The following is a 225,088-nucleotide window of genomic DNA, read 5'->3' on the forward strand; positions in this document are numbered from 1 at the left end:
GACCGGCGGCGACCAGGAGCGGCTGCGCGACAGCCGTGTCCCGGATCTCGTCCGCGTCTGCCTGGGTGCCGTAGCGGGCAAGGTCGAGCCCGATGGCGTCCGACCACGCGGCGAGGCGGTCGGCGGCACCGGGGAGATCGAGCCAAGGGGTCAGGAAGCCAGGCGTCTGAGCGCCCTGGCCGGGAGCGACGAGTACGAGCACTCTCACACTCTCTCTTGTGGACGGCCACGGCCGCCCGTGGGGACAGGGACGAAGAACACGAAGGGGAATTGTAGAGCCCCGACAAACGCCTAGGCTTGAGGATCCCCATCGGCCAGACGCCCCAGGATCAGCGCGATCCGCAGTGTGAACGCGGATCGTACATCCGATGGCGACCAACCGGTGACGTCAGTCACACGTCGGAGCCGGTAGCGCACGGTGTTGGGGTGAACGAAGAGCATCCGGGCCGCGCCTTCGAGACTGCTCGCCTGTTCCAGATAGACACTGAGCGTTTCCAGCAGCGCGGAGCCGGCTTCTTCAAGCGGTCTGTAGATCTCCTCCACCAGTTGCTCGCGCGCCGAGGGGTCCGAGGCGATCGCGCGCTCCGGCAGCAGATCGTCCGCCAGAACCGGGCGCGGGGCGTCCTGCCAGGCGAAACACGCCTTCAGTCCGGCGGCGGCGGCCTGCGCGGAGCGGGTCGCGGCGAGCAGATCGGGCACGATCGGCCCCGCGACGACGGGCCCGGCGGCGTACGGCCCGATCAACGACTTCGCGACCCCGAGCGGATTGTTGTTACCCCCCGCGATGACCACGAGCCGGTCCCCGAGCACACCGGTGAGCACCTGCAGCTTGGCGTGCCGGGCCGCCCGCCGGATCGCCTCGACCGTCAGCTCGCTGTCACCGTCGGGCGCCGTACCCAGCACCACGCAGACATGTTCGGGCGAGTTCCAGCCGAGGGCGGCGGCCCGGCTGACGGCACCCTCGTCGGCCTCGCCGGAGAGCACGGCGTTCACGACGAGCGATTCGAGGCGGGCGTCCCAGGCGCCCCGGGCCTCGGCGGCCTGCGCGTACACCTGGGCGGTGGCGAAGGCGATCTCCCGGGCGTACACGAGCAGCGCCTCGCGCAGTACGGACTCGTCGCCCGGGGCGGCGACCTCGTCGATCGCGCTCTCCATGACCTCGATGGTCGTCCGCACCATCTCCACGGTCTGCCGCAGGGTGATCGCCCTGGTCAGCTCGCGTGGCGCGGTCCCGAACACATCGGTGGAGATGGCCTGCGGGGCGTTCGGGCGCCGGAACCACTCGGTGAAGGCCGCGATACCGGCCTGCGCGACGAGCCCGATCCAGGAACGGTTCTCCGGTGGCATGGCCCGGTACCACGGCAGCGTCTCGTCCATCCGCGCGATGGCCTGGGCGGCGAGACTGCCGGAGGACTTCTCCAGCCGCTTCAGGGTCGCGGAGTGCGCGTGGATGTCGTGCGCGGGGCGCTCGGTGTTGCTGGATTCGGGTTCGGGCACGGGACAAGACTGCCTTATCAGGACGGAGGCGTGCGGCGGCGGGTCGTAAGTAGGCGGGGGGAGGGCCTGGGGCGGGGCTACCGTGTCCGTTGTGACGGACGTACGGCGACGACGGCGGAACGAGCGGATCTGATGGACGTACGGCGCGCGGACGAGCGCTACCACGGAGGTGACCCGGAGGCCGGGATCACCTCCTTCCACGCCTTCTCCTTCGGACCGCATTACGACCCCGACAACCTCCGCTTCGGTGCGGTGATCGCCTGCAACGAGGAGTGGCTCGCGCCCGGCGCCGGCTTCGACGAGCACCCGCACAGTCACACCGAGATCGTCACGTGGGTGGTGGAGGGGGAGCTGACCCACCACGACTCGGCGGGGCACGAGTCGGTGGTCCGCCCCGGGGACGTCCAGCGCCTCAGCTCCGCGGGCGGCGTCCGCCACGTGGAACGCAACGACGGCTCGGTGCCCCTCGTCTTCGTCCAGATGTGGCTGGCTCCGCTGTCACCCGGCGGTGAACCGTCCTACGAGGTCGTCCACGGCATCGCCGACTCCACGCCGTACGCCGTTCCCGAGGCCGGGGCGATGCTTCATGTGCGCAGGCTGGCGGCGGGGGAGCGGACGGCGGTGCCGGACGCCGGGTTCGTGTACGTCCATGTCGTCCACGGCGAAGTGCTCCTGAACGGCGAGGAGTTGGGCCCCGGCGACGCGGCCCGCATCACCGACTCCAAGGACCTGGAAGCGGTAGCGGGAGCCCCCGCGGAACTACTCCTGTGGGAAATGACCCCCACGATCTGACTCCCGGACAGTCCTTGAGCTGCGGGCGGGTGGGGGCTGGTCGCGCAGTTCCCCGCGCCCCTAAGGCGGGGCTTCGCCCCGTATCCCCGCCCGCCCGGTTCGTTTGGCTGCGGGCGGGTGGGGGCTGGTCGCGCAGTTCCTCGCGCCCCTGGGGCGGGGGCTTCGCCCCGCGTTCCAGGGCGAGGCCGGAGGCCGGTCACCCACCCACCCCGGTCCGCATCCTCAGCCTGTCCGGCGTTTGAGGACGAGGCCGTTGAGGCCGATGCGGGGGTCTGGGGGCGGAGCCCCCAGGGATGATGGGGGTCCCCCCTGCTCGAGCGAAGTCGAGAGCTTGGGGGAGGGTAGGGGCGGCGGGGGCGAGGGAAACGGTGGGGTCAGGGGCGTAGGGCCGTCAGTACGGTGTCCGTGAACGGAGTCCACGTTTCCGCTGCCCAGGGGCCGAACGCACGGTCCGTGAGAATGACGCACGCCGCACCCGCCACCGGGTCGATCCACAGGAACGTACCGGACTGCCCGAAGTGACCGAAGGTCCGGGGCGAGGAGGAAACCCCCGTCCAGTGGGGGGACTTGGAGTCGCGGATCTCGAAGCCGAGCCCCCAGTCGTTGGGGTTCTGGTGGCCGTACCCCGGCAGCACCCCCTTCGTACCGGGGTACTGGACGGTCATGGCCTCCAGGACCGTACGCGGATCGAGCAGCCGCGGCGCCTGCACCTCGGCCGCGAAACGCACCAGGTCCGCCACCGTCGACACCCCGTCCCTCGCGGGCGAGCCGTCCAGCGACGTCCTCGTCATCCCCAGCGGCTCCAGCACCGCCTGGCGCAGATACTCTCCGAAGGGGATGTCGGTCGCCTTGGCGACATGGTCCCCGAGCACCTCGAACCCGGCGTTGGAGTACAACCGCCGCTCCCCGGGCGCGGCCGTCACCCGGTGCTCGTCGAACGCGAGCCCGGAGGTGTGCGCGAGGAGATGACGAACCGTCGACCCGGCCGGCCCGGCAGGCTCGTCGAGCTCGATCGCCCCCTCCTCGTACGCGACGAGCGCGGCGTACGCGGCCAGCGGCTTGGTGACCGAGGCGAGGGCGAAACGGTGATCGGCGGGACCGTGCGACCCGAGCACCACCCCGTCCGCGCGGACGACGGCCGCGGCCGCCGTGGGAACGGGCCAGTTCTCGATCGACGCCAGGCTGCTCTGCAAAGACATGCCTACGAGCCTAAGCGGCTCACAGCTGCAGCCGCATCGACGGGTCGGGCTTGCGGACGAATCCGAGCGAGGCGTACAGCGGCTCGGCCTCGGCGGACGCGTTGAGATCGACCTGGAGCACGTTCCGTTCGCGGAACCAGTCGAGGAGCGTCTCCATGCACGCCCGCGCGTACCCCCGCCGCCGCGCGTCCGGATCGGTCGCGACGCTGAAGACGTGCCCGACCGCGCCGTGCGGATTGCCCGCGCGCCCGATCCGGTACTCGATCGTCCCCGCGACGAGCGCCGCGAGAGCGCCGGGCCGGTCGGGGCGGTCCGGGTGGTCCACGACGAAGGCCACGAAATCCCCGTCGGGGTCGGCGAGCCTGCCGCGTACGGTGGGGAGGGACTGGGCGTGCCACTCGGTGGACGAGGGGCCGGCGGAGGCGAAGACCGAGTCGATCATCACCTGGCGCAGGCGCAGCACTTCCTCGGCGTCCTCGGGCACGGCGCGGCGTACAAGACTCATGATCCGCACGGTAGTCAGGGCGCCCCGCGCACGTCTCCGTATTTTCGGCGGGCGTCCGTCGGACGGCGCCGGACGGGTTCTCTTCCGAATCCGCTTGCTTCGAGTGCACTCGAAGGTTTTAGCGTGGAGGTCATGACGGTGATGGAGACCACGGCCGAGGCCGCCGAGACCGGCACCAGTACGCGCACCGGGGACTGCGCCGCCCCGCCCCACCGGCCCCGGCGCCCGGACGGCCAGGACAACTACACGATCAGCGAGGTCGTCGCCTTCACCGGCCTCACCGCGCACACCCTGCGCTGGTACGAGCGGATCGGGCTGATGCCGCACATCGACCGCTCGCACACCGGTCAGCGCCGCTACAGCAACCGCGACCTGAACTGGCTCGACCTCGTCGGCAAGCTCCGGCTGACCGGGATGCCGGTCGCCGACATGGTCCGGTACGCGGAGCTGGTGCGCGAGGGGGACGACACCTACATCGCGCGCTTCGAGCTCCTGGAGGCGACCCGCCGCGACGTCAAGGCGCGGATCGCCGAGCTCCAGGGCACCCTGGCGGTTCTCGACCACAAGATCAGTTTCTACGCGGACGCCGGGCGTGCCCTGGCGTCGGAGAGGTCCCGATGACGGACAGCAGGATCGCGAACGTGGAACTGGGCACCGGCGGCCCCGAGGTCGGCGTACAGGGCCTCGGCTGCATGGGCATGAGCGCCGCGTACGGGCCCACGGACGCCGACGAGGCCCGGGCCACCCTGGAACGGGCGCTGGAACTCGGCGTCACGCTCTTCGACACGGCCGACGTGTACGGCCTGGGGGAGAACGAGAAGTTCATCTCGCCCTTCGTCAAGGCGCACCGCGACGAGGTGGTCCTCGCCACGAAGTTCGGCATCTTCCGTGATCCCGCCGAGCCGACGAAGCGGACCATCCGCAACGACACGCCGTACATCCGCCAGGCCGTCGAGGGGAGCCTGCGGCGGCTGGACGTCGAGGTGATCGACCTCTACTACATGCACCGCCGTGACGTGAACATTCCCATCGAGGAGACCGTCGCCACGATGGCCGAGCTGGTGCGCGAGGGCAAGGTCAAGCACCTCGGGCTGAGCGAGGTCACCGGCGGGGAGCTGCGCGCCGCCCACGCGGTGCACCCGATTACGGCCGTGCAGTCGGAGTGGTCGCTGTTCAGCCGGGACATCGAGGCGGGCGTGGTGCCGGCGGTCCGTGAGCTGGGCATCGCTCTGGTGCCGTACTCGCCGCTCGGGCGCGGTTTCCTCACCGGTTCGTTCGTCAACGCCGAGCAGGATCTGACCTCGGACGACTTCCGCCGTACGATGCCGCGTTTCACCGGCGACAACGCGGCCGCCAACGCCGCGCTGCTGGAGCCGGTGCGTGCGGTCGCCGAGGCGCACGGGGCGTCGCCGGGACAGATCGCGCTGGCCTGGGTGCAGCAGCAGGCGTCGTTGCTCGGGTTGCCGGTGGTGCCGATTCCGGGCACGCGCAAGCGCACGCGTGTCGAGGAGAACACGGCGGCCACGCGGATCGTCCTGACGGAGGACGAGTTGGCGGTACTGGAGCCGATCGCCTCGAAGGTGGCGGGGGAGCGGTACGCGGACATGTCGTTCTCGTCGGCGGGGCGGGAGTAGAGCCGCGCCCTACAGCTCGGCCAGCAGCTCGGCCTTCTTCGTCGTGAACTCCTCGTCCGTGACCAGGCCCGCCTGGTGGAGTTCGCCGAGGTGGCGGATGCGGTCGGCGATGTCGGCCGGGTCGCGGCGGGGAGCCGCGGTCACCGGGGTGGGACCCGAGGCCCGTACGGCCGCGAGGACCGAGGCGGCGAACGGCAGGGACTCGTGGACGGGGCCGTAACCGAGGCCGAAGACGACCGCCGCCGGGTCCTGGTCCGCCTGGGCGGGCTGTGCGGTGGCGGGCTCGCGCCGCAGGAGCCGCAGATGGCCCTCGAAGACCTCGGGGGAGCGCCACTCGACCCCGCTGAGGCCGGTGACCGGGAAGCTCTGGTCGCCGGCCTTCCACTTGGCGGAGGACGCGCCCGTCCAGAACCAGCGGAAGGACACCGCCTTGCCGTCGAAGGAGGCCTTCCCGTCGTACGCCTTGAAGTGGAGCGGCGCCTCGGGCGGCGCGACGAGGTAGCGCTCGGGCGGTTCGGCGTCCTCGGTGAGCGCGGCACGCAGCTCGTCCGCGTAGTACTCGGCGAGGGTCTCCCGGTCGGCGGGCAGCACCAGCCGGTAGGGGTCGCCCCCTTCCTTCAGCTGTCCCGCGGCCGCCTCCATCAGCGGATCGGCGCCCGCTCGCGGCACGGCGTGCAGGACGACCGTTCCGCGCTTGCCCGGCGTCAGTGTGACCCCCGCTATCGCCTCCAGGGGGATACGCCGTTCGCCGAGCGCCTGGAACAGCTTCGGCGTACGGATCCCCCGTTCGAAGCGGATGAGCACGGAGGCGGACTCGAACTCCCAGGCGGCATGAAATCCGGCCAGTACGTCACCCATGCGGGCCATCGTAAGCGGCTCGCACGTCTGCGTCGCCTCCCTGGGCGAACCGCAGTTTTTCGTCCTCTACGCGCGTCCCGCCGCCGGGGTGTCGGACAAACCCTGTCGGCACGCGCCATCCTGGTGTGCGCACTGCACCGACTCGTACGCGCCAATGCCGATCTCGGCGAAGTTGCGCAGGCTCTCGGTGCCCGGCTCGAAATAGCCTCCGTGGCCGTTCGCGCCCCGCGCGGACAGCACCCGGGCCCCGAACGCCTTCGACACCGGGTCGGCGCCGTGTCCGAGCCCACCGAATTCGAGGTAGGGCACGTCCTGGATCCAGTCGCCGGAGTCCCGCATCGCCCAGACCCGGGCGGTGGTGTGCAGCGAGGAGGCCTTCCGGGCCCGCATGCCGGGGCTGCCGGCGACCGCTATGTCGGAGACCCGGGAGGGCAGGGTGCGGGCGGCGAGGCCGCACAGCACGGAGCCGTAGCTGTGGCAGTAGAGCGCGACGGGCGCACGGCCGGGCAGGGCGCGCAGCAGCGCGTTCAGCCGGATCGCGCCCTCCTCGGCGCGGCTGCCGGTGGCGGCGTCCATGCCGAGTCCGCTGGGCGTGGTGTAGTCGGCCCAGGCGATCACGGCCGTACGGGCCTGGGGGGCGGCGGCGTGCTCGGCCCCGTACAGGGCCTGCGCCATGCCGACCGGCGCCGAGTACTTCTTGTTGGTGCGCTGGAACGTGAGCAGATCGGTGTCGACGCCCGGCACCACGATGGAGATCCGCTCGGCCCGGTCGAGGTTTCCGAAGACCTCGGCGACCCGGCCCGAACCCATGGGGTCGAAGGCGAGGAAGTCGCGCCCCTTCTGCAGCATCGCCTCGTAGCGGTGCATACGGCGCCCGGCCTGCTGCTGTCCCAGGGACGAGAGCCGGTTGTCGTTCATGCGCTTCTTCTCGACCTTGCGCTGCTGGTCGATGGCGACGCGGTTGGCCTCGTAGCGCAGGGTCAGGGGCGCGCCGTTCATGTTGCCGACCGCAAGCGGATAGCGGTGGGCGAGACGGGTGCGCTCGTGGACGTCGAGGGACGCGAAGAAGCGGGCGAGGCGGCTCGGCGTGGTGTCCGGGTCAGGCAGTCGCTGTCCGGCGACGCTGCCGTGCTCCCACGCGGAGCGGGACGCCTGGAGGGGGGTTGCCCCTCGATGGCCCTGGAGTGCGGTCCAGCCACTGGTGGCCAGCATCACGAACACCACGGCCAGCGCGAGCAGTGCGCGCCAGACGTTCAGTTGGGGGGATGAGTCGAAGGAAGTCACTGAGAGGACACCCTAGGAGAAGGTTGGCGCCTCCCGTTAAACGAGTGACTGGTATCACGTTTCTCGCAGGGTAATTGGGGCAAACCGGGTTCAGTTTCAGATAAATAGTGACGCTGTGTGCCCGGAGTTGATCGTTCCGTTCGTCACTCGGTGCGCCACTTCTCCGCCAACGCGGGCCCCACCTGGTCGAGGTAAGCGGTGGTCAACTCGCGGATCGCCGGGATGCTGTGGTCGGCCCCCTCGCTCCACAGACGGCCCGTGATGCGCATCACTCCGCCGAACACGGCCACCGCGACGCGCGGTCGCGGGTCCGCGTCCACGTCGAGTCCCTCGCGCTCGGCGATGACCCGCGCGATCTCCTCCTCCAGTTCCGCGGAGCGCCGCAGATAGGCGGCGAGGAGGGCGGGTGTCGACTCGATCAACTGGTAGGCGCGCATGTGCAGTTCGAGCGGCACGACGGACTCGATCGACTCGCCGATGGTGTCCCAGCCCTCCAGGACGGCGCGGCGCAGCGCCTCCAACGGGGCTTCCTGGGGCGGGCGTTCGCGCACGGCGGCGAGGAAGCGCGCCTCCGCGACCCCCTGGGTGAACAGGGCGACCTCCTCCTTGCCCGCGAAGTACCGGAAGAAGGTGCGCTGTGAGACGTCGACGGCCTCCGCGATCTCGTCGACGGTCGTGCGCTCGTAACCCTGGGTGGTGAACAGTTCGAGGGCGGCCCGCAGCAGTGCCTCCCGGGTGCGCTGCTTCTTGCGCTCGCGCAGGCTCGCCCGGGGTGACGTCTGGGCGGCTGTCGTCTCCATGAGGTCCTCTTCTGTTCTTTCAGCCCAGCTCAGCGTACTGGCGGGTGACGTGACAGTTACCGACTTGTGAATTGGTTTGTCAACTGTCAGTGGCTGTCACTAGCCTCGAAGGTATGACTAGTCAGACCACCATCGACACGACGGGTTCGGGGGACAAGGCTCCGGTCAGTCCGTCGGACAAGGCGCCGTCCGACGGACTGCGCGGCCATCCGTGGTTCACCCTGTTCACCGTTGCCGTCGGCGTCATGATGGTCGCCCTGGACGGCACCATCGTGGCCATCGCCAACCCGGCCATCCAGAAGGACCTGGACGCGAGCTTCGCCGACGTCCAGTGGATCACCAACGGCTACTTCCTCGCGCTCGCGGTCACTCTGATCACCGCGGGCAAGCTCGGTGACCGCTTCGGCCACCGCCAGACCTTCCTCATAGGCGTGGTCGGTTTCGCCGCGGCCTCCGGCGCGATCGGCTTCTCCAGCAGCATCGCCCTGGTCGTCACCTTCCGCGTCTTCCAGGGCCTGTTCGGCGCGCTGCTGATGCCGGCCGCGCTCGGCCTGCTGCGGGCCACCTTCCCGGCCGAGAAGCTGAACATGGCGATCGGCATCTGGGGCATGGTCATCGGCGCCTCCACCGCGGGCGGCCCGATCCTCGGAGGTCTGCTGGTCCAGCACGTCAGCTGGCAGTCGGTGTTCTTCATCAACGTGCCGGTGGGCGTCATCGCGCTGGTCCTCGGCCTGGTGATCCTCCTCGACCACCGCGCCGAGAACGCCCCCCGCTCCTTCGACGTCCTGGGTATCGCGCTGCTCTCCGGCGCCATGTTCTGCCTGGTCTGGGCGCTCATCAAGGCCCCGACCTGGGGCTGGGGCGACGGCCTGACCTGGACGTTCCTGGGTGCCTCGGTGCTGGGCTTCGTGCTCTTCGCCCTGTGGGAGAAGCGGGTCGAGGAGCCGCTGATCCCGCTGGGGCTCTTCCGCTCCGTACCGCTGTCGGCCGGTGTGGTCCTCATGGTGCTGATGGCCATCGCCTTCCTGGGCGGCCTGTTCTTCGTCACGTTCTACTTGCAGAACGTGCACGGTATGAGCCCGGTCGACGCCGGTCTGCATCTCCTCCCGCTCACCGGAATGATGATCGTGGGCTCACCGCTGGCCGGTGCCCTGATCACCAAGACGGGCCCGCGCATCCCGCTGGCGGGCGGCATGGCCCTCACCGCGATCTCCATGTACGGCATGTCCACGCTCGGCACGGGCACCAGCGGCGCCGTCATGTCGCTCTGGTTCGCCGGTCTCGGTCTCGGCCTCGCGCCGGTCATGGTCGGCGCGACCGAGGTCATCGTGGGCAACGCGCCGATGGAGCTCTCCGGTGTGGCCGGCGGCCTCCAGCAGGCCGCGATGCAGATCGGCGGCAGCCTCGGTACGGCCGTGCTGGGCGCCGTGATGGCCTCCAAGGTCGACGGGGACCTCGCGGGCAACTGGGCCGACGCCAAGCTGCCGCCGCTCACCCCGGCCCAGCTCGACCAGGCCTCCGAGGCCGTCCAGGTCGGCGCCGCACCGGTCGCCCCGGGCACCCCGGCCGCACTCGCCGAGAAGATCACGACCGTCGGCCACGACACGTTCATCTCCGGCATGAGCCTGGCCTGCCTGGTCGCCGCCGGGGTCGCCGTCGTGGCGGTCTTCGTCGCGCTCCTCACCAAGCGGGGCGACAACGCCGAGGCGGCGGGGGCGGGCGCCGGCCATATCTGAGTCCGCAGGTCTGACCAGCCCTGTTTCGCGCGGGTTTCACCTATCCGGGTGACACCGCTGAAGATCCCTCCCACCCGGCAGCCGTCGCACCTCACAGTGGGTCAAGTCCTCCGCACGACAGGGGAGGACCACCGGAACTGCGGCGCGCTGCCGGAGGGGGGCGGCGCGCCCGCAGTCCGAAGAGGGGTGGAGCCGCCCCGTCAGGGGCGCCCTTCAGGGGCGCGGGGAACTGCGCGACCAGCCACAACGGACCCGCACCCGACAGCGAGCCCCCGCGCGCTAGCGCGAACGCTCCTCCGCACCTTCCGGCACCGGGTGCCGAACCCCACCACCCAGCGCAGCCACCTCCGCGCGGAGCGCCCGCACCTCCTCCGTGAGCGACTCGATCGCCGCCGTCTGCCGCCGCTCCTCCACGTCGTCCTTCTCGAACCGCGAGATGAACCACGCGGCGATGTTCGCGGTCACGACACCGAGCAGCGCGATCCCGGAGAGCATCAGCCCGACCGCGATCATCCGCCCGAGACCGGTGGTCGGCGCGTGATCCCCGTACCCCACCGTCGTCATCGTGGTGAACGACCACCACACGGCGTCACCCAGCGTCTTGATGTTCCCGTTCGGCGACTCCCGCTCCACCGACAGCACCGCGAGCGAGCCGAACATCAGCAGTCCGACGACCGCGCCCCCGACGTAGGTCGTCAGCCGGATCTGCTGATCCATCCGGGCCCGCCGCCCCACCAACGTGAGCGTCGCGACGAGCCGCAGCAGTCGCAGCGGCTGGAGAATCGGCAGGATCACCGCGCACAGGTCCATCCAGTGCGTACGGACGAAGTCCTTGCGGTCCCGGACGAGTGTGAGGCGCACGAGGTAGTCGGCGGCGAACACGCCCCAGACCGTCCACTCCACGGCCGTGCACGCGCCCGTCAGGCCACGGCTCGCGTCGCTGTCCACGATCGGCACGGCATAGGCGACGGCGAAGGCCACCGCGAGCCCCAGCAGGGGCCGCTGCGTGCGCTGCTCCCAACGGACCTGCGCCGATTGCTCGTTCATGTCCGCATCGTAGGTGCACACAGCACACGCAAGAGGCACGGGAACCCGGCTGACCAGCTCCCCGCGCCTCTAGGCCCTGTCGTTTGTTCTCCAGGCGCTCGCGCGGAGCGCCTACGCGTCGCCGCCCGCGGCTCCCGGGTCGGCCGATGCCACGTCGAGCAGCTGGTAGCGGTCGATCGCCTGCTTCAGCACCGATCGGTCGACCTTGCCCTCACGGGCCAGCTCGGTCAGCACCGCGACCACGATCGACTGCGCGTCGATGTGGAAGAAGCGCCGAGCCGCGCCGCGCGTGTCCGCGAAGCCGAAGCCGTCCGCGCCCAGCGACTGGTACGTGCCGGGCACCCACCGCGAGATCTGGTCCGGAACCGATCGCATCCAGTCGGAGACGGCCACGAACGGACCCTCGGCGCCGCTCAGTTTCTGCGTCACGTACGGGACGCGCTGCTCCTCCTCGGGGTGCAGCAGATTGTGCCGCTCCACGTCGACGGCCTCGCGCCGCAGCTCGTTCCAGGAGGTCGCCGACCAGACGTCGGCGCGCACGTTCCACTCCTCGGCGAGGATCCGCTGCGCCTCGACCGCCCACGGCACGGCGACACCGGACGCCAGGATCTGCGCCGGGACGGAACCCGAAGTTCCCTCCGCGTAGCGGTGGATGCCCTTGAGGATGCCGTCCACGTCGACGTCCGCGGGCTCGGCCGGGTGCTGGATCGGCTCGTTGTAGACGGTGAGGTAGTAGAAGACGTCCTCGCCGTGCGGGTGTTCGTCGGACGAGCCGTACATCCGGCGCAGACCGTCCTTGACGATGTGCGCGATCTCGAACCCGAACGCAGGGTCGTACGCGACACAGCCCGGGTTGGTCGAGGCGAGCAGCTGCGAGTGGCCGTCCGCGTGCTGAAGACCCTCACCGGTCAGAGTCGTACGCCCGGCGGTCGCGCCCAGGACGAAACCGCGCGCCAACTGGTCGGCCATCTGCCAGAACTGGTCACCGGTGCGCTGGAAACCGAACATCGAGTAGAAGACGTAGACCGGGATCAGCGGCTCGCCGTGCGTGGCGTACGCCGAACCCGCGGCGATCAGCGAGGCCGTGCAGCCCGCCTCCGAGATGCCGTCGTGCAGCATCTGACCGGTCGGCGACTCCTTGTACGCGAGGAGCAGATCGCGGTCCACGGACTCGTACTGCTGACCGAGCGGGTTGTAGATCTTCGCGCTCGGGAAGAACGAGTCCATGCCGAACGTGCGGTACTCGTCCGGCGCGATCAGCACGAACCGCTTGCCGATCTCCTTGTCCCGCATGAGGTCCTTCAGCAGTCGCACGAACGCCATGGTCGTGGCGATCGACTGCTGACCGGAGCCCTTCTTCACACTCGCGTACGCCGTGTCGTCCGGCAGGGCCAGCGGCTGCGACCGTACGACGCGCGTGGGGACGTATCCGCCGAGTCCCTTGCGGCGGTCGTGCATGTACTGGATCTCTTCCGAGTTCCGGCCCGGGTGGTAGTACGGCGGGGCGCCGGACTCCAGCTCCTTGTCGGAGATCGGCAGGTGCAGACGGTCCCGGAAGCCCTTGAGGTCGGCGACCGTCAGCTTCTTCATCTGGTGCGTGGCGTTGCGGCCCTCGAAGTTCGGGCCCAGCGTCCAGCCCTTGACCGTCTGCGCCAGGATCACCGTCGGCTGGCCCTTGTGCGCCTTGGCCGCCGAGAACGCCGCGAAGATCTTCTTGTGGTCGTGACCGCCGCGCCCCAGGTGCAGGATCTGGTCGTCGGTCATGTTCTCGACCATCGCCCGCAGCCGGTGGTCGTCCCCGAAGAAGTGCCGGCGGATGTAGTCGCCCGTCTCGGTGGCGTACGTCTGGAACTGGCCGTCCGGGGTGGTGTTCAGCTTGTTGACCAGCACGCCGTCGCGGTCCTGCGCGAGCAGCGGGTCCCAGGTGCGGTCCCAGACCAGCTTGATGACGTTCCAGCCGGCGCCCCGGAACTGGGACTCCAGCTCCTGGATGATCTTTCCGTTGCCGCGTACCGGGCCGTCGAGGCGCTGGAGGTTGCAGTTGACGACGAAGGTCAAGTTGTCCAGGGCCTCTCGAGCGGCGATGGACAGCTGTCCGAGCGATTCCGGCTCGTCCATCTCGCCGTCCCCGAGGAACGCCCAGACGTGTGACTTGGAGGTGTCCGCGATGCCGCGCGCCTCCATGTAGCGGTTCATCCGCGCCTGGAAGATCGCGCCGAGCGGACCGAGGCCCATGGAGACGGTCGGGAACTCCCAGAAGCCCGGCATCAGGCGGGGGTGCGGGTACGAGGACAGACCGTACGGAGCCTTCGACTTCTCCTGCCGGAACGCGTCGAGCTGCTGCTCGGAGAGCCGGTCGAGGAGGAACGCGCGGGCGTAGATACCGGGGGAGGCGTGCCCCTGGAAGAAGATCTGGTCGCCGCCGTCGCCCTCGTCCTTGCCACGGAAGAAGTGGTTGAAGCCGACGTCGTAGAGCGATGCGGAGGAGGCGAAGGTGGCGATGTGACCGCCGACGCCGATACCGGGACGCTGGGCGCGCGAGACCATCACGGCGGCGTTCCAGCGGGTGGCGTTGAGGACCTTGCGCTCGATCTCCTCGTTGCCGGGGAAGAAGGGCTCGTCCTTGGTGGCGATCGTGTTGACGTAGTCCGTGCTGCGCATCTCGGGCACGGCCACGCGCTTCTCGCGGGCCCTTTCGATCAGCCGCAGCATCAGATAGCGGGCGCGCTCACGGCCGCGCTCGTCGACGGCGGCGTCGAGGGAGTCGAGCCACTCCTGGGTCTCTTCGGGGTCGAAGTCCGGGACCTGACTGGGAAGGCCGCCAATGATGATCGGATTGCGATCGGATCCGGAAACCACGCTGTTCCTTCACTGTCAGAGGGGCGTGTGAGGGCTGCCCGAGGGGTTGTCTGGGACGCTGTCTGGGGCGGTTTTTCGGTCTGTCTGCACCGTTCCCCATCGTGTACCTCGGGAACGGAATCGTCATCTCTACCGAGAGGTAACCAACACATTCCTGCAGTTCGTTGGGACGTGCCCGACCAAAACGCAACGATACGCTCACTCCGTGACGCGTTCCGCAAAGTCGTTCGGGTCTCGTACGCTCCAAGGGTTCCGAAATTCATAAATGGGGCAGAAGGGTGTGGTGTGCGTCACTTGTGGCCTTGAACCCACGCCTGGGGTTGCGCCGACACCGCCGGGATCGTCACCGTTTCGGCGGTCTTGACGGCCGGGTACTTGCGCGATCCGTCCCGCCCGTGTGGACTACGGCCAATGCTTCGCGTACGCGCGTGGCTGAGACATCTACCGAAACATGATCAGGAGGCAAGCCGTGAGCGCGACCGCGGACCACGCGGAGGAGCGGACCAACCCGGCCGGCAGGCTGGGGTTCGAGCCCGGACAGGTGGTCCAGGAGATCGGCTTCGACGACGACGTTGACCACGAGCTCCGTGAAGGTATCGAATCGTTGATCGGCCAGGACCTGGTCGACGAGGACTACGACGACGTCGCTGACGTCGTATTGCTGTGGTTCCGCGACGAGGACGGCGACCTTACGGACGCTCTGGTGGACGCCATCGGTCTCCTTGAGGACGGCGGCATGATCTGGCTGCTGACCCCGAAGACCGGCCGGGACGGCTACGTCGAGCCCAGCGACATCAGTGACGCCGCCCAGACTGCCGGCCTCTCCCAGACGAAGAGCATCTCGGTCGGGAAGGAGTGGTCGGGCACGCGTCTGGCCACGCCCAAGTCGAAGCGCTGAGCTTTCGCTCCGTCTGCCGCACCAAACCACCCAAGAGGCCCCCGTCGGCGTTCCCGCCGTCGGGGGCCTCCCCCATGCCCCGGCGTTCCCACGCGGCCGCCGGGGGCCCGCGCCCGGGCCTGTGGGCCCCACCCACACCGGACCCCCTCAGCGCCGGGGGCCACCCGGACCCCGAGCCGAAACGGCAGTCTCCGACGCGAGTCCCCACCCGGATGGCGGCAACACCCGCGAGACGTTGTGCCGCAGCCGGGCGCCGCGACGGAATACGGAATGACGAGGTCCCGCGGTTGGCCCCGCGCCGGGGCGCCGGGGGTGCCCGGGTCGGGCGGTGCCCGCATGGCGGGGTGACCCGGGGCGAGCGTCGGGGCGGTGGCGCTCGGGGGCGGCCGGGCGGGAGCGTCGGGGTGAGGGCCCCTCGGCGCTGCCGGGCGGCGCGTGCCGCGGGCGTGGCGCGTGGGGTGTGTGGGCGGGGTGAGGCCGGTGGGGTTGGGGGGTGCTGCGTAGGGTGGGGTTCACCCGAACAGGCCCTTGGAAGGGGAGCGAGTGACTATGGCGATCGAGGTCGGCACCGAGGCACCGGACTTCGAGCTCAAGGACAACCACGGCGCCACCGTGAAGCTGTCCGACTTCCGCGGTGAGAAGAACGTGGTGCTGCTCTTCTACCCGTTCGCCTTCACCGGCGTGTGCACCGGCGAGCTGTGTGCCCTGCGCGACGAACTGCCGAAGTTCGTCAACGACGACGTCCAGCTGCTGGCCGTCTCCAACGACTCCATCCACACCCTGCGCGTCTTCGGCGAGCAGGAGGGCCTGGAGTACCCGCTGCTCGCCGATTTCTGGCCGCACGGCAACACTTCGCGCGCCTACGGCGTCTTCGACGAGGACAAGGGTTGTGCCGTGCGCGGCACCTTCATCATCGACAGGGCGGGCGTCGTCCGCTGGACCGTCGTCAACGGTCTGCCGGACGCGCGTGACCTGAACGAGTACGTGAAGGCGCTCGACACCCTGTGAGCCCGACACCCTGTGATTGTTCGGTCGCAGGGCCTGCAGGGTGCGGGAACCCGTCACTAGGATCGACACGTTGATCCGATACCAACGCAGGACGGGGCTCCCCGCCCCTGGACACCATTGGGAGGACTCGTGGGAGTCAGCCTCAGCAAGGGCGGCAACGTATCGCTGACCAAGGAGGCCCCGGGACTGACCGCGGTCATCGTCGGTCTGGGATGGGACGCCCGAACCACCACCGGCGTCGACTTCGACCTCGACGCCAGCGCCATCCTCACGAACGCGGACGGCAAGGTGAGCACCGACCAGAACTTCGTGTTCTTCAACAACCTGAAGAGCCCGGACGGTTCGGTCGAGCACACCGGGGACAACATCACCGGTGAGGGCGAGGGCGACGACGAGCAGATCAAGGTCAACCTCGCCGCCGTGCCCGCCGACGTCCAGAAGATCGTGTTCCCGGTCTCCATCTACGACGCCGAGAACCGCCAGCAGTCCTTCGGCCAGGTCCGCAACGCGTTCATCCGCGTGGTGAACCAGGCCGGCGAGGCGGAGATCGCGCGCTACGACCTCTCCGAGGACGCCTCGACGGAGACCGCCATGGTCTTCGGCGAGCTGTACCGCAACGGCCCGGAGTGGAAGTTCCGCGCCATCGGCCAGGGCTACGCCTCGGGCCTGCGCGGCATCGCGCAGGACTTCGGCGTCAACGTCTGACACGACTGTCCGACACGACCGTCGGACGGGCCCGCGTCGGACGCGAACGTCTGATCTGAACGTTTGACGCGACCGTCCGACGTGAACGTCTGAGCCGTACGGCCTTCGGCTCCAGGCCCGGCGCCGCACGCTTCATGTGCGGCGCCGGACCCGCTGGACCACCGCGCGCAGGTCGCGCGGTACAACTGAAAGTTTGACCTCGGGGAGGACCAGCATCATGGGCGTCACGCTCGCCAAGGGAGGCAATGTCTCCCTCTCCAAGGCCGCACCCAACCTCACGCACGTGATGATCGGGCTCGGCTGGGACGCGCGCTCCACCACCGGAGCCGATTTCGACCTCGACGCCAGCGCCCTGCTGTGCAATTCCGGCCGGGTGCTCGGCGACGAGTGGTTCATCTTCTACAACCAGCTCAAGAGCCCGGACGGCTCCGTGGAGCACACCGGTGACAACCTCACGGGTGAGGGCGAGGGCGACGACGAGTCGATCCTGATCGACCTCTCCAAGGTGCCGGCCAACGTCGACAAGATCGTGTTCCCGGTCTCCATCCACGACGCCGACAACCGCGGTCAGACCTTCGGCCAGGTCAGCAACGCGTTCATCCGCGTGGTGAACCAGGCCGACGGCCAGGAGCTCGCACGCTACGACCTCTCCGAGGACGCCTCGACGGAAACAGCGATGATCTTCGGCGAGGTCTACCGCTACAACCAGGAGTGGAAGTTCCGAGCGGTCGGACAGGGGTACGCGTCCGGTCTGCGCGGCATCGCGCTCGACTTCGGAGTCAATGTTTCCTAGGGCCCGCCCGAGTCAGCCGAAGGGGCGGCCCTCTAGACTTCGTGGTCAACAGTAGGTAAAGCCGAGTACGGCGCGGGGGAGACCCGTACATACACGATGATTGGGTAGCCAGTGCTTCTGAAAACCTTCGGCTGGTCGTTTGCGGTCACCGCGCTCGGCTTGGTCGCAGCGGTGATCTACGGGGGGTGGACCGCCTTTGGCATCGTGGCGATCTTGGCCGTCCTGGAGATCTCGCTGTCCTTCGACAACGCGGTGGTCAACGCCGGGATCCTGAAGAAGATGAATGCCTTCTGGCAGAAGATCTTCCTCACGGTGGGTGTGCTGATCGCCGTCTTCGGCATGCGACTGGTCTTCCCCGTCGTGATCGTGGCGGTCACGGCCAAGAAGGGTCCGATCGAGGCGGTCAACCTCGCGCTGACCGACAAGGACCAGTACCAGCAGCTGGTCACGGACGCCCACCCGGCGATCGCCGCCTTCGGTGGCATGTTCCTTCTGATGATCTTCCTCGACTTCATCTTCGAGGACCGGGACATCCAGTGGCTGCGCTGGATCGAGCGCCCGCTCGCCAAGCTCGGCAAGGTCGACATGCTGTCGGTCTGCATCGCCCTGGCCGTGCTGCTGGTCTCCTCCATGACCTTCGCGGTCCACGCTCACCAGCACGGCGGCGCGCACATCGACAAGGCGCAGACGGTACTGATCGCCGGCATCGCGGGCCTGATCACGTACATGGTCGTGGGCGGACTCTCCGGCTACTTCGAGGACAAGCTCGAGGAAGAGGAGGAGCGCGAGCACGAGGAAGAGGAGGAGGCCGCACGGACCGGCAAGAAGAAGCCGGCCGTCGTCCTCGCCGGTCAGGCCGCGTTCTTCATGTTCCTCTACCTCGAGGTCCTGGACGCGTCCTTCTCCTTCGACGGTGTGATCGGCGCCTTCGCCATCACCAACGACATCGTGCTGATGGCGCTCGGCCTCGGCATCGGCGCCATGTACGTCCGCTCGCTCACGGTCTACCTGGTCCGCCAGGGCACCCTCGACGACTACGTCTACCTGGAGCACGGCGCGCACTACGCCATCGGCGCCCTCGCCGTGATCCTCCTGGTCACCATCCAGTACCAGATCCATGAGGTCATCACCGGTCTCGTCGGTGTCGTCCTGATCGCCTGGTCCTTCTGGTCCTCGGTGCGTCGCAACAGGGCGCTCGCGGCGGCCGAGGGAAAAGCGACGGCCTCGGACGACAAGGCTGAGGTCTCGTCCGGGGTGTGAGTCCGGGAGCGTGATTCCGGGAACGCTCTGAGCGGGGCGGCCGTCGAGGACGAGTCCTCGTGGCCGCCCCGTCGCATATCCAGGCAACGTGGGGGCGGGACAAGGCAATGGGCTTCTGGGACGACCTGTGGCGCGGACGCTCGACGGACTTCGACTCCGGCAGTGCCGCCACCAACTCCATAGAACTGACCAAGCGGAACCACACGGTCTCGCTCACCAAACAGGGCGCGGCCACCGGCAACCTGCGCATCAACCTGTCCTGGCGCATGCGCACGTCGGACATCGGGGGCGGCCAGCAGCGGGGCAGCCTGCTGCGGCACCCCTTCAAGACCTTCAAGCCGGACGTGGTCCAGGCGCACACCCAGAGCATGGTGAACGTCGACCTCGACCTGGGCGTCATGTACGAGCTCGCGGACGGCTCCAAGGGCGTGGTGCAGCCCCTGGGCAACTTCCTCGGCGACATCAACGACCCGCCGTACGTGAAGCTCAGCGGTGACGACCGGTTCGGTTCGGCGTCCGGCGAGACGGCCTACGTCAACCTCGACCACCGCGACGACATCAAGCGGCTCCTGGTCTTCGTGTACATCTACGACCAGACGCCCGCCTTCGACCGTACGCACGCCATCATCACGCTCTACCCGAGCAACGGGCCCCGGATCGAGATCGGCCTCGACGAGCGGCATCCGCAGGCCCGCTCCTGCGCGGTGGTGATGATCGAGAACAACAAGGGCGAGATCACCGTGCGGCGTGAGGTGAAGTTCGTGTACGGGTTCCAGGCGGAGCTGGACCGGTTGTACGGGTGGGGGTTGCAGTGGGGGCGGGGGTACAAGTCCAAGGCCGACCGTTGACGTTGCCTCAGCGTCCGATGAACTGCGGCCCCTGTGGCGGCAGCCTGAAGTCCGGGTCGGGGAGGGAGCCGACCGCCTGCGGGAAGCCGTAGGCCGGCTGGACGGCCGGGGCCGTCTGAGGCTGGGGGTAGCCGTAGGCGGGCTGGCTGGTCGGCTGGGGGTAGCCGTACGCGGGCTGGGCGGGGGCCGTCTGCGCGGGCCCCGGATAGCCGTACGCGGGCTGCTGGGGCACCGGGACGGCCTGCTCGGGCGGGAGGGGCACCGAGGTCTCCGGGGAGGCCGCGGGGTCCGCCCAGGCAGTGGTGTCGGGTACGGGCGCGACGGCCTCGGGCTCGGACTCGTCCACCGTGATCCCGAAGTCGGAGGCGAGCCCCTCCAGACCGTTCGGATAGCCCTCGCCGAGCGCCCGGAACTTCCAGCCCTGACCGCGCCGGTACAGCTCGCCGCAGATCAGCGCGGTCTCCGTACCGGTCTCCGGCTTGATGTCGAAGTAGGCCAGCGGCTCACCGTCCGTGCCGGTCGTGCCGGTCGTTCCTGCCGTGGCGGACGCGTCGTACAGCAGGATGCGTAGGGCGCGTACCTGGTCGAAGGTGACGCCGTCCGCCGATGCGACCAGCAGAATCTGTCCGACGCCGGACTCGACACCCGCCAGATCCGTCTGGATGGTGTCGGTGAGGCCCTCGGCGACGCGTTTCTTGCCAAGTCGCCACACCTTGCCCGAGGGATGGCGTGGCTGGTTGTAGAAGACGAAGTCCTCGTCGGATCGCACACGACCGTCGGGACCGAGGAGCAGCGCCGAGACATCGACATCGGGGACACCCTGCCCGGGCGTCCAGCGCAGCACGGCACGTACCGCTGTGGCGTCCAGCGGGACGTTAGACCCCTTCAGCATCGCGTGCGTCATGCGGTCATCCTGCCCTCTCGGTCCTGGTCACGACAACGCGGGGGTAAGGATTCCCGGTCGGAATGTGCGGGCAACCGACATGGCCGAGTTACCTGAACTTCACGCCTGGTGGGAACGACTGACATGGATTTGTACGTACTATTACCGGCCACCTCACATAGGTCCATCTAGCCGCCACGGGGGAGCTCCATGCGCCATTTCGGACATATCGCCCCTGAGGGGCGACGGCGTCTCTTCTACCAGGAGCCGTGCGTCTTCACCGCCGACTCGCCTGCCCGCGTGCTCGCGGCGGCCCTCGGCGCCACCCTCTACAGCCCCGCGACCAGACCCCACCTCGCCGACGACGTCGTCAAGCAGGCCGGACGCGGCGTGGTCTCCATGGTCCTGTGCCTGGAGGACTCGATCGACGACGCCGAGGTCGTGGGCGCCGAGGAGAACCTGGTCCGGCAGTTCGCCGACCTCGCCGGACGGCCGCAGAGCGACGGGCTCCCGCTGCTGTTCGTACGGGTCCGTGAGCCCCAGCAGATCCCGGACCTCGTCGGGCGGCTCGGCGCGTCCGTGCGCCTGCTGTCCGGGTTCGTCCTGCCGAAGTTCACCGAGGAGCGGGGCGTCCCGTTCATGGAGGCGCTCGCCGCGGCCGAGTCCGCGAGCGGCCGGCGGCTGTTCGCGATGCCTGTCCTGGAATCGCCGGGGCTGCTGTACCTGGAGAGCCGCCGGGAGACCCTGGAGGGCATCTCCCGGGTCGTCGACAAGTACCGCGACCGCGTCCTCGCGCTGCGCCTGGGCGTCACCGACTTCTGCTCGGCGTACGGGCTGCGCAGGGCGCCCGACATGACCGCCTACGACGTCCAGATCGTCGCCTCCGTGATCGCGGACGTGGTGAACATGCTGGGGCGCTCGGACGGCACCGGGTTCACGGTCACCGGGCCCGTGTGGGAGTACTTCCGGGTCCAGGAGCGCATGTTCAAGCCGCAGCTGCGCCGCAGCCCCTTCCAGGAGGGTGAGGTCGAGGAGCTGCGCCAGGCGCTGATCGAACACGACCTGGACGGGCTGCTGCGCGAGATCGCCCTCGACCGGGCCAACGGCCTGCTCGGCAAGACCTGCATCCACCCCTCGCACGTCCCGGCGGTGCACGCGCTGTCCGTGGTCAGCCACGAGGAGTACAGCGACGCGCAGGACATCCTCAGGCCCGAGCGGGGCGGCGGGGGTGTGCTGCGGTCGGCGTATACGAACAAAATGAATGAAGTGAAGCCGCACCGCGCCTGGGCCGAGCGCACCCTCCAGCGCGCCCAGGTGTTCGGTGTGGCGAACGAGGACATCGGCTTCGTGGAACTGCTCGCGGCCGCTCTGCCGGCGTGAACCGCGCCGACCGACCGACCAACCGACCAACAAGGAATCGATGAAGAACGTGGTGTGGACGGGGACCTGGGTCGCCGAGCGACTGGGTGTCGAGCTCGTCGGCGACGAGGAGCTGAGCGACCTGCTGGGGCTCGCGCTGCGGCGCAACCCCCGCCGGGCGCATCTGCTCGTGTCGAACGTGCTCGGCAAGCACGTCCCGCAGTCGCCGTCCGTGGTGTACGGACACGGGTTCGCGCTCGGCCGGCGGGTACGGGAACTGCTCGGCGCCGAGGGCGCCCGCGCGGCCGTCGTCCTCGGGTACGCGGAGACCGCCACCGGCCTCGGCCACTGCGTCGCCGACGGTGTGGGCCTGGCGCCCTACCTCCACTCGACCCGCCGCCCCGTCCCCGGCGTCGACACGGCGGGCGGCTTCGAGGAGTCCCACTCCCACGCCACCTCCCACCTCCTGCTGCCGGAGAACCCCGCTCTGCTGGCGGGCGCGGGCCCCCTGGTCCTCGTCGACGACGAGTTCTCCACCGGCAACACGGTCCTCAACACCATCCGCGACCTCCACGCCCGCTATCCGCGTGACCACTATGTGGTCGTGGCCCTGGTCGACATGCGCTCGGCCGCGGACCTGGGCCGTCTGGCGGAGTTCGCGACGGAGATCGGCGCACGGGTGGACCTGGTCGCCGCGGCGAGGGGCACCGTGAACCTCCCGGAGGGCGTCCTGGAGAAGGGCCAGGCGCTGGTGGCGGCACACGAGAGCACCCAGACCATCGAGCACGCCGAGAGCACCGAGCCCGCCGACAGCCGTCCCGGGCACCCCGGTGCCGCCCGTGTCGAGCTCGGCTGGCCCCGGGGTCTGCCCGACGGGGGGCGGCACGGCTTCACGCCCGGGCATCGAATACGACTGGACGCGGCGCTGCCCGCGATGGCCGCGCGGGTCGCCGAAGCGCTGCCGGACGGGGCGCGGCGCGTCCTCGTACTCGGCTTCGAGGAGCTGATGTACGCGCCGCTCAGGCTGGCCAGGGAGCTGGAGCAGGTGGTGTCCGCCGAGGTGCGGTACTCCACGACCACCCGCTCCCCGGTGCTCGCCCTCGACGACCCCGGTTACGCCATACGGACGCGCCTCGCCTTCCCGGCCCACGACGACCCCGACGACGGACCCGGTGAGCGGTACGCGTACAACGTCGCGGGTGCCGGTTTCGACGCGGTCGTGGCCGTGGTCGACTCCGCCGCCGACACGTCCGCCCTGCACGCCCCCGACGGCCTGCTGGCCCAGCTCGCGGAGCACACGCCGAGCGTCCTGCTCGCCGTCGTTCCGTCGTACGTCCCCGCACGGCCGTCCACCGAAAGGTCCTCCATGCTCCCCGAGCCCCTCCGAGGCCCCGCCTTCTCCTCGTACGCGCCCGACGAGGTCGGCTGGCTGCTGCAGGACCTCTCGGACGTGACGCTGGAGGCGCCGACCGAGGAGCGCGAGGAGGCGATCCAGAGCGGCGGCGCCCACTACGCGGAGTCGCTGCCGGTCGAGTACCAGCCGAGCCCCCAGTACCAGGAGCTGTTCCACACGGCCCTCGGCACCTCGGCCGCCCGGATAGCCCAGGCCGTCGGCGCCGTCACCGAGCTGGTGCTCGCCGAACGCTCTCCGCACCCCGTACTCGTCTCGCTGGCCCGCGCGGGCACCCCCGTCGGCGTCCTCATGCGCCGCTGGGCCAAGCACCGGCACGGCCTCGACCTGCCGCACTACGCCGTCTCCATCGTCCGTGGCCGCGGCATCGACGCCAACGCGCTGCGCTGGCTGGCCGCCCACCACGACCCGGCCGACGTCGTGTTCGTCGACGGCTGGACCGGCAAGGGCGCCATCACCCGCGAACTCACCGAGGCCATCAGGGAGTTCGAGTCCGCCGAGGGCATCACCGGCTTCGACCCGGAGATCGCGGTCCTCGCCGACCCGGGCTCGTGCGTACGGACGTACGGCACCCGCGAGGACTTCCTCATCCCCTCCGCCTGCCTCAACTCGACGGTCTCAGGGCTGATTTCGCGCACGGTGCTGCGCTCGGACCTGGTCGGCGAGTACGACTTCCACGGCGCGAAGTTCTACCGCGAGCTGGCCGGCTCCGACGTCTCCGTCGACTTCCTGGACGCCGTCGCCGCCCACTTCCCCGACGTCGCCGACGCGGCCGTCGCCCAGGCCAAGGAGCTCCTCGCCACCGACCGCACCCCCACCTGGGAGGGCTGGGCGGCCGTCGAGCGGATCAGCGAGGAGTACGAGATCCACGACGTGAACCTCGTCAAGCCGGGCGTCGGCGAGACCACCCGCGTGCTGCTGCGCCGCGTCCCCTGGAAGATCCTGGCGCGCGCCGGAGCAGGCACCGACCTCGACCACGTACGCCTGCTCGCCCAGCAGCGCGGGGTGCCCGTCGAGGAGGTCGACGAACTCCCGTACACCTGCGTGGGGTTGATCCACCCGAAGTACACGCGCGGCGCGACCGGCGCCGACGGCAAGGCGGTGACGGTCTGATGTCCGCGCCCAAGGTGCTCGTCGCCAGCGATCTCGACCGTACGCTGATCTACTCCTCCGCCGCCCTCGCGCTGACCATGCCCGACGCGCGGGCGCCGCGGCTGCTCTGCGTCGAGGTGCACGAGGCCAGGCCGCTGTCGTACATGACCGAGACGGCCGCCGCGCTGCTCACCGAGCTCGGCGACACGGCCCACTTCGTGCCCACCACGACCCGCACCCGCAAGCAGTACCAGCGCATCAACCTGCCGGGCCCCGCGCCCGAGTACGCGATCTGCGCCAACGGCGGACATCTGCTCGTCGACGGCGTCTCCGACCCCGACTGGCACGCGGCCGTGACCGCGCGGCTCGCCGACGAGTGCGCGCCGCTGGCCGAGGTGCGGGACCACCTCGAGGCCACCGCCGATCCGGTCTGGGTCCGCAAGCACCGGGTCGCCGAGGACCTGTTCGCCTATCTGGTGGTGGAGCGTGAGCTGCTGCCCGAGGAGTGGGTGAAGGAGCTCGCCGTCTGGGCGGAGAGCCGCGGCTGGACGGTGTCGCTGCAGGGCCGCAAGATCTACGCCGTGCCGAAGCCGCTCACCAAGAGCGCGGCCGTGCGCGAGGTGGCCCGCCGCACCGGCGCCCTCCTCACGCTCGCCGCCGGTGACTCCCTTCTCGACGCCGACCTGCTGCTCGCCGCCGACCGCGGCTGGCGGCCCGGCCACGGGGAACTGGCCGAGGCCGACTGGACGGCGCCGGCGATCACCGCCCTCCCGGAGCGGGGGGTCGCGGCGGGGGAGCGGATCCTGCGGGAGTTCACACACGCCTGTGGCCGACCGGGCGCGGCCTGAGCGGGGGCCGGGCGCGATCTGAGGGGGAGCCGGGCGCGGCCTGAGGGCGAGCCGGGCGCGGTCTCAGCGGGAGCCGGGCCCGGCCTGTGCGGGGGCCACGTACGGCCTGAGAGCGCGACACGCCCGGGCCGCACGGAGGATTCGGGCGAAGAAAAGCTGAAGACTTCCTGAAAAATCCCGGTCGGTCAGCCGCAGCAACCGCCGCCGCAGCACCCGCCTCCGCCCCCTCCGGACGGGCCCGGGGCGGTCGCGGACGACGATCCGCCGGTGGCGACCGCGACGGTCGACAGGAGTTTCACCGTGTCGTCGTGCCCGGCGGGGCAGTCCGCCGGAGCGGCGGATTCCGCCATCGGGCGGCTCAGTTCGAAGGTGTCGCCGCAGGTCCGGCAGCGGTACTCGTAGCGAGGCATACGCACAGGTTAGCGGCAGGGAGCCGACGATCGAAGCCTTCCGCGGCCCGGTCGCGCACCGGGTGGCGCCGTGATCCGGAACCCGGACCTCCTCGATTCCTCCCCGATTCCCGCCCGGTGCCTTCAGAGGGCCGACTTGACCTGCTGAACATTTCTGTCTGGTTCCTGGGCGAGGAGATCGTATTAGTCGCTGATAATTTAAGAGGGCCGCGACGAGCCGCAAGGTCGGGGAGGGGGGCTCGCAGCCGCATGTGCGGCAGCTGCATCTACCCGCGCGCGCAATTCCGAAGTGCGGAGGGAGACGCAGTCGTGACCGAGGCCTGGCATCGAACAGATGCCCCGCATCCCCTGGGCCGTCCACGCGCCGGAGCCCGCCGTGGCTAGCGGGGAGGGCGACGACCGCCAAAATCGCCGCGGGCCCGGTCCGCAACGGCCCGCGAGCCGCCGCACGGAAGACCCTGCGAGCCGTCGTGCGGATGACTCCGCGAGCCGTCGTGCGGATGACTCGGAGAACGAGACTCCCGCCGAGCGAACCACTCAGCTTCGCCTCCCGCCCGGCATGGATGAGACCACTCAGCTTCGCCTCCCGCCCCGCGCCGAGGAGACCACTCAGCTCCGCCTCCCGCCCGGGGCCGAACGTCCCGCCGAGAAGACCACTCAGCTTCGCGTACCGACTCCTGCCGAGATCGAGGCGCACTCAGGTGCGGAGGACCCCTCACAAAGCGCCGATCGAGGGACGACTTCCGGCCATCGCGGCACCCGCCGCAAACCGGCCAAGCCCTCCGCGCTCGCCGGGCGCTGGGCGCGCGTCGCCCGCCGTCTGAAACCGGCGTACCCGCGCCCCGGCCGCACCGGCTGGCGACGCTGGATGCCCTCCTGGCGCCAGTGGCTGGCAGCCTGGGGCCTGGCCATCGGGCTGAGCGGAACGTTTCTGGTGATCGCTTATGCCGCGACAGACATACCCCAGAACCTCAACACGTACGCCACCCAGCAGGACAACGTCTACTTCTGGTCCGACGGGACGCCCATGGCCCGGACCGGGTGGGTGCGGCGGCAGGCGATGCCGCTGAAGGACATACCCCAGGACGTGCGCTGGGCGGTGCTGGCCGCGGAGAACCAGAGCTTCTACTCCGACCCGGGCATCTCCTTCAAGGGCATCAGCCGGGCCCTGGTGCGCACGATCGGCGAGGGCAACACCGAGGGTGGCTCGACGATCACCCAGCAGTACGTCAAGAACGTCTACCTGAACCAGAACCGCTCGGTGAGCCGCAAGTTCACCGAGGCGATGATCTCCCTCAAGCTCGACCAGAAGATGAGCAAGGACAAGATCCTCGAGGGCTACCTCAACACCAGCTGGTTCGGCCGCGGCACGTACGGCATCCAGCGCGCCGCCCAGGCGTACTACGGCAAGGACGTCGGCGAACTCAACGCCAGCGAGGCCGCGATGCTCGCGTCCCTGCTGAAGGGCGCGGGCCTGTACGACCCCACCCTGAGCCAGGCGAACCACAAGCGCGCCGTGGAGCGCTGGTCCTGGATCCTCGACCGCATGGTCAAGATCGGCAAGCTGTCGCCGGCCGAGCGGGCCAAGTACACGAAGTTCCCCGAGCCGACCACGCAGTCCCAGACCTTCGACACCGGCAAGCAGAGCGACTACCTGGTGGAGCTCGCGACCCAGTACGCCAAGAAGGCCGGGCACATCTCGGACCAGCAGTTCGACCTGGGCGGCTACCAGATCTACACGACCTTCGACCGGAAGCGGGAGACGGCGCTCGCCGACGCCGTGACCAAGGCCCGCAACAAGGCCCTGAAGGACGACCCCAAGACGGCGAAGGCCGCCCACTACGGGGCCTCCTCGGTGGCCGCCGACGGCAAGATCCTCGCCGTCTACGGCGGCCCCGACCACCGTACGCAGGGCTTCAACGAGTCCAACGCGACCACGGTCCCGGCCGGTTCGTCGTTCCTGCCGTTCGTCTACGCGGCCGGTCTTGAACACGGCGTCCACAAGACCCGCGACAGTGCGGCGACACCGGTCACGCCGGAGACGCTCTACAACGGTGACGACAACATCCCCGTCACCACACCCGAAGGGCCCTACTGGGACCGCGCCAACAAGAAGGTCGCCGCCCACAACGACGGCAACAAGTCCTGGGGGCAGATCAGCCTGCGCAAGGCGCTCGCCGAGTCCGTGAACGTGCCCTTCATGCAGCTCGGCATGGACACGGGCCTGGACAAGGTGCGGCAGACCGCCGAAGCGGCCGGGCTGCTCTCGTCGACCATGGGTCCCCAGGTGCCCGCGCTGTCCCTGGGCAACGCCACGCCCAGCGCGATCCGGATGGCCAACGCCTACGCCACCTTCGCCGCGGGCGGGTCGCACACCGAGCCGTACTCCGTGCGACGCATCACCCGCAACGGCTCCCAGGTCGCCCTGGACACCCCCCGCCCCAAGCGCGCGGTGAGCGCCGAGGTGGCCCGCGAGGTCACCGAGGGGCTCACGGACGCCTTCGGTACGGCGCACCCCACCGCGGCCCTGAGCGCACCGGAGACGGCCGGGAAGGCCGGCACCACGGCGGACGACACCGCAGCCTGGTACGTCGGTACGAACCGTTCCGTGTCGACCGCGGTCGTCCTCTACCGCATCGACCTGACCAAGAGCCTCGAACCGCTGCCGCTCAAAGGGCTCGCCGGCACGTCCACCGACGACGTCCCGTACGGCATCTGGGCCGGCGCCATGAGTCCGCTCGGCTGACCGCGACGGCCACGAGGCCGCCCACCCCGACGGCCGAGAGGCCACCGCGCATCCCGACGGCCGAAAGGCCCCCGCCCGCTCCTTCCACCCCCCTCGCAGAATGTGCCCCGTATGAACTCGAAGCACAGCGGTCACCGCCGCCGCGAACCCGCACCCGCTCCCGGTTCCGCCCGCCAGGGTTTCGTGGCCATGGCGGCCTTCCTCGTCGTGACGTCGACGACCGCCACGTTCCTGGCCCTGAACGGCTCGGACAACACCACACCGGCCGCCTCGGCCGGTGGGTCCCGCTCCGAGACCACCACCAAGACGACCAAGGAACCCCCGTGGGACGGCAAGACGAAGGTGCTCGGGGACGGCTCCACGTCCTACACCGGGCCGCAGAAGGGCCAGTTGAAGCCCGTCCCCCTCAAGCCGGGTGAGAAGCCGCCCCAGTTCGTCGTCTTCTCCTGGGACGGCGCCCTCCAGGGCGACGACAAACTCTTCACGCACTACCAGGAGTTGGCGGAGCAGTACAACGCCCACATGACGTTCTTCCTGACCGGCATCTATCTGCTGCCCAAGGACAAGAAGACGCTCTACAAACCGCCGATGCACGCGCCGGGCGCCGCGGCGATCAGCTACGCCACCGACGAGCACATCCGCGACACGCTGGAGGAGCTCGGCAAGGCCTACAAGGCGGGCAACGAGATCGGCACCCACTTCAACGGTCACTTCTGCGAGGACAAGGGCGGCGGGGACTGGAGCGTGGCGGAGTGGGAGAGCGAGATCAACCAGTTCTTCTCGTTCGTCGAGAAGTGGAAGACCAACACCGGCTACACCGACCTGCCGGCCCTGCCGTTCGACCCCGCGAAGGAGGTCAACGGAGGGCGCGCGCCCTGCCTGGAGGGCCAGAAGAACCTGCTCAAGGCCATGAAGGCGACCGCCAAGGACTACGACTGGCGCTACGACGCGAGCTCCTCGGGCAACCTCCAGATATGGCCCAACAAGAAGGAGGGCGTCTGGGACTTCCCGCTGCAGCTGCTCCCCTACGAGGGCGGCAAGTACCAAGGCCTGTCCATGGACTTCAACTTCCTCGCCAACCAGTCCGGCGACTCGACCGAGGGCGACCCGGCCAAGTACCCCGAGTGGGAGCAGGAGACCGTCGCGTCGTACATGGACGGTTTCAACCGCGTGTACTACGGCAGTCGCGCACCGCTGTTCATCGGCAACCACTTCGAGAACTGGAACGGTGGCATCTACATGAAGTCCATCGACCAGGTCGTCAAGAACGTGTGCACGAAGAAGGGCGTTCGCTGTGTGTCCTTCCGTGAACTGGCCGACTGGCTCGACGTGCAGAAGCCCGAGACCCTGGAGCGCCTGCGCAGTCTGGATCCCGCGCAGTCCCCGGACTGGTCGACGGTGGTGAAGTAGCCGTGAACGGCGTCCTGACTTTCGGTGCGTCAACTTACTCTTTTCTCAAGGGAGTTGACCTAGGTGTGCATGAAATCCCCCCGGGTTCACCACAGTTGAGGAGGACGTGTAAAGATTCCCTCCCCGGCATCTGATCGGGTGTAAGGAGAGTCCTCAGTGAGATCGAAGACGTTGAGCCGATGCTCGACCCTGACGGCGATCGCCGTCTCCGCAGTGCTGCTGCCCCTTTCCTCCGCCCACGCGGCGACCGCGTCCGTCACCGTGAACCGGGCGACGACCGACGCGTTCGGCCGGATGGCGGACGCCGTGCTCACCGACCGCACGGCGGCCCTCCTCGACAAGAGCGGGCCGGCACCCCGCACGGCCCTCGCGTCGAAGTCGACGGGAGGCATCAAGCTGACCGCCGCGCTGACGAAGACGGAGGACACCGCCGTGACCTCCCTGCGCGGCACCCGCTCCCGCCTCGCGGCGCTGGGTGAGGCCTACACCGCCGCCGACACCAAGGTCACCGTCGACAGGACGCGCAGGTGGGGCAAGGTGGCCACCGCCTGGGTCACCGAGACCACCGTCCTCACGTACAAGAAGATCCGCGGCGACGAACCCGACACCACGGGCTTCGACGCGCACCACGTCCTGACCTTCGCCGCCCAGCCGGACGGCACCTGGAAGCTCTCGGGCCTGCGTACGACCGACACGGGCGCCCACCAGGTCAACGAACCCGTCACCGCCGCCCCCGCGCGCAGGACCCCGATGGCCGTTGTCGACGCCCCCCCGGCAGCGACCACGTATCCCGCGCCCGCCAACCCCAAGAAGCTCACCGGAGGCGCGTACGACTACGCGGCGATGGCGACCTACGCCGAGAAGTACTGGAAGAACTACAACGCGGCCTACCGGAAGTTCAACGGGGTCGGCGGCGACTGCACCAACTTCGTGAGCCAGAGTCTGCTGGCGGGCGGCTGGCAGCCGATCAGCACCGTGACTCCGGAGGAGTACGACACCTGGTACTACGTCGCCAACGGCCAGTCCGACTCCTGGGCGGGCGTGAACGAGTGGTCCTGGTTCACCCAGACCGCCAAGCGCACCGCGCCGCTGGCGAACGTCTACCAGATGGACGTCGGTGACGTCCTGCAGGTGGACTTCGACAAGGACGGGTCCAAGGACCACACCATGATCACGTCCTACCGCAGCTCCAGCGGCATGCCGTACCTGACGTACCACGACGCCGACACCTACCGCCGGTCGCTGTCGAGCATCCTCGCGTCGTACCCGACCTCGGCGTACTACGCGTATCGCACCTGATCACCTGATCACCTGAGGTGACCTAGGGGTCCGTGGTCCTGGGCGGCTCGGCGGCCTTGGTCTCCGGTGCCTTGGATTCCGATGCTTTGGATTCCGACGCTTCGGTGGTTTCCGATGCCTTGGTTTCCGTGCCGCCCACGGCCTTGGGCGTCGGCGCGGCCCTGTGCGACTGCTGCAGGGCCGTTGCCGAGGCCGACTCCCGCAGCTCCCGGATCCGCTCCGTCCGCTCGGCCTCCTCGGGGTGACGGGCTTTGTAGTACGGGTTGTCGTGCGGCAGGGCCGAGCCGACCCTCCCGTACATCCCGAAGAACATCAGCAGGACGCCGACCACAAAGCTGAACAGCACGTTCTGGATGCGGAAGGCGAGGAAGTTGTAGCGGCCGTCCAGCAGCGCCAGGTTCAGGAAGCCGTTGAGGATGAACAGGACGCCGAAGACCATGTTGAGCGTCGAGGCGAAGTTCCCGCCGATCACCATGCCCACGAACAGCAGCAGCCCCACGCAGATGGACAGCACGCTGAGCGAGCCGTTGGTGTTCAGCCCTATGACCGTGTCCCCGTGGGTGGTGAAGAAGCCGACCTTGTTGGTCAGGCCGAGGATGCCGAAGGCGAGCAGGAAGAGGCCCATCAGGCCCGCGCCGATCCGGTAGAACGTGTTCAGCCGGTGATCGACCGGCAGATGGTCGTCGAAGGCGATGCGTCGTCGGGTTCCGGGACGAAGTACGTGCGTGGCCATGTCCGCCTCCCTCTTCAGCTAGCGGAGGCCGTACGTACATCCCAGCATCCGCCCGGAGGCCGGGGATCGCCACCACAGGGGACCGGGATCGGCGGTGCCGGAGAAGCTCAGACCGGGCCGCCGCGCTCCTCGCGGATCTGGGAGACCACCCGGGCGGCCGTCGCCCGTACCGCCTCCGTCTCGGTGAGGAAGTGCCAGTAGTCGGGGTGGCGCCCCTCCAGCGCGGCGACGGCACGATCCAGCCGGGCGACGGAGTCGTCGAGCGGGCGGGCGTGCCGCGGATCCGGGGTGTTGCGGCCCGCCATGGCCAGGCGCTGGGCGTCCCGGATGGCGAAACGGGTGCGGTCGATCTCCTGCTGGGGGTCCTTGGACACGGCGTTCAGCCGTCGCAGCCGGTCGCCGGCCGCCGACACGGCCTCGTCGGTACCGTTCAGCAGCGCGCGCACCGTGGACAGCAGCGAGGTGGCGTCCGGCCAGCGCTGCGCGTCGCGCGCGGCCTGCGCCTCCTTCAGCTTGAGCTCGGCCTGCCGTACGTTCTCGGTGGCTTGCTCCGGTACGTGCTGCAGGTCCTGCCAGCACGCGGCGGAGAACCGGCGCCGCAGCTCGCTCAGCACCGGCTCCACCTGCCCGGCACGGGTGGTCAGCGCCTGGGCGCGGGTGCGCAGCGACACCAGCCGGTGGTCGATCTCCGCGGCCCGCTCCGGCAGCCGCTCGGCCTCCGCGCGCACCGCCCCGGCCTCCCGGGAGACCCGCTCGGCGCGCTCCAGCGTCTCCGGTACGCCGTGCGCTCCGGCCCCCTGGTTGAGCTTGGTCAGCTCGGGCCCGAGCGCGGCGAGCCGGCCGGCCAGATCATCGGCTCTGAGGCCTGTCTTGCGGACGTCATCGAGGGCGTTCGAGGCGGCGAGCAGGGCCTGGCGGGCGCGCTCGACGGCGGGCGCGAGCCGGGCGAGCTGCGTCTCGGCCTTCCCGAGCAGCGGCGCGAGTCCCTGGCCGAACCGGTCCAGGTCCTGTTTGACCCGCCCCAGCTGGTCCTTGGCGGCGGTGAGTTCGGCGCGGGCGCGGGTGGCGACCGACGCCTCCAGCTCGTCCCGGTCGAGGTCGTGGGCGTCGACGGCCTCGATGTACTTCCCACTGGCCTCGTCGATGCGCCGGCCCAACGCCTCGAAGTCGGAGACGGCGCGGCGGGCCGCGGGGGAGTCGTCGACGGCGATGATGGTCTCGATCGAGATCCGCAGATCGCGCTGGGCGGTGTCCAGCTCGTAGAACGCCGCCGCGGCGGCGTCCTTCGCGGCCTGCGCCTCGGCCCGCTGACCCTCGGAGCGCCCGCCGAACCAGCGCCGGGTGCCGCCCCCGGCGAAGGCCGCGGGCAGGACGAGGGCGGCGAGGAGCGGGAGGGTGACGAGAGTCAGCACGTCACGGCATCGACGGGGCTGACGGCGTACCGACTGCGCGCGTGGCGCAAACGGCGTGTACGGCTCTGAAGGTGTCGCCGTCACATCCCTCTCCCGTGCTGTCATCCGCCTTGCCCGGTGTCATTCTCCCACCGGTTAAGGACGAACACACGGGCCGGTTAGTTCGCGGTTCGTACTGTGATGCTTCCGTCGTTCGCGCGGGCGGACACCACGTGCGAACTGGCCGCGTCCCGGGGCACGGACACCCGCACGGATCCGTCCCCGCTCTCGGCCGTCACCCGGTAGGTGTCGTGGGGCAGCCCGATGGTGAGCGAACCGTCCTGGCTGCGGGCCTCGACCAGGTCGGGTACGACGCCGAGTTCGAGCCGTACGGACCCGTCGGAGGTCTGGGCGCGCACGTGGCGCGAGTCGATGCCGAGGGCGCGGATCGAGCCGTCGGCGGTACGCAGGTCCAGCGCGCCGGAGGAGTTCGTCACGCGGACACTCCCGTCCGACGTACGGATCCCGAGCGCCTCCTTGAACCCTTCCGCCCGTACGCTCCCGTCCCCGTCCACGACCTTCACCGCGACACCGCGCGGCACGACGATCCGGTGCTTGGCGCTGCAGTCGGCGACGACACCCGAGCACTTCATCCGCAGCGTCAGCCGGTCGTCCTTCATCGCCCAGGTCACGCGCGGATCCCCACCGACGACGATGTGGCCCTGGAACCACCGGGTGACCTCGACCTTGTCCGCCTCGGCCGATTCGGCGACCACGAGCTCCAGCGCGGAGTCGTCCGAGTCCACGGTGAGCGTACGACCGTGCAGCGCGAACGCCCGATGCTCCGGATGCCTGTCGTCCCCGGCATTCGCCCCGCAGCCCGCGGCGGTCGCGACGAGAGCGACGACGGCACCGGCGACGGCCGTGGTCCGCGCAGCTGTCCGTGTCCGAGTCCGAGCCATGAAGATCTCCCCCTGGAATGAAACGCCGACGCGCTCCGATGCCCTTCGACGCCTTTCGACCGTACGGTTCCGGGGTCCGCCGCGGGATCCGGGCCGCTCCCGGACCGGAGGTGGGGTTAACCCCCGGATACGGGTTTGCGGGGCATCCCCCCGGGCAATGTAGGCTGTCGACTCGTCCTGGGCGCGTAGCTCAGCGGTAGAGCGCCGCCCTTACAAGGCGGATGTCGGCGGTTCGAAACCGTCCGCGCCCACCGGTCTCAGGACACGAGAAAGGCCCAGATCAGCGGGTGGGTACCCGGGGATCTGGGCCTTGATCTTTGGTGGCGAGCCGGGGCCGCCGTGGCATTTACGTGCCAGAGAGGTCATGTCGGGGCCACTCTGGCCTCTTGAGCCGGCCGTCGGTGTAGTCGGTGATTCGGTGGTCGCGGCCGTTGACGGGGCGCTGATGGATCAGCTCCGCGCGGGTCGTGCGCGATCACTCATGCGATCGCGAGAGACTCGTCAGTTCGGCGATGCGCCGATACGGGACGCCGCCACTGCTTCGAGGACGAGAGGCCGCGGCAGGGCGTCCAAGCGCTCCAACTCGGCGGCGACGCGTGCGCGTTCCACGCCGGGTTCCAGAAGGAGCCGCCGGCGCGGTAGAACTTTCCCTACTTCATCAAGGCCCGCGCAAGCGCGGGCTGGCCCTTGGGCTTTGGCCCCTCTGCGCCTGCGGCGCCGGGGCCAAGCCCCGGGCCGCAGCGGGTGCGGGCCCGAGTCGAGAACGGTGGGTGCGCCGATGGGCCGGTTGGCTCCGAGACTTTAGCCACCATGGGGCGAGCCTCGAAGATCATGGCCCCAACGTCGTGCTTTAACGGGCAGGTCCACAGACTGCCCGACTCGCCGGAAGCTTACGGGGCCGTGATCACTCGCCCCATGGCAGCTCCAGCCCAAAGTCTCGGAGCCAACCTCTCGCCGCCGTCGCCCTCGGATCGCGGATGTCGACTCCAGAGACGGAACTCGATTGCAGTTCCTCCCATGTCTCCGGCGATACTCGGCCATGAGCAGATTCGCCGAGGTCATCGTGTTGGCCAGCAGCGCAGAAGAGATCATGGAACCGTTGACACAGCCGGACCCCAACCGAAAGTGGCGTGGCCAATTCACAGATATCGGGCATGGCATGTTCGGTGGCTGGGCCATTGAGTTCATACGACGGAGCAGCTGGGTCGGACTCCTGGAACACCTGGAGTCTCAGCCTTGGCCATCCCCGCACTCTGTGCAGGTGCTGATCCATGACGAGGAAGATGACTGCTTTGGCTTGTGGATGATGCACGACGGCCGACTTGTGGAGGTGCCGCTGCCGCGCACCAGCCGCTACTTCTGGCGAAACCACTACACGGGCGAAGTCGATCCAGACTGCCCCGGAATTCTCATGCGCACGGACAAGTCCGATGGCTCGCCCGAAGGGGACTGAGTGCCGGCTGTCAAACTGTCCTGTCCAGCCAGGCTGCCCCGGGCTGCGGTACAGCAGTGAAGTACAGCAACCTCCGCACCCACGACCGCCACCAGACCCAAGCACTCGGCTGGCGTGCCTGGCAGACCTCAGCGACCGCCCCGCCCATAGTTCACATCGAGGGGGCCAGGGGTTCAAATCCCCTCAGGTCCACGCAGCTCAAAGCCCCCGGCGGGGATACTGACGGGGGCTTTGGCATGCCGTACAGCAGCGAAGTACAGCAACTACTTTCGATCTTGCTTCCCAAGGTGCTTGCCCAGCTTGCGAAGTGCCCGCCGGGTCGACTCTGACGGAACGTGCGTGTAGATCTCCATCGTCACCGCGATCTTGCTGTGCCGGAGGATCTGCATCGCAACCCGGGGGTGCACGTCGAGGGCGGCGAGGAGCGAGCCGCAGGTGTGCCGAGTGTCGTGCAGCCGGATCCGGCGGACGCCCGCCCTGGCCGACCGGTCGCCGAACCGGCGGTTGAAGTTGCGCGGTTCGAATGGTGTGCCGCGGCGCGTGGTGAACACGAAATCGGAGTCCATCCACAGCTCACCGGCGGCTTGCTTGGCCAGCTCCTGTTCCTTCCTGCGAAGTTGAAGAGCGGTGACGCAGATTTGCGGCAGCGGGAGCGTGGCCGTTGACGCCTCGGTCTTGGTCTCGTCGTGGACCAAGCGTCGATTGATGCGCTGCAGCTGCATCTGCACCGTGATCTCCCCGGCGTCCAGGTTCACGTTCTCCCAGGTGAGGCCCAGGACTTCGCCGCGTCGGAACCCCAGAACCAGGATGAGCACGTACGCCGCGTACAGCGGATCACGGGCGGACGCGCCGGCGTTCGAGCGGCCCCCTGATCCTGCACAGGTGCCACGGATCAGCGCGGCATAGATGGACGGGTCAGGGATCGCTGCGCGTACGTCCGCGAGTGACGTCTTTTGACTTGCTTACTGAGAAAACGAGTAAAGACTTCGTCACGATCGAGCGACCTACTATCGGACATCCCGTTCGGATGCCGACGAGCCAAGGCGCGGGAGGGAAACCCCGTCGTGGCTGGGGCGGTCGGCTCCGCGACTTTAGCCAGCCACTTTGGCGCGAGCCTCGAAGATCACGGCCCCAACGTCGTGCTTTAACGGGCAGGTCAACAGACTGCCCGACGCGCCGGCAGCTTACGGGGCCATGATCACTCGCGCCAAAGCAGCTCCCGGCCAAAGTCGCTACGCTGACCTCGTCGCACACACCCCCTCGATTATCGGACCATCCGTTCGTTTATCGACCTTCATCGACGAACGGGCGCGCTTCCCTGTCCACCCGGCGGACCGCATGACTGCGTGCGCCCCCTGTGCACCGTCCCCGTGGGTTAGGTCACGCCTACCAGCCGTTACTTCGGCGCACACTGGGGGAGACCCACATCACAGAGGTCCACGCAAAAGCCCACCGACCGCTGCACAGGCTTCCCGGCGAGGGCAGCAATCGGTGGGCGCGCACCTAGGAGGTACTGCTATGAGTGTGACCCCAACCAGGCCACTTTCAATCCCCCGCCCGCGAGACTGGGCCACCGTTCTCGTCGTCATCGTGGTCATCTACGTCCCAGGCGCACAGATCCAAGGCGTTCTGACCAACTTGATCGCACTGTCAGCAGTCCTCGTTTCTGGCACCGCAGTGAGTGCGGCATCAGCGAGGCAGCCCCACACGGCCGCGTAACCGCCGACAAGACCAGCTGGACCCCCACTTCGGCGTTCCCAGCCTGACAAGGCGGGAGAAGGCCAAGCGTGCCCCCTACGTGCCCGATCGAGCAGCAACGAGCGGAGACCGACAGGGAACGTCGGCTAACGCCCCGGGAACGCCGAGGTCAGCGTCTCGCCAGGTCAACCCAGATCCAGATACGCGATCTTCCAAACTAGCGACGACCCCGGGCATGGAGTCCCGGGGCCGTCTCTGGGCCGTGAAAGGACGCTCAACGGTGACCAGCGTTGACAACCGTCGACAGCTCAACAGCAAGTCAGAGCGTTCACCGAATGAGGGACCGCAGGTTAGGAAGCGGCCCCTTCACTTCTTCGGCTACTGAGCACACCCAGCGGCGCTTGACTCGCCCATTAAGTCTCCGCCGACCTTGCGAATCCGGCCGTACACCCTCGTCCATCAGGCTGGCTAAAGGGCTGTCCCGTAACTGACCTCTGGCACGAGAGTGGTTGGCCGGGATTGGATCCTGGGTCCCACCCTTTGGAAGGCATCCACCTCGGTTCACCCCTGCGACCGCACAGCACAGCAACGGATGGCACGGGCCGTCCGCCCAACAACGTGCGGACCCACGAGGGGAGATGAGCAGAGCCCCTGTTATCGTGCGCCGATGTCAACGATCAAGCAGTTCCAAGTGACCTTCGACTGCGCGAAACCTGCGCGTCTCGCCGGCTTCTGGTGCGAGGTGCTGGGGTACGTCGTACCTCCGATCCCGACGGGGTTCGCCACTTGGGAGGACTACCATCGCTCACTGCCGCCTGAGGATCAGGTGATCTACTTCGCGTGCAGTGATCCCGCGGGTGTGGGACCGCGCCTGCTCTTCCAGCGCGTTCCCGAAGGAAAGGCCGTCAAGAACCGGCTGCATCTTGACGTGCGGGCCGGTATCGGGCTCGTGGGTGAGGAGCGCCTGGCCACGCTTGAAGCTGAATGCGCACGGCTGGTCGCGCTTGGCGCGGTACATGTGCGAACGATGCGTGCCGACGGCGAGAACGAGTCCTGCATTGTGATGCAGGACATTGAGGGCAACGAGTTCTGTCTCGACTGAGGATCCTCCGAGTCGGCGAGGTGGGGGAGCCGTTTCCCTTGGACCTCTCGGGTCTCGTATGGGTCGTGTCCCGCGACGTGGTGTAGGGGATCAAGCGCTACGCGTTCCGGTTCGAGACCCGTGGCGATCTCTGCGGAGACTGCAGCCCACGAAGCCTCCCGGTAAGACGAGTTGGACATCCCATCGGGCATGGTCGGCGCCCCTGGCCTGCGGATTCCGGTGTCTTGATCGCTTGCACCACGTGGCGGGACGCCATCCTCGTATGCGGCGGGTTATCCCGTGAGAGCGAGGTTGTGCAGTCGGGCGATGCCGAGCATGGCGTGGCGGACGCCGTCGCCCTTGAGGCGGCAGTCCCGGAGGATCTTCCAGGTCTTCATCCGGGCAAAGACGTGCTCCACTCGGGCACGGACATGCTTGTGTGAGCGGTTGTGCTCTTGCTTCCAGTCGGGCAGCTCTTCGCCGGGAGTGCGGCGGTGCGGCATGATCAGCCCGGTCCCTGGATAGCCGCCATCAGCTATCACGGTCGTCCGGCCGACTGCGGCCTTGGCTCCCGATTCTTCCCACGCCTTGCAGTCGTTGCGGTTGCCCGGCAGCGGCCGTCCGACCACGACAACCAGGCGGGTATCGGCGTCGATGACGACCTGGTGATTGGTGGAATACCGATAGTTCTTCGACTGCTCGGCCACCGCGTGATCCCGGGTTGGCACCAGGGTCCCGTCCACGATGAGCACCGTGCCCCTCGCGAACCGACGTCGGGACGGCGATGCCAGCAGAGGACCGAGGTGGTCGATGATCCGGTCGGCCGACGACTTCGAAATCCCGAACAGTAGGGCTAGCTGGCGCATCGTCAAGTTCGTGCGCCAGTAGGCCGTGACCAGCAAGATGCGGTCCTCAAGCGGCAGACCCCACGGACGCCCCAGCTGTGGTTTGGCTCCGCTCTCGCGCTTCACCGCGGTGACCAACTTGCCGAAGCAGCGCGCGCTCAGCCCAGTGAACGGACCTATCCAAGACGGCTCCGACGCCGTAATCACACCAGCCACATCAAGATCATCTCACCGGTGACCAGCAGTTGCGGGACAAGCCTTAGCCGCGCCCTATCGCAAGATCCGCTCGCGCCGCCGCATGAAGAGCGTTCAGGGCCGTGACCAGTGGAACCTCCTCGAGAGCGGCCTCCCCGTTGGCGGGATTGCGTGTCACTCGTAGTAGATCCCAGGCTCGCTGATTGACGACGTGGGCAGCAGTGGCAGCAGCTTCGTCGCTCAGCAGGATGAAGCTCTCGAAAAGGATCGATCGTTTGGCCTCGATCGCCTCCATCTCCGCCAGCGCACCGGTTGCGTCCTCCTCCCGGTCACGAGCCCGCAAAGCTTCCCTGGCGGCTCTCGTGATCTCTTTGACGCATGAGATGTACTCGATGTAGGTATCGAGCTTCCTCTCATCCCAACGGGTAGTCATCGTGCGTCGGAACTTCGCCCGCTCGGCTATCGCCGTCGCTAGGTAGGACGTCAGGGCGCCGATGAGGACGCCGACCAAGGTGACTATCTGGGTGGCCATGCCGATCAAGCTACTGGCCGCCGAAGTCGCGTGTGCCACAGCCGTGCCACATGGTGCGGTCAGTCACGGTCAACGATGGTTCACCGCAGTCGAGATACCCGCTGGACGACGGACCCTCGGTGCGTGGCGTGACCTGCCTGCCTTCGCTACCCCGCACCACCAGGCTTACAAAGCCGCGGTGTTCGGTCTGCCCCTGGGGCCAGTGTGGTCGGCCAGTAGCCTGCGGCAATCAGCCCACCGACCTTGGAGGCTCCGTGGTCCATGCTGCTCTCACCGAACCGGATCGGCTGTGGTCGGCGCAGGAGGTCTTGGTGCGTCCCAGCCCGGTGCCGGCGGCGGCCGGGGTCTACGGATGGCACTTCGAGAAGGCTCCCTGCCCGGACCTCGATGCCGGGCGCCTGCTCTACGTCGGTATAGCCCCGCGACACATGGCGAACCGGACCAGCACGCAGAACCTGCGCAAGCGCGTGCGGTATCACTACCGGGGCAATGCGGCCGGATCGACGCTTCGCCTCACGCTTGGTTGCCTGCTCGGGCTCGAGTTGCGCCGCGTCGGCAGCGGGAAGCGCATGACCTTCGGCAAGGCCGGGGAAGCCACCCTCAGTCAGTGGATGGCAGAGAACGCCCGAGTGTGCTGGATCGAGCGTGACGAACCGTGGACCATGGAGTCGGAGCTCATCTCTCAAATCGACCTGCCTCTGAACCTCGACCAGAACCGCCACAACCTGTTCCACGGTCGACTCACGGAAGTGAGATCCCAAGCCCGTCAGCGGGCACGGGAGTTGGCTGTCAGCGCGTAGCCCGTCGGGTTGACATCACCAGCTGACATCAATGGCGGCGAACGATGGTGTACCGGGGCGGCCGCAGACGGATCGGCGAGCGACCAGCGGGCCCCGTTCTGGCACACGGCACCGTGCTGCGAGCGAACTTACAAGGCGGATGTCGGCGGTTCGAAACCGTCCGCGCCCACCGGTCTCAGGACACGAGAAAGGCCCAGATCAGCGGGTGGGTACCCGGGGATCTGGGCCTTGATCTTTGGTGGCGAGCCGGGGCCGCCGTGGCATTTACGTGCCAGAGAGGTCATGCCGGGGCCACTCTGGCCTCTTGAGCCGGCCGTCGGTGTAGTCGGTGATTCGGTGGTCGCGGCCGTTGACGGGGCGCTGATGGATCAGCTCCGCGCGGGTCGTGCGCGATCACTCATGCGATCGCGAGAGACTCGTCAGTTCGGCGATGCGCCGATGCGGGACGCCGCCACTGCTTCGAGGACAAGAGGCCGCGGGAGGGCGTCCAAGCGCTCCAACTCGGCGGCGACGCGTGCGCGTTCCACGCCGGGTTCCAGAAGGAGCCGCCGGCGCGGTAGAACTTTCCCTACTTCATCACCGGCCCGCGCGAGGCGCGGGCTGGCCCCTTGGGCTCGGCCCCTCTGCGCCTTCGGCGCCGGGGCCGGCCCCTGGGGCCGCAGCGAGCTACGGCTCTGAGTCGAGACCTGGACGGACAATGCCACGGTCAGGACGATGCCTCGGCGGGGGATCGGCCGGCACCGGGATGGAGGGGGCGCCATTTCCGGCTCCGGGTCCGTAGTGGCGTGCGCGGGGTGCTCCCATCCCGTCCGCCATCGACCCAGGCAGAGCCGAGCAGACGCGGCCCATGGCGTCCAGGTCGTTCGTACAGTGGCGCGCTCCACCTGGACGCCATGAACCACGCCCGCTCCACAGACGTGTGGGTCGACGGCGGACGGGATGGGAGCTGGGGAGACTGGTGGGTTAAGGCTCAAAGCCGCTCCGCCGGCCTCGGGATAGTCTGTGCGGCTCATGGGGCCCACGTGATCACGCCAAGCGGCCTCTGGGGAGGGGACAACGTGCACCCGTTGAGGGAGCTCTACAAGAAGTTCACGAAGACGCATCACACACCTGGCGACGAGGACTTCGCGAGGGCCGGGCCGTGTGAGTGCTCGCCCGCGTGGCCAGCACTTGAAACGACCGCCAACGGCTACGTGATGCGCGCGCTGCCTTCGTCGCACTACAGCGTCCTGACGAACCCCGAGGTCGGGACATTCGTCGCTCGATGCGCAGGATGTCACGCTCGGTACCCTGAACCCTGGGTTGTGGACACCACGGAACCCATGCCCTTCGCGTGGGCGCGGGAGTCTGACGAGCCGCCCAGTCAAGACCGCCCGGATTCCTGACACCAACAGCTGACACCAACAGGCGCGAACGGTGCCGATCGACGCTGAACCTCAGCGGCAGGCAGATCGAGGCATGGGGGAGGCTCGCGGAGGTCCCGCAGCCCTGTTGATCGACCTGATAAGGATGAGGTCCGCAGGTTGCGGTACAGCAGCGAAGTACAGCAACCCCAGCAACCGGTAGTGCCCCACACCAGCCCTCATGGGCTTCCCGACAGCCTGTATGACCTTCAATGACCGATCTCTGTAGAGCTACGGATCAGAAGGTGAAGCGTCACAACTGTTGCCTCGTCGACTGCCGAAGCGGCAATCGTCGTCGGCACTCCGCTCTGACGCTGCCCGTCGCTTCCCTTCGCCGCAGCCAGGACCGATCATGAGGTCATGGTGTCAAGCATCGTCGTTCAGTGCACCGATCTCCTACGCACCAGCGAGTACGACCTCTGGGAGAGGTTGCGGGAGGTTCTGAGGGGCCAGGGGCTCGATCCGGACCGGACGGTTGTCGTCGACCTCCTGCCAGAGGGCCCCGACCACGAAGATGGCCAAGTCATCTCCGACGACGGCCGGGTCTTCAAGTTCAGCCTCTTCTACGACCGCGTATCAGAGGACGGCGCCCGGAGCGCCTCCCTTCACGGCTGGACCGACATCACTGACAGGTGGCGGACCGGATCACGGGCCACTCTCACTGCGGGAGCCTTCGCGTGGAAGGCCCAACTCGAAGAGCGGGATTGATCGACCTACAGGCCGAGGTGGGAGGCCTTACCTTTGGTGCGCCCTTCAGCCGTGGCCTCGGGGCGAAGAAGCCCGTGCCGGACCTGTGCCAGATCGTGCAGGGAACCACGGGGAACACGGGGGAACCAGTCGACCACCCACCCGGCGCCGACGGCGCTCCGCCACAGGTCAGTCCCCCTCGCCAGAACGCTCACGCTCGGTCCCGTAGCGTGCGTCTTCCCGGTGGCCTCGGTGAGGAACGGGCGTTCGGCAATCTCGGCGTTGGTCGAGCCGGCGGCGGTGGGGTGGGAGACGTCCTTCTCGCGGGCCGTCAGTTGCTCTCCAAGTGATTTCCTACCTCACGCCCAACGACACGTAGTCATAGCGCCCATAATAGGAGTCGGCCGTGTATGTGTTGAGCAATCGAGGACCGCGCCACATCATGATCTTCTCGTAAGTAATGGGCAGGTACACCGCATTCTCGGAGACTTTGCGGTTGATCTGTTGGTAGATCGTTCCCGCCTTGACCGGATCCCGCTCGGCAATTGCACCGTCGAACAATGCATTGATCTCCGGATCGTTGAGCTCGCTGTAGTTGTTGTTGCCCGTCTGCAGGATGAATCGCCCGTCGACCAATGACCGCAAGAAACCCTGACCGGTTGGAAAATCTGCGGCGAAACCCATGAGGATGATGCCATACCCTCTATCCTTCACCGCCTGTGGTGACTTGAATAATCCAAAGAGCGCGGCGCCGTCGATCCGGTCAATCTTGGTGGTGATATTGACTTTCCTCAGTTCCTTCTGCAGGGCTGCAGCGGTTTTCAGTTCTACTGGTGTGTTTTTGCGCACACCAATGGTCGTGGAAAAACCGTTCGGCTTGCCGCACGCCTGGAGTTCCTTCTTGGCTTTTTCGAGGTTTGACTTTCCGTTGTTGTCGAGCACGCCATAAGGATCATATGTCGGGTCGGATCCCGCAATGGACGGAGGGAGCATATTCGGAGCGATATCGCCGCCCACGATTGGTCCACCTCGGGCCGTTTGAAGCGCCTTATGGTCGGCGGCGAAGATAATGGCTTTGCGGCAGTGAATGTTATCCATCGGCTTCACTGATTTCGGAAAGACTGCATATCTGGTGTATCCAGTCCTGGGATTGTCCAGGTGTCCCTTCAGGTCGGCGTTTCCCAGCACATTGGTGATGGCAGCCTGACTGAGTCCTGTCCCGTTCAGATCGAGATCGAATTCACCGTTGAGGAGGCGGTTGTCCATATCGTTCGCATCGGTGACGAAGGTGACCTCGATGCGGTCGGGTAGCGCCGGACGGATCGGATCGGATTCCTTGTTCCACTGTCCGTTGCGGACCAGGATCAGCTTGCGGTTCGGGTCGTACGAGTCGAACTTGTACGGACCCGACGAAAAAGGCCTCAGTTCGTACAGGCCTCCAGTGTCACGCTCACGTTTGACCGGGGACGCCGTCGGCAGAGCAAGCATCTGCTCGAAGTCGCTGTTCGGCTCGGCCAGATGGAAGACGATCGTCTTCTCGTCAGGGGTCTCGATGGCCCGCAGGCCCAGCTTCTGTGGATCCTTGTCGTTATACGGCCCCTTGTAGGTCTTCTTCGGATCGAGGGCCTTCTGGAGGTAGGCAGGGCCGCCGGAGATGACATCATCCGCCCAGCTCCGCTCAATGCCGTACTTGATGTCCTGGGATGTGATCGGCGAACCGTCCTCCCAGGTGCTGCCGTCACGTAGTGCGTAGGTGTACGTCGTGCCACTGTCCGAGACCTTGGCCAAGCCGGCGGCAAGATCAGGCACCAGGGTGGTGCTCTTGCGCCCTGGCTGGGGGGCGAAGGTGACCAACTGGCGGGTGTAGTAGCGGGCGAAGTCCCACACGAACCCGTAGTAAGTGCGCTGCGGGTCCCAGGAGTCGGCCTCCTGGGTGGAGACGAACCGCAGCGTGCCTCCCTTGGTATCCGATGCGTTGGCGATTCCTTTGGTGGCGGCGTTGTACCCGACGCCGGAGTCGGTTGTCCGCTGCGATGAATCGTGCAGCCAGTTCAGCGCGACTGGAATCCCAACGGTCAGCAGGCTGACGGCTGCGAGTCCAGACGTGAGGGCACGTATGAAACCGCGTTTGCTGCGACGCCCGTACCGCGTGCCGGCCGCACCCTGGTCCGTCAGGTCCTGCGCAGTAATGGTGGCGCGGCGAGAGTGCACCACGGTAAGCAATTCATCCGGGGTGGGTCGACGGGTTGGGTCCTTGTCCAGGCACTTTTCGATGATAGGCCGCAGCGGATCGGGCAGGCCGCTCAGGTCGGGGTCGTGATGGACAATCCGGTAGGCGGTCACATAAGGATAATCCGAATCGAAGGGTGCACGGCCGGTGGCCGCGTAGACGATGAGCGAGCCGAGCGCAAAGACATCGGTGGCCGGGCTGATTGCCGGCGGAACGTGCCATTGCTCAGGGGCCATGAACGGCGGCGTTCCGACTACTTGGCCAGTTTTGGTGTGCACTTCGCCGGCACTGCGGTCGATGGCTTTGGCGATACCGAAATCGATGACCCGTGGTCCGTCATCGGTAATGAGCACGTTGCTGGGTTTCAGGTCCCGATGGATCACCCGTGCACGGTGGATGTCGCGCAGGGCTTCGGCTAATCCGGCAAAGAGTTGCCACAGCTCTTCCACGGGTATGGGGCCATTGTCCTGGATGTGCCTCGAGAGAGTCGAGGCAGGTACGTAAACCGTGGCCATCCAGGGGTGTCGGGCGTCCGGGTCAGCGTCTACCACTGGGGCGGTAAAGGCACCGCTGACTCGCCGGGCAGCCGCCACCTCTTGACGAAACCGAGCCCGGAACAGGGGATCTTCCACCAGGTGTGAGTGCACCACCTTGACGGCCACACGACGACCCGACGGGGACTGGGCCAGGTAGACCTCACCCATGCCGCCCGCGCCGAGTCGGGAAACCAGTCGGTAGATTCCGATTGTTCGATTATCAATGCCGTCGGCACCTTTATCCGGAATTGGCATGTCCTCCCCTGCCCCACGCTTGCCGTCGGACAGATTAGGGCGCCCTCACACCCCTAGGAGCCCGATCGCCCAGGGGCGGACAGTACCGTTACAGAAAAGCGGAACCGTGCTGCACGTTGTTGTCGCTGAGCAACCCCGACACCGCGTCGTAACCCTTGCTCTTCGTCCCGGCCTGGCAGAAGGCCGGCCCGGTCTACTTGTTCTCCTGCGGTGACCGCGGACTCGGCTGGGCCAGACACCCACCCGCAAACCCTGGGCAGCCACAACGACCTCGCCCACTCCGCAATGCTGCCGAGAACCACAGGGAACAGGGGGACTGGCCAGACATGTGCCCTGGGCTTCGACGCCGCTCAGTCGCAGGTCAGCGCCACAACTGTCGCCAAGAGACCCGAGCTTCCCAAGGTCAGATTTTCAGTCGGATGTCTAGTGATCCATCGCTTCACTGCCGTTCAAAGCGTTACTGATCACTCGAAGGCGACCCTCGGGCAGAGCGAATGCGTTGCCGGGGTTTCGGTACGGATAACCGCCGTCGTTGATGCAGACGCCGTCTGCCAGCCTCCAGTGGGCAGGAGCCCATAGGGGGCGCCGTTCGCGACTGCAGGTCCGCGGTGGCGTGCGCGGGGAGCTCCCATCCCGCCCACCATCGACCCAGGCAGAACCGAGCAGACGGCGTACGGGATGGGAGCTGGGGAGAGTGGTGGGTTGTTGTGGAGTGCCGGGTTCACCGGCCGCCTCTGGTCTCGATATGGACCCTCGTCAGCGCAAACAGGATCAGGAGGTCGAGTGTCATCGCAGGGATGGCCCACAACGGGTAGTACGGAACGAACATGAACTGGGTGATCAGGCTGACCCCTGCCACCGCTACACCGGCCCCGCGCCCCCAGCTCTTGTCTGTCAGGACTCCCAGGCCGGTAATGACAAGTGCCACTCCGATCACAAGGTGAATCCAGCCCCAAGCGGTCAGGTCGAACCGGTAGGCGTACCGGGACGCGGCGAACAGGGTGTCCTGTGCGATGCCGGACGCGCCCATAAGAATGCTGAGGGGCCCGCTGAGCAGCAGCATGATCCCGGCGAACGAGGAGGCGTCATTGATCGTTTCGCCGCTGCCGGGCTTTCCGGGGCCTCTCCGTGTCCTGTCCGGCACCGTCGTCATGGCAGCACCCTTCCTCTACAGCGCGGTCACCGACGCACACTGCCCGTGCGAGGTCGGCCACGCTCCCGCTGACAGCATCACCGCAATCCTTCGGCACCGCGACTGCAACCCTCTTCGCCATCACGGCATTGCCGGAGGTGCCGCGAAGGGTGCCGCTGGCTCCGCCTGGCCCAGCACTGGCCCTGGACCCAGCTGATCACCACCGCGTTCGCGCGACTCCAGGCACTGCCGAATTCCCGGCTGACCAGCAATAACGCCCAGCCCCAACGAGCCGTTCCACGACCGGAGCAGTGGAACCCGGCGCCAACCCGACGCGACAGCCGGGCCGCGACCGGGCCCGCCACGCGCCTGAGCAGCCGAAACGGCCCGCGGGACGAACCAACGGGCCGTCACGAAACATCGAGGCCAGTGGCCCGTGATTCCCCGGTGCCGAAGAGAAGTAGTTGATACAGCCATCGATCTGCTGCATACCAACTGTTCAGTTTGGCCAGAGTCTGGCGCAGGTCCATACCTGCTGGGTAGCGTGCGCGCACCCCCCCGCTTCCCTTCGGTCCCGTATGGGGCCATGAGTCGCATGAGGAGAAACGGGATGCCAGATCCGTTCCCTTATCCCGAATACCAGCCGCACCGGTCAGGCGCGCCGTACCGCCCCGCGCCTCATTTCTCCTCTTCCGATGTCATCTACGCGTGGCAGCAGCATCAGGAGTTCGACAGTGGGACGACGTCGCCTCACACGGGACTCGGTCACCACAGCGACCTACGTATGTTGCGCCGCGCCTACCGCACCCAGCGGCGCGTGGCGACGTTGACGGCGCTCGGATACTTCACGCTCTTTCTTGTGCTGTCCGCGTTCGCACCGTCGTTGATGACGGGCACTGTCTCAGGCGGCCTGTCCACGGGGCTGCTTCTCGGGCTGCTCCAGGTACCCGTCACCTGTCTGGCGGTCGGGCTGTACGAGCACGCCGCGCGTCGCAGGGTCGACCCGATTGCGGACCGCATTCGCAAGCAGGCCGAGCTGGACGTGAAGCGGGGAGTGGCATAGTGAGCGGTTTCAGCAGTTCCACGCAAGCGATGTCGTTGGTGGCATTCACGACGGTCGCTACGATCATCCTGCTGCTGTGCGTGATGACAGGACCCGATGGTGACGACCTCGACGAGTTCTACACCGGGTACGGATCGCTGTCGCCGATGCGCAACGGCCTTGCCATCGCCGGGGATTACATTTCCGCGGCGACGGTCCTGTCCACAGGCGGGGTGATCGCGCTCGACGGGTACGACGGCGTCGTCCTGGCGTTGAGCATAGCCCTCTCTCTCATGCTGCTGATGTTCCTGCTGGCCGAACCGTTGCGCAACGCGGGCCGGTTCACCATGGGCGACGTGCTTGCGCGGCGGATGCCCGGCCGCAAGGTACGCATCGCCGCGTGTGTGGCGACGATCGCGGCCCTGCTGCCGATGATGCTCATCCAGCTCGCCGGCACCGGTGATCTGCTGGCGTTCATCCTTGGCTTTTCCAGTGACTCGCTGAAGACTGGATGCATCGTCGGGATCGGCGCACTGATGATCAGTTACGCGGCGATCGGCGGGATGAAGGGCACAGCCCTCATCCAGGTCTTGAAGATTGTGATGCTGTTCGGCTCCGGCGCGGTCGTGGCCGCGCTGATTCTGCGGCAGTTCGACTGGGACCTGGGCAAGCTGTTCTCCGCCGCGGCAGCGCACAGCGGCGTGGGGTCGGCCTTCCTGCACTCCGGTCTCCAGTTCGCCGGTGGCCCCAGCCCCCGGCTCGACATGATCAGCTCGGAGCTCACCGTGATCCTCGGCGGCGCCTGCCTGCCGCACGTCACCATGCGCATGTACACCGCGACCAGTGCCCGTCAGGTGCGCCGGTCGATGTCCTGGGCTGTGTCGTGCGTCGCACTCTTCATGTTGATCTGCACGGTCGTCAGCATCGGGGCAACGGCGCTGATCGGGCGCACGACGATCGCCGGCGCCGACCCGACGGGCAGGACCGCGTATCTGCTGGGCTCACGGGCCGCGTTCGGAACGGACGTTTCGACGTCCGAAACGTTCCTGTTCACCATGGTCACAACGGCGCTTTTCCTCACCCTGCTCGCATCGGTCGCCAGCATGATCCTGGCCTGTGCCAACACCCTCGCGCACGACCTGCTCGCACGCCGTGAGACGACCCCCGGCCGTGAGATGACCATCGCCCGGGTCTCCGCCCTGGCGGTGGGCGCCCCCACCATCCTGCTGGCCGCCCTCGTCCAGCACCACAATCTGCAGCCGCTGGCTCTGCTGTCGGCCTCCATCGGTGCATCCGCACTCGCACCGGCACTGGTCTACAGCCTCTTCTGGCGCCGCTACACCCGCACGGGTCTGCTGTGGACCTTGATCGGCGGCACACTCGCCACCCTCGTCCTCATGACCGGCACCAACCTCGTCTCCGGTTCCCCCTTCTCCGCCTTCCCGCACTCCGACTTCAACTGGTTCCCGTTCACCACCACCGGCCTTGTCTCCATACCCCTGGGCTTCGCTCTCGGCTGGACAGGGACAAAGATCTCCGGGCGGCAAAAGGCGGAGGAACAGCGCCAGCAGTACGAGGCGGTCGAAGCATGGATTCTGGCGGGGGCGGCGAGACGAGGAAGCTGAATTCCGCCGAAAGCACCGCCCAGGCGGCCTGGGCACCGGCCAGGCCGGACTGCTGCGGTACCGGCTCCAGCAGTACCTGTGAACCCGCGGACGGACAGCCGACCCCGTGCGGTCGTGCCAGATCGTACGGGAAACCACGGGGAACACGGGGGAACACGGGGGAACAGGCCGACCTCGCACCGGGCGCCGATACGACTCAGCCGCACGTCAGCCTCGGAGCAAGCCCCAGATGCCCTCAGTTTCCCAAGCTGAGGTCATTGGGCTTCGACGTGACCGTTCAGATCGAACATCAGCCACTCCAGCCACGCCGCCGTCACGCCCAAGGAGCCGGCCCACTCGTGCATGGCCCCTACATAGGCGGCGTACCGAGCTGGCCAACGACGGGTGCTCGCTGCTTCCTTGCTGGACCAGCCGACGCGGTAGAACTTTCACGGTCAAGGACATGCCTCCGGTGGGGGATCGGCCGGCACCGGGATGGAGGGAGCGGCCTTCCCGGCCGCGGGCACATCGTGGCGAGCGTTGGGGGCTCCCATCCCGTCCACCATCGGCCCAGGCAGAGCCGAGCAGACGCGGCCCGCTCCACGGTGTGTGGGTCGACGGCGGACGGGATGGGAGCTGGGGAGAGTGGTGGGTAACTGATGGTGGTGAAGGTGCGGCTCGAAGGACGGGCACACGAGCCAGCCCTCAAAGACTTCGCCGGACTAAGACCATCGCTTAGTGATCGTCGCTGGAGACTCCGGGGCCGCCCACACCTGGATACGGATCTTCTCGGTGGTCTCGGGGCTCTTGTCGGAGTCGACGTCGGCCTGAGCTGCCCGAGCCAGGTTGCTCCGGGACGCGCGGATGCGGTTCCAGCCTGACGCGACCTCGAACGTAGCCGCATCGGGGGCGTAATCCGTGCAGCCCAGGACCATCAGGCGACCCGACGGCACATCGAGGCTGGCCTCAACAACGTGATCGAATTCCGAGCTGTCATCACTCGGCTCCTGAGGCAGGACGACCACAGTGACGGATACGTTGACGTTGACCACCGTGCCGATACCCAGCGCATCCTGTGCAACCGCGAGGTGATCGGCAACGGCCTGGTCCGTCCACGCGTCGCTTAGATCACCGTCTGAGTCCGCATCGGATATGTGTATCTGGAAGTAGTCGGCGAAGAGGGTGAGCTCCGTCGTTGTCGTCATGGCGGCAGAGTGCCATGCAGCACTGACAGCCGTAGATGCGATAGCCGCCCACGCTACGGATCAACGGCGCCTGTGCCCCCGGTGTGCCCGAGCGAGCGGGGAACACCGGGGAACGACGGTCCCTCACGGTCAGCGTCCATGACGCAGGCCCCCGACCGATGTTCCTGGTCAGAGGCCTTCAACCTGCGCGGTGGGTGGGGGATTTGAACCCACGGTGACTCGCGCCACGACGGTTTTCAAGCCTTCTCCCGGCGCTTGAGCTGTGCTTCGGTCTCTTCCTGCACGATCTCGCTACAGGCAGTATGGCTATGTGAGCCAGGACGAGAGGGCGGACCGATTGACGGCAGCGCTTTGTGACTCGGAATCGGAATCGTGGTCTCGAAGAGCCGCGGCCGGCCGACAGCTTGCGGCGTGGGCTGAGCGGGAAGAGGTCGGCCCAGTCCTTGAGCGGCTCCTACTGGACGCCCACGACACCGGAGTTACGCAGGAGACGGCGCAGGCCTTGCTCGAACGGAGGGACCAGGTCGGTCTGCGCGCGGTGCTGGCGGCGCTGTCGCGGGCCGAGGGGTGGACCGCCGACCAGCTCGACGGCGAGGTGTTCGGCTACCAGAGTTGGATGATCGCCGACGACCGGACGGACGAGTTCGTGGACCAGCTTGTGAGACTCGCCGCCGACCAGGACAAGGGAGTCCGTGACGAAGCCCTGCGGCTGTCACGGCCTGGGGAGCAGCCATGAGTAAGCGTCGGTACGTAGCCAGAGGCGTGCCGGGCGGTTACCGGATCTGGGACAACCGAGGGGACAAGCGCGCAGGCACAGGTTCCCCTGACTGGGCCTACAACTGGGCAGACGGTACAGGTCTGCTCGGGATGGACCAGCCGGAGGAAATCGACGCGGCATTTGACCGCGGCGAGCCGCACGTCGGAGTGGCCGTGATCGGCCTTGCCCTCAATTACTCCGATCCCGTGGCCATCCTTCCCCGGATCGCCCGCGCTCTCCGCTCGGACTCGGAAGAACTGCGCCGACAGGGCACGGTCGCGCTAGCGCACGTTGCACGTCTTCACCACTCGGTCGATACCGAGTGCCTGGCCCTGTTGCGAACCCGCCCCAGGGGCAACGAAGCCGACGACGATCTCTGGACGTTTGTCCCGCACCGGCGCTTGCCTCTCTGGCTCTGGCGTCATCACCTGCCCCAGCACACAAAATGGCTACTTTGGGGCCGCTGGCGCGCTTGAGACCGCGCACCCCCGGCCATCCACCGTCGGAGGCGAGTGCTAGCCGTGCTCGTTGCGTGCCCGATCCGGCGGGATCTCCCGGGGTCTCACGGGGAACCGTGGGGCCAGTCGCGCTCCAGCCCAGGTCAGGGACTTCCCAGGTCAGGGACTTCCCAGGTCAGCCGCCATCCACATACGCCGTCTTCCGAACTGGGACTCTGCCCCACTTCTGGGCCATCTCCTCTCGATCAGCCGGCTGGCCATCTACCAATGAGGCCGCATGCCCGACAACAACGGCACGCTGTTCGCGTTGATCGGCATCGCCATGGTCGTCATCGTGCTGGCCCGGGCGTTGTACTCCGCGGTGGAGGAGCCCGCGGAGAAGTGGTGGCGGCGGCACACGCCGCAGCGGTGGCTGCGGCAGGGCCCGCCCGGCGGGCGAACAGTGGCAGTTCCGCCGCATCGCCGGCCAGAGACCGAACCGCGCGAGCCGGTCGCCACCACGTCGTGAAGCCGGCCTCATGACCGACCGCCAGCTCTTGACGTGTCCGTGTCTTCAGCGGCGCGCGGATGATGCCGAAGGCACGGCTGGGGCGGTGGGCCCGTGCGAGCTAGGCGGCTGTGGCCGCCTCCACGACGGCATCGAAGTACCGCCATCCGTCTACTTCGATCACCTGCTCGGACGCAAAGAGGTCCAAGGTCGGGGCAGCCGCGTCCAGAAGGCGGCGGACCGTTCCGGGCTCGTACAGGTTGAGACAGTTGTGGTCCGGGAGACGCAGCACGGTTCCGGACAGGAAATAGCAGTTCGAGATGATCCGGTCCGAATCCGGGCGAAAGGTCAGGGCCAGTCGGCGCCGATCGCCCTCGGGGTAGCCCTCGGGGTAGAGGGAGAGCGTCAGGCGGCAGTCCTCGTAGGCGGGCTTCACCCGCTGCCGGACCGTCCAGTACCAAGTGGTGTCGTCCACGACGAGGCGGCGGAGGCGTCGGTCGTTCTTCACCGAGACACCGTAAGCGGCCGACCCGGTGTGAGCACGGGGATTTACGCCGGACCATGCGATCTCCCGGCGGCGACCAGGCGAGGGCGCCGTCATGCGCGGCGGATGACCAGCACGGCCACGTCGTCGAGGTGGCCCACCGCGACCGCGGCGCCGAGGACGCGGTCGGCGGTCTCCTCGGCGTTCAGTCCGTCACGGAGGGCCGCGCCGGCCAGTGTTCCGGCTCGCTCCAGTCCGGCGTCCAACGTGAGGCCCGGTCCTTCGACCAAGCCGTCGGTGACCATGACCAGCGCACTGTCCTTTTCGAGGGTGAAGGTCGCCTCGCGGTACTCGGTGTCGGGCACGACTCCCAGGACCGGGCCGCCCGGCAGCTCGTGGATGCTGTGGCTGCCGTCCTTGCGCGCGCACAGCAACGGCACGTGGCCGGCGCTGGTGCCGATGACCTGTCCGTCGCGTGGATCGAGATGCAGCATGGTGCAGCTGGCGAATCGTGGGGGAACCATCGTGGTCAGCAGCTCGTTGGTGCGCATCAGCACGGTCCCCGGATTCCGTTCCTGGGCGGCGATCGCGCGCATGGACAGGCGCACCTGTCCCATGAGGGCGGCGGCGTCCACGTCATGCCCTTGAACATCGCCGATCTCCAGGGCGACCGCGCCGTCGGGCATCTCGAAGGCGTCGTACCAGTCTCCGCCGATGTCCAGCCCGTCCCGGCTCGGCCGGTAGCGGGCGGCGACCTCCAGGCCCGCGAGATGCTCGGGCAGCCTGGGGAGCATGGTCTTCTGCAGTGCCGTGGCCAGCTCGACCTGTGCCTGCTGCAGCCTGATGCGCCTCAGCGCCTGGCCCGCCAGGTCGGCCAGCGTACCCACGAGGGTCCGCTCGTCCAAGGACGGCCGGTATCCGCTGCTGTAGGTCACCAGCCATCCCCCGAGCGGTTGGTTGCCGGCCTCGGTGAGGGGCATGATCGAGACGGCGTAGTCGGAGCCGAGTCGGCCGAGCCGCGGAAATTCGGCCCCCTGTGGCCAACGGCGGATGTAATCCTCCCGGTCGGCGATGAACTGCGGCTTGCCGGTGCGGATCGCCTCGGGCAGGGCGCTCGGATGGTCCAGCGGCAGGCCGTGCAGGACGCCGGCCTCCCACATGGCTATCCCGGCATCGGTGGAGACGCGCAGGCGGCCTTCGTCGACGAGTGCGAGCAGGGCGCCGCTGGCGCCGAAGGTCGCGGCGAGCCGGGTCAGGACGACCTGCTCCAGCTCCTGCTCCGTGGCTGCGGTGATCAAGGCGGAAGAGAAGTCGGCGATGTCCTTGGCGCGCTGTCGCTCGGCGGTCAGTGCGGCCTGTGCCTCCTCCTTGCGCTTCTCCTGCTTGGTGTCGTCGCGGATCAGCCCGAAGATCCGCTCGGGGCCGTCATATCCCAACTGGATCCGACGGGTCTGGGCGGCCAGTTGGTGCCAGCCCTCGTGCTGGGGGAGGTACCGCAGTCTCACCCAGGGGGACTGCTGGGTGGGGGCCGAGCGCAGGAGCTGCCGCAAGGCCTCCTGGTCGTCAGGGTCCACTGCCGACATCACTCTGGAAAGCGGCATGGTGGGATCCGGGAAGAGCGCGGCCACGGTCGGTGCGCCACCGAGCCACTCCAACTGGTGGTCATGGGGTGAATACATCCACAGGCCGAGGTGGGCGGCCGTGGTGGCCATCCGGAACGGGATCAACAGGCTGGTCAGGTCGTTCCGCGCGTCCAGTGCGTGCACCCAGACCAGCTGCTCGTCACTGGCGGGATCCTTCACCGGCCGCGCCTCGATCAAGCTGGCGACGGGTGCTCCGCCTCGCGCGGGGAAGTCCAGCACCCGCATCGCGACCGCCTTCGTCTTGGCGGCGTGGTTCACGAGACTCTCGGCCGACATCCGCTGGCCTGCGGGCCACAGATCGCCGAAGGCACCTCCCAGGCACTCCTCCGCCGGCTTGCCCAGCGCCGTGGCCATCGCGGCGTTGAGGCTGCGGATGACACCGTCCAGCGTCAAGAGAGCCGCCGGGCCGGTCGTGTCGAGGAGTTCGTCCGAGGTGTCCATCTGCGGCTCCCTGGCCCGTTTCAAAACAGCCCCTTCACGGCCCCTTCATCCATAATTACGCATTTTGTCGCGCCAGTGGGTCCACCAGGTTCAGGACGTGAGTGCCTGGTGCTCCGCCGCTGGATCAGGACCGTGCCGGGCATGCCGTGGCGTCCGGCCTCGTCATTCCTCGGCGAAGACCAGGTCCTCGATCGGGTGGGTCAGGCGTACCGTCCCGCCGTTGACCTCGACCACGTGGTGCAGGCCGGTGAGGGTCTTGGCGGTGGGGCCCTGGGAGAGGACGCGGAATCGGTCGGCGCCGCCGAAGAGGTAGCTGGGGAAGCAGTCCAGCGAGGAGTCGGGTGCGAAGCGCAGGTGGTCCGCGAGGCGGCGGAAGAGCTTCGGGAGCAGCACCAGGTCGTCCGTGAGGGAGGACAGGCCGGTGATCGCCGCCCCGGTGGTCGTCATGTCCTTGGCCCATACGCCCAGGCCCGCCGACCTCGCCTGCTGGGACACCGCGGTCAGCTCGGTGCGCAGGTCGGGGAAGAGGTTCGCGTAGAAGGTCGGGAAGACCAGGCCGAGCGCGAGCAGGTGGTGGTTGGCGGTGGTGCGGAGCAGCGGTACGTCCACGGTGATCCAGTCGCCGCTCTTCTTGCCCGCGGGGGGTGCGCCGCGACCGGCCAGCGCGACGCAGCGGCTGTGTACGTCGATCGCGCTCGCCAGGATGAAACCGGGCACGCTCTCCGGAGTGCTGGCGATGACCTTCTCACCCGCGTGCTGGACGGTGGTGAAACCGAGCCAGCTCAGCAGCTCGTCCCGGGCGGCGTGGGCGCCGAGGTCCAGTGGCTGGTGCACCTCGTGCGGGCCCGTGCCCAGATAGTGGGTCTCCAGCGCGTCGATCGCGTCGAGCCGCAGGTTGGCGCCGCCACGGCTGTTCCGGTGGGTCTTGTCGATCTTGTGCGTGCCGGGGATGTCGTACCAGAAGGCCGCGTCGTGCGGGTCGAAGCGGACGGTGTCGCCGTCCGGTTTCGCGTTCAGGATCCGGTAGTCGCCTTCGATGAGGAGCATGGGCATGAGTACCTCCGCGTCAACGCCGGTGACTCATTGTTGCCGCGCGGAGGCTCCCTCGTACCCGGAGCGACACGGATTTACGACGTTTGTGGCGGGCCCTCGTGGGCGTGCTTCAGCTTCGCGCGGGCGTCCACCGTGTCCGGCGGGGCGACCTCCGACCAGAAGCGGTGGCAGGTGACGAAGACGGCGAGTTCTCGTTCACGTTGGCGGAGCTTCTCGACCTCGGCCTGTTCGTCGGGTGTCCAGCCGGGGGAGGCGGGGCGTTCCACCTTGCGCCAGCCCTTGTCGTCGCTGAAGCCGTCCAGGGGCTCCACCGACCAGGGGAGCCGCTTGAGCAGGGCCAGGAGCTCCGCCCGGACCTGATGCAGCTCCTCCTGGCCTGCCAGGAGGTCACTCGGGAAGTCATAGGTCGCAGCCACGCGGCAATGGTACGCCTGTTCGAATTTGAGGTGCGAGTTCCTTCGGGGACTTCACGCGAACGGGTGGGGCGTCCACGGCGGACGGCTTCCTGCCGCGGCGGCCCGAACGGTCAGGCGTCGTCGGCGAGTTCGCGGCTGCGCGCGTTGGCCCGGTCCACCTCGGCCATGTGTTCCTCGGCCCAGGCCCTGACCACGGCCAGCGGAACCTCCAGTGACAGGCCGAGCGGAGTGAGCCGGTAGTACACGCGCGGCGGCACCGACGGCTCCACCCTGCGGTCGACCAGGCCGTCGCGGGTCATGCCCTGGAGGGTGACCGACAGCATCTTCTGTGAGACCCCGGGCATCCTGCGCTGCAGTTCCGCGAAGCGCACCTCCTCCGGGGACGCCTCCGCCAGCACTTTGACGGCCATCGACATCCACTTCGTACCGATCCGGTCGAGCAGGCGACGGGTCGGGCACAACGGATCGAACAGATCGCCGCGAGTCCCGTCGCTGGGCTGTGGCGGAGAAGGGGTCATGAGGGGGTCACCTGGGGCTCACTACCTGTCGTGGAAGTGCGGTCTTGGCGTCTCCAGGTTAGTTACCTAGCGTTTGGTTGTCACCATTGGTAACCGCCCACCGCACCTGGAGGTCTCATGTCCGTCGCGCTCCGGCAGGTCAAAGCCAACGGCGTCGAACTCAACGTGGCCCTGGCCGGCGAGGGCCCGGCCGTTCTGCTGCTCCACGGCTTCCCGCACACCTGGCAGCTGTGGACCCACGTCCTGGACGGGCTCGCCGGGCGGTACCGGGTCATCGCACCGGACCTGCGCGGATGCGGCGCGAGCGCGCGCACGGCGGGCGGCTACGACGCCGGTACGCTCGCGGCCGACGCCGAAGCCCTCCTCGACGCCCTCGGGGAGACCTCGGCCGCCGTGGTCGGCATCGACGCGGGCACCCCGCCGGCCTTCCTGCTCGCCATGCGCCGCCCCGATCTCGTCCGGCGACTCGTCGTCATGGAGTCGCTGGTGGGCAGGCTGCCGGGCGCCGAGGAGTTCCTCGCCCACGGCGCGCCGTGGTGGTTCGGCTTTCACGCGGCACCCGGCCTCGCGGAATCCGGCCACTCGGAACTTGGCCTCGCGGAATCCGTCCTGACCGGGCACGAGGACCGGTACATCGACTGGTTCCTCGACGCGGGCACCCTCGGGCAGGGCGTGGATCCCGCCGTCCGCGACGCCTTCGTCCACGCGTACACCGGGACCGAGGCCCTGCGCTGCGCCTTCTCGTACTACCGGGCGCTGCCCGAAAGTTCCCGGCAGATCCAGGAAGCCGTCCGTACGGCCCGGCTGACCGTGCCCACCATGGCCATCGGCGCCCACCCCGTGGGCAGCGCGCTCGAACAACAACTGCGGCCGGTGACCGACCACTTGATCGGCCACGTCATCGAGGACTGCGGACACATCATCCCGCTGCACCGCCCGGACCGGCTCCTCGCCCTGCTGGGGCCGTTCCTCGCCCCGGCGGGATCAACGGGATCAACGGGATGAAGGGGTCAGCTTCAGCATCACGGCCGACGGCAGTGACGGGTTGGCCGCGGCCGCCTCCGCCACGCGCCTCTCGACGTCGCTGAGCAGTTCGACGATGACTGGTACGGGCAGGGACGGGTGGGCGGCGGCCAGCGGTCGCGCCTGTCGGTCGGTCAGGCAGGCGAGCAGGGACGGTGCCGTCGCGTTGCGGTGGCGGGCCACCTCGCGGAACGCCTTCTGGACCGGTGGGTCGTGTCTCGTCACGTGCTCCAGGAGGGACGGCGACGCGTCCGGGTTCGTCGCCACCTTGGCCAGCACCCGGACTCCGTGACGGTCGATCATGTCGCGCAGTCGGGCCTCGGAGAGGCCGGGGTGCGGGGCGATGGACTTGAGCACCTTCGCGTCGGTGTCGGCGGCCAGCGCGTCGCGTATTCCGGGCGGCAGATCACGTCGTGCGGCCAGGAGCATCCGTACGGCCGGATCGGGAGACGTGGCCAGGCTCTCGACCTCGGCAGGGGTGGCGGCGGCGATCCGTGGCAGCAGGGTCGCGCCGATCTTGGTGGTGCCCGCCAAGGAGGTGAGCAGGTCCAGCGGCACCCGGGGATGGTGGGCCAGGCTGCGCCGTACGTCGGGGCTCACGTCGGTGGCCAGCGCGCGCAGGTGGGTGGCGTCGACCGCGGGGTTCTCGGCGAGGTCGGCCCGTGTGCCGGGCAGCGGGTCGTCGGCCAGCCGCCCCCATACGTCCGGGGGCAGATCGGGTCGGGCGGCGAGCGACCAGCGCAGCAGCGCCGAGGAATGGCCGGCGAAGCCGGCGGCGGCCCGGGCGGGAGTGGCCGGGTTGCTCAGTGCCTGCCGCCACATGTCGTGCACCGTGGACTCGTGGGAACCGGTACAGAACGCGCCCGGCGGCAGGTCGTCGGCCGGGTGCGGGTGCGGGTGCGGGTGCGGGTGCGGGTGCGTGTACGCGTGAGCGGCTGGAGTCCGCTCTCGGTCGCAGACCAGGCAGCGCAGCGCCGGAGGCAGCCCGTCCCCGGTCAGCAGCATCTCCAGTACGGCCGGTGGTGTCGCCTCGTTGGCCGCCACCGCGCGGCGGACCTCCGCATGCGGGTGTCGCGCGAGCCGGGCGGCCATGTCCGGGGTGGTCCACAGCGCGAGCTCGGCCACGACCGCGATCTCGGAGTCGGCGGCGAGCGTGTCCGTCACATCGGGGGGAAGGTCCGGGCAGGCGGCCAGCTTCTCGCGGCGCTCGATGACCGGATCCGTCGCGAAGCGGCGCGCCCACTCCGGGAGGCCGGCCCCCGTGTCGAGCAGGGCGAGCGCGGCTTGCGGCTGGGCCACGGGATCGATGTCGGCGGACGTCAGCCGTCCCTCGTACGCGAGGTGTACGGCGGTGCCCTCGTCGCGGGCGGCCAGGGCGAGTGCCTGGGCGTGGCTCAGGTCCGGGCGGGCGGCGAGTTCCGTGGCGATCTCGTCGTCCGCGACCGTGATCAGCCGGTCGACCAGCTCGGAGGGGAGGGCCGGGTTGGCGGCGAGCCCGCGCAGGATGTGGTTCACGGGGGCACATCCTGCCCGGGGCGGGCGCGAAGCGCCCGTGGATTTCCCTTCGGCTCCGTCGGCTCCCCGTATCAACTCAACAGGATTGCTCAGCTCGGACTGCACAGTTTTAACTGGACAGCTTGAGCTGGACAGTCTGAGCTGAAGATTCTAGCGTGGGGGTATGGACGACAGCAGGGACGGCGCCGAAGGCGCGGACGGTGTCGACGGGATCTCCGGGTCCGCCGCCCGTGCCGCGCGGGATCTGCGGGTCGCGTTCAACCGGCTGCGGCGGCGGATCCGGGAGGTCGCCGAGACGGAGGGGGAGACGCAGGACCTCACGCCCTCCCAGGTGTCCGCGCTCACGCTGGTGAGCAAGAGCGGCGCCGCGACGGCCAGTGGACTCGCGGCCGCCGAGGGGGTGCGCCCGCAGTCGATGGCCGCCACGCTCGCCGCGCTCGACCAGTACGGGCTGATCGAGCGCAACCCCGACCCCGGGGACGGCCGGCGGCAGCTCGTCACGCTCACCGAAGCGGGGCGCGAGCGCATCGAGGGCACCCGGCAGGCCCGTGCGGAGTGGCTGGCCCGGGCCTTCGAGGACCGCTGCACGGAGGCCGAGCGGCAGACCGTCATCGAGGCCATGGCCGTACTGGACCGGCTCACCCGGCCGTGATGCCCAAGATATCCGGACTCGCTCGCTCCGACCGGCCCTCGCGCCCCCGCCCCGCGGACTCCTTCGACCGGCGGCTGATCGCCCCGATGGTCCTCGGATCCGTACTGAACCCCATCAACTCCGCCATGATCGCGGTGGCGTTGGTGCCGATCGGGGCCGCGCTCGGGGCACCGCCCGCGCAGACGGCCTGGCTGGTCACGGGGCTCTACCTGGCCACCGCCGTGGGGCAGCCCGTCATCGGACGGCTCGTCGATACGTACGGACCTCGCCGTCTCTATCTCATCGGGACGGCGCTCGTCGGGATCGCCGGGCTGCTCGGCGCCCTCGCTCCGAGCCTCGGCGCGCTGGTCGCCGCCCGGGTGCTGCTCGGAGTGGGCACCTCCGCCGCGTACCCCGCCTCGATGAGCCTCACCCGCGGTGAGGCCGAGCGCACCGGGCGGGACAGCCCGGCCGGAGTACTGACCGCGCTCGCCGTCTCCGCCCAGACCGTCTCCGTCGTCGGCCCCACCCTGGGCGGACTGCTGATCGGCGTGGGCGGGTGGCGCACCATCTTCCTCGTCAACGTGCCGCTGTCGGGGGCCTGTCTGGTCCTCGGTGTGCTGCGGCTGCCGAAGAGCCCGGGCGGGCGGCGGGAGAGGCGGAGCGTCGATCCGCTCGGCATGGCGCTGTTCGCCGGCCTGCTCGCCGCCCTCATGTTCTTCCTGATGAAACCGCGGGCCGACCACTGGTGGCTGCTCGTCCTCGCCGTCGGCTCGGCAACGGCCTTCGCCCTGCGGGAGGTTCGCGTCGCGGAGCCGTTCATCGATCTGCGGGTGCTCGGCGGCAACGTCCCCATGCTGGCGACCTTCCTGCGTCAATTCCTCAGCTTCACGACGGCGTACGCGTTCCTGTACGGCTTCACGCAGTGGCTGGAGGAGGGGCGGGAGCTGTCCGCCGCCACCGCCGGTCTCGTACTGCTGCCCCTGTCGCTCACCGCACTGGCCGTCTCCGCCGTCACCGGGCGCCGCGAGGCGATCCGGGGCAAGCTCGTCGTGGGCAGTCTGGTGCAGATCGCCGGGTGTGCCGCGCTGTTGGGCGCGAACGCGGGCAGCGCGATCTGGTTGCTCGGCGCCGTCGGGATCGTCATGGGCATCCCGCAGGGCCTCAACGGCCTCGCCAACCAGAACGCCCTCTACCGGCAGGCCGACCCCGCCCGCATGGGCTCCGCGGCCGGACTCCTGCGCACCTTCATGTACCTCGGCGCGATGGTCGCCTCCGCCGCCGACGCGGCCGTCTTCCCCCATGGCGCCGACACCGGGGGCCTGCACGACCTGGCCCTCTTCATGCTCGCCGGAGCCACGCTGCTCCTGGCGGTGACCCTGCTCGACCGATCCCTGCGCACCCCCGCGCCCTGCACCCCCCGAAAGGCCTGACCATGGCTGTCACCACGCTCGACCCGAAGACCGCGCTCGTCGTCATCGACCTGCAGAACGGCATCGCCGGAAACCCGGGCCTCGCCCCGCACCCGGCCGCCGAGGTCGTGGAGCGGTCGGCCCGGCTCGCGGACGCGTTCCGCGAGCAGAGCCTCCCCGTCGTCCTCGTCCGGGTCACCGCCGCCGCCGACGGCGCGGACGGCGTCCCCGGGCGCATCGACGGCCCCGCCCGCGCCCCCCGTGTCTGGCCGGAGGGCTGGGACGTCCTCGTCGACGAGCTCGCCGGTCACCCGGAGGACATCGTCGTCACCAAGCGGAACTGGGGCGCTTTCTACGGCACCGACCTCGACCTGCAGCTGCGTCGCCGCGGGATCACCCAGATCGTGCTGGTCGGCATCGCCACCAGCATCGGCGTCGAGTCCAGCGCCCGCGCCGCCCACGAGCACGGCTACCACGTCACCCTGGCCACCGACGCGATGTCCGACATCGACGCCGAGACCCACCGCAACAGCGTCGAGCGGATCTTCCCGCGTCTCGGTGAGACGGGCACGACGGACGAGATCCTGGAACTGCTGGCCAAGACCCACGCCTGAGCCGCGCGTCGGGTGAACCGTAGTCGGGGTGAGCCGTAGTCGGAGTGACCCGTAGCCGGGGTCAGTGGCGGCGGTCGCCCTCCAGTTCCTCCCGCCCCTCCAACTCCCTCACCAGTCCCCGCGCCACCGGCACGGCCACCCCGTGCCGGTCCGCGGCCCGCAGCAACGCGCCGCCGATCGCGTCCAGTTCGAGCGGACGGCCCGCCTCGGCGTCGCGCTGCATGGAGGACTTGGTGTCCGGCGGGAAGGCGTCGTAGCGGGAGAGGGCCACGGCCGGGTCCGCCGGGCCGCCGCACGCCCGGCTGACGGCGGCCGTCTCCGTCACCAGGGCCGTCAACTCCTCGCGGTGGCGCGTACGGACCTCGCCCAGCGGCACCCCGTAACGGGTCGTCAGCAGCGCGAACGGCGCGAGGAACGACATCTTCGCCCACAGCGTCGCCGTCTCGTCGTCCGCCACGTGGACGGTGGGGCCGGTGGGGCCGGTGGGGCTGGTAGGGCCGGTGGGGCCGGCCGCCGCCAACACCCCGGCGAGCGCGTCCAGTCGGCCGCGCGGCACGCTCGCGCCGGTGAGGTCGATCTCGGCGAAGGGGCTGCCGTGTTCGATGACCCCGGGTGCGGTCCGGGTCGACTCGACGCGGATGACGGCCGGGGCGACACGGGCGGCGCCGTAGCGGGCGCGCAGTGTCGCGGGGTGTTCGACACCGTTCAGGAACGGGACCAGCAGGCCGTCGCCGAGCACCTCCGGCCGTACCCGCTCCAGGGCCGCGTCCAGCGCCGTGTGCTTGACGGTGATCAGGCAGGCGTCGACCGGTTCGCGCAGTTCGGTGTCGGCCTCCACAACCGCCGTGAAGTCCCCGAACCGGCCGCTGCGGACGAGGATGCCGTCCGTGCGCAGCGCCCGCGCCGTCTCGTCCCCGGCCAGGCAGATCACCCGGTGTCCGGCCCGCGCCACCAGCGCCGCCAGCAGTCCGCCGACGCCGCCAGGGCCCAGTACCGCCACGGTCGACCGTTCCTGAGACCGTTCGTCGGCCCGTTCCTTCGACTGGTCCTTGGTCATTGGCTGTTCGATCCTCTCGTCGGTCGGCCCCGGAAGGTGGCCGCCTCGATGTAGATCATCCCGCTACGGCAGCCGGACCGGCACCCCGGGCTCCCACAGGTGTGCGCGAGACTGGACGCATGTGCCGCAGCATCAAGACACTCCGCCCGCCCGTGCTCCCCGAAGAGGCCACCGAGGAGGAGATCCGGGCCGCCGCCCTCCAGTACGTCCGCAAGGTGTCCGGATTCCGCGCCCCGGCCGCCCACAACCGTGAGGTGTTCGACCGCGCGGTCGAGGCGATCGCCGCCGCCACGGCCGAACTGCTGGACGGCCTGGAGGTACGCGGGGCCGCTCAGCCCCAGCGCGCCGCCGGATAGCACCCCGCGCGTCCGCAGGTCCACGGGCCCGCAGGTCCACGGGCCCGCAGGTCCACGGGCCCGTGGACCTGCGGGCCCGCAGGTTCGTGGGTCAGGCGCCGGGGCCCGACTCCTGGGGTTCGGGACGGCGCATCAGGTACGCCGCGCCCGCCCCCGCGCCGAACAGCGCCAGGAACGACACGCCGGTCGCGAACCAGCTCGCGCCCAGCCACTGGCCGCCGAAGTAGCCGAGGGCGACGCTGTAGGCGGCCCAGGCCAGGCCCGCCACGATCGACCACGGCAGGAACTCGCGGACCCGGCGGTGGGCCGCGCCCGCGCCGAGTGAGACGACCGAGCGTCCGGCGGGCGCGAAGCGGGCGAGGACGACCAGCGCGCCCCGGGCGCCGCCGCCGCGCGCGAGAACCGCGCCGAGACGTTCCTGCGCGCTGGACAGCCGGCGCGAGCGGGCTATGGCCCGGTCCAGACGTTCGCCGCCGCGCCAGGCCAGCCGGTAGGCCACCAGGTCGCCGAGGACCGAGGCGGTGGCCGCGGAGAGGATGAGCGCCATGGTGTTGGGCACCGCCTGCCCGACGGCGGCCCCCGCGGAGCCCGCCGCCGCTGCCGTGGCCGCCGTGATGACGAGGACGCCGCTCGGCAGGACCGGCAGGAAGACGTCCAGCAGGACCGAGACGGCCACCGCCGCGTAGATCCATGGGCTGCCCGTCAGCGGCCCCACACTCTCCAACACCGAAACTCCCCTGTACTCCCCCGTTGGCACGACCTCGCCGCTACGTCGCGGGGGAGCGGCAGGCGGCCTGTGACAGCCATACAGCGTACGCGGCGGGTGTGACAGGAGGGTCACTGGGGGTTGATGTGCTCCGCACGGCGGGAGCGAGTAGGGGAGGGGCGAAGTCAGGGCGGGGACGAGTGTCGGAGGAGTGGGACAACGATGGTGGCAGGGATGATCGCCGGCGCCCTGGCGTCGGCCGTACTGACGGTGGGCGGCGGCGCGGGAGCGGACGGCTACTGGATGACGACGGACGCGCGGTTCGCGCCGCCCGGCGCCTTCGTTCCGTCGGCGGCGCTGACGTACGACATGCAGGTCGTGCCGGCCGCCGGCGGGATCGAGGTGAGTCAGCTGATGGACGAGCGGGGCGCCACGACCGTACGGCTGCGGGTGACCGGAGTGAAGGCGGGCCATGTCTTCGGGGCGCGGGTGCACCAGAAGTCCTGCGCCGCCGATCCGGCCGCGGCGGGCGGGGTCTACCAGCACCGCGAGGACCCGGCTCACACCGATCCCGACAACGAGGTGTGGCTGGACTTCACCGCCGACGAGAACGGGACGGGTGAGGCGAGGACCCGGCACGACTGGGGCTTCAGGCAGGGCGGGGCCGCTTCGGTCGTGCTCTACGACGGGCCGGGCGCGAGAGGCGCGCGGCTGGCGTGCTTCACCGTCCCGTTCGGCTGGGTCGCCGGGACCGCCTGAGCGAGGGCGGGTCGCCGGGAAGGCCCCAGGGCGGTACGGGACGGCGCCCACCTCCGGGTGAGGGAGGTGGGCGCCGTCCCGGGTGGCGGCCGGATGGCGGCCGGATGGCGGCCGGGTCAGGCCGCGACGGGCTCCGAGGCCCGCTCGTCCGCACGGGACGCGGCCGTGCGCCCGGCGAAGAGCCGGTCGAGGCCGAGCGCGCCGGAGCCGGTGAAGACCAGCAGCAGCATGGTCCAGCAGAACAGCACGGAGAGCTCGCCGCCGTTCTGGATCGGCCACAGGGCCGCCGACTGGTGCACGTCGAAGTACGCGTACGCCATCGAGCCCGAGGCGATGAACGCCGCGCCGCGGGTGCCGAGGCCCAGCAGTACCAGGGCGCCGCCGACTAGCTGGATCACGGCCGCGTACCAGCCCGGCCAGGTGCCGGACGGGATGGAGCCGCCGTCGGTGCCGGCCGCGCCGCCGAGGACACCGAAGAGCGAGGCGGCGCCGTGCACGGCGAAGAGCAGGCCGATGACGATGCGGAACAGGCCGATGGCGTACGGCTGAGCGCTGTTGAGGCGGTCGGTCATGTGGGGGACTCCTTCGGTCTGGTCCGGTTCGTGGGGGAACCGGATCCTGGGGGCGGAACCGAGTGAGTCACCAACGTTAGGTGAACCTAATCAATGCTTGCAAGTTCAACATTTAGCCATGCTCTGGGTTCCGCTTGGGCTTCCGTTTCCGCTGTCGCCGCACGTAGCGCGGCCCGCGCCACCGCGTCGGCGTCCGAAAGCGTGACCGAATCCACACCGGGCCGGGCCCCGGCCGCGGTCACCCAGTGCACGCCCTCCGTGGGCACCCCGAAGGCGAACCGCCTTGCGTGCGCGCGACCTTGACGGTCAATCAGACGGTAGGGGCGCGGTGTTACGTCCAGCCCTCCGGTTTCGTAACCGTCACTCGTGTGCGGACGGCACCCGCCCGACCTCAGCAGCCGGGCGAGCAGCTCGTCGCCCGTCCGCCTGAGGTCCGGTTCCGGCAGCCGCGCCTCTATCAGCGTCGTCGCGCGCACGGTCGAGCCCGGCACGTCGGGGGAGTGCGCGACCCACGCCCCGTCCTCGGCCCGCACCTCCAGCCGGGGGCCCAGGACGTCCAGGACACCCGCCTCGATCAGCGCGGCCATCTCCTCGACGCGGCGGCGGGGCGGCCCGATGGAGAGGAAGGCGTTGAGCGGTGTGTACCAGCGGTCCAGGTGCTCACGCCGCGAGCCGCCCGGCAGGCCCCCGTGGTCCACGATCCGCCGCACCTCGTTGCGCAGGTCGCGCAGTACGTCCAGGGCGGCCTTCAGGGGGCCGTCGACGTTCCCGAGCGCGGCCTGCTCGGCATCCTCACGCAGATGCGCCAGCAGCCAGGAGCGCCAGGCGCCGGGCGTGGTGAAGTCACGGCCGGCGTACGGGCGCGAGACGCGGTCCCAGCACCAGCGCTCGCCCTCCGGGACGCCGAACTCGTCGAGGACGCGGGCCTCTTGAGGGCTCCGGTGCGGGGCGGCGAGGAAACGGTCCCTGAACTCCAGCAGCCTCGGACGCTCCCACCGCCCGGCGCACAGCCCCTCGTAGTAGACCGTCTCCACCTCCTTCGCGATCAACGGCCATATCTCGCCCAGGAAGTCCGGCGCCTCACCGGAGTCGGCGCGCTTGCGGAAGCCGGCGATGACCTCGTCGGTGAGGACGAGGGGGAGGTGGCGGCCGTAGGGGCCCTTCGCGTTGTCGCCGCGGGCCTGGTACGGGACACCGCGGCGCGAGCCCGCGTACAGGCGGGGCTCGCGGCCGGAGGGGAGGTAGCGCAGGCCCTCGGCGGTGCGGGTGAAGCGGCCGCCGCGGCCCGTCGTGAGCAGGGCCATGTGGTCGAAGAAGTTGAGACCGAGGCCGCGCAGCAGGACCGGTTCGCCGGGAGCGGGAGCGGGAGCGGGAGCGGGGGCGGTTGCGGAGAGGTCGACGTCCGCCGGGTTGGCGGGCGGGATGTGGCGCAGGCCGTGCCGTTCGGCGTACGCCGTGAGGTCGCGTCGGGCGCGGTCCGGGGCCGTCGGCAGATGGCCCTGGGCGAGGACGACCGCGGACAGCTCCGGCAGGGCGCGCCCGTTGTCGAGGGTGAGGGTCTGGCGGCCGCCGGGGTCGTCGTCGAGCCGTACCGCGCGCGCCGGGTGCACCTCGACGCGCACTCCGGGCGGCGCCGCGCGCACCACCTCGGCGAACACCCACTCCAGGTAGCGGCCGTAGTGCGCGCGGGTCGGGTAGTCGTCCGGGCCCAGCTCGCCGCCCGCCCAGGTGTGCAGGCTCGGCCCGGGGCGGACCGGGCCCGAGCAGTCCACGCTGTCGTCGGTGAAGAGGGTCACCTGCGAGGCCACGGTGTTCATCAGCAGATGCGGCGACTGCGCGGTGCGCCAGACGCGGCCGGGGCCGGGCGGCGACGGGTCGACCATGTGGACCGTCAGCCGTGTTCCGGGCGGGAGCAGCTCCGGCGCGGAGGCGCACAGGCGTTCAAGGACGCTGGTGCCCCGTGGTCCCGCGCCGACGACGGCGAGGGACACCTCGACGGCAGGGGTGGTCCCGGAGGGCGCGGCGCTCACTGCAGACAAAGGTGTGACTCCCGGGCATGGAGGGCGCATGACGGCGAACCGCCTGCTGGGAGCTCCACGGGAAGGCCCCCTGGAAGCGGACGGTCCGCCTCATCATGCCGTCGGCGCGAACCCGAACCGAGCCCCGGGCGGGGGGATCGCCGCCCGCGGTGGGATGCGTCACGGGTACCTCACGCGGCCCTCACGCACCTCTCGCACGGCTATCACGCTTGCTTCACAAGCGTGTTGAGAACGACAGCGCACGACCGTGGACGACCGTGGACGTTCACGAAGCGATCTCGGATTCCACGACCGTCCGCAGTCGGGCGGCGCCCCCGCCCTTCCTCGCGCGGGCCTGCTCCAGTCGGAGCCGGGCCGAACGTCCGTGCAGGGTCAGGGTCATGAGCTGGTTGCCGAACCAAGGGCCGCCCGTCTTGCGCCAGTCGACGGGCGGCCGGTCGCACTTGCCGTGCCGGGTGAACCGGCGCCCGATCGCCCGGCCGACCGCGCTCCACCCGAAGCGGAAGCCGAGCCGTATGGACAGGGGGATGGAGTTGTGGACGGGGGAGCAGGTCAGCTGGAGGACGCGGGCGTCGGGGGAGCGGGGGGCGTCGGGCGTCCCCGGGGTCCCGGAAGGCCACTGGGGCTCGGCGATGTAGGCGTGGTGGACGTCTCCGGACAGCACGGACACCGTCGCCGGGGCGTCCGGTCCCGAACCTGCCTCGGCGATCAGCTCCGCGAGCGCGGCGAAGGACGCGGGGAAGGCCGCCCAGTGCTCGAGGTCGGCCCGGCGGCGCAGCTTCTCCCCGAACCGGGCCCACCGCGCGCCCCGTTCACCCCGGCACAGGGCGGCGTCCCATACCTCGGCGTCGTGCACGAGGTGGGGGAGCAGCCAGGGCAGTGAGGTGCCGATCAGGAGGTGGTCGCAGGAGCCCGGCGCGTCCAGCGCCTGCTCGCGCAGCCACCGCTCCTCGCCCGCGTCCAGCATCGCCCGCCGGTCCTCGGCCAGCACGCGGGCCGCCCGGGTGTCCACCATCAGCAGCCGTACGCGGCCGAAGTCGCGGCGGTAGCTCCAGCGGACGGAGGCCGGGTCGGCGTCGGACTGGGCGGCGAAGGCGCTCAGCACGTCGGTGCCGTCGGGGGTCTCGCGGACGGCGGCGTACAGGGCGTCCTCGGCGAGTTCGCGCGGTGAGAGGTTGCCGAGATGCTGGTGGACCCAGTACGACATCAGGCCGCTCAGCAGCCGCTCGCGCCACCACGCCGTGGCCCGCATGTCGGCGAGCCAGGAGGCGCTGGTGTTCCAGTCGTCGATGACGTCGTGATCGTCGAAGATCATGCAGCTCGGCACGGTCGACAGCAGCCAGCGGACTTCCGGGTCGAGCCAGGATTCGTAGTAGAGGCGGGTGTACTCCTCGTAGTCCGCGACCTGGTCGCCCGGGGGGTCCGCGAGGTTGCGGCGGGCGGCGAGCCAGCGCTGGGTGGCCTTCGAGGTCTCGTCGGCGTACACTTGGTCGCCCAACAGGAGCAGGACGTCCGGCCGTTCGCTCTCGGGCTCGCCCGCGATACGGGCCGCCAGCGTGTCCAGCGCGTCGGGTCCGACCGGGTCCTTCTCGTCCGCGGGCGGCGAGGCCCAGCGGCAGGAGCCGAAGGTGACGCGGACGGCGTCCTCCTCGCCCCGGGTGCGGACGACGGAGGGCGGGAAGGGGGAGCCGGGCAGCGGCCAGACACCGGCGCCGTCCAGCAGCACCTCGTAGGCGGTGTCCGTGCCCGGGGTCAGACCGCTCACCGGCACCAACGCGTAGTGGTGACCCGCGACTTGGAAGGTGCGGGCCGAGCCGCGGGCGCCGTCGGCGCAGCGCACCTCGACGGTGCACGGACGGCTCGCCTCGACCCAGAAGGTCGCGGACGAGCCGTCGACGTACCTCAACAGCGGTCCCAGGCGCAGCTCCGCCAAGGTGATCACCCCTCTCCGTCGCCCCGTACGGTACGGAACGACGGAGAGGAGCGGGGAGGTTCCGGGAACTGCGCCGGTTTCCGTGGGGGGAGGGGACCGGCGGGGAGCCGTGGGGGGAGGGGTGCGGGGGGTCAGCAGCCGCTGAGGACCGAGCTGAGCTTGCTCTTCTCCGCCGAGTCGACCTTGAGGTTGTAGTAGTACTTCACCTGGACCCAGGCGCGGACGTAGGTGCAGGCGTAGGAGCTGAGCGGGGGCATCCACTCGGCCGGGTCCTGGTCGCTCTTCTGCTGGTTCACGTTGTCCGTGACGGCGATGAGCTGCGGACGGGTCACGTCGTTGGCGAAGGCCTGGCGCTGGGCGGTGGTCCAGGCGCTGGCGCCGGAGTCCCAGGCCTCGGCGAGCGGGACGAGGTGGTCGATGTCGAGGTCGGAGGCGGCGGTCCAGGTGGCGCCGTCGTAGACCGAGTACCAGCTGCCGCTGGTGGCGGTGCAGGCGGAGTTGGTGACGACGTTCGAACCGTCGCGCTTGAGGACGTACTCACGGGTGTTGCAGGTGCCGCTGATGGTGATCCAGGTGGGGAAGAGATCACGGTCGTAGCCGGTGCGGTTCTCCGTCGCCACGGTGAGCGAGGCGAGGTAGGTGCGCGCGGTGGCGGCGCTGACCGGCGTGGGGAGCGCGGCGGAGGCGGTCGGGCCGTTGAAAATCCCGACCATGGCTATCAGGCCGGTGAAGGCTGCGAGTATGCTCAGCCGTCGACGCGCGTAGACCTTTGGCATGCGAACTCCCTTGAGGTGGGGGGACGTTGGGGCGAGCGGGCCCATGCTCGCGGTGCCGCATTTCCGGAAGGTGTGAGGCAGGTAAGAAGCTAGTGACGTGCGCATGACATGCCAAGGGGTTCGGGGCAACCGGTTTCTGTGAATCGGGGGGCGGGCTCCGAGGGTGCGCCGGTGTGGCCGGTCCGAGGGGCCCGGGACCTTCGGCCCTGTCCGGCCCGTTTCGTCATCCCGTAGGATGGATGGCGCAGAAGGGGAGTAGCTCTTCGCCGGACCGTCGACATACTGCTCAGCTCGTCTGAGCCGGCGCCCGGAGGCAGACCGTCACGGTCGGCCAGCGAGACCTTCGGCAGAGCAGTGCACTGTCCGTGCGTACGTCCTCGTGCGGACGCCGATGTGTGCTGCCGTGCCGAGGTGTCGCGCAGCAGTCACAGCACTCTCGGTGGGGCAGCCCCGACCGATTGAGGGATTTTGATCAGCATCACCGTGATGGCGCTCGTCTTCGGCGTCGTCTTCCTCGCCGAGCTGCCGGACAAGACCGCGCTCGCCGGGCTCGTCCTCGGCACCCGCTATCGCGCCTCGTACGTCTTCGTGGGCGTCGCGGCCGCCTTCGCCGTGCACGTCGCGCTCGCCGTCGCCGCGGGCAGTGTGCTGACCCTGCTGCCGCAGCAGATCGTGCACGCGATCACGGGTGTGCTGTTCCTCGCCGGTGCCGCCGTGCTGCTCCTGAAGAAGGGTGAGGACGAGGAGGAGATCCGCGATCCCGCGAACCAGAGCTTCTGGAAGGTCTCGGGGGCGGGCTTCATGCTCATCCTGGTCGCCGAGTTCGGTGACCTCACGCAGATCATGACGGCGAACCTCGCGGCCCGGTACGACGACCCGCTCTCGGTCGGCCTCGGTGCGGTGCTCGCGCTGTGGGCGGTGGCCGGACTCGGCATCGTCGGCGGCAAGGCCCTGATGAAGCGGGTTCCGCTGGAGCTCATCACCAAGGTCGCGGCCATGCTGATGCTGGCGCTGGGCGTCTGGAGTCTGTACGAGGCGGTGGCGGTCTGAGTCACCGGTGCCCCGCTCGTCGGAGTGCCGTCGAGGGGCGCGACGCTCGTCCGTCGAGGTGCCGTCGAAGGGCCTGGCGCTCATCCGTCGGGGTGTCGTCGAAGGGGCCGACGTTCGTCCTGGTCGGAGGTGGTGGCGCCGGCCCCTCTCGTTTTGTATCGTAGAGAAACAAAGTGGCTCCCGTCCGCACTCCCTGACCGGCGGGCGGGGCCGCCTTGTCCCCGGGGGACCCGGTGCTGATCCAATGGACGCCCCCGGCCCCTTCCCCCATGCTCTGGAGCCTGCCGATGACGGCCACCACCGTTCTGACCGCCCGCGCCCTCCTGCTCGACATGGACGGCACCCTCGTCAACTCGGACGCCGTGGTCGAGCGCTGCTGGCGTCGCTGGGCCGAGCGGCACGGGCTGGACGGGGACGAGGTCATGAAGGTCGTCCACGGGCGGCAGGGGTACGCGTCGATGGCGGTGCTGCTGCCGAACCGGCCCATGGAGCAGAACTACGCCGACAACGCGCGCATGCTCGCCGAGGAGACCGCGGACATGGACGGGGTCGTCGCGATTCCGGGTGCCGCGGAGTTTCTTGCCTCGCTGGGCGGGGTGCCGCATGCCCTGGTCACCTCCGCGGATGTGGGGTTGTCCACGGCGCGGATGGCTGCCGCCGGGCTGGGGTTGCCGGATGTGCGGGTCACCGCGGAGTCCGTCGGTGCGAGCAAGCCTGATCCCGAGGGTTTTCTGAAGGGGGCTGCCGAGTTGGGTGTGGCGCCTGAGGAGTGTGTGGTCTTCGAGGATTCGGGGGCCGGGATTTCTGCTGGGCGGGGGGCCGGGATGCGGGTGGTCGGGGTGGGGCCCCGGGCCGGCTTTCATCGGCCGGATGTCGTTGTGCGGGATCTGACGCAGGTGCGGGTGGAGGTTGTCGGGGACGGGACGATACGCCTGCACATCGCCTGACCCCGCTTTCCTCGCCCCCGCCGCCCCTACCCGTCCCATCCACACCTGGGGGCTCCGCCCCCAGACCCCCGGGTGGGTTCGTCGGCTGCGGGCCGGTGGGGGCCGATCGCGCAGTTCCCCGCGCCCCTGGGGCACGGGGCTGCGCCCCGGTGCCCCATCGGCCTGACGGCCTCGTCCTCAAACGCCGGACGGGTTAAGGCTTTTAGGGGCGCGGGGAACTGCGCGCCCAGCCCCCACTCAAGGGGCGCGGGGAACTGCGCGAGCAACCCCCACCGGCCCGCAGCCGAGCAGATCCGGGCGGGCGGGGGACGCGGGGCGGAGCCCCCGCCTCAGGGGCGCGGGGAACGGCGCGAACGGCCCCCACCGGGCCGCAGTCGAAGAACCCGCCGAAACCCCTACGGCGTCCGCGTCTCGCCCTCGAGGCTCGTCCGCGTCGCCGCCCCGTACACCCCGGACTTGTCGCCCGTGATGCCACGGGCCCACTGGTAGCGGCGTACCGCGTCCTCGACCTGGCCGGAGAACGTGCCGTCGGCCTTGCCCGTGTAGAGGGACAACTGGCGCAGGCGCAGTTGGAGTTCGGTGACCTCGGAGCCCCGGTCGCCGCGACGCAGGGTCTGGGCGGGCTGATCGCCCGTGGAGCCCTGGCCCGGCGCCAACGAGGCAGCCGCGGTGGGCGTGGGTGTGGATGAAGGTGAGGACGTGGGCGGCTGCGATCGCGTCGCCGACGCCGACGCCGAGGGGGACGGACTGCCGCTGGGTGATGGGGATGGCGCCGTCGTTGTCTTTGTCGTGGTCGTGCTCGTGGGGGATGCGGCGCTTCCCGACCCCGACCCCGACCCCGACCCCGAGCCCGGTCGTGGCGACGTCGGCGTCGACGTCGGCGTCGGTGACGGGTCCGGGACGCTCGCCCGTACGTCGTCCGGCAGCGCCCTGTCCCGCGCGGGGGCGTCGTACGAGAACAGCCCGCTCGCGAACCCCGCCGCCGCCACGACCGCCACCGCGGCCCCGGTCACGGCCAGCAGGGCCGTACGCCGTCGGCGCCGGGGAGGTTCCTCGGGAAAGGAGGCCGCCGGTGGGTACGGGGGCTCGTTGGCGGAGTCGACGTGTTGTACGGCGTGTTGTACGGCGGTGAGCGCCTCCGACGGCACCGTACGCAGGCGCATGGTCGCGGGGGCGGACTCGTTCGCCGTCAGGTCCACGTACGGGCGGATGCGCAGCGGATCGAAGTCCTCCGCCGCTGCCGCCTCCGCCGTGCGCGTGTCGCGCAGGGCGTCGGACGCGCGCCGGGTGCAGGCGCAGGACGGGGTGCCGTCCGGCGTCCGGGGCGCGGCGCACTCGGGGCAGACATGCCCGTTCGGTTCAGTCACGCGTTGGGTCCCTCCCCCTGAGACTCGCCCCCTCGGAACTCCCGAGGTTAGTCACATCCACCACACCTTCTCCCAGGAGCCCCCGGAATCCCGCCTTCCGCACCCGTTACAAGCTTCAACAGGCCATAACCCGCCATACCGACCACCATGGAGGGTGACCGAGACCCCAGGGGCTCATGGGAGGTCCGCATGACGGGCGACACACCCGGTGATGTGCACGACCCGGACGCGCCGCCGCACGACCCCCCGTACGGCGTGAACGAGTCGGCCGAGCGGAGGCGCTCGGCGGCCGCCGTCGACGCCAAGGAGGCGCCGGTGCACGGCAGCGTCGTCGTCTCGATCGGCGCGCTGCTGCTCGGCATGCTGCTGGCGGCCCTCGACCAGACGATCGTGTCGACCGCGCTGCCCACCATCGTCAGCGACCTGGGCGGGCTCGAACACCTGTCGTGGGTGGTCACCGCGTATCTGCTCGCGTCGACCGCGGCCACTCCGCTGTGGGGCAAACTCGGCGACCAGTATGGCCGGAAGAAGCTGTTCCAGGCCGCGATCGTGATCTTCCTCGTCGGGTCCGCATTGTGCGGAATGGCGCAGAACATGGGCGAGTTGATCGGCTTCCGGGCCCTTCAGGGCCTCGGCGGCGGTGGGCTCATCGTGCTGTCCATGGCGATCGTCGGCGACATCGTCGCGCCGCGCGAACGGGGCAAGTACCAGGGGCTGTTCGGGGCCGTCTTCGGTGCGACGAGCGTGCTCGGGCCGCTGATCGGCGGGCTGTTCACCGAGCACCTCAGCTGGCGCTGGGTCTTCTACGTCAACCTGCCGGTCGGCGTGGTCGCGCTCATCGTGATCGCGGCGGTCCTGCACATCCCGAAGAAGTCCGCCAAGCACGTCATCGACTACCTCGGCACGTTCCTCATCGCCGCGGTCGCCACCTGTCTCGTTCTCGTGGCTTCGCTCGGCGGCACCACCTGGGGGTGGAGCTCGCCGCAGATCATCGGTCTCGCGGTGCTCGGTGTCCTGCTCGCCGTGGCCTTCGTGGCGGTGGAGCAGCGGGCGGCCGAACCCGTCCTGCCCCTGAGGCTCTTCCGCATCCGCACCTTCTCCCTCTGCGCCGTCATCAGCTTCATCGTCGGTTTCGCGATGTTCGGCGCGATGACCTATCTGCCGACCTTCCTCCAGGTCGTCCGGGGCGTGAGCCCCACCCTGTCCGGCGTGTACATGCTGCCCATGGTGTTCGGGCTGCTGCTGTCCTCGACCGTCTCCGGGCAGATCGTCAGCCGTACCGGACGCTGGAAGGTCTTCCCCATCGTGGGCACCGGTGTCACGGCCATCGGTCTGCTCCTGCTCCACAAGCTCGACGAGCACAGCGGCACCGGCGAGATGAGCGTGTACTTCCTCGTCTTCGGCCTGGGCCTCGGCCTGGTCATGCAGGTCCTGGTCCTGATCGTGCAGAACGCGGTCTCGTACGAGGATCTGGGCGTCGCCACCTCCGGCGCCACCTTCTTCCGCTCCATCGGCGCCTCGTTCGGCGTGGCCATCTTCGGCACGGTCTTCGCGAGCCGCCTCGGCGACAACCTGGTGGCCCTGCTGAGCGGAAGGCAACTGCCCGTCGGCATCACGCCGAACAGCCTCAAGGCCGACCCGAAGGGCATCGCCGACCTGCCGTCCGTGCTCCGCCAGCCCGTCCTGCACGCGTACGCCTCGTCGATCACCGACGTCTTCCTGTACGCCGCCCCGGTCGCCGTGCTCGGCTTCGTCCTGGCCTGGTTCCTGCGCGAGGACAAGCTGCGGGGTTCGGTCACGGCACCTGACATCACCGAGACGCTCGCCACCAATCCGGTGGAGCGGTCGTCGTACGACGAGGTGTGCCGCGCGCTGTCCGTGCTGGGCACCAGGGAGGGGCAGCGGGAGATCTACGAGAAGATCACCGAGCGGGCCGGGTACGACCTGCTGCCCGCCGCGAGCTGGCTGCTGCTGCGGATCAAGAAGTACGGCTGGGCGGAGCCCGCGCTGCTGGCCGAGCGCAGCACCGTACCGCTGCCCGTCGTACTGGCCGCGGCCCGGCAGTTGGAGGAGCGCCGCCTCGCCGCCCGCGGAGGGCTCGACCTCGTCCTCACGGACGAAGGCCGCGAGGTCGCCGGGAAGCTGGCCAAGGCCCGTGAGGAGTCCCTGGCGGAGCTGCTCGGCGACTGGTGGGGCCCGGACCGCCCGACCGATCTGACCAAGCTGGTCAAGGAGCTGAACGGCGAGCTGTGCGGGTCCGACGCGGAGCGGCCGCACGACGGGACGGCGCCGCGTACGCACCCGCGCGGGACACCGGCGTGAGTCCGGACACCGGCGTGAGTCCTGCGTCGGACCTCAGGGCGTCGGCTTCTTCAGCTCTTTCGTGAACCAGTGGTCGGCGTAGGCCTCGTCGTTGTGCGGCTCGGTCTCCTCGTAGCCGTGCCGCGCGTACAGGGCGCGTGCCTCCACCAGGTCGCCCCGGGTGTCGAGGATCAGCCGCTCGGCGCCGAGGGCGCGCGCCGCCTCCTCGGCCGCCGTGAGCAGCAGCGCCGCGCCGCCTCTGCCGCGCAGCTGCTCGCGCACGAACACGCGCTTCAGCTCGCCCGTCGTGGCGTCGAGCATCCGGACCCCGGCCATCCCGCCGGGGTCGCCGCCGTACCGCGCGACCAGCAGCACCCCGCCGGGTGCCTGGAACTCGGCACCCGGGGTCGCCGCGATCTCCCGCTCCAGTTCCTCGGGGTCAGTCGGGTGCCCCTCGTGCAGCAGGTACCAGCGGTCGCTGACCTCCGTGTAGTACGCGCGCCACAGTGCGGCGGCGACGGACGAGTCGAAGGGCTCGGGGGCGATGATCCAGGTCATGGCCGTCATTGTCGGGAGGCGCGGCCCCCTTGCCGCAAGCGGATTTCGGCGGGGCGCCGGCGCGGGGTTCGTTTGAGTGCGGGGTTCCGGGCAACCCGGTCCTCGAACCGGCCCGTCGGGTCGAGAACCCCGGAAGGCACCCATGTCCACAGGCCTCATCATCGCTTTGATCGTGATCGTGGCGGTCGCCGTCGTCGCGGCCGCGCTGATCCTCCTGGCCCGCAGGCCGCAGGGCGGGCGCACACTGCGGCGGCGCTTCGGGCCCGAGTACGACCGGGCCGTCGCCCAGCACGACGGCGACGCCAGGGCCGCCGAGCGTGACCTCGCCGAGCGGGTGAAGCGACACGGCTCGCTGCGTGAACGGCCGCTGGAGCCAGCGGCCCGCGACGAGTACGCGGCCCGCTGGGGAGCCGTTCAGGAGCGCTTCGTCGACTCGCCCCAGGAGGCGGTGGCCGAGGCGGACCGGCTGGTCGCCGAGCTGGCAGGCGCACGTGGCTTCCCCGACGGCGAGCGCTACGAGGAGCAGCTCGACGCGCTCTCCGTCCACCACGGACACCATCTGCAGGGCTACCGACGCGTCCACCAGGCCACGTACGCCCCCACCGGGGGCGCCGACGGCAGCACGGAGGAACTCCGCGCGTCCATGGTGGAGGCCCGCGCCCTCTATGAGGAGCTGCTGGCCCCGGTTCGCGAGGACGCCCGCCAGGACACCGCCGACACCGCCCCTGCCGCGGCATCCGTCCCGGACGGGCGTTCCCACCGAGCCCATGTTCCGTCGGTACTGACCAGGCGTCATGCGAAGGGGAGTTGAGGAGTGAAGAAGATGACTTCGGACCACGGCAATGAGAACACTCCGCGTCGTGAGGCGATGACGGATCGCGGCGACGTCGACCCCCTCGTCCACCGGCACGCCCAGGACGCCCAGGTCGCTCCGCAGACCGGACCGGGCACCCCCGCCGACCCGGCCGTCCGCGACCCCGGCGAGGCCCCCGGCGGTATGGGGTCCCGCGAGACGGCGGACCCGTCCCGTTCGGCGGCCGTCGGCACGCGGAGCATGCCCGCCGACGACCGCGACACCCGCGCCGGACAGGGCGCCGACCCGCGGGCCGGGCAGCGGGAAGGCATGCGCGCCGCGCCGCCGGATTCCGGCCGCGCCGGGCAGGGCGGTGACCCCACCCGGGCCGGGCAGCCGGAATCCATGCGAGCCGAGGAAGCGGAGTTCGCCCGCGGTGATGTGCGGGGTGAACCCACTCGTGCCGGCCGGCAGGAATCGGCCCGTGCCGGGCAGAGCGGTCCCACCCCCGCGGGGCAGCGCGGTACCGGTCCGCAGGGGGACGGCGACGGGGCGTTGCTGTCGCACGACGAGTGCGACAAGTACTCGTTGCGGATGCAGCACGCCGTCGGTGGGTTCGTGGACGGCCCGCGGGCGTCCGTCGAGGAGGCGGACCACGTCCTGGAGGAGCTGACCACCGAGTTCACGGACGCCATGACCCGGCGCCGGCGCAACCTGCGGACGACCTGGCAGGCGGCCGGTGAGAGCGACACGGCCGACACCGAGAAGCTGCGGCTCGCCCTGCGCGACTACCGCGAGGTGACCGAGCGACTCCTGCACCTGTAGGAGACCGAGCGCCTCCCGCACCGGTCAGGAGGCCGAACCGTCGAGTACAACCCTGAGGCCGCGCCCCGGACCATGTTCCGGGGCGCGGCCTCACCCGTCGACGGGGTCATCCGGCCCGGCGCTCGCGCCACTCCCGGACGATCTCGTCCACGTCGTACGGCTTGAGGCCGAGGGGAGGTCCCGGCGGCGGCTTGAACATGACCTCGCGGATCTTGACGTTGATGTCCTCGACGATCCGGCGCACGACGCGCTCCGAGGGCGCCACCGAGGCCGCCGCGAGCGCGTCCTCGGCCTCCTTGCGCAGGGCCAGCGTCGGCGGCAGCACCGACAGCCCCTCGCGGGCCATCTTCCGCTTGATCCACCACAGTTCGTCGTACGGCGTGTCGGTCACGCCGGGCATGGGCTTGCCCGCGCCGGGCAGGTCCGCGAACTCGCCGCGGGCCTCCGCCGCACGGATCTGTCGGTCCACCCAGGTCTCGAAGCTGACCCCGGGTGGCTTCCGTTCGGTCATGCGTCCATTGTGCCGTGTGACACACGATCGGACGATCGGGCGAATTATCATGCGGCGGCGGCGCGTCAACCACACTCGGTACCAGGGGGGTTGAAGCGCCGCGGACCGGATGAACGCTGGAACTCGAAGGAGCGCACGTGCTCGAACTCACCATGGCCTCGGTCACCGGGGCGGACGCTGGTGCGACGGCCGGAATGCTGATGGCCGACGCGCCGAGCGACCCCGGAGCCGTGCTGCGGGTGGGCCGGGACCGGGCCGTGTGCCGGCTCGCGACCCCCGACGACTGGCTGTTCGTCTCCCGGGTCCACCTGGAGTTCCTGTGCGGCCCGGACGGCACCTGGCAGGTCACGTGGCTGCACGGGTCACGCCCGGAGCCCTCCGCCGAGGTACGGCTGACGCTGGCCGGACTGCCGACCCGGGCCGTCCCGTACGGCGGGACGGCGAAGCTCCCCGCGGGCGGCTCGGGGGAGATCGTCATCCTCGACCGGACAGGACCGCACAGCGTGAACGTGGGTTTCTACCACGAGGCCTGAGCCCCCCGGAGCGCGAGCCCGAGCCCCCGGAGGGGGAAGCGGGCGTCAGGCCAGCACGCGCGCCAGCGCGAACCCGTCGTAGCCCTTGCTGCCCACCGTCTGGATCGCCGTACCGCTCAACTTCGGGTGGGCGGCGATCAGTTCGAGGGCGGCCCGGGTGCCCCGCACGCTCGGTTCGGCGCTGCCCGCCTCGGTGACCCGCCCGCTGCGCACGACGTTGTCGACGACGATCAGGCTGCCGGGGCGGGTGAGCTTGAGGGCCCACTCGACGTAGTGCGGGTTGTTCACCTTGTCGGCGTCGATGAACACGAAGTCGAACGGCTCCGGGTTCTCCTCGGCCAGCTTCGGCAGCGACTCCAGCGCGGGTCCGACCCGCACCTCGGCGATCTTGTCGAGGCCCGCGCGGGCGAGGTTGCGGCGGGCGACCTCGGCGTGCGTGGCGTCGTACTCGAAGGTGATCAGCCGACCGTCGGCCGGGAGGGCGCGGCCCAGCCAGATGGTGCTGTAGCCGCCGAGGGTGCCGATCTCCAGGATGCGGCGGGCGCCCTGGATCTCGGCGAGCAGCTGGAGCAGCTTGCCCTGGTTCGGTGCGACGGCGATCTGCGGCAGCCCCGCGGCGTCGCTGTCGCGCAGGGCCGCCGTCAGTGTCTCGTCGGCGGGGGCGAGGAGGGCGGTGAAGTAGTCGTCGACGTCGTTCCAGAGCTGCGACTCGCTCATGAACCATGCCTTTCGTATGCCTAGTTAGATGTCCTAACTAGTCCCACGGCCCAACCTACACGGCGGGCGCGGAGCCCGGCAGCGGGCGACCCGCGGACTCGGTCATGAACCACACCGCCACGCCACCGACGACGGCCGCGGCCATCATGTAGTAGGCGGGCATCATCATGTTCCCGGTCGCCCCGATGAGCGCCGTGGTGACCAGCGGGGTCGTACCGCCGAAGAGCGAGACGGAGACGTTGAAGCCGATGGACAGCGAGCCGTAGCGGACCTTCGTCGGGAAGAGCGCCGGGAGCGCGGCGGGCATCGCGGAGGTGAAGCAGACCAGCAGCAGGCCCAGTGCGCCCATGCCGAGAGCGACCGCGAGCAGACTGCCCTGGCGGATCAGCAGGAGCGCCGGTACGGACAGGGCGAGGAAGCCGACGCAGCCCGCGGCGATCACCGGGCGGCGGCCGATGCGGTCGGTCAGCGCGCCCGCGAAGGGCTGGACGATCATCATCAGCGCCATCACGCCGAGGACGACCAGCAGGCCGTGCGTCTCGTCGTACTTCAGCTCGCTCGTCAGATAGCTCGGCATGTACGACAGCAGCATGTAGTCGGTGACGTTGAAGACCAGCACCAGGCCGACGCAGAGCAGCAGCGCGCGCCACTGGCCCGCGACCATCTCGCGCAGCCGCACCTTGGGGCGGTCCGCCTCCTGCTTCGAGGCCTTGGCCAGTTCCGCCGCGAACGCCGGGGTCTCCTCGAGGCGCATCCGCAGATACAGGCCGATGATCCCCATCGGGCCCGCGATCAGGAACGGCACGCGCCAACCCCAGGACAGCAGGTCCTCGGTGGACAGGAAGGCGGTCATGAGGGTGACCAGGCCCGCGCCGCCGATGTATCCGGCGAGGGTGCCGAATTCCAGCCAGCTCCCGAAGAAGCCGCGCTTCTTGTCGGGCGCGTACTCGGCGATGAAGGTGGAGGCGCCCGCGTACTCACCGCCGGTGGAGAAGCCCTGGACGAGGCGGGCCGCGAGCAGCAGTAGGGGAGCGCCGACGCCGAACGTGGCGTACGAGGGGATCAGGCCGATCGCGAAGGTGCCCGCCGCCATCATGATCATGGTGAGGGCGAGGACCTTCTGGCGGCCGACGCGGTCGCCGAGCGGGCCGAAGACCATGCCGCCGAGTGGGCGGACGAGGAAAGCCGCGGCGAAGGCGCCGAAGGTGGACAGCAGCTGCGCTGTGGGGTTTCCGGAGGGGAAGAAGACCTTGCCCAGCGTCACCGCGATGTAGCTGTAGACACCGAAGTCGAACCACTCCATCGCGTTGCCGAGGGCCGCCGCCTTGACGGCCCGCTTGACCAGGGCCGGATCGGTGACGTAGGCCTCGGGCGGCGCGGGGGTCCGGGGTCGGGGTACGGCGGGGGTGACTGCTGTGGCGGACGGCAAGGGCATGCCCTTCGTAGGGGACGGGGACGCGGCTCACCCGGAAGTGGGCCGAAAAGCGACCATAGGGGCACTCGTCCGCATCACGTGCCGTAGGCAACTCGATGCATAGTGCAAGTAAATGTGCCGTACGCAGGGGTGTCGGCCTGTTCCCGGGCCGCTTTTCCGGGGCCCCTTTGTGAGCTAAGTCGCGAACGAAGGGGGGAACCGGAACCATGCGCGCACTATCGTCATCCGGACAAAAGGCGGGAGGCCGTCAGGTGAAGAGGGGGTTGCCCGCGTCTCTCAATCTGGGCGTGCGAGCCTCGTAAGGTCCGGATCGGGTCCGGACGCACGGGGCACGCGGGACGAACGGGATGAACAGGGCAGACGGGGTGGGAGGGTCGGCGGGGCGTGGCGAACGTTGAGCACGGCGGGACAGCGGGCAATGCCTTCGGGGTGGGGGCGGCGGAATCGGCGAGAGCGAGACTGCGCGCGATCCGGATCGGGCTGTGGTTGATCGCCGCGGTCCTCGCGATACGTCAGGTCACCGTCGTGCTGAGCACCCCGAAAGGGGAACGGCTGACGGACCTGGAGACCTGGGTCGGACCCAACGGCGTCCTGCATGTGAAGGGATCGCTGTACGACTCGACGCAGTTCACCGGCACCCCCTTCGGAGGATTCGTCCTCAAACCCCTCACCCGCGCCGCCGAACAGGCGCTCGGCTGGGGCTGGACCTTCGGCAGTCTCTCGCTGGTCGTCGTGCTCGGCCTGGTCGTCGCACGCGCCCTGCCCCAGCCGGTGAGCCGGCGCACCGCCCTGCTCGCCGCGCCCGTCGCGATCAGCCTGCTGATGCTGTCGCTGCCGGTGCGCAACGCCCTCTACCTCGGCCAGACCAGCATCATCCCGGTCCTGCTCGTCCTGCTCGGCTGCTTCGCCGTCCGGGGCGAGCGTGCCAGTGGCCTGCTGATCGGTGTCGCCGCCGCCCTGCAGCCCACCATGCTGATCTTCGCGCCGCTGCTCTGGTTCACCGGGCGCCGCCGCGCCGTCGAGTCCACCGCGATCACCTTCGCCGGCCTCGGCGCGCTCGCCTGGGCCGTGATGCCGCACGACTCCACCACCTACTGGGTGCACCACCTGGCGGGCGTCGGCCTCGGCGGGGACGCCGACGACCTCTCCAACCAGTCGCTGCACGGCGCGCTGCTGCGCCTCGGCCTGGGCGGCCCGCTGGAGATCACCCTGTTCCTGCTGCTGGGCGCCGCGGTCGCCGCCGTCGGCCTGCGCCGCGCCATCCGCTACGCACGGGACGGGCAGCTGCTGCTGGCCGTGGCGATCACCGGCTGTGTCGCCGTCGTCGTTTCGCCCACGTCCTGGCAGCACCAGCTGCTGTGGGTGCTGCTCGCGCTGGTCGGCAGGGTCGGCAAGAAGACCTCGGACCGCCCCATGTGGCCCGTCGCCGTCATCCTCGTCATGACGCTGCCCGCGAAGATGATGCTGCCGAACAAGGCGGTGCTCTTCCCGCTGCGCGACAACGTGGTGCTGCTCGCCGCGCTCGCCGCCGCCACGATCGTGCCGTTCCTCTCCCGCACCTCGGAGTACTACCGCGCGCCGATCCCCACCGACTACGCCCGGTCCGTCCCCACCCGCTGGAAGCGGGTGCCGCTGCTCCCCTTCCTGGGCCGCGTGTTCACCCGCCCGAACCTGCTGCTCGAACTGCTCCTGATCCGCGTCGGCTACTCCGCCTACCAGCAGGTCAGGCTCGCCGCGACGGGCGGCACCAACGCGGGCGGCCGGACCACCGCCGAACACCACGGCGACCAGATCCTCTCCATCGAGCGGTTCCTGCACATCGACATCGAGCACTGGGTCAACCACGCCGTGTTCAAGGTCGAGTGGCTGCGGGACTTCTTCGCCTTCTATTACGAGTCGTTCCACTTCGTCGTCCCGCTCACCGTCCTCGCCGTGCTCTACGCCCGCCGCCCCGGCGACTACCGCTGGGCGCGTTCGGCGCTCGGCTTCGCCACCCTGATGGCGCTCCTCGGCTTCTGGCTCTTCCCGCTCGCCCCGCCGCGCCTGATGCCGGGCCTCGGCGTCATCGACACCGTGCACGGCGTGCAGGACTTCTCCAAGCCGGACTACGGCACGCTGACCGCGCTGACCAACCAGTACGCGGCGATGCCCTCGCTGCACTTCGGCTGGTCCCTGTGGTGCGGAGTCGTCATCGCGGTCCTGGCGCCCAAGTGGTGGATGAAGGCGCTCGGCCTGCTGCACCCGCTGCTCACGGTCTCCGCGATCGTGGCGACCGGCAACCACTGGGTGCTGGACGCGGTGGGCGGCGCGGCCGTCGTCGGCGCGGGCTTCGGCCTGACCCACCTCCTCCAGGGGCCGCGCTCGAGGCCGCTGATGAAGCCCGTGGAGGTCAGCAGGAAGGATCCGGTCCCGGCGACGGGCCGTACCCCGAGCTGATCCGGTACTCACCCGGCTCGGTCACCGTCAGCCGCGTGAACTCGCCGTCCCGTGTCAGGCAGCCGCCCGGCGCGCGCAGCCACGGTGAGTACGCGACCCGCACGGTCACCGGGCCGGCCACGGGCACCCGTACGTCCACCTCGGCGCTCGTCGAGCGCAGCACGGAACCGGGCGCCGACACCAGGGGCACGGCGTCGCGCACCCGCAGCACCTGCCAGTTGGCGTCGCTCCACACCGGCTCCAGCCACGCGGGCCGGCTCCTCACCAGTTGCGCCTCCGCCTCGGCGTACCCGTCCGGCTTCGCCGCGGGCAGCACGACGAATCCCACCGCCCAGCGGTCCAGCCAGGCCCGGTAGGTCGCCTCCGAGAAGGTGCCGTCGTAGAAGAGCCGCCCCCGCTCCATGTCCAGCTGGCGGTTCCAGCCGCGCGCCAGGTTCACATGCGGGGCGAGCGTGGAGGCCTCGCGGTGGTTGCGGGCCGGGACCACCTCGACACGGCCGCGGCCGGCGCCGAGCCGCTCCAGCGTCCGTACGACGCCGTGCGTGTCGGCGGCCCAGGCGGGCACGGACGTGGACACCACCAGGTCGGCCACGGTCTTGTGCCCGACCCAGGCGACGGAGAGCACGAGTGTCACCACCAGCGCGACGCGCCGCACCAGGTGCATCCCCGCGGGCGCGGTGAGCAGCGCCGCAAGGAGCGCGGCGGGCGCGAACAGCTCCGCGAACCGCTCGACGTTCGTTCCCACCGGGGAGGCGATCAGATACGTCAGCACGGTCCCGACCGCGTACACGACCCCGCACCAGCGGGCCACCCGCCAGCCGCGCGGGGCCAGCGTGGCGACGGTCAGCCCGAACAGCACGGGCGGCCAGATCCGGTCCAAGGACATCAACTGCTGTCCGTTGAAGGGGAACAGCAGCGTGGTCGCCCCGACGACGACCACCGGCGGCACCAGCAGCGCCCCGGCCCGCACCCGGTCCCGTACGGCGAGATGTCCGGCGCCCACGACCACCAGGAACAGTCCGGCCACCGGGCTCGCCATGGTCGCCAGTGCCGCGTACGCCGCCGCCGACAGAGTCCGCCGCTCGCCCGTCAGCAGCACACAGGCGGCGAGACCGAGGGCGACGCCCAGCGCGAAGGTGGTGCGCCCCGAGGCGACGTTGCACCAGAGCGCGAGCGAGGCCAGCAGCGCGGGGCCCACCGGCCGCGGTATCCCCGTGCGGGCGATCAGCACGGCGGCCAGCCAGGTGGCGGCGAGCCCGGAGACCACCGTCACCGGGCGCACGCCCAGCCCGGCCATCAGATACGGCGAGATCAGGCTGTAGTTGGCGGTGTGCATCCCGCCGTACCAGAAGAGGTTGTACGCCGATCCGCCGTGCCGCGCCACGAACTCCGCCCACGCCACCTGGGCCGCGAGATCACCACCGCCGGTCGCGAGGAAGGCCCACCACACCGCGTACAGCGGCAGCACGGGGAGGGTGACGAGGAGGGGGAGACGGTGGCGGAGCCAGAACGTGTGAAGCGGGCGTCTTCGGCGTACGGCCGGGTGGTCGGGCCGGACGGGAGTCAGCTCGGCAGAGACCACAGTGCACCGGTTCCGTTCGAAGTGTCGGTTGTCTTCGGAGTGGGGGAGGGCTGAGCCACCGGTGAAGACGTGAAACGGAACGGAGACGTTCATCGGAAGTTCGGATGATCGGAGGTTCGTCTCGGGGGAGGCAGGGGCGGGGCGTAGGGGGGATGCCCCTGCCTCCCGCGGGACGGGCCGACGGACACCGGGAGTCCGTCGGCCCGAGCGTGCGGTGCGGTCAGCCGGCGTCGACCTGGAGTTCCTTGACGCCGTTGATCCAGGCGGAGCGCAGTCGGCGCGGGTCGCCGACCAGGGTCAGGTTCGGCATCGCGTCGGCGATCGCGTTGAAGATGAGGTCGATTTCGAGGACGGCCAGGGACTTGCCGAGGCAGTAGTGGGGGCCACCGCCGCCGAAGCCCAGGTGGGGGTTGGGGTCGCGGGTGATGTCGAAGGTGTCCGGGTTCTCGAAGACCTCGGGGTCGTGGTTGGCGGAGGCGTAGAAGATGCCGACGCGGTCGCCCTTCTTGATCTGCTTGCCGCCGAGTTCGGTGTCCTGGGTGGCGGTGCGCTGGAAGGAGACCACCGGGGTCGCCCACCGCACGATCTCCTCGGCCGTGGTCGCCGGGCGGGTGCTCTTGTACAGCTCCCACTGCTCGGGGTGGGTGAGGAAGGCGTGCATGCCGTGGGTGATGGCGTTACGGGTGGTCTCGTTGCCGGCGACCGACAGCATCAGCACGAAGAAGCCGAACTCGTCGGAACCGAGGTTGCCCTCGTCCTCGGCCGCCACCAGCGTGCTGACGATGTCCTTCGCCGGGCACTGCTTGCGGTCGGCGGCCATGTTCATGGCGTACGAGATGAGCTCGGCGGCCGACTGAGCGCCGACCTCCTCGGTGATGGCGTACTCCGGGTCGTCGTACGCGATCATCCTGTTGGACCACTCGAAGATCTTGATGCGGTCGTCCTGGGGGACGCCGATCAGCTCGGCTATCGCCTGGAGGGGCAGTTCGCAGGCGACCTCGGTGACGAAGTCGAAGGGTCCCGAGTGGGCGCGGGCGCCCTCGATGATCGCGAGGGCGCGGGAGCGGAGCCGTTCCTCCAGTGCCCGGATGGCCCTTGGCGTGAAACCGCGTTGCACGATCTGGCGGACGCGGGTGTGCTCGGGCGGGTCCATGTTGAGCAGGATCAGCCGCTGGGCGTCGATCGCGTCGCGCTGCATGTGCTCGTGGAAGCGGATGATCGCGGTGTTGAGGTAGGAGGAGTAGATCTCCGGATGCGTGGAGACGTACTTGACGTCCGCGTGCCGGGTCACCGCCCAGTAGCCCTCGTCCTGGAAGCCGGCCAGACCGGCCGGCTGGGGGATCCAGCGGACGGGTTCGGCCCTGCGCAGTTCGGCGAACTCCGGCAGGGGCACGCGGTGGTGCAGCACATCGGGGTCGGTGAAGTCGAACCCGTCGGGCAGCGCGGGACAGGGCATCGGCTACCACCCACCATTCTGACGGTCCATCAGGAATCCGGAATTGCCGTGAAGGTAGTAACGGGTTCTACAAGTCGCAAGAGGTACGGCGCCCCGAATTCCGTGGGGAGTTGGTGCAGATCACGACTTCGAGCGCTGCACGACCCTTGCGGCGCGGGGGCTCCGATCCGCAGACTGCACACAGAACTGGTACGCGTTCTAGTTCTGCGCGGTGGGTGGGCCGGGACGCCCCGCGCTGCGCGGGTCAGCAGGGCCTGGCCGCCGGACAGGCCTGAGGAGAGGACGAGCCCCCATGGCCGCGGAACCCGTGATCGTCGAAGCCGTACGCACCCCCATCGGCAAGCGAGGTGGCGCCCTCGCCAACCTCCACCCCGCCTATCTCCTGGGCGAGACCTACCGTGAACTCCTCGGCCGCACCGGCATCCACGCCGACTGCGTCGAGCAGATCGTCGGCGGCACGGTGACGCACGCCGGCGAGCAGTCCATGAACCCCGCGCGCACGGCCTGGCTCGCCATGGGCCTGCCGTACGAGACGGCGGCGACGACCGTCGACTGCCAGTGCGGCTCCTCGCAGCAGGCCTCCCACATGGTGGCCAACATGGTCGCGGCGGGCGTCATCGACGTCGGCATCTCGTGCGGCGTCGAGGCGATGTCGAGGGTGCCGCTGGGCTCCGGCTCCAAGCACGGCCCCGGGAAGCCGTTCCCGGACGAGTGGAACGTGGACCTGCCCAATCAGTTCGAGGCCGCCGAGCGCATCGCCCGTAATCGTGGCCTGACGCGCGAGAACGTCGACTCGCTCGGGCTCGTCTCCCAGGAGCGCGCCGCGAACGCCTGGGCGGAGGAACGCTTCAAGCGCGAGACCTTCGCCGTCCAGGTGCCGACCACCGAGGACGAACAGCGGGCCGGACAGGGCATGTGGCGCCTCGTCGACCGCGACGAGGGACTCCGCGACACGTCCATGGAGGCGCTGGCCGGCCTCAAACCGGTGATGCCGACCGCCGTCCACACGGCGGGCAACTCCTCGCAGATCTCGGACGGTTCGGCGGCGATCCTCTGGGCGTCCAAGCGGATGGCCCGCGCGCTGAAGCTGCGCCCGAGGGCGCGGATCGTGGCCCAGGCGCTGGTGGGTTCGGACCCGCACTTCCATCTGGACGGCCCGATCGACGCGACACGCGCGGTGCTGGGCAAGGCCGGGATGTCTTTGAAGGACATCGACCTCGTGGAGATCAACGAGGCGTTCGCTTCAGTGGTGCTGAGCTGGGCGCAGGTCTTCGAACAGGACCTGGAGAAGGTCAACGTGAACGGCGGTGCGATCGCGCTCGGGCATCCCGTCGGGGCGACGGGTGCCCGGCTGATCACGACCGCCCTGCACGAACTGGAGCGACGGGACAAGGAGTTCGCGCTGATCACGATGTGCGCGGGCGGTGGACTGGCCACCGGGACGATCATCCAGCGGTTGTAGTCCACGAGACGAAGGTGGCGAAGGCGGCGGGGGCGATCGTGAGGATCGGTCCCGCCGGGTTCTTTGAGTCGCGTATGGCGATGGTGGTGGCGCAGGGGGTTTCGGCGATCTCTACGCAGGAGCCGCCGGTGTCGGTGCTGTAGCTGGCTTTGCGCCAGGCCAGGGGGCCGAGTGGCGCGCACTCGATGCAGGAGCCGCCCGTGTCGCCGCTGTAGCTCGACTTACGCCACTGGGCGCTGGCCAGGCGTGAGTTGCTCTCCATAGCGTTCCTCCATCACGTGCCGGATCAGCGTCGCCGAGTCCTTGACGGACAGGGCCGCAGCCTGCAGATGATCGTAACGGAGCGACCGGGACTCGACTGAGTCAGGATTCGCGGTCGCATGCCCCGTCTCGTAGCCCTCGCTATAGACGATGGTGGGATCGTTCGAGAAGCGGAAGAGGTCGAACGATCCCGGGAATCCGGCGTGAGTGCCCACCGTGAACGGCAGCACCTGGATGTTCACGCGTGGGCTCCTCTCGAAGGACAACAGTCGCGACAGTTGGCCGCGCATGACCTCCGGGCCGCCAATCTCCTGGTAAAGCACCGTCTCGCTGAACACCGCCCAGAACACCGGCGGCCTGGCCTTCTCCAGGATGCGCTGTCGCGCCAGACGTGCGGTGGTCCGGTTGTCCAGGTCGCTGTCGTCCACGGCGCTGAGCACCGCCCCTGCGTACGCCTCCGTCTGGAGCAGCCCGTGCACCAACTGGGGTTGGAATACCTGGATCTCTGCCGCCCGCGCCTCCAACTCCGCCACCTGCCTGAACCAGGCCGGGAGTTGGCTGCGCAGCACCAGATCCACGAGCCGGGACAGCAGCCCGTCCGTCCCGAGCGCCGCATCCGTGCGTTCGCTGAATTCCGGTGTCGGCAGTTTCCGCGCCGTCTCGATCTGTCCGACCAGGGACCCGGTGTAATTGATGACGGCGCCCAGTTGCTTCTGAGTGAGCCCTGCCGCCTCCCGATACCGTCGCAACTCGAACCCGTAGTAGTCGAGCGGGGATGCGCCCGGGTCGAGGATGTTGATATGGGTCACGTACGGCCCCTCTCGCGCGCAACTCGGTCCACTCCGGGACCCGTTGTATTCGGTCCGTAGCCGAGCGTAGTCGTGCGAGGTCAGTCTCGTAACGTGAACGAACACATTCCCCCCACCCTCCTGGGCCCCCGCCCCGCCCAGTACGCGATGCGGATCACCGTAGGCGCGCATTCGGCCCGGCACATCCGGCGGATCGTCAGGTCGCTGCTGGAGGAGTGGGACTTGGCCGAGCTGGCCGACTCCGTGGAGCTGGCGGTGACCGAGCTGGTCGCCAACGTCGTACGCCATGTCCCGGACCGGCGCTGCGCGTTGCTGGTGCTGCGGCAGACGGCAGGGGTGAGGGTGGAGGTTGCGGACGGGTCCCCGCAAGTTCCCCTCACGCCGCCCGAGTTGTCGCCGGAGGCGGAGGGTGGGCGTGGGCTCGTGCTGCTCGACGCGGTGGTCGACAAGTGGGGTGTGGGGCCCGGGCCCCAGGGCGGCAAGACGGTCTGGTTCGAGTGCCGACCGGCTCGGCCGCCGGGCCAAACCCGTGGGGCTGGGAATCACTCATGGTGATGATGGTCGCGCGAGGGAACCCGAACATCCGTTTTTGTCCCCTGATGATGAGCCTCACATCCAAGTCGCACGACCCCGGGGGCGTTGGTCCCCGGGGTCTTCGTGCGGCCCGAAGGAAGGGGATCGACCGCAGTGAGCAATGAGAAGGCGGCCCGCGAGCAGCAGTACGTCGGTTCGATCGGGCTGATGGCCCCGCTGGACCAGCCGAAGCCGCCACCGGCCCCGGCGCCGGACGAGACGTGGCACTTCGGACGGCACCTGAACGCCGACGAGGAGGGCCAGGAAGGCTACGTGCCGGTCTACGACGGCATGGCCTGGGTGTACTACGGCAAGGGCCACCGCGGTGTGCGGCGGCCGGTGCTGATGTCCGACGGCTTCAATGTGGGGCCGAGCAGTCTGGACGAGCTCTACGACGGATTCGAGCGGGGCGAGTACCCGCTGATGAGCCAGTTGCACGAGCGCGGGCGGGACGCGGTCATCTTCGGCTACGGGGAGCGTTCCGCGTCGATCCTCGACAACGCCGGGTACGTGATCGAGGCGATCACGAGGCTGATCGACGAGCGCACGGGCAAGGAGCCGCTGGTGGTCGGCGGGTTCAGCATGGGTGGTCTGGTCACGCGCTATGCCCTGGCGCGGATGGAGACCCAGAAGATGGACCACCAGACCGGGATGTACTTCTCCTACGACAGCCCCCACCGCGGCGCGTGGGTGCCGATCGGTCTGCAGGCGTTCGCGCACTACATCAAGCGCGGCAACCCGGCCAACAGCGCGCTGTCGGACCAGATCAACAGCCCGGCCTCCCGCGAGCTGATGTGGCGGCACATCGAGACGGTGGACGGCACTCCAGGGCAGGACAAGGCCCGTACCGAGTTCCTCGCCGCCCTGGACCGCGTCGGCGGCTGGCCGATGATTCCGCGGAAGATCGGTGTCGCCAACGGCACCGGGAACGGTCGGGGCACGGGGATCGAGGCCGGCGCGGAAGCGTTCCGCGCCACCGGGATTCTGTTCCCCGGCACCACCATCTACACCCAGTCCGAGGGCGACGACGCCGTGGTCGCCGAACTGAAGGCGAACTTCGGGAAGGACGAGACGATCACCACCGACGGGTTCCCGGAGATCGACGGGGCTCCCGGCGGCACCCTGGAGTCCTTCGGCATCGCCGCCAACACCATCAACAAGCTGATCCCCGGCAGCGCCGTGGCCCCGATCCCCGAGATCTGCTTCGTGCCCTCGGTCAGCGCGGTGGCCGTCCGCGACCTGGACACCACCGCCCTGCTGAACACGAACATCGACGCCCTCGACCCCGACGAGAGCGAACTCGACGCGTTCCTGTGCGCCTCCCAGAACGAGGGCCACACCAAGATCACCGAAGAACTGTGCGAGTGGCTCCTCGACCGGCTGTAGTCCGCCGGGATCCGTGACGAGCACAGCCGCCCGGCCGCGGCAGCACAGTGGTGCTGCCGCGGCCGGGTCATTTTCACTCCCGCCCCGAAGTCGCCACCGCCAGCACACCCGCCAGGGCCGCCGCGAGCAGCAGGGGGATGCCCAGGCCGTGGTGGATCACCAGCCACGCGCCGAGCGTCGCGCCCGCCACCATGGCGATGACGGCCGCCGTACGCCGGGGGGAGCGGTGGCCCGAGCCGTCGCCGATCGCGGACTCGGAGGCGAGGCCGGTCAGGGTCATCGTCAGGACGGTGGTCGTGAGGTCCGGCACACGGAGTTTGCGGACCGTCGCGTTGCGCAGGCCCATCGCGAAGGCCGTGAGGGCGATCAGGGCGTAGGTGGTCGCGGTGGCGCCCGGCGCGACGAAGGCGACCACCGCGGACGCGCCCACGAACACCGCCTCCGCGGTGAGCGTGACCTGGGCCCAGGTCCTGCGTGAACCGCCGCCGAACCGCCCCGCGATCCGGCCCCCGACCGCGGCGCCCGCCAGGAAGCAGGCCAGCGAGGTCGAGGTGTGCGGGATCGAGAAGCCGGGGGCGCCGGCCGCGGCGAAGCCGAGTACCACCACGTTGCCGGTCATGTTCGCCGTGAAGACGTGCCCGAGTCCGAGATAGCTCACCGCGTCGATCAGCCCGCTCACCACGGTCAGCGACAGCAGCACCACCACCAGACGCACTCCGCGCGCCTCGGGGTCGGCGGGCCGTGGCCCGGTGTTCCCGGCGCCCTCCGCGCTCTGTTCGCTCATGGGGGCTCCGGGGGGAGGTGGCGGGCACGGTGTGCTCAAGTCCACCACGGACGCGGGGGGACTCCCGGACACCGGGGCGCCCCGCGTGTCCGGTGCGCCGCGCCCCCGGGGCAGCCGTGCCCGTGAGGTCCTCCGCGGTGCCCCTGGTGTCCTTCCGCCCGGGTGTGCCCCGGAGTCACCATGGCTCCTTATACCTCTGGGGACAACGGAAGCGGGCGCTCAGGCGTACGACGGGAGCCCGGTGGATGAAGAGGTGGGTGGAGGGGCGTATGGACAGGCGGCAGCACGGCGAGGGCGGGCGCCCACGGGTGGGATCACCGGCACGTACCGCGCCCCTGCCACGCCCGGTCTCCCCGGGCCCCCACCAGGTCCGGACCGGGTCGGACGCCACGCCCAGGACGCCCGGCGAGATGGCGGCGATCCAGCGCACGGCCGGCAACCGGGCGGCGTCCGTGTCCGTGCAGCGGGTGGGGGAGTCGAGCACGAGCGCGCCTCCCGCCGCCGAGGAGTCCGGCCGGGAGGACCAGGGCGCGGCCGTGATCACACGGCTGAGCCGGTCGATCGAGGGCCATGTCGTCGTGGCCAAGATGAAGGTGAACCCCTTGGCGCCGGGCACGTGGTGGCCGGAGCACTGGATGCCGGACGGGCCCGCGCGCCTGAAGCGCACCCTGGAGCGGCGGGTGATCAGCGGCGAGCTGTTCGGCGCCCAGGACCTGGAGGACATCAGGACGCTCTCCCAGCTGAACCCCCAGTGGCTCGCGAAGGTGGGTATCGGCACCTTCAAGGAGTCCGAGGACTACATCAAGGGTGACCACAAGGACTGGCTGCGGAACCTTCCGGGCAAGCGCATCCTCGCCGCGACCCTGGCCTTCCAGCAGCACGCGCCGGGCACGCGTCCGGCGGGCGCGCCCACCCCGATCGCCCCGGACTACACCCTCGGCCGTTTCATGACCACCAAGGCTCCCGGGGGCTCGGGCGAGGAGAAGCAGACCCTGCTGGCCGAGCGGGACGAGCAGATACGGCAGACCGCCGTCGACACCCTGCACCCGGCCGGACTCCCGTCCGAACGCCTCCACCCCGACGCGGGCAAGGCCGAGACGGTGAAGCACGCGGCGAAGGACGCGAAGGCCCGTGACGTCTTCACCTCCGTCCTGCTCCTGCTCCAGCACGGACTGAAGACCTACGACCCGGGGGCGGGCGTGGCCGCGCATGTCGACTACCGCGAGGGTGACGTCGTGCGGGCGCTCGCCCACGGCGGCCGGGTCAACATCCGCATCCCCGCCCTGCGCGCGGGCGAGTCGCCCCAGTCGCTGACGGACTTCCTGGGCGTCACGGACGGGGGCCGACGCGCGGGGTTCGTCGACAAGCGCGATTTCGCCACGCACCGCACCGCCATCGAGAAGAACAAGAAGGGGGGCGAGCCGGGCAAGTTCCAGGAGCAGGGCGGCATCGGCGCGTCCGTCACGAACTTCCTGACGCCGGCCGTGCCCCATGTCGGGCCCGAGCGTCCGCAGCTCATGGGCATGGACATCTCCGGCGGCGGGTTCGGCTCGCGGGACTGGAACGGCGACGTGGTCCTGCCGAACGGCTCGTACGGTCACATGCTGCTGATTCTCACCCCGCCCACCGCCGCTAAGGACGGCTCCCTGCTGGTCGGCATCGAGACGATCAAACCCCATGCCGAGAGCCCGGTCGGCTATGTGCACAACGCCCGGTCCACCGAGGCCACGGCCAATTCCGAGTCGGTCCTGCACGGTCACAAGGGGGACAAGGTCGGCACCGGCGGGCTGAAGCACAACGAGCGCCTGGTGGAGCTGCGGGAGCTGGGGAAGGCCCAGGGAAGCGGGGACTGGCGCGCGTTCCTGGACCAGATCAAGCGGGAGTGGCTCGACGAGCTGGAGAAGAACAAGGACGACATCGCCGAGCAGCGGAAGATGTACGAGCGGCTCGTCGGCCGACGGCAGCACTTCTACGAGCAGACCGAGCAGACCGACCAGGCTGAGTAGACCGAGCAGGCTGGGTAGGCCGGTTCGTTCGATGTTCGGTGGGCATGGCGAAGGCGGCGGCCCCGGGGATCGGGGGGCCGCCGCCTTCGCGTATACGGGTGCCGTGTGGCGCCGGGGGTCACCGGTGGGCCACTCAGTACCAGTTATGGGCCTGCCAGAAGTTCCAGGCGGCGGCCGGGCTGCCGTAGCGGGAGTTCATGTAGTCCAGCCCCCACTTGATCTGGGTGGCGGGGTTCGTCTTCCAGTCGGAACCGGCGGCCGACATCTTCGAACCGGGCAGGGCCTGGACCAGGCCGTAGGCGCCGGAGGAGGAGTTCGTGGCGCTGGCGTTCCAGCCGCTCTCGTGCTCGACGATCTTGCTGAAGGCACTGAACTGCGCGGCGTCCGGGATCATCTTGTGCGCGATCGCCTGGGCGGAGGAGGCCTGGCCGGTGGCGGCCTGAGCGGGCGCCGCGGCGAGGACCATGCCGGTGGCGGCGGCAGCCACGGCGGCGGTGGTGAGGACCTTCTTCGGGGAAGCGGCGATGTTGCGGATGAAGGAGACGGACACGCGGAGAACCTCTCTTCGGGAACAGGGCCGTCGCGGTGCGCCCTGTTCCACACGACGTGTGGTGGAGGCGTACATCGGCGCCGCGACCCGGGAGGGGTTCGTGGCGCCTTGCGACTGCTTCAGAGAAACAGGCTCAGGGGGGTGTCCGCAATGACCCCTTTTACTAGTGGTGGTCGCATCCAGGGGAAACGTCCCTTGTGTGACCTGGGTCTCAAACCCCAGGTCAGAGGGGTTGACGACGCGCGCATGCCAGGCCTTCGGGACTACTAGCCCGCTTCGTATGTGACGTGGGTCCTATGGGCTGCTTCACTCCGCGACTGGCGGAAGGTGTGCGGGTGGCTACGGGGCGCGTCCGTGTGGTGTGACCTGGGTCGCACGTCACCGGGGTTCGAAGGTGACCGGGGTCTCAAAGGCGGCCCGCCGCGTCGCCCGGCGCAGCGCCTTGAGGAGGGTCGCGCCGAGCGCGAGGGTCAGGACGACGGTGACGACGGCCCGGCCCAGGTCCCAGCCGAGGGAGGTGGCCAGACAGTAGGCGAGGAAACGGGCCAGGTTGGCGGTCACGTCGGCATGCGGGTCGAAGGCGACGTTCGAGGCCAGCGCGCCCATGAAGGGCCAGCCGGCCAGGTTCATGACCGTGCCGTACGCGAACGCGGCGCAGAACCCGTACGCCGCGAGCAGGGCGAGTTCCCCGCGCCCGCGCAGCCGGTCGGGGCCCGGCAACAGCCCGGCGCCCATCGTGAACCAGCCCATCGCGAGCATCTGGAACGGCAGCCACGGACCCACCCCGCCCGTGAGCAGCGCGGAGGAGAACATGGTCACGGACCCGAGTACGAATCCGAACCCCGGTCCGAGCACCCGGCCGCTCAGCACCATCAGGAAGAACATCGGCTCGATCCCGGCCGTCCCGGCGCCGATCGGCCGCAGCGCGGCGCCGGTCGCGGCCAGCACCCCGAGCATGGCCACCGCCTTCGGGCCGAGCCCGGACTCGGAGATCGTCGCCATGACGACGGCGACGAGCAGCACCAGCAGCCCAGCGAACAGCCAGGGCGCGTCCTGCGCGTGCGCGGCGACCTGCGAGCTGGGATCGGCGAAGAGCGGCCAGCCGAACCCGGCGACCCCGACGGCGCTCACGAGGCAGAGGGCGGCGAGGGAGCGGGGGCCGAGGCGGACGGCTTTGATCCGGAGCCGGGCTTCCACCGGCGTCATGCGAGGGCCTCCCTGACCTGGGTGACCGTGAGCCACGGCTGCGGCGCGAGCACCTTCGTGACCTGGGGGGCGAAGGACGGGGAGGCGACGACCACCTCGGCCGTGGGGCCGTCGGCGACGATCTCGCCGTCCGCGAGGACGACGACACGGTGCGCGAGCTCGGCGGCGAGTTCCACGTCGTGGGTGGCCAGGACGATCGCGTGACCCTCGGCGGTCAGGCCGCGCAGGACCGTGACCAGACGGGCCTTCGCCGCGTAGTCCAGGCCGCGGGTCGGTTCGTCGAGGAGCAGGAGCGGAGGGCGGGCCGTCAGGACGACGGCCAGCGCGAGCGCCAGCCGCTGCCCCTCCGACAGATCACGGGGGTGGGTGACGTCCCCGATGTCCGGCAGCAGCTCGGACACCAGGGCCCGGCAGGTACCGGGCTCGGCCCCCGCGTCCTCGTCGGCCGCCGCGCACTCGGCGGCGACCGTGTCGGCGTACAGCAGGTCGCGCGGTTCCTGCGGTACGAGACCCACCCGGCGTACGAGGTCCCGTGGTGCCGTCCGGTGCGGGACCGCGCCCCCGACCAGGACCGAACCGGCGGCCGGTACGACCAGTCCGACCAGCGTGCCGAGCAGGGTGGACTTCCCGGCCCCGTTGCGGCCCATCAGCGCGATGATCTCGCCGGGGGTGGTGGTGAGGTCGACGCGCCGGAGCGCCTCGACGCGGCCGTGGCGGACGGCGAGGGCTTCGATCGAGGCCGGGGCCGTCGCCTGTGGAACCGACGCCCGCGGGGCTGTCGGCCGCGGGGTCCTCGGCTCCGGGGTCCTCGGCTTGGGGACGAGTTCCGTGAGCCGCTCCCGCAGGGCCCCCGCCCTGCGCCGTGCGTCGCGCACGGTGAGGGGGAGCGGGGACCAGTTGGCCAGCCGGCCCAGGTCCACCACCGGCGGGTACACCGGGGAGACGGCCATGATCTCGGACGGGGTGCCGAGCGTCGGCGCGGCGCCCGGGGACGGGAGCAGGGCGACCTGGTCGGCGTACTGGATGACGCGTTCGAGGCGGTGTTCGGCCATGAGGACGGTCGTGCCGAGGTCGTGGACGAGGCGTTGCAGGACGGCGAGGACCTCCTCGGCGGCGGCCGGGTCCAGGGCCGAGGTGGGCTCGTCGAGGACCAGGACCCGTGGGTGGGGGGTCAGGACCGAGCCGATGGCGACGCGCTGCTGCTGGCCGCCGGAGAGCGTGGCGATCGGGCGGTCGCGCAGGTCCGCCAGGCCCAGCAGGTCCAGGGTCTCCTCGACGCGTCGGCGCATCACGGCCGGAGCGAGGCCCAACGACTCCATACCGTAGGCGAGTTCGTCCTCGACCGTGTCCGTCACGAAGTGGGACAGCGGGTCCTGGCCCACCGTGCCGACCACGTCCGCGAGCTCGCGCGGTTTGTGGGTGCGGGTGTCCCGTCCGGCGACCGTGACCCGGCCGCGCAGGGTGCCGCCCGTGAAGTGCGGCACAAGTCCGGACACCGCGCCGAGCACGGTCGACTTGCCGACGCCGGAGGGCCCCACCAGCAGGACGAGTTCACCCTCCGGGACCTCGAAGTCCACGCCCTGGACGGTGGGTTCGACAGCTCCGTCGTACGTCACGGAGACATCCTCGAAGCGGATCATGAGGGGTCCTTGGGGGTGGAGGGTTCCCGCGAGTGGGGTGTCGGGGCGACGAAGGCGGGGAGCAGGCCGAGCAGGATCGCCGCCGCGGGCCACAGGGGCAGGGCGGGGGCGGTCAGCGGGAGGACACCGGGGCTCAGCGCCGCGGCGTCGTACGCGGCGGAGACGATCAGTCCGGCGGCGACCGCGACTCCGGAGCCCGTCACCAGCCAGGCCCGTACGCCCCACACGTCCGGGCGGTAGCGCGTGCGGACCGAGCGGCGCCCGCCCAGCCACAGCCCGCCGAGCGCCGCGGCCACTCCGGCGAGCAGCACGGGCAGGCCGTAGGTGCCGCCCTCGGCGGTCAGCACCCCGTACGTGCCCGCGCAGACGCCGAGCAGGCCGCCCAGTGTCAGAACGGTGGTCGTACGGCGGACGGCGGGCGCCACCTCGGCGGTGCGGCCGTAGCCGCGGGCGTCCATCGCCGCCGCGAGGGCGACCGAACGCTCCAACGCGCCCTCCAGGACCGGGAGTCCGACGTGCAGCAGGCCGCGCAGCCCACGGTCGGGGCGGCCGCGCAGACGGCGGGCGGCGCGCAGCCGTCGGCCGTCCGCGATCAGGTTCGGCGCGAAGGTGAGTGCGACGACCACCGCGACGCCCGCCTCGTACAGGGCGCCCGGGAGTGACTTCAGCAGCCGTGCCGGGTTCGCGAGGGCGTTCGCCGCGCCGACGCAGATGAGGAGCGTGGCCAGCTTCAGGCCGTCGTACAGCGCGAAGAGCAGGCCCTCGGCGGTGACCCGGCCGCCGACCCGGATGCCCTGGGCCCAGTGGGGGAGGGGGAGTTCGGGGAGGGTGACGAGGAGGTGGGTGCCCGGGATGGGCGAGCCGAGGAAGACGGCGAACGCCAGCCGGATGCCGAGGACGGCGATGCCGAGTTTGGCGAACGCGGTGTAGGAGCGGGCCCAGGGGGCGTCGGTCCGGCGGGCGGCCACCACGTAACCGGCCACGGCTATGAGGAGGGCGAGCAGGAGGGGGTTGGTGGTGCGGGAGGCGGCGGTGCCCAGGCCCAGGGCCCAGATCCACCAGGCTCCTGGGGGGAGGGCGTTGGAACGGTGTGCCTTCGGCGCGCGTGTCATCGTCGGTCGCCGTACTCAGGGCCGGCGGCGGCGGGTCTGCCAGACTGCCGCCCCGCCGAGCGCGGCGACCGCGACGACTCCCGCGAGCAGGCCCAGCGACGGGCCGTGCCGGGCCGGCTCGGACGTGGCGTCGGCGTTGTCCTTGCCGTTGTCCTTGGCGTCGGCGTCGGCTTTCGCGGTGGTGGGAGGCGTGGTGCGTGACGTCGCGACCTGCTCGCCGCAGCCCGTCCCGGGGTAGCCCGCGATGGCGCACAGGAGGGCGTTGGTGTCGTAGCGGAGCGGTTTGGCGACCGTCGCGAGGGCCTCGGCCGTGGTCGCGTCGGCGGGGACGCGGGCGCAGACCGACCGCGGTGCGGGCGGTGTCTCGCCGCCCGGGGCGTCCGCGGCCGTCCCGGAGTCGATGACGAGGGCCACCCGCTTGTGGTCCGCCTGGGCGGGCGTCTTCGCGCAGATGGACGCGAAGTCGGCGTGGCCGCGCGGCTTGGAGGCGTCCTGCGAGTCCGCGCTCACCGCGAAACGGAAGCCCTGTACGTCGCCGTCGGACGGTCGCGCGGTCGACGGGCCCTGCGTCGCGTACGTCCACTTCCCGCCGGTCAGGTCCCAGAACGACCAGTAGCGGTAGCCGACGGCCCGGGCCTGTCCCGCGCCGCCGAGTACGAGCAGGAGCAGGGACAGGACCAGCGCGCACGTCCGACGGCGGCTCACGACTGCTGCTTCTTGTTGCGGGCGCTGATCAGGAAGCCGATGCCGATGCCGCCGACGAGACCGACGCCGATGATCCACCAGACGCTGACGCCGCTGTCGTCCTTCTTCGCGGCTTCCTCGGCGGACGCGGACGCGGAAGCCTTGGGCTCGGCCGGGAGGGACGCGGGCGCGGGGCCGGTGGCGTTGAGCTGCTTGACGAGGTCCTGGCCGCCGAAGTCGCGCGGGTCGAACGTCGCCGCGTCGGCGGCGAGGACGAGCTGCGCGTACGCGGCGGGGCCGGCCTGCGCGGCCCACTGCGCGGAGTGGGTCTCCAGCCAGCGCATCGCGTCGGCCGCCTTGTCGCCGTGACCGGCGGTCGCGAGCGCGACGACCGCGTCCGCCGTGTTGCCGTAGTCGGGCTGGTTCTTGGCGCCGGGCATCGCCGAGGTGAGGTGCTGGTCCTTGGCGAGCGCCTCGACGAGGTACGCGGCACCGTTCTGGGCCGCCCGCTCGGGGCTGTCGGCGCTCCCGCAGGCGACGGGGTCGGCCGCGGGCTTCAGAGGCTCACCGGCGAGGCCCTTGCCCAGGGCTCCGACCACGGCCGCCGCCGTCGCGTCCGCGTTGGCCGCGAGCTTGCCCTTCTTGTCCGGCTGGTAGGCGAACGCGCCCCCGTCGGCCCCGCCGCACGGGATCGACAGCTTCACGAGGGCGTCGTACGGCGACTTGCCGTCCTTGGAGACGTCCGCCGGCTTGGTGCCCATCGCCGCCAGCGCCCCGATCACCACGGACGTGGAGTTCGCGTCGCTCGGGCCGCCCGCCGTGTAGCCCCAGCCGCCGTCCTCGTTCTGCACGGACTTCAGCCAGGCGACGGCCTTGCCCGTCTCGCCGCCGTGGCCGCCGAGCGCGGCGAGGGCCTGCACGGCCGCCGAGGTGCTGTTGGTGTCGACCATCGTCTTGGCGTCGCACTTCGCCGACGCGTCGGCGCGGTACGCCGCGAACGCCCCGCTCGCGCACTGCTGCCCGGTCAGCCAGTCGACGGCCTTCGCCGCGGGCTTCACACCGACGGTGTGCTGGGCGAGCAGCGCGAGGGACTGCCGCCAGACGCCGTCGTAGGTGGGGTCGGAGGTGCCGTAGAGGCCGGAGGGTATCGCCGGGGCGGGCGAGGGCGAGACACCCTCGGCCACGGCGGCCGGGGCCAGGGCCGTACCGATCACTACGGTGGCGGCCAGTACCGCGGCGCTGCGGCGAACAATCATGACTCTCCCTGCGGAAGCCGGGCAGCACCGGGCGCAGGCTTGGCCCCGAGCGGCTCCGGCCCCGTATCCCTCGACGGTGCCGGCCACCGGCGGGCTGCCGATGGCACGAGCCGGTCACGTCCCGGACGAGGCGATCCGGCTCGCCACCCCTGTGGGGGTGGCTCACGGTTGCGGGTCAGCGCCGGAATTGCACCGGCTTCTCCGCGTACGGGTGTGATGACGACCTGCTCACTGTACCGGCCCGTAGGAATCGCCTGAGGAGCGGCTGTGAGGGTGGATAGGTTCGGAGCCATGCGTACGGGGAGACTGCTCGGTTCGGGGCGTTCGGCGGATGTCTTCGAGGTGGAGGGGGAGCGGGGCTGGGTGGTGCGGCGGGATCGGGACGGGTGGGGGGACTCGGCGGCCGAGGCGGCGGTGATGGAGTACGTGCGGGGGCATGGGTATCCGGTGCCGGCCGTGCGGGCGGCGAGCCGGACCGAGATGGTGATGGAGCGGCTTTCCGGGCCGACCATGCTGGCGGCGTTCGAGGCGGGGGAGATCGGCGCGCGGGAGGGTGGTGGCGTGCTCGCCGGACTGCTGCGCGCGCTGCACGCCGTGCCCGGTCGGGGTTCGGGTGACGCGGGCGTCCGCGTACTGCACCTGGATCTGCACCCGGACAACGTGATGCTCACCACGGACGGCCCGAAGGTCATCGACTGGTCCAACGCCGAGGACGGGCCGCCCGGCCTGGACTGGGCCATGTCCGCGGTGATCCTCGCGCAGGTCGCCGTCGGCGGTGAGGTCTACGCGGAGCTGGCCCGCGAGACGCTGGTCGCGATGCTCGACGGGAACACGGACCGGGTGACGCAGGAGGGGCTTGTCGAGGCGCGGGTGCGGCGGGCCGCCAATCCGACCATGAGCGCACATGAAGTCCAACTCCTCGGTGATGCCGAAGAGTTGATCCGGGCGTTGCTGCACTGAGCGATCTGGCGCCGGAAGTCTCGCATCAACGGCATCGGTCATGGCACGGGTGCCGGAACCGTTGCCTCCGTGGGCTGGCACAGGACCAGGGCGAGATCGTCGGCGAGGGCGGTGCCGGTGTGGGCGAGCAGGCGGGCGTGCAGGGCTCGCAGGGCCTCGTCGGGGAGCGGCTCGCGCAGGGCGAGCGCCGCCTCGCCGAGGAGGGGGAACGGGGCGCCCTCCGCGTCACGGGCCTCGGTGAGGCCGTCGGTGTAGAGGAGCAGCCGGTCGCCGGGCTGGAGCCGTACACGGTACTGGAGCGGATCGGGACCGAGGCCCAACGGCGGGGTGGGGACGAGGGGTTCGAGGAGTTCGATGCGTCGGCCGGAGCGCAGCGGGGGCGGATGGCCGCAGTTGACGAGCCGCACCTCGCCGGGCGCGAACTCGGCGAGCACCGCGGTGACGAAGTCCTCGGGGCCCAGTTCGGGGGTGAGGAGGGCGTCGAGTTCGGTGGTGAGGGTCGTCAGGTCGGGCGAGGTGTAGGCGAGTTCACGGAAGGCCGTGATGGTGTCGGCGCTCAGCCGGAGCCCCTCGACGCCGTGGCCCCGTACGTCGCCGACGATGACCCGCAGGCCGTACGGCGTCACCGCGACGTCGTACAGGTCGCCGCCGACGGCCGATTCGTGGGAGGCGCTGTGGTACCGGGTACAGACCCGGGTGCCGTCGAAGGTACGGGAGATGGGCCGCAGGATCGCCGTCTGGGTGACCCGGGCCACCTCGTGGGCCCGCGCCAGCCGGTCGTGGAGGCGGTCGCGCTGCCGGGCCGCGTACACGGTGAGCGCGCAGCCGACGAGGAGTCCGCCCCAGCGGATGCCGAAGCCGGTGCTCGGCACCGCGTCGTCGCCGATGCCCATGGCCAGGCCCAGGACCGCCGACCAGCAGCACACCAGCACGGTGTGCCGGACGCCGAGCCGGGCGCAGGCCAGCAGCGGGCCGATGAGCAGCAGGGTGATGAGCGGCGGCACCCGGTCGAAGAGCAGATCCGGCACGGCGATCAGCAGACAGGTGACGAGCGGCGCGAGCAGCATCCGGCGTTCCCGCCGCTCCGGCCGATCCCGCTGTTCTTGGTGTTCTTGGTCTTCTTGATGGCCTTGGTGTTCTTGGAGTTCTCGGCGATCTCGCTGCCCCTGCTCTCTCGTGCCCATCACCCGACGATCTCCGAACAGCGACCTCCGCACCCTCACCAACAGGGAGTTGATCGCATCTCGTCGAAAGGTGCCCGGAACTGTCGAGGTGCCGACACTCTTCTGTCCGAGTTGTCGGACGGCCGCCGGAGCCGGTGGTGATCCGTCCAGACTGGTCGTCGTGTCCGACAAGACGACCGAGCCGACGCATCCGACCGGCCCCGGCCCCGGCAATCTGCCGCCCGAGACGCACAGCTTCGTCGGACGGCGGGAGGAACTCCGCTGGCTGGAGACGGAGTTGGACCCCTCGGTGGGCATACACCGGCTCCTGAGCGTCGTCGGCGTCGGCGGAGTCGGCAAGACCCGGCTCGCCCTGCGCGCCCTGGGCCGGGTCCAGGAGGCCTATCCCGACGGCGTCTGGCTGGTGGAACTCTCCCCCCTGCACACCGCGGGCCTGGTCGGCCTCGCCGTCGTGGAGGCGCTGCGGCTCACCGACCAGTCCACCGGCCCCGTCACCGAGGTGGTGGCCGCATGGGCCGACGGCAAAAGGCTGTTGCTCGTCCTCGACTCCTGCGAACACGTCCTCGCTGACTGCGCCGCGCTCGTCGAGACCCTGCTGCCCGCCCTCCCCGGCCTGCGTGTCCTCGTCACCAGCCGCGAACCGCTCGGACTGCCCGGCGAACTCGTACTGCCCCTGGACCCGTTGCCGGTCGTCGACGACGCGGTCACCCTGTTCGCCGACCGCGCCGCCCTCACCGGGTTCACCCTCGACGACGCCAACCGCCCCACCGTGGAGGCCGTCTGCCGCCGCCTCGACGGCATCCCGCTCGCCCTCGAACTCGCCGCCGCCCGCCTCTTCGAACTGTCCCTGGCCCAGCTCCACGGCCGACTCGGCGAACGCCTGCCGTCCCGGCTCGACCTGCTCAGCGCCCCGCGCGACGGCGCCGGACCGCCACGCCATCAGACACTGCGCACGGCGATCGGCTGGAGCCACGAACTGTGCGCACCGCTGGAGCGGCTGCTGTGGGCCCGGCTCTCGGTGTTCGCGGGCGGCTTCTGCGTGGGCGCCGCCGAGGAGGTCTGCGCGGGCGGCCCGCTGCCCGCCGGGCGGATCGCCGCACTGCTCGCCCGGCTCGTCGAGCAGTCCATCGTGCAGCGCCACCGCACCGACCCGGCCCGCTTCCGACTCCTCGACACCGTCCAGGAGTTCGGCGCCGACTGGCTGCGCGCCCTCGGCGAGGAACACGCCGTACGGCTGCGCCACCGCGACCACTTCCGGCGGCTGGTCCGCCAGGGATGGACCGAGTGGAACACCGGACGGCAGGTCGCCTGGTGCGAACTCACCCTCACCGAACACGCCAACCTCCGTGCCGCGATGGACTGCGCGCTCGCCGAACCGGACAGCCGTTTCGTCCTGGAGATGGCGACCGACGTCGGTTTCCTGTGGCGGCACTGCGGCTATCTGCGCGACGCCCAGCACTGCCTGGATCTCGCGCTCGCCGCCCACCCGGGGCCCGGCCCCGACCGGACCCGCGCGCTGTGGGTACGCGGCGCGGTGGCGCTGCTCCAGGGCGATCTGGAGGCCGCGGCCAACTGGGCGGAGCGCTGCATGGACGCGGCGGACGCGCGGGCCGATCCGGCGACCGTGGTGGCCGCCGCGTGCCTCACGGGCAGCCAGTTGGCCCTGAGCGGGCGGCTGGCCGAGGCGATCGACGTGCTGTCCGCCATGCCTCGACTGCCCATCAGGGAGGACGGGTTCGGGGGCGCCCAGCTCCACGTCCGGGTGGTGCTCTCCTTCGCGTACCTGCTGAGGGGCGAGTACGGCCGGTCGCGCGCGGTGGCAGAAGAGGCGCGCGAGGCCAGCGCGGCGTGCGGGGAGTCGTGGGCGGCCGCCTTCGCCGACGTGATCGTGGCGCAGACGGACCTGGCCCGCGGTGACGTCCACGCGGCCGTCGGCAACGCCCGCACCGCGCTGGCCGGCCACGGCCTGCTGCACAACACCGTCGGCGCGGCCATGGCACTGGACGTCTTGGCCGCCGCGGTCGTCGCGGCCGGCGACGGCCTGCGCGCCGCCCGCCTCCTCGGCATCGGCCAACGCGTCTGGGAACTCACCGGCCGGGCCCAGATGGACTCGCCCGACCTCCTCGCCACCCGCCGTTCCCACGAACTGCGCATCCGTGCCGCGATCGGCGACAGCGCCTACCGCACGGCGTACGAGGAGGGTTTCGGGATGCCGTACGAGGAGGGGCTCGACTACGCGGCGGAGGGGCGGTGACGGGCAGGAACAGGGTGCGGTTCGAGAGCAGCCGAGAGTGGGGGAGGCCGATCTGCACGGGCGGTCCGGCCGGGACCATGCCGCCGCTGTGGCCGTCGACCCGGTAGGTGGTGAAGTGCGAGGTGGCCCGCGCCTCGGTCGGTGAGTCCACGGTGACCAGGACGTTCGCCATCATGCGGCGCGAGAGGCGGTCCGCGGGGCGCGCACCGAAGTACGCGCGCAGGGCCCCACGCCCCTCGACGAGCCGATCGCCCTCCGGCCACCGCCAGACGCCGCCGTCTCCAACGTATTCCAGCGCCCGGCGAACGCGTTACGGCGCCCCGCGAACGCGTTACAACGCCACGTACGTCACCGGATCGCTCCCCGTCACCGCCTCCGCCCGGCCCAGTTTCACCAGGCGGCGCACATGGGCCTCGGCCTCCGACACCGCGATGTTGCGGGAGGTGAAGGGGATCTGGTCCCACGGGCGGTTCCACTCCATGCGCTCGGCGAGCTGCCAGGAGGTGAGCGGGGTCGACAGGAGGGCGAGCAGGCCGGTGAGCCGGTCCTCGTGGTGTGCGAGCAACTCCCTCACGCGGCCGGGCGCGTCGGTGAAGGCGTGCTGGTGGGCCGGGAGCACCTCGGCCGGGTTCAGCCGGCCGACGCGCTCCAGGGCGTCCAGATAGTCGCCGAGGGGATCGGCGACGGTGGCGTCGTCGGGATCCTCGTAGAGGCCGATGTGCGGGGTGATCCTCGGGAGCAGGTGGTCGCCGGAGAAGAGGCGGCCGTTGCCGGGGAGGGCGGCCGGGTGGGTCTCCTCCAGGTGGAGGCAGACGTGGCCGGGCGTGTGGCCCGGGGTCCAGATCGCGCGCAGGCGGCGGCCCGCCAGGTCGAGGAGCTCGCCGGGCACGATCTCACGGTCGGGGAGCGCGGGGGCGAAGGCGGGCAGGCCGGTGGAGAGCCGGGCCGTGCGGGCCGCGTGCAGCCGGGCCACGTGCTCCTCGGGGGCGCCGGAGGACGCCAGCTTGTCCGCCATGTAGGAGAACCAGCGGTCGGGCCGGTTCTCCCGGGTCCGCCGCACGATCGCGGTGTCCAGCGCGTGCATCGCGATCCACGCCCCGGAGGCCTCCCGCACCTTGCCCGACAGACCGTGGTGGTCGGGGTGGTGGTGGGTGATGACCACGCCGTGCACCTCGGCGACGGAGACGCCGCAGGCGGTGAGCCCGGCGGCGAGGGCGTCCCAGGAGGCCGGGTCGTCCCAGCCGGTGTCGATCAGCACGGGGCCCAGGTCGGTGTCGACGAGATGGACCAGCGTCGTGCCGAGAGGGTTGTCCGGGATGGGGACCCTGATCGACCGTACGCCCCCGCCGTGATCGGTCACCTGCGTCATGGATCCCCACCAATCGCCGTGTTCTCGCCACTATAACTAGAACCGATTCCATTGGGTGCTCGAACCAACCGTTCTGTCATGGGTCCGGCCCGTGGACTCCGCCGACCGGAGCTGGTATCAGTTCTCCTATCTGATGAAGCGTCAGAAACCAGGGAGGCGGTCGGTCATGACCGAGCTCGTGGAGCACGGACAGCTGTTCATAGGCGGGGAGTTGACGGACCCCCTGGGCAAGGACGTCATCGAGGTGATCTCGCCGCACAGCGAGGAGGTCATCGGGCGCGTCCCGCACGCGTCGACCGAGGACGTGGACCGGGCGGTCGCCGTCGCGCGCCGGGCGTTCGACGAAGGACCCTGGCCCCGGATGAGCCTCGACGAGCGGATCGAGGTCGTCACCCGGATCAAGGACGGGATCGCGGTACGGCACGAGGAGATCGCCCGGGTCATCTCCTCCGAGAACGGCTCCCCGTACTCCTGGAGCGTCCTCGCGCAGGCCCTCGGCGCGATGATGGTGTGGGACGCGGCGCTCACGGTCGCGCGGAACTTCACGTACGAGGAGACACGCGACGGCGTCCTCGGGCGGATCCTCGTGCGGCGCGAGCCGGTGGGCGTGGTCGCGGCCGTGGTGCCGTGGAACGTGCCGCAGTTCGTGGCGGCCGCCAAGCTCGCGCCCGCGCTGCTGACCGGCTGCACGGTCGTACTGAAGCCGTCGCCCGAATCGCCGCTGGACGCCTATCTGCTGGGTGAGATCGCGAAGGAGGCCGGGCTGCCGGAGGGCGTTCTGTCGATCCTGCCCGCCGACCGCGAGGTCAGCGAGTACCTGGTCGGACACCCCGGCATCGACAAGGTCTCCTTCACCGGATCGGTCGCGGCGGGCCGGCGCGTGATGGAGGTGGCCTCACGCAATCTCACCCGCGTGACGCTGGAGCTGGGCGGGAAGTCGGCGGCGGTGGTCCTGCCGGACGCGGACCTCGCCACCGCCGTCCCCGGAATCGTCTCGGCGGCCTGGATGAACAACGGGCAGGCGTGCGTCGCGCAGACCCGGATCCTGCTGCCGCGCTCGCGCTACGACGAGTTCGCGGACGCCTTCGCCGCGGCGGCGGGCGCGCTGGTGGTCGGGGACCCGCTGGACCCGGCCACCCAGGTCGGCCCGCTGGTCGCAAGGCGCCAGCAGCAGCGCAACCTCGACTACATCCGCATCGGCCAGGAGGAAGGCGCCAAGATCCTCACGGGCGGTGGCCGTCCGCACGGACTCGACCGGGGCTGGTACGTCGAGCCGACCCTCTTCGGAGACGTCGACAACTCCATGCGGATCGCCCGGGAGGAGATCTTCGGGCCGGTGATCTGCCTCCTCCCGTACGGCGACGAGGACGAGGCGGTGAAGATCGCCAACGACTCCGACTACGGGCTGAGCGGCAGCGTCTGGACGGCGGACGTCGCGCACGGCATCGACGTCGCGCGGCAGGTCCGTACCGGCACCTACTCGGTGAACACCTTCAGCCTCGACATGCTCGGCCCCTTCGGCGGCTACAAGAACTCGGGGCTGGGACGGGAGTTCGGGCCCGAGGGGTACGGCGAGTTCCTTGAGCACAAGATGATCCACCTGCCGGCCGGCTGGGAGGCCTGAGGATGGGCGACCGCTGGGGGGTCGAGGTCGACCGCTCCGTCTGCATCGGCTCCGCCCAGTGCGTCCACCGCGCCCCGGAGGCCTTCCGGCTCGACACCGCCATGCAGTCGCATCCGGCCGAGGCGGAGACCGACGCCAACGAGAAGATCCTGGAGGCGGCGGAGAGCTGTCCGGTGGAGGCCATCATGATCACGCTGCTGGGCAGCGGGGAGCCGGTGTTTCCACCGGAGGACTGAGGTCGGGTGCGATCTCGACGCGATCTCGAAAAAAGTCCCTCTTTGGGTGGTTTCATTCCGCTGTAGGCGTTCTATGCTGGTAGTGGCCTACGAGGCGAGTGAGGGAGTTCAACCGGAGTAGCCGACTTTGGCGAGAGGCAGCAACTTCCGCCGGGGCCGACGTCGACGGTCGGGCTGAGAGGCCTGAAGGTAGTAGTCGGACCGGAAGGCGACCTCCACTACCTGATCCGGACCATGCCGGCGAAGGGAACCCGTCTCGTAGGTTTTCACGTGCCTTCGTGCACCGACACCGTGCCTAGGGCTTCTCGGTCGGCTCCGTCAGGTCGATCAGGCGGCACACCGTCTCGATGTCTATCTTGACCTGGGCGATGGAGGCGCGGCCGGAGAGCCAGGTGATCAGGGCGGAGTGCCAGGTGTGCTCGATGACCCGGACCGCGGAGAGCTGGGCGGGGCTCGGGTCGTCCAGCCCCATCGCGTCCAGGATGATCACCGTGGTCTGCCGGGACACCTGGTCGACCTCGGGGCTCACGCTGCGGTCCGCGAAGGTCAGCGCGCGGACCATGGCGTCGGCGAGGTGCGGCTCGCGCTGCAGGGCGCGGAAGGCCCGCATCAGCGTCTCCGCCACCCGCTCCGCCGCCGTGTCCCCGGCCGGCGGCTTCTTGCGGAGGGTGCCGTGCATGTGCTCCAACTGGTCCTGCATGGTGGCGACCAGCAGATGCACCTTCGAGGGGAAGTAGCGGTACAGCGTGCCGAGGGCGACCTGCGAGGACTCCGCGACCTCGCGCATCTGCACCGCGTCGAAGCCGCCCCGGCTGGCCAACTGCGCGCTCGCGTGCAGGATCCGGCGGCGGCGTGCCGCCTGCCGCTCGGTGAGCGGGGGAGAGGCCGGCTGCGCGGCGGGTCGCGCGGACTTGGCTTCCACCTTGACTTCCGCAGGCATGGGTCCCGTTCCGTGGTTCAGCTGGAGGAGCGACGAGACAGCATGGCAGACACTTCCGTGGGTCAGAACACATCCGTCATGTCATCCGCCCCGACGCTTCCGTCGTGGCGCGGATCACCTGATCCACTGCTCACAGAGACGCTACCTGCCGGTAGATTCAGTGCTCCTCGAACGATCAAGTCTGAAACTTGTTCTAGATTAGCGTCCCGGCGTAATCTCGCGGGAAAGTGCAGGGAGAAGGGGGCCGTAAGTGACCGCTGAGGCCATGGAGGCGGGCCCCGGAGCGGGCGCGGCCACCAACGGTGACGGACCGTTGCGCATCGCGCTCCTCACGTACAAGGGGAACCCGTTCTGCGGCGGTCAGGGCGTGTACGTACGGCACCTCTCGCGCGAACTGGCCCGCCTGGGCCACCGGGTCGAGGTCATCGGATCCCAGCCGTATCCCGTGCTGGACGAGAACCTCCCCGAGCTCAGCCACCACCTCACCCTCACGGAACTGCCCAGTCTCGACCTGTACCGCCAGCCGGACCCCTTTCGCACCCCGAGGCGTGAGGAGTTCCGCGACTGGATCGACGCGGTCGAGGTCGGCACGATGTGGACCGGTGGCTTTCCCGAACCCCTGACCTTCTCCCTGCGCGCCCGCCGCCATCTGCGTGCCCGGCGCGGGGACTTCGACGTCGTGCACGACAACCAGACGCTCGGGTACGGGCTGCTGGGCGACGTCGGCGCGCCGCTTGTCACCACCATCCACCACCCCATCACCGTCGACCGCCAGTTGGAGCTCGACGCCGCCGAGGGGCGCCGGCGTCGCGCGTCCGTGCGCCGCTGGTACGCCTTCACGCGCATGCAGAAGCGGGTCGCGCGTCGTCTGCCGTCCGTGCTCACCGTCTCCGGCAGCTCGCAGCAGGAGATCGTCGACCACCTGGGCGTCGCCCGGGACCGGGTCCACGTCGTGCACATCGGCGCGGACACCGACCTCTTCTCGCCCGATCCGTCCGTGCCGCAGGTGCCGGGCCGGATCGTCACCACGTCCAGCGCGGACGTGCCCCTCAAGGGGCTCATCCACCTCGTCGAGGCGCTCGCCAAGGTGCGCACCGAGCACCCCGGCGCGCATCTCGTCGTCGTCGGCAAGCGGGCCGAGGACGGGCCGGTCGCCCAGGCCATAGAGCGGTACGGCCTCGAGCGCGCCGTCGAGTTCGTCAAGGGCATCTCGGACGCGGAACTCGTCGACCTCGTACGGTCCGCCGAGGTCGCCTGCGTGCCGTCCCTGTACGAGGGGTTCTCCCTGCCCGCCGCCGAGGCGATGGCCACGGGGACGCCGCTGGTGGCCACCACCGGCGGGGCGATCCCCGAGGTCGCCGGACCCGACGGCGAGACCTGCCTCGCGGTTCCGCCCGGCGACTCGGGGGCGCTGGCGGCCGCGCTGAGCCGGGTGCTGGGCGACCCGGAACTCGGGGCACGGCTCGGCACCGCCGGACGCGCACGGGTCCTGGACCGCTTCACCTGGGCCCGCGCGGCCGAGGGCACGGTGGCCCACTACCGCGAGGCGATGGCCCTCTCCGACGCTCGGCTTCGCTCCCGCGCGGGGACCCCCGTCGCGCCCCGCACGCCCGTCCGTTCCGTGCCCGCCGGGACCACGGCCGACCGGATCGCCACCCTGGCTGTCGCGACCCCGGCCGCCGTCGCCACGGCGGAACCCACCCCCGGCCCCGTAGGTACCCACGGCCCCGTAGATTTCGGCCCGGCGACGGGCGTCACCCCCACCTCCGATCGTGAAAGCAGGGCCACGTGCTGACCGTCGACTTCTCCCGGTTCCCGCTCGCCCCGGGCGACCGCGTACTGGACCTCGGATGCGGTGCCGGCCGGCACGCGTTCGAGTGCTACCGGCGCGGCGCCCAGGTCGTCGCGCTGGACCAGAACGGCGAGGAGATCCGCGAGGTCGCCAAGTGGTTCGCGGCGATGAAGGAGGCGGGCGAGGCCCCGACCGGCGCCACCGCGACCGCGATGGAGGGCGACGCGCTCGCGCTGCCCTTCCCCGACGCGTCCTTCGACGTCGTGATCATCTCCGAGGTCATGGAGCACATCCCGGACGACAAGGGCGTCCTCGCCGAGATGGTGCGCGTGCTGAAGCCGGGCGGGCGCATAGCGATCACCGTGCCGCGCTACGGCCCGGAGAAGGTGTGCTGGACCCTGTCCGACGCGTACCACGAGGTCGAGGGCGGCCACATCCGCATCTACAAGGCGGACGAACTGCTGGGCAAGATGAAGGAGGCCGGGCTCAAGCCGTACGGCACCCATCACGCCCACGCCCTGCACAGCCCCTACTGGTGGCTGAAGTGCGCGTTCGGCGTCGACAACGACAAGGCGCTGCCCGTGCGGGCGTACCACAAGCTGCTGGTCTGGGACATCATGAAGAAGCCCCTGGCCACCCGGGTCGCCGAGAACGCGCTGAACCCGCTGATCGGCAAGAGCTTCGTGGCGTACGCGACCAAGCCCCACCTGCCCCTCGACTCCGCCGTGGTGGACGCTTCGTGACGACTCCACGCACGCCCCGGACGGAACACCTCGTCCTGCCCGGGGTCCTCACCGCGGAGGAGGCCGCCGCCACGGTGCGGGCCGTCCTCGGGGTGCAGCGACCCGACGGCGCCATACCGTGGTTCCGTGGGCACCACCTCGACCCGTGGGACCACACCGAGGCGGCCATGGCACTGGACGCGGCGGGGGAGCACGAGGCGGCCGAGCGGGCGTACGAGTGGCTGGCCCGGCACCAGAACCAGGACGGTTCCTGGTACGCGGCGTACGCCGACGGGGACGCGGACGACGTCACCGACCGCGGCCGGGAGACCAACTTCTGCGCCTACATCGCGGTCGGCGTCTGGCACCACTACCTCGCCACCGGCGACGACGCCTTCCTCGACCGGATGTGGCCCGCGGTCTACGCGGCCGTGGAGTTCGTGCTGCGCCTCCAGCAGCCCGGCGGGCAGATCGGCTGGAAGCGCGAGGAGGACGGCACGGCGGTCGAGGACGGCCTGCTGACCGGGAGTTCGTCCATCCACCACGCGCTGCGCTGCGCGCTCGCCATCGCCGAGCAGCGTGAAGAGCCGCAGCCCGACTGGGAGTTGGCGGTCGGGGCGCTGCGGCACGCGATCCGCAGGCACCCCGAGCGGTTCCTCGACAAGGACCGCTACTCGATGGACTGGTACTACCCGGTGCTCGGCGGCGCGTTGACCGGCGCCGAGGCCAAGGCCCGGATAGCGGAGGGCTGGGACCGGTTCGTGGTCCCCGGGCTCGGCGTCCGCTGTGTCGTCCCCAACCCGTGGGTGACCGGCGGAGAGTCGGCCGAACTCGCCCTGGCGCTGTGGGCCATGGGCGAGTCCGACCGTGCCCTGGAGATCCTCCAGTCCATCCAGCACCTGCGCGACCCGAAGACGGGCCTCTACTGGACGGGCTACGTCTTCGACGCCCGGACGATCTGGCCCGAGGAACTCACCAGCTGGACGGCCGGCTCGGTGCTCCTCGCCGTCGCCGCGCTCGGCGGCGACGAGGCGACCTGCGCGGTCTTCGGCGGCGAGCGCCTGCCGCTGGGCCTCGACGCGGAGTGCTGCTAGGACCTGTCGGCGGCTCGGCGGCTCGGCGGGGTCGGCTCAGTGGCGGTGCATGCGGTTGGCGATGGCGTGGCCGACGAAGAGGTACACGACGGCGGCCAGGCCGTAACCCGCGACCACGCGTGCCCACGCCCGGTCGAAGGTGAACAGGTCGCTGGACCAGCCGGCCAGCCAGCTCGCCACGTCGTGGACGAACTGGACCAGGTCGTTGGCCCGGTTCGCGTCCAGGAGGTACATCAGGATCCACAGGCCGAGGATGACGGCCATCACGTCGGCGACGATCGCGATGACCGTGCCCGCTTGGTTGGAACCGTTGCGATATCGAGGGGACATGACCTCCGGGTTGCCGCGTATCCGTGGATGAAACCCGTGGGGGACGGAACCCGAACGCCTCGCTCGAGTGGCGGGGCGGCCGTGTTCGGGTGAGCCTGCTGGAAGAGCCGTGTCTCCCGGAACCCGGGAGAACCGTTCCCTTCCCCGGAGGACCCCGTGCCCGTACCGATACGGCGCCTCGTCGTGGCGCTCACCGTCTGTTGCGCCCTGCTCGCCGGCGCCACGGCCTGCGGCAGTGGCAGCAGCGCCACCAAGGGCAACGCCGCCGCCGTCGTGGCGGCCGCCACCCCGTCCAGCAGCAGCACCGTGGAGAAACAGAAGCTCTCCAAGACCCGCTTCGTGGCGAACGCGGGCCTGGCCGCCGGAGCCACGTACCAGTGGATCGTGAAGCCCTGGAAGGCCGGCAAGTTCAAGAAGGGCGCCAAGGGCCGCAGGACCGCCCTGATCAAGGCGGCCCTGGCCGGCACGTTCGCGTACAACCGGCTCAAGGCCGCGAAGAGGAACGCCGAGGGCGACCCCACTCTCTCCAAGGCTCTCGCCCCGCTCAGCGCCGGCATCGACTCCCTCAAGAACCTGCCGTCCAAGCTCCGCAAGGGCGACTCGACGGACGCGACCGCGGGCGCCTTCGACGACATCATCAACAAGGTGAAGGACGCGGGCAAGAGCGCGGGCGCCCCGGTCACCGACAAGGTGCCGTCGACCTCGCAGCTGTCCGGCGGCTGAGCTCCGCCCGTCCTGTGAGCCCCGACCTGTCCGGTGCGGCACCGCTGCCGCACCGGACAGCCCATTCACGCCCAAGTCGGCAGTGGAGTGGGGAGATGGTCGTCCTTTGCCCGCGCTTCAGCTGGAGTTGAGGCTTCCGCGGGCTGCTGTTCGACATCGTGCCTGACGATCCTTCCCTCCGGGGGAGAGGCAGGCAAGCGGTGTCCGAGCTCAGCAGACCGACCGCGATCGAGGAACCGAGACTCACCACTCGCCACCGGGCCAGGCGCCGCCTCCCGCGTCACATCATCGTCGTACTGCCCCTGGCCCTGGCCGGGTTGATCGCCCTGTCCGTCTCGGGCAACGCGTTGCGGCCGTTCGACCGCATCACCACGCTCGAGGCCAGGATGGCCTCCAAGTCGGACTTCTTCAAAGACCCCGAGGTGCGGCGGCTGTTATTGGAGCACGGCATACGGGTGGACATCCACCGGCTCGGCTCCCGGGGCATCGCCACGCAGTCCCTGAAGGGCATGGACGTGGTCTTCCCGTCCGGCCAGCCCGCGGCGAAGCTGATCCTGAACCGGGAGGACCACTCGGTGAAGTCGGCGCGTCCGTTCGTCACCCCGCTGGTGCTGGCGACGTTCCGGGACTACGCCGAGACCCTGGAGCGGGCGGGCGTGGCGCATGCGCAGCAGCCCGGGAGCGGCGGGAAGACGCTCTACTACGACCTCGACATGCGGAAGTTCATCGGCCTGCTCAACGGCATGGACGACGACGCCGGCACGGCCGGCGAAGCCGCCGACGCCTCCGGGGACGGCAAGGGCGCGAAGGTCGACACCTGGAACGGCATCGGTTACGGCGACACCGGCCGCAGCAACAGCGGCCGCGTCCTGGTACGCACCTCCAGCGTCTGCGAGTCCAACTCCGCCGGGACCTATCTGAGCATCCTCGCGTTCGTCAAGGACGGAAACCGCACGCCGGGCACGCGGCACACGAACGACGTCGAGGCGGTGGCCGACGAGGTGCGGAGCATCGCCCAGGACATCAAGCCGCTCATCAACCTCCAGGGCATGTGGGACGACGAGCAGGCCGACAGCTACTTCTCCGACCTCGGCGAGAGCATCGCCCCGATCTCCGTGATCTACGAACACCAGTACCTGGCCCACCAGATCGAGTATGTCGGCAAGCACAAGAAGCAGGACACCAGCCGCGTCCTGCTCTATCCCACCCCCTACGCCCTCACCGAGCCCCAGCTCATCTCCCTCAGCGACAAGGGCGACAAGCTGAGCGACCTGATCGCCTCCGACCCCGAACTGCGCCAACGCGCCATCGAGTTGGGGTTTCGTGTCCGGTTCTCCGGCGAGGACGGCACCAGCGAGCAGCTGAACTCGTACCTGCGCGACCACGGCGTCCAGGTGCCGAGGCCGAACCGCGACCAGACCAAGGTGTACGAACCCGACCTGGACGTCCTGGAGAAGATCATCGACTATGTGGGCAACTGCCCGCCGTCCGTGCAGGACACCCCGTGAGCCGCCGTGCCCGCGCCCTGACCGCATGCCTGGCGATGGTGCTCCTGCTCGCCCTCACCTCCTGCGACCAGGGCAGGGAGGACGTCACCCTGCGGGTCCTCGCCAGTCCCGAACTCGCCGACCTGGCCCCGTTGCTGGGCGAGTTGAAGAAGGACACCGGGATCGAGCTGGACATGGAGTACGAGGCCACGCCCGACCTGGCCGGGCAGTGGCCCACGGCCGGGAAGAAGTCCTCGTACGACCTGGCATGGCTCGCCTCGGACCGCTCGTTCCTGCTGCGGCTCCAGGAGCCCGGCGGTCGGTCGGTCCGCCCCGAGTCGACCGCGGTCATGCGCTCGCCCGTGGTCGTCGGGCTCACCCCCGAAGTCGCGGCCGAGCTGCGGGCCGGGGTCCCGGGCGGGCGGCTCTCGTGGGCGGACATCGCGAACGCGGCGGCCGACGGGACCCTGCGGTTCGGGATGGCCGACCCGCGGCGCAGCGACACGGGCCGCGCCGCGCTCGTCGGGGTGGCCACCGCAGCCGCCGGGACGGGCAGCGTACTGCGCGAACAGGACGTCTCCTGCGACCGGTTGCGCGGCTTCCGCTCGGGTCAGACCCTCACCGGCGCCAGTTCACGCGAGCTGATCGAGGCCTACGTACGTGATCCGGGCCGGGCCGACGCGCTCATCGCGCACGAGTCGGAACTGCTGTCCCTGAACGCCGGCGGCAAACTGGCCGAACCCCTGGAGATCGTCTATCCCGAGGACGGCATGGTGCTGTCCGACTTCCCGCTCCTGCTGCTCGACGACAAGCAGCGGTCCGCCTACGGGACGGTGGTGGACTGGCTGCTGCGCGACGACGTCCAGCGCAAGCTCATGCAGCGCACCTGGCGGCGTCCCGTCAATCAGGACGTCGAGCCCGTCCGGCAGCTGCGGGAGGCCTCCGTCGGCAACGCGCTGTCCTTTCCCGACCGGCTGTCCATCGTGGAGCGGCTCGTGGCCGACTACGGTGATCCGGCCCGGGGGAGCACGGACCAGGTGGTGTTCCTGCTGGACTTCTCGCGTTCCATGCGGGGTGAGCGGATCGCCGAACTGCGCTCCGCGTTCGCCGGCCTGAGCGGCGCCGACCCCACCTCCACCGGCAAGTTCGCCCGGTTCTACCGCGGGGAGCGCCTCACGGTGGTCCGGTTCGGCGGCGGCGTCCTGGAGGAGCGGACCGTGACGGTGCGCGGCGACGGCGATCTCCGTACCCTCGACAAGGTCGTCGCGGACGGCGGCTTCGACGACTCCACCGCCGTCTGGTCGGCCCTCGACCGCGGTTACGCGATAGCCGCCGACGCGGTGGCGGACGAGCCGCAACGGCCCGTGTCCATCGTGCTGATGACGGACGGCGAGAACAACTCGGGCATCGGATACCAGGAGTTCCTGCGCCGTCACGGTCGACGCGGCGCCGCGGTACGCGAGGTGCCCACCTTCTCAGTCCATTTCGGAGAGGCCGACGCGGGGGCCCTGAAGCGGGCCGCCGCCGCGACCGGCGGCCGCATGGTCGACGCCAACCTCTCCTCCCTCTCCGACGCGTTCAAGGAGATTCGTGGGTGTCACTGACGGTCAGTGGTGGGCTCTGTGGTGGGAGTGGGTGGTCGTCTGGCTGCTCACCGTGGTCTGCTGCGCCGTCCTGCTCCGGTACGCGCTGGTGCGGCTGGGATGGCTGCGGCTGCGGCGCAGGCGCGGCGGACGCACGGTCCTCGGCATGTGCTTCTACCTGCACGAGGAACGCGTCAGGGATCTCATCCTGAGCGGCGGCTTCGCGGTCCCCGTGGAGCAGGAGGTCGCCGACAGGACCCATTCCACCACCGGTTTCGGGCTGCTGGGGAAGCTGGGCTTCGGGGGCGGCAGGTTCCAGCGGGACGTCACCAGGGAGAGCGTCACCACGTACGTCCGGCAGAACACACCCATCACGGTGATACGGCTGCTCATGGACACCATGCGCAAGGAGGACGTGGTCGTGGACGCCGACCTCACCACCGGCAGGCTCGTCCTCAATCGGGCGCTCGCGGAGAGCCTGCGGGACGGTCCCGAGCCCGGGAAGGCGCCGCTGAGCGCGGTCATGTCGGAGTTCGTCTCCGTCACCGGCCGTTTCACCGCGTACCGTACGGACAGCGGTGACGTGGTGCTGCGCGCCCGGTACGGGAGCGGGGAACCGGCCGCGCATGTGAAGATCACCTGCGCCGGGTCCGAGGGGCGCGGGGAGTTCCGCAACGAGGACTACTACACCGGGGAGTTCCAGGCCCGGTGCCTGGGCAAGGTGCGCACCTGGATCAGCGGGACCGGGGAACTGACCCTGGACCCGATCGCCATCTTCCGCTGAACACCGCTCCCTAGGAGTTGAGTTCGGCGAGGACCCGTAGCGTGTGCGGGTCCGGTGACAGGGCCAGCAGGTCCGTCACCGGGCCCTTGCGCCACAACTCCAGCCGCTCGGCGATGCGTTCACGCGGCCCGACGAGGGAGATCTCGTCGGCGAACGCGTCCGGGACGGCGAGTACCGCTTCCTGGCGGTGGCCCGCGAGGAACAGCTCCTGGATGAGCCTGGCCTCCTCCTCGTACCCCATCCGTGCCATCAGATCGGCGTGGAAGTTGCGCGCCGCGTGCCCCATCCCGCCGATGTAGAAGCCGAGCATCGCCTTCACGGGCAGCAGGCCCTTGGCGACGTCGTCGCAGACGCGGACATGGGCCATGGGCGCGACGAGGAAGCCTGCGGGGAGGTCGCTCAGCGCGGCCTCGTAGGCCCCTGGGCGGGTCGGCGACCAGTACAGCGGCAGCCAGCCGTCCGCGATCCGGGTCGTCTGCGCGATGTTCTTCGGCCCCTCGGCGCCGAGCAGGATCGGCAGGTCGGCGCGGAGCGGATGCGTGATCGGCTTCAGCGGCTTGCCGAGCCCGGTGCCGTCCTCGCCGCGATAGGGGTGCTGGTGGAAGCGGCCGTCGAGCTCGACGGGCCCTTCGCGTCTGAGGACTTGGCGTACGACATCGACGTACTCCCGGGTCGCGGTCAGCGGCGACTTCGGGAACGGACGGCCGTACCAGCCCTCCACGACCTGTGGTCCCGACAGCCCGAGGCCGAGCATCATGCGCCCGCCCGAGAGGTGGTCGAGGGTGAGCGCGTGCATCGCGGTGGTGGTGGGGGAGCGGGCGGCCATCTGCGCGACGGCCGTGCCGAGCCGGATACGGGTCGTGTGCGCGGCGATCCAGGTCAGCGGCGTGAAGACGTCCGAGCCCCAGGACTCGGCGGTCCACACGGAGTGGTAGCCGAGCCGCTCCGCCTCCTGGGCGAGCGGCAGATGGTCCGCGGAGGGGCCGCGCCCCCAGTAGCCGAGTGCGAGGCCGAGCCGCATGAACCCTCCAGGCGTTTGGTTCTGACGGGACGTCAGTCACGTGCGGGCCAGCCGACTGTACGGCAACGGCCCCCCGCCCGGAAGGACGAGGGGCCGTAGGAGCCGCACGGGAGCGGACGTGGCAGGTCAGCCGCGCTGGATCCCGGAGGTGTCCTGCAGCACACCGCGACGGCCGTCCTGCGTCTGCGCCACCAGGTTCGCGCCGCGCTGCTCCACGGCCAGATACCAGGTACCCGGCGCGAGTTCGGCGATCGGCGCCTGCGAACCGTCCTCCGCGAACAGCGGACGCGGCACCGGCACGGCGAACCAGAACGGCGAGAAGTCACCGGCGGGCGGCTGCGGTTGCGGGGTCGGCGCCTGCTGCGGCTGGCTGGGCTGAGCACCGAACGCCTGCCCCTGCTGCGGCTGACCGCCGAAGGCCTGACCCGGCTGCTGGGCACCGGGATAGCCGTAACCCCCGGGCGGCTGGGCGCCGTAGGGCTGGGGGGCGGCGGGCTTGGGGGCGGGGACGAGCGCGGCCTGCAGGGCCGGGACGAGCGGGGTGGCGATCGCGGCGGCCGCCATGACGAGCGTCGCGATGAAGGCGAGGATCAGGCCGGTGCCGGCGCTGATGCCGCTGTCCTGGCTGCCGGCGATCGGGTCGAACACGTTCCCGAGCGCACTCCACGCGGCGAAGACCGTGAAGGCGACGCCGAACTGGCCGAGGTCGAGCCCGACGATCTTGGGCACCTGCGGCAGGCCGTGGGAGACGACGATCAGCGCGGCCCCGATGATGCCGGCCAGGACCACGCTCAGCAGGACCGGTCCGCTCGACCAGGCGCTGGGGATGCTGGCACTGCTGGAGACCCCGTCGATCGAAAAAAGGTCGAGGAACGACGCGATGAACAGCAATACCGCTGCTCCGATCACCACGCCGTCGCCTCGAGTGAGGGAGCGGATATTCACTTCAGGTCCTTCGTCAGTCGTCTCGTCGTCGGTGGAGGCGTCGCTGACACCATGCCGCCATAAGGCCCTGGTGTGAAGCGCGGGGGTGGCCCCTCATCGTAGGGATGACACTATCCCCCGTCCGATCAGGGTGTCCGTCGGGTTCGATCCGCCGATCACTACCCGCGCAGGAAACTCACGATTCCCTCAGAGATCCCACGCGCCGCCTTCTGCCGCCATGCGCCGCTGGTCAGCAACGCAGCGTCCTTGCTATCGCGCATGTTGCCGCACTCGATGAACACCTTCGGAACCGTTGACAGATTGAGACCGCCGAGATCACTGCGGACGTCGAGTCCGGTGCCGCCGCCGATGTAGTTGGAGGGCGCGCTGCCGGTGTCGCGGACGAAGTTGCCCGCGATGCGCTCGCCGAGATCGCGGGAGGGGGCGACGATCGCGCGGGTGTCGGCGCCGCCGGAGTGCACGGACGCGGGGAGGATGACGTGGAAGCCGCGGTTGCCCGCCGCGGAGCCGTCCCCGTGGATGGAGACGACCGCGTCGGCGTGCGCGTCGTTGCCGATGCGGGCCCGCTCGTCGACGCACGGGCCCCAGGAACGGTCGCCGTCCTGGGTGAACTTCACCGTGGCGCCCTCCTGTTGCAGGAGCGTACGCAGTCGGCGGGCGACGTCGAGCGTGAACCGGGCTTCCGTGTAACCCGCGTTGGTCGACGTGCCGGTCGTGTCGCACTCCTTCCAGTTGGTGCCGATGTTCACCTTGCGGTTGATGTCGGCCGAGTGCTGGAAGTTGCCGGGGTTGTGGCCCGGGTCGATGACGACGACCTTGCCCTTGAGGGGTCCCGCGGCGGCGGGCAGGTCCGAGGCCGCGGGAGTGGCGGGGCCGGAGAAGGTCGAGCTCGGCGGCTTCCCGTCGTCCGTCCCGGACGCGCTCGGTGTCCGCGCCGCGGCGGAGGCGGATCCGGGTGCCGCGGAGGAAGCCCCGGGTGCGCCGGCCGAGGTCGTCGAGGTGGCGGACGTACTTCCCCCGCCACCCGAGTCACCCACGGCCTGCCACACCAGCCACCCCACCAGCGCCCCCGGCACCAGTGCGGCGACCGCCACCGTCATCGGCCCGCGCCGGGAGCGGCGGGGGCCGGGAGGATCGAAGTCAGGACCTACGTACGACACGTCAGCGACTCTAACCGCGCTCTCAGATCCCCGCTCCCGTTCGCCGCAGGACGCGCAGTGAGTCGGTCGCCGAGACCTCGGTGAACGCGCCGGACTCCAGGGCCCGGAGGTAGACGCGGTAGGGGGCCTGGCCGGTGAACTCGTCGGCCGGGTCGGGGAACACGTCGTGGATGAGGAGGAGGCCGCCCTCCGCCACGTGCGGCGCCCAGCCCTCGTAGTCGCCGGAGGCGTGCTCGTCCGTGTGGCCGCCGTCGATGAAGACGAGAGCGAGGGGCGTGCGCCAGAAGGCGGCGATCTGCGGCGAACGGCCGACCATCGCGACCACCTGGTCCTCCAGACCCGCCTGGTGGAGGGTGCGGCGGAAGGTGGGAAGGGTGTCCATCCGGCCGATCTCGGGGTCGACCGTGGCCGGGTCGTGGTACTCCCACCCGGGCTGCTGCTCCTCGCTGCCCCGGTGGTGGTCGACGGTGATCGCCGTCACCCCGGCGGCGCGCGCCGCGTCCGCGAGCAGGATCGTGGAGCGCCCGCAGTACGTGCCGACCTCGAGCAGGGGGAGTCCGAGCCGGCCCGCCTCGACCGCGGCCTCGTACAGCGCGAGCCCCTCACGGAGCGGCATGAACCCCTTCGCGGCCTCGAAGGCGGCCAGGATCTCCGGCTTGGGTGCCGCGGGCCTGGGGTCCTGCATCGGGGGTCCTCCATCGGATACGAACGGCAGCGTCGCACGTCTGTCTGTGCGGGTCCTGGTGTACGTGCCTGGTGTACGTGCCTGTGAGCGCCCCATGGTGCACCACACCCCCGCCGCAGCGGCGACGGGGGTGTGGTGCGGAGGGGTCGGGCCCCAGGGCCCGTCGTTCGGATCAGGTCGTTCGGATCCGGTTGTTCGGATCAGGCCTGGGCCGGAACGGTCTCGCTCGGCAGCGCGAGGTCCAGCTCGACGGGGCGGTCGTCGCCGGAGTGGGTCGCCGAGGAGGCGAGCGGGCCGTGGCCCGGTGCCCTGGCGGCGAGGACGTACGCTCCCTCGGCGGGCACGGCGATCACGTAGCTGCCGTCCGCCTCGGAGAGCGTGGCGCCCGCCTGGCGGCCGCGCCGGTCGATCAGCGTGACCTTGGCACGGGCGACCGTGCCGCCGTCGGCGTCCAGCACCCGGCCGCGGAAGCCGCGGAGCACCTCTTGGGCGCGTTCCAGGGCCGCGTCCTCCTCGCTGCTCGCGCGCAGCTGCGGCTTGGTCGCCGGGCGCCGGCCCGGCAGCAGCAGGGCGAAGAGCAGACCGATGGCGACCGCGCCGGTGGCGATCAGGAAGGAGACCCGGAAGCCGTGCATGGTGGGGACCTCGAGGCCGCCGACGTTGTTCGCGGTGTTGGCGAGGACCATGCCGATGACGGCGCTGGAGACCGACGTGCCGATCGAGCGCATCAGGGTGTTGAGGCCGTTGGCCGCGCCCGTCTCCGAAGCCGGGACGGAGCCGACGATCAGCGCGGGCAGCGAGGAGTAGGCGAGGCCGATGCCCGCGCCCAGGACCACCGAGATCACGATGGTCTGCCAGGCGGCGCTCATCAGACCGAGGCCCGCGCCGTAGCCGATCGCGATGATCAGCATGCCGAGGATCAGGGTGACCTTGGGGCCGTACTTGGCGGAGATCCGGGCGTAGACCGGCGCGGTGAACATCATCGTCAGGCCGAGCGGCGCCACGCACAGACCCGCGACCACCATCGACTGGCCGAGGCCGTAGCCGGTGGCCTTCGGCAGCTGGAGCAGCTGCGGCAGGACGAGCGAGACGACGTAGAAGGAGACGCCGACCATGATCGAGGCGAGGTTGGTGAAGAGCACCGAGCGGCGGGCGGTGGTGCGCAGGTCGACCAGCGGCGCCTTCACGCGCAGTTCCATCACGCCCCACAGGAGCAGGACGACGGCCGACGCGGCGAACAGGCCGAGCGTGGTCGTCGAGGTCCAGCCCCAGTCGCTGCCCTTGGTGATCGGCAGCAGGAAGAGGACGAGGCCCGCGGACAGGCCCGCCGCGCCCAGTCCGTCGAAGGTGCCCTCGGCGCGCATCGGGGACTCCGGTACGGCGACGAGGGTCAGGATGATCGCGACGGCGCCGAGACCGGCGGCGAGGAAGAAGAGGGCGTGCCAGTCGGCGTGCTGCGCGACCAGGGCCGCGACCGGCAGCGCGAGTCCGCCGCCGACGCCGATGGAGGAGCTCATGAGGGCCATCGCCTCGCCGAGCTTCTCGCGGGGCAGCATGTCGCGCATCAGGCCGATGCCGAGCGGGATCGCGCCCATGGCGAAGCCCTGCAGGGCGCGCCCGACGATCATCACCAGCAGTTCGCTGGTGAAACCGGCTATGAGCGAGCCGACGACCATCACGGACAGGCTCGCGAGCAGCATCCGCCGCTTGCCGTAAAGGTCACCGAGCCGACCCATGATCGGCGTGGCCACGGCTCCCGCGAGCAGCGTCGAGGTCATCACCCAGGTGGCGTTGCTGGGTGCGGTGCCCAGCAGCTCCGGCAGGTCCTTGATGACCGGAACGAGCAGGGTCTGCATCACCGCGACAACGATGCCCGCGAAGGCCAGTACCGGCACGATCGCGCCGCCGGGCCTCCGGGTGGGCTGGTCGGTCGTCGTGTGCGTCATTACGTGAGGCCTCCAGGCCGAAAGAGAGAGGGAGCAAGAAGGGGGAGAAGAGCGGTGGGCGATCCGTGCGGGAGCGCGTGCGGGAGTGCGTGCGGGATACGTGCATTAGGAACCCGGTGCGCCCGGGCAACTATTCCGATGCTTCGGCGTACTAACAAAATCTTGACCTTCCCATGAAGTACTGACCCGGCATCAGGCCTGGCAAGTAAGTGAAACGTGTTCTAGTCTGCGCGCCATGAAGGCCTACGTCGCCGGGGTCGGGATGACCAGGTTCGAGAAGCCCGAGACCCGTGAATGGCAGTACTGGGACATGGCGCGGGAGGCGGGGAGTGCCGCGCTCGCGGACGCCGGGATCACGTACGCCGAGGTGGAACAGGTTCCTGTCGGCTACTGCTTCCAGCCCTCGACCGCCGGCCAGCGCGCCGCGTACGAACTCGGCCTGACCGGCGTCCCCGTCTACAACGTCAACAACAACTGCGCCACCGGATCGAGCGCGCTGATGCTGGCCCGGCAGTTCGTCGAGGGCGGGGTCGCGGACTGCGTACTCGCGCTGGGCTTCGAGCGGATGAAGCGCGGGGCGCTGGGGGGCGGTGCGGACGGGGGAGACTTCTCGACGTCCCCGGTGGCCCGCCACTACGGCGTCATGGCCGCCCGGCACGGTTTCGAGATGTCCCCGCCCACCGCGCAGATCTTCGGCGACGCGGCGCGCGAGCACATGGAGAAGTACGGCACCACCGAGGCACAGCTCGCCGCCGTCGGCGCCAAGAACCACCGCCACTCGGCGAACAACCCGTACGCCCAGTTCCAGGACGTGTACGGGGTCGACGAGATCCTCGCCAGCCGTGTCGTGCACCGGCCGCTGACGAAACTCCAGTGCTCGCCCACCTCGGACGGGGCCGCCGCGGCGGTCGTCGTGTCCGAACGGTTCCTGGAGCGGCACGCGCCGGCGCACCAGGCCGTGGAGATCGTCGCGCAGGCCATGACCACCGACACCGAGGAGTCCTTCGCGTCCGGCTCCTGCGTCGACGTCGTCGGACAGCCGATGTCGCGGGAGGCCGCGCGCCAGGTGTACGAGCGGTCGGGACTCGGCATCGACGACGTGGACGTGGTGGAACTGCACGACTGCTTCTCCATCAACGAGCTGCTGACGTACGAGGCGCTCGGGATGTGCGAGGAGGGGGAGTCCGGCAAGCTCGTCGAGTCGGGGGCCACGACGTACGGCGGGCGGTGGGTCGTGAACCCGTCCGGCGGGCTGATCTCCAAGGGGCATCCGCTGGGCGCGACCGGGATCGCCCAAGTGGCCGAGCTGGCGTGGCAGTTGAGGGGTGAGGCGGGGCCCCGGCAGGTGCCGGGCGCACGGGTCGGGCTCGCCCACAACATCGGGCTGGGCGGGGCGGCGGTGGTCACGCTGCTCCGGGCGGCGGGCTGATCACCGGGGGTCCGCTCGAGGCTGCCTCGAGTTTCGAGACTGCCTCGATGCCGGGTACGCGGGCGGGACTAGGTCCCGTGGCCCAGGGCGAGTGCGGCGAAATCCCGATGCAAGGACCGTAGGGCGGTTGAGAGCATGACACTCATGCTTCGAGCCGCGGAAGACACCCGAATATCAGCTCGCGTCGCGCCGCCCACCTGGCTGGTGGTGGCGCTTGCCTGCGCCGGACAGTTCCTCGTGGTGCTCGACGTGTCCGTCGTGAACGTGGCGCTGCCGTCCATGCGGAGCGACCTGGGGCTGAGCGCGCCGGGCCTGCAGTGGGTGGTCAACGCGTACGCGATCGCCTTCGCCGGGTTCATGCTGCTCGGCGGGCGGGCCGGTGACCTGTACGGGCGCAAACGGATGTTCCTGGTCGGGCTCGCGCTGTTCACGGTGGCCTCGCTGGGCGGCGGGCTCGCCCAGGCGGGCTGGCAGCTGCTGGTCGCGCGGGCCGCGCAGGGGCTCGGAGCGGCGGTGCTCGCGCCCTCGACGCTGACGATCCTCACCTCGGCGGTCCCGGAGGGCGCCGCCCGCGCACGGGCCATCGCGACCTGGACGGCGGTCGGTGCCGGGGGCGGGGCGGCCGGTGGTCTGATCGGCGGGCTGCTGGTGGACGGGCTGTCGTGGCGGTGGGTGCTGCTGATCAACGTGCCGGTGGGCGCGGTGGTGCTGGCGGGCGCCGCACGGTGGCTCGTGGAGAGCCGGGCCGGGGACGGGCGGCGGCTCGATCTGCCGGGCGCGCTGCTGGTGACGGCGGGGCTCGCGACCCTCGCGTACGGGATCGTGCAGACCGAGGCGGAGGGGTGGGCGGCGGCCGCGACCCTCGTACCGCTGTGTGCCGGGCTCGCGCTGATCGGCCTGTTCCTCCTGGTCGAGGCGCGGACACGGGTGCCGCTGATGCCGCTGCGCCTGCTCGGTGTGCGGGCGGTGGCGTCGGCGAACGCGGCCATGTTCGTGTGCGGCTCCGCGATGTTCTGCATGTGGTTCTTCATGACGCTGTACGCGCAGAACGTGCTCGGCTATTCGCCGCTGGGCGCCGGGTTCGCGCTGGTGCCGAGCTCGCTTGCGGTGATCCTCGGCTCGAAGCTCGCACCGCGGCTCATGCCGGTGGTCGGGGCGCGCAACGTCGCCGTCATCGGGTCGCTGGTCGCCGCGGCGGGCTTCGGCTGGCAGTCGACGATGACGGCCGACGGCTCCTACCTGACGGCGATCATGTTCCCAGGGATCCTGATGATGGCGGGCGCGGGGCTGGCCGCCACCCCGCTCGCCTCGCTCGCGACCTCGGGCGCGGCGCCGGGGGACGCCGGTCTGGTGTCCGGGCTGGTCAACACCTCGCGCACGATGGGCGGTTCACTCGGACTCGCCGTCATGTCGACCATCGCGGCCTCGCGTACGGGGCGCGGCTCGTCGGCCCAGGCGCTGACGGAGGGATACGCGCTGGTCTTCCGTACGGGCGGGTACGTCCTGCTCGGCGGGGTGGTGCTGATGCTGCTGTGGCTGCCCTCGAAGATCTCCGCTCGCTGAGGCCGCCGAAGATCTCCTGCCGTCGAGGCAACGAAATCCGGTCCTCGTGGACTCCTTTGTACATCTAGGAGGTGCCCATGGGGGATCGGAAGCAGGCTCGGGACGAGGAGTTCCAGCGCTTTGTCATCGGCCGCTGGCCGCGGTTGATGCGTACGGCATTTCTCCTTACGGGGGAGCAGCACGCCGCCGAGGACCTGGTCCAGACGACGCTGGAGCAGGTCTATGTGGCCTGGCGCAGGGTCGGCGCGGCCGACGACCCGGAGGCCTACGTACGGCGCGTGATGATCAACGCGCATGCCCGGAAACACCGCAGAAGGCTCAAGGAGTTCCTGGCGCCGAAGGACGACTCGGGGCTCACGCACGAGCTGCCCGACCAAGGTGACCGCATCGCCCAGGCCGACGACCGCAGCGCCCTGCTGACGGCGCTCGTCCAACTGCCGCCGCGCCAGCGCGAGGCGGTGGTCCTCCGGTACTGGGAGGACCTGAGCGAGAGCCAGGCGGCGGAGGCGATGGGCTGTTCGGTGGGCGCGGTGAAGAGCAACGCGGCGAAGGGGATCGCGAAGCTGCGCGCCATACCGGGCCTGGCGGACATGGTGACGCACGGAGGGCGGAAGTGATGAGCGCGGACCGGGAGACGAACCACGACATGACACACAGGGACATCGCCTTCCTGCTGGCCGAGGCCGCGGACGAGGCGGAGATCGGCATAGCCCCCTACCAGGCGGTGGTCCGCGGCGGCCGCCGCCGCAAGGCCCGCCGCTGGGCACTGGCGGCAGCGGCGGCGCTGGTGATCGCCGGTTCGACGGGGACGTTGGCACTGGCCGGGGTGACGGGCGGCGACGCGCAGAAGGTCGCGCCGGCGGCGACGCGGCCGCCGGTGAGCGACGAGCGGCATCTGTACGAGCCGCAGCGCAGCGACCTGGCGAGGGGAACCGAGCACGGCAAGAAGTGGAAGGTCGTCATCGACGTCTGGGGAGCGCCCCGGAACAAGGCGGAGGCGCAGGGGCAACTGGACGCGATGACCGAGTCCGGGCTCGGCAAGCCGTGGGTGAACGTGCGCAATGCCTCCGAGCTCATCGGCAAGAGCTCGTACTTCGTCCGCCTGACCTTGGGCGGCAAGACGTCGATCAAGTTGCTGGGGGCGTTCGAGAAGGGAGACACCATGGCGGGCACGGACCTCAAGTCCGGCGCGATGCCCTTGGACACCAGCAGGACGGCGACGAGCGGGACCGACCAGCGGCTCGTGGTCGGTCAGATCGCCACGACCGCCCAGGAGGTCACCTGCACCTGGGACGACGGCACGACGACCGAGGCGTCGAGGCCCGCCCCGGGTACGGGCATCGTCGGGGACTTCGAGGATGCGATCCGCCCGGCGGACGGTTCCCGGTCCGACTGGTTCGTGTGCCTCGGACCGGAGGGAAGGACCTTCAAGGCGGTGGCGGTGACGAAGTAGGAGATTCGCGCGCGGTGAGCCGAGCGGCCGGCGGTCACAGCCAGCCCTGTTGGCGGGCCTCCCGCATCGCCTCCATGCGGTTGCGGGTGCTCGTCTTGCCGATCGCGGAGGAGAGGTAGTTGCGGACGGTCGACTCGGAGAGGTGGAGCTTGGAGGCGATGTCGGCGACGGTGGCGCCGTCCACCGAGGCCTTCAGGACGTCGCACTCACGGGCGGTGAGCGGATTAGGCCCGGCGCTCAACGCGGCGGCGGCGAGCGCCGGGTCGATGACCGTCTCGCCGGTCAGCACCCGCCGGATCGCCTCGGCGAGGTCCTCCACGGGGCCGTCCTTGACCAGGAACCCGGCGGCGCCCGCCTCCATCGCGCGCCGCAGATACCCGGGCCGACCGAAGGTGGTGAGGATCAACACCCGGCAGTCGGGCGCCTCTTCGCGCAGTACGGCGGCGGCGTCCAGGCCGCTCATCCCGGGCAGCTCGATGTCCAGCAGGGCCACGTCCGGGCGGTGCGTCAGCGCCGCGTCCACGATGGCGTCGCCCGCCGCGACCTGGGCGACGACCTCGATGTCCGGCTCCATCCCCAGCAACAGGGCGAGCGCGCCCCGCATCATTCCCTGATCCTCGGCAAGCAGGACACGCACGGACTTCGTGGGCCGGTGGTCCCGGGGCATCTCGTTCACGGGGCCCAGCGTAAGGCGGGGGAAGGCGCGTGGCCCGTCGTCGTGCGCACTTCGCCGGTCATTAAAAACTCTCCATGGTTCGACTCCGCGCGTCTTGACGGCCCTTGACTCCGGGCAAACAATCGCCTCGACATTCCGCGATCGCCTTTGCCGTTCCTGTGCCGAGTCGATATTCGCAAACGTTCGACATTTCGACCGGGAATGGTTCGGTATTTCGATCGAACAATGTCCGGTATTTCGACCGGGTACCCGCACTGTCCTACCAGGAACGGAAGAGGTGCATGGTGTTACCAAGATTGTCGCGCCCGAGAAGCGCCGTATGGGCCGTGCTGTCGGTGCTGGCGGCCGTCGTCGCGCTCGCCGTCGGCACCCCGGCGGCCACCGCCGCCGGATCACTGCCCTGTGACGTCTACGCCGCCGCGGGCACACCCTGTGTCGCCGCGCACAGCCTCGTCAGAGCGCTCTACTCGTCGTACAACGGCTCTCTCTACCAGGTGCAGCGCGCCTCCGACAGCGCCACCGCGAACATCGGTCTCCTGGCGGCCGGCGGGTACGCGAACGCGGCGGCGCAGGACTCCTTCTGCTCCGGCACCACCTGCGTCATCACCAAGATCTACGACCAGTCCGCGCGCCACAACGACCTCACCGTCGAGGGTGCGGGCGGGGCGGGCGCGGCCGATGTCGGGGCGCCCGCGGACGCGCTGCCGGTGACCGTCGGCGGCCACCAGGTCTACGGCCTGGAGATCTCGGCCGGCATGGGCTACCGGGACAACTCCACCTCGGGCGTGGCCACCAACGGGGCGGCCGAGGGGATGTACATGGTGACCTCCGGCACCCATGTGAACGGCAGTTGCTGCTTCGACTACGGCAACGCCGAGACCAACAACAAGGACACCGGCAACGGCCACATGGACGCGATCAACTTCGGCACCGAGTGCTGGTTCTCGCCCTGTTACGGCCAGGGCCCCTGGGTGCAGGCCGACCTGGAGAACGGACTGTTCCAGTCGGACTCCGGCTACAGCAAGAACACGTCGAACACCGGCACCGGGTCGATGCCGTTCGTGACCGCTTTGCTGAAGAACAACGGTCAGGATCATTTCGCGCTGAAATACGGAAACGCCCAATCGGGCGGTCTCACGACCACCTATTCCGGGGGTGAACCCACCACCAGTGGTTACTCGCCCATGCATCAGGAGGGCGCGATCGTCCTGGGCACCGGCGGCGACAACAGCAACGGCTCCATCGGGTCCTTCTTCGAGGGCGTCATGACCTCGGGCATTCCGACGGACGCCGCCGACAACTCCGTCCAGGCCAACATCGTCTCCGTCGGCTACGGCGGTTCGACCGGCAGCACCGGCTCGCTGACGGCCGGGTCCGAGATCTCGCTGCGCGCGACCACCTCGTGCTGCACGACCGACTACATCCGCCACCAGAACAACGCGGCGGTCATCTCGGCCATCACGTCGAGCAGTTCGTCGCTCGACAAGGGCGACGCCACCTGGATCGTCCGCAGGGGCCTCGCCGACAGCTCCTGCTACTCCTTCGAGTCACGGAACTACCCGGGCGACTTCCTGCGGCACTACAACTACCAGCTCTCCCGACAACCCATGGTCGGTACCACGCAGTTCAGACAGGACGCCACGTTCTGCGCCGGGACCGGCAAGAGCGGGACGGGGACCTCGTTCGCTTCGTACAACTACCCGACGAGATACCTCCGGCACTACAACTACAACGTCTACATAGCGAGTGACGGCGGCTCGAACACCTTCGACAGCGCCACCTCGTGGACGGACGACGTGAGCTGGGCGGTCACGGCTCCCTGGGCACCGTAGCCACCGAAGAGGACGCCAAGTCCGCCGCCTCCAGCGGGAGTTCGGCGGTAACCGTGAAGCCGCCGCGCGGTGACGGGCCGGCCCTGAGCGACCCGCCCGCCGCCGCGAGGCGTTCCGTCAGGCCCTTCAGACCGGTGCCGCCGATGCCCTCGGCAAGGCCGGTCGCGGAGGCGCCCGTGCCGGTGCCGTCGTCCGTGACGGTCAGGCGGACCTGGCCGCCCGATACGCCCTCGACGGTGATCTCGCAGCGGGTCGCGCCGCTGTGCCGTACGACGTTGGTCACCGCCTCCCGGACCACCCAGCCCAGCAGGGCCTCGTGCTGCGGGGTCAGCGGGGCGCCGGACTGGCGGACCACGGGGTCGACGCTCGCCGCGGACAGGGCGGAGCGGGCCCGGTCCAGTTCCGTGGTGAGGCTGCCCTCGCGGTAGCCGGTCACCGCCTCGCGGATCTCGGTCAGCGCCTGCCGGCCCACGGACTCGATGTCCGTGATCTGGGTGAGGGCCGCGTCCAGGTCGCGCGGGGCCAGCCGGCGGGCCGCCTCCGACTTCACCACGATGACGGAGAGCGTGTGGCCGAGCAGGTCGTGCAGGTCGCGGGAGAAGCGCAGGCGTTCCTTCTCGACGGCGCGGCGGGCCAGCTCCTCGCGGGCGGCGCGCAGTTCCCGTACCGCTTCGGAGAGGGAGAGGATCGCCGCCGTCACCATGGTGGACAGGAAGGTGCCGTACGCGACGTTCACCGCGTCCCAGCCCGCGCGGAAGATGGAGACCGCCGCCGCGAGCGCGGTCAGACCGAGGCCGATCTGACCGACCCGCGGGCCCCGCAGCACCGCGCCGGTGGCCAGGCCGAGGAGCGGGAAGAAGTACAGCCAGCTGCCCCCGTACCCGAGGGCCAGCCCACAGGTGACCAGGCCCATCAGGACGAGCGCCACCTTGGTCGAGCGGGCCTCGCGGGCCTCTTTCACGAAGGAGCGGAACGTCACGTAGATGTAGAGGGAGTTGAAGGCGAACAGACCCAGGCCGCCGATCCAGGGGTTCGCTGTCTTGCCCTGGAGGAGGTTGGAGAAGGAGCCCATCCCCATCAGCAGCCACGGCAGCAGCGCGAAGCCGGTGGGCGGCGGGCCCGGGTTCTCGGGCATCTTGCCGCCGCTCTTGCGGGCCGCCCGCTGCTCGGCCTTGAAGCGTTCCATCTCGGCCCGCCAGCGCGCCCGCGCAGCCCGCCACTCCTTCACTTGGCAGGTGACCCCTCGTATCCAGGACATGTCCCCGCTCCCCTTTCGGACGGTCTGCTTCAGGTCTGCTTCAGATGGTCCGCGCGGCCCTGCGGTACGAGACCACAGCGTACGAACCGAAGGCCAGTAGCCAAGCCGTGAGCACCGCCACCGCACCGAGCGCCGGTGCGTCGCCGTCGGCGACGGATGCGCCGAGCTGGGCGATGCGGTTCGTGGGGGTGAAGCCGGACAGGGACCGGAGCCACCCCGGGAAGAGCGTCAGCGGGAACCACAGACCGCCGACCACCGAGAGCCCCAGGTTGCACACCATGTTCGCGACACCGGTCGTCTGCGCGGTGAGCCGGTAGCCGTTGCCGAGGCCGAGCAGCGTGAAGGGTATCGAGCCGAGCCACAGCAGCACCGCGACCGCGGCCCACTGCCAGACCTCCAGCCGTACGCCGTTGACCAGGCCGCCCGCCGCCAGCACCGCGGCGATCGCGGGCAGCACGGTCACCGAGCCGGTCAGCGTCCGCCCGAGCACCACCTCGCGCGGGGTCATCGGGGTCACCCGCAGCTGGCGCAGCCAGCCGATCCCCTTGTCCTCGGCGACCCCGCCGCCGGTGTTCAGGGCCGAGCCCACCGCCCCGTACGCGGCCATGCCGATCATCGAACCGGTCTTCCAGCCGCCGTCACTGGCGTCACCGAGGTTCGTGAACAGGAGGTACATCATCACGGGCATCGCGATGCCGCCGATGACGAAGCCGGCGTCGCGCAGCGTCCGGCGCACTTCGAGGCGCAGATAGTCCAGCATCACACCGTCTCCAGAACATGCGAAGTGAGCGCCATGAACGCGTCGTCCAGGGACGCGGGGACGACCTCCAGGCCGCGGATCGCGCCGAGCTCCGCCAGCGCGAGCACCGTCGCGTCCGAGTCCTCCGTGCGCAGCCGGGCCCGGTCCCCGCGCACCTCCACCGACACCACACCGGGCAGCAGGGTCAGCCCCTCGGTGCCTCGGCCCGCGAGGTCGAAGGAGACCAGGTTGCCGCCCACCGCCCGCTTGAGCTGCTCGCCGGTCCCGTCGGCGACGAGTCGGCCGTGGTCGATGACGAGGATCCGGTCGGCGTGCGCGTCGGCCTCCTCCAGGTAGTGCGTGGAGAACAGGACGGTGTGGCCACGCCGCGCGTAGGACCGCATCGAGTCCCAGAACGCGCGCCGCGCCTCCACGTCCAGCGCGGCGGTCGGCTCGTCGAGCACGATCAGGTCGGGGTTCCCGGCGAGCGCCATCGCGAACCGCACCCGCTGCACCTGTCCGCCGGAGAGCCGGTCGACGCGCCGCCCGGCCAGATCCGCGATCCCCGCGAGCTCCAGCGCGTCGGCGACCGGGAGCGGCGCGGGATAGCGGCCCGCGACGAAGGAGACCAGCTCGCGGACGGTCACGCGGGGCACCGGCCGGGTCTCCTGAAGCATCGCGCCGACCCGCCCGGCGCGCACCGCCGCCTCCGGGGAACCGCCGAAGAGCGCGACTGTCCCCTCGTCCGGTTCGTTCAGGCCGAGCAGCAGGGAGATCGTGGTCGACTTCCCCGCGCCGTTGCGCCCCAGCAGCGCCACCGTCTCGCCGCGGCCGATCTCCAGATCCACCCCGTCCACGGCGCGCACCGTGCCGAACGCCTTGACCGCCCCCGTGAAGGACACGGCACGCTCTGTCCCACCTGTCTGTGTCATGTCTGAGACGGTACGAATCCGCGGCCCCTGCCCGGCAGATGCGCTTGTACGGACTCCGGCAGGACAAATGTCACGGCCGGGCGAACGGACCGTTGACCTGACAGGGCGTCAGGAGCCTTCACAACTGCCGAGTGCTGGGCTATACAAGGGTCGCCGGACTGGAACGCGTTCTAGATCGGCCAGTGTCGACCTCGGTGCGGCCGACGGTGCGGACGGCCGCACCGAGGTCTTTCGCGCTACTGATCAGGAGCCCCATGCCCATCGACGCCGCCAAGGCCCTCGCCGCCGAACCCCGCAGCGGTGAGATCACCTGGGACCGCAAGGACGTCCAGCTCTACCACCTCGGCCTCGGAGCGGGCGTCCCGGCGACGGATCCCGACGAGTTGCGCTACACCCTCGAATCGAAGCTGCACGTCCTGCCGAGCTTCGCCACCGTCGCGGGCGCCGGTTCCCCCGGAGTGATCAGCGGACTGTCCATGCCCGGCGTCGACGTCGACCTCGCCCGCGTCCTGCACGGCGGCCAGACCATCGAAGTGCACCGCCCGATCCCCATCGAGGGCAAGGCCCTGGCCACCGGGCGGATCGCCGCCGTGTACGACAAGGGCAAGGCGGCTGTCCTGGTCATGCGCACCGAGGTCGCCGACGCCGAGGGACCGTTGTGGACGAACGACGCCCAGATCTTCGTACGGGGAGAGGGCGGCTGGGGCGGCGACCGCGGCCCCTCCACTCGCCTCGAGGAGCCCGCCGGTGCGCCGGACCGGACCGTCGAGCGCCCGATCCGCGAGGAGCAGGCGCTGCTCTACCGGCTCTCCGGCGACTGGAACCCGCTGCACGCCGACCCCGAGTTCGCCAAGCTCGCCGGGTTCGACCGGCCGATCCTGCACGGGCTGTGCACGTACGGGATGACGCTCAAGGCGGTCGTCGACACGCTGCTCGGCGGGGACGTGGCGCGCGTCCGCTCGTACACCACGCGCTTCGCCGGGGTCGTGTACCCGGGGGAGACCCTGCGCATCCGTATGTGGCGGCAGGAAGGCAGCGTCCGGGTGGCCGTGAGCGCCGTCGAGCGTGACGACGCGCCGGTCCTCGCCGACACCGTCGTCACACACTCCTGAGCTCAGCCCGTCAGTGATCAGCCCGTTGTCGAGGGGAGCCGCACCATGCGCGCAGCCGTACAGCACGAGATAGGCCAGGACAAGCTGGAAGTCCTCGACGACATCGAGGCGGTGGGCTTCGGGCCGGGCAAGGTGCGGATCCGGGTACGGGCCACCGGCCTGTGCCACTCCGACCTGTCCGCGATGAGCGGCGTACTGCCGCAGCCCGCGCCGTTCGTACCCGGCCACGAAGGCGCCGGGGAGATCGTCGAGGTCGGCGAGGGCGTCACCCACCTCAAGCCCGGCGACCGGGTCGTCGTCTGCTGGCTGCCCGCCTGCGGCGTCTGTCCCGCCTGCAAGCGCGGCCAGAGCCAACTGTGCCTGGCCGGGTTCATGAACGCCGGCACGCCCAACTTCAGGCGCCCCGGCGGGGACGTCTTCGGCTTCGCCGGGACCGGCACCTTCACCGAGGAGGTCGTGGTCGACGCGGGCTCCGCCGTGCCGATCCCGGACGACGTGCCCTTCGACATCGCGGCCCTCATCGGCTGCGGAGTGACGACCGGCCTCGGCGCCGCCCTCAACACCGCGGACGTGGCGGCCGGTTCCTCGGTCGCCGTGATCGGCTGCGGGGGCGTCGGCATCTCCGCGATCCAGGGCGCGCGCCTCAAGGGCGCCGCCGAGATCGTCGCCGTCGACCCGGTCGCCTCGCGCCGGGAGGCCGCGCTGCGGTTCGGCGCGACGAAGGCGGTCTCGCCCGACGAACTCCCGGGCGCGAAGCAGTCGGTGACCGGCGGCGAGGGCTTCGACTACGTCTTCGAGGTCGTCGGCCGCTCCGCCACCGCCCGTACCGCCTACGAGAACACCCGCCGCGGCGGCACCCTCGTCATCGTCGGCGCGGGCGCCATGGACGACTTCCTGCAGCTCAACATGTTCGAGCTGTTCTTCGACGAGAAGCGGATCCTGCCGTCCATGTACGGCGGCGGAGACGTCCTGCGGTCGTACGAGCGGACGATCGCCCTGTGGCGCGCGGGCCGCATCGACCTGGAGAGCCTGATCACCCACCGGGTGCCGCTGTCCGGGATCAACGAGGCGCTGGACCAGATGCGGACGGGAACCGCGCTGCGTACATGCATCGAGATCTGACCCCCACGGCTGTTGCCACCTGACCCCCACGATTGCCCCCACGACCGCCTCCACGACTGCTGAGGACTTCGATGTCACTGCCACTTGAAGGGCTCGCCGCGATCGTCACCGGCGCGGGGCGCGGGCTCGGCCGGACCGAAGCGCTGGAACTGGCCCGCCTGGGTGCCGCCGTCGTCGTCAACGACTACGGGCAGCCCGGACGGGACGGCACCGGCGCGGCCTCGGCCACCCCCGCCGAGGAGGTCGCCGCCGAGATCCGCGCCACGGGCGGCCGCGCCCTCGCCCACACCGGGGACGTCTCCGACCGCGAACGGGCCCGTGAGCTGGTCGACCTGGCGATCGGCGAGTTCGGGAAGCTGGACATCCTCGTCAACAACGCGGGCATCCTGCGCGACCGGATGGTCTTCTCGATGTCGGAGGACGAGTGGGACTCCGTCATCCGCGTGCATCTGAAGGGGCACTTCAACACGACCCACTTCGCGTCCGTGCACTGGCGGGCGCGGTCCAAGGCGGCGGACGGGCCGGTGTACGGGCGGATCGTGAACACCTCCTCGGAGGCTTTCCTCGCGGGCTCGGCGGGACAGCCCAACTACGCGGCGGCCAAGGGCGGCATCGTCGGGCTGACGACCTCGACCGCGCTGGCGCTCGCGAAGTACGGCGTGACGGCCAACGCCATCTGCCCGCGCGCCCGGACCCGGATGACCGAGGACGTGTTCCACGGGTTCGAGGTGCCCGAGCAGGGCCTCGATCCCCTCGCCCCCGAGCATGTCGCGCCCCTCGTCGGCTACTTGGCCTCACCCGCCGCCGCGCACGTCAACGGACAGCTGCTCGTCGTGCACGGCGGCATGGTCGCGGTCGTCGAACGGCCGCGGGTGGCCGCCAAGTTCGACACCAAGCAGGACGCCTTCACCTACGACGAACTCGACGCACTGCTCGGCCCGTACTACGCGCAGCGGCCGCCGGGGGAGACGTTCGCGGCGGCGGAGGTACTGGGACTCAAGCACACCTAGCTCGCCCGGCAACGAACGGCCCCGCTCGCGCCGAAGCGCGAGCGGGGCCGTATCGCTGGTTCTGCTTACCGTCAGACCGATGTGTTCTGCTGGTCGGACGGCTTGCGGTGGCGGCCGTGGGGGGTCGCCTCGTCGTCCCGGCCGGAGACCGGGCCACGGTGCTTGCCGTGGCCTTCGTCCTGGACCGTCGCCTCGTGGGCGTCGGTGGCCGGCGGTTCCATGGTGCTGGTTTCGCTCATGTGGAAGTGTTCACCCCGTCAACAAGATCCTTCTTTGCAGCCGGGGGATTCTAACCGGTCGCTCACGCGGGAACGGGGGCGGGTGACCTGTTCTCGCCCCCGGACCCCCCTTCGGCCCAGAAGGCCTCGTCCTCGGGCGCCGGACGGACGGAAAGGGGCCGCCTCCTCACGGGGGACTGCCCGCCCAGCGGTGCCTGTTGGAGGGGGACCGGGCGCGCCGCGGGCCGTTCCGGCGGAGGGGGTGCCTCCGCCGACACCGCGACGGCGGGCGCCGTCACCTTCGTCACCCCGCACGGCACCGACCCCGTCGCGTACGGCAGTTGGAGAACCCCCTCCCTGGTCCACAGGCCCGCGCCCGCCAACCAGCCTTCGGGGGCAGCGAGATGGTGGACCTGGCGTTCGACCGGCCGCCACACCCCCACCCAGCTGCCCGCCGGCCCGTCGATGCGCAGGGCCACCGCGCAGCGCTCCGGCGTCAGTACCTGCCCCGGCTGGATCGCGAACGGCGTCACCGCGCAGTCGGTGGCCCGCAGACAGTCGGGGAAGCGGATCGGCAGGGTGCTGCCGAGGACGCCCCAGCCGAGGCGGTCGTGGCCCGGGGACGGCGCGTCAGAGCGGATCAGCAGCAGTCCGCTGTCGGCGTCCGCGAGCAGCAGCCGGTCGTCGCTGTCCTCGGCGATCTGCAGCAGTGGCGTTACTTCACCGCCGCGCCCCAGGTCGACGACCACCGTCTTGGTGCGGCCGTCCAGGCGGCGGTCCAGGGCCAGCAGGCGCCCCGTGCCGTCCAGCCAGGCCCCGCCCGAACAGCGGCCCGGCACCTCGGCCAGGTGCTCGGGCCCGAACGCGCCGCCCGCCACCAGCCACACCGCCGTGGAGTCACGGCCCGCGGCGAGGGCGAACGCGTGCTCCCCGTCCGGCGCGGGCGGCAGCAACCACAGCCGGGTGTCCTCGTCGTGGCACTCCACCGCGCCGAGGAGCAGCTCCCCGGTGCCGGGCTCGGTCGGGTACAGCAGCGAGAACGTGTGCCGCCCGTCCGCGATGCGGTGGATCAGCACCCGCCCGTCGGACAACGGCAGCACCTCGGTGCCGGGCTCCTCCGGCTGGTGGGACGGCAGCGGTACGGCGTAGGGCTCGGGGCCGTCCAGCGTCCAGCGCTCCGGGAACCAGCACTCGCCGTCGAGGGCGAGGCGGGCCGCGTAGGTTCCGTCGGTGGCGATCACGCAGGTGGGGCGGGCGATCACATCCATGGGGCAGGCGGTCGCATCCGCGGGGTGGGCGGTCGTATCCGTGGGGCGAGTGGCCCGCTCGTCCCCGGGTTCCGCCGCAGGCTCGGTGGCACAGGCCGTCATCGTTCGGTCACCTCCGGCGACGAAGCTAGTTTTCGCACGCACAGACGTGGGACCGGCGGGCGGGCGCTTCACACATAAGGGTGGCCGTGCCGCGATTCGCCTGAGGGAACGCTGACGCGTGTGCTGAACGGTGCGAGGAGAAGGAGGTGGGGCCCCGATCACCGAGGGCCGCCCGCCGCCAGGACCCCTGGTCGCGCACCCCGGGACCGGCCCGCGACCGGTGGGGCACCGGCCCGAGCCAGGTAGCCTTTCCCCGTGCCCCGTCTGTCTGAAGTCATCGCCGCGCTCGACACCCTCTGGCCCCCCGAGAGGGCCGAGGGATGGGACGCGGTCGGCACCGTGTGCGGCGAGCCGGACCAGGAGATCACCCGCGTCCTGTTCGCCGTCGACCCCGTTCGGGAAATCGTCGACGAAGCGGTGAAGCTGGGCGCGAACCTGCTGGTCACCCACCATCCGCTCTATCTGCGCGGGACGACGACGGTCGCGGCCGACACCTTCAAGGGCCGGGTCGTGCACACCCTCATCAAGAACGACATCGCGCTGCACGTCGCCCACACCAACGCCGACCGAGCCGACCCGGGAGTCAGCGACGCCCTCGCCGGGGCACTCGACCTGCGGGTCGTACGGCCGCTCGTGCCGGACCCCACCGACCCCGAGGGCCGCCGCGGCCTCGGCCGCGTCTGTGAGCTGGACCACCCGCTGACCGTCCGTGAACTCGCCGCACGCGCCGCCGGGCGACTGCCCGCCACCGCGCAGGGCATCCGCGTCGCCGGCGACCCCGACGCGGTCGTACGGACCGTCGCGGTCAGCGGCGGCTCCGGCGACAGCCTCTTCGACGACGTGCGCGCCGCAGGCGTCGACGCCTTCCTCACCGCGGACCTGCGCCACCACCCGGCGTCAGAGGCCCGCGCCCACAGTCCTCTCGCGCTGCTCGACGCGGCGCACTGGGCCACCGAGTGGCCCTGGTGCGAGCTGGCCGCCGCCCAGCTCGACGAGATCTCCGACCGCAAGGGATGGGGCCTGCGGGTCCACGTCTCCAAGACGGTCACCGACCCCTGGACCGCCCACGCGGCGTCCACCGAAACACCTAACGCAATGGGAGCCCCCAACTGAACGCCGCGCCCGCCGACCAGATCCGACTTCTCGACGTCCAGGCCCTCGACGTACGCCTGCAGCAGCTCGCGCACAAGCGGAGGTCCCTTCCCGAGCACGCCGAGATCGAGTCGCTGAACAAGGACCTCACGCAGCTGCGCGACCTGCTCGTCGCCGCGCAGACCGAGGAGAGCGACTGCGCCCGCGAGCAGACCAAGGCCGAGCAGGACGTGGACCAGGTGCGCCAGCGCGCCACCCGCGACCAGCAGCGACTGGACTCCGGTGCCGTCACCTCCCCCAAGGACCTGGAGAACCTCCAGCGCGAGATCACCTCGCTCGCCAAGCGGCAGGGCGACCTGGAGGACGTCGTCCTCGAGGTCATGGAGCGTCGCGAGTCCGCGCAGGAGCGGGTCGCCGAGCTGACCGAGCGGACCTCCTCCGTGCAGTCGAAGATCGACGACGCGACCGGCCGCCGGGACGCCGCCTTCGAGTCCTTCGACGGCGAGGCCGCCTCGGCGACGAAGGAGCGCGAGGTCGTCGCGGCCACCGTCCCCGCCGACCTGCTGAAGCTCTACGACAAGCTGCGCCAGCAGCAGGGCGGCGTCGGCGCCGCGCGGCTCTACCAGCGCCGTTGCGAGGGCTGCCGCCTGGAGCTCAACATCACCGAGGTCAACGACGTGAAGGCGGCCTCCCCGGACACCGTGCTGCGCTGTGAGAACTGCGGCCGCATCCTGGTGCGTACGTCCGAGTCCGGGCTGTAAGGGGCGCGGGGCGTGCGGGAGTTCATCGTCGAGGCCGACGGCGGTTCCCGGGGCAACCCGGGACCCGCGGGGTACGGCGCCGTGGTCATCGACGCGGCCACCGGGGAGACACTGGCGGAGCGTGCCGAGTACATCGGCATCGCCACCAACAACGTCGCCGAGTACCGGGGCCTGCTGGCGGGCCTGCGCGCCGCCCACGAACTGGACCCGGCCGCCCGCGTCCGGGTCCGGATGGACTCCAAGCTCGTCGTCGAGCAGCTGTCCGGCCGCTGGAAGATCAAGCACCCGGACATGAAGCCCCTGGCCGCGGAGGCGGCCCGCGTCTTCCCGCCCGACCGGATCACCTACGAGTGGATGCCGCGCGAACAGAACAAGCACGCGGACCGACTGGCCAACGAGGCGATGGACGCCGGGCGGCGCGGCGAACAGTGGTCCCCCTCGGCATCGACGGCGGAACTGCTGACGCCGGGTTCTGCAACGCCCCTTCAGGGGCGCGGGGCTGTGACATCTGCGGCTCCGCCGCGTGGGCGCGACCAGCCCCCACCGACCCGCAGCCAGACGACTCCTGGCGGCGAAGCCGCGAAGTCCGAGGACGACGCGCGGGCCGCGCGCAACGTGGCCACCCCGGCACCGTCGACCGGCTGGGGCGCGACCCCCGACATGGGCGCCCCCACCACCTTCGTACTCCTGCGCCACGGCGAGACCCCCCTCACCCCCCAGAAGCGTTTCTCCGGCAGCGGCGGCACCGACCCGTCGCTCTCGGACGTGGGCCGGGAACAGGCCGAGCGCGTCGCCGCCGCGCTGGCCGCACGCGGCACCGTCCAGGCGATCGTGGCGTCGCCACTCACCCGTACCCGCCAGACCGCCGCCGCCGTCGCCGCCCGCCTGGGACTGGACGTCGCCATCGAGGACGGCCTGCGCGAGACGGACTTCGGCGCCTGGGAAGGCCTCACCTTCGCCGAGGTGCAGGAGCGGTACCCCGAGGACCTGAAGACCTGGCTCGCCTCCACGAAGGCCGAACCGACCGGCGGCGGCGAGAGCTTCGCGGCGACCGCCCGCCGTATCGCGACCACCCGCGACAAGCTCATCGCCTCCTACGCGGGCCGCACCGTCCTCCTCGTCAGCCATGTCACCCCGATCAAGAGCCTCGTACGGCTCGCGATCGGTGCCCCGCCGGAGTCCCTGTACCGGATGGAGCTGTCCGCGGCCTCCCTGTCGGCGGTGGCGTACTACGCGGACGGCAACGCCAGCCTGCGCCTCTTCAACGACACCTCTCACCTGCGCTGAGCGGCCTGGACCCGGAGATCACCCGCGCCGAGCGGCCCGGGCCCGCAGGATCTCGGCGGTCTCCCGGTCCGCCGGGAGGAACGCCTCCAGGTGCAGCTCGGCGAGCGTCACGTCGACCGCGGTCGCGAACGACGTCAGCGTGGTGAGCAGTCTCAACTCGCCCTCCGCGCACCGCAGTCGAAGCGGCACGGCGAAGCCGAGATAGTCGGCGCCGGGCTCACTCGCCGGTACGTGGTCCGCCAACTCCTCGGCCAGGGAAGCGAGTCGGGGATCGGGACTGCGCACGGCACGAGCCCGCAGGTTCTCCACGATGTGCTGCCCCCACGCGTCCAGGTTCACCACCCGCGAGCCCATCCCGCGCGGATGCAGCGCGAGCCGCAGCACATTGACGGGCGGCGCGAGCAGCGCGGGGTCCGCGCCCTCGGTGAGCACGTCGAACGCCTCGTTCGCCGCGACGAGTTCACCCCGCGGCCCCGCCACCACCGCCGGATACGGCAGATGCCCTTCGAGGATGCTGTCCAACGCCTCCCGTACGGGCTTCAGCGCGACCGCGTCGAGCGGTGACTCCGCGAACGCGGGCGCGTAACCGGCCGCCAGCAGCAGCGAGTTGCGCTCCCGCAGCGTCAGGCCGAGCGACTCGGCGAGCCGGATCACGATCTCCCTGCCGGGCACCGACCGCCCGCGCTCGATGAAACTGACGTAGCGCTGAGTCGTCCCCGCCCGCGAGGCGAGCTCCAGCTGACTGACCCGGCGCGCGGTGCGCCAGCGCAGCAGCTCCCGGGCGAAGGGCGGGGGTTCGGTCACCGAGGCGGCCGTGCTGATGGTCATGGCTCAGTTGTACGTCACGGGTACGACAGTCCGGCCATACCTCACGGGGAATTGAGCGGCGTACCCCGTCCGAGCAGCATGGACGCATCCACGGAGCACACCCCAGGGAGCCGACATGCGCGCCTACCACCTCGAAACGCCCGGCACCGTCGACGGCATCGCCCCGCGCGAGACGGACCGCCCCGAGCCCGGCCCCCGCGACATCCTCGTCCGGGTCCGCGCCGTCTCCCTCAACAAGCGCGATCTGCTGATCCTGAACGGTACCTATCCGCTGAAGGCCGTGCCGGACGTGATCCCGCTGAGTGACGGAGCGGGCGAAGTCGTCGCGGTGGGCGCGGAGGTGACCCGGTTCGCGGTCGGGGACCGGGTGGCGAGCACGTACTTCCCGAAGTGGATCGACGGCCGGATCACGCCCGCGCTGATCGACCAGCCCGGCGCCACCCTGCCCGGGATGCTCACCGAGTACGCGCGCCTCGACGAGAACGCGGCGGTGCGGGTGCCCGAGCACCTCGGCTGGGAGGAGGCCGCCTGCCTGCCCTGCGCGGGCGTCACGGCCTGGCACGCGCTGACGGGCGGTCAGGCGGTGGTCCCCGGCGAGACGGTGCTGACACTGGGTACGGGCGCGCTCTCGCTGTTCGCCGTGCAGTTCGCGAAGATGCTGGGCGGCGAGGTCGTCGCCACGACATCGAGCCCGGAGAAGGCCGAGCGACTCAAGGCCCTGGGCGCCGACCACATCGTGCGGTACACCGACCACCCCGCGTGGGGACAGGCGGTCCGCGACCTCACGGGCGGGCGCGGCGTGGACCTCGTCGTCGAGACCGTGGGCCCGGAGACGATCGAGCAGTCGGTCCGCGCCTCGGCGCTCTACGGCAGGATCGTCCTGGTCAGCGCCAACAGCCCGCGCAAGGCCTCCCTGGAGATCACGACGGACGCGCTCGCGTCGAGTCTGGTGACGATGCGGCGGCTCTTCGTCGGCAACCGGACTCACTTCGAGTCCATGAACCGCGCCCTCACCCTGCACGGCACCCGCCCGGTCATCGACCGGGCCTTCGGCTTCGACGAGGTCCACGAGGCGTTCCGCCACTACGAGTCCGGCGTGGCCTTCGGCAAGGTCGTCATCCGCGTGGCCTGAGCGCGGCCGCCTCGCGCGCGAGGCTCTCCACACGCCCCCAGTCCTTCGCGGCGATCGCGTCCTCGGGAAGCATCCATGTCCCGCCCACGCAGCCGACGTTGGGGAGGGCGAGGTAGTCCGGCGCGTAGGTGGGGCCGATACCGCCCGTCGGGCAGAACCTGGCCTGCGGCAGCGGTCCGGCGAGCGACCTGAGGTACGCCGTGCCGCCCGCCGCCTGCGCCGGGAAGAACTTCATCTCCCGCACCCCGCGCTCCAGCAGCGCCACCACCTCCGAGGTCGTGGACACCCCCGGCAGGAACGGCACCCCGGACGCCTTCATGGCATCGAGCAGCACGTCGGTCCAGCCGGGACTGACCAGGAAGCGGGCGCCCGCGGCCACGCACTCCGTCACCTGCGCCGGCGTGATGACGGTGCCCGCGCCGACCACCGCGCCCGGCACCCCGTCCGCGATCGCCCGGATGGCGTCGAGCGCGCACGGCGTCCGCAGGGTCACCTCTATCGCGGGCAGCCCACCCGCGACGAGTGCCGTGGCCAGGGGTACGGCGTCCGCGACCTCGTTCACCACGACGACGGGAACCACGGGGGCGAGATCCAGCACGGAGGCGGCGGGAACCGAGGGCAGCGGTGAGCTCATGGGCTCATCGTGCCCGCGCTCTGCAACATGCGCAAAGAGCGTTGCATATGCTGCAACAGCTCCCGCTCCGGTGCACCTGGGCCGCTCCAAGCAGGCCGTGCGAGGTCCACTGCGGTTCGGCAGCGCCCTGAAGGGGCGCGGGGAACTGCGCGACGAGCCACAACGGCGCCGCAGCAAAACGACGGCACATCACGGCACTTCCAGCGGAGCGCTTAGTGCACCTCGTTCACCAGCACATCCAGCGCCCAGGCCGTCCCCGCCCGCGCCGGCGCCTGCACCTCCACCTCGTACCCCAGGTCCCGCAAGGTCTCCACCAGCTCCGCCGGACCGGCGGGCGCGGCGCCAGCCGCCAGCAGACTCCGTACGATCCGCCCCTTCGTCGCCTTGTTGAAGTGGCTGACCACCTTCCGGGTGGGCGCGTGCAGCACCCGGACCGTCGCCGTCCGCCCGGCCACCTCGCCCTTCGGCTTCCACGCACCCGTGTACGCCGAGGACCGCAGGTCGAGCACCAGCCCGTCGCCGGCCGCCTCGGGGAGCGCGGCGGCCATCGGCGTACGCCAGTGCGCGCCCAGCGCTCCGAGCCCCGGCAGCCGCACCCCCATCGAGCAGCGGTACGACGGGATCCGGTCCGTCACCCGGACCGCGCCCCACAGCCCGGAGAAGACCAGCAGCGAGCGGCCCGCGCGCCGCTTGGCCGCCGTGTCCAGCGAGGCCAGGTCCAGGGCGTCGTACAGCACCCCCGTGTAGATCTCCCCGGCCGGGCGCGCGCCCGCGCTGCGCAGCTGCGTGTTCTTGGCGATCTCGCCGCGCAGGCCCTCGCTCAGTCCGAGCACCTCGCGGGCCTTCTCCTCGTCGCCGGCGCACAGCTCGGCCAGCTCGTCGAGGACCGCCCGACGCGCCTCGGTGAGCCCGGGCAGGGACAGCGACTCCAGCTTCAGCGCGGTTCCCCGGCCGGAGGGTGCCTTGCCCTCGGAAGGCGGCAGCAGCACGAGCACGGTGGTGTTCTCCTAACGGTGGGTATGGCCCGGCGCCAGCCTAAGGGGTGCGGTCGGGGTGCCCGCCGCGTGCGCGCGACCTACGCTCGACCCATGCCGTGCCGCCATATCCGCGCCACCTGCGTACCGGGGGCTCCTCTGCAGGCCGCCCTGTCCGCCCTGCGGACCGGTCTCGGTGTGCCCGCGAGCTTCCCGCCCGGCGTGCTGGAGGAGGCCGCCCGGCCACCCCGCCTGCCTCCCCACGACGCGACGGACATCCCCTTCCTCACCATCGACCCGCCGACGTCCACCGACCTCGACCAGGCGATGCACCTGTCCCGCCGCGAGAACGGCCGCGGCTACCGCGTCCGGTACGCGATCGCCGACGTCGCCGCCTTCGTCGCCCCGGGCGGCGCCCTGGACGCCGAGGCGCACCGCCGCGTGACGACCCTCTACTTCCCGGACGAGAAGGTCCCCCTCCATCCGACCCGGCTCTCCGAAGGCACCGCGAGCCTCCTGCCCGACCAGACCCGCCCGGCCGCGCTCTGGACGATCGACCTGGACGCGGACGGCCGCACGGAGAGCGCCGACGTACGCCGGGCCCTCGTCCGCAGCCGCGCCAAGCTCGACTACGCGCACGTACAGAAGTGGATCGACGAGGGTACGGCGGAGGAGCCGCTCGCCCTCCTCGAGGAGATCGGGACGCTGCGCGAGCGTCTCGAGGTGGAGCGCGGCGGGATCTCCCTCAACGTCCCCGAGCAGGAGATCATCGAGAAGGACGGGACGTACGAACTCGTCTACCGCGCCCCGCTCCCCGCCGACGCCTGGAACGCGCAGATTTCCCTGCTCACCGGGATGGCGGCGGCAGACCTGATGCTCGCGCACGGCACCGGCGTCCTGCGCACGCTGCCCGCCGCCCCCGACGGCGCGGTCGGCCGCCTTCGCCGCACGGCCAGGGCCCTGCACATCGACTGGCCGCACCACGTCTCGTACGCGCGGCTCGTCCGCTCCCTCGACCCCCACCTGCCGCGCCACGCGGCCTTCCTCCAGGAGTGCACGACGCTGCTGCGCGGCGCGGGCTACACGGTGTTCCGGGGCGGCGCCCTCCCGGACGTCACCTCGCACGCCGCCGTGGCCGCGCCCTACGCCCACTGCACGGCCCCCCTGCGCCGTCTCGTCGACCGCTACGCCTCGGAACTCTGTCTGGCCGCCGCCGCGGACGAACCACCCCCCGAGTGGGTCCTCGCCTCCCTCGACACCCTCCCCAAGGAGATGGCCGAGGGCTCCCGACGCGCGGGCACCGTGGAGCGCGAGTGCGTCGACATCGTCGAGGCCGCGCTCCTCAAGGACCGGGTCGGGGACATCTTCGACGGATGTGTCGTGGATGTGATGGAGCGTCAACCCTCGGTCGGAACCGTCCAGTTGGAGTCACCCGCGGTCGTCGCCCGCATCGAGGGCGGCACCGGGAAGCTGCCGCTGGGGGAGCGGTTGCGGGTCCGCCTCACCCAGGCCGACCTGGGGACGGCGAAGGTGCGGTTCGCGCCCGCGTGAGGGCCCGCGCGAGTTCGTCGGGGTGGTCCGCGTGCAGCCGTACGAGACGGATGTGACGTTCCCGGCCCAGGAAGGTGAAGTGCGGCACGGGGACGGCCAGTTCGAGGGTCACGTCGGTCTGGGCGCCCACGGCGAGGTTCAGTTCGCCCTCGGCGCGCTCGTGCGTGGTGCGCAGCTCGCGGCGCACCGCCGCGATGTCCGCCAGGGGTATCCGCAGATCCACGTGCGCGCCGTTGCGGACGCGCAGGTGCGTGGAGTCGAGGATGTGCGGGCGCGTCACGCTTGCCGCGTGTATGCCGACGACGAACAGCACGGTGTAGACGTCGAGGACGAGGACGACCGCGTGGACGACCGGCCACCCGTGCAGCAGCACCGCCATCCCGGCCGTCTCGACGACGCACACGAAGGCGAACCCCCACATCATGGCGCCCTGGCCCCGCGCGTGACCGAAGGGGCGGCCGTCGCCCGTGCCGTGCGTCCGCCGGGTCGCCCACAGCAACAGGCTGGCGAGCAGGCGCAGTTCATGCCGTACGAGGGCGCGCGCGATCCTCATCGCCCACGCTCCGTGAACATCCGCATCGCCCGCCGGATCGCCTCCGCCTGGGCCGGGGCGACGTCGGCGTAGAGGGCGCGCAGAAAGCTGTCGTCGAGGCCGGGCGCGAGGTCGGTCTCCGGGAGCAGGGAATCGGGCAGGCAGTCGGCGAGTGCCCGGGCCGCCTCGTCCACGCGCGGGTCGTCGGCGTCGGCGTCGTCGAGGTCGGCGTCGTCGAGGTCGGCGTCGGCGAGCGCGTCGAGGAGCGCGTACACCTCGTGCGCCCGTGCCACGGCGGCGGGCGTCTCGAAGGCGCTGCCCAGCGCCGCCATCAGCCGCTGCCGGCTCTCGGGCGAGGCCACGGTGTCGATCAGAGCGAGCACCTCGCGGTCCCTGGCGGCCATGGGGGACTCGGGACCGTGCGCCATCCCCGTGAGCAGCGCGGCCAGTTCGGGAGAGACGGGGCCCTCGGCGGGCAGGTCCCCCTCCCGGTCCAGCAGGGCGCGCAGCCGGTCCCGTCGCTCCCGGATCGCCGCCTCCTGCCGGGCGAGATCGGCGTCGAGCTCCTCGAGCACCTCGGTGAGATCGCGCCCCGCGTCGTCCGCGAGCACGTCCCGCACCTCGGTGAGCCCCAGTCCCAGCTCGGTCAGCCGCCGGATCCGGGCGAGCACGACGGCGTGCCGCAGCGTGTAGTCCCGGTAGCCGTTGGGGCGCCGCTCGGGCTCCGGCAACAGCCCGAGATGGTGGTAATGCCGTACCGTCCGCGTGGTGACACCGACGGTGACGGCGAGTTCTCCGATCCTCATGCCCTCAGTAGAAACGTTGACGTTGCGGCAAGGTCAAGCGAGGAGGTCCTCGGCGGCATGAAAACGCGGGCCGCCGGCGTTGCACCCCTGACGGGACGACCGGGGAGGCGGCCATGGGGGCACGACGTGAAGAGGCCCGCTGGACCCGGGCCACTCTCGGCCATGACGGTCCGCCCCTCGACCTGCTGACCGCACACTTCGACCAGCACCGCTACGCACCGCACGCCCACGACGAGTTCACCATCGGAGTCTGCGTCGGCGGCTCCGAGGTCATCGACTACCGGGGCGGCCGCATCCGCACCGGCCCCGGCTCGATCGTCGTCCTGGCCCCGGGCGAGATGCACACCGGCGGTCCCGCCGCTTGCGACGGCTACGCCTACCGGGCGCTGTACGCCGAGCCTTCCCTGCTCACCGAGGGAATCCTGGGCAGCCCCCCGCACTTCCGCGACCCCGTCCTCGACGACCCCGAACTGGCCGCCGCCCTGCGCATCGCCCACACGGACCTGAGCGCCTGCCCCGACCCCCTGGAGGCCGAGTCCCGCCTCCCCTGGCTGCTGGCCGCCCTCGCCCGTCGCCACTCCACGGCCCGCCCGGCGTGCGACACGGTCCCGGGAGCGGCCCACATAGCCCACGCCGTACGCGACCGCCTCGCCGACGAACTCCAGGCACCCCCGTCACTCGCCTCCCTCGCCGTCGACCTGGGCCTGTCCCGCTACCAGCTTCTGCGCGCCTTCCGTACGACGATGGGGATACCGCCGTACGCCTGGCTGGCCCAGTACCGGGTGAACCGGGCCCGCGCCCTGCTGGAGAGCGGGCTGCGCCCCGCCGAGGTCGCCCCGCTCGTCGGCTTCGCGGACCAGGCGCACCTGACGCGCTGGTTCCGCAGGGTGCTCGGGGTGACACCGGCGGCGTACCGGACAAGCGTGTCGCCGACGGCGTAGCGCAACAGCGTTCAAGACACCTGACCCCGCGGCAGCCGAAACTCCCCCCATGACTGCACGCGGCTGGTTCCTGTTCTCCCTGATGGGAGTGGTCTGGGGCATCCCCTACCTGATGATCAAAGTGGCGGTGGACGGCGTGTCCCCGTCGACGGTGGTGTTCACGCGCTGCGCGGTGGGCGCGGCGTTGCTGCTCCCCTTCGCGATCCGCCAAGGGAGCCTTGCTCGGACGGTACGGACGTACTGGCGCCCGATGCTGGCCTTCGCGTGCATCGAGATAATGATCCCCTGGTGGACCCTCACGGACGCCGAGCGCCACCTGTCCAGCTCCACGGCGGGCCTGCTGATCGCGGGCGTACCGATCGTTGGCGTGGCCGCGGCCCGCCTCTTCGGCGACACGGAACGCCTGGGCGCCCGCCGCGTGGCGGGCCTGACCCTCGGCCTGTCCGGCGTCGCGGTCCTCACCGTCCCGCACCTGACCGGTGGCGACGCCCGCTCGCTCGCCGAGGTACTGCTGACGGTGATCGGCTACGCGACCGCCCCCGTCATAGTCGCCCGCCACCTCAAGAACGTCCCCTCGCTCCACCTCACGGCCGCCTGCCTGACCCTGGCGGCCCTGGTCTACGCCCCCGCGGCAGCCGCCACCCGCCCCTCCGGGCTCCCCTCCCCGCAGATCCTGGCCGCCCTCGCCGGCCTCGGCGTCATCTGCACCGCGGTCGCCTTCGTGGCCTTCCTCGAACTGATCAAGGAGGCGGGCCCGACACGGGCGACGGTGATCACGTACGTCAACCCGGCCGTCGCCGTCGCCGCGGGCGCCCTCTTCCTCGACGAACGCCTGACCCCCGGCACCGTCGCGGCCTTCGCCCTCATCCTGGCCGGCTCCGTGCTCGCGACGGCCGGACCGAGGCGCGCCCCACGCCCGGTACCATGGTCCACACGGCAGACGAGCCGGGCGGACGGCCGCGTGGAGGTCCTTGTGGACCTTCCCGAGGAACGTCCGGGCTCCACAGGGCAAGGTGGTGGCTAACGGCCACCCGGGGTGACCCGCGGGACAGTGCCACAGAAAACAGACCGCCGGGGACCGTATTCGTATGGGCCTCGGTAAGGGTGAAACGGTGGTGTAAGAGACCACCAGCGCCTGAGGTGACTCAGGCGGCTAGGTAAACCCCACCTGGAGCAAGGTCAAAAGGAAGCACCTCGGTGTTTCTGCGCGGACGATCGAGGGCTGCCCGCCCGAGTCCGCGGGTAGACCGCACGAGGCCGGTGGCAACACCGGCCCTAGATGGATGGCCGTCTCCCCGGCCGCCGCGAGGCGCCCGGGCGACAGAACCCGGCGTACAGCCCGACTCGTCTGCCGCCACCTGCGGCTTTACCTCGGAAAGGGCCTCCGACCTGCATCGGAGGCCCTTTCCGGTCTTTCACGAGCTTGCCGCGTTAGGCGGCCGAAAGTCCCTCGGAAGTCCCTCAGGCAGAGCTGAAAGTCCCTGAGAAGTCCCAGGAGCGGAGAGCCGGGGACGCCTCTGAGCTGGTACGTCTGCGAAGGGTGCCGGGGATGCGATCAGTTCAGAGCCACTTGATCGATGGTGCGCCAGCGATAGGCGCGGTCTTCGCGACGCAGTTCGACCAGTTCCAGGTGATCGACCGGGACGCCGACGCTGTCCATGTCGCGGAGCGGGCGGATCGCTTCCCGGACAACGCAGGCATCCGTGGGGCGGTTGCAGTACGCGATGCCGATGTGCGGCCGCAGCACCGCGGTCGGCTTCCGCAAAGGCAGCTGGCATTGCGCGGTGGTGGCGGACAGCTTGGAGTGGAGGTCGAGCACGGGAGTCCACGGGGCGATGCTGTAGCGGACGGCGCCGCGGGATGCGGTCATCGGTATGGCCTGGAGCCGGAACCTGCCTGTAGGTATCGCGGCTGTGATGGCGAGCAGTGTGTCCAACTGCTCCAGCGAGACGTCGTCGGTGGTGCCGATCCGGCCGAGGGTCAGGTGCAGACCGTCCGCGTCGATGGAGTCGAAGTTCAGGTTTCGGATCTTGTCTTGGCAGTGTCGAGCGTGCTCGGCGAGCGCCGAGTCGGCGGGGAAGCTGAGCATCCAGTAGTAGGCCCGCGTCGATGGAGTCCACCCAGCCCGGTCCCAGTGGTTACTCATCTCCTGCACCCGGTCGAAGGCCGCCCAGTCGTGTGCCGCGATGACCTCGGGGTCATCGACGCTCGGCGGCGGGGCGGTGGGAAACGCGCTGGGATCCTCAGTCAGCAGCACTCGGTGCCCTTCTCGTACGGCTATCGCTCAAGCGTGCCACCTTGGCAAAATTGGTCACCGCTCGGGTTAACGGGGTGGTGTGCCAAGTGCGTAGCGCCTCGGCGTAATCCCTGACGACAGGTAGCTGGTGCCACGATGCCGCACGGGCGTGGAGTTCACCGGCTCGCTGGATGACCGATCGGATCGGCGGGCCACCCCCGGCTTCGAGAACCTGCCTGCCGAGCACCATGGCCTGCTCCACATCCGGCTGAGGCCCTGCGAGCAGAGCAGTGGCCACGTCCAGGCGGACCAAGGCCCGGCTCCAGTCGGAGTCGGACTGCTCTATGAGTTCGTCGACCTGCTCCGCGTACTCGATGACTTCCCGTGTGTTGCCGAGGGCGACATGGGCGGTAGCGGCGTTCGCCAGTGTGCGGGCGATGCTGTACGGGGCGAAAGAGATGCACGGTGTCAGCCCGCCCGGGAGCCGGTGGTTACTGCTGAGGTCCTCGGCCTCTGTGATGGCCCTCGTACTGGCTGCGTGAGGCGATGGTAGATGTCGTACCCCTGACGCCCCTGCCGTTCACTACCACCTGCTTCGTGAGGAGTGGGCCTCAGGTCGAGCACATCCCATGCCGGAATTCCCTGCCGATCTTATGACGAGGCCATGACGGGAAGTGAGGCCAGTCCGCGCACCAGGCGGGTGCGCCGCCAGTCCAGTTGATCAGGCGATGCGGCAAGCCGGATCCCGGGAAAGCGGGACAGGATCGCGCGCAGGGCGATGTCGGCTTCGGCCTTGGCGAGGGGAGCGCCGACGCAGCGATGGATGCCGTGGCCGAAGCTGAGGTGGCTGGCGGCTTCCCGGTCCAGGTTGAGCTGGTCCGGCGAGGGGAATCGCTCCGGGTCTCGGTTGGCGGCTCCAAGAGCGACCATTACCGAGACACCGGCGGGGATCTCTGTGCCGCCGAGCGTGACGGCTTCCGTGGTGAATCGGAAAGTGGCCGTGCTGACGGGCGAGTCGAAGCGAAGCAACTCGTTCAGCGAGGCAGGGATGTCCTCCGGATTGATGCGTAGGCGCTCCAGCTCGGCTGGGTGCTGGAGGAGCGCCAGGGCGGCGTTGCCGAGGAAGTTGGTCGTGGTCTCATGTCCGGCGACGAGCAGCAGCACGGCCAGGGAGACCAGCTCCTCCTCGCCGAAGTGGTCGTTGCCATCGCGCGCTGAAATGAGGCGGTCGAGGAGCGAGTCACCGGGCCGCAGGCGCTTGGTGGCGATGAGGTCGGTCATGTAGTCGGCCACGGCGTGCGAGGCCGCGTCGATGAGGTCGGGCTTCCCGGCTGCGAACAACTCGGCGGACCAGCGCTGGACCTCGGGCCGGTCGCCCTCCGGGACCCCCAGCAGTTCGCAGATCACGATGACCGGTAGCGGCACCGCCAGGCCGGCGACGAGGTCGACTTGTTCGCCGACGTGCCACTCGTCCAGCAGCGCGTCGGTCACCTGGGCGATGAACGGCCGCAGCTCGGCGACAGCGCCCGTCGTGAAGGCATTGGTTACCAGCTTGCGCAGGCGGGTGTGCTGGGGTGGATCGCTGGCCAGCATGTTGTGCGCGACCGCAGGGTGCAGACGGCGCCTCGACCCCTTGTCGGCGAAGAAGGCGGCCGTGTTCTTCGAGAGCCGCGGGTCACTGAGGGCTTGTCGGGCCTCCGCGTATCCGGTGACCAGGTAGCTGCTGTGCCCGCTTGAGCCGGTGGGAACTGCCTGCACGGGGCACGCGGAGCGCATGGCCGCGTAGGTGGGATAAGGGTCGCGCAGGAAGCGAGGGTCTTGGGCCGGGTTGTCCATGCTGTCAGGCTCCAACTGGTTCCGGGTGGCCGTCGTCGGCGACACGCGCTGGGACACGGTGGACGTAGGCATCGGTGACCTGTAGAAGCCACTGCGTGTCCGCGCGGAGGTCCCTCCGCGAAGCGCCGTCCACTGGCGACGGCGCAGCGACTTCGTCGACGAGGTGGCCGCCCTGCAGCGCGGCCAGCGCTGCCTTGACGACAGCGGCCTCGATGATCGCGGCACCCTCATCCGTTCCGGTGTCGACAGTTCGCTGGGCGGCCTCCTGGACGAGCTGGGAGCGGTAGGGCCGAAGGGCAAGGACGCCGTCGCTGATCTCGATGACACGCCGTTGAAGGCGAAAGTCGGAGTCGTTCGCCGCCTCCTCGTCGAGGCCCCCTGATGGCAGAACAATTTCTGGCATTACGGCCGAGAGGTCCTGCCAGAGAGGGCCGAGCGCGTTGAAGGAGCGCACCTCCCAGCGGTGGAGGCGGGTCTGACTGATCGGATAGACCACGGCGGGCAGTGTGAGGCCGAGGCAGATCAGCAGCACGGCGAGCGCGGGAGAGGTCACGCTGAAGACGCAGGGCGAGGTGACCAGCGAGGAGCACTGCGCGTGGTCGGGTATGAGGTGAAGGCCCAAGCCCAGAGAGAAGAGGACCGTGAGCTTGTACGCGGCGTAGACCAGGGCGAACGCGCAGCCCGCCGCTGCCATCCGGAGACCGATCCGAACGCTGCTTCTGCGGGTCGACTTCGACTGCCGCACGGCCTGCCGCAGAAAGTCGACGATGGCGAAGCCCAGGTAGGAGATGAAGAGGAGCAGGTAGAGCGCGTACACCTGCGGGGAACGGTGCGTCATCTGCTCGTACACGAACAACACCGTCATGCCGAAGACCGAGGCGGCGAGGAGGGCGAGGCGCAGGCGGATGCGGCGCCGCGCCTCCGCTCAATGGACCTGCTCCCGATGACGCGTCACGTGGACGGCTCGTGACCCATGAACGGCCACGAAAGGGCTCCTGTCCCGCCCATACACGGGCGACAGGGTGTCACCGAACCGCTGGCGACTCGAAGCTCAACAGAGTGGAGGAGCAGTCCGGAGTCCCACCGATCCCGGAACGATTCAGTGTCCCTGTCGGTCTCGCGCACAGCGGTGGCCGGATCTGAGCCGGAGTAGTCCGGCAGGCGCGCATCCAGGAGTTGCGGCCGAGTACCGGGAGCGATGCATGGATGTCAGCCCGTCCCACGACCAGCACACCAGTCGGAATACATGAACTAGTGGGCCAGAAGAGGGAGTTCGATCGTAGGATGTGCCGCGATCGATCCCCTCCCCGGTTGAAGGACGTACACGACTCATGAGCGACCCTGTGACGACGCCCGAGCCGGCGGAGCAGCAGAAGATCGACACGTCGGTGCCGCACTCCGCCCGTATCTGGAACTACTGGCTGGGCGGCAAGGACAACTACCCCGTCGACGAGGCGGCCGGTGACGCGTACACCGAGGTCTTTCCCGGGATCGTCACCATCGCTCGCTCCAGCCGTGGCTTCCTGCGTCGCAACATCGCGTATCTCGTCTCCGAGGCGGGCATCCGGCAGTTCCTGGACGTCGGCACCGGCCTTCCGACCGCGCAGAACACCCACGAGGTCGCCCAGGGGCTCGCTCCCGAGGCGCGGATCGTCTACGTCGACAACGATCCGATGGTGCTCGCCCACGCCCGCGCCCTGCTGTACTCCACCGAGGAGGGCGCGACCGCCTACATCGACGCCAACGTGACGGACCCGGATCGCATTCTTGAAGTCGCCGCCAAGACGCTGGACTTCGGTCGTCCCACCGCGCTCATCCTCAGCAACATCCTGGGCCATGTCGCCGACTACGATCAGGCCCGTTCCATCGTCACCCGGCTCATGGAAGCCCTGCCCTCGGGTAGTTACCTCTCCATCAATGACGGGTCGCGTGGCATCGACCCGGTCTTCGAGCAGGCCCAGGACGCCTACAACAGCAGCGGCGCCGTTCCGTACAACCTGCGCTCCATTGATGAGATCACCGCGTTCTTCGACGGTCTGGAGCTTGTCGAGCCCGGTGTCGTCTCGGTGACGGAGTGGCGTCCGGAGCCCGGTTCGGGCGTCCCGGAGGTCGTCGCCGAGCACGGTGGACTTGCGCGTAAGCCGTAACGACGTAAGCCGTAACGACAGGAGTGGCGCGGTCAGGCCGACGGTCGAGCGCGCTCACGCGATGTCCAGACCGAGGTAGAACAGCAGGAAGAACAGCGTCAGGCGGCTGCGCACGCGGAAAGCGCTGTGTTCTCACGGGGCAGTCGGTGCTGGAAGGGCCCCTGCGCCGCAATGGGCTGCTCCACCACGCACAACCTTCCGGAAGGCCGCCGGTCTGAACAGACACACACCTACGCGAGCTACCGGGGGGTAGTCATGCGACGGATAGGTACTGCACTGGCCGCGATGATGCTGGCGGGCGGCGGTCTGTTGGCCGGCACGGTTCCGGCGGTGGCCGCGCCGACGGCCGTGGACTGTGCCGTGACGTGGGGGAGCCTGGACAAGACCGGTGACTCCGTTGCCTCCAGGCGACTGGCCGACGTGAGGGCCGGACAGCACGAGTGCTTCGACCGTCTGGTCTTCGACGCCCAGGGCACGGCGGCCGACCCCATCGGCTACACCGTCCGCTACGTCGACGTACTGCATCAGGACCCGAGCGACGTCGTGGTTCCGATCAAGGGCGGAGCCATTCTGGAGATCTCGCTGTTCTCCCCGCGCTACGACCCGGCGACCGGACAGCCCTACCCGCCGCTTCCTTCCGTCAACGTCACCGGGTACCGGACCTTCCGGGAGTTCAAGTTCACAGGTGGGTCCGAGGGCTACACCCAGGCCGGACTGGGCGTCCGCGCCCGGCTGCCGTTCCGGGTCTTCCAGACGGCCAACCATCTCGTGGTGGACGTGGCGCACACCTGGTGATCCCGTACGGCCGGGGGTGCGCCCGCCTCTTGTCGAGCGGTACGTCGAATACGGCGATGCCCGCGCCTACGCCGACCAGGCCGGGCAGGCGGTATCCGCGATCGGGGCTCACCGGAGTGGCTCACCCTCGCCGAACAGGCCCGTGCAGTGCACGCCATCTGCACCGCCTTTCGTCACGCGAAACGTCCGCTGTCAGAGGGCGTCGACCCCGCTCACCTTCCAGCCGTCGGACGTAAGGGCCACCGTCATCCGCACCCGGTTCAGGTCCACACGGGAGCCCGAGACCTGGGTGCTCGTGGTCACCTGGTTGACGAAGAGGAGGACCACGGCCCGGTCGGCCGAGGCCGAGATCACGGAGGCCGCCGGGGAGCCGCCGGTGGGCTGCGCCACCGAGGCCTTCACCACCCCGTGGTACTTCCTGGCCGTCGGCCCGACCACCGTCGTGGTGGTCTTCCGGTACTCGTCGCGGAAGTGCCCGGTGAGCCGGGCGCGGGCCGCGGCGAAGTCGCGGTCCAGGTGCCTGAAGTCGTACGACAGCACGACCGGCGCCGCCTGGCGTGCGGCCGCGAGTGCCTGACCGCGTGCCTGTTCGGCCCGCACGCCCTCCCGGTAGCGCCACCCGAGCACGGTGGCCGCGATCAGGCCCGCCAGGAGAAGGACACACAGGGCGGCGGTGAGCAGCCGCCGCCGACCGTGTCGCGTAGCCGTACCGGGGCGGGGCTCCCCCTCCTTCTGCGGTGGGTCCTCCTCGAAGCACTCCGGTGAGGGCTCGGGCGGGTCGTCCCAGCCGTCCTCATCGGGGGCCTCGATGAGGACGGTGCGGCCGGCGGTCGGTGCCTCGGGCCGTCCCGGGGCCACCTCGTCGGTGGACGCCGGGTCCGGTTCGAGGTGGCCGCGCTCCGCGCGCTTGGCCGCCGCGCGGGCGGCCGCGGTCATGGTGTGCCGGGTGCCGGATCCGGAACCGGAGCCGCGGCTTCGGGTGGTCGTCTTCGCCACGGTCTTACTCCTCATGTCCTCATGGGTCGTATGGCGGGGAGGGAGCGGTCAGCCGACGAACTCGACGTCGGAGGTCAGCCAGCGGCCGTTTCGGTGCACCAGGTCGAGCTGTAGGCGGTAGGTGCGCGACTCACCCTTGGGGGCGGCGGTGTTGGTCACCTTGCTGTCGGCGACCACCAGGACGCGGGCCGAGTCCTCGTCGGAGCGGACGATGCCCGCGTCGAGGATCTGGCCCTCGGACACGGACTCGTTCGCCGCGACGAGCTTGGTCAGCTGCTCGGTCTGCGCGGCGAACTGCTTCTTGAAGTCGCCGGTGGCCCCCTGGAGGACGTTCGCGCTGTCCCTGTCGTAGTGCCGGTAGTCGAGCGAGGTGAAGTTCAGCGCCGACTGGCGGGCCGCGGCCAGGATGTCCTGGCGCCGCTGCGCCCTGTCGTGCTGGTCGTAGAGCCCAAGACTCAGCCAGATCGTCAGCGCCGTCGTGAGGACGGTCGCCACGGCGAGCCCCACCGACCACGCTCTGCTCGACAGGGCCTTGCCCGACACGGCCGCGCTCATGGTCCTGTTCATGGTCCCGCTCATGCCATCGGCCCGACTAGCAGCCATTGCCACGACTCCTTTCCGAACACCGCCTGTTGGCCGCCCGTCGAGCCGATCTCGACCGGTCTGCCGTCCGGGCCGGTCGCGGTACCGGTCTCCGGGTCGTACGGCGTGATGTACGCCGTTCGGTTCGCGCCGCCGGAAGCGGTCGACGCGCCGGGGGCGTTCTGCGCGCCCCGTACCGACGTCTTGCTTCCGCGCGGGGCCGTGCAGCGCGCGTCGGTGTTCGCCTCGCGCGTGCTGGTGTCCGAGGGGTCGCGCCGCGTTGTCCCGTATCCCTGGGTGCACGGCGGCGGGTCGTCGGCGTTCACCACCAGGCCGAAGTGGGTGGTGCCGTCGCCCGGGACGACCGTGTAGCTGCCCGCGACCAGTGCCGGGAAGGTGACCAGGGACTGCTCCACGCCGGGCAGGTTGGCCAGCGTGACCTGGCCGCCGCTGATCAGATTGGCCAGCAGGACCGACAGTCGCGGTGAGATGTTCTTCAGCAGCGAGTTCACCTGCTGCGCGGCCGGTGTCGCGTTGCCGATCAGCTTGCGCAGGTCTCCGTCGCTCGACTTCAGCTGTGCCGTGAGAGCCGCCAGGTCGTGCGCGAACGACTTGATGGACGAGCCCTGGTCGGACTGCGTCTTGAGGACCTTTCGCGAGTCCTCGATCAGCGAGATCGTCTGGGGGAGTGACGCGGAGGCCGACTCCACGAGCGCGTTGCCCGAGTCCACCAGTCGGCTCAGATTCGGGCCGGTGCCCGAGAAGGCCTTGCCCAACTCGTCCACGGTGACCCGTAGATCGTCCTTGCCGACCGAGTTCACCAGCCGGTCCAGGCTCAGGACCAGGTCCGTCGTGGGCAGTGGCACGCGCGTGCTGCCGCGCGGGATGGCGCTGCCGTCGAGGAGGTATGGGCCATGCGAAGTACGTGGCTGTAGATCTACGTATTGCTCGCCCACCGCCGAACGGTTCGCCACCACGGCGAGGGTGTCCGCCGGGATGCGTGGCGTGCCGTCCTTGATGTCGAGAGCGACCGAGACGCCGTCGGCGCCGGTCAGCCGCAGCGCGCCGACGCGACCCACCGGCACTCCGCGGTAGGTGACCTCGGCGCCGGGGAAGATGCCCCCGGAGTCGGCGAAGTCCGCTTGCACGGTGTAGCCGCGGCCCAGGACGTCGTCCACCAGGCCCGTGTACTCGGCGCCGACGTACGACACCCCGACGGCGGTGACGGTGGCGAAGGCCAGCAGCTGGGCCTTGACCGTACGGGTGATCACGGCTGAACCCCCTTCAGCATCAGCTCCGCGAGCGCGAGGTTGATCCCCTCGGGCAGCCCGCGTTGGGTGGTGTAGCTGCTGGTGCACACCGGCGGGCACAGCGGCCCGCCGCCGCCCGACGGGGTCGACGGGCCGGACGGCACCGAGGGGGACGACGGCAGGCTCGGTGTGCTCGGCAGTGCCGTGGGCGTCGGCACGCTCGGCAGATCGGGGAGATCGGGGAGATTGGGGAGATCCGGTAGGTCGGGAGTGTCGGGCTTGTGGGAATCGCCGTTGCCTCGGCCGGAGTTGCCGCCCGTCACGTTCCCGTAGATGCCGGCCAGGTCCAGATCCGCGGTGATGTCGAGGTTGACGTAGTCCCCCTTGACGGCGTCCACCGCGTTGCGCGGGAACGGGTAAGTGGTGAGCAACTCGAGGGAGTTGGGCAGATCGTCGCCCGCCTTGTTCAGCTGCTGCAGGATCGGCCGCAGCTGTTTGAGGTTCGCGACCGTGTCGTCGTGCGAGGCGTTGACCACCTTGGTGCCCGTCTTGCCCAGGTTCGACAGGGCGGTGAGCATCCTCGTCAGATCGCGCCGCTGGTCGGCCAGGACCTTCAGCGCGGGTGGCATCGTGTCGACGGCCTGGGCGATCGTCTTCTTCTCCTTGCCGAGCCGCCCCGCGAGCCGGTCGACGGCCTCGAGGGCGTGGACGATGTCCTTCCGCTGGTCGTCCAGGCCGCCGATGAAGGTGTTCAGCTCCTTGAGCAGCGATCTGACCCGGTTCTCCCGGCCGTCCAGGGCCTTGTTCAGCTCCACGGTGATCGTCTTGAGCTGGGCCACTCCGCCGCCGTTGAGCAGCGCGGAGAGCGCGGACAGCACCTCCTCGATCTCCGGGTTGCGGCCGCTGCGGGACAGCGGGATGCGGTCGCCGTCGCCGAGCCGGCCCATGGGGGCCGTGCCGGTCGGGGCGGAGAGCGCGACGTACTTCTCGCCGAGCATGCTGGTCTGCCGCAGCTCGGCGACCGCGTTGGCGGGCAGCTTCACCGAGTCGGCGACCCGCAGCCGCACGCGCGCGTGCCAGCCGTTCAGTTCCACCTTCTCGACCGCGCCCACGGTGACGTTGTTGACCTTCACCGCCGACTGCGGCACCAGGTCGAGGACGTCGCGGAACTCGACGGTGACGTGGTACGCGTGGCCGTCGGCGGCGGCTCCGCCGGGCAGCTGGACGTCGTACCAGCCGTTGAACTCGCAGCCGGACAGCAGCAGCGAGCCGACCGCGGCCCACGCGACCGCCCCGACCTTGCGCAGTGCGCTCATACGCTCGCCCCCAGAATTCCGCCGAGCGTCCGGTCGACCGTTCCCGTCACCGCGGAGCCCTGAGGCACCTTGGGCAGGGAGTCGAAGAGGTCTTTGAGCTCCTCGCAGTCGGGGTTCTTGCCGCCTTCGTCGCCGGTCGTCTTCAGTACGGAGCACAGCAGCGAGGCCGGATCCTGTGCCTGCTGCGCGTTGTTGCGGGTGTCGAGGGTGCCCGAGGACGGGTTGTAGGCGTTGTTCAGGTTCGACAGACCTGTGGGAGCGACCTCCAACAGCTCCGCCAGTGCCGCCCGTTGGGTGACGAGCACCTTGGTCACCTTGCTGAGGCCCTGCACGTTCGAGGTCAGCGACTTCTTGTTGTTCCTCACGAAGGCGGACACGTCGCCGAGCGCCGTCCCCAGGTTCTTGAGCGCGTCCGCGAGGTCCTTGCGCTCACCCGCGAGCTGTCCGGCGACCTCGGCGAGGCTGGTGTTGAAGGACCGCACGCTCTTGTCGTCGGCGGCCAGCGCAGCCGTGAACACCTGCAGGTTCCGCACCGTGCCGAACAGGTCCGTGCGGCTGTCGGACAGCGTGGTGACGGCTTGCGAGAGGTCCTCGACGGTCTGGTTGAGGTTCTCGCCCTGGCCGTCGAGGTTGTCCGCGCTCACCCCGAGCAGCCGCGACAGCGAGCCGTCCTTGTTGGCGCCTTGGGGGCCGAGCGCGTCGGCCGTCGTGTGCAGACTGTCGAAGACGCGGTCCAGTTCGACCGGTACGGCCGTCCGCGTCTCGGGGATGACGGCGCCGTTCCGCAGTACCGGGCCCTTTCGGTACACCGGCAGCAGTTGTACGTAGCGGTCGCTGACCACCGAGGAGTTGATGACGGCGGCCTTGGCGTCCGCCGGCACCTTGCGGCCTTCGTCGTACTTCAGCTCCACCCGCACCCGGTCGCCCTCCGGCGTGATCTTCTCGACCTCGCCGATCCGGACGCCGAGGACGCGGACGTCCGAGCCGGGGTAGATGCCGACGGTGCGCGGGAAGTACGCGGTGACGTGTACGGACGCGGAGCGCGGCCACAGCACGTAGGTGAGCGCGGCGACGAGGGCGAGTGCGGTGACCACGGCCACGCGCCTCTTCAGGTTCTTCACCGGGTGCCTCCCATACGCGGCACCACTGGAGCGGCGACCAGGTTCTGGACGTAGCTGTCGAACCAGCGGCCGTTGCCGAGGGCGTTGCTGAAGACCCGGACGTAGGGCGCGAGCAGCTTGACGCTCCGGTCGAGGCTGGATTGGTTCCGTTCGAGCATCCGCACCACGGTGTTCAGGCCCTTGAGCGCGGGCCCGATCTCCTTGTCGTTGTCCTCGACCAGGCCGGAGAGCTCGATGCCGAGCGCGGCGGAGGTCTTCAGCAGCTTGTGGATCGCCTCGCGCCGCTTGCTGATCTCCTTGAACAGCTGGTCCCCGTCGTTGACCAGCGCGGTGAAGTCCTCGGAGTGCTCGGCCAGTACGCCCGTGACACCGTTCGCGTGGTCGAGGAGTTCGCCCAGCGCCTTGTCGCGCGAGGCGACCGTACGGGAGATCTTCGACAGGCCCTTGATGGATGCCCGTACCTCGGCGGGCGAGTCCTGGAACGTGGTGGAGATGGTGTCCAGGGCCTTCGCCAACTGGTCGGTGTCGACCTTCTCCGTCGTGGTGGTGAGATCGCTGAACGCCTGCACGACGTCGTACGCCGGAACCGTTCTCTTCAGCGGTATCTCGCTGCCGGGCTTCAGCTGTCCCGGTCCCTTGGGACGCAGCGCGAGGTACTTCGCGCCGAGGATCGTCTTGACCCGGATCGAGGCGCCGGTCTCGGTGCCGAACCCCGGATCGCCCTTGATCTTGAAGGTGACCTTGACGTGGTCACCGTCCAGATCGACGTCCTCGACCTTGCCGACCTTGACGCCGGCGATCCGCACCTCGTCGCCGGGCTTGAGGCCGCCCGCCTCCGAGAAGGCCGCGCTGTACGTCTCGCCGCCACCGATCAGCGGCAGGCTGTCGGCGTTGAACGCGGCCACGGTCAGCAGCGCGAGAATGGTGAGGCCGACGGCTCCGATCACCACGGGGTTTCGCTCACGGAACGGGGCGAGGCGCGGACGGCGGATCCGTGGAAGCCGTATCCGAGGCGGGTCGATGCGGACTTTCACCAGGGGTTTGGGGCGGCGGGGGCGGGGGGCCCGGCGCGGAAGCAGCCGAATCTTCGGGAGCTTGGGCGGGTCGATGCGGACTTTCACCAGGGGTTCGGGGCGGCGGGGGCGGGGGGCCCGGCGCGGAAGCAGCCGAATCTTCGGGAGCTTGGGCGGGTCGATGCGGACCTTGACCAGCGGCTCCGGGCGGCTCTTACGGGTCCCGCGCGGAAGGAAGTGCTTCGTCATGCGCCGCACCTCGCCCTCGCCACGTGCAGCTCAGGAGTGAGCACCTGCTTCGTCTTCGGCAGCACGATCCGGCCGTCGAAGTCGCAGAGGTAGAAGTTGAACCACGAGCCGTAGGACGCCGTCCCCGTCAGTGCGTTGAGCTTGTTCGGCAGCCGCTTCAGGACGCCCTCCACGGTGTTCTCGTTCTTGTTCAGCGTTCCGGTGAGATCGGTCAGCTCGGCGATGTCGTCCTTCAGGGGCGGACGCGCGTCCTTGAGCAGCCCCGAGGTGGCGTCCGTCAGATCGCCGATCCCCACCAGGGACTGCCCGATGGGCTTGCGGTCGGCGGACAGCCCCGAGATCACCCGACGCAGCTGCTTGAGCAGCCCGGAGAAACGGGCGCCGCGCTTGTCCAGCGTCTCCAGCACGGTGTTCAGGTTGTCGATCACCGAGCCGATCAGCCTGTCGCGGCCGGCCAGCGTCGTGGTGAGCGAAGCCGTGTGCGCGAGCAGGCTGTTGACGGTGCCGCCCTCGCCCTGGAGGGTCCGGATGATCTCGGTGGCGAGCTGGTTGACGTCCTGCGGGCTGAGCGCCGAGAACAGTGGCTTGAAGCCGTTCAGCAGCGCGTTGAGGTCCAGCGCGGGCTGGGTGCGCGACAGCGGGATCGTGGCGCCGGGCTTCAGCCGGGTGCCGTCTCCCGCGCCCTCGGTCAGGGCGACGTAACGCTGTCCGACCAGGTTCCGGTAGCGGATGACCGCGCCGGTGCTGTTCAGCAGCGGCCGGTCCTCACCGACAGTGAAGGTGACCTCCGCCAGCGTCCGGTCCTCGATCCGGATGCCCTCGACCTGGCCGACCCGCACCCCGGCCACCCGGATGTCGTCGCCCTTCTCCAGGCCCGTCACGTCGCTGAACACCGCGCGGTACGTGTGCTCGGAGGTGAAGGAGATGTTGACGATGGTGGCGGCGAGCAGGGCCGTAGCCAGGATCGTCACCAGGGCGAAGAGGCTGAACTTGATCAGCGGGGCGGCGGCCTGCCGGGCTCCTGACGTCCTTGTGGTCCTTGTGGTCCTTGTAGTCCTGGCGGTCTTCGTGATCCTCATGCGACGCTCACCGCCGTCCCGCGCGCCATCGGTCCGAACAGCAGCGTCGCGATCGGCGGTACCTCGTCGGCGGGCACGCCCATGACGGGCGCGACGAGCGAGCCGACGGCGCGCTGCTCGGTCCGGGTGGCGGAGACGCCGCCCGGACCGGACGAACTGCCCTTCGCCGAACCGTCGTCGAGGTGGACCCCGGGCGCGGGCACCGACGGATGCGGCAGGTCACGGCAGTTGGGCCCCGACCGATCGTCGTAGCGCGGATACTCACCGGGTTCGTACGCCCCCTGCTGGCGGACGACTTCGAGCGTGATGTGCATCTTGCCGCCCCGGAAGGCCTGCTCGGATGCCTGCTCCTCGCGCACCAGGCCGGCAAAGAGGCACGGGTACTCGGGCGAGTAGCGGGCGAAGAGGTCGAGCGTGGGGCGGGAGACCCGGCCCACGGTGATCAGCCGGTCGCCGTTCGCGTCGAGGAAGTCGTCCGCGGTACCCGCGGCAGTGGCCGTCGTGGTGAGCGCGGACGCGAGCCTGTCCCGCTGTTCGACCAGGGTGCGACTGGTGGTGACGGTGTTGCGCAGGATCTCCATCAGATCGGGAGCCGCGTCGCCGTACACCTCGGCGACGTCGGCCAGCCGCGCGAAGTCCTCGGTGAGGGACGGCAGATGCGGATTGAGCCGGTGCAGGTAGTCCTCCACGCGCGTGAGGTTGTCGCCGATCCGGTCGCCGCGCCCCTCGAGGGCGGTGGCGAACGCGGAGAGCGTGGCGTTGAGCTTGCCGGGCTGCACGGTCCGCAGCAGCGGCAGCAGGTCGTTCATCAGCTGCTGGAGCTCGATGCCGACACGGGTGCGGTCCTGGGTGATGACATCCCCGGCGCGGATGGGCCGAGCTGATGAATGCGCAGAGCGCGCGGGCGCGACCAGGTCGACGTACTTCTCGCCGAACAGGGTCTTGGGCAGCAGGCGTGCGTGCACGTCGGACGGGATGGACGCGACGTACTCCGGCTTGAGCGCGATGTCGAGCGTCGCCTTCGTCCCGTCGGCGTGGACCGCGCGCACCTCGCCGACCAGCAGCCCGCGCAGCTTGACGTCGGCGCGGGGATCGAGCTGGTTGCCGATGCTGTCCGCTTCCAGCTCGATCCGTACGGCCGGGGTGAACACCTGCTGGTACACGGCGACGGACAGGGACAGCAGCAGCGCGAGCACGGCGAGGAACACGACGCCGTACAACCGCAGTCTCAGCACTCTCATACGGCTCACCCCGCAATCCGTACGGTCGTGTTGGCGCCCCAGATCGCGAGCGACAGGAAGAAGTCCAGGACGTTGATCGCGACGATCGAGGTGCGCACGGCGCGGCCCACGGCGACGCCGACACCCGCCGGGCCGCCGCTCGCGTAGTAGCCGTAGAAGCAGTGCACCAGGATGATCAGGACGGCGAAGACGAGCACCTTCCCGAAGGACCACAGCACGTCGACCGGCGGCAGGTACTGCTGGAAGTAGTGGTCGTAGGTGCCCGCCGACTGCCCGTAGTAGCCGGTGGTGATGGTGCGGGCGGCAAAGTACGAGGACAGCAGCCCGACCACGTACAGCGGGATCACCGCGACGAAACCGGCGATCATCCGGGTGGTCACCAGGAACGGCAGCGAGGGCACGCCCATGACTTCCAGGGCGTCCGTCTCCTCGCTGATCCGCATCGCGCCCAGCTGCGCCGTGAACCCGGCGCCCACCGTCGCGGACAGCGCGAGCCCCGCCACCAGTGGCGCGATCTCCCGGGTGTTGAAGTACGCCGAGAGGAACGCCACGAAGTTCGAGGTGCCGAGCTGGTTGAGCGCGGCGTAGCCCTGGAGGCCCACCTCCGTGCCGGTGAAGAACGACAGGAAGGCGATGACGCCGACCGTGCCGCCCACGACGGCGAGGGCGCCGCGTCCGAAGCTCACCTCGGCGAGCAGCCGCAGGATCTCCTTCTTGTAGCGGCGTACGGTGCGGCCCGTCCACGCCAACGAGCGGCCGTAGAAGGACAGCTGGCTGCCCAGTTCCTCCAGACGATTCAGCAGCGCCATGACTCAGCCCCTCTGCGGAACGACTTGGAAGTACACGGCGGTCATCACGAAGTTCGTCACGAACAGCAACATGAAGGTGATCACCACCGACTGGTTCACCGCGTCGCCCACGCCCTTCGGGCCGCCCTTCGCGTTGAGTCCCTTGTACGAGGCGACGATCGCGGCGATCGCCCCGAACACCAGCGCCTTGATCTCGGCCGCCCACAGGTCGGAGAGCTGGGCGAGCGTGGTGAAGGAAGCGAGATACGCGCCCGGCGTGCCGTTCTGCAGGACGACGTTGAAGAAGTAGCCGCCCGCGACGCCCACCACCGACACCAGGCCGTTGAGCAGCACAGCAACCACCATCGACGCCAGGACCCGCGGGACGACCAGCCGGTGGATCGGGTCGATGCCCAGCACCCGCATCGCGTCGATCTCCTCGCGGATCTTCCGCGCCCCGAGATCCGCGCAGATCGCCGTGCCGCCGGCGCCCGCGATCAGCAGCGCGGTGACGATCGGCGAGGCCTCCCGCAGCACCGCGAGGACCGAGGCGGCCCCGGAGAAGGACTGGGCGCCGAGCTGCCGGGTCAGGCTGCCGATCTGCAGCGCGATGACCGCGCCGAAGGGGATGGACACCAGGGCCGTCGGCAGGATGGTGACGCTCGCGACGAACCAGGCCTGCTGGATGAACTCCCGGGCCTGGAACGGCCGTCGGGGGATGGTCCGGACGACGTCCAGCGCCATCGCGAAGAGGTTCCCCGAGTGCCTCAGCGCCCCGGTGGGTGACAGTCTCATGCGCCGGTCACCGCCTTCCGGTGCAGCTCGGCCTCGCGTCTCGCGATCGCCTCCCAGCGGGGCGGACGGGCGATGCCGGGGCCCGGCATCAGGCGCGGCGTCATGTCGTTGCCGACGTGGCGGGGTTTGCGGTCCGCGTCGCCGAGCTGCGCCAGCTCCTGCTCGACCTGCGCGGCGTCCTTCTCCTCCGCCATCCCGATCGGCCCCTGCATCCGGCCGTTCAGAAATTGCCGTACGACGGGCTCGTCGCTGGTCAGCAGCTCCTCACGGGGCCCGAACATGACCAGCTCACGGCGGAACAACAGCCCGATGTTGTCCGGCACCTGGCGGGCCGAGGCGATGTCGTGCGTGACGATCAGGAACGTCGCGTTGATCTGCGCGTTGAGGTCGACGATGAGTTGGTTGAGGTACGCGACGCGCACCGGGTCGAGGCCCGAGTCCGGTTCGTCGAACAGGATGATCTCCGGATCGAGGACCAGCGCTCGCGCCAGCCCGGCCCGTTTGCGCATCCCACCGGAGATCTCGCCCGGCAGCTTTCCCTCCGAACCGATCAGCCCGACCATGTCCATCTTCTCCAGCACGATGCGCCGGATCTGGCTCTCGGACTTGCGGGTGTGCTCGCGCAGCGGGAAGGCGATGTTGTCGTACAGGCTCATCGAGCCGAACAGCGCGCCGTCCTGGAACAACACCCCGAACAGCTTCCGCACCTCGTACAGCTCGTGCTCGCGCAGCTTGGTGACGTCCCGGCCCGCGACCTTCACGGAACCCCGGTCCGGCTTCAGCAGTCCGACGAGCGTCTTGAGGAACACCGACTTGCCCGTGCCCGAGGGGCCGAGCATGACCGATACCTCCCCGGCGGGCAGCGTCAGCGAGACGTCCTGCCAGATGACCTGGTGACCGAAGGACTTGGTCAGCCCTTCCACACAGATCTCGACACCCATCCGGTCCACCCTTCGGCCGTGGAGCAGCTCCGACATCTGCTCTACGGGGAGGGGCCGGGCGTCCGTCGCGACGGAGGCGGATTTTTTTCGGGGGTCTTGCGGCCGGGTTTCCGGCGGCTCGACGGCCGCGCTCTTTCCGCTGGTTCTACGGCAGTCCTTTTTCCGGTTTCTCCGGTGGTTCTACGGCAGCGCGGTCGGGGTCGGTACGTCGACCGGGGCGGAGGACGTGGTGGGAGCCTCCGGGAGGGCCGGAGGCGTCGTCGGGACCGTGGACGTGGCCGGCAGATCGGGGAGGCCGGGCACGCTCGGCAGGTCGGACAGGCCGGGGACGTCGGGGACGGACGGCACTGGTGACAGCGAGGCGTCCGGCAGCGGTGGCACCGACAGAGGCAGCAACGACCGGTCGTTATCGCCGGGCGGCACCGTCGGCGTCGCCGCGTGGGACGCCGAGGCGGCCGACAGATCACGGGCGTTCGGGGCGGCCACCCGGCCGACGCCGTCGGGCCGGACGGTCTGCGTGGTCGCCTGGGCCATGCGGGACACGGAGGGTCGGGGAGCCGTGCCCTGCCTGACCCCGTCGTGGACGTACGGCAACACGAACCCCGCCACCACCAGGGTCGCGGCCGTCGAGGTCACCGCCACGGCCTGCGCGTGTCCGCCCGCGCGCAGCTTGCCGCGCCCCCACAGGAACAGGGCGAGGCCCAGCGTTCCGGCCAGCGAGTTGCGCAGCGTGCGCCGGGCCCGGGCGAGCAGCGACTCGACGGTGCGATAGCTCAGCCCCATGCGCACGGCGACCTGGCCGACGTCGAGGCCCTCGGACTTCAGCCGGAGCGCCTCGGCCTGGCGCCCGGGCAGCTCCCCGCTGCGCACGGCCAGCCACCTGGCCTCGGCCCGATCGCACACCGCCTCCTCGACGGGCACCGGACCCGGCGCGGTGAGCGTGGGGCTGCGGTGTACCTCGGCCTCACGGTTGACCTGGCGATACCGATCGACACACAGCCGCATGGTCACGGTCGTCAGCCAGCCGCCGAGGCGCTCGTCGTCCAGGTCGGGGCGCTCCGCGGCGCGCAGCATGGCCTCGTGCACCGCGTCCTCGGCGTCCTCCGGGCTCATCGACCTGCGCCGGGCCACCTTGAGCAGTTGCTCGCGGTGGCTCCACATGCGCTGCCAACGGTCGTGGGCCGCCTGTATCTCCGCAGGCATGTCCGGCATGTCCGTCGCCATGAGGGCCCCTTTGCGCTCACCCGCCGGTCCTGTGCCGTCCGGCGGGTGGTGACATTACCGCCCGGTAGTCGCGGTTGTGGAGGGGGCGGAGGCCGTCGAGTCCCCGCTGTTACTGGTCAGCGGACCGCCGCTGGGCAGCAGGTCGTCGCCGGGCAGTTCGATGTCCGCGCCGGGCGAGGGGAGTTGGGGCTTGTCCGTCGGAGTGGCCCCGCCCGCCGGACGGGACGTGCCGGGGGTCGGCGAGGGACGTGCGGACGGTGTCGGGGAGGGGACGGCGCTCGGACGGGCGGACGGTGTCGGCGAGGGCTTCGGCGTGGACGGCGGCCGCGACGGCTCCGGGTGTGCCGAGGGCTTCGCGGAGCTGTCCGGCACCACCCGGTATCCTTCCAGGAAGTACGCGTACCAGGCCCTGACCGTGCGCAGATACGCCTCCGAGTGGTTGTATCCGAGGACCGCCCGGTCCAGCTCGGCCGGGTCGGAGAGGTCTCGTCCGCCCGCACACAGGTAGCGCCCGGCGGCGAGCGACGCGTCGAAGACGTTGTCCGGGTCGGCCCGCCCGTCGCCGTTGGCGTCCGTGCCCCAGCGGGCCCAGGTCGACGGGATGAACTGCATCGGTCCGACCGCCCGGTCGTAGGCCGCGTCCCCGTCGTACGCGCCGTCGTCGGTGTCCCGCACGACGGCGAAGGCGCCGCCGTCCAGCCGCGGCCCGAGGATGGGCGCCACGGTCGTACCGTCCGCCGTCACCCGACCGCCGCGCGCCTGCCCGGACTCCACCTGGCCGATCGCGGCCAGCAACTGCCACCGCAGCCGGCAGCCGGGCGCGGTGCGTGCGAGTTCCGCCTCGGCGTGCCGGTAGGCGGCGAACACGCTCGCCGGCAGCGCGGCGCCCGCCACCGACGCCTCGCCCTTGCGTTCCCGGGTCCGCAGCGGCGGGAGGTCGGTGCGGTACCGGGTGTCGCCCGACACGCTCGGCCCCTGCTCGGCGGGCGGCTGCCGCGGGGGTGCGGAGGCCCGTGCCGGGACCGCCCCCGGCGCCTGTGACGCGGTCAGCGCCGCCATGACCACCGCCGCGATCGCCGTACCCCTGGCGCCCCTGACTCTGTGCCCTGCCACGTCGCGTTCCCCTCCCTGTGAGCTGATGTCGTCTGCTCTACGGGGAGGGGCGGCGGGTCCGTCGCACGGAGCGGGGCGATTTCGGGGAACGGGGTCCGCACGCGCGTCCGTCAAGATCTCCCCGGGCGGCCCGGGCGGCCGGGGCGGTGCGGTCTCGAGGACCCGGCGGACGCGTGGGTGATGACGCGAGGGCTTCACGGTGTCAGGCCAGTGGTTCCAGGCAGGTCACAGCGGCCTGCGGGACTTCGAGGCGGCGAATGGCGTGCGGGGACGAGGCGGCGAACGGCGTGCAGGGACACGGACCGGTCGGCGGGCCGGAGCGGCTGGACGCGACCGAGCGGCATTCGAACTGGTTGACCCTGGTTGACCGGGTTTGCGTGGTCCGGCCGAGGACTTGACCCCCGCAAGCCGCACCGAGCCCGGCTTGCTCGATGAGCTCCTCGGCCGCGCGTCCTTGATCGCGGATCCGGTGGACTGCCGTACCTGTCTCGAAGCCGAGCCCTGTTCCGGCCGGTGTGCACCCGATGTGCGCGGCCTCTGGTCACGCGGAACGACCGCGCATCTCAGCGGCGGCTTGCGCACGCCGTGCGGCCGTCCCCGGCGTACAGCCCGGCTCGTCCGCCGCCACCTGGGGCTTCACCTCGTACCGTGATCGGTCGGCCATGTCCTCGTCGGCGCGAGAAGCAGCACGACGCTCGGTGGAGGTCGGGGATCGGCGTGTAGTTCGACAGCGGCGACGTACTCACGGACGTCGATACCGTCGACCTTCGGGGTGTACGAGTGCCCGTTCAAGGACTTCTCGACACTGTGCGGGTCCGTTCCCGGCCGACCTGCGGCTGTCAGGACTCGTAGTCCTCGATCAGACGGCTGATGACCTGGTGCAGGACGTCCGCGCGACGCCGGTCGTCCCGCTGGTCGCGTAGGGCGCGCTCGGTGGCCCGGAGCATGCGCCAGGCATGCTCGTCCTGGTCCATCACCTCGTCGACGAGCGGCTCGGAGACCAGGGCTAGGCACTCGGCGAGCCGGAGCCGGGTGGCGGGCGAGGGCGGCGCTGTATCGGGCTCGGCGAAACCGTCCGTCAGATAGCGGGCGGGATCGGTGAGGCTCCAGCCGACCACCGAGCCGTCCTGGACCAAGAGGTCCACGTCAGGGGCGATGCCGATCCGGGCGTCCAGCGGCCCGTCGAGCGCGCTGAGGTCCCTGACGCACCTCAACTCGGTGGCTTCGGGGCCGCAGCAGAAGACCGTGGCCTGGGGCAGGTCGAAGTCCTGCGCAGTGTCTGCTCGCAGCCCGCCCGGAACCGTCCGCGGCCCGTCGGGCATGCGGTGACAGACCTCGGCGGGAACGGATTTCGGGGGTACGAAAAGCATGAGACTGCACAGTTCCCTGCTGCCCTGGTCGAACCGCACATGGTCGTTCTCCGACCACAGCCACTGCATGCTGCCGAAGGTGCCTGCCAGCTGCCGCTCGCGTCCTTCCGGGTCTGCGTATCCCGCGACGATCACCTGAGGGCCGGAGAAATTGAAACGTGGAGTGAACGCCAGCGGGTTTCCCGTCGTTTCGACACTCATGGTCTCGCCGACCGAGAACTTCACCATGGATGCCGCCTCATCGAATCTGCTTGGCGGGTGGCATGGTGCCACCTCTGCTACTTGGAATTTCCCCGTTCACGATAGCGTCGTGAGTCACCGGGGCCCCGGGATCGTCGACCGATCCGCCCAGTGCCTTGACTCCGCTTTCCCCCTTGATCCCGGACGGGCCGTAGCCGGTGATCACGTCGCCTGCGCCGGCTCCGGGCCCCTTCGTGATCACGATGTCCTCGCCCTGTCGGAAGGTGAGAGTTCCGCGGCCTCCCTCGGAGAGATACACGGCGTCCGGGTTCTTCAGGATCTCCAGCACGCGGTCGTCGCCGAAGTGCGGGTGATAGTCGCTGTCCTTCCTCATCTTGCCCTCTTGGGCACGCTCGATGATCTTGTCCGTGGCGCTTTTGGCCTTCTCCAACGGGCACTTGGGCGCAAGGCCGAGTGGGTCGCTCCACGTGTGCGGGTTGTGGACATAGGCGGCGGGGTTGGGTGCCGGAGTGAGGCCGAGGGGATCCGGTGTGAGGTAGCGGGCGGTTTCCGGGTCGTAGTGGCGGAAGTAGTTGTAGTGCAGGCCCGTCTCCGGGTCGTAGTACTGGCCCGGGAAGCGAAGGGGTGTGTAGGCCGGACTGCCGGCCGGCCACGCGGTGGAGCCCCAGAGCGTGGCGCGGGTGTGCCAGGCGATGGTGCTGTGTTCGTCGACGAGTTCGGTGGGGGTGCCGATCAGGTCGGTGATGATGGAGAAGAAGCGGGAGTCGATCTCCTCCTGCGGGGCGTCGGCGGCCGTGATGCGTTCGGTCTGGGCGATCGGACGCAGTTCCCGGTGGTCCCAGGTCAGGGTGACCGGATTCGACAACTCCTGGGACACGGAGGTCTGTTCACAGAGGGTTGTGCCGTCCCAGGTGAAGGTCACGCGCTCGACGACCGTCTCGCCGTCGGCGGCCAGGCGGAGTTTCGCCGTGCGGCGCCCGAGCGGGTCGTAGGTGTAGCGCCAGCGGGTGCCGTCGGGGGTGACCGTGGCGGTCAGCCGGTCCTCGGCGTCCCACTCGTAGCGCCAGGTGTCGGGGCGACGGGAGAGGCGGGTCTTCTGGCGCAGCACGATCCGGCCGAGTGTGTCGTGCTCGTAGCGGACGGCTCCAGCGCGGGTTATTCGGGTGCCGGTGTAGACGCGTTCGCCGGTGGCCTCGTGGCCGGGGTGGACGCCGGGCCAGTCGGCGTGGGTCTGGTTGCCGACGGCGTCGTAGGCATAGGTCTCTGTCCAGTTCGCGGCCTGCACGGCGGTGACGCGTCCCACCGCGTCGAGCTCGAACCGACGCTGCCCGGTCAGGAGGTCGTCGACGCCGGTGAGGTGGCCGTCCGCGCGGTAGGTGTAGGCGCGCTGCTGGACCGTGCGCGTGCCGGCCGTGGCGGTCAGAGCGGTGAGCCGCCCCACCGGGTCATACACCTGGTTCAGGGTGAGGGTGTCGCCGACGGTACGGGTGACCTCACGGCCGTTTCCGTCGTACGTGAAGGTGATGGGGCGGCCCGAGGCGGTCATCGACGTGACGTTGCCCGCCGGGTCGTAGGACCAGGTCGTGGTGGCGCCACCGGGTGTGGTGCGGCTGGTGCGGCGGCCCAGGGAGTCGTGGACCCAGTGCAGGGAACGGCCGTCGACGGTCTCCGTGCGGAGATTGCCCTGCTGGTCGCGCAGCAGCGTGAGCGTGCCGCCGTCGGGGCCGGTGGCCTGGGCGAGCTGGTCGGTCACATCGTAGGCGTACGTCGTGAGCCGCCCGTGGGCGTCCTTACGGACGATCTGGCCGAGCGCGTCGCGCTCGTACGTGATGACCTGGCCGAGATCGTTCGTGCGGGAGGCCAGGCGGCCCACTGCGTCGTGGGTGTAGGTGAGGGTGCGCTCGTCGAAGTCCGTCTCGGAGATGAGGTGGCCTGCCGGATCGTAGGCGTAACTCCACGTCAGGCCCTGCGGGTTGGTGACCTTGGTGAGGCGCAGTTCCTCGTCGTGCGTGAATGCGTGGCGGGCGCCGTCCGGGCCGGTACGAGCGGTCATCAGGTCGAAGTGCGTGTACTCGTAGCGGATCGTGCCGCCCAGCGGGTCGGTGTGGCTGGTGCAGTTGCCCTCGCCGTCGTACGTCCACGACTCGGTCGTGCCGGCGGGGGCGATGCGGCGGGCCAGGTGTCCCTCGACCGTCCACTCCAGGCGCGTGGTCACCCCGGTCGGGTCGGTGATCGTCACCGGGCGGCCGAAGGCATCGCGTTCGTAGCGGGTCACTGCGCCGGACGGGTCGGTGATCTGCAGCGGCAGCCCCGCGGGGTTGCAGCGCACCGTGGTCGTGTGGCCGAGGGGGTCGACGATCGAGGTGAGGCGGCCCGCTTCGTCGTAGCTGAAGGTGGTGGTCTGGGCTGCGGGGTTGGTGAAGCGGGTGCGGTTGCCGCGCTCGTCGTAGACGTAGCGCTGGACGGAGCCGTCGGTGCCGGTGATTTTCACCGGCAGGTCCTGCTCGTCGTATTCCGCGCGGATTTCGCGGCCGTCGACACGGACGGCCCGGGTCAGGTTCCCCCTGTGGTCGTACTCGTAGCGAGCCGTGTGGCCGAGCGGGTCGGTACGGGACAACAGGCGGCCATGGCGGTCGCGTTCGAAGCGGATGACGTTGCCGAGCGGATCGATCTCGGCGACCACGTGGCAGGTGCTGTTGACGAGGTAGCGGCGGGTGTGACCCTCACCGGTCGTGGTCGTGGTAACGCCGTGGCCGGTTTCCGGATCCGACCCGTCGTAGGACAGCCGCAGGCTCATGTGGCCCTCGGCGCCGCCCTCCGCGATGCAGCGGTCCTTCTCGTCGTACTCGTAGGTGTAGGAGCGCTCATTGGTGTCGGTCCAGGAGGTGACACGGCCGCGTTCGTCGTACGTGAACCGCAGAGGCAGGCCCGAGGAGTTGATGACCCCGGTCAGGTGGCCGTCGTCCGAGTAGCTGTAGCGTTTGATCTCCTGATCGCTGCCGCCCACCGTCGCGCCGGCCAGGTGCAGGGCGGTCACCCGCCCGTCCCGCGTGGTGATCTTCAGGTGGTGGCCGCCTGAGGAGACGATCGCGAGCGGGGTGCCCTCGGTGTCGTACTCGAAGGTGAGCCAGTTGCCGTTGCGGTCGTCGATCTGTTCCAGGACCGCCAGGTGCTCGGTGCGGTCGGCGAAATGCCGGACGCGGCCGGTGGCCGGGTCGGTGAGCGTGTAGCCGCCGTCGGTGCGGTCGAGTGACCAGCGTGGACCGTGACTTGGCAGGGTGGGGACGCCGGGTGCGGGATGCGGGTAGGCGAGCAGGAGGCCGTCGGCACTGACGAGGACGACGCCCTCGGCGTCGATCTCGAGTCGTTCGTCGACAGTGGAGGACCAGGAAGGGCCGAACCAGCGGCCCAGGTCGTAGCCGGACTCCACGCGCCGTGTGAAGGCCAGGGGCAGAGTGCCGGGCAGCGTGATGTCGGTCTGCGGCAGATACATCACGCCGGTGGTCAGATCGACCGGGTCGGTGGGGTCGCGCTCGACCTTCTCACGCGGGTTTTCCGCATGGCCCTCGGGCTTGTCCCGCAGGGCACGGCGTGCCCCGTTCTCCGCGGCCTCCTCCGCGCCCTTCTTCAGCCCGAGCCGCAGCCCGCCTCGGGCGAGGCCCGCGCCCTTGGTGCCGATGAGTTCGGGGATGAGGCGGCCGATGAACTCGGAGGGGTCCTTCTTGAAGCCGTCGACGGCCGCGGTCACGATCCGCTCCGGGTGCGCGGCTGTCGACACCAGCCCGGAGAGCGTCATGGAGACGTTCTGCGCGTACGCGGCCGGGTGCGTGAGGTTGTAGGGGTCCGTCGGATTGAGGCCGCGGACGAAGTTGAGCAGGCCTGCGGTGCCTTTGAGGGCGCCGCCGACGACGTGGGTGAGTTCGGTGTTCACCGCTTGGTAGCCGTCGACGAGGTCGTGGCCGAGGCGGTTCAGCGGCGGGGGTTCGGCTGGGGCGTGGGCGAGTGCGGCCTTGACCTTGGTCTGGGCATCGGAGGCGGCGGTGTTGCGCTGCTTGCGGGCCTCGGCGAGGGTCTCGTGTGCCTTCTTGACGTCGGCCTTGCCGGGGTCCTGGAAGGGCTCCGGCCTCGGTCCCGGGTCCTCGTTCGCCTTGACCTTGCCGTTGAAGGCGTCGACGCGCTTGTTGTACGCCTGCACGGCTTCGTCGGAGGAGTGCTTGCCCTTCTTGTACAGGTCGATGGCGTCCTGGGCTTTGCCCTGAGCCCACTTGACGGTGTCGGCGTACGACTCCAGGGCGCCGGCGGCGGTGTCGCAGGCATCCGCGGCCTGGGCCCATTTGGTGGGGTGGACGCCGAACTTCTCGCGGAAGGCGTCGCCGCCCTCGCCCTTCCAGCCGTCGGAGTCGACCTTCTTCATGCCCTGGCCGACATGGTCGAAGGCGGTGTGGAAGTCCTTGAGGTGCTTGGCGCTCTCGCGGATCTTGCCGGGGTTGCCGTGGACCAGTTCGCCTGCGTCCTCGGTCTGGCCGAGCTGCTGTTCGCCGGGCGTGGCGCCGAGGTCGGAGGCGACGTCGTCGCCCCAGTCCTCGACGGCGTCGGCGGCGTCGTGCAGGCCGACGTAGTCGAGCCCGTCGCCGATCTTGTTGGTGCCCCAGTCGACGCCCTCGCCGAGCTTCTGCTTGCCGTAGTCGATGCCGTCTTCGACCTTGCTCAGGCCGTCGTTGACGCCGTCCTTGATGTCCCCGCCGAGGTCCTTGAGGCCGTCGCCGATGTCTCCGAAGACGCCCATCAGCCTTCACCTCCGCCTTGCTGCTGTTGGGCGGCTTCGGCGCGGGCTTCGGGGGAGGGGCCGAAGGTGTCGTCGAGCATCTGGTTGTACTCGGCGTCGGAGACTCCAGCGGCGTTGTGGAGGTTCTCGGGGTTGAGGCCCAGCGGTCCGACGGTGTGGGAGGTCATGACATCGCGGCCGGCGTCCTTCCAGCCCTGGGCACTGTTGTCCATTGCCCGGTCGAAGGACTCCTTGCTGTAGTCGACGCCGCCGTAGGCGCCGGAGGTGGCGATGTCACCCCAGCCCTGCTGGGTGACCTGCTCCTCGGACGCGTACGGATTGCCGATCGCCGCGTTGGTGACGATCTTGAAGCTGCCTTCGACGTACTGCTCGGTCTCGTAGTACGTGCCCGCCGCCAGGCCGGTCTTGACGGCGAACCCGTTGCCCTCGTTGATCAGCGAGCGCACGCCCCACTCCCAGCGCTCGCAGAACGACTTGAACTCACCCGTCAGCCCCTCGTGCCCGAGTTCCAGCCCCGACAGGGCGATGTCGCCGAAACCGCGCCCGGCGCCGGCCGTGCCGACCATGCCCAGCTCCTTCAGCTCGCCCAGGGCCTCGGTCAGACCCTTGGCTATCAGGCCGAGTCCGTCGGCCTTCAGGTCCTTGCCACCGTCGCCGGTCATACCTCGTCCCCCTCCTCGCGGTCCACGGCTACCTCGTCGGGCACGATGCCGCGCACCGGCGGGAAGACCATGCCGTCCACACCGTCCGCGCAATCCAGGGCCACCCCGCACGGCACTCCGGCCGCCGGAACCGCCACGTCGAGCAGCCGGGCGCCGAGGATCGTCTGGTACGTCCACTCGCGCGCCATCTCGCCGCGCGCCTGGGCGTAGCGGGCCAGGGCCTGTTCGTCGGAGAAGGCGAGGATGAAACGGATGCCGCCCAAGTCCGCCGTCAAAAGGCCGCGTTCACCGTCGAGGCCGGGCTCGTCCCCGAGCGGAACCAGGACCGCCGTACGCCGGAACTCCCCCAGAAACGCCGTGAACTCCTGCCGACGCGCGGTAACTTCAGCGTCTTCAGGCGCAGACTCCGGCGAGAACTTCTGAACGGGCTCCTGCTGAGTCGGATCTCGACGCTCCTGCGAAGACGCCACCGGCAGCGGCGCGGCAGGCCGGTCCACCATCTCCGCGTAGTCCGCAAGACGTGACCTGGGAAGGTTGTTCTGCGGTGGCATGTCCGCCCCGCCCCCGTGCTCAGACATACGGCTATCTTCACAACCGCATTCAGAGGAAACAACACCGACCCCGTCACACCCTCGTCCCAGTGGGCTCGCCATAGACGTGCACTCGCAGCTCCTCGGTCGTCCCCGGCCTGAGCAGGTGCGGCCGGTCTGGCGGTCCCGAGAAGCTCGTCGAGATAGGCATACAGGTCCTTCAGGTCCTGCGAGGACTCGTCAAGGTACTGCTGCACCGACTTCGCAGAGCCTGGTCTGGAGGGGGAGCGTATTTTGGCAGGTCAGCTGAGTACCAACAGTTGGGACGCAGCGTGACCGTCCGCCGCGCGGGAGGCGGTCACGGTCTCCGGAGCTGTGTGCGCAACTCCACGCCAATCAGCCAGCGCTCCGCTCGCAGAGGGCTCGTGGTCCTGCCCATCTCTAAGCTGACGGCGTATCAAGTACGTAACCTGGGCAGGGTGGATAGAACTAGGCGCAGCCTCACCGAGGCCAACCTCAAAGCGCTGGCGGGCGCCCGTTCCTTCGAGCGTGGGCTCGGGTACCTCGATGCGGTGTCCGGGGTCGAGGTCGGTGACGGCTGGGTCACCGCGATCGTCCATGGGACGGAGCGGTACGAGGTAGAGCTGCGCTTGGACGGGCCCGGCGGCGAGTGTGATTGCCCGTACGGTCTGGAGGGCAACTTCTGCAAGCATTTGGTTGCTCTCGGTCTGACCGTGATCGCCCAGGCTGAGAGCCTGCCGCGGCAGCGCGAGGCGGCCAGGACCCGTGTGCGGGACCTTGACGTCTGGCTGTCCGGCCTTTCCAAGGACGAGTTGCTTGCCCTGGTGCGGGAACAGATCGACGAGGATCGGCAGTTGCGGCGTCGGCTGGAGCTGCGGGCCGCGAGTGTGCGCGGGGATCTCGCCGCGGTCCGGGCGCGCGTCCGTGAGCTGCTCGACATCGGCCCGTTCGCGCAGTACGGGTACGTCGAGTACGCCGATGCCCGCGCCTACGCCGACCAGGCCGGGCAGGCGGTGTCCGCGATCGGGGCGCTCACCGGCTCGGGGCGGGCCGCCGACGCGATCACCGTGGCGCGGGAGGCGATGCGGCTGCTGGCCGAGGCGGTGGAGAGCGTCGACGACTCCGACGGAGGGCTCGGGCAGGTCGGCGCGGCCCTCGTCGGCGCCCATCTCGACGCGTGCCGTGTGGCGCGCCCCGACCCGGAGGAGTTGGCCCGCTGGCTGGTCGGCCATGTGCTCGGCGACGTTGACGGCATCACCGATATCGATCCGCGCGACTATGTCGATGTCCTTGGCGAAGGTGGGATGGACGTCCTGCGAGAGCTGGCGACCCGGGCATGGCGGCGCAAGCGCACCGGCTGGGCGGAGAAGTACCTCATGGAGCGGCTGGCCAAGGCGGGAGGCGACGTCGACGCGGTGATCGCCGTGCACGCGGCCGACCTCGCGGCGAACGGCCATACGCATCTGGTCATCGCCCGCGAGCTGGACTCCGCGGGACGCTCCGACGAGGCGCTGCTCTGGGCGGAACGCGGCGTCCGGGAAGCCCGGGACCTCGGCGCCGTCGACACCGCCCTCGTCGACGATCTCTGTGAGCGTTACGCGCGGGCGGCCCGGCTCCCCGACGCCGTCAGCCTGCGCCGCGACCACTTCGGTGCCCGCCGCACCCTGCTGGCCTACCAGCAGTTGCGCGCCGCCGCGCGGGCCGCCGACTGCTGGCCGGCCGAACACGTGGGTGCGCTGGCGTTGTTGCGCGAGGACGCGGGGCGGCGGCACGGGGGTTGGTACGGGGGGCCCGTCCTGGTTGACGCCCTGCTCGACGACAAGGATGTCGAGGCCGCTTGGCAGGCCGCCGCCGAAGCAGGTGCTCATGACCGGCAGTGGCTCACACTCGCCGACCAGGCTTGCGCAGTCCGTCCCGCCGACGCGCTCGGCGTTTACCTGCGCCTGGCCGAGCCGCTGATGCAACAGACCGGCAACGCGGTGTACGAGCAGCTCGTCAGCCTGCTGCTCGGCATGCGCGACTGTCATCGCCGCCTGGGCACACCGGAGGAGTTCAGCGCGTATGTCACCGCCCTGCGCACCACCCAGAAACGCAAGCGGAACCTCATGCGCCTGATGGAACAACACAGTCTGTGAGGACTGACTGACCCGGCGCCGATGTACATGCGGGCGACGTGAGGGTCCCCGGCAGTACGCGACCAGCATGCCCGCGCCCTGGGTGGTGGCGTCAGCCCGAGGTGCCCCGGTCGGCCTCCTGGCCCCCCGCCGCCCACGACGCAAGGAACCGCAGGCCCTCCTCGGTGGAGGTGTCGGGGGTGGCGGTCCAGATGATGAGTTGTTGGTCGGGGTCGGTGCCGGCGGTGAGGGTGTCCCATTCGAGGACGAGGGTGCCGGCGATCGGATGGTTGAGGGTCTTGGTGCCGGTGGTGCGGGCGGCCACGTGGTGGGCGGACCACCAGCGGCGGAAGTCGGGGTCCTGCTCGGAGAGGTCGTTCACGAGGGTGGTGAGGCGGGGGGAGCCGGCGTTGTGAGCGGCCTCCATGCGGAGTTGGGCGACCGTTGTGCGGGCCGTGGTCTCCCAGTCCGCGTACAGCTTGCGCATGGCGGGGGTGAAGACCATTCGGGCGTAGTTGCGTTCCTCGGCCGGGAGTTGGGCGAAGTCGCCTATCAGGGCGGCGGCCAGGGGGTTCCAGGCCAGTACGTCCATCTGGCGGCCCAGGACCATGGCGGGGATGGAGATGAGGTCGTCGAGCAGGCGCTGCAACTGTGGTTGGACCTTCTGCACGCCTTGCGGGCGCGGGCGCGCGGGTTCCTTGCCGGCCAGTTCGAACACGTAGGCGCGCTGGTCCTCGTCCAGGTCCAGGACGCGGGTGATGGCGTCCAGGACGGGCTCGGACGCCTGGATGCGGCCCTGTTCCAGGCGGGTGTAGTGGTCGGTGCTGATCGCGGCCAGCATGGCCACTTCCTCCCGGCGCAGGCCCGGCACCCGCCGGACGGTCCCGCCGGGCAGCCCCACGGAACGGGGGGTGAGCTCCGCGCGCCGGGCCCTGAGGAATTCGCCCAGTTCGGTGGATGCGTTGCGCGTCATGGCCCCTATTTTCGCAACTTTCGCAGGAACCCGGGGGAGCGACCCTGGAGGGGGCTTCAGGAGTGGGGTTCGGAGAGTGCGTGTGTCGCCGTGGTCAGGAAGTCGGTCAGGTGTCCGTCGCGGCGGCCCTCGAGTACGGCTAGGCAGATCTCGGTCGGTGGGACGTCGGTCACCGGGCGGTTCACGAGGTCGGGGCGTGAGTAGGAGCGGGCGACGCTGCGTGGCAGAAGTGCTATGCCGCGTCCGGCCGCGACCAGTTCGAGTTTCTCCTCCACCGTCGCGGTGCGGCGCGCCTGGAAGTCCAGGATCGTCTCGCCGTCGAGGGCGGCCAGGGTCAGGCGGCGGCGGGACGCCAGGGGGTGGGTGGTGGGGAGGCATACGACCTTCGGTTCGCTGCCCACCGGGATGGTGTGTATCCCCTCCACGTCGAAGGGGTGGCGCAGGAACCCGACGTCGGCCCGGCCGTCCCGGAGCGCCTCGCCCTTCTCGTACCAGTTCAGGTGGAGCAGTTCGATCTCGACGTCGGGGTGGGTCCGGGTGAACGCGCGGACCGCGGGGGAGACGCTCAGACCGGGGGCGAAGCCGACGACCAGACGGTCCTCGCGGGCGGCGCCGTGCACCCGGCGGGTGGCGGCCTGCGCGGCGGCCAGTACGCCCGGCGCGTCTTCGTAGAGTTGTCGGCCGGCCGGGGTCAGACGCACGCTGCGGGTCGTACGTACCAGCAGCGCGCAGCCCAACTCCTGTTCCAGCGCCCGGATCTGACGGCTCAGCACGGGCTGTGCGATGTGCAGTTGTGCGGCGGCGCGGCCGAAGTGCTCGTGCTGCGCGACGGCCGTGAAATACCGCAGTTTGCGCAGGTCCAGATCCATGCCCTGAGGGTATCAATGTGCCCGAAGAGGTATTGGACGCGTGATGTGCCGCGAGCGCAGAGTGACCGGGTGTGGTGTTCGGGCAGCCCGTTCGCCGTTCCTCAGGAGGTTCCTTTTCGTGATCGTCATCACTACGCCCACCGGGCAGATCGGCCGCCAGGTTCTCGACATCGTCCTGGACAACGTTCTCGGTGGAGGGGAGTTGGTTCGGGTGATCGCGCGTGATCCCTCCCGGCTCTCGCCGCGGGTGCGCGAGCGGGTCGAGGTCGTGGTCGGCTCGCACGGCGACCCCGACGTCGTCGACGCGGCGTTCGCCGGAGCGGACAGCGTCTTTTGGCTGGCGCCGCCGAATCCGCGGGCCGCGCGGGTCGAGGACGTCTATGTGGACTTCAGCGGGCCCGCTTGCGACGCCTTCAAGAGGCGGGGGGTTCGGCGGGTCGTGGGGATCTCGGCCCTGGGGCGCGGGGTGCCCGGCAACGCCGGGCTGGTGTCGGCGTCCCTGGCGATGGACGACCTGATCGCGGGCACGGGGGTGGGCTATCGGGCGCTGACTTTGCCCTCGTTCATGGACAACCTGCTGCGCCAGGTCGAGGCGATCAGGAGCGAGGGCGTGTTCTTCCAGCCCGTCGCCGGCGATCTCAAGGCGCCGACCTGTGCCACCCGCGACATCGCCGCCGTGGCCGCCGGGCTGCTGCTCGACCACTCCTGGAGCGGACAGGGCGAGGTCCCGGTGCTCGGGCCCGAGGACCTGTCCTTCGAGGACATGGCGCGGATCATGTCCGAGGTGCTGGGGAGGCAGGTGCGGTTCCAGTACGTTCCCGTCGAGTCGTTCAGGGACACGCTGACGCGGCGCGGGATGTCCGAGGCGATGGCGCAGGGCATGGTGGACATGGTGACGGCCAAGGACCGTGGCCTCGACAACGCCGAGCCGCGCACCCCGGAGGCCACCACCCCCACCACGTTCCGACAGTGGTGCGAGGAGATCCTCAAGCCCGCTGTTCTCGCCTGACGGCTGCGACGCACGAGGGCCGCAACGCACAAGGGCCGGGCGGCGGCCCCGAGTCTTCGGGCGCGCCGTCCGGCCCTCCCGCGTCCGGCGGTCAGGCCTCGCGTACCTCCTCCAGGCGTACGGGACGGTGCTCGGCCAGCGAAAGGGCGCACGCCTCGGCGATCCAGCCGGCCTCGATGGCGTCCGCGACCGTGCACGGCGACGTGGCGCGGCCCGCGACGACCTCCGTGAAGGCGGTGAGTTCGGCGCGGTAGGCGGGGGCGAACCGGTCCATGAAGAAGTCGTGCGGCGGGCCCGCCGGGAAGGTGGCGCCCGGCTCGACGGAACGCAGCGGCAGCTTGTCCTCCAGGCCCACGGCGATGCTGTCGCGCATGCCGTGCAGTTCCAGGCGGACGTCGTAACCCCGCGCGTTGTGACGGGAGTTGGAGACCAGGGCGATGGTGCCGTCGTCGAGGGTGAGGATCGCGGACGCGGTGTCGACGTCACCCGCCTCGGCGATGTACTCGGCACCCCGGTTGCCACCGGCCGCGTACACCTCGACCACCTCGCGGCCCGTGACCCAGCGCACGATGTCGAAGTCGTGCACGCCGCAGTCACGGAAGATGCCCCCGGAGACCGCGACGTACGCGGCGGGCGGCGGCGCCGGGTCCAGCGTGGTGGACCGTACGGTGTGCAGCTTGCCGAGTTCGCCGCTCACCACGGCCTTGCGGGCGGCCACACAGCCCGCGTCGAAGCGCCGGTTGTAGCCGATCTGCACCTCGACACCGCTGTCCCGGACGCTTTCCAGCACGTCGAGGCTCTCCTCGACGGTCCGCGCCACCGGCTTCTCGCAGAACACCGGGATGCCCGCCTTGACCGCGGCGAGGATGAGCGCGGGGTGCGCGTCGGTGGCGGCCGCGATGACGATGCCGTCGACCCCGGCGGCGAGCACCGCTTCGGGGGAGTCCACCGCCGTCGCCCCGAACCGCTCCACCGCCGCCGCGGTGGCCGCCGCCACCGGGTCGCTGACGACGAGGGTGTCCACCGCGTCGAGTCCGGCGAGGGTCGCCGCGTGGAAGGCGCCGATCCGGCCCAGTCCCAGGATGCCGATACGCATGAGATTGCTCCTAAAGCCAGTGAGGGTGCGCCCGCCGAGGGAGGGGCGAGGGGGAGGAGGTGGGGAGAGGGGGAGAGGGGGAGTGCGGTTAGGGACAGGGGGTCAGTCGAGTCCGCCGAAGACGATCTGGTCCCAGTCGATGACCGAGCCCGTCACCACGCCACTGCGGTCGGAGAGCAGGAAGACGACGAAGTCGGCGATCTCGTCGACCTGGCCCAGCTTGCCCATCGGCTGGGTCTTCGCCGCCTCCTCGCGCCAGTCGTCGCCCGCGCCGTGGAAGGTGCGCTGGGTCTCCTCCTCGCCCTCGGTGTCCGTCCAGCCGATGTTGAGGCCGTTGATCCGGACCCGGTCCCAGCGGTGCGCGTGGGCGGCGTTGCGGGTGAGGCCCATGAGCCCGGCCTTGGCGGCGACGTACGGGGCGAGGAAGGACTGCCCGCCGTGCGCGGCGGACGTGATGATGTTGACGACGGTCCCCGGCGCCCCGCGGTCCACCAGGTGCTGGACGGCGGCCTGCATCGCGAAGAACGGCGCCCGCAGATTGATCGCCACATGCGCGTCGAACAGTTCCGGCGTGGTGTCCAGGAGCGTGCCGCGTGACGTCAGCCCGGCCGCGTTCACCAGGCAGTCGATCCGCCCGTGGGCGGCCACGACCTGCTCGACACTGCCACGCGCCTGCCCGGGATCGGTCAGATCGGCCCGTACGAACGTGGCGCCGGTCTCAGCGGCGAACTTCTCGCCGAGCTCGGTGCGGCGCCCGGTGAAGGCGACCGTGGCGCCCTCGCGCAGCGCCGCGCGCACGATGCCCGCGCCGACGCCCTGGCTGCCACCGTTGACGAGGACGACCTTGTCCTCGAGCAGTTGGTTCATGAGTGTGCTGCCGCCTTCCGGCGCGGAGACATTTCTGCCAGTGTCATGAGATCGGGACCGTCAATCAATCCGCAGAGAACCATCAAAAACCCCTCATTGATCTCCTCGATCTTGATCTCCCCGATCACGGGACGCAGCGAAGGAACCCATGGGACATCCGTATACGATCCGCGAGATCGCCCGGCAGGCCGGTCTGAGCGAGGCGACGGTCGACCGGGTCCTCAACCATCGCGGAGGCGTGCGCGAGAGCACGGCGCGGGAGGTGCAGCAGGCCATCAAGGACCTGGACCGGCAGCGCACCCAGGTCCGCATCGGCGGCCGCACCTTCATGATCGACATCGTGATGCAGACCCCGGAGCGGTTCTCCTCGGCGGTGCGCGACGCCCTGGAGGCCGAACTGCCGTCCCTGCACCCGGCGGTCGTCCGCTCACGGTTCCACTTCCGCGAGACGGACCCCGCGGCGGAGCTGGTGAAGGACCTCGACAGGATCGCCGCGCGCGGTTCTCAGGGAGTGATCCTCAAGGCCCCGGAGGTCCCCGAGGTCACCGCCGCGGTCGGCCGGCTGGTGGCGGCCGGCATCCCGGTGGTCACGCTGGTGACGGATCTGCCCAGCAGCCCGCGGCTGGCGTACGTCGGCATCGACAACCGGGCCGCCGGAGCCACCGCCGCCTACCTGATACGCCAGTGGCTCGCCGACCGTCCGGGCCATGTGCTCGTCACGATCAGCCGGGGGTCCTTCCGCAACGAGGAGGAGCGCGAGATGGGTTTCCGCAGCGGGATGCGCGGCGGCGGGCCCCTGCGCCGACTGGTCGAGGTCACGGACAGCGACGGGCTGGACTCCACCCAGCGGGCCCTGGTCCTGGCGGCTCTGGAGCGGGATCCGGAGATCAACGCCGTCTACTCCATCGGCGGTGGCAACACCGCGACCATCGACGCCTTCGCGGCGCTCGGCCGGGGAGTGCTGGCCTTCGTCGCGCACGACCTGGACCACGACAACACCCGGCTGCTGGCGGAGGGGAAGCTGTCCGCGGTGCTCCACCACGACCTGCGCCAGGACATGCGGCGCGCCTGCCAGACCATCATGCGGGCCCAGCAGGCGCTGCCGGACGAGGGTCCGTTCCTGCCGTCGGCGATCCAGGTGGTGACGCCGTACAACATGCCGCCGTACAACGTGACCGTGCCGTCGGTGTGAGAATCCCCTACCCGCGGGGGACGGATCCCGTACCCGCGGGGACAGGCGGACGTCTACGCCGTCGGGCCCAACGGCTGCCCCGCGGGGCCGCTCTCCCGCGCGTGCGCCGCGCCGCCGATGTCCGTGCCCGCCCAGGACAGCGCCGTCCAGCCGTCCTCGGGGGAGCCGTCCAGGATCACGATGTCGGTGTTGTCCAGCCGGTGTTCGGTCGCGAAGGACATGTCGACGTTGTGCGCCCGAGCCGCCGTCCACACCCGGATCGCGGCGCCGTGGCTGACCATGGCGACGCTGCCCGCGCCGGTCGCCGCGGCCTCCGCGACCACCGCGTCGAAACGGCCCAGCGCCTCGATGCCGTTCTCGCCGCCCGGCATCCGCAGTCCGGTGTCCCCGGCCACCCAGGCGAACGCCGTCGTGAAGTACGTCCTGGCCGCCTCGGTGTCGCCGCGCATCATCTCCAGGTCCCCGGCCTCCAGCTCACGGATGCCGTCCCGTACGACCACCTCGAGGCCGCGGGCGGCCGCCAGCGGGGCGGCCGTCAGCTGGGTGCGGGTCAGCGTGGAGACGTACAGCAGGTCGATGTCCACGTCCGCGAGCGTCTGGGGCAGCGCGGCGGCCTGCTTCTCGCCGAGGTCGGTCAGACCCGGTCCGGGGACGGCGGTGTCCAGGAGGAACGCCACGTTGGACGGGGTCTGGCCGTGGCGGATGAGGATCAGGCGCATACGGTCACCTTCTCAGACGGCGCTACGACGGACGCGGCGGCCCGGGCGGTCAGGGCAAGCCCTGCGGGGAAGAGTCGTGCTGCGGGGCAGAGCCGCCCCGCAGGACGGAGTGGCCCCACAGAGCAGAGCCGCCCCGCAGAGCAGAGCCGCCCCGTGCCCCGGCCGCCCGGCCCCGTGCCTCAGCCGCCGATCGTGAACCAGGTCGCCCGGGACTTCTTCCACTCGGGGTGGGTGAGGTCCTTGGCCTCCGTGCCGTCGCCGTACAGGTCGGCGGAGCCGTCGTCGGTGATCAGCTGGGCGCGGGCGCCGGGAACGGTGAGGTCCGGGACGTCGACGACCGACTCCCAGCCACCCGGGTCCGAGGTGGGCAGGTCGAGCCGCTTGACCGGGGCGTGCGCCGGGTCGCCGTCCCAGGAGTAGAGGGCGTACGGGTCGGAGTTGTCGTCGGCGGCCCAGGAGCCCGCGACGATCAGGTACTGGTTCGCGGCGTTCTTGCGCAGGTCACGCACGGAGAGGCCGCCGAGGTCCAGCTCGATCGGCGTCCCGAAGACAGCCGTGGCGCCGCTGCCGACCACCTTGTCGATGTTCGTGACGGGCACGAGGAGCGCCTTGCCGCCGACGACCGCCGGGGCGAGCGGCGCGCGGAAGCCGAGGTACGCGGTCGTCGTCGACCCCGGCGCGAACTCCAGCCCCTCCACGTTGAACCCGTCGATCTGCTTGGGGACCTGGCCGTCGGCGGTGCCCGCCGCGAAGCCGTAGCGGTCGCCGTGGGCCTCGTCCCAGGCGACGAGGTCGTCGCGGAGCTCGCCGTACGAGCCGCCGTACGACAGCACGGTCGCCGCGCCCGAACCGCTGACCTTGGTGGTGAAGACGGTGTTGCGGGCGGACTTGTACTCGCCGTCCTTGTTGTTGCCCGGTGAGCCCGTCCAGTAGATCGTGTCGCCGACGCGCGTGGCGCCCTCGATGTCGATCTCCTTCGAGACACCGAGGTTCGAGCTGAAGTCCCAGGTCTTCACGGGCGCGCCCGAGGCCGAACGGTCGTACAGGCGCAGGGTGTTGGACTCGTCGTCCGCCACCACCGCATAGCCGCCCCCGACGTCCACGGCGGCGGAGGCGTCGCTGGAACCCGTGAAGTACCTGCTGTTCGCGGCTTGTTGGACGGCGGCCGACGCGGCGTAGTGCAGGGTCTTGGTGGCGGTCTTGCCGTCCACGCCGGTGACCTTCACGGTCAGGTCGGTGTAGCCCCGGCCGCGCGCGGCGACGGCGACCTGGCGGGCGGCGCCGGTGCCGGTGACCGTGACGTCGCCGGTGGTCGCCACGGAGGTCTTGCTGCTCTTGGTCACCGTGACCGTCAGCGCTCCGGCGTCCGCGCCGCTCTGAGCGACCGTCACCTTCACGACCGGATCTCCGCTCGCCCCCACCGCGCCGGACAGATAGGCCGCCGACAGCGACAGCGTCGGCGTCCCGAAACTCGCCGCTCGGGCCTGGCTTCCCAGCCCCGTGACGGCGAGCGCGAGCACCCCACTGGCGACGGCGAGCGTCCTGCGGCCACGGGGGAGAAGGTAGTCCTGCACGGGGACCCTTTCGTCGGCGTGATGTCGACGAGAAGGCTCGGCCGTCCCCACCAACTGTCGACGGCCCGCACGCGTCCACGGGGTGAACAAGTGCGGGCGCGGCTCACGGAGTTGGATCCGTCCCGAGCGATCGCTCCGTGACGCCCGCCAGATGGGTCAGGAAGACCTCGCGCGCGTCCGGCGTCAGGGTGCGCAGGGCGATCAGCGCCGTGATGACGACGTCGCAGAGCTCGGACCGTACGTCGTCCCAGGTGTGGCTGGCACCCTTGCGCGGGTTCTGGCCGGTCGCGCCGATCACCGCCTCGGCGACCTCGCCGACCTCCTCCGACAGTTTCAGGATGCGCAGCAGCAGGCCCTCCTGGCCGCCGTGCGTGCGGTGGGCGTCCAGCCAGGAGTGCAGGCGGTCGATGGATTCCCATACGTCGTCATCAGCCATGGGGCAAGCTTCCCGCACCGACCGTGCGCCCCGGCCCACACGTACCCCCGCTCCTGCGCCTACTCCTCGAACAGAGCCTCCTGCTTGCCCTCGGCCGCCTGACGCACCCTCTTGTTCCGGGCGCCCACCACGGCCAGCGTGGCCGCCGCCGTCACGCCGAGCGCCATGGGGACCATCCAGCCGCGGTTCACGGTGTTGCCGAGCGCGTGGTCCAGCGAGAGGCGGCCGGGGCCCGCCACCGCGAGGCCCGCCGCCGTCAGGGCCAGCTGCGCGGCGTACTCGTAGCCGCCGTTCATCGCGAAGAACCCGTTGGGCAGATGCACCGCGGCCGCGCCCACCATCCCCCCGGCCGCCGCCGCACCCGCCGCGGGGGTCGCGAGGCCCAGCGCCAGCAGGGTGCCTCCGCCGGCCTCGGCCAGCCCCGCCGCCACCGCGCTCGCCTTGCCGGGCGTGTAGCCCATGGCCTCCATGGCGGTCCCGGTCCCCTCGAGGCCGCCCCCGCCGAACCAGCCGAACAGCTTTTGCGTCCCGTGCGCGGCCAGCACGCCGCCCGTGCCCAGACGGAGCAGCAGCAGTCCCAGATCACTTCGGTCGTAACAGGTCACGGTGGCTCCCAGGGCAGACGGACGGCGGCGACGGTCAACGGTCCCTCCCGTGTCTCCACCGTCGCACCGATGACGTGTGACCGACGTGTTCGGGGTGTCGTTCGGGTGGCGGGCGCCCGGGACCGGTGTGAGGGTGACTCCCATGACGATTCAGGTAGCGAAACTCAGCGACCCGGCCGTCCGGGCCTTCGTCACCGCTGTGAACGCCCATGACCGTGACGCCTTCCGGGCCGTCCTCGCACCCGACGCGACCATGTCCGACGACGGTGCCGACCGCGACCTCGCCGACTGGACCGATCGGGAGATCTTCTCCTCCCGCGGCCACATGGAGGTCGACAACGAGTCGAACGGCGGCCGTGCCCTCATCGCCCGCTACAACAACGACACTTGGGGCGAGATGAAGACGAGGTGGAGCTTCATCGTCGACGACGGCGGCAGGATCACCCGCTTCGAGACCGGCCAGGCGTAGCCCGACCGTCCAACTCCATGGCAATTGCGAGGAGTTCCGACCTCGCGAGCATCAACCGCAGCCTGCTGGCCATGGGGCCGCTCACCGTCGCGCAGTCGGCCGAGGCCGACCGTGTGCTGGGACGGGGAGCGGCCCCGGGGCGCGCCTACTGCTGGACGTACTGCTGCTGGGACAGGGGGCGCCGACCCCCTTGCTCGGTCAGGGTGATCTGCCCGGCCTTGATGGTCGCCAGGCGCGGCGCCCGGCGGGCGATCGACGAGTCGTGGGTGACCATGATGAAGGTCAGCCCGTACTCGTGCCACAGCCCTTCCAGCAGACCCATGATGTCGTCGCGGGTGCCCTCGTCGAGGTTGCCGGTCGGCTCGTCCGCGAGGAGTACCTTCGGCTTCTTGACCAGCGCGCGGGCGATGGCGACACGCTGCTGCTGACCGCCCGACAGCTCGCTCGGCGCATGGCCGACGCGGTCGCCGAGGCCGACCGAGCCCAGGGCCTCGGCGGCCCGCCTGCGCCGCTCCGCGGGCTTCACCCCGAGCGGTACGAGCGCGGTCTCGACGTTCTCCTGCGCGGTCAGCGTCGGGATGAGGTTGAACGACTGGAAGATGATGCCGATCTTCTCGGCGCGCAGCCGGGTCAGCTTGGCCTCGCTGATGGAGGCGAGGTCGACGCCGTCCAGCTCGACGCTGCCGGCGGAGGGACGGTCCAGGCCGCCGATCATCTGGAGCAGGGTGGACTTGCCGCCACCCGTGGGGCCCTGGATGACGAGCTGGTCGCCGTCCTCGATGGTGAGGTCGATGCCACGCAGCGCCTCCACCGTGTCCTTGCCCCGCGTGTAGCGCTTGGTGACGCCGGTGAGCTTGTACATGAGGTTCTCCGAAGATGAAGCAGGCGTTGAAGTGGGAGGGGAGAGAGGAAGAGGAGGAAGAGGAGGAAGAGGTAGGGCGCGAACGGGGTCGCCCGAGGGGACTAGGAGACGCTGCGCAGCGCGTCCGCCGGACGCATCCGCGAGGCGCGCCAGCCGCCCATCGCACCGGCGATCAGACCGCCCGCGATGGCCAGGCCCGCGGCGAGCGCGATGGTGGTCACCGAGACCGGCGCGGAGAGCGCGATCTCCATGGTGTTCTTGACCGCCTGCTGCCCGGGACCGCCGCCGCCGGGGCCGCCGCCCATGCCGCCACCGCCGCCACCACCGGTGTTGCCGAGCTCCGCGGTCAGCTTCGGGCTGATCGCCGTCACCGCGTACGCCGCGCCGAGGCCGATGGCGATGCCGAGCGCGCCGCCGATCAGACCGTTCACGACGGACTCGCCGACGACCTGCCGGGTGACCTTGCGGGAGGGCCAGCCGAGCGCCTTGAGGGTGCCGAACTCACGCACCCGGCGGGACACGGCGGAGGAGGTCAGCAGCGCCGCCACCAGGAACGCGGCCACGAGCACCGCGATGGACAGCCACTTGCCGACGCTGGTCGCCAGGTTCGAGGCGGTCGACAGGGAGCCGGAGACGGTGGAGGCGAGGTCGGCGGAGGTGGTGACCGTCGTACCCGAGATGTTCTTCTGGATGGTCGTCTTGACCGTGGTGATCTGCTTGGAGTCGGTCGCCTTGACGTAGATCGTGGTGACCTTGTTCTTCGCGTCGCCCAGCGTCTGCGCCTGCTTCAGCGGCAGGTAGACGTCGGTCGTCGACTCACTGCTGTCCGGCGTCGCGATACCGATGATCGTGTACTTGGTGCCGGAGATCGTGAGGGTCTTGCCGACCGTGTACTTGTTCTCCTTGGCGTACGACTTGCTGAGCACCGCGACCTTCGCGTCGGTCTGCGCCGCGGTGAAGGTCTTGCCCGTGGTGATCTTCGAGGTGGCGAGCGGGCCGAGGTCCTGGTTGGTGACGTCGACGCCCGCGACGGAGTAGGAGTTCACGTCGAAGGAGGCGCCGCCGCCCTGCACCTGGGGCGCTCCCGTGCTGCCGCCGCCCTGGCCGCCGCCGGGGCCGCCCTGCTGGGAGGAGCCGCCGGACCCCGAGGAGGTCGAGGACTTCGCGGTGCCCTGGGTGAAGGAGCCGTCGACCTTGGTGACGTTCAGGCTCAGCGCGCCCACCGCGCTCGCCACGCCCTTCTGCGCGGAGACCTTGGTGACCAGGGAGGAGGCCAGGGACTGTCCGCCCTGCGTCATCACGCGGTCCGAGCTCTGCTTGGTGGAGCTGCTCGACTTGGCGTCGAAGTCGAACTTCGGTCTGCCGGACGAGTTGCTCGAAGGCGCCGCCTGGGCCTTGGTCACCGTCATGTCGGTGCCGAGCCCGTACAGCGACTTCAGGACCTTGTCCTGTGCCTGCTGCATGCCGGCCGACACCGAGTTGACGGTGATGACCAGCGCGATACCGAGCGCCAGACCCATGGCGATCACCAGGGCCGCCTTCTTGCGCCGGCTCAGCTCACGCTTGAGATAGATGCCAAACATCCCGTTCCCCAAAGGTTCTTGGCGCCCGCTGTGGGCGCGGCCACAAGCTATGGAGGAACCTTTGAGCGGGGCTGAGTAAGAGATGTGTGAGAGCTGAGAAAGTAGGGCCCGGAATCAATATTCCGTAAGACAGCTGATTCCTAAGGTCCGGAGGGGCTATTGCCAGGAAACCCCTGTTGGGTGGGGTGCTGAGGGCAGGAGTCGGCCGGACGTACGGGCAGGGGTGTTCCCTTGTCCTGCCTTTGGGTGCGCTGTGGCCTTTCTTTGGGACCCCGACGCGTGGCGACTTCGAGACCCCGGCGTACGGATCCGTGAACTTCTTTTGTACGGTCCCGGGATGCGTGATTCCTCTCCCGTCCCCCCGCGTGCCGCTCGGCTGTCCCGCCGTGCCGTCCTCGGCCTCGCCGCGGCGGTCCCGCTGGCCGCGGCCTCTCCGGCGTCGGCCGCCACGCCCGTGATCGGCGGTGAGCGGCTCGTCCGCGCCGGCGTCCAGGTGCGCGGCGCCGCGGGGCTGCCCAAGCGGCTCACCGCCCGCTCCTGGCTCGTCGCCGACCATCAGAGCGGCGAGGTGCTCGCCTCGTACCACGCGCACACGCATCTGGCGCCCGCCTCCACGCTGAAGATGCTCTTCGCGGACACCGTGCTGAAGAACTTCGAGCGGACCGAGCGGCACCGGGTGACCGACGCCGACCTCGCCGACATCCCCGCGGGCTCCAGCATGGTCGGCGTCAAGCCCGGCATCACCTACACCGTCGAGCAGTTGTGGCTGGGCGTCTTCCTGCGCTCCGGCAACGACGCGGTGCACGTCCTCAGCCACATGAACGGCGGCCTCGCCAGGACGGTCGCCCAGATGCAGGCCAAGGCGCAGGACCTGCAGGCCCTGGACACCCATGTGGTCAGCCCCGACGGCTTCGACCACAAGGGGCAGGTGTCGTCCGCGTACGACCTGACGCTCTTCGCCCGCCACGGCCTCGCGGACGCCGACTTCCGCGCCTACTGCCACACGAAGACCGCGAACTTCCCGGCGGGCGACAAGAAGACCTTCCAGATCCAGAACACCGACCGTCTGCTGACGGGGGCGTGGGGTGTGCCGACGTACGACGGACTCATCGGCGTGAAGAACGGCTACACCAGCAACGCCGGCAACACCTTCACCGGCGCCGCGACCCGTGGCGGGCGGACCCTCCTCGTCACCGTGATGCACCCCAAGAGCGGCGGCAGCGGCGTCTACGAGGAGACGGCCGCGCTGCTCGACTGGGGGTTCAAGGAGGGCGCGAAGGCCCGGTCCGTGGGCACCCTCGTCGATCCGATCAGCGAGGGCGGCGCCTCCGCGGCCCCCACCCGGAAGGCGGCCAAGGCGGCGGCCGGAGCGCCCGCGACGGCCGCGGGCGACGGCGGCTCGTCGTCGTGGGGGCTGGTCGGCGGGGCAGGGGGAGCGGTCGCGCTGCTCGCGGGCGGGGCGTACGCGTGGCGCAGGCGGCGGCGTGTGGTGGGGGACGAGATCGAGGCCCCTGAGGGATGCCGGGAACGTCAGGACGGTCAGGAACGTCACCAGGGCTGACCGCGGTGGCCGCTGGGGGGCGGCCGTTATTGGGACAGCCGTTCCGAGGCCCGGAGCTCACCTCGCGGTCCCACGCGAGGTCCACCCCCACCCGGGCCGCGGAACGGCTGCCACCACCCCCCTCGGTGTGGACCGTGGTCGTACCGAAGTCCTCCACTCCAAGTGTGAAGCTCTGGTGGAGAAGCCACGAGCATAAGCCCGCCACCGGCCCGTACGGTACGGAGGTTCAGCTTCCGTTTGTGTAGGTTGAGCCGTTGACGAGCCGTCGACGAGCTGTCCGGGGCCCGTCAGCCGCGCCCGACGTACGGCATCGCGGTGGCCAGTACCGTCGCGAACTGCACATTCGCCTCCAGCGGCAGCTCGGCCATGTGCCGCACCGTGCGTGCCACGTCCGCCACGTCCATCACCGGCTCGACCGCCGTTTCCCCGTTGGCCTGCAACGCTCCGGTCCGCATGCGCTCGGTCATGTCGGTCGCCGCGTTGCCGATGTCGATCTGACCGCAGGCGATCCGGTACGGACGCCCGTCCAGGGACAGCGACTTGGTCAGCCCCGTCAGCGCGTGCTTGGTCGCCGTGTACGCCACCGACAGCGGGCGGGGCGTGTGCGCCGAGATCGAGCCGTTGTTGATGATCCGGCCGCCCCGCGGGTCCTGCTCCTTCATCTGCCGGTACGCGGCCTGCGCGCACAGGAAGGCGCCGTTGAGGTTCGTGTTCACGACGTGCAGCCATGCCTCGTACGGCAGTTCCTCGACCGGCACACCGCCGGGCCCGAACGTCCCCGCGTTGTTGAAGAGCAGGTCCAGCCGCCCGAAGCGCTCGCGCGCGGCGTCGAACAGGGCCGCCACGTCGTCGGGGCGCGAGACGTCGGTGCGTACGACGAGGGAGGGCGCCTCGGGGACGAGGGCGGCCGTCTCCTCCAGCTTCTCCGGCTTGCGTCCGGCGAGCGCCACCGACCAGCCGGTGCGCATCAGTTCGACGGCCACCGCACGGCCGATGCCGGAGCCCGCGCCGGTCACCACCGCGATCTTCGCCTGCGAGGCGGGCAGGGCGTTCGAGTCGTTGAGGGCATTCATGGGCCCGCAGCGTAATCGGGAGGGGCTGCCGTGCGGTGTCGGCGCCGTGGTCGGACCGTCCCGGGCGGACCGTTCTGGTCGGACGTTCTGTTGGACCCTAGTTGGACCGTCCTAGTCGGTCTCTCCGGGGTAGCGGACGCCGATCTGGGTGCGGATCGTGTCGAGCGTCCGCATCACGGCGAGGCTGCCGTCCAGGGGGACGAGCCGTGACTCCTTCTCGCCGGCCCGCAGGGCGCGCATCACCTCGGCGGCCTCGTGCTTGAGGCTGGTGCGCGGGCCGTGCGCCGGGTCGGCCGTGAACTCCTCGGGGTCGCGGCCGTCGCGGTGCAGCACGAGCCGGTCCGGGAAGAAGAAACCGCCCGGGATGTCGATGCGGCCCTGGGAACCGGTGACGGAGGCGGAGACGGGGGTGCCGCCGTTGACGGAGCAGTGCACCGAGGCGAGAGCGCCGCTCTCCCAGGTGAGCAGTGCTCCGGTCTGGAGATCGACGCCCTCGTCGGAGAGCACCGCTCTCGCGGTGATGCCCGAGGGCTCCCCCAGCAACAACTGCGCGAACGACACCGGATACACGCCGAGATCGAGCAGCGCGCCACCGCCCTGCGCGGGATCCCGCAGCCGGTGCGACGGCGGGAACGGGCCATTGATTCCGAAGTCGGCCTGAATCGTGCGGACTTCACCGATCACGCCGTCGTCGACGAGGTCCTTGAGTCGCCGGACCAGCGGATTGCAGTACATCCACATGGCCTCCATGAGGAAGCGGTCGTGCTCCTTGGCGAGCGCGACCAGTTCCTCCGCCTCGCGCACGTTCAGCGTGAACGCCTTCTCGCACAGCACATGGCGCCCCGCCTCCAGACACATCCCGGCGGCGACCCGGTGCGCCGAGTGCGGAGTGGCGACGTACACGACGTCGACGTCCTCGTCCGCCGCGAGCGAGGCCCAGTCCCCGTACGCCCTCGGAATCCCGAACCGCTCGGCGAACGCCTTCGCCGAGGCGTCCGTCCGCGAGGCCACGGCCACGACCTCGGCGTCCGGCATGTCCACCAGATCCGCCGTGAAGGCCGCCGCGATCCCGCCGGTCGCCAGAATCCCCCACCGCACCCGTTCGCCCACGCCCGTCATTCCCGGCCCTTCGCTCTGCCACTCGCTCTGCCACGTGAAGTTCTGTGACCCCGAACACTCCGTTCGAACTGAGAGCATAGGTGGCGGATTACTCGAAGAGGGAGGGGCTCATGCCCGAGCGCGGGCACACCAGGCGGGACCCGAAGGGCCCGGAGGCCCCGGAGGGGCACATACCGAACACGGCGGTGACCGACGCACCGGCGGTGGCCGACGTACCGGCGGCGCCCGAAGCGCCGGACCCCGGTGCCCTGCGCCGCACCGGACTCCTCGTCACCCTGATCCTCGGCGGACTCACCGCCACGCCCCCGCTGTCGATGGACATGTACCTCCCGGCCCTGCCGGAGGTCACCCGCGCACTGCACGCCCCCGCCGCCACCGTCCAGCTCACGCTGACCGCCTGCCTCGCCGGGATGGCGCTCGGCCAGCTCGTCGTCGGACCGATGAGCGACAAGTGGGGCCGCAGACGCCCGCTCCTCGTCGGCCTGATCGTCTACGTCCTCGCCACCGCCCTGTGCGCCCTCGCCCCGAACGTCGAACTCCTCGTCGCCTTCCGCCTCGCCCAGGGCCTCGCGGGCGCCGCCGGCATCGTGATCGCGCGAGCCGTCGTACGCGACCTGTACGACGGCATGGCGATGGCCCGCTTCTTCTCCACCCTCATGCTGATCTCCGGCGTCGCCCCCGTCGTCGCGCCCCTCATCGGCGGCCAGATCCTGCGCGCCACCGACTGGCGGGGCGTGTTCGTCCTCCTCACGGCGGTCGGCATCGCACTCACCGCGCTCGTCTGGACGAAGCTCCCCGAGACCCTCGAGCCCGCGCAGCGCCACGGCGGCGGCGTCGGTGAGGCGCTGCGTGCCATGCGCGGACTGCTCGCCGACCGCGTCTTCACCGGCTACACGCTGGCGGGCGGCTTCGCCTTCGCGGCACTGTTCGCCTACATCAGCGCCTCTCCTTTCGTGATCCAGGAGATCTACGGCGCCTCCCCGCAGACCTTCAGCCTGCTCTTCGGGATCAACTCCGTCGGCCTGGTGATCGTCGGCCAGATCAACGGCAAGATCCTCGTGGGCCGGGTCAGCCTCGACAAGGTCCTCGCGGTCGGCCTCGCCCTCATCGCCCTCGCCGCGACGGCGCTGCTCCTGCTCTCCACGGGCGTCTTCGGCAGGGCAGGCCTCGTCCCGGTGGCCGCTGCCCTCTTCGTCCTCATGTCCGCCATGGGCCTCGCCATGCCCAACACCCAGGCGCTGGCCCTGATGCGGGTACGGCACGCGGCCGGTTCCGCGTCCGCGCTGCTCGGCACCTCCTCCTTCCTCATCGGCGCCATCGCCTCCCCGCTCGTCGGCATCGCCGGTGAGCACACCGCGGTCCCGATGGCCGTCGTCCAACTGGCGGCGGTACTGGTGGCCATCGCCTTCTTCGTGGGACTGTGCCGTCCCTGGCAGACGGGACACACCGTGGACGGAAAGGCGGCGGGCAGCTGAGCGCACCGAGACTGCGCGTGGACACCCCGGAACGGGCCGGACTCGACCCGACGGAACTGCGCCACCTCGTACGAGACGTCCGCACCCTCACCCGTGGGCCGCGCCCCTGGACGGCGGGCGTCGTGCTGGTCGCAGGCCGCGGCCCGGTCATCGCCGTCGAGGAGGCGGCGGGTTGGGCCGTGCGCTACTCCTCGTACGACGAGAAGACCGACACCGGGGTCGAACTGCCACCCGGGGACCGGCGGCCGATGACCGTCCACACCCCCTTCGACCTGGCTTCCCTCACCAAGCTGTTCACCGCGGTCGCCGCCGTGCAGCAGCTGGAGCGGGGCACGCTGGGGATCGACGCGCGGGTGGGGGCGTATCTGCCGGAGTTCCGCGCGGCCTCCGCCCACGACATCACCGTACGACAGCTGCTCATGCACACCTCAGGGCTGCGCCCCGAACTCCCGCTGTACGACTGCCCGGACGACGCGGCGCGCCTCGCCCTGCTGCGGGCCGAGGCCCCGTCGTCCCCGCCGGGCGAGTACGTCTACTCCGACCTGAACCTGCTCCTCCTCCAGCACGTCCTGGAACGCGTCACCGGACGCACGCTCGACGTCCTCGTCCGCGACGGGATCACCCGGCCGCTCGGGATGACCGCCACGTCCTTCGGGCCGTGCGCGGGGGCGGCGGCGACCGAGGACCAGCGGCGGCCGTGGGCCAAGGCGGACCGGGGGATGCTGCGGGGGGTCGTGCACGACGAGAACGCGTGGGCGCTCGGTGGGGTGGCCGGGCACGCGGGGCTCTTCTCCACGGCCCACGACCTGGCGATCTTCTGCCGGACCCTCCTCGCGGGCGGCTCCTACGGCCCCGCCCGCATCCTCGGCCCCGACCTCGTCGAGCTGATGCTCACCCCGCCGGGCCTCGGCTTCGCCGTCGACCAGCCCTGGTTCATGGGTGCGCTGGCCGGGCGCGGCGCCGCGGGGCACACCGGTTTCACCGGTACGTCCCTTGTACTGGACCCCGCGACGGACACGTTCCTGGTGCTCCTCGCGAACACGGTGCATCCCCGCCGACACGCGCCGGACAGCGCGCCCCGGGCGGAGGCGGCGACGCGGGTGGCGCGGGCGGTACGGGGTGCGTGAGCCGGGGGTTCTGTTCGCCTGCGGGTGCGTTGTGGCGGGTCGGTAGTCGTTCGGCTGCGGCCCGGTGGGGGCTGGTCGCGCAGTTCCCCGCGCCCCTAAAAGCCCTGGGTCGGCCGGCGTTCCAGGGCGAGGCCGGTGACCGCACCCCACCCACCCCGGCCCTCGTTTTCAGCCCGTCCGGCGTTTGAGGACGAGGCCGTTGAGGCCGATCGGGGGTTTGGGGGCGGAGCCCCCGGGTCGGGTTGGGACGGGTAGGGGCGGCGGGGGCGAGGGACCCGTTGTGGCGACCGTAGAATCGGTGGGTGAACGTCCCCGTACATCCCGCCGAGACCCTGCGTACCGCCCTCGCCGGACTCCTCGACGGCCTCCCGCCGAAGGCGGCCACACAGGCGGTCGACCGGCTGATCGCGAACTACCGGGGAACGACCCCCACCCACACCCCGGTCCTCCGCGACCGCTCGGACGTGGTCGCGTACGCCGCCTACCGCATGCCGGCGACATTCGAGGCGGTGCGATCGGCGCTGGAGGCGTTCGCGGACGCGGTCCCGCAGTGGACGCCGGCGAGCCACGTGGACGTCGGCGGCGGCACGGGCGCCGCGACCTGGGCGGTGAACGCGACCTGGGAGGGCGCCCGCCCCGTGACCGTGCTCGACTGGGCCGAGCCCGCCCTCGCGCTGGGCCGCGAGATCGCCGCGGCGAACCCGGAGCTGAAGTCCGCCGCATGGCACCGCTCTCGTATCGGATCGGCGCTCACCATCGAGAGCACTGATCTCGTCACCGTCTCCTACGTCCTCGGCGAGCTCACCGACGCCGACCGCGCCTCCGTCGTGACCGCCGCCGCGACCGCCGCCCAGGCCGTCGTGATCATCGAGCCCGGTACGCCCGACGGCTACGCGCGTGTCATCGAGGCGCGGGACCGTCTGATCTCCGCCGGGTTCCACGTCGCCGCCCCCTGCCCGCACAGCGCGGCCTGCCCGATCGTCCCCGGCGAGGACTGGTGCCACTTCTCCGCCCGGGTCGCGCGTTCCTCCCTGCACCGTCAGGTCAAGGGCGGCTCCCTGCCGTACGAGGACGAGAAGTTCAGCTACGTCGCCGCCACCCGCTTCCCGCCGACCCCGGCGCCCTCCCGCGTCGTACGCAAGCCGCAGATCCGCAAGGGCCAGGTCCTCCTGGACCTGTGCGGCCCCGACGAGGCCCTGCACCGCGAGACGGTGACCAAGCGTCACGGGCCGCTGTACCGGGCGGCCCGCGACGCGGACTGGGGCGACGCCTGGCCACCGCCGCCCACGGAGGACTAGCAGCCGGGGCTCAGCTCCTCAGCTCCTCAACACCTCAGCTCCTGTGTGCAGCACTTCACGCTGCCGCCGCCCTTGAGGAGCTCGCTCAGGTCGATGCCGACGGGCTCGAAGCCACGTTCCCGCAGCGGACCGAGGAGCCCCGTCGCGGCCTGCGGCAGCAGCACGTGCAGGCCGTCCGAGACCGCGTTGAGGCCGAACGCGGCGGCATCCTCGGCACCGGCGATCAGCGCGTCGGGGAACAGTCGCCGCAGCACCTCCCGGCTACCGGGGGAGAAGGCGGGCGGGTAGTACATGACCTCGTCCGTCGTGTCGTCGAGGACGGCGAGGGCGGTGTCGAGGTGGTAGTAGCGGGGGTCGACCAGGTCGAGCCCGATCACCGGTCGCGCGAAGAACTCCTGGGCCTCGCCGTGCGAGAGGGGGCTCGCGCGAAAGCCACGGCCGGCGAGGACGTAGGAGGCGGTGACCGCGAAGTCGCCCTCGCCCTCGTTGACGTGGACCGGCTCGTGGACGTGCGGGAAGCCGTGCGCGCGGAACCACTCCAGGTGGGCCGCCGCCTCCGGTTCGCGCTCGCGGTGCGCGAACCGGGCGCCCAGCACCCGGCCGTCGACGACCGTCGCCCCGTTCGCGGCGAAGACCATGTCCGGCAGGCCGGGGCGCGGGGTGAGTTCCTCGACCGTGTGGCCGAGCGCGAGGTAACGGCTGCGCAGGTCCTCCCACTGGGCGACGGCGAGCGGCACGTCGACCGGCTTGGCGGGGTTCATCCACGGGTTGATGGCGTAGGTGACGTCGAAGTGTGCGGGTGGGCACATCAGGTAGCGCCGGGGTGTGGCGCGGCGGGGAGGCTGCAAGGAGGGCTCCTCACGTACCGCAGGGGCAGGTGATGCCCATGGTGCGGTCCGCGGGGCCCGTCGGCCCCTTGGCGAACGGGTGGACTTCGCAGGCCCACGACGGTTCTCGCCCCCGCCGCCCCTACCCGTCCCATCCACACCTGGGGGCTCCGCCCCCAGACCCCCGGGTGGGTTCGTCGGCTGCGGGCCGGTGGGGGTCGATCGCGCAGTTCCCCGCGCCCCTGAGCCGGGGCTCCGCCCCCGGCCCCCGATCGGCCTGAACGGCCTCGTCCTCAAACGCCGGACGGGCTGAAAGACGCGCGCCAGCGCCCTTGAGGGGCGCGGGGAACTGCGCGACCAGCCCCCACCGGCCCGCAGCCGACCGCGAGACGTCCCGTCTTGTCAGCCTGTTAAATTCGCCCCATGGCCCACACGCCCCGCCCCTCCGCCAAACCCATCCCTGCCAAGCCCACCCCTGCCAGGCCCACTCCCGACTCCACCCGCCGCAGCGAGAGGTCCCGTCGTGCGATCTTCGACGCCGCTCTCGCCCTCGTCGGCGAGGTCGGCTACCCCAAGACCACGATCGAGGGCATCGCCGCCCGCGCGGGCGTCGGCAAGCAGACGATCTACCGGTGGTGGTCGTCGAAGGCCACGGTGCTCCTGGACGCCTTCATGGACCTCGGCGAGCGGACCGCTCGTGAGGCGGGCCACGAGTCGTATGACATCCCCGACACCGGCGATCTCGCGGCCGACCTCAAGCAGGTCCTGCGCGCCACCGTCGACGAACTGCTGGACCCCAGGTTCGAGATCCCCGCCCGCGCCCTGGCCGCCGAAGGCCTCGTCAACGAACCGCTCGGCGCCGAGTTCGTGGCGGGGCTCCTCGAACCCCAGCTCCAGCTCTACGTGAAGCGGCTGCGGTCCGCCCAGGACAGGGGCGACGTGCGCCCCGACATCGACCCCCGCATCGCCCTGGAACTCTTCGTCTCCCCGCTCGCGCAGCGCTGGCTCCAGCACACCGGCCCCATCTCGTACGCGTATACGGACACCCTCGTCGACTACGCGCTGTACGGCCTCGCTCCACGGGGATGAATCATGCCAAAGCGCCCCGGATGGGGGGCTCTGTCCATTCGGGGCGCGGGAGGGTGGGACCATAGAGGTTGTTGAAGGCGTTCGTCGGCACGATTGACTGACGTGAACGTGAATGACGTGAACGCCGCGACACGACCGCTGTCGGCACAACTGCTTGGCGAGGGGATTGATGAGCGCAGAGTTCGGCCGCCGCTCCGGTGCGCAGGGCAGGATCTCCCAGTGGCTGCGTGGTCGCCGTCCGAAGGGTGCGACGGAGATCGCTGCCGACGGCGGGCGCGAGGCCCTGCTGATCGCCGCTGCCGCCGCGGGGCTGCCGCTCGCGCAGGCCGCGTACCCCTCCGGCTACCGCTGTTCCTGTGACCGCGTCGGCTGTCCCACCCCCGCGCGCCACCCCGTCTCCTTCGCCTGGCAGACCCAGTCCACGACCGACCGCGCCCAGATCGAGCGGTGGGTCCGGCATCAGCCGCAGGCCAATTTCATCACCGCGACCGGCATGGTGCACGACGTCCTCGACGTGCCCGTGGACGCGGGCCGCGAGGCGCTGGAGCAGCTGCTCGCCTCCGGTGTGGAGGTGGGGCCCGTCGCGCGGAGCGGCGACGGCCGCATGTTCTTCTTCACACTCACCCGCGGTACGCCCGAGGACGAGGACGAGTGGTGGCCGTGCGAGCTGGACTCGCACCCCGAGACGACGGACGAGCACCCCGGTCTGCGCTGGCACTGCCGAGGCTCGTACGTCCTCGTGCCGCCGGCCCAGCTCCCCGGCGGCCTGACGGTCGACTGGGTACGGGGCCCGGAACACCCCCTCCCCGACCCCCTGAGCCTGCTCGAGGCCCTGACGGACGCCTGCGCCCGTTACGCGGGCGAGAACGAGTCGGACGACCAGCTGGCAGCCTGGCCCCACCGCAACTAGCCCACCGCAACTGGCCCACCGGCACCGGCCTCACCGGCACCGGCCGAGCCCCCGGCTATCCGCCCTTCGCCCCCGTCAGCCCCTCGATCCGCCCCAGCACCGCCACCTGTTGCTTCTGCGCGCTCTTCCCGGGGTCCAGGACCGCCTGGTTGGAGACGAACTCCAGGGTGAGGGACTGCTTGATGTCACCGGTGGTCAGGGCCTTGACGTCCGCGCTGGGGGCCGGGATCTCGGTGCCCTGCGCGGCGGTCTGCTTCTCGAAGCGGCGGGTGGTGAAGAAGACCAGCGCGCCGCCGTCCGCGGTGCGCAGCCCCACCGGGGCGTAGTCGCCGGAGGCCAGCGGCTCGTCGAGGTACTGCCGGGCGAGACCGGGCTTGGTGGCGTTCTTGGCGCGCTGGGTCCGCCACTGCGAGGTGTGCAGGCCCGGTGCGAAGGTGTCGCCGCCGCTCTTCAGATACGTGGTGTACGACTGGCTCAGCCTGTTCGGCTCGACGGCGAGAGCCGTGTCGTCCCCGGTGACGGGCTGCGCCCAACCGTCCTTGTCCTGCTGGAACTTCGGTACGTCGGCGGCGGCGAGGACGGTCAGATACGAGGCCTGCCACACGTCGTTCGCGCTGCCCCGGGTGAAGACGAGCAACCAACGGTAGCCCGCCACGCCCTTGTTGGCCGCGGCGTCGGCCACGAACCAGCGCGGCCAGCCCGCCTTGGCCGGTATCGAGAACTTCGCGTCCGTCAGCGACAGCGGCGAATAGGACGGGTTGCCGCCCGGATTGTTCTTCTGCCCGGCCGTCAGCTTCGCCCCGTCGATGGCGCTCAGGGCGCCGGTGACGCGGTCCGCGTCCAGGGAGCGGTCGTTGGCCTTGTCCGCCTTGTTGTAGGCGGCGGTGAAGTCCTTGAGCGCACGGGTGGCCTCGGTCCGGGTCGCCGTCGGTACGACCTCCCGCTCCCCGTGCACCACCACGCAGCCGCTCGCCGTCAAGGACAGAACGGCCACCGCCCCCGTTGTCAGGACGAACCGGTTGAGACTACGAAGCCTTCGTGGGCTGCGACCCGCGCGATCCCTGCTCATCAGGTACCTTCACCTTCCCCTTCCCGGAGGCGAACCCTACCGGGGCGAGGAAGATCGCGAGTGTCGGGACCAGGTACAGCGCCCACACCGTGACCTGAAGGACCGTCGGGTCGGGCTGGAAGTTCAACACGCCCTTGAGGAGCGTGCCGTACCAGCTGTCCGGCGGGATCGTGCCGCTGATGTCGAAGGCGAGATTCCGCAGCCCCGGGATCCAGTCGGCCTCCTGCAGGTCGTGGACGCCGTACGCGAGCACACCCGCCGCGACCACGACCAGCATGCCGCCGGTCCAGGTGAAGAACTTCGCGAGGTTGATCTTCAGGGCGCCCCGGTAGAAGAGCCAGCCGAGGAGGACCGCGGTGGCCAGGCCCAGGGCGACACCGATCAGCGGGCGCGGGGTGCCGTCGCTCGCCGCGTGCACCGACGCCCACACGAACAGCGCCGTCTCCAGACCCTCCCGGCCGACGGCCAGGAACGCGGTCGCGACCAGCGCGCCCGTGCCCATCGCCAGCGCCGCGTCCAGCTTGCCGTGCAGTTCGGACTTCAGATGCCGGGCGGTGCGCCGCATCCAGAAGACCATCCACGTCACCAGGCCGACCGCGACGATCGACAGCGAACCGCCGAGCGCCTCCTGCGCCTCGAACGTCAGCTCCTGGGAGCCGAACTCGAGCGCGCAGCCGAAGCCGAGCGCGATCGCGATCGCGACGCCGATGCCCAGCCAGATGGGCTTCAGGGCGTCCCTGCGGTCGGTCTTCACCAGGTAGGCGATGAGGATGCAGACGACGAGACTGGCTTCCAGCCCCTCGCGCAGGCCGATCAGATAGTTGCCGAACACCGACTACGCCTCCTTGGAGAACAGCGCGCGCCCCCACCAGTCGTCCTTGTCGAGGACGCCGGGCGGGACGGCGAAGACCGCCGAACTCACGTGCTGGATGTACTCGTTGAGCGCGTCGGAGCGCGCGAGGCTGCGCTGCACCGGGATGAACCCCTTGCGTACGTCACGCTGGTAGGCGAGGAAGAACAGCCCGGCCTCCAGCCTGCCGAGGCCGTCCGTGCCGTCCGTGAAGGAGTAACCGCGGCGCAGCAGGGTGACGCCGTCGTTGGAGTCGGGATGCGCGAGCCGTACGTGCGCGTCGGGCTTCATCGCCTTCAGGAACGGCTCGTCGCGCTCCTTGGCCTTGCCGACCGGCGCGCCCTCGCCCTTGTCCCGGCCGAAGACGTCCTCCTGCTCCTGCAGCGAGGTCCGGTCCCAGGTCTCGATGTTCATCCGGATGCGGCGCGCCACGAGGTACGAGCCGCCGGTCATCCAGGCGGGACCCTCGCCCTCGCCCACCCACACGTACTTCTTCAGCCGGTCCGGCTCGGTGCCCGCGATGTTGCGGGTGCCGTCCTTGAACCCCATGAGGTTGCGGGGGGTCTGGGCGTCGGGGGTCGTCGAGGAGGTCTTGCCGAAGCCGAGCTGCGACCAGCGGACGGCGACCTTGCCGAAGCCGATCCGGGCCAGGTTGCGGATCGCGTGCACCGCGACCTGCGGGTCGTCCGCGCAGGCCTGCACGCACAGGTCGCCGTCGCTGCGCGTCTTCTCCAGGTTGTCACCGGGGAACGGCGGCAGGTCGACGAGGGCCTCCGGCCGCTGCCCCGTCAGCCCGAACTTCTCGCCGTACTTCTCGAACAGCGAGGGCCCGAAACCGATGGTCAGCGTCAGCCGGGACGGCTTGAGGCCCAGGGCCTCGCCGGTGTCGTCCGGCGGTGCCTCGGCCAGTCCGCCGTACGCGCCCTCACCGACCGCGTGCCCCGCGGTCATCCGGCGCGCGGCGGCCGTCCAGTCCTTCAGCATCTGGACGAACTCGGCGCGGTCGTCCGTCTTCACGTCGAACGAGGCGAAGTGCAGCCGGTCCTGCACCGGCGTCGCGATGCCCGCCTGGTGCGCGCCGTGGAAGGCGACCGCGGCGCCGGTCTCGGCACCCGCCGGGTCCACGTCGTTGCCGGTACGGGTCATCGCCACCGCGCCGCCGGCCGCGGCGGCCCCGAGCGCGAGCCCGGCACCGCCCCAGCCGATCAGCGAACGCCGGGAGGGCGAAGGTCCACCCGCTGCTTGTGTGGTGTCGTTCGTCATGGTGTGTTCCGCCTACTTCACAACGACCGCGGCGAGCTTGGACAGCGGCTCGGCGAGCGCGTTGACCGCGTCCGAGAGCTCCTTGCGCTGGTCCTTCGTGACCTTGTCGTACGACACGAAGCCATCAGAGGTCTTGTCCGTGCGGTACTTCTCGAGCAGCGTGTTCAGCGCCGTGAACTGCTTGTCGAGCTCCGTGGTCAGCGCCTTGTCGTTCTGCTGTGCGACCGGCTTGAGCAGCTCGTACGACTTCTGCGCGCCCTCGACGTTGCCCTTGAAGTCGCTGAGGTCGGTGTGCGAGTAGCGGTCCTCCTCGCCGGTGACCTTGCCGGTGGCGACCTCGTCGAGGAGTTCCTTGGCGCCGTTGGCCATGGAGGTCGGGGTGATCTCGGCCTTGCCGACCCGCTTCTGCCAGTCCTTCAGGTCGGTGACCAGCTCATCGGCGAGGGTCTTCTGCTCGGCGCCGACCTTCTTGTCCACCCAGAGGGCCTTCTCCAGCGCGTGCCAGCCGGTCCACTTCTGGCCCTTCTCCAGGTCGTTGACGCGGGTGTCGGTCTTGGGGTCGATGTCCCCGAAGGACTCGGCGATCGGCTCGGTGCTCTCCCAGCCGAAGCGGGAGGGGGCGTAGGCCTGCTTGGCGGCCTCGATGTCGCCCGCCTTGATGGCGTTGGCGAACGTCTCCACCTTCGGGATCGTCGCGTCGGCCTGCTCCTGCGCGTACTCGCGGTAGGCGGCCACGGCCTTGTCGAGGCGCGGGTCGCGCTTGGCGACCGTGCCACCGGTCACGGCGAGCTTCTGGCGGACGCCGAGGCCCTTCATGCCGGGGCGGCAGGCTATCTCGTACGAACCGGCCTTGACCTCGGCGGTCAGCGTGTACTTGGTGCCCGGGCCGATGTTCTCCTTCTCGGAGACGATCCGGTCGTCCGGGAAGAGGATCTCGACCTCGGTGGCCTTCGAGCCCTTGTTCTCGATGTTCAGGGTGACCTGGCCGGCCGGGACGGACTTCGAGGAGGTCTCGCACTTGGAGTCGGCGGCGGTCACCTGGATCGCGTCACCGGACCCGGCGTCGCTCTTCTCGGTGCAGCCCGTGACGGCGGCCAGAGCGGCCGCGGTCGCGGCGGCGGTGACAACTGAGAGTCGGACGGCTCGCATTCAGGCTCCAAGAGAACGACGGACAAACCAGGCGGAAGGTCCCCGCTGGCATGGTGAGGCTGGCCTAACTTACCTGAGGCTTACCTCACTCCTACCCACCCCTACGGTGATTCAGCTCTCACAGTTGACACACAGACACGGCCTGATCACGGTGGCTCAAACTGGACCCCATGGGAAGGTCAAGTGATGGTCAAGCGTCTCGTTCGGTGGTCGCGGCGCCCCGTTCGGGAGTCACCAGGACGGCACCCGTCCGGGGGTGCGGAAACACTTCAACGGGCTGGCGATAGACCTCAGTCAGCAACTCGCCCGTGAAAACCTCGGCCGGCGGTCCCTCGGCGGCGACACGACCGGCGCACAGAATCGCCACCCGGTGCGCGTACGCGGCCGCGAGCCCCAGATCGTGCAACACCACGACCACCGCGTCACCGGCGTGCGCCCTTGCCCGGCACACCCGCAGCACCAACTCCTGGTGCCTGAGGTCGAGGGCGGCGGTCGGCTCGTCGAGCAGCAGCAGAGGAGCGCGCTGGGCGAGCACCCGGGCGAACGCGACCCGCGCCCGCTCACCCCCGCTGAGCGCGGAGAAGGGACGCGGCGCGAACCCGGTGACCTCCGTGGCCGCCATGGCTTCGGCGACGGCCACGTCGTCGTCCTCCCGGCTCGTGCCCGCCCAGGGCGCCCGGCCCATCCGTACGACCTCCTCGACCGTGAACGGGAAGGAGAGCGTGGCCGACTGGGGGAGCACGGCCCGGCGCAGGGCGAGTTCGGGCACGGACCACTGAGGGGCGGGGCGACCGTGGATCCGTACCACTCCCTCGGCGGCGCGCAGATCGGCGGCCAGGGCTCCCAGCAGCGTGGACTTACCCGCCCCGTTGGGACCGACGCGTCCGGCGGCGCGACCCAGGCCACCGGCAACGGCGCCTTCACCTTCCCGGACGCCTCCGGCACCTATGACACCGACGCCGACACCCTCTCCGCCTCCTTCGCGGGCGCGGTGAACTTCAAGGGCCATGAGGACAACGGCAGTTACGGCCTCGACCTCACCCTCAGCGACCTCAAGGCGGAGCTCGACGGCGGCTCCGGCGAACTGACCGCCGACGTCGACAGCCTCGGCGAGAAGTCCGAGGACGTGGTCCTCGCCGACCTCAAGGCCGACTCCACCGAGCTGACCGTGCGGGACGACGTGATCGCCTTCTACGATGTCACCGCCACCCTGACCAAGGCGGGGGCGGAGGCGTTCGGCGGCTTCTACCCGGCCGGCACCGGGCTGGACCCGGTGAATCTGTCGCTGGCGGTGAGCGAGGACGCCCAACTGCCGGGCGATGACGGCGCATCGGACAACAACGGTTCGGACCCGTCCTCTTCCTCCTCCTCGGGCACCACGGGCGGCACGGGGGCGACCGGATCCACCACGGGCGGTGTGAGCGGGGCACTCGCCTCCACCGGCTCGGAGGTACCGCTCGGCGCGCTCGGTGCGGCGGCCGCGGTGACGGTCGCGGCGGGCGCGGGTGTGGTGGTCGCGGTGCGCAGGCGGCGCACGGCGTAAACGAGTGGGCACGGGTGATGTTTGAATGCGCGGGTGACTGATTTCGACGTACTGCGCGTCTTCTGCGGGCCCGGTGGTGAACACGGCAACGAGCTCGGTGTGGTGCGCGAGGGTTCGGTGATGCCGGATCCGGGGGAGCGGCAGGCGTTCGCCGCGAAGCTCGGTTTCAGCGAGACCGTGTTCGTCGACGACCCCGAGCGCGGGGTCGTCGACATCTACACCCCGACCCTGCGGTTGCCGTTCGCCGGGCATCCCTGTGTCGGGGTGGGGTGGCTGCTCGACGTACCCGAACTGGTCACGCCCGCCGGGGTGGTGGGGGTGCGGCTGGACGGGGAGTTCAGCTGGATCGAGGCGCGGGCGGAGTGGGCGCCGGGGCGTACGTTGCGGCAGTGCGGGTCCGCCGACGAGGTCGACGCGCTGGCCGTGCCGGAGCCGGGGGAGTGGGTGTACGCCTGGGCCTGGGAGGACGAGTCGGCCGGGCGCGTGCGGGCCCGAGGATTTCCCGGACGGGACGACGGCATCGTGGAGGACGAGGCGACGGGGGCGGCGGCGCTGCTGCTCACCGACCGGCTGGGCCGGGCCCTGAACATCGTCCAGGGCACCGGCTCCCAGATCCTTACTGCGCCGCAGCCGGGTGGGTGGGTGGAGGTGGGGGGCCGCGTACGCCTGCTCCGAGCCTGAACGTCCCCCCGGTGCGGTTGTCGGCTGCGGCCCGGTGGGGGCTGGTCGCGCAGTTCCCCGCGCCCCTAAGGGGGGCTTCGCCCCCGCGTCCCCCGCCCTCCCGGATTTGGTCGGCTGCGGGCCGGTGGGGGCGGGCCGCGCAGTTCCCCGCGCCCCTGAGGCGGGGGCTTCGCCCCGCGTCCCCGGCTCGCCCGAAGTCCTTTGGCTGCGGCCGGGTGGGGGCTGGTCGCGCAGTTCCCCGCGCCCCTGAAAGCCTCGGCTCGCCCTCGTTTTCAGCCCGTCCGGCGTTTGAGGACGAGGCCGTTCAGGCCGATCGGGGGTTTGGGGGCGGAGCCCCCAAGTACGGATGGGTGAAGTCGTCCGGGGGTCGGGTCAGGCGGTGAGGGGGAACTCCTCGCCCAGGGCGTGGAAGACCGCCGTGTTGAGGGCGAACGCCTGCCTGCACTCGGCAACGATCCGCTGCCGCTCCAACTCGTCCGCCCGCACCCCGTCCAGCAACTCGCGATACCCCCGCTTGAACGCGGCCGGATTCCCGATGTCCTCGAAGACATAGAAGCGGACGCCGTCACCCTTCCGAGCGAAGCCCCAGGTCTGTTCCGCCTTGCCCCGGATGATCTGACCGCCGGAGAGGTCGCCGAGGTAGCGGGTGTAGTGGTGGGCGACGTACCCGCCGGGCCACTCACGCGCACACTCCGCGACCCGCGCCGCGTACGCCTCGGTGGCGGGCAGCGCGCTGAGCGTCGCCCGCCAGTGCGCACCCCGCAGATGCGTGAGGTCACGCTCCAGCGCACCGCGACGCAGCAACTCCGGCCGGACGAACGGCCCGGCCACCGGATCGGACGCCAACCGCTCGGCGCCCGCCTCCAGCGCCTCGTACACGAACCACAACTGCTCGGTGTAGCGCGCGTACGCCTCGACACCGAGCCTGCCGCCGAGCAGGTCGCTCATGAACGTCGAGGTCTCGGCCTCCATGTGCTGCTCGTGCGACGCGGTGCGGATCAGCGTCGAGAACGCCGTATTCATGGGACCTCCGGTGCCGAAGAGGACGAGAACCAGTCAGAATCTTGTATGGTTAGGCTTACCTAAGTCAATGGGTTCTCGATAGGTTCCCGACATCCTGTCGGTAAAAACGTACCCCGCCGGGCGACAAAAATGCCCGCCCTGTGACCAGGGCGGGCGATGAACCACGGGTACGAGCTGTGCGCACGCGGCTACGGCAGCGTGAGGATCTCCGTACCGCTCTCCGTGACGACCAGCGTGTGCTCGAACTGCGCCGTCCGCCTGCGGTCCTTCGTCACGACGGTCCACCCGTCGTCCCACATGTCGTAGTCGTGCGTACCGAGCGTGAGCATCGGCTCGATCGTGAAGGTCATCCCGGGCTGGATGACGGTCGTCGCGTGTGGACTGTCGTAGTGCGGGATGATCAGTCCTGAGTGGAACGAGGAGTTGATCCCGTGCCCCGTGAAGTCCCGCACGACCCCGTATCCGAACCGCTTGGCGTACGACTCGATCACGCGCCCGATGACGTTGATCTGGCGGCCCGGCTTGACCGCCTTGATCGCGCGGTCGAGGGATTCACGGGTCCGCTCGACGAGCAGCCTCGACTCGTCGTCCACGTCCCCGACCAGGTACGTCGCGTTGTTGTCGCCGTGGACGCCACCGATGTACGCCGTCACGTCGAGGTTGATGATGTCGCCGTCCCGCAGCACCGTGGAGTCGGGGATGCCGTGGCAGATGACCTCGTTGACCGAGGTGCACAGGGACTTGGGGAAACCGCGGTAACCGAGGGTGGACGGATAGGCGCCGTGGTCGCACATGTACGCGTGCGCGACCCGGTCCAGCTCGTCCGTCGTCACGCCCGGCGCGATGAGCTTCGCCGCCTCGGCCATCGCCTGCGCGGCGATCCGCCCGGCGATCCGCATCGCCTCGATGGTCTCGGGGGTCTGTACCTCCGGACCGGTGTACGGCGTGGGGGCGGGCTTGCCCACGTACTCGGGGCGCCTGATGTTTCCCGGAACGGGACGGGTGGGAGAGAGCTCTCCTGGTACGAGCAGCGACTGGCCAGACATGCCAGGGAGTCTAACCAGCGGGCATGGGGGCACTATGTCCGTGGCGAAAGGAGCAGGTCATGGCCCTCTTCAAGAAGCGGACCGTAGGGAAGCCGGGCGAGTGGTACTACTGCCTCGTCCACCAGAAGGTGGAAGAGGGTCCCGAGTGCCCCGCGAAGGACCGCTTCGGCCCGTACACCAGCCGTGAGGAGGCCGAACACGCGATGGAGACCGCCCAGGAGCGCAACCTCGAGTGGGAAACGGACCCCAAGTGGCACGACGCAACGGGCCCGGCCCCAGAAGACGACTGACAAGACCCGCGACACCGGCCACCGAGCCGCTGGGCACCGAGGCGCCAGGTGCTCAGCCACCGGGATGCCGGGGCGGCGTGAGGGCGCTGAGCCGTGTGGTGGCGCGCGGGCGCCGACGGTTGCCGGCCCCCGTGGGCGACCCGCACCACCCGAGCGACCGTCACGGGTGGTGCGGGTGGGAGAGCATCGCCTCACCCCGAGCGGAGCGCATCCGTACCGCGTGGTCATTCGTCCGTACGTCGTACCTCATCAGCTGCGGCAGGCAGCACGCCAACACCCCCACCGCTCCCACGCAGATCGCACCCCCGGCCCAGATCGACGCCCGTACCCCCGTCCAGGCCGCCATCCCGCCCGCCCGTACCTGCCCCAGCTGGGGCCCGACGGAGTACGAGAGCAGCTCGATCCCGGCGAGTCGCCCCCGTAGCTCGTCCGGAATCGTCTGGTTCCACATCGCGCCCCGGAAGATCCCGCTCACCATGTCGCAACAGCCGCCGAGGACCAGGAGGAGCAGCACCAGCCACACGTTGTGCACCGCACCCGCCCCCACCATCGCAAGCCCCCAGCACGCCGCCGCGAACGCCACCATCCGCCCGTGCCGGTGCACCCGCGAGGTCCACCCGCTGGTCAGCGTCACCAGCATCGCCCCGGCGGGCAGCGCGGCATACATCAGCCCGAGCGACCACGCGGCGTGGAGCTCGTCGGCGAGGAACGGCAGCACCGCGAGCGGCATCGCGAAGAACATCGCGGCCAGGTCGATCACGTACGTGCCGAGGAGTTCCTTGCGGTTCCACGCGTACCGCGCGCCCTGGGCGATGGAGGCGAGCGACGGCTTGGCGGCCTCGTGCGCGGCCGGTGACGCGGCGAGTCCGACGATCAGTACGACCGACACCACGAAGGTCCCCAGGTCCACGGCGTACGCCCAGCCGAGCCCGGCGTACGCCACCACGACGCCCGCGAGCGCCGGCCCCGCGACGCCGCCGACCGACCAGCGCAGGGAGTTGAGGGAGGCCGCGGCGGGCAGGTGCTCGTGCGCCACGATCCGGGGGACGAGCGAGTCGAGCGCGGGCCGCTGCACCGACCCGAGCGCGGAGGACAGCGCGGCGACCACGTACAGCGGCCACACCGCCGGACGCGGCATCAGCGCGTTGACGAGCAGTCCGCCGCACAGCAGCCCCTGCCCGGCCTCCGTGTAGAGGATCAGCTTCCGTTTGTCGAGGGCGTCGGCGAGTGCCCCGCCGTACAGCCCGAACACGATCAGCGGTACGAGTTCCACGGCCCCGATCGCCCCCACGGCCACCGCAGACCCGGTCAGCACCTTCATCTGCACCGGCAGCGCGACGAAGGTCAGGAAGCTGCCGAAGTTGGTGATCAGCCCGGCCAGCCACAGCCGCCGGAAGTCGGCCGACGCCCGCCAGGGCGCGAGATCGGGCAACAGCGACCGCAGTCGCGCACCGGCACCGGCATCGACACCGGCACCGGCGGGTTCGGCGTGCGCGGGCAGCGCGGCGGGGGACACGGGGGCGTCGTCGGTCACGACGGCTCATGCTGAGCGGCCGCCCACCACGGCGGCAACTGCTTTTCAGCCGCCCAGCCGCACACTGTGTCCTGCTGGCGCCCCCCGCCCGCCGTGTCCTGCCGCCGCCCGTCGGGCTCGTCGGCCGCCCTCGTCCTTCCCGTCAGCTCACCGCCCGCCGCGGTCTACCACCGCGCCGCGGGCGGAGCCGTCAGCTGGTCCGCGAGGCGGGAGAGCCGGTCGCGGAACCGGCGCCGCCCCCGCGGTGAGGGCAGGGAGTTCTCCCCGGCCGCCGCGCTGACGAGGTGCTGCACGGTGTCGAGGTCGAGTTCCTGATCCGGCGGCACGGTCAGCGACTCGTGCGCCATCGCCCCCAGCTCCCGGTCACCGGCGTCGAGCGCGAGCACGGTCGCCCCGGCCCGCCGCGCGTCGTGGACCCGCTCCAGGAGCGGCGCCCCGGGTTCGGCGGGCGACACCACGAGCAGCGTCTCGCCCCGCCGCGCCGCCTCGATACGGCCGAGGCCCACGGCGAGATGGGCCGGGTCCGAGGCCCGCGCCCCGTGCCGCACCAGCGTCGGCGACAGCTCCGGCGTCCCCGACCAGGCCGCCTCGTCCACCAGATGTGCGGCCAGGTGCCACGGCTCGTACTCCGCCGTGCCCACGAGGAGCAGCCCGCCCCCGTACGACACCACGGACCCCCGCAGGCCCTCCGCGAACCGCCGCGTGGCACCCAACCACTCGGTCCCGGCGAGGACTTCGCGCAGCAACGCGACCCGTACGGCATCCATGCGCACGCATCCTGCCGCAATCGACAACTGATCAGGCGGAGTTCACCATGAATTCGCCCAAGTGGGGCAGATCCCGGCGCATGACGGAAACAACCGGAACCACCACGGCAACAACCGCGGTCACCAGCATCCCCTTCCACGCGGGCCGCGAAGGCTACGCGAGCTTCCGCATCCCCGCTGTCGTCACCACCCGTACACCCACCCTGCTCGCCTTCTGCGAGGGCCGGGTCGGCTCCGCCGCCGACCACGGCCACATCGACATCGTCCTGAAGCGGTCGACGGACGGCGGCCGCACCTGGGGCCCGCTCCAGGCCGTCGCCCGGAACGGGAGCGACCTCGCGGGCAACCCCGCCCCCGTGGTCCTCGACACCGGCCGGATCCTGCTCGTGCACGTCCGCGCCGCCGCCGGCGCGACCGAGGACGCCATCCTGCGCGGCAGGGTGAAGCCCGCCGACGGGCGCCGCGTCTGGGTGCAGCACAGCGACGACGACGGCGTCACCTGGTCCGCCCCGAAGGAGATCACCGGGCAGGTGAAGAAGGCGGAGTGGCGGTGGTACGCGACCACGCCCGGGCACGCCGTCCAGCTCGGCACCGGCAGGGTCGTCGTCCCCGGCAACCACACCCTGCCGCCCACCGGTACGGACACCGGCACCGAGGCGAAGTACAACAGCGGCCACTGCCTGCTCAGCGACGACCGCGGCGAGACCTGGTCCCTCGGGTACGTCGATGAGAACACCGACAGATACGTCAACGCCAATGAGACGACCGCCGCCGAACTCCCCGACGGGCGCGTCTACTTCAACACCCGTAACGACACGGGTAGTTCCCGCCCGCCCGCCCCGTCCCCCGGCAACCGCGCGGACGCCCACTCCACGGACGGCGGCAGGACCCTGGTCAAACCCTTCCGGCCGCAGGCGGGCCTGGTCACCCCCGTCGTCCAGGGCAGCCTGCTCCAGCTCCGCGACCCCGACCTGCTGCTGTACTCGGGGCCCGCCGACCCCGCCGCCCGCGCCCTCATGACCGTCCGGGCCTCCGCCGACGGCGGCACCACCTGGCGGCCCGCGCACACGGTCGACGGACTGCCCGCCGCCTACTCCGACCTCGTCCGCGTCGACGGGGCGACCGTGGGGCTCCTCTACGAGACGGGCGACTTCGGGCCGTACGAGACGATCACCTTCCGCCGAATCCCCGTGACGGCTCTCACCTGAGCGACCGAAGCCCCCGAGGCGGGAACCGCGCCACGTAAAGTCGGCCCATGACCTCTACTGACAGTGCACAGAAGGCCCCCGCGAAGGACCCCTGGGACCTTCCCGACGTGTCCGGGCTCGTCGTCGGCGTGCTCGGCGGCACCGGCCCCCAGGGCAAGGGCCTGGCCTACCGGCTCGCCAGGGTCGGCCAGAAGGTGATCATCGGCTCGCGTGCCGCGGAACGCGCGCAGAGCGCCGCCGAGGAGCTGGGCCACGGTGTCGAGGGCGCCGACAACGCCGAGTGCGCGCGGCGCAGCGACATCGTGATCGTCGCCGTACCGTGGGAGGGGCACGGCAAGACTCTGGAATCGCTGCGCGAGGAGCTGGCGGGCAAGCTCGTCGTCGACTGTGTCAACCCGCTCGGCTTCGACAAGAAGGGCGCCTACGCCCTGAAGCCGGAGGAGGGCAGCGCCGCCGAGCAGGCCGCCGCCCTGCTGCCGGACTCCCGGGTCGCGGCCGCCTTCCACCACCTGTCGGCCGTCCTTCTCCAGGACCCGGAGGTCGACGAGATCGACACCGACGTGATGGTCCTCGGCGAGGAGCGCGCGGACATCGAGATCGTGCAGGCGCTGGCCGGCCGCATCCCCGGCATGCGCGGTGTCTTCTCCGGCCGGCTGCGCAACGCCCACCAGGTCGAGGCACTGGTCGCGAACCTGATCTCCGTGAACCGCCGCTACAAGGCCCACGCCGGCCTCCGGGTGACGGACGTATAGCGGGCGTACGGGCATGGGGGACATGAGGGACACTGGACGCCGTACGACCTCGTAGATCTCGTACGACCTCGTCCGAACCCGTCCCGACAGGAGCCGACCCCCATGCCCCTCTCGCCCCCACCCGACCCAACCCGGCGACTCGCCCTCTACGCCCTCGCCGTCTGCGTCCTCTCCGTCGCCGCGGCCGTCGTCTCCTTCGTCCAGGGCAGTTGGCTGGGGATCGTGTGGGTGTTGCTGGCAGGACTGTCGTCCAACATGACCTGGTACTACGCGCGGCGCGACAGGTCCGTCAGCTGACCGAGCAGAACTCGTTGGTGCCCTGCCAGAAGCGGTAGAACTCCTGACCGCAGTACGTCTGGATCTCGTTGATCCCCAGGCTGTCCAGGATCGAGTGGATCACGTCGAAGAAAGCCGTGTTCACCGACGGGATCCACAGCACCGCGAACACGAACAGCAGACCGAACGGGGCGAACGGCTCCACCTGGCGCTTGACGTTGTACGACAGCCAGGGCTCGATCACGCCGTAGCCGTCCAGGCCCGGGACCGGCAGGAAGTTCAGCAGCGCGGCCGTGACCTGGAGCAGCGCGAGGAACGCCAGCGCGAACTGGAAGTCCCGCGGCACGCCGTCCAGGGCGTGCAGCCAGAACGGCGCCGTGCACACGACGGCGAACAGCACGTTCGTCAGCGGACCCGCCGCCGAGATCAGACTGTGCTTCCAGCGGCCCTGGATCCTGTTCCGCTCGATGAAGACCGCCCCGCCCGGCAGACCGATCCCGCCCATGATCACGAAGATCACCGGCAGCACGATGCTCAGCAGCGCATGCGTGTACTTCAGTGGGTTGAGCGTCAGATAGCCCTTCGCGCCGATCGAGATGTCGCCGCTGTGCAGGGCGGTGCGCGCGTGCGCGTACTCGTGCAGGCACAGGGATACGATCCAGGCGGCCGTCACGAAGAGGAACACGGCCACACCGGGCTGCTCGGCGAACCCGGTCCATGTCGCCCACCCGGTCACCGCCATCACGGCCACGATCCCGACGAAGACGGGGCTGATCCTCCGGTCGCTGCTGCGACGGGAAGCGGCGGTGGTCATGGGGCTCCTCGGACTGGTACGCATGGTGCTTGGCCTGCCCGACCGTACCGGGCTCGCGGGGAAAACGTCTCGCGATCGGGCATTGGTTCCGGAGAGGGTGGGGGCCTGAGACAGTCAGGCCACCGGAGACAATGGCCCCCCATGCCACCGGAGACAATGGACCCCGTGCGCTACCGCATCCTCGGCACCACCCAGGCACTCCGCCCCGACGGCACGCCCGTCGTGCTCGGTGGGGCGCGGCTGCGCGCCCTCCTGACCGTGCTCGCGCTGCGGCCCGGACGGACCGTGCCCGCGGCCGTTCTGGTGGACGAGGTGTGGGACGGCGATCCGCCCGCCGACGCACCGGGCGCGCTCCAGGCCCTGGTGGGACGGCTGCGCAGGGCGCTCGGGCCGCAGGCGGTGGACTCCGGGGACGGCGGATACCTGCTGGCCGCGGGCGCCGACGACGTCGACCTGCACCGTTTCGAGCGGCTCGCGGGGGAGGGCGTACGCGCGCTCGCCGACGGCGACCCCACGAAGGCGGCCGAGGCCCTCGACGACGCCCTCGCCCTGTGGCGCGGGCCGGCCCTCGCGGACCTCCCGGACCGGGCCGCCGAGTCGGCCCGCTGGGAGACCCGCCGTCTCGACGTACGGCGCGCCCGGTTCGCGGCGGCCCTCGCCCTCGGCCACGCCGAACAGTCCCTGCCCGAGCTCACCGCCCTGTGCGACCTCCACCCCCTGGACGAGCCCCTGCACGTCCTGCGGCTGCGCGCCCTGCGCGACGCCGGCCGGCCCGCCGAGGCCCTCGCCGCCTACGAGTCCGTACGGGGGCTGCTGGCCGACCGACTCGGCTCCGACCCCGGCCCCGAACTGCGCGCCCTGCACGAGGAGTTGCTCCGCCCGGCCGACGACGGCGGCAGGGCGCACGCCCAGCGCCCGCGACCCCGCTCCGCGGACCGGACCGAGAGCCGGACCGAGAGCCGGACCGCACCGGCCGGGCGTGGCCGCCCTGCATCCCCGCCCCCCGGCAACCTCCGCGCCCGGCTCACCTCCTTCGTCGGGCGGGCGGCGGACATCGAAACGATCCGGGAGGATCTGGCGGCGGCCCGGCTCGTGACGCTGCTCGGGCCCGGTGGGGCCGGCAAGACGCGGCTGTCCCAGGAGGCGGCGGAGAGCGTGGCGGACAGCGCGCCGGACGGGGTGTGGCTGGCCGAGCTCGCGCCGGTCGACGACCCGACCGCCGTGCCCGAGGCCGTGCTCACCGCCGTCGGAGCCCGCGAGACCGTGCTGCGCGGCGCCGGTGCCGAGGAGATGCGGGCCGCCGCCGACCGGCACGACGACCTCCATCGGCTCGCCGAGCACTGCGCCAAGCGCCGCATGCTGATCGTCCTCGACAACTGCGAGCACGTCGTGGACGCCGCCGCGCGTCTCGTCGAGGAGCTGCTCGAGCGGTGCCCGGGTCTGACGGTGCTGGCCACCAGTCGCGAACCCCTCGGCGTACCGGGGGAGTTGCTGCGCCCCGTGGAGCCGCTGCCGGAGCCGTTCGCGCTGCGGCTGCTGGCCGACCGGGGGGCCGCCGCCCGCCCGGGATTCCGGGTCGAGGACGACCCCGCGGCCACCGCCGAGATCTGCCGCCGCCTCGACGGACTGCCCCTCGCCATCGAACTCGCCGCCGCCCGGCTGCGGATGCTCACCCCGCGGCAGATCGCCGACCGGCTCGACGACCGGTTCCGCCTGCTGACCTCCGGCAGCCGTACCGTCCTGCCACGCCAGCAGACCCTGCGCGCCGTCGTCGACTGGTCCTGGGACCTCCTCGACGAGCACGAACGGGACGTGCTGCGGCGGCTGTCCGTCTTCGCGGGCGGCTGCGACCTCGCCGCCGCCGAGGCCGTCTGCGGACCGGCCGCCCTGGAAGCGCTCGGCTCGCTCGTCGACAAGTCCCTCGTCGTGGCCGCCCCCTGGGGGGACGGCGAGATGCGCTACCGGCTCCTGGAGACCGTCGGCGAGTACGCGGGCGAGCGGCTCGACGAGTCGGGGCAGCGCCCCGCCGCCGAGCGCGCCCACCTCACGCACTACCGCGAAGTGGCCCGCACCACCGACCCCCGGCTGCGCGGCCCGGGCCAGCGCGCCGCCATCGCACGGCTGGAGACCGAGTCGGAGAACATCCGCGCCGCCCTCCAGCACGCCGTCGCCGCCCGCGACGAGCAGGAGGCGCTCTGCCTGGTCCTCTCCCTGGCCTGGTACTGGCAGATGCGCGATCTGCGGCAGATGGCCCGCCACTGGTCCCGCGAGGTCATGGCCCTCGGCCCGGACCCCTTCGCCGAGCCCGTGCGGCCGGCCGCCCCGCTGCTGGAGGGCTGCACCGACACCCCGCCGCCGATGCGCCCCGAGGTCCTCGAAGAGGCCCGCCGGGGTGTCCACCTCGTCGATCTCTCCTGTATGGACATGGACATGGCGACCTGGGACTCCCCGCAAGCCAAGCGGAAACTGCACGTCATCAGCGAGACCTACCGCCCGGGCCAGCCGCAGACCTGCCGCAGCCCCGGCAACCTCTGGTTCTACGCCGTGATCCTGACCGGCGCCATCGAGCGGATGCGCTCCGTCATCGACGCGACCGTCCAGACCTGCCGCGAACTCGGCTACGAGTGGGAACTCGCCGTCGCCCTCCAGATGCGTGCCAACATCCTCGCCAACCGGGCCACCTGGGCGGGCGACGCGACCCGGGACGCCGACGAGGCACTGGAACTCTTCACCCGGCTCGGGGACGCCTGGGGCGCAGCCGAGGCGCTCTCCGCACGCGGTGAGGCCCACGAGCGCCAGGGCGAGTTCACGCTCGCCGCCGCGGACTACACGGAGGCCATGACCCACGCCGAAGGGCTCGGCGCGCACGCCCAGACGGCCGTCCTGAGCACCCGGCTCGGCGGTGTGCTCATCGAGTCAGGCGACACCGAACGCGGCGAGCGGTTGCTGCTGGAGGTCCTGGAGCGCGGCGACGGCGCCTACAACGAGGCCATGCCCGCCTCCCGGCTGTTCCTGGCGATGTGGCTGGCCCGCAGCGGCCGGGTCGCCGAGGCACGCGAACACATGCGGGTACTGCGCGAGAACTTCGAAGCGGTCACCTTCGTGGTCTTCGACGGCTTCGTGGTGGGCGTCGAGGCCTGGCTGGACGCGCTCGAGGGGCTGTACGAGTCCGCCCTGGAGAAGGTGCGGCAGGCGCTGGCGCGGGCGGGAGACCCGTTGTCACAGATCATCGCCCCGCACATGCCCTCCGCGCATCTGACCACCGCCGCCATCGCCCTCACCGGCCTGGACGGCGGCCGCCGCGTCCGCGACGCGGCCGTGCTGCTCGGGGCCGCCGACCATATGCTGCCGCCCGGCCACTTCGTGGGCCCGATGGAGGACCAGGTGCGCGCACAGGCGGAGGCCGACGTACGCGCCGTGCTGGACGACGCGACGTACGAGGCCGCGTACGCCGAGGGCGGCGGGCTCTCCCTGGAGGAGGCCGCCGCCCTCGTGTGACGCGGACCGGGGGTGACGCGGACCGGGGTTTGCGTGGTCCCGTGCGCCAACGTCAGCTCTTGGTGCGGAACTTGTGGATCGCGATCGGCGCCATGACCAAGGTGAGTCCTGCCGTCCAGGCGAGGGTCACCATCAGGTTGTGCGTGACCGGTCCGCCCACCATCAGGCCGCGTGTGGTGTCCGCGAGCGCGGACAGCGGGTTGTAGTCGGTGAAGGCCTGCAGCCAGCCGGGCATGGTTCCGGTCGGCGAGTAGATGGACGAGCCGAACTGCAGGGGCATCAGCACCAGGAAGCCCATCGCCTGCACGGACTGCGCGTTCTTCATCGTCACCCCGAGGACCAGGAAGATCCACATCAGGGACGAGCCGAAGAGGATGGAGAGCCCCACGGAGGCGAACAGACCCGGCCAGTTCGTGATGTCGAAGCCGACCAGCACGCCGACGATCACGAGGATCGTCGTCGCGACGAACATCCGCATCAGCTCCACCACGATCTTGGCGAAGAGCACCGAGCCCTGGCCGATCGGCAGGGTGCGGAAGCGGTCCATCACTCCCTTCTGGAAGTCCTCGTTGAAGCCGGTGCCGACGGCTGTGGCGATGTTCATCGCCGTCATGGCCATCAGACCGGGCACCACGTACTGGACGTACGCGTCCTGTCCGCCGCCCAGCGCCTGCCCGATGGAGCCGCCGAAGACGTACACGAACAGCAGGGTGAAGATGACCGGCATCAGGACGGCGTCGAACATCGACTCCGGGTCCTGGCGGATCCACAGCAGGTTGCGGCGGACGAGCGCACCGATGTGGCGCGCGTGCGCGCGGGGCGAGATACGGGGGTCGCCCTGCGCGGCGAGGGGGGCTTCGACAACGGCGGTACTCATGCGGAGACCTCCTCGTAGACACGGGCGGGGGTCTCGTCCTGCGGGGCACTGGCCTTGTGGCCGGTGAGGGACAGGAACACCTCGTCCAGACTGGGCAGTTCGGTGGAGATGGAGCCGATCGTGATGCCGCGCGCGGTGACCGCGCCGACCACGGCGGTGAGCTGTTCGTCGCTGAGGATCGGGACCAGCACGGTGCCGGTCTCGGTGTCCACGACCGAGGCGGCGAGACCGGTGAGCCCCAGCTCGTCGAAGAGCGAGGCCAGCGGGCGCAGCTCCAGCGGGTCCACCGGGCGGATGCGCAGCGTGCGGCCGCCGACCCGGGCCTTCAGCTCGTCGATCCGGCCGCTGGCGATGACCTTGCCGCGGTCGATGACCGTCAGCTCGGAGGCCAGCTGCTCGGCCTCCTCCATGTACTGGGTGGTGAGCAGCACGGTGGCGCCGTCCGCGACCATCCGCTTGACCTCCTTCCACACCTCGTTGCGGGTGCGCGGGTCGAGCCCGGTGGTCGGCTCGTCCAGATAGAGGACGGACGGGTGGCCGATCATGGAGGCGGCGAGGTCGAGACGGCGGCGCATACCGCCTGAGTACGTCGACGCCGGGCGCTTGGCCGCCTCGGTGAGCGAGAAGCGCTCCAGGAGTTCGTCGGCGCGCCGGCGGGCGTCCTTGCGGGGCAGGTCGAGCAGGCGCCCGATCATGTACAGGTTCTCCCAGCCGGGGAGCTTCTCGTCGACCGAGGCGTACTGACCGGTCAGGCCTATCACGCGGCGCAGCTGGCGGGGCTGCGTGAGCACGTCGTAGCCGGCGACGGTGGCCCGGCCGGCGTCGGGGGTGATGAGGGTGGACAGGATACGGACGAGGGTGGTCTTGCCGGCACCGTTGGGACCGAGCACCCCGAGGACGGTTCCCTCGCGGACGTCCAGGTCCACGCCGTCCAGAGCCTTGGTCTCGCCGTAGTGCTTGACCAGCCCCCGCACGGAGACGGCGCTGCGGGCGCCGCTGTCGGGGTTCTTGTCGATTCGCGTCATGCCCATCAAGGTGCCAGCGCCCACCGACAAACCACCTACAGCTCGCCTACAGCGCCGTACGCTCGCCGATATATCGCCGACAGACGTTCGCGCGTATCAGCGTGGTGTGTGCGCTTCGCGCACGGCAACAGCCCGCCGACGGGGGAAATCGGCGGGCTGTCTTGGTGCCGCAGTGGCTCAGTAGGCCTCAGGTGTTTTATGAGCCTCAGGTCCAGGCGCTCAGTGGACCGAGTGCTCCTCAAGAGGGAACGTTCCGCTGACGACGTCGTCCGCGAACGCGCGCACCGCGTTGCCCATGACCTCGCGCAGATCGGCGTACTTCTTCACGAACTTCGGCACCTTGCCGCCGGTGAGGCCGAGCATGTCGGTCCACACCAGGACCTGCGCGTCGGTCTCCGGACCCGCGCCGATGCCGACGGTCGGAATGTGCAGGGTGCGCGTGACCTCGGCGGCGAGCTCCGCCGGGACCAGCTCCAGGACGACCGCGAACGCGCCCGCGTCCTGGACCGCCTTGGCGTCGCGCAGCAACTGCTGGGCCGCCTCCTCGCCGCGGCCCTGGACGCGGTAGCCCATGGAGTTCACGGACTGCGGGGTCAGGCCGATGTGCGCCATCACGGGGATGCCGGACTCCACGAGCAGCTCGATCTGGCGGTGCGAGCGCTCGCCGCCCTCCAGCTTCACCGCGCCGACCCCGGCCTCCTTGACCAGACGGGTGGCGGAGCGCAGGGCCTGGACGGGGCCCTCCTGGTACGACCCGAAGGGCAGGTCGCCGACGATCAGGGCGCGGCTGGTGCCGCGCACGACCGCGGCGGACAGCATCGTCATCTCGTCGAGGGTGACGGGGACGGTCGTCTCGTACCCCAGGTGGCAGTTGCCCGCCGAGTCGCCGACGAGCATGACCGGGATGCCGGCCTCGTCGAAGACGGACGCGGTCATCGCGTCGTAGGCGGTGAGCATCGGCCACTTCTCGCCGCGCTCCTTGGCTGTGGTGATGTCGCGGACCGTGATGCGGCGGGTGCTCTTGCCTCCGTACAGCGCCTTGCTGCTGTCGGTGGTCGCCCGCGCACCCTCCGCGGGCTGCTTCGGGGCAGCCGAAAGCTGCGTCATCGCAACGGCTCCTTCTGTCATCTCGAGGCGCCCTGACGGCGTCCCCGGACCCCCTACATGGTGGCACCTCGTGCCACCGGGGGCCAGACCGGGGCGAGCGATGTACGTCTCGGGTGGACCCGCGACATGCGGCTCAGGTGGACCGTAGACCCATCTCTTCGTAAGGTCTCTGTAAAGGATTTACGATACGAGACGGTCCCGTATCGGAAATCGATAGGCTCCGGCCCATGACAACTCCCGCAGCCCACGTCGAACGGCGCGTGCCCGAAGCGGTCCATCGGCGCCGCTGGGCCATTCTCGGCGTGCTCATGCTCAGCCTGTTGATAGTGGTGCTGGACAACTCCATCCTCAACGTCGCGATCAAGACGATCTCGACGCCGGCGCCCACCGGACTCGGCGCCACCCAGAGCGAGCTGGAGTGGGCCATCAACGCCTACACGCTCGTCTTCGCGGGGCTGCTGTTCACCGCGGGCCTCCTCGGCGACCGGCTCGGCCGCAAGAAGGTCCTGCTCGCCGGGCTCGCCGTCTTCGGCACCGGCTCCGCGCTGGCCGCGGAGGCCGGCTCGCCCGTCCAGCTCATCGTCTTCCGCGCGCTGATGGGCTTCGGCGCCGCCTTCGTGATGCCCGCCACCCTCGCCGTCCTCATGAACGTCTTCGAGCGTGAGGAGCAGCCCAAGGCCATCGGCATCTGGGCCGGCGGTGTCGGCATCGCGATCGCCATCGGCCCGATCACCGGCGGCGTGCTCCTCGCCCACTTCTGGTGGGGCTCGGTCTTCCTGATCAACGTGCCGATCGTGCTGCTCGCGCTCGGCCTGATGTTCTGGCTGGTCCCGGACTCCCGCGACCCGAGCCCCGGCCGCATCGACCTCGTCGGCGTGGTCCTGTCGGTCATAGGGCTCGTCCTGCTCGTCTACGGCATCATCAAGGGCGGCCAGCTCGCCTCCTTCACCGACGCGAAGGTCCTCGCGACCATCGGCGCCGGAATCGCCGTCATCGTCTGCTTCGTCGTCTACGAGAAGCGCAGCGACCATCCGTCCATCGACATCTCCTACTTCAAGAACAAGGTCTTCTCGGCCGCCATCACCGCCATCGCGCTCGTGTTCTTCGCGATGATGGGCGTGACCTTCTTCTCCGTCTTCTACACCCAGAGCGTGCGGGGCTACTCGCCGCTGAAGACCGGCGTGCTGCTGCTGCCGCTCGCCGCGGCCCAGCTCTTCTTCGCACCGCGCGCCCGCCTCGTCGTCGACCGCTTCGGCAACCGGGCCACGTGCACGGCGGGCCTGCTGCTGCTCGGCGCGATGCTCGGCGCCTTCGCGACCCTGGACGCGGACACGCCGATCTGGCTCCTCGAGGTCATCTTCTTCCTCATGGGCACCGGCATGGCGCACATCATGACCCCGACCAGCGTCGTCATCATGCAGGCCCTGCCGCGCGAGAAGGCCGGCTCCGCCTCCGCCCTGAGCAACGTCTTCCGCCAGGTCGGCGGCGCCCTCGGCATCGCGGTCCTCGGCTCGGTCCTGTCCTCGGCCTACCGCAACGGTATCGAGGACAAGCTCACCCTCCTCCCGGCCGGCCTGCGGCACACCGCGGGCGAGTCCATCGAGGCCACCCTCGGCGTCGCCGCCAAGCTCGGCCCCCGGGGCGACGCCCTCATCACCCCGGCCAACGACGCCTTCCTGCACGCCATGCACGTCACCGCCCTGTGCGGTGCGGGCATCGCGCTGGTCGGCGCCGTGATCGTGGCCCTGTTCCTGCCGGGCCGCAGTTCGACCCCGCAACAGGGCAAGGAGGAGACGGAGTTGGTGGCCGCCGAGCACTGACAGGGCGCAGCAGGGAGAATTGCGCCAGCACCACCGAGGAAAGGAGCGACACGTGAGCCTCGCGGACAGCCCAGCCAGGCAAGAGGGGTCCCCCCGGGGGCGGCCCCGCAGCGAGGCCGTGGAGCGCTCCATCATCGAGGGCGCGATAAGACTCCTGGAGGACGGCGTCCCCCTCGCGGAGATCTCCATCGAACGCCTGGCCAGGACCGCGGGCGTCGGCAAGGCGACCATCTACCGCCGCTGGAGCGGCAAGGAGGAACTCTTCGTCGACGTCATGCGCGCCACCGAACCCCCGGACACCGAACTCCCGGGCACCTCGATGCGCGACGACCTGATAGCCCTTCTGGAGCCGCTGCGCCAGCGGGGCCTGGCCAGCCGCTCCTCGGCGCTCCTGCACAACGTCTACGCCCA

General features: G+C 70.4%; 203 protein-coding genes, 1 tRNA gene, 1 other RNA gene and 6 pseudogenes (2 of these 211 running past the window's edge). 92 read left to right on the forward strand and 119 right to left on the reverse strand.

The window, feature by feature from the left end:
- Both ACZ7M3_RS15170 and fasR read right to left on the reverse strand, forming a co-directional pair.
- Window positions 1–202, reverse strand: the 5' portion of a protein-coding gene (locus ACZ7M3_RS15170) for an ACP S-malonyltransferase (RefSeq protein ID WP_075026664.1). 725 nt of this gene lie to the left of the window's left edge; only the first 202 of its 927 coding nucleotides appear in the window; the start codon lies at window positions 200–202; the stop codon falls past the left edge of the window.
- Between the two features lie 89 nt (window positions 203–291).
- Window positions 292–1,497: a fatty acid biosynthesis transcriptional regulator FasR gene (gene fasR, locus ACZ7M3_RS15175; protein ID WP_095854885.1), complete on the reverse strand. Its 1,206-nt coding sequence runs from the start codon at window positions 1,495–1,497 to the stop codon at window positions 292–294.
- Between the two features lie 132 nt (window positions 1,498–1,629).
- Between fasR and ACZ7M3_RS15180 the strand changes: the two genes are divergently transcribed.
- Complete coding sequence (locus tag ACZ7M3_RS15180; RefSeq protein WP_472063587.1) at window positions 1,630–2,289, forward strand: pirin family protein; 660 nt, start codon at window positions 1,630–1,632, stop codon at window positions 2,287–2,289.
- Between the two features lie 374 nt (window positions 2,290–2,663).
- Here the strand turns inward: ACZ7M3_RS15180 and ACZ7M3_RS15185 are convergent, their stop codons facing one another.
- The gene (locus tag ACZ7M3_RS15185; protein ID WP_472063589.1) at window positions 2,664–3,488 is read right to left on the reverse strand and encodes a serine hydrolase domain-containing protein; all 825 of its coding nucleotides are present in this window, start codon (window positions 3,486–3,488) and stop codon (window positions 2,664–2,666) included.
- 19 nt (window positions 3,489–3,507) lie between these two features.
- Complete coding sequence (locus ACZ7M3_RS15190; protein WP_355489500.1) at window positions 3,508–3,993, reverse strand: GNAT family N-acetyltransferase; 486 nt, start codon at window positions 3,991–3,993, stop codon at window positions 3,508–3,510.
- 132 nt (window positions 3,994–4,125) lie between these two features.
- On the opposite strand from ACZ7M3_RS15190, the gene ACZ7M3_RS15195 reads away from it, so the two are divergent.
- Together ACZ7M3_RS15195 and ACZ7M3_RS15200 are read left to right on the forward strand one after the other, a co-directional pair.
- Window positions 4,126–4,614: a MerR family transcriptional regulator gene (locus ACZ7M3_RS15195; protein WP_472063591.1), complete on the forward strand. Its 489-nt coding sequence runs from the start codon at window positions 4,126–4,128 to the stop codon at window positions 4,612–4,614.
- Complete coding sequence (locus ACZ7M3_RS15200; protein WP_472063593.1) at window positions 4,611–5,627, forward strand: aldo/keto reductase; 1,017 nt, start codon at window positions 4,611–4,613, stop codon at window positions 5,625–5,627. The genes ACZ7M3_RS15195 and ACZ7M3_RS15200 overlap by 4 nt, the downstream gene beginning before the upstream one ends.
- A gap of 9 nt (window positions 5,628–5,636) precedes the next feature.
- On the opposite strand, the gene ACZ7M3_RS15205 is transcribed toward ACZ7M3_RS15200, so the two are convergent.
- The 3 genes from ACZ7M3_RS15205 to ACZ7M3_RS15215 all read right to left on the reverse strand — a co-directional run bounded on the left by ACZ7M3_RS15205 (window position 5,637) and on the right by ACZ7M3_RS15215 (window position 8,290).
- Window positions 5,637–6,485 carry a DUF4429 domain-containing protein gene (locus tag ACZ7M3_RS15205; protein WP_472063595.1) on the reverse strand — a complete coding sequence of 283 codons (849 nt, stop codon included), beginning with the start codon at window positions 6,483–6,485 and terminating at the stop codon, window positions 5,637–5,639.
- Window positions 6,486–6,551: 66 nt separating this feature from the next.
- Complete coding sequence (locus tag ACZ7M3_RS15210; protein WP_472063596.1) at window positions 6,552–7,769, reverse strand: alpha/beta hydrolase; 1,218 nt, start codon at window positions 7,767–7,769, stop codon at window positions 6,552–6,554.
- Between the two features lie 143 nt (window positions 7,770–7,912).
- Window positions 7,913–8,290: an acyl-CoA-like ligand-binding transcription factor gene (locus tag ACZ7M3_RS15215; protein ID WP_472063895.1), complete on the reverse strand. Its 378-nt coding sequence runs from the start codon at window positions 8,288–8,290 to the stop codon at window positions 7,913–7,915.
- Between ACZ7M3_RS15215 and ACZ7M3_RS15220 the strand changes: the two genes are divergently transcribed.
- Window positions 8,207–8,410 carry a hypothetical protein gene (locus tag ACZ7M3_RS15220; RefSeq protein ID WP_472063896.1) on the forward strand — a complete coding sequence of 68 codons (204 nt, stop codon included), beginning with the start codon at window positions 8,207–8,209 and terminating at the stop codon, window positions 8,408–8,410. The two genes, ACZ7M3_RS15215 and ACZ7M3_RS15220, sit on opposite strands and share 84 nt — an antisense overlap.
- Here ACZ7M3_RS15220 and ACZ7M3_RS15225 read toward each other — a convergent pair.
- Window positions 8,378–8,569, reverse strand: a pseudogene (locus tag ACZ7M3_RS15225) (TetR family transcriptional regulator); the annotation flags it as partial. The gene ACZ7M3_RS15220 and the pseudogene ACZ7M3_RS15225 sit on opposite strands and share 33 nt — an antisense overlap.
- 113 nt (window positions 8,570–8,682) lie before the next feature.
- On the opposite strand from ACZ7M3_RS15225, the gene ACZ7M3_RS15230 reads away from it, so the two are divergent.
- On the forward strand, window positions 8,683–10,305 hold the full coding sequence (locus tag ACZ7M3_RS15230) for an MFS transporter (RefSeq protein WP_472063598.1): 1,623 nt from the start codon (window positions 8,683–8,685) through the stop codon (window positions 10,303–10,305).
- A 279-nt stretch (window positions 10,306–10,584) separates the two neighbouring features.
- On the opposite strand, the gene ACZ7M3_RS15235 is transcribed toward ACZ7M3_RS15230, so the two are convergent.
- Both ACZ7M3_RS15235 and aceE read right to left on the reverse strand, forming a co-directional pair.
- Window positions 10,585–11,352 (reverse strand): potassium channel family protein, encoded by a 768-nt coding sequence (locus tag ACZ7M3_RS15235; RefSeq protein ID WP_472063600.1) that lies wholly within the window; start codon window positions 11,350–11,352, stop codon window positions 10,585–10,587.
- 111 nt (window positions 11,353–11,463) lie between these two features.
- Window positions 11,464–14,211, reverse strand: a complete 2,748-nt coding sequence (aceE, locus tag ACZ7M3_RS15240) for a pyruvate dehydrogenase (acetyl-transferring), homodimeric type (RefSeq protein WP_472063601.1) — start codon at window positions 14,209–14,211, stop codon at window positions 11,464–11,466.
- Between the two features lie 469 nt (window positions 14,212–14,680).
- Here aceE and ACZ7M3_RS15245 point away from each other — a divergent pair, with 469 nt between their 5' ends.
- From ACZ7M3_RS15245 to ACZ7M3_RS15270, 6 genes are all read left to right on the forward strand, one after another.
- Window positions 14,681–15,109 (forward strand): DUF3052 domain-containing protein, encoded by a 429-nt coding sequence (locus ACZ7M3_RS15245; RefSeq protein WP_054231000.1) that lies wholly within the window; start codon window positions 14,681–14,683, stop codon window positions 15,107–15,109.
- Window positions 15,110–15,658: 549 nt separating this feature from the next.
- Complete coding sequence (locus ACZ7M3_RS15250; protein ID WP_472063603.1) at window positions 15,659–16,117, forward strand: peroxiredoxin; 459 nt, start codon at window positions 15,659–15,661, stop codon at window positions 16,115–16,117.
- A gap of 129 nt (window positions 16,118–16,246) precedes the next feature.
- The gene (locus ACZ7M3_RS15255) at window positions 16,247–16,822 is read left to right on the forward strand and encodes a TerD family protein (RefSeq protein WP_054230998.1); all 576 of its coding nucleotides are present in this window, start codon (window positions 16,247–16,249) and stop codon (window positions 16,820–16,822) included.
- A gap of 217 nt (window positions 16,823–17,039) precedes the next feature.
- On the forward strand, window positions 17,040–17,615 hold the full coding sequence (locus tag ACZ7M3_RS15260; protein WP_054230997.1) for a TerD family protein: 576 nt from the start codon (window positions 17,040–17,042) through the stop codon (window positions 17,613–17,615).
- 111 nt (window positions 17,616–17,726) lie between these two features.
- Entirely contained in the window at window positions 17,727–18,875 is a 1,149-nt protein-coding gene (locus ACZ7M3_RS15265) for a DUF475 domain-containing protein (protein ID WP_472063605.1), read from the forward strand.
- A 107-nt stretch (window positions 18,876–18,982) separates the two neighbouring features.
- Window positions 18,983–19,723 (forward strand): TerD family protein, encoded by a 741-nt coding sequence (locus tag ACZ7M3_RS15270; protein WP_060896039.1) that lies wholly within the window; start codon window positions 18,983–18,985, stop codon window positions 19,721–19,723.
- A gap of 7 nt (window positions 19,724–19,730) precedes the next feature.
- Here ACZ7M3_RS15270 and ACZ7M3_RS15275 read toward each other — a convergent pair whose 3' ends face one another.
- Entirely contained in the window at window positions 19,731–20,627 is an 897-nt protein-coding gene (locus ACZ7M3_RS15275) for a TerD family protein (RefSeq protein ID WP_472063607.1), read from the reverse strand.
- Window positions 20,628–20,816: 189 nt separating this feature from the next.
- Here ACZ7M3_RS15275 and ACZ7M3_RS15280 point away from each other — a divergent pair, with 189 nt between their 5' ends.
- Genes ACZ7M3_RS15280 through ACZ7M3_RS15290 form a run of 3 tightly spaced genes read left to right on the forward strand, consistent with a single transcriptional unit; the run spans window position 20,817 to window position 25,316 of the window.
- Window positions 20,817–21,986, forward strand: a complete 1,170-nt coding sequence (locus ACZ7M3_RS15280) for an HpcH/HpaI aldolase/citrate lyase family protein (RefSeq protein ID WP_472063609.1) — start codon at window positions 20,817–20,819, stop codon at window positions 21,984–21,986.
- 40 nt (window positions 21,987–22,026) lie between these two features.
- Entirely contained in the window at window positions 22,027–24,489 is a 2,463-nt protein-coding gene (locus tag ACZ7M3_RS15285; protein WP_472063611.1) for a phosphoribosyltransferase, read from the forward strand.
- Complete coding sequence (locus tag ACZ7M3_RS15290; RefSeq protein WP_355306757.1) at window positions 24,489–25,316, forward strand: HAD family hydrolase; 828 nt, start codon at window positions 24,489–24,491, stop codon at window positions 25,314–25,316. The genes ACZ7M3_RS15285 and ACZ7M3_RS15290 overlap by 1 nt, the downstream gene beginning before the upstream one ends.
- Window positions 25,317–25,501: 185 nt before the next feature.
- On the opposite strand, the gene ACZ7M3_RS15295 is transcribed toward ACZ7M3_RS15290, so the two are convergent.
- The gene (locus ACZ7M3_RS15295; RefSeq protein WP_095858106.1) at window positions 25,502–25,726 is read right to left on the reverse strand and encodes an FmdB family zinc ribbon protein; all 225 of its coding nucleotides are present in this window, start codon (window positions 25,724–25,726) and stop codon (window positions 25,502–25,504) included.
- A gap of 559 nt (window positions 25,727–26,285) precedes the next feature.
- Here ACZ7M3_RS15295 and ACZ7M3_RS15300 point away from each other — a divergent pair.
- The 3 genes from ACZ7M3_RS15300 to ACZ7M3_RS15310 all read left to right on the forward strand — a co-directional run bounded on the left by ACZ7M3_RS15300 (window position 26,286) and on the right by ACZ7M3_RS15310 (window position 31,181).
- The gene (locus tag ACZ7M3_RS15300) at window positions 26,286–28,472 is read left to right on the forward strand and encodes a transglycosylase domain-containing protein (RefSeq protein WP_472063613.1); all 2,187 of its coding nucleotides are present in this window, start codon (window positions 26,286–26,288) and stop codon (window positions 28,470–28,472) included.
- A 111-nt stretch (window positions 28,473–28,583) separates the two neighbouring features.
- Window positions 28,584–29,882, forward strand: a complete 1,299-nt coding sequence (locus ACZ7M3_RS15305; RefSeq protein WP_472063615.1) for a polysaccharide deacetylase family protein — start codon at window positions 28,584–28,586, stop codon at window positions 29,880–29,882.
- A 156-nt stretch (window positions 29,883–30,038) separates the two neighbouring features.
- On the forward strand, window positions 30,039–31,181 hold the full coding sequence (locus tag ACZ7M3_RS15310) for an amidase domain-containing protein (RefSeq protein WP_452970774.1): 1,143 nt from the start codon (window positions 30,039–30,041) through the stop codon (window positions 31,179–31,181).
- A gap of 22 nt (window positions 31,182–31,203) precedes the next feature.
- Here ACZ7M3_RS15310 and ACZ7M3_RS15315 read toward each other — a convergent pair whose 3' ends face one another.
- From ACZ7M3_RS15315 to ACZ7M3_RS15325, 3 genes are all read right to left on the reverse strand, one after another.
- Complete coding sequence (locus tag ACZ7M3_RS15315) at window positions 31,204–31,914, reverse strand: DUF4383 domain-containing protein (RefSeq protein ID WP_472063617.1); 711 nt, start codon at window positions 31,912–31,914, stop codon at window positions 31,204–31,206.
- Between the two features lie 107 nt (window positions 31,915–32,021).
- On the reverse strand, window positions 32,022–33,410 hold the full coding sequence (locus tag ACZ7M3_RS15320) for a coiled-coil domain-containing protein (RefSeq protein ID WP_452970780.1): 1,389 nt from the start codon (window positions 33,408–33,410) through the stop codon (window positions 32,022–32,024).
- 74 nt (window positions 33,411–33,484) lie between these two features.
- Entirely contained in the window at window positions 33,485–34,267 is a 783-nt protein-coding gene (locus ACZ7M3_RS15325; RefSeq protein WP_472063619.1) for a DUF4097 family beta strand repeat-containing protein, read from the reverse strand.
- 179 nt (window positions 34,268–34,446) lie between these two features.
- Here ACZ7M3_RS15325 and ACZ7M3_RS15330 point away from each other — a divergent pair.
- Together ACZ7M3_RS15330 and ACZ7M3_RS15335 are read left to right on the forward strand one after the other, a co-directional pair.
- Window positions 34,447–34,518 (forward strand) — tRNA-Val (locus ACZ7M3_RS15330).
- Window positions 34,519–35,306: 788 nt separating this feature from the next.
- Entirely contained in the window at window positions 35,307–35,720 is a 414-nt protein-coding gene (locus ACZ7M3_RS15335; RefSeq protein ID WP_471594233.1) for a hypothetical protein, read from the forward strand.
- 263 nt (window positions 35,721–35,983) lie between these two features.
- Here the strand turns inward: ACZ7M3_RS15335 and ACZ7M3_RS15340 are convergent, their stop codons facing one another.
- Window positions 35,984–36,535, reverse strand: a complete 552-nt coding sequence (locus ACZ7M3_RS15340) for a site-specific integrase (protein ID WP_472063621.1) — start codon at window positions 36,533–36,535, stop codon at window positions 35,984–35,986.
- Window positions 36,536–38,085: 1,550 nt separating this feature from the next.
- Here ACZ7M3_RS15340 and ACZ7M3_RS15345 point away from each other — a divergent pair.
- Entirely contained in the window at window positions 38,086–38,520 is a 435-nt protein-coding gene (locus ACZ7M3_RS15345; protein ID WP_472063623.1) for a VOC family protein, read from the forward strand.
- Window positions 38,521–38,792: 272 nt separating this feature from the next.
- Here ACZ7M3_RS15345 and ACZ7M3_RS15350 read toward each other — a convergent pair whose 3' ends face one another.
- Together ACZ7M3_RS15350 and ACZ7M3_RS15355 are read right to left on the reverse strand one after the other, a co-directional pair.
- Window positions 38,793–39,560 carry a transposase gene (locus ACZ7M3_RS15350; protein WP_472063625.1) on the reverse strand — a complete coding sequence of 256 codons (768 nt, stop codon included), beginning with the start codon at window positions 39,558–39,560 and terminating at the stop codon, window positions 38,793–38,795.
- 43 nt (window positions 39,561–39,603) lie between these two features.
- Window positions 39,604–40,071, reverse strand: a complete 468-nt coding sequence (locus tag ACZ7M3_RS15355; RefSeq protein WP_472063627.1) for a hypothetical protein — start codon at window positions 40,069–40,071, stop codon at window positions 39,604–39,606.
- A 254-nt stretch (window positions 40,072–40,325) separates the two neighbouring features.
- Between ACZ7M3_RS15355 and ACZ7M3_RS15360 the strand changes: the two genes are divergently transcribed.
- Window positions 40,326–40,871 (forward strand): GIY-YIG nuclease family protein, encoded by a 546-nt coding sequence (locus tag ACZ7M3_RS15360; protein ID WP_472063628.1) that lies wholly within the window; start codon window positions 40,326–40,328, stop codon window positions 40,869–40,871.
- 1,763 nt (window positions 40,872–42,634) lie between these two features.
- Entirely contained in the window at window positions 42,635–42,982 is a 348-nt protein-coding gene (locus tag ACZ7M3_RS15365) for a hypothetical protein (RefSeq protein ID WP_472063630.1), read from the forward strand.
- A 5-nt stretch (window positions 42,983–42,987) separates the two neighbouring features.
- On the opposite strand, the gene ACZ7M3_RS15370 is transcribed toward ACZ7M3_RS15365, so the two are convergent.
- From ACZ7M3_RS15370 to ACZ7M3_RS15380, 3 genes are all read right to left on the reverse strand, one after another.
- On the reverse strand, window positions 42,988–43,296 hold the full coding sequence (locus ACZ7M3_RS15370) for a hypothetical protein (protein ID WP_472063898.1): 309 nt from the start codon (window positions 43,294–43,296) through the stop codon (window positions 42,988–42,990).
- A 19-nt stretch (window positions 43,297–43,315) separates the two neighbouring features.
- Window positions 43,316–45,982, reverse strand: a complete 2,667-nt coding sequence (locus tag ACZ7M3_RS15375; RefSeq protein ID WP_472063632.1) for an ABC transporter substrate-binding protein — start codon at window positions 45,980–45,982, stop codon at window positions 43,316–43,318.
- Between the two features lie 721 nt (window positions 45,983–46,703).
- On the reverse strand, window positions 46,704–47,135 hold the full coding sequence (locus ACZ7M3_RS15380; RefSeq protein ID WP_472063634.1) for a DUF7144 family membrane protein: 432 nt from the start codon (window positions 47,133–47,135) through the stop codon (window positions 46,704–46,706).
- 589 nt (window positions 47,136–47,724) lie between these two features.
- On the opposite strand from ACZ7M3_RS15380, the gene ACZ7M3_RS15385 reads away from it, so the two are divergent.
- Window positions 47,725–48,177: a DUF485 domain-containing protein gene (locus ACZ7M3_RS15385; RefSeq protein ID WP_472063636.1), complete on the forward strand. Its 453-nt coding sequence runs from the start codon at window positions 47,725–47,727 to the stop codon at window positions 48,175–48,177.
- A gap of 29 nt (window positions 48,178–48,206) precedes the next feature.
- A complete protein-coding gene (locus ACZ7M3_RS15390; RefSeq protein ID WP_472063638.1) occupies window positions 48,207–49,781 on the forward strand; it encodes a sodium/solute symporter in 1,575 nt (524 codons plus the stop codon).
- A gap of 254 nt (window positions 49,782–50,035) precedes the next feature.
- Here ACZ7M3_RS15390 and ACZ7M3_RS15395 read toward each other — a convergent pair.
- Both ACZ7M3_RS15395 and ACZ7M3_RS15400 read right to left on the reverse strand, forming a co-directional pair.
- Window positions 50,036–50,167: pseudogene (locus ACZ7M3_RS15395) on the reverse strand (hypothetical protein); the annotation flags it as partial.
- 315 nt (window positions 50,168–50,482) lie between these two features.
- Window positions 50,483–50,965, reverse strand: a complete 483-nt coding sequence (locus tag ACZ7M3_RS15400; protein WP_472063640.1) for a hypothetical protein — start codon at window positions 50,963–50,965, stop codon at window positions 50,483–50,485.
- Between the two features lie 310 nt (window positions 50,966–51,275).
- On the opposite strand from ACZ7M3_RS15400, the gene ACZ7M3_RS15405 reads away from it, so the two are divergent.
- From ACZ7M3_RS15405 to ACZ7M3_RS15415, 3 genes are all read left to right on the forward strand, one after another.
- Window positions 51,276–51,701: a HEAT repeat domain-containing protein gene (locus ACZ7M3_RS15405; protein WP_472063642.1), complete on the forward strand. Its 426-nt coding sequence runs from the start codon at window positions 51,276–51,278 to the stop codon at window positions 51,699–51,701.
- Window positions 51,698–52,198, forward strand: coding sequence for a hypothetical protein (locus tag ACZ7M3_RS15410; protein ID WP_472063644.1), 501 nt, complete (start codon window positions 51,698–51,700; stop codon window positions 52,196–52,198). Before ACZ7M3_RS15405 ends, ACZ7M3_RS15410 begins: the two co-directional genes overlap by 4 nt.
- A gap of 259 nt (window positions 52,199–52,457) precedes the next feature.
- A complete protein-coding gene (locus ACZ7M3_RS15415; RefSeq protein ID WP_472063646.1) occupies window positions 52,458–52,688 on the forward strand; it encodes a hypothetical protein in 231 nt (76 codons plus the stop codon).
- Between the two features lie 100 nt (window positions 52,689–52,788).
- On the opposite strand, the gene ACZ7M3_RS15420 is transcribed toward ACZ7M3_RS15415, so the two are convergent.
- The 5 genes from ACZ7M3_RS15420 to ACZ7M3_RS15440 form a co-directional block, all read right to left on the reverse strand.
- Window positions 52,789–53,175 carry a hypothetical protein gene (locus ACZ7M3_RS15420; protein WP_472063648.1) on the reverse strand — a complete coding sequence of 129 codons (387 nt, stop codon included), beginning with the start codon at window positions 53,173–53,175 and terminating at the stop codon, window positions 52,789–52,791.
- Window positions 53,176–53,264: 89 nt separating this feature from the next.
- Complete coding sequence (locus tag ACZ7M3_RS15425; RefSeq protein WP_472063650.1) at window positions 53,265–55,235, reverse strand: SpoIIE family protein phosphatase; 1,971 nt, start codon at window positions 55,233–55,235, stop codon at window positions 53,265–53,267.
- A gap of 162 nt (window positions 55,236–55,397) precedes the next feature.
- Entirely contained in the window at window positions 55,398–56,288 is an 891-nt protein-coding gene (locus tag ACZ7M3_RS15430; protein WP_472063652.1) for a nuclease, read from the reverse strand.
- Between the two features lie 74 nt (window positions 56,289–56,362).
- On the reverse strand, window positions 56,363–56,704 hold the full coding sequence (locus tag ACZ7M3_RS15435) for a hypothetical protein (protein ID WP_054230980.1): 342 nt from the start codon (window positions 56,702–56,704) through the stop codon (window positions 56,363–56,365).
- Between the two features lie 110 nt (window positions 56,705–56,814).
- A complete protein-coding gene (locus ACZ7M3_RS15440) occupies window positions 56,815–57,222 on the reverse strand; it encodes a winged helix-turn-helix transcriptional regulator (RefSeq protein WP_472063654.1) in 408 nt (135 codons plus the stop codon).
- A gap of 117 nt (window positions 57,223–57,339) precedes the next feature.
- On the opposite strand from ACZ7M3_RS15440, the gene ACZ7M3_RS15445 reads away from it, so the two are divergent.
- Window positions 57,340–58,227, forward strand: coding sequence for an alpha/beta fold hydrolase (locus tag ACZ7M3_RS15445; protein ID WP_472063656.1), 888 nt, complete (start codon window positions 57,340–57,342; stop codon window positions 58,225–58,227).
- Here the strand turns inward: ACZ7M3_RS15445 and ACZ7M3_RS15450 are convergent.
- Complete coding sequence (locus tag ACZ7M3_RS15450) at window positions 58,216–59,760, reverse strand: hypothetical protein (protein ID WP_472063658.1); 1,545 nt, start codon at window positions 59,758–59,760, stop codon at window positions 58,216–58,218. The genes ACZ7M3_RS15445 and ACZ7M3_RS15450 overlap by 12 nt on opposite strands.
- Before the next feature lie 163 nt (window positions 59,761–59,923).
- On the opposite strand from ACZ7M3_RS15450, the gene ACZ7M3_RS15455 reads away from it, so the two are divergent.
- From ACZ7M3_RS15455 to ACZ7M3_RS15465, 3 genes are read left to right on the forward strand one after another with little or no spacing between them, the layout of a single operon-like run.
- Window positions 59,924–60,412 carry a MarR family winged helix-turn-helix transcriptional regulator gene (locus tag ACZ7M3_RS15455; protein WP_472063660.1) on the forward strand — a complete coding sequence of 163 codons (489 nt, stop codon included), beginning with the start codon at window positions 59,924–59,926 and terminating at the stop codon, window positions 60,410–60,412.
- A complete protein-coding gene (locus tag ACZ7M3_RS15460; RefSeq protein ID WP_472063662.1) occupies window positions 60,412–61,824 on the forward strand; it encodes an MFS transporter in 1,413 nt (470 codons plus the stop codon). The genes ACZ7M3_RS15455 and ACZ7M3_RS15460 overlap by 1 nt, the downstream gene beginning before the upstream one ends.
- A gap of 2 nt (window positions 61,825–61,826) precedes the next feature.
- Entirely contained in the window at window positions 61,827–62,417 is a 591-nt protein-coding gene (locus tag ACZ7M3_RS15465) for a hydrolase (RefSeq protein ID WP_472063664.1), read from the forward strand.
- A gap of 61 nt (window positions 62,418–62,478) precedes the next feature.
- Here ACZ7M3_RS15465 and ACZ7M3_RS15470 read toward each other — a convergent pair whose 3' ends face one another.
- The gene (locus ACZ7M3_RS15470; RefSeq protein WP_472063666.1) at window positions 62,479–63,474 is read right to left on the reverse strand and encodes a ketopantoate reductase family protein; all 996 of its coding nucleotides are present in this window, start codon (window positions 63,472–63,474) and stop codon (window positions 62,479–62,481) included.
- Between the two features lie 119 nt (window positions 63,475–63,593).
- Between ACZ7M3_RS15470 and ACZ7M3_RS15475 the strand changes: the two genes are divergently transcribed.
- Complete coding sequence (locus tag ACZ7M3_RS15475; RefSeq protein WP_095854920.1) at window positions 63,594–63,830, forward strand: DUF2277 domain-containing protein; 237 nt, start codon at window positions 63,594–63,596, stop codon at window positions 63,828–63,830.
- Between the two features lie 91 nt (window positions 63,831–63,921).
- On the opposite strand, the gene ACZ7M3_RS15480 is transcribed toward ACZ7M3_RS15475, so the two are convergent.
- A complete protein-coding gene (locus ACZ7M3_RS15480) occupies window positions 63,922–64,557 on the reverse strand; it encodes a DedA family protein (protein WP_261684462.1) in 636 nt (211 codons plus the stop codon).
- Between the two features lie 201 nt (window positions 64,558–64,758).
- Between ACZ7M3_RS15480 and ACZ7M3_RS15485 the strand changes: the two genes are divergently transcribed.
- Window positions 64,759–65,295 (forward strand): superoxide dismutase family protein, encoded by a 537-nt coding sequence (locus tag ACZ7M3_RS15485; RefSeq protein WP_261684461.1) that lies wholly within the window; start codon window positions 64,759–64,761, stop codon window positions 65,293–65,295.
- Window positions 65,296–65,411: 116 nt separating this feature from the next.
- Here the strand turns inward: ACZ7M3_RS15485 and ACZ7M3_RS15490 are convergent, their stop codons facing one another.
- The 4 genes from ACZ7M3_RS15490 to ACZ7M3_RS15505 all read right to left on the reverse strand — a co-directional run bounded on the left by ACZ7M3_RS15490 (window position 65,412) and on the right by ACZ7M3_RS15505 (window position 70,615).
- On the reverse strand, window positions 65,412–65,867 hold the full coding sequence (locus tag ACZ7M3_RS15490) for a DoxX family protein (protein ID WP_095854923.1): 456 nt from the start codon (window positions 65,865–65,867) through the stop codon (window positions 65,412–65,414).
- An 86-nt stretch (window positions 65,868–65,953) separates the two neighbouring features.
- Complete coding sequence (locus ACZ7M3_RS15495) at window positions 65,954–67,936, reverse strand: FAD/NAD(P)-binding protein (protein ID WP_472063668.1); 1,983 nt, start codon at window positions 67,934–67,936, stop codon at window positions 65,954–65,956.
- Window positions 67,937–68,171: 235 nt separating this feature from the next.
- Window positions 68,172–69,839, reverse strand: coding sequence for an alkaline phosphatase D family protein (locus ACZ7M3_RS15500; protein WP_472063900.1), 1,668 nt, complete (start codon window positions 69,837–69,839; stop codon window positions 68,172–68,174).
- A 131-nt stretch (window positions 69,840–69,970) separates the two neighbouring features.
- Window positions 69,971–70,615, reverse strand: coding sequence for an HNH endonuclease family protein (locus ACZ7M3_RS15505; RefSeq protein WP_095854925.1), 645 nt, complete (start codon window positions 70,613–70,615; stop codon window positions 69,971–69,973).
- Between the two features lie 468 nt (window positions 70,616–71,083).
- Between ACZ7M3_RS15505 and ACZ7M3_RS15510 the strand changes: the two genes are divergently transcribed.
- Complete coding sequence (locus tag ACZ7M3_RS15510; RefSeq protein ID WP_101405408.1) at window positions 71,084–71,665, forward strand: TMEM165/GDT1 family protein; 582 nt, start codon at window positions 71,084–71,086, stop codon at window positions 71,663–71,665.
- Between the two features lie 287 nt (window positions 71,666–71,952).
- Window positions 71,953–72,612, forward strand: a complete 660-nt coding sequence (locus tag ACZ7M3_RS15515) for an HAD family hydrolase (RefSeq protein WP_351293464.1) — start codon at window positions 71,953–71,955, stop codon at window positions 72,610–72,612.
- A gap of 395 nt (window positions 72,613–73,007) precedes the next feature.
- Here ACZ7M3_RS15515 and ACZ7M3_RS15520 read toward each other — a convergent pair whose 3' ends face one another.
- Complete coding sequence (locus ACZ7M3_RS15520) at window positions 73,008–73,979, reverse strand: peptidoglycan-binding domain-containing protein (protein ID WP_472063670.1); 972 nt, start codon at window positions 73,977–73,979, stop codon at window positions 73,008–73,010.
- A gap of 189 nt (window positions 73,980–74,168) precedes the next feature.
- On the opposite strand from ACZ7M3_RS15520, the gene ACZ7M3_RS15525 reads away from it, so the two are divergent.
- Window positions 74,169–76,301 (forward strand): MDR family MFS transporter, encoded by a 2,133-nt coding sequence (locus tag ACZ7M3_RS15525; protein ID WP_472063672.1) that lies wholly within the window; start codon window positions 74,169–74,171, stop codon window positions 76,299–76,301.
- 33 nt (window positions 76,302–76,334) lie between these two features.
- Here the strand turns inward: ACZ7M3_RS15525 and ACZ7M3_RS15530 are convergent, their stop codons facing one another.
- Window positions 76,335–76,847, reverse strand: coding sequence for a GNAT family N-acetyltransferase (locus ACZ7M3_RS15530; protein ID WP_472063674.1), 513 nt, complete (start codon window positions 76,845–76,847; stop codon window positions 76,335–76,337).
- Between the two features lie 133 nt (window positions 76,848–76,980).
- Here ACZ7M3_RS15530 and ACZ7M3_RS15535 point away from each other — a divergent pair, with 133 nt between their 5' ends.
- Complete coding sequence (locus tag ACZ7M3_RS15535; protein ID WP_472063676.1) at window positions 76,981–77,649, forward strand: hypothetical protein; 669 nt, start codon at window positions 76,981–76,983, stop codon at window positions 77,647–77,649.
- A gap of 12 nt (window positions 77,650–77,661) precedes the next feature.
- The gene (locus ACZ7M3_RS15540; RefSeq protein WP_472063678.1) at window positions 77,662–78,456 is read left to right on the forward strand and encodes a hypothetical protein; all 795 of its coding nucleotides are present in this window, start codon (window positions 77,662–77,664) and stop codon (window positions 78,454–78,456) included.
- A 106-nt stretch (window positions 78,457–78,562) separates the two neighbouring features.
- On the opposite strand, the gene ACZ7M3_RS15545 is transcribed toward ACZ7M3_RS15540, so the two are convergent.
- Window positions 78,563–78,967: a DnaJ family domain-containing protein gene (locus tag ACZ7M3_RS15545; RefSeq protein ID WP_472063680.1), complete on the reverse strand. Its 405-nt coding sequence runs from the start codon at window positions 78,965–78,967 to the stop codon at window positions 78,563–78,565.
- Between the two features lie 137 nt (window positions 78,968–79,104).
- Between ACZ7M3_RS15545 and ACZ7M3_RS15550 the strand changes: the two genes are divergently transcribed.
- A complete protein-coding gene (locus ACZ7M3_RS15550; protein WP_452962564.1) occupies window positions 79,105–79,500 on the forward strand; it encodes a hypothetical protein in 396 nt (131 codons plus the stop codon).
- Window positions 79,501–79,545: 45 nt separating this feature from the next.
- Here the strand turns inward: ACZ7M3_RS15550 and ACZ7M3_RS15555 are convergent, their stop codons facing one another.
- Together ACZ7M3_RS15555 and proP are read right to left on the reverse strand one after the other, a co-directional pair.
- Window positions 79,546–80,217: an O-methyltransferase gene (locus ACZ7M3_RS15555; protein ID WP_472063682.1), complete on the reverse strand. Its 672-nt coding sequence runs from the start codon at window positions 80,215–80,217 to the stop codon at window positions 79,546–79,548.
- Between the two features lie 55 nt (window positions 80,218–80,272).
- Complete coding sequence (proP, locus tag ACZ7M3_RS15560; RefSeq protein ID WP_472063684.1) at window positions 80,273–81,652, reverse strand: glycine betaine/L-proline transporter ProP; 1,380 nt, start codon at window positions 81,650–81,652, stop codon at window positions 80,273–80,275.
- A gap of 384 nt (window positions 81,653–82,036) precedes the next feature.
- Between proP and ACZ7M3_RS15565 the strand changes: the two genes are divergently transcribed.
- Window positions 82,037–84,088 carry a bifunctional glycosyltransferase 87/phosphatase PAP2 family protein gene (locus ACZ7M3_RS15565; RefSeq protein ID WP_472063686.1) on the forward strand — a complete coding sequence of 684 codons (2,052 nt, stop codon included), beginning with the start codon at window positions 82,037–82,039 and terminating at the stop codon, window positions 84,086–84,088.
- Here the strand turns inward: ACZ7M3_RS15565 and ACZ7M3_RS15570 are convergent.
- A complete protein-coding gene (locus tag ACZ7M3_RS15570) occupies window positions 84,042–85,670 on the reverse strand; it encodes a hypothetical protein (RefSeq protein ID WP_472063688.1) in 1,629 nt (542 codons plus the stop codon). The two genes, ACZ7M3_RS15565 and ACZ7M3_RS15570, sit on opposite strands and share 47 nt — an antisense overlap.
- Before the next feature lie 220 nt (window positions 85,671–85,890).
- The gene (locus tag ACZ7M3_RS15575) at window positions 85,891–87,126 is read right to left on the reverse strand and encodes a cytochrome P450 (protein ID WP_472063690.1); all 1,236 of its coding nucleotides are present in this window, start codon (window positions 87,124–87,126) and stop codon (window positions 85,891–85,893) included.
- A 292-nt stretch (window positions 87,127–87,418) separates the two neighbouring features.
- Here ACZ7M3_RS15575 and ACZ7M3_RS15580 point away from each other — a divergent pair, with 292 nt between their 5' ends.
- Complete coding sequence (locus ACZ7M3_RS15580; RefSeq protein ID WP_472063692.1) at window positions 87,419–88,588, forward strand: steroid 3-ketoacyl-CoA thiolase; 1,170 nt, start codon at window positions 87,419–87,421, stop codon at window positions 88,586–88,588.
- On the opposite strand, the gene ACZ7M3_RS15585 is transcribed toward ACZ7M3_RS15580, so the two are convergent.
- Window positions 88,572–88,850, reverse strand: a complete 279-nt coding sequence (locus tag ACZ7M3_RS15585; RefSeq protein ID WP_472063693.1) for a DUF397 domain-containing protein — start codon at window positions 88,848–88,850, stop codon at window positions 88,572–88,574. The genes ACZ7M3_RS15580 and ACZ7M3_RS15585 overlap by 17 nt on opposite strands.
- The gene (locus ACZ7M3_RS15590; RefSeq protein WP_472063695.1) at window positions 88,810–89,658 is read right to left on the reverse strand and encodes a helix-turn-helix domain-containing protein; all 849 of its coding nucleotides are present in this window, start codon (window positions 89,656–89,658) and stop codon (window positions 88,810–88,812) included. Before ACZ7M3_RS15590 ends, ACZ7M3_RS15585 begins: the two co-directional genes overlap by 41 nt.
- A 93-nt stretch (window positions 89,659–89,751) precedes the next feature.
- On the opposite strand from ACZ7M3_RS15590, the gene ACZ7M3_RS15595 reads away from it, so the two are divergent.
- Together ACZ7M3_RS15595 and ACZ7M3_RS15600 are read left to right on the forward strand one after the other, a co-directional pair.
- The gene (locus tag ACZ7M3_RS15595) at window positions 89,752–90,213 is read left to right on the forward strand and encodes an ATP-binding protein (RefSeq protein ID WP_472063697.1); all 462 of its coding nucleotides are present in this window, start codon (window positions 89,752–89,754) and stop codon (window positions 90,211–90,213) included.
- Window positions 90,214–90,345: 132 nt separating this feature from the next.
- Window positions 90,346–91,617 carry an esterase/lipase family protein gene (locus ACZ7M3_RS15600; RefSeq protein WP_472063699.1) on the forward strand — a complete coding sequence of 424 codons (1,272 nt, stop codon included), beginning with the start codon at window positions 90,346–90,348 and terminating at the stop codon, window positions 91,615–91,617.
- Between the two features lie 73 nt (window positions 91,618–91,690).
- Here ACZ7M3_RS15600 and ACZ7M3_RS15605 read toward each other — a convergent pair whose 3' ends face one another.
- Complete coding sequence (locus ACZ7M3_RS15605; protein ID WP_472063701.1) at window positions 91,691–92,401, reverse strand: YoaK family protein; 711 nt, start codon at window positions 92,399–92,401, stop codon at window positions 91,691–91,693.
- Window positions 92,402–92,670: 269 nt separating this feature from the next.
- Between ACZ7M3_RS15605 and ACZ7M3_RS15610 the strand changes: the two genes are divergently transcribed.
- Window positions 92,671–94,407, forward strand: a complete 1,737-nt coding sequence (locus ACZ7M3_RS15610) for a PE-PGRS family protein (RefSeq protein WP_472063703.1) — start codon at window positions 92,671–92,673, stop codon at window positions 94,405–94,407.
- A gap of 133 nt (window positions 94,408–94,540) precedes the next feature.
- On the opposite strand, the gene ACZ7M3_RS15615 is transcribed toward ACZ7M3_RS15610, so the two are convergent.
- The 6 genes and pseudogenes from ACZ7M3_RS15615 to ACZ7M3_RS15640 all read right to left on the reverse strand — a co-directional run bounded on the left by ACZ7M3_RS15615 (window position 94,541) and on the right by ACZ7M3_RS15640 (window position 100,855).
- A complete protein-coding gene (locus ACZ7M3_RS15615; RefSeq protein ID WP_472063705.1) occupies window positions 94,541–94,957 on the reverse strand; it encodes an aggregation-promoting factor C-terminal-like domain-containing protein in 417 nt (138 codons plus the stop codon).
- Window positions 94,958–95,335: 378 nt separating this feature from the next.
- Window positions 95,336–96,163 carry an ECF transporter S component gene (locus tag ACZ7M3_RS15620; protein WP_472063707.1) on the reverse strand — a complete coding sequence of 276 codons (828 nt, stop codon included), beginning with the start codon at window positions 96,161–96,163 and terminating at the stop codon, window positions 95,336–95,338.
- Window positions 96,160–97,803 carry an ABC transporter ATP-binding protein gene (locus tag ACZ7M3_RS15625; RefSeq protein ID WP_472063709.1) on the reverse strand — a complete coding sequence of 548 codons (1,644 nt, stop codon included), beginning with the start codon at window positions 97,801–97,803 and terminating at the stop codon, window positions 96,160–96,162. Before ACZ7M3_RS15625 ends, ACZ7M3_RS15620 begins: the two co-directional genes overlap by 4 nt.
- Window positions 97,800–98,906, reverse strand: a pseudogene (locus ACZ7M3_RS15630) (CbiQ family ECF transporter T component); the annotation flags it as partial. The gene ACZ7M3_RS15625 and the pseudogene ACZ7M3_RS15630, both read right to left, overlap by 4 nt.
- Window positions 98,907–98,930: 24 nt before the next feature.
- Window positions 98,931–99,620 carry an SCO2322 family protein gene (locus tag ACZ7M3_RS15635; RefSeq protein WP_472063711.1) on the reverse strand — a complete coding sequence of 230 codons (690 nt, stop codon included), beginning with the start codon at window positions 99,618–99,620 and terminating at the stop codon, window positions 98,931–98,933.
- On the reverse strand, window positions 99,617–100,855 hold the full coding sequence (locus ACZ7M3_RS15640) for a prenyltransferase/squalene oxidase repeat-containing protein (RefSeq protein ID WP_472063713.1): 1,239 nt from the start codon (window positions 100,853–100,855) through the stop codon (window positions 99,617–99,619). Before ACZ7M3_RS15640 ends, ACZ7M3_RS15635 begins: the two co-directional genes overlap by 4 nt.
- 291 nt (window positions 100,856–101,146) lie before the next feature.
- Here ACZ7M3_RS15640 and ACZ7M3_RS15645 point away from each other — a divergent pair, with 291 nt between their 5' ends.
- Complete coding sequence (locus ACZ7M3_RS15645; protein ID WP_472063715.1) at window positions 101,147–101,815, forward strand: phosphotransferase family protein; 669 nt, start codon at window positions 101,147–101,149, stop codon at window positions 101,813–101,815.
- Between the two features lie 38 nt (window positions 101,816–101,853).
- On the opposite strand, the gene ACZ7M3_RS15650 is transcribed toward ACZ7M3_RS15645, so the two are convergent.
- Window positions 101,854–102,882: a PP2C family protein-serine/threonine phosphatase gene (locus tag ACZ7M3_RS15650; protein ID WP_472063717.1), complete on the reverse strand. Its 1,029-nt coding sequence runs from the start codon at window positions 102,880–102,882 to the stop codon at window positions 101,854–101,856.
- Between the two features lie 277 nt (window positions 102,883–103,159).
- On the opposite strand from ACZ7M3_RS15650, the gene ACZ7M3_RS15655 reads away from it, so the two are divergent.
- A complete protein-coding gene (locus ACZ7M3_RS15655; RefSeq protein ID WP_472063719.1) occupies window positions 103,160–105,253 on the forward strand; it encodes an ATP-binding protein in 2,094 nt (697 codons plus the stop codon).
- A 91-nt stretch (window positions 105,254–105,344) separates the two neighbouring features.
- Here the strand turns inward: ACZ7M3_RS15655 and ACZ7M3_RS15660 are convergent.
- Together ACZ7M3_RS15660 and ACZ7M3_RS15665 are read right to left on the reverse strand one after the other, a co-directional pair.
- A pseudogene (locus tag ACZ7M3_RS15660) lies at window positions 105,345–105,548 on the reverse strand (nuclear transport factor 2 family protein); the annotation flags it as partial.
- Between the two features lie 36 nt (window positions 105,549–105,584).
- Window positions 105,585–106,622, reverse strand: a complete 1,038-nt coding sequence (locus ACZ7M3_RS15665; protein WP_472063721.1) for an MBL fold metallo-hydrolase — start codon at window positions 106,620–106,622, stop codon at window positions 105,585–105,587.
- 166 nt (window positions 106,623–106,788) lie between these two features.
- On the opposite strand from ACZ7M3_RS15665, the gene ACZ7M3_RS15670 reads away from it, so the two are divergent.
- Both ACZ7M3_RS15670 and ACZ7M3_RS15675 read left to right on the forward strand, forming a co-directional pair.
- The gene (locus ACZ7M3_RS15670) at window positions 106,789–108,246 is read left to right on the forward strand and encodes an aldehyde dehydrogenase (protein WP_472063723.1); all 1,458 of its coding nucleotides are present in this window, start codon (window positions 106,789–106,791) and stop codon (window positions 108,244–108,246) included.
- Window positions 108,247–108,248: 2 nt separating this feature from the next.
- The gene (locus ACZ7M3_RS15675; RefSeq protein WP_054230941.1) at window positions 108,249–108,482 is read left to right on the forward strand and encodes a ferredoxin; all 234 of its coding nucleotides are present in this window, start codon (window positions 108,249–108,251) and stop codon (window positions 108,480–108,482) included.
- A 295-nt stretch (window positions 108,483–108,777) separates the two neighbouring features.
- Here the strand turns inward: ACZ7M3_RS15675 and ACZ7M3_RS15680 are convergent, their stop codons facing one another.
- A complete protein-coding gene (locus ACZ7M3_RS15680) occupies window positions 108,778–109,422 on the reverse strand; it encodes a TetR family transcriptional regulator (protein WP_351697482.1) in 645 nt (214 codons plus the stop codon).
- A gap of 250 nt (window positions 109,423–109,672) precedes the next feature.
- Between ACZ7M3_RS15680 and ACZ7M3_RS15685 the strand changes: the two genes are divergently transcribed.
- The 3 genes from ACZ7M3_RS15685 to ACZ7M3_RS15695 are packed head-to-tail and all read left to right on the forward strand — an operon-like array spanning window position 109,673 to window position 113,030.
- Window positions 109,673–111,217 (forward strand): glycosyltransferase family 4 protein, encoded by a 1,545-nt coding sequence (locus tag ACZ7M3_RS15685; protein WP_472063725.1) that lies wholly within the window; start codon window positions 109,673–109,675, stop codon window positions 111,215–111,217.
- Window positions 111,211–111,957 (forward strand): class I SAM-dependent methyltransferase, encoded by a 747-nt coding sequence (locus ACZ7M3_RS15690; RefSeq protein ID WP_472063727.1) that lies wholly within the window; start codon window positions 111,211–111,213, stop codon window positions 111,955–111,957. The genes ACZ7M3_RS15685 and ACZ7M3_RS15690 overlap by 7 nt, the downstream gene beginning before the upstream one ends.
- On the forward strand, window positions 111,954–113,030 hold the full coding sequence (locus ACZ7M3_RS15695; RefSeq protein WP_472063729.1) for a prenyltransferase/squalene oxidase repeat-containing protein: 1,077 nt from the start codon (window positions 111,954–111,956) through the stop codon (window positions 113,028–113,030). The genes ACZ7M3_RS15690 and ACZ7M3_RS15695 overlap by 4 nt, the downstream gene beginning before the upstream one ends.
- Window positions 113,031–113,066: 36 nt before the next feature.
- On the opposite strand, the gene ACZ7M3_RS15700 is transcribed toward ACZ7M3_RS15695, so the two are convergent.
- Window positions 113,067–113,360: a hypothetical protein gene (locus ACZ7M3_RS15700; RefSeq protein ID WP_472063731.1), complete on the reverse strand. Its 294-nt coding sequence runs from the start codon at window positions 113,358–113,360 to the stop codon at window positions 113,067–113,069.
- Window positions 113,361–113,516: 156 nt separating this feature from the next.
- Here ACZ7M3_RS15700 and ACZ7M3_RS15705 point away from each other — a divergent pair, with 156 nt between their 5' ends.
- The 4 genes from ACZ7M3_RS15705 to ACZ7M3_RS15720 all read left to right on the forward strand — a co-directional run bounded on the left by ACZ7M3_RS15705 (window position 113,517) and on the right by ACZ7M3_RS15720 (window position 117,937).
- Window positions 113,517–114,083 (forward strand): hypothetical protein, encoded by a 567-nt coding sequence (locus ACZ7M3_RS15705; RefSeq protein ID WP_452967225.1) that lies wholly within the window; start codon window positions 113,517–113,519, stop codon window positions 114,081–114,083.
- A gap of 200 nt (window positions 114,084–114,283) precedes the next feature.
- Complete coding sequence (locus ACZ7M3_RS15710) at window positions 114,284–115,591, forward strand: hypothetical protein (protein WP_472063733.1); 1,308 nt, start codon at window positions 114,284–114,286, stop codon at window positions 115,589–115,591.
- A complete protein-coding gene (locus ACZ7M3_RS15715) occupies window positions 115,588–117,174 on the forward strand; it encodes a substrate-binding domain-containing protein (protein ID WP_472063735.1) in 1,587 nt (528 codons plus the stop codon). Before ACZ7M3_RS15710 ends, ACZ7M3_RS15715 begins: the two co-directional genes overlap by 4 nt.
- Entirely contained in the window at window positions 117,161–117,937 is a 777-nt protein-coding gene (locus ACZ7M3_RS15720; protein ID WP_452967233.1) for a hypothetical protein, read from the forward strand. Before ACZ7M3_RS15715 ends, ACZ7M3_RS15720 begins: the two co-directional genes overlap by 14 nt.
- A gap of 10 nt (window positions 117,938–117,947) precedes the next feature.
- On the opposite strand, the gene ACZ7M3_RS15725 is transcribed toward ACZ7M3_RS15720, so the two are convergent.
- The 5 genes from ACZ7M3_RS15725 to ACZ7M3_RS15745 all read right to left on the reverse strand — a co-directional run bounded on the left by ACZ7M3_RS15725 (window position 117,948) and on the right by ACZ7M3_RS15745 (window position 123,694).
- Window positions 117,948–118,958 carry an LLM class F420-dependent oxidoreductase gene (locus ACZ7M3_RS15725; protein ID WP_351293360.1) on the reverse strand — a complete coding sequence of 337 codons (1,011 nt, stop codon included), beginning with the start codon at window positions 118,956–118,958 and terminating at the stop codon, window positions 117,948–117,950.
- Between the two features lie 126 nt (window positions 118,959–119,084).
- On the reverse strand, window positions 119,085–119,903 hold the full coding sequence (locus tag ACZ7M3_RS15730) for a hypothetical protein (RefSeq protein ID WP_472063737.1): 819 nt from the start codon (window positions 119,901–119,903) through the stop codon (window positions 119,085–119,087).
- A 158-nt stretch (window positions 119,904–120,061) separates the two neighbouring features.
- A complete protein-coding gene (locus tag ACZ7M3_RS15735; protein WP_472063739.1) occupies window positions 120,062–121,063 on the reverse strand; it encodes an N-acetylmuramoyl-L-alanine amidase in 1,002 nt (333 codons plus the stop codon).
- A gap of 22 nt (window positions 121,064–121,085) precedes the next feature.
- Complete coding sequence (locus ACZ7M3_RS15740) at window positions 121,086–121,748, reverse strand: class I SAM-dependent methyltransferase (protein WP_351293351.1); 663 nt, start codon at window positions 121,746–121,748, stop codon at window positions 121,086–121,088.
- A 200-nt stretch (window positions 121,749–121,948) separates the two neighbouring features.
- Window positions 121,949–123,694: an MFS transporter gene (locus ACZ7M3_RS15745; protein WP_472063741.1), complete on the reverse strand. Its 1,746-nt coding sequence runs from the start codon at window positions 123,692–123,694 to the stop codon at window positions 121,949–121,951.
- A gap of 235 nt (window positions 123,695–123,929) precedes the next feature.
- Here ACZ7M3_RS15745 and ACZ7M3_RS15750 point away from each other — a divergent pair, with 235 nt between their 5' ends.
- The 4 genes from ACZ7M3_RS15750 (at window position 123,930) to ACZ7M3_RS15765 (ending at window position 128,139) form a co-directional block, all read left to right on the forward strand.
- Window positions 123,930–125,123 carry a lipid-transfer protein gene (locus ACZ7M3_RS15750; protein WP_472063743.1) on the forward strand — a complete coding sequence of 398 codons (1,194 nt, stop codon included), beginning with the start codon at window positions 123,930–123,932 and terminating at the stop codon, window positions 125,121–125,123.
- 135 nt (window positions 125,124–125,258) lie between these two features.
- Window positions 125,259–126,686 carry an MFS transporter gene (locus ACZ7M3_RS15755; RefSeq protein WP_472063745.1) on the forward strand — a complete coding sequence of 476 codons (1,428 nt, stop codon included), beginning with the start codon at window positions 125,259–125,261 and terminating at the stop codon, window positions 126,684–126,686.
- Between the two features lie 77 nt (window positions 126,687–126,763).
- On the forward strand, window positions 126,764–127,303 hold the full coding sequence (locus ACZ7M3_RS15760) for a SigE family RNA polymerase sigma factor (protein ID WP_054230928.1): 540 nt from the start codon (window positions 126,764–126,766) through the stop codon (window positions 127,301–127,303).
- Window positions 127,304–127,332: 29 nt separating this feature from the next.
- A complete protein-coding gene (locus tag ACZ7M3_RS15765; protein ID WP_472063747.1) occupies window positions 127,333–128,139 on the forward strand; it encodes a hypothetical protein in 807 nt (268 codons plus the stop codon).
- Between the two features lie 34 nt (window positions 128,140–128,173).
- On the opposite strand, the gene ACZ7M3_RS15770 is transcribed toward ACZ7M3_RS15765, so the two are convergent.
- Window positions 128,174–128,806: a response regulator transcription factor gene (locus ACZ7M3_RS15770; protein WP_067363136.1), complete on the reverse strand. Its 633-nt coding sequence runs from the start codon at window positions 128,804–128,806 to the stop codon at window positions 128,174–128,176.
- 290 nt (window positions 128,807–129,096) lie between these two features.
- Here ACZ7M3_RS15770 and ACZ7M3_RS15775 point away from each other — a divergent pair, with 290 nt between their 5' ends.
- A complete protein-coding gene (locus ACZ7M3_RS15775; RefSeq protein ID WP_472063749.1) occupies window positions 129,097–130,647 on the forward strand; it encodes an alpha-L-arabinofuranosidase B in 1,551 nt (516 codons plus the stop codon).
- Here ACZ7M3_RS15775 and ACZ7M3_RS15780 read toward each other — a convergent pair.
- Genes ACZ7M3_RS15780 through ACZ7M3_RS15790 form a run of 3 tightly spaced genes read right to left on the reverse strand, consistent with a single transcriptional unit; the run spans window position 130,625 to window position 133,576 of the window.
- Window positions 130,625–131,905, reverse strand: a complete 1,281-nt coding sequence (locus ACZ7M3_RS15780; protein WP_472063751.1) for a sensor histidine kinase — start codon at window positions 131,903–131,905, stop codon at window positions 130,625–130,627. The two genes, ACZ7M3_RS15775 and ACZ7M3_RS15780, sit on opposite strands and share 23 nt — an antisense overlap.
- Before the next feature lie 40 nt (window positions 131,906–131,945).
- The gene (locus ACZ7M3_RS15785; protein ID WP_389596366.1) at window positions 131,946–132,665 is read right to left on the reverse strand and encodes an ABC transporter permease; all 720 of its coding nucleotides are present in this window, start codon (window positions 132,663–132,665) and stop codon (window positions 131,946–131,948) included.
- The gene (locus tag ACZ7M3_RS15790; protein ID WP_472063753.1) at window positions 132,665–133,576 is read right to left on the reverse strand and encodes an ABC transporter ATP-binding protein; all 912 of its coding nucleotides are present in this window, start codon (window positions 133,574–133,576) and stop codon (window positions 132,665–132,667) included. Before ACZ7M3_RS15790 ends, ACZ7M3_RS15785 begins: the two co-directional genes overlap by 1 nt.
- Before the next feature lie 254 nt (window positions 133,577–133,830).
- On the opposite strand from ACZ7M3_RS15790, the gene ACZ7M3_RS15795 reads away from it, so the two are divergent.
- The 3 genes from ACZ7M3_RS15795 to ACZ7M3_RS15805 all read left to right on the forward strand — a co-directional run bounded on the left by ACZ7M3_RS15795 (window position 133,831) and on the right by ACZ7M3_RS15805 (window position 136,820).
- Window positions 133,831–134,688: a MaoC/PaaZ C-terminal domain-containing protein gene (locus ACZ7M3_RS15795; protein WP_472063755.1), complete on the forward strand. Its 858-nt coding sequence runs from the start codon at window positions 133,831–133,833 to the stop codon at window positions 134,686–134,688.
- Window positions 134,689–134,733: 45 nt separating this feature from the next.
- On the forward strand, window positions 134,734–135,810 hold the full coding sequence (locus ACZ7M3_RS15800) for a Zn-dependent alcohol dehydrogenase (protein WP_351293321.1): 1,077 nt from the start codon (window positions 134,734–134,736) through the stop codon (window positions 135,808–135,810).
- Between the two features lie 71 nt (window positions 135,811–135,881).
- A complete protein-coding gene (locus tag ACZ7M3_RS15805) occupies window positions 135,882–136,820 on the forward strand; it encodes a 3-oxoacyl-ACP reductase (RefSeq protein WP_472063757.1) in 939 nt (312 codons plus the stop codon).
- 71 nt (window positions 136,821–136,891) lie between these two features.
- Here the strand turns inward: ACZ7M3_RS15805 and ACZ7M3_RS15810 are convergent, their stop codons facing one another.
- On the reverse strand, window positions 136,892–137,059 hold the full coding sequence (locus tag ACZ7M3_RS15810; protein WP_351293315.1) for a hypothetical protein: 168 nt from the start codon (window positions 137,057–137,059) through the stop codon (window positions 136,892–136,894).
- Window positions 137,060–137,121: 62 nt separating this feature from the next.
- On the reverse strand, window positions 137,122–138,408 hold the full coding sequence (locus tag ACZ7M3_RS15815; RefSeq protein ID WP_472063759.1) for a hypothetical protein: 1,287 nt from the start codon (window positions 138,406–138,408) through the stop codon (window positions 137,122–137,124).
- 255 nt (window positions 138,409–138,663) lie between these two features.
- On the opposite strand from ACZ7M3_RS15815, the gene ACZ7M3_RS15820 reads away from it, so the two are divergent.
- The 3 genes from ACZ7M3_RS15820 to ACZ7M3_RS15830 are packed head-to-tail and all read left to right on the forward strand — an operon-like array spanning window position 138,664 to window position 141,548.
- Window positions 138,664–139,521, forward strand: a complete 858-nt coding sequence (locus ACZ7M3_RS15820; RefSeq protein WP_472063761.1) for a Nif3-like dinuclear metal center hexameric protein — start codon at window positions 138,664–138,666, stop codon at window positions 139,519–139,521.
- Complete coding sequence (locus tag ACZ7M3_RS15825) at window positions 139,518–140,261, forward strand: zinc ribbon domain-containing protein (RefSeq protein ID WP_355615950.1); 744 nt, start codon at window positions 139,518–139,520, stop codon at window positions 140,259–140,261. Before ACZ7M3_RS15820 ends, ACZ7M3_RS15825 begins: the two co-directional genes overlap by 4 nt.
- A 12-nt stretch (window positions 140,262–140,273) precedes the next feature.
- Complete coding sequence (locus ACZ7M3_RS15830; protein ID WP_472063763.1) at window positions 140,274–141,548, forward strand: bifunctional RNase H/acid phosphatase; 1,275 nt, start codon at window positions 140,274–140,276, stop codon at window positions 141,546–141,548.
- Between the two features lie 18 nt (window positions 141,549–141,566).
- Here ACZ7M3_RS15830 and ACZ7M3_RS15835 read toward each other — a convergent pair whose 3' ends face one another.
- Complete coding sequence (locus tag ACZ7M3_RS15835) at window positions 141,567–142,376, reverse strand: helix-turn-helix domain-containing protein (RefSeq protein WP_261684403.1); 810 nt, start codon at window positions 142,374–142,376, stop codon at window positions 141,567–141,569.
- Window positions 142,377–142,491: 115 nt separating this feature from the next.
- Here ACZ7M3_RS15835 and ACZ7M3_RS15840 point away from each other — a divergent pair, with 115 nt between their 5' ends.
- The gene (locus ACZ7M3_RS15840; protein ID WP_472063765.1) at window positions 142,492–143,508 is read left to right on the forward strand and encodes a zinc-dependent alcohol dehydrogenase family protein; all 1,017 of its coding nucleotides are present in this window, start codon (window positions 142,492–142,494) and stop codon (window positions 143,506–143,508) included.
- Here the strand turns inward: ACZ7M3_RS15840 and eda are convergent.
- Both eda and yaaA read right to left on the reverse strand, forming a co-directional pair.
- On the reverse strand, window positions 143,492–144,142 hold the full coding sequence (gene eda / locus ACZ7M3_RS15845) for a bifunctional 4-hydroxy-2-oxoglutarate aldolase/2-dehydro-3-deoxy-phosphogluconate aldolase (RefSeq protein ID WP_382117425.1): 651 nt from the start codon (window positions 144,140–144,142) through the stop codon (window positions 143,492–143,494). The genes ACZ7M3_RS15840 and eda overlap by 17 nt on opposite strands.
- 212 nt (window positions 144,143–144,354) lie before the next feature.
- Window positions 144,355–145,137, reverse strand: a complete 783-nt coding sequence (yaaA, locus tag ACZ7M3_RS15850; protein ID WP_075026573.1) for a peroxide stress protein YaaA — start codon at window positions 145,135–145,137, stop codon at window positions 144,355–144,357.
- A gap of 93 nt (window positions 145,138–145,230) precedes the next feature.
- Here yaaA and ACZ7M3_RS15855 point away from each other — a divergent pair, with 93 nt between their 5' ends.
- The gene (locus tag ACZ7M3_RS15855) at window positions 145,231–146,667 is read left to right on the forward strand and encodes an RNB domain-containing ribonuclease (RefSeq protein WP_472063767.1); all 1,437 of its coding nucleotides are present in this window, start codon (window positions 145,231–145,233) and stop codon (window positions 146,665–146,667) included.
- Here ACZ7M3_RS15855 and ACZ7M3_RS15860 read toward each other — a convergent pair.
- Both ACZ7M3_RS15860 and ACZ7M3_RS15865 read right to left on the reverse strand, forming a co-directional pair.
- Window positions 146,618–147,220, reverse strand: coding sequence for a hypothetical protein (locus tag ACZ7M3_RS15860; RefSeq protein ID WP_472063769.1), 603 nt, complete (start codon window positions 147,218–147,220; stop codon window positions 146,618–146,620). The two genes, ACZ7M3_RS15855 and ACZ7M3_RS15860, sit on opposite strands and share 50 nt — an antisense overlap.
- A complete protein-coding gene (locus ACZ7M3_RS15865; protein WP_472063771.1) occupies window positions 147,217–148,005 on the reverse strand; it encodes a MerR family transcriptional regulator in 789 nt (262 codons plus the stop codon). The genes ACZ7M3_RS15860 and ACZ7M3_RS15865 overlap by 4 nt, the downstream gene beginning before the upstream one ends.
- Window positions 148,006–148,118: 113 nt before the next feature.
- On the opposite strand from ACZ7M3_RS15865, the gene ACZ7M3_RS15870 reads away from it, so the two are divergent.
- The 3 genes and pseudogenes from ACZ7M3_RS15870 (at window position 148,119) to rnpB (ending at window position 150,297) form a co-directional block, all read left to right on the forward strand.
- Window positions 148,119–148,946 (forward strand): AraC family transcriptional regulator, encoded by an 828-nt coding sequence (locus ACZ7M3_RS15870; protein WP_472063773.1) that lies wholly within the window; start codon window positions 148,119–148,121, stop codon window positions 148,944–148,946.
- A 112-nt stretch (window positions 148,947–149,058) separates the two neighbouring features.
- Window positions 149,059–149,823, forward strand: a pseudogene (locus tag ACZ7M3_RS15875) (DMT family transporter); the annotation flags it as partial.
- 64 nt (window positions 149,824–149,887) lie between these two features.
- Window positions 149,888–150,297: RNase P RNA component class A (gene rnpB, locus ACZ7M3_RS15880), an RNA gene on the forward strand.
- 204 nt (window positions 150,298–150,501) lie between these two features.
- Here the strand turns inward: rnpB and ACZ7M3_RS15885 are convergent.
- The 3 genes from ACZ7M3_RS15885 to ACZ7M3_RS15895 all read right to left on the reverse strand — a co-directional run bounded on the left by ACZ7M3_RS15885 (window position 150,502) and on the right by ACZ7M3_RS15895 (window position 153,883).
- Window positions 150,502–151,203 carry a 2'-5' RNA ligase family protein gene (locus ACZ7M3_RS15885; RefSeq protein ID WP_452967308.1) on the reverse strand — a complete coding sequence of 234 codons (702 nt, stop codon included), beginning with the start codon at window positions 151,201–151,203 and terminating at the stop codon, window positions 150,502–150,504.
- A gap of 630 nt (window positions 151,204–151,833) precedes the next feature.
- Window positions 151,834–153,018, reverse strand: coding sequence for a cytochrome P450 family protein (locus ACZ7M3_RS15890; RefSeq protein WP_472063902.1), 1,185 nt, complete (start codon window positions 153,016–153,018; stop codon window positions 151,834–151,836).
- Window positions 153,019–153,022: 4 nt separating this feature from the next.
- Entirely contained in the window at window positions 153,023–153,883 is an 861-nt protein-coding gene (locus ACZ7M3_RS15895) for an MAB_1171c family putative transporter (protein WP_472063775.1), read from the reverse strand.
- Window positions 153,884–154,349: 466 nt separating this feature from the next.
- Here ACZ7M3_RS15895 and ACZ7M3_RS15900 point away from each other — a divergent pair, with 466 nt between their 5' ends.
- Together ACZ7M3_RS15900 and ACZ7M3_RS15905 are read left to right on the forward strand one after the other, a co-directional pair.
- The gene (locus ACZ7M3_RS15900) at window positions 154,350–155,165 is read left to right on the forward strand and encodes an SAM-dependent methyltransferase (protein WP_472063777.1); all 816 of its coding nucleotides are present in this window, start codon (window positions 154,350–154,352) and stop codon (window positions 155,163–155,165) included.
- Window positions 155,166–155,420: 255 nt separating this feature from the next.
- Entirely contained in the window at window positions 155,421–155,960 is a 540-nt protein-coding gene (locus tag ACZ7M3_RS15905; RefSeq protein WP_472063779.1) for an AMIN-like domain-containing (lipo)protein, read from the forward strand.
- Between the two features lie 192 nt (window positions 155,961–156,152).
- Here ACZ7M3_RS15905 and ACZ7M3_RS15910 read toward each other — a convergent pair whose 3' ends face one another.
- From ACZ7M3_RS15910 to ACZ7M3_RS15990, 17 genes are all read right to left on the reverse strand, one after another.
- On the reverse strand, window positions 156,153–156,956 hold the full coding sequence (locus ACZ7M3_RS15910; protein WP_472063781.1) for a hypothetical protein: 804 nt from the start codon (window positions 156,954–156,956) through the stop codon (window positions 156,153–156,155).
- 48 nt (window positions 156,957–157,004) lie between these two features.
- Window positions 157,005–157,523 (reverse strand): hypothetical protein, encoded by a 519-nt coding sequence (locus ACZ7M3_RS15915; RefSeq protein ID WP_472063783.1) that lies wholly within the window; start codon window positions 157,521–157,523, stop codon window positions 157,005–157,007.
- A gap of 8 nt (window positions 157,524–157,531) precedes the next feature.
- Window positions 157,532–158,809: an MCE family protein gene (locus ACZ7M3_RS15920; RefSeq protein ID WP_472063785.1), complete on the reverse strand. Its 1,278-nt coding sequence runs from the start codon at window positions 158,807–158,809 to the stop codon at window positions 157,532–157,534.
- On the reverse strand, window positions 158,806–160,104 hold the full coding sequence (locus tag ACZ7M3_RS15925) for an MCE family protein (protein ID WP_472063787.1): 1,299 nt from the start codon (window positions 160,102–160,104) through the stop codon (window positions 158,806–158,808). The genes ACZ7M3_RS15920 and ACZ7M3_RS15925 overlap by 4 nt, the downstream gene beginning before the upstream one ends.
- Window positions 160,101–161,225 carry an MCE family protein gene (locus ACZ7M3_RS15930; RefSeq protein ID WP_472063789.1) on the reverse strand — a complete coding sequence of 375 codons (1,125 nt, stop codon included), beginning with the start codon at window positions 161,223–161,225 and terminating at the stop codon, window positions 160,101–160,103. Before ACZ7M3_RS15930 ends, ACZ7M3_RS15925 begins: the two co-directional genes overlap by 4 nt.
- Window positions 161,222–162,247 (reverse strand): MCE family protein, encoded by a 1,026-nt coding sequence (locus ACZ7M3_RS15935; RefSeq protein ID WP_472063904.1) that lies wholly within the window; start codon window positions 162,245–162,247, stop codon window positions 161,222–161,224. Before ACZ7M3_RS15935 ends, ACZ7M3_RS15930 begins: the two co-directional genes overlap by 4 nt.
- 236 nt (window positions 162,248–162,483) lie before the next feature.
- Entirely contained in the window at window positions 162,484–163,566 is a 1,083-nt protein-coding gene (locus tag ACZ7M3_RS15940; RefSeq protein WP_472063791.1) for an MCE family protein, read from the reverse strand.
- Window positions 163,563–164,807, reverse strand: coding sequence for an MCE family protein (locus ACZ7M3_RS15945; protein WP_472063793.1), 1,245 nt, complete (start codon window positions 164,805–164,807; stop codon window positions 163,563–163,565). The genes ACZ7M3_RS15940 and ACZ7M3_RS15945 overlap by 4 nt, the downstream gene beginning before the upstream one ends.
- Window positions 164,808–164,812: 5 nt before the next feature.
- Window positions 164,813–165,616 (reverse strand): MlaE family ABC transporter permease, encoded by an 804-nt coding sequence (locus ACZ7M3_RS15950; RefSeq protein ID WP_054230890.1) that lies wholly within the window; start codon window positions 165,614–165,616, stop codon window positions 164,813–164,815.
- A 3-nt stretch (window positions 165,617–165,619) separates the two neighbouring features.
- A complete protein-coding gene (locus ACZ7M3_RS15955; protein WP_472063795.1) occupies window positions 165,620–166,390 on the reverse strand; it encodes an MlaE family ABC transporter permease in 771 nt (256 codons plus the stop codon).
- Window positions 166,387–167,331, reverse strand: a complete 945-nt coding sequence (locus ACZ7M3_RS15960) for an ABC transporter ATP-binding protein (protein WP_355421289.1) — start codon at window positions 167,329–167,331, stop codon at window positions 166,387–166,389. Before ACZ7M3_RS15960 ends, ACZ7M3_RS15955 begins: the two co-directional genes overlap by 4 nt.
- Window positions 167,332–167,511: 180 nt before the next feature.
- Window positions 167,512–168,555, reverse strand: a complete 1,044-nt coding sequence (locus ACZ7M3_RS15965; RefSeq protein WP_472063797.1) for an RNA polymerase sigma factor — start codon at window positions 168,553–168,555, stop codon at window positions 167,512–167,514.
- Between the two features lie 54 nt (window positions 168,556–168,609).
- Window positions 168,610–169,668, reverse strand: coding sequence for a lytic transglycosylase domain-containing protein (locus ACZ7M3_RS15970; RefSeq protein ID WP_472063799.1), 1,059 nt, complete (start codon window positions 169,666–169,668; stop codon window positions 168,610–168,612).
- Between the two features lie 839 nt (window positions 169,669–170,507).
- The gene (locus ACZ7M3_RS15975) at window positions 170,508–171,266 is read right to left on the reverse strand and encodes a hypothetical protein (protein WP_472063801.1); all 759 of its coding nucleotides are present in this window, start codon (window positions 171,264–171,266) and stop codon (window positions 170,508–170,510) included.
- Between the two features lie 10 nt (window positions 171,267–171,276).
- Entirely contained in the window at window positions 171,277–176,025 is a 4,749-nt protein-coding gene (locus tag ACZ7M3_RS15980; protein ID WP_472063803.1) for a putative T7SS-secreted protein, read from the reverse strand.
- The gene (locus ACZ7M3_RS15985) at window positions 176,025–176,687 is read right to left on the reverse strand and encodes a hypothetical protein (protein ID WP_472063805.1); all 663 of its coding nucleotides are present in this window, start codon (window positions 176,685–176,687) and stop codon (window positions 176,025–176,027) included. Before ACZ7M3_RS15985 ends, ACZ7M3_RS15980 begins: the two co-directional genes overlap by 1 nt.
- Window positions 176,684–177,265 carry a hypothetical protein gene (locus tag ACZ7M3_RS15990; RefSeq protein ID WP_472063807.1) on the reverse strand — a complete coding sequence of 194 codons (582 nt, stop codon included), beginning with the start codon at window positions 177,263–177,265 and terminating at the stop codon, window positions 176,684–176,686. The genes ACZ7M3_RS15985 and ACZ7M3_RS15990 overlap by 4 nt, the downstream gene beginning before the upstream one ends.
- 431 nt (window positions 177,266–177,696) lie before the next feature.
- Between ACZ7M3_RS15990 and ACZ7M3_RS15995 the strand changes: the two genes are divergently transcribed.
- Window positions 177,697–179,373 (forward strand): SWIM zinc finger family protein, encoded by a 1,677-nt coding sequence (locus ACZ7M3_RS15995; protein WP_472063809.1) that lies wholly within the window; start codon window positions 177,697–177,699, stop codon window positions 179,371–179,373.
- A gap of 91 nt (window positions 179,374–179,464) precedes the next feature.
- Here ACZ7M3_RS15995 and ACZ7M3_RS16000 read toward each other — a convergent pair whose 3' ends face one another.
- A complete protein-coding gene (locus tag ACZ7M3_RS16000; protein ID WP_472063811.1) occupies window positions 179,465–180,325 on the reverse strand; it encodes a helix-turn-helix transcriptional regulator in 861 nt (286 codons plus the stop codon).
- 56 nt (window positions 180,326–180,381) lie between these two features.
- Window positions 180,382–181,194: a LysR family transcriptional regulator gene (locus tag ACZ7M3_RS16005; RefSeq protein WP_472063813.1), complete on the reverse strand. Its 813-nt coding sequence runs from the start codon at window positions 181,192–181,194 to the stop codon at window positions 180,382–180,384.
- 118 nt (window positions 181,195–181,312) lie between these two features.
- Here ACZ7M3_RS16005 and ACZ7M3_RS16010 point away from each other — a divergent pair, with 118 nt between their 5' ends.
- Window positions 181,313–182,203: an NmrA family NAD(P)-binding protein gene (locus tag ACZ7M3_RS16010; protein WP_472063815.1), complete on the forward strand. Its 891-nt coding sequence runs from the start codon at window positions 181,313–181,315 to the stop codon at window positions 182,201–182,203.
- 91 nt (window positions 182,204–182,294) lie between these two features.
- On the opposite strand, the gene ACZ7M3_RS16015 is transcribed toward ACZ7M3_RS16010, so the two are convergent.
- The 3 genes from ACZ7M3_RS16015 to ACZ7M3_RS16025 all read right to left on the reverse strand — a co-directional run bounded on the left by ACZ7M3_RS16015 (window position 182,295) and on the right by ACZ7M3_RS16025 (window position 184,294).
- Window positions 182,295–183,299, reverse strand: coding sequence for a Gfo/Idh/MocA family protein (locus ACZ7M3_RS16015; protein WP_472063817.1), 1,005 nt, complete (start codon window positions 183,297–183,299; stop codon window positions 182,295–182,297).
- 102 nt (window positions 183,300–183,401) lie between these two features.
- Window positions 183,402–184,166, reverse strand: a complete 765-nt coding sequence (locus tag ACZ7M3_RS16020; protein ID WP_450426820.1) for an SDR family oxidoreductase — start codon at window positions 184,164–184,166, stop codon at window positions 183,402–183,404.
- The gene (locus tag ACZ7M3_RS16025; RefSeq protein WP_472063819.1) at window positions 184,163–184,294 is read right to left on the reverse strand and encodes a hypothetical protein; all 132 of its coding nucleotides are present in this window, start codon (window positions 184,292–184,294) and stop codon (window positions 184,163–184,165) included. Before ACZ7M3_RS16025 ends, ACZ7M3_RS16020 begins: the two co-directional genes overlap by 4 nt.
- Before the next feature lie 20 nt (window positions 184,295–184,314).
- On the opposite strand from ACZ7M3_RS16025, the gene ACZ7M3_RS16030 reads away from it, so the two are divergent.
- Window positions 184,315–185,358: a LacI family DNA-binding transcriptional regulator gene (locus ACZ7M3_RS16030; RefSeq protein WP_351293217.1), complete on the forward strand. Its 1,044-nt coding sequence runs from the start codon at window positions 184,315–184,317 to the stop codon at window positions 185,356–185,358.
- A 53-nt stretch (window positions 185,359–185,411) separates the two neighbouring features.
- Here the strand turns inward: ACZ7M3_RS16030 and ACZ7M3_RS16035 are convergent, their stop codons facing one another.
- The 4 genes from ACZ7M3_RS16035 to ACZ7M3_RS16050 form a co-directional block, all read right to left on the reverse strand.
- A complete protein-coding gene (locus ACZ7M3_RS16035; protein ID WP_261684370.1) occupies window positions 185,412–186,077 on the reverse strand; it encodes a histidine phosphatase family protein in 666 nt (221 codons plus the stop codon).
- Between the two features lie 179 nt (window positions 186,078–186,256).
- The gene (locus tag ACZ7M3_RS16040) at window positions 186,257–187,651 is read right to left on the reverse strand and encodes a hypothetical protein (protein WP_472063821.1); all 1,395 of its coding nucleotides are present in this window, start codon (window positions 187,649–187,651) and stop codon (window positions 186,257–186,259) included.
- Window positions 187,652–187,754: 103 nt separating this feature from the next.
- Entirely contained in the window at window positions 187,755–188,087 is a 333-nt protein-coding gene (locus ACZ7M3_RS16045) for a MazG-like family protein (RefSeq protein ID WP_472063823.1), read from the reverse strand.
- A 59-nt stretch (window positions 188,088–188,146) separates the two neighbouring features.
- Window positions 188,147–188,692, reverse strand: a complete 546-nt coding sequence (locus tag ACZ7M3_RS16050) for a DoxX family protein (protein ID WP_472063825.1) — start codon at window positions 188,690–188,692, stop codon at window positions 188,147–188,149.
- Window positions 188,693–188,834: 142 nt separating this feature from the next.
- On the opposite strand from ACZ7M3_RS16050, the gene ACZ7M3_RS16055 reads away from it, so the two are divergent.
- Window positions 188,835–189,161 carry a nuclear transport factor 2 family protein gene (locus ACZ7M3_RS16055; protein ID WP_452967399.1) on the forward strand — a complete coding sequence of 109 codons (327 nt, stop codon included), beginning with the start codon at window positions 188,835–188,837 and terminating at the stop codon, window positions 189,159–189,161.
- Window positions 189,162–189,306: 145 nt separating this feature from the next.
- Here the strand turns inward: ACZ7M3_RS16055 and ACZ7M3_RS16060 are convergent, their stop codons facing one another.
- Window positions 189,307–190,023, reverse strand: coding sequence for an ABC transporter ATP-binding protein (locus tag ACZ7M3_RS16060; protein WP_472063827.1), 717 nt, complete (start codon window positions 190,021–190,023; stop codon window positions 189,307–189,309).
- A gap of 101 nt (window positions 190,024–190,124) precedes the next feature.
- Window positions 190,125–191,606, reverse strand: a complete 1,482-nt coding sequence (locus ACZ7M3_RS16065) for an ABC transporter permease (RefSeq protein ID WP_472063829.1) — start codon at window positions 191,604–191,606, stop codon at window positions 190,125–190,127.
- Window positions 191,607–191,943: 337 nt separating this feature from the next.
- On the opposite strand from ACZ7M3_RS16065, the gene ACZ7M3_RS16070 reads away from it, so the two are divergent.
- On the forward strand, window positions 191,944–193,167 hold the full coding sequence (locus tag ACZ7M3_RS16070; protein ID WP_472063831.1) for a D-alanyl-D-alanine carboxypeptidase family protein: 1,224 nt from the start codon (window positions 191,944–191,946) through the stop codon (window positions 193,165–193,167).
- 287 nt (window positions 193,168–193,454) lie between these two features.
- Here the strand turns inward: ACZ7M3_RS16070 and ACZ7M3_RS16075 are convergent, their stop codons facing one another.
- A complete protein-coding gene (locus tag ACZ7M3_RS16075) occupies window positions 193,455–194,240 on the reverse strand; it encodes an SDR family oxidoreductase (RefSeq protein ID WP_472063833.1) in 786 nt (261 codons plus the stop codon).
- Between the two features lie 111 nt (window positions 194,241–194,351).
- Entirely contained in the window at window positions 194,352–195,359 is a 1,008-nt protein-coding gene (locus ACZ7M3_RS16080) for a Gfo/Idh/MocA family protein (RefSeq protein WP_351293195.1), read from the reverse strand.
- Window positions 195,360–195,469: 110 nt separating this feature from the next.
- Here ACZ7M3_RS16080 and ACZ7M3_RS16085 point away from each other — a divergent pair, with 110 nt between their 5' ends.
- The 3 genes from ACZ7M3_RS16085 (at window position 195,470) to ACZ7M3_RS16095 (ending at window position 199,259) form a co-directional block, all read left to right on the forward strand.
- Entirely contained in the window at window positions 195,470–196,834 is a 1,365-nt protein-coding gene (locus tag ACZ7M3_RS16085; protein ID WP_472063835.1) for a multidrug effflux MFS transporter, read from the forward strand.
- A gap of 17 nt (window positions 196,835–196,851) precedes the next feature.
- Window positions 196,852–197,961 carry a serine hydrolase domain-containing protein gene (locus tag ACZ7M3_RS16090; protein WP_472063837.1) on the forward strand — a complete coding sequence of 370 codons (1,110 nt, stop codon included), beginning with the start codon at window positions 196,852–196,854 and terminating at the stop codon, window positions 197,959–197,961.
- A 302-nt stretch (window positions 197,962–198,263) separates the two neighbouring features.
- Window positions 198,264–199,259 carry a small ribosomal subunit Rsm22 family protein gene (locus ACZ7M3_RS16095; RefSeq protein ID WP_351536148.1) on the forward strand — a complete coding sequence of 332 codons (996 nt, stop codon included), beginning with the start codon at window positions 198,264–198,266 and terminating at the stop codon, window positions 199,257–199,259.
- Between the two features lie 26 nt (window positions 199,260–199,285).
- Here ACZ7M3_RS16095 and ddaH read toward each other — a convergent pair whose 3' ends face one another.
- A complete protein-coding gene (gene ddaH / locus ACZ7M3_RS16100) occupies window positions 199,286–200,107 on the reverse strand; it encodes a dimethylargininase (RefSeq protein ID WP_355623291.1) in 822 nt (273 codons plus the stop codon).
- A 402-nt stretch (window positions 200,108–200,509) separates the two neighbouring features.
- Between ddaH and ACZ7M3_RS16105 the strand changes: the two genes are divergently transcribed.
- Together ACZ7M3_RS16105 and ACZ7M3_RS16110 are read left to right on the forward strand one after the other, a co-directional pair.
- Window positions 200,510–201,175, forward strand: a complete 666-nt coding sequence (locus tag ACZ7M3_RS16105; protein WP_472063839.1) for a TetR/AcrR family transcriptional regulator — start codon at window positions 200,510–200,512, stop codon at window positions 201,173–201,175.
- Window positions 201,176–201,344: 169 nt separating this feature from the next.
- On the forward strand, window positions 201,345–202,085 hold the full coding sequence (locus ACZ7M3_RS16110; RefSeq protein WP_472063841.1) for a bifunctional DNA primase/polymerase: 741 nt from the start codon (window positions 201,345–201,347) through the stop codon (window positions 202,083–202,085).
- A gap of 55 nt (window positions 202,086–202,140) precedes the next feature.
- On the opposite strand, the gene ACZ7M3_RS16115 is transcribed toward ACZ7M3_RS16110, so the two are convergent.
- From ACZ7M3_RS16115 to ACZ7M3_RS16135, 5 genes are all read right to left on the reverse strand, one after another.
- A complete protein-coding gene (locus tag ACZ7M3_RS16115) occupies window positions 202,141–203,154 on the reverse strand; it encodes an SCO2278 family lipoprotein (RefSeq protein ID WP_472063843.1) in 1,014 nt (337 codons plus the stop codon).
- Complete coding sequence (efeU, locus tag ACZ7M3_RS16120) at window positions 203,111–203,986, reverse strand: iron uptake transporter permease EfeU (RefSeq protein WP_472063845.1); 876 nt, start codon at window positions 203,984–203,986, stop codon at window positions 203,111–203,113. The genes ACZ7M3_RS16115 and efeU overlap by 44 nt, the downstream gene beginning before the upstream one ends.
- Before the next feature lie 3 nt (window positions 203,987–203,989).
- A complete protein-coding gene (efeB, locus tag ACZ7M3_RS16125) occupies window positions 203,990–205,267 on the reverse strand; it encodes an iron uptake transporter deferrochelatase/peroxidase subunit (protein ID WP_472063847.1) in 1,278 nt (425 codons plus the stop codon).
- 12 nt (window positions 205,268–205,279) lie between these two features.
- Window positions 205,280–206,416: an iron uptake system protein EfeO gene (efeO, locus tag ACZ7M3_RS16130; RefSeq protein ID WP_472063849.1), complete on the reverse strand. Its 1,137-nt coding sequence runs from the start codon at window positions 206,414–206,416 to the stop codon at window positions 205,280–205,282.
- 190 nt (window positions 206,417–206,606) lie between these two features.
- On the reverse strand, window positions 206,607–207,425 hold the full coding sequence (locus ACZ7M3_RS16135; protein WP_472063851.1) for a heme ABC transporter ATP-binding protein: 819 nt from the start codon (window positions 207,423–207,425) through the stop codon (window positions 206,607–206,609).
- Between ACZ7M3_RS16135 and ACZ7M3_RS16140 the strand changes: the two are divergent.
- Together ACZ7M3_RS16140 and ACZ7M3_RS16145 are read left to right on the forward strand one after the other, a co-directional pair.
- Window positions 207,351–207,959, forward strand: a pseudogene (locus ACZ7M3_RS16140) (HtaA domain-containing protein); the annotation flags it as partial. The gene ACZ7M3_RS16135 and the pseudogene ACZ7M3_RS16140 overlap by 75 nt on opposite strands.
- A gap of 33 nt (window positions 207,960–207,992) precedes the next feature.
- Window positions 207,993–208,640 (forward strand): PhzF family phenazine biosynthesis protein, encoded by a 648-nt coding sequence (locus tag ACZ7M3_RS16145; protein ID WP_472063853.1) that lies wholly within the window; start codon window positions 207,993–207,995, stop codon window positions 208,638–208,640.
- Between the two features lie 372 nt (window positions 208,641–209,012).
- On the opposite strand, the gene ACZ7M3_RS16150 is transcribed toward ACZ7M3_RS16145, so the two are convergent.
- Window positions 209,013–209,663, reverse strand: coding sequence for a biliverdin-producing heme oxygenase (locus ACZ7M3_RS16150; RefSeq protein WP_472063855.1), 651 nt, complete (start codon window positions 209,661–209,663; stop codon window positions 209,013–209,015).
- A gap of 188 nt (window positions 209,664–209,851) precedes the next feature.
- Complete coding sequence (gene map, locus ACZ7M3_RS16155) at window positions 209,852–210,709, reverse strand: type I methionyl aminopeptidase (RefSeq protein WP_054230856.1); 858 nt, start codon at window positions 210,707–210,709, stop codon at window positions 209,852–209,854.
- A 59-nt stretch (window positions 210,710–210,768) separates the two neighbouring features.
- On the opposite strand from map, the gene ACZ7M3_RS16160 reads away from it, so the two are divergent.
- On the forward strand, window positions 210,769–210,999 hold the full coding sequence (locus ACZ7M3_RS16160) for a hypothetical protein (RefSeq protein WP_351312400.1): 231 nt from the start codon (window positions 210,769–210,771) through the stop codon (window positions 210,997–210,999).
- Between the two features lie 160 nt (window positions 211,000–211,159).
- Here ACZ7M3_RS16160 and ACZ7M3_RS16165 read toward each other — a convergent pair whose 3' ends face one another.
- Window positions 211,160–212,500, reverse strand: a complete 1,341-nt coding sequence (locus tag ACZ7M3_RS16165) for an MFS transporter (RefSeq protein WP_472063906.1) — start codon at window positions 212,498–212,500, stop codon at window positions 211,160–211,162.
- A 197-nt stretch (window positions 212,501–212,697) separates the two neighbouring features.
- Window positions 212,698–213,300 carry a hypothetical protein gene (locus ACZ7M3_RS16170; protein ID WP_472063857.1) on the reverse strand — a complete coding sequence of 201 codons (603 nt, stop codon included), beginning with the start codon at window positions 213,298–213,300 and terminating at the stop codon, window positions 212,698–212,700.
- 80 nt (window positions 213,301–213,380) lie between these two features.
- Here ACZ7M3_RS16170 and ACZ7M3_RS16175 point away from each other — a divergent pair, with 80 nt between their 5' ends.
- From ACZ7M3_RS16175 to ACZ7M3_RS16185, 3 genes are all read left to right on the forward strand, one after another.
- Window positions 213,381–214,508: a sialidase family protein gene (locus ACZ7M3_RS16175; protein ID WP_472063859.1), complete on the forward strand. Its 1,128-nt coding sequence runs from the start codon at window positions 213,381–213,383 to the stop codon at window positions 214,506–214,508.
- A gap of 47 nt (window positions 214,509–214,555) precedes the next feature.
- The gene (gene npdG, locus ACZ7M3_RS16180; protein ID WP_472063861.1) at window positions 214,556–215,260 is read left to right on the forward strand and encodes an NADPH-dependent F420 reductase; all 705 of its coding nucleotides are present in this window, start codon (window positions 214,556–214,558) and stop codon (window positions 215,258–215,260) included.
- 102 nt (window positions 215,261–215,362) lie between these two features.
- The gene (locus tag ACZ7M3_RS16185; protein WP_355308520.1) at window positions 215,363–215,557 is read left to right on the forward strand and encodes a hypothetical protein; all 195 of its coding nucleotides are present in this window, start codon (window positions 215,363–215,365) and stop codon (window positions 215,555–215,557) included.
- Here ACZ7M3_RS16185 and ACZ7M3_RS16190 read toward each other — a convergent pair.
- A complete protein-coding gene (locus tag ACZ7M3_RS16190; protein ID WP_095855019.1) occupies window positions 215,550–216,350 on the reverse strand; it encodes a site-2 protease family protein in 801 nt (266 codons plus the stop codon). The genes ACZ7M3_RS16185 and ACZ7M3_RS16190 overlap by 8 nt on opposite strands.
- 156 nt (window positions 216,351–216,506) lie before the next feature.
- On the opposite strand from ACZ7M3_RS16190, the gene ACZ7M3_RS16195 reads away from it, so the two are divergent.
- Window positions 216,507–219,848: an AfsR/SARP family transcriptional regulator gene (locus tag ACZ7M3_RS16195; RefSeq protein WP_472063908.1), complete on the forward strand. Its 3,342-nt coding sequence runs from the start codon at window positions 216,507–216,509 to the stop codon at window positions 219,846–219,848.
- A 52-nt stretch (window positions 219,849–219,900) separates the two neighbouring features.
- Here the strand turns inward: ACZ7M3_RS16195 and ACZ7M3_RS16200 are convergent, their stop codons facing one another.
- The 3 genes from ACZ7M3_RS16200 to panB all read right to left on the reverse strand — a co-directional run bounded on the left by ACZ7M3_RS16200 (window position 219,901) and on the right by panB (window position 222,857).
- On the reverse strand, window positions 219,901–220,725 hold the full coding sequence (locus ACZ7M3_RS16200) for an ABC transporter permease (protein WP_472063863.1): 825 nt from the start codon (window positions 220,723–220,725) through the stop codon (window positions 219,901–219,903).
- Window positions 220,722–221,750 carry an ATP-binding cassette domain-containing protein gene (locus tag ACZ7M3_RS16205; RefSeq protein ID WP_351536121.1) on the reverse strand — a complete coding sequence of 343 codons (1,029 nt, stop codon included), beginning with the start codon at window positions 221,748–221,750 and terminating at the stop codon, window positions 220,722–220,724. Before ACZ7M3_RS16205 ends, ACZ7M3_RS16200 begins: the two co-directional genes overlap by 4 nt.
- Window positions 221,751–221,969: 219 nt before the next feature.
- Complete coding sequence (gene panB / locus ACZ7M3_RS16210) at window positions 221,970–222,857, reverse strand: 3-methyl-2-oxobutanoate hydroxymethyltransferase (RefSeq protein WP_472063865.1); 888 nt, start codon at window positions 222,855–222,857, stop codon at window positions 221,970–221,972.
- 227 nt (window positions 222,858–223,084) lie between these two features.
- Here panB and ACZ7M3_RS16215 point away from each other — a divergent pair, with 227 nt between their 5' ends.
- Together ACZ7M3_RS16215 and ACZ7M3_RS16220 are read left to right on the forward strand one after the other, a co-directional pair.
- Window positions 223,085–224,677 carry an MFS transporter gene (locus ACZ7M3_RS16215; protein WP_095855024.1) on the forward strand — a complete coding sequence of 531 codons (1,593 nt, stop codon included), beginning with the start codon at window positions 223,085–223,087 and terminating at the stop codon, window positions 224,675–224,677.
- 52 nt (window positions 224,678–224,729) lie between these two features.
- On the forward strand, window positions 224,730–225,088 hold the 5' portion of the coding sequence (locus ACZ7M3_RS16220) for a TetR/AcrR family transcriptional regulator (RefSeq protein ID WP_319743597.1). 262 nt of this gene lie beyond the right edge of the window; the window shows 359 of its 621 coding nt (coding positions 1–359); its start codon is at window positions 224,730–224,732; its stop codon lies beyond the right edge, outside the window.

The organism is Streptomyces sp. NPDC111656 (assembly GCF_055656965.1).

Coding starts and splice junctions, on each gene's coding strand:
- ACZ7M3_RS15180 (WP_472063587.1), top strand. CDS start 1,630: ATGGACGTACGGCGCGCGGACGAGCGCTACCACGGAGGTGACCCGGAG.
- ACZ7M3_RS15185 (WP_472063589.1), bottom strand. CDS start 3,488: ATGTCTTTGCAGAGCAGCCTGGCGTCGATCGAGAACTGGCCCGTTCCC.
- ACZ7M3_RS15190 (WP_355489500.1), bottom strand. CDS start 3,993: ATGAGTCTTGTACGCCGCGCCGTGCCCGAGGACGCCGAGGAAGTGCTG.
- ACZ7M3_RS15195 (WP_472063591.1), top strand. CDS start 4,126: ATGACGGTGATGGAGACCACGGCCGAGGCCGCCGAGACCGGCACCAGT.
- ACZ7M3_RS15200 (WP_472063593.1), top strand. CDS start 4,611: ATGACGGACAGCAGGATCGCGAACGTGGAACTGGGCACCGGCGGCCCC.
- ACZ7M3_RS15205 (WP_472063595.1), bottom strand. CDS start 6,485: ATGGGTGACGTACTGGCCGGATTTCATGCCGCCTGGGAGTTCGAGTCC.
- ACZ7M3_RS15230 (WP_472063598.1), top strand. CDS start 8,683: ATGACTAGTCAGACCACCATCGACACGACGGGTTCGGGGGACAAGGCT.
- ACZ7M3_RS15235 (WP_472063600.1), bottom strand. CDS start 11,352: ATGAACGAGCAATCGGCGCAGGTCCGTTGGGAGCAGCGCACGCAGCGG.
- ACZ7M3_RS15250 (WP_472063603.1), top strand. CDS start 15,659: ATGGCGATCGAGGTCGGCACCGAGGCACCGGACTTCGAGCTCAAGGAC.
- ACZ7M3_RS15260 (WP_054230997.1), top strand. CDS start 17,040: ATGGGCGTCACGCTCGCCAAGGGAGGCAATGTCTCCCTCTCCAAGGCC.
- ACZ7M3_RS15270 (WP_060896039.1), top strand. CDS start 18,983: ATGGGCTTCTGGGACGACCTGTGGCGCGGACGCTCGACGGACTTCGAC.
- ACZ7M3_RS15275 (WP_472063607.1), bottom strand. CDS start 20,627: ATGACGCACGCGATGCTGAAGGGGTCTAACGTCCCGCTGGACGCCACA.
- ACZ7M3_RS15280 (WP_472063609.1), top strand. CDS start 20,817: ATGCGCCATTTCGGACATATCGCCCCTGAGGGGCGACGGCGTCTCTTC.
- ACZ7M3_RS15285 (WP_472063611.1), top strand. CDS start 22,027: ATGAAGAACGTGGTGTGGACGGGGACCTGGGTCGCCGAGCGACTGGGT.
- ACZ7M3_RS15290 (WP_355306757.1), top strand. CDS start 24,489: ATGTCCGCGCCCAAGGTGCTCGTCGCCAGCGATCTCGACCGTACGCTG.
- ACZ7M3_RS15295 (WP_095858106.1), bottom strand. CDS start 25,726: ATGCCTCGCTACGAGTACCGCTGCCGGACCTGCGGCGACACCTTCGAA.
- ACZ7M3_RS15300 (WP_472063613.1), top strand. CDS start 26,286: ATGGATGAGACCACTCAGCTTCGCCTCCCGCCCCGCGCCGAGGAGACC.
- ACZ7M3_RS15305 (WP_472063615.1), top strand. CDS start 28,584: ATGAACTCGAAGCACAGCGGTCACCGCCGCCGCGAACCCGCACCCGCT.
- ACZ7M3_RS15315 (WP_472063617.1), bottom strand. CDS start 31,914: ATGGCCACGCACGTACTTCGTCCCGGAACCCGACGACGCATCGCCTTC.
- ACZ7M3_RS15325 (WP_472063619.1), bottom strand. CDS start 34,267: ATGGCTCGGACTCGGACACGGACAGCTGCGCGGACCACGGCCGTCGCC.
- ACZ7M3_RS15335 (WP_471594233.1), top strand. CDS start 35,307: ATGAGCAGATTCGCCGAGGTCATCGTGTTGGCCAGCAGCGCAGAAGAG.
- ACZ7M3_RS15345 (WP_472063623.1), top strand. CDS start 38,086: ATGTCAACGATCAAGCAGTTCCAAGTGACCTTCGACTGCGCGAAACCT.
- ACZ7M3_RS15355 (WP_472063627.1), bottom strand. CDS start 40,071: ATGGCCACCCAGATAGTCACCTTGGTCGGCGTCCTCATCGGCGCCCTG.
- ACZ7M3_RS15365 (WP_472063630.1), top strand. CDS start 42,635: ATGGTGTCAAGCATCGTCGTTCAGTGCACCGATCTCCTACGCACCAGC.
- ACZ7M3_RS15375 (WP_472063632.1), bottom strand. CDS start 45,982: ATGCCAATTCCGGATAAAGGTGCCGACGGCATTGATAATCGAACAATC.
- ACZ7M3_RS15380 (WP_472063634.1), bottom strand. CDS start 47,135: ATGACGACGGTGCCGGACAGGACACGGAGAGGCCCCGGAAAGCCCGGC.
- ACZ7M3_RS15385 (WP_472063636.1), top strand. CDS start 47,725: ATGCCAGATCCGTTCCCTTATCCCGAATACCAGCCGCACCGGTCAGGC.
- ACZ7M3_RS15390 (WP_472063638.1), top strand. CDS start 48,207: ATGTCGTTGGTGGCATTCACGACGGTCGCTACGATCATCCTGCTGCTG.
- ACZ7M3_RS15400 (WP_472063640.1), bottom strand. CDS start 50,965: ATGACGACAACGACGGAGCTCACCCTCTTCGCCGACTACTTCCAGATA.
- ACZ7M3_RS15410 (WP_472063644.1), top strand. CDS start 51,698: ATGAGTAAGCGTCGGTACGTAGCCAGAGGCGTGCCGGGCGGTTACCGG.
- ACZ7M3_RS15415 (WP_472063646.1), top strand. CDS start 52,458: ATGCCCGACAACAACGGCACGCTGTTCGCGTTGATCGGCATCGCCATG.
- ACZ7M3_RS15425 (WP_472063650.1), bottom strand. CDS start 55,235: ATGGACACCTCGGACGAACTCCTCGACACGACCGGCCCGGCGGCTCTC.
- ACZ7M3_RS15430 (WP_472063652.1), bottom strand. CDS start 56,288: ATGCCCATGCTCCTCATCGAAGGCGACTACCGGATCCTGAACGCGAAA.
- ACZ7M3_RS15440 (WP_472063654.1), bottom strand. CDS start 57,222: ATGACCCCTTCTCCGCCACAGCCCAGCGACGGGACTCGCGGCGATCTG.
- ACZ7M3_RS15445 (WP_472063656.1), top strand. CDS start 57,340: ATGTCCGTCGCGCTCCGGCAGGTCAAAGCCAACGGCGTCGAACTCAAC.
- ACZ7M3_RS15455 (WP_472063660.1), top strand. CDS start 59,924: ATGGACGACAGCAGGGACGGCGCCGAAGGCGCGGACGGTGTCGACGGG.
- ACZ7M3_RS15460 (WP_472063662.1), top strand. CDS start 60,412: ATGCCCAAGATATCCGGACTCGCTCGCTCCGACCGGCCCTCGCGCCCC.
- ACZ7M3_RS15465 (WP_472063664.1), top strand. CDS start 61,827: ATGGCTGTCACCACGCTCGACCCGAAGACCGCGCTCGTCGTCATCGAC.
- ACZ7M3_RS15470 (WP_472063666.1), bottom strand. CDS start 63,474: ATGACCAAGGACCAGTCGAAGGAACGGGCCGACGAACGGTCTCAGGAA.
- ACZ7M3_RS15475 (WP_095854920.1), top strand. CDS start 63,594: ATGTGCCGCAGCATCAAGACACTCCGCCCGCCCGTGCTCCCCGAAGAG.
- ACZ7M3_RS15485 (WP_261684461.1), top strand. CDS start 64,759: ATGGTGGCAGGGATGATCGCCGGCGCCCTGGCGTCGGCCGTACTGACG.
- ACZ7M3_RS15490 (WP_095854923.1), bottom strand. CDS start 65,867: ATGACCGACCGCCTCAACAGCGCTCAGCCGTACGCCATCGGCCTGTTC.
- ACZ7M3_RS15495 (WP_472063668.1), bottom strand. CDS start 67,936: ATGCGCCCTCCATGCCCGGGAGTCACACCTTTGTCTGCAGTGAGCGCC.
- ACZ7M3_RS15505 (WP_095854925.1), bottom strand. CDS start 70,615: ATGCCAAAGGTCTACGCGCGTCGACGGCTGAGCATACTCGCAGCCTTC.
- ACZ7M3_RS15515 (WP_351293464.1), top strand. CDS start 71,953: ATGACGGCCACCACCGTTCTGACCGCCCGCGCCCTCCTGCTCGACATG.
- ACZ7M3_RS15525 (WP_472063672.1), top strand. CDS start 74,169: ATGACGGGCGACACACCCGGTGATGTGCACGACCCGGACGCGCCGCCG.
- ACZ7M3_RS15530 (WP_472063674.1), bottom strand. CDS start 76,847: ATGACGGCCATGACCTGGATCATCGCCCCCGAGCCCTTCGACTCGTCC.
- ACZ7M3_RS15535 (WP_472063676.1), top strand. CDS start 76,981: ATGTCCACAGGCCTCATCATCGCTTTGATCGTGATCGTGGCGGTCGCC.
- ACZ7M3_RS15540 (WP_472063678.1), top strand. CDS start 77,662: ATGACTTCGGACCACGGCAATGAGAACACTCCGCGTCGTGAGGCGATG.
- ACZ7M3_RS15545 (WP_472063680.1), bottom strand. CDS start 78,967: ATGACCGAACGGAAGCCACCCGGGGTCAGCTTCGAGACCTGGGTGGAC.
- ACZ7M3_RS15555 (WP_472063682.1), bottom strand. CDS start 80,217: ATGAGCGAGTCGCAGCTCTGGAACGACGTCGACGACTACTTCACCGCC.
- proP (WP_472063684.1), bottom strand. CDS start 81,652: ATGCCCTTGCCGTCCGCCACAGCAGTCACCCCCGCCGTACCCCGACCC.
- ACZ7M3_RS15575 (WP_472063690.1), bottom strand. CDS start 87,126: ATGCCCTGTCCCGCGCTGCCCGACGGGTTCGACTTCACCGACCCCGAT.
- ACZ7M3_RS15580 (WP_472063692.1), top strand. CDS start 87,419: ATGGCCGCGGAACCCGTGATCGTCGAAGCCGTACGCACCCCCATCGGC.
- ACZ7M3_RS15585 (WP_472063693.1), bottom strand. CDS start 88,850: ATGGAGAGCAACTCACGCCTGGCCAGCGCCCAGTGGCGTAAGTCGAGC.
- ACZ7M3_RS15605 (WP_472063701.1), bottom strand. CDS start 92,401: ATGAGCGAACAGAGCGCGGAGGGCGCCGGGAACACCGGGCCACGGCCC.
- ACZ7M3_RS15610 (WP_472063703.1), top strand. CDS start 92,671: ATGGACAGGCGGCAGCACGGCGAGGGCGGGCGCCCACGGGTGGGATCA.
- ACZ7M3_RS15620 (WP_472063707.1), bottom strand. CDS start 96,163: ATGACGCCGGTGGAAGCCCGGCTCCGGATCAAAGCCGTCCGCCTCGGC.
- ACZ7M3_RS15625 (WP_472063709.1), bottom strand. CDS start 97,803: ATGATCCGCTTCGAGGATGTCTCCGTGACGTACGACGGAGCTGTCGAA.
- ACZ7M3_RS15640 (WP_472063713.1), bottom strand. CDS start 100,855: ATGATTGTTCGCCGCAGCGCCGCGGTACTGGCCGCCACCGTAGTGATC.
- ACZ7M3_RS15645 (WP_472063715.1), top strand. CDS start 101,147: ATGCGTACGGGGAGACTGCTCGGTTCGGGGCGTTCGGCGGATGTCTTC.
- ACZ7M3_RS15650 (WP_472063717.1), bottom strand. CDS start 102,882: ATGCTGCTCGCGCCGCTCGTCACCTGTCTGCTGATCGCCGTGCCGGAT.
- ACZ7M3_RS15665 (WP_472063721.1), bottom strand. CDS start 106,622: ATGACGCAGGTGACCGATCACGGCGGGGGCGTACGGTCGATCAGGGTC.
- ACZ7M3_RS15670 (WP_472063723.1), top strand. CDS start 106,789: ATGACCGAGCTCGTGGAGCACGGACAGCTGTTCATAGGCGGGGAGTTG.
- ACZ7M3_RS15675 (WP_054230941.1), top strand. CDS start 108,249: ATGGGCGACCGCTGGGGGGTCGAGGTCGACCGCTCCGTCTGCATCGGC.
- ACZ7M3_RS15680 (WP_351697482.1), bottom strand. CDS start 109,422: ATGCCTGCGGAAGTCAAGGTGGAAGCCAAGTCCGCGCGACCCGCCGCG.
- ACZ7M3_RS15700 (WP_472063731.1), bottom strand. CDS start 113,360: ATGTCCCCTCGATATCGCAACGGTTCCAACCAAGCGGGCACGGTCATC.
- ACZ7M3_RS15725 (WP_351293360.1), bottom strand. CDS start 118,958: ATGCGGCTCGGCCTCGCACTCGGCTACTGGGGGCGCGGCCCCTCCGCG.
- ACZ7M3_RS15740 (WP_351293351.1), bottom strand. CDS start 121,748: ATGCAGGACCCCAGGCCCGCGGCACCCAAGCCGGAGATCCTGGCCGCC.
- ACZ7M3_RS15745 (WP_472063741.1), bottom strand. CDS start 123,694: ATGACGCACACGACGACCGACCAGCCCACCCGGAGGCCCGGCGGCGCG.
- ACZ7M3_RS15750 (WP_472063743.1), top strand. CDS start 123,930: ATGAAGGCCTACGTCGCCGGGGTCGGGATGACCAGGTTCGAGAAGCCC.
- ACZ7M3_RS15755 (WP_472063745.1), top strand. CDS start 125,259: ATGACACTCATGCTTCGAGCCGCGGAAGACACCCGAATATCAGCTCGC.
- ACZ7M3_RS15760 (WP_054230928.1), top strand. CDS start 126,764: ATGGGGGATCGGAAGCAGGCTCGGGACGAGGAGTTCCAGCGCTTTGTC.
- ACZ7M3_RS15765 (WP_472063747.1), top strand. CDS start 127,333: ATGACACACAGGGACATCGCCTTCCTGCTGGCCGAGGCCGCGGACGAG.
- ACZ7M3_RS15770 (WP_067363136.1), bottom strand. CDS start 128,806: ATGCCCCGGGACCACCGGCCCACGAAGTCCGTGCGTGTCCTGCTTGCC.
- ACZ7M3_RS15775 (WP_472063749.1), top strand. CDS start 129,097: ATGGTGTTACCAAGATTGTCGCGCCCGAGAAGCGCCGTATGGGCCGTG.
- ACZ7M3_RS15780 (WP_472063751.1), bottom strand. CDS start 131,905: ATGTCCTGGATACGAGGGGTCACCTGCCAAGTGAAGGAGTGGCGGGCT.
- ACZ7M3_RS15785 (WP_389596366.1), bottom strand. CDS start 132,665: ATGCTGGACTATCTGCGCCTCGAAGTGCGCCGGACGCTGCGCGACGCC.
- ACZ7M3_RS15790 (WP_472063753.1), bottom strand. CDS start 133,576: ATGACACAGACAGGTGGGACAGAGCGTGCCGTGTCCTTCACGGGGGCG.
- ACZ7M3_RS15795 (WP_472063755.1), top strand. CDS start 133,831: ATGCCCATCGACGCCGCCAAGGCCCTCGCCGCCGAACCCCGCAGCGGT.
- ACZ7M3_RS15800 (WP_351293321.1), top strand. CDS start 134,734: ATGCGCGCAGCCGTACAGCACGAGATAGGCCAGGACAAGCTGGAAGTC.
- ACZ7M3_RS15805 (WP_472063757.1), top strand. CDS start 135,882: ATGTCACTGCCACTTGAAGGGCTCGCCGCGATCGTCACCGGCGCGGGG.
- ACZ7M3_RS15810 (WP_351293315.1), bottom strand. CDS start 137,059: ATGAGCGAAACCAGCACCATGGAACCGCCGGCCACCGACGCCCACGAG.
- ACZ7M3_RS15815 (WP_472063759.1), bottom strand. CDS start 138,408: ATGACGGCCTGTGCCACCGAGCCTGCGGCGGAACCCGGGGACGAGCGG.
- ACZ7M3_RS15835 (WP_261684403.1), bottom strand. CDS start 142,376: ATGACCATCAGCACGGCCGCCTCGGTGACCGAACCCCCGCCCTTCGCC.
- ACZ7M3_RS15840 (WP_472063765.1), top strand. CDS start 142,492: ATGCGCGCCTACCACCTCGAAACGCCCGGCACCGTCGACGGCATCGCC.
- eda (WP_382117425.1), bottom strand. CDS start 144,142: ATGAGCTCACCGCTGCCCTCGGTTCCCGCCGCCTCCGTGCTGGATCTC.
- ACZ7M3_RS15855 (WP_472063767.1), top strand. CDS start 145,231: ATGCCGTGCCGCCATATCCGCGCCACCTGCGTACCGGGGGCTCCTCTG.
- ACZ7M3_RS15860 (WP_472063769.1), bottom strand. CDS start 147,220: ATGAGGATCGCGCGCGCCCTCGTACGGCATGAACTGCGCCTGCTCGCC.
- ACZ7M3_RS15865 (WP_472063771.1), bottom strand. CDS start 148,005: ATGAGGATCGGAGAACTCGCCGTCACCGTCGGTGTCACCACGCGGACG.
- ACZ7M3_RS15870 (WP_472063773.1), top strand. CDS start 148,119: ATGGGGGCACGACGTGAAGAGGCCCGCTGGACCCGGGCCACTCTCGGC.
- ACZ7M3_RS15890 (WP_472063902.1), bottom strand. CDS start 153,018: ATGGACAACCCGGCCCAAGACCCTCGCTTCCTGCGCGACCCTTATCCC.
- ACZ7M3_RS15895 (WP_472063775.1), bottom strand. CDS start 153,883: ATGACGGTGTTGTTCGTGTACGAGCAGATGACGCACCGTTCCCCGCAG.
- ACZ7M3_RS15900 (WP_472063777.1), top strand. CDS start 154,350: ATGAGCGACCCTGTGACGACGCCCGAGCCGGCGGAGCAGCAGAAGATC.
- ACZ7M3_RS15905 (WP_472063779.1), top strand. CDS start 155,421: ATGCGACGGATAGGTACTGCACTGGCCGCGATGATGCTGGCGGGCGGC.
- ACZ7M3_RS15915 (WP_472063783.1), bottom strand. CDS start 157,523: ATGAACAGGACCATGAGCGCGGCCGTGTCGGGCAAGGCCCTGTCGAGC.
- ACZ7M3_RS15925 (WP_472063787.1), bottom strand. CDS start 160,104: ATGAGCGCACTGCGCAAGGTCGGGGCGGTCGCGTGGGCCGCGGTCGGC.
- ACZ7M3_RS15940 (WP_472063791.1), bottom strand. CDS start 163,566: ATGAGGATCACGAAGACCGCCAGGACTACAAGGACCACAAGGACCACA.
- ACZ7M3_RS15945 (WP_472063793.1), bottom strand. CDS start 164,807: ATGAGAGTGCTGAGACTGCGGTTGTACGGCGTCGTGTTCCTCGCCGTG.
- ACZ7M3_RS15950 (WP_054230890.1), bottom strand. CDS start 165,616: ATGGCGCTGCTGAATCGTCTGGAGGAACTGGGCAGCCAGCTGTCCTTC.
- ACZ7M3_RS15955 (WP_472063795.1), bottom strand. CDS start 166,390: ATGAGACTGTCACCCACCGGGGCGCTGAGGCACTCGGGGAACCTCTTC.
- ACZ7M3_RS15960 (WP_355421289.1), bottom strand. CDS start 167,331: ATGGGTGTCGAGATCTGTGTGGAAGGGCTGACCAAGTCCTTCGGTCAC.
- ACZ7M3_RS15965 (WP_472063797.1), bottom strand. CDS start 168,555: ATGGCGACGGACATGCCGGACATGCCTGCGGAGATACAGGCGGCCCAC.
- ACZ7M3_RS15975 (WP_472063801.1), bottom strand. CDS start 171,266: ATGGTGAAGTTCTCGGTCGGCGAGACCATGAGTGTCGAAACGACGGGA.
- ACZ7M3_RS15980 (WP_472063803.1), bottom strand. CDS start 176,025: ATGGGCGTCTTCGGAGACATCGGCGACGGCCTCAAGGACCTCGGCGGG.
- ACZ7M3_RS15985 (WP_472063805.1), bottom strand. CDS start 176,687: ATGACCGGCGACGGTGGCAAGGACCTGAAGGCCGACGGACTCGGCCTG.
- ACZ7M3_RS15990 (WP_472063807.1), bottom strand. CDS start 177,265: ATGTCTGAGCACGGGGGCGGGGCGGACATGCCACCGCAGAACAACCTT.
- ACZ7M3_RS16000 (WP_472063811.1), bottom strand. CDS start 180,325: ATGACGCGCAACGCATCCACCGAACTGGGCGAATTCCTCAGGGCCCGG.
- ACZ7M3_RS16005 (WP_472063813.1), bottom strand. CDS start 181,194: ATGGATCTGGACCTGCGCAAACTGCGGTATTTCACGGCCGTCGCGCAG.
- ACZ7M3_RS16015 (WP_472063817.1), bottom strand. CDS start 183,299: ATGCGTATCGGCATCCTGGGACTGGGCCGGATCGGCGCCTTCCACGCG.
- ACZ7M3_RS16020 (WP_450426820.1), bottom strand. CDS start 184,166: ATGAACCAACTGCTCGAGGACAAGGTCGTCCTCGTCAACGGTGGCAGC.
- ACZ7M3_RS16030 (WP_351293217.1), top strand. CDS start 184,315: ATGGGACATCCGTATACGATCCGCGAGATCGCCCGGCAGGCCGGTCTG.
- ACZ7M3_RS16035 (WP_261684370.1), bottom strand. CDS start 186,077: ATGCGCCTGATCCTCATCCGCCACGGCCAGACCCCGTCCAACGTGGCG.
- ACZ7M3_RS16045 (WP_472063823.1), bottom strand. CDS start 188,087: ATGGCTGATGACGACGTATGGGAATCCATCGACCGCCTGCACTCCTGG.
- ACZ7M3_RS16055 (WP_452967399.1), top strand. CDS start 188,835: ATGACGATTCAGGTAGCGAAACTCAGCGACCCGGCCGTCCGGGCCTTC.
- ACZ7M3_RS16060 (WP_472063827.1), bottom strand. CDS start 190,023: ATGTACAAGCTCACCGGCGTCACCAAGCGCTACACGCGGGGCAAGGAC.
- ACZ7M3_RS16065 (WP_472063829.1), bottom strand. CDS start 191,606: ATGTTTGGCATCTATCTCAAGCGTGAGCTGAGCCGGCGCAAGAAGGCG.
- ACZ7M3_RS16070 (WP_472063831.1), top strand. CDS start 191,944: ATGCGTGATTCCTCTCCCGTCCCCCCGCGTGCCGCTCGGCTGTCCCGC.
- ACZ7M3_RS16075 (WP_472063833.1), bottom strand. CDS start 194,240: ATGAATGCCCTCAACGACTCGAACGCCCTGCCCGCCTCGCAGGCGAAG.
- ACZ7M3_RS16080 (WP_351293195.1), bottom strand. CDS start 195,359: ATGACGGGCGTGGGCGAACGGGTGCGGTGGGGGATTCTGGCGACCGGC.
- ACZ7M3_RS16085 (WP_472063835.1), top strand. CDS start 195,470: ATGCCCGAGCGCGGGCACACCAGGCGGGACCCGAAGGGCCCGGAGGCC.
- ACZ7M3_RS16105 (WP_472063839.1), top strand. CDS start 200,510: ATGGCCCACACGCCCCGCCCCTCCGCCAAACCCATCCCTGCCAAGCCC.
- ACZ7M3_RS16110 (WP_472063841.1), top strand. CDS start 201,345: ATGAGCGCAGAGTTCGGCCGCCGCTCCGGTGCGCAGGGCAGGATCTCC.
- ACZ7M3_RS16115 (WP_472063843.1), bottom strand. CDS start 203,154: ATGAGCAGGGATCGCGCGGGTCGCAGCCCACGAAGGCTTCGTAGTCTC.
- efeB (WP_472063847.1), bottom strand. CDS start 205,267: ATGACGAACGACACCACACAAGCAGCGGGTGGACCTTCGCCCTCCCGG.
- efeO (WP_472063849.1), bottom strand. CDS start 206,416: ATGCGAGCCGTCCGACTCTCAGTTGTCACCGCCGCCGCGACCGCGGCC.
- ACZ7M3_RS16135 (WP_472063851.1), bottom strand. CDS start 207,425: ATGGCCCTTGAAGTTCACCGCGCCCGCGAAGGAGGCGGAGAGGGTGTC.
- ACZ7M3_RS16150 (WP_472063855.1), bottom strand. CDS start 209,663: ATGAATACGGCGTTCTCGACGCTGATCCGCACCGCGTCGCACGAGCAG.
- map (WP_054230856.1), bottom strand. CDS start 210,709: ATGTCTGGCCAGTCGCTGCTCGTACCAGGAGAGCTCTCTCCCACCCGT.
- ACZ7M3_RS16160 (WP_351312400.1), top strand. CDS start 210,769: ATGGCCCTCTTCAAGAAGCGGACCGTAGGGAAGCCGGGCGAGTGGTAC.
- ACZ7M3_RS16170 (WP_472063857.1), bottom strand. CDS start 213,300: ATGGATGCCGTACGGGTCGCGTTGCTGCGCGAAGTCCTCGCCGGGACC.
- ACZ7M3_RS16175 (WP_472063859.1), top strand. CDS start 213,381: ATGACGGAAACAACCGGAACCACCACGGCAACAACCGCGGTCACCAGC.
- npdG (WP_472063861.1), top strand. CDS start 214,556: ATGACCTCTACTGACAGTGCACAGAAGGCCCCCGCGAAGGACCCCTGG.
- ACZ7M3_RS16185 (WP_355308520.1), top strand. CDS start 215,363: ATGCCCCTCTCGCCCCCACCCGACCCAACCCGGCGACTCGCCCTCTAC.
- ACZ7M3_RS16190 (WP_095855019.1), bottom strand. CDS start 216,350: ATGACCACCGCCGCTTCCCGTCGCAGCAGCGACCGGAGGATCAGCCCC.
- ACZ7M3_RS16195 (WP_472063908.1), top strand. CDS start 216,507: ATGGACCCCGTGCGCTACCGCATCCTCGGCACCACCCAGGCACTCCGC.
- ACZ7M3_RS16200 (WP_472063863.1), bottom strand. CDS start 220,725: ATGAGTACCGCCGTTGTCGAAGCCCCCCTCGCCGCGCAGGGCGACCCC.
- ACZ7M3_RS16205 (WP_351536121.1), bottom strand. CDS start 221,750: ATGACGCGAATCGACAAGAACCCCGACAGCGGCGCCCGCAGCGCCGTC.
- panB (WP_472063865.1), bottom strand. CDS start 222,857: ATGACGCAGCTTTCGGCTGCCCCGAAGCAGCCCGCGGAGGGTGCGCGG.
- ACZ7M3_RS16215 (WP_095855024.1), top strand. CDS start 223,085: ATGACAACTCCCGCAGCCCACGTCGAACGGCGCGTGCCCGAAGCGGTC.